The sequence below is a fragment of the Anaerobacillus sp. ABA4_114 genome, from assembly GCF_056159065.1.
Genome location: NZ_JBSWUM010000001.1, coordinates 1,092,094 through 1,322,779 on the forward strand (window position 1 = coordinate 1,092,094; position 230,686 = coordinate 1,322,779).

Sequence of the window (230,686 nt, forward strand, 5' to 3'; positions counted from 1 at the left end):
TGAACGGTCCAAACGGAATCACTGACGATACTACAGCGAGAAAAGCCTTTAGGAAAGACCATTTCTTCACTAGCGTTACATATAGGATCACTGCGATATAAAGCACAAACAATCCTCCATGAATCGCGCCGACAATCGTTACTGCAAGAGGCATATCTAACATATATTTAAGTGGCATCGCGATTCCGAGAAGAAGTAAGAAGGAAATACCTTCAGCAAAACCGACGCCTCGGAACATTTTTAAAGGCTGTTTTAACAACGCGTTCACTCCTTCAGTACTAACTGATTTAATGTGATGAAATTCACAATCATGATACTTCATAGTATAAAACAAGTATATCAGCGAAACAACATCCTTAGACATGAAAATTCATCGATTTGTTGACAGTTATAGGTGATGAATTTATCCTTCCACAAAATAGTAAAAAAGCTTCTGTTTAAATAAATTAGCTTGATTCTTATGTTTCTTATCAAGTAGAATTAGATAGGTGAGCTAATAATTATCTTGAAGGAGATCAATATGAACAGCAAAAAAAAGGCGATTTTCATATACATCCCTAAGTCCAAGGTCGACGAAGTCAAGAAAAACAGTAATAACGATAAACGCTAATATAAAAATGCGCCTAGAACAGTGATTCTAGGCGCATTCTTTGTATGACTTATATAAATGATAAGATTGCAGCGATCAGTGCGATAGCACCAATAATCATTAAGATTGTTCTAACCATATTCTTTCCTCCTAACAACATGTTTTGTAATAGAATCTAGAATAGTGCGTTAACTACAAATAGTACAACGACAACAATTCCTATAATAACGAGTACCTGCTTTAACATGTCTTTTCCTCCTTCAAAGTAGCCATATCGTTTGCTACTTCTTTTATTCCCTACTTAATTTTTATATCAAACCTTTTTCAACAAAAAATTTCTATCCTGGTCTAGTATTTTAGAATTCTCATCTCGTAACCTTTTTATTCAGCAAGGAAGAATCAATCATTATCATTGCGTAAAAAAAATGCTGCCGAGAAAAATCTCGACAGCACTGCGTCTCCTTAAAAAGCGTGGTAAATCTATAGCTTATTGATGCGTATACATTCTTTTACGTTCATTTTGAAAGAATTCCTTTAATTCCGGGTTGAGATACTCCGGCTCCTCATCATGTAGGTTCAATCTGATCAGCTTGCCTTCTAGGTAATCCATTATCCCAATGATCGTTCCGTTTGCAAGCTGTTTCTGAAAGATGGTTTCATACCGTATGCTGCTCATCGGAGCCCTCCTGTTGCGTCGTTTTTTTATACTATAGCATGTATAACGCATGAAAATGGGCTGTTTAACATCTCTTAAATAACTTGTAATCAAAGCGCAACAAAGATTATTGGTATGACATATTCATCGTTTAAGGATTGCTTTCTGAGAGATGATCATTGGTTTTTTGCAGAGTGGGCATTCCTTTTCATCCGGTTGTTTACCGTTGATCTTCATCCATCCTTTGCAGAAATCACTTGAACAGATCCATGCTTTTACATGAAGGTCTGATAGTGGTTTCTTGTTCTTGAATGCTTCAGTTAAAAAACGTGATACAGGAGTCTGTTTTCCTAGATGTTTTTCTGGTGAGCTAATATAGATTTCTTCTTTGGCTCTAGTGATTGCTACATAACAAAGCCTACGTTCCTCTTCTAAGTCCGCAGAAGGATTTTTAAGGTAGAGGTCTTTTTGAGAGGCTTCTTTATCCTTCATCGATGTTAACGCTGATACATGCGGAAGAATCGTTTCTGAAGCACCGATCAAGTAAACGACGGGATACTCAAGCCCCTTAGCTTGGTGAATCGATAACAAAGAGAGAGCGTTTTTGGTATATGGCTTCTTTTTATGTTCATTAAACCGAGTGATAATTCGATCGACATAACCTAGAAATTCAGGCAATGTTTCAAAACGTGAGCTAGAGAATTCGAGTTCGTCCATCATTTCTTTCAGCGTTGTTTTATGAACAGTTATCGTTTCATCATTCGCGTTATCTAAATGCTTCATGTAGTCTTCCCGTAACAACTGAATGGCCTTCTTTGGATGAAGTCGTTTTGCTTCCTTTATCAAGCTGATTCTCTTCTCGATGGCTTTCTGTTGGAAAGGTCTCAGCGTTTTCCATGAAGTAAGATGGCGTAGTGGAAAGTCGATCGGGTCTACGAAATTCTCCATCTCTATATGGCGCATTCCTGCTTCCTGGTTAATAAAGAGAGAAGGTAGGATTGCTGCCGTTGCATCGAGGCTATCGTGCTGATAGGCGAGTCTTAGGTGATCAAGCATGCCTTTAATAATTGTTTGTTCATAGAATACTTGCTTCATTCCTTGGGCGTTAAATGGTATATCTTGCTCGACGAGTTGCTCAAAGATCGCTCTTGCATTCGTATATGTTCTTGTAAGGATGACGATATCTTTCCATTCTCGTTCCTGTTCCCTAATGTTTTCAAGAACGATGGTGGCTTCTTCTTCAGTTGTTGCAGGCCGTATATACGATGGTTTACTTCCCTCTTTATCAGTCGCGTTCATCCATTTCGATCTTCTATACTCGTTATGTTTGATTATATGATTTCCAAGTCCGACGATATCTGGAGTGGATCGATAATTTGTATCGAGTGTGACAACTTTTGCATCAGGATAGGTGCTATCAAACTCAAGAATGATAGAACTGTTTGCGCCATTAAAGGAATAGATGACCTGGTCATCGTCTCCTACGACAAATAGATTATTTTGTGGTGCAGCGATAGACTTAATCAGTTCATACTGAATTGGATTCGTATCTTGAAACTCATCAACGAGCACATATTGAAAACGCTTCTGCATTTTCTGAAGAAGCTGTGGATTGTTCAAGAATTCACGGTATGTAAATACAAGAATATCATCAAAATCCATGTAGCCATTTGAGGCTTTCCATGTTTCATATTCTTGGTATGCTTTCTTTAATTCTTCTGTTTCTTTCCCCTCGGGCACCTCGTGTGGCTCAACCATTTTAACCTTACAGGAAGAAATCGAAGAAAGCATGATTTCAGGTAAAGAACTTTGTGTACTATTTAATTTTTTCAAGATATTCTTCATAATGATTTGTTTATGGCGTTCGCTGTTTAATATTTTCTGGTTGTATCCAATGCTTCTCAATAGTTTTAAAAAGATTGAATGAAAAGTACCAGCTGTTAAACTGTTTGCTTGAGAAGGAGCAACACCGGGAAGCGCGCTGATTCGCTGCCTCATTTCTTCTGAAGCTTTTCTTGTAAATGTAATCAGTAAGATATTGGAAGGATCGATTTCTTTTACCGTCATAAGGTACGCTGTTCGCGCAGTCAGTACTGATGTTTTCCCACTTCCAGCACCGGCGATTGTTAAAAGAGGTCCGGACGTATGTTGTACAGCTTGTATTTGGCGATCGTTTAATCGTATGCCTGAGCTTAATAGTTCTAAAAAGAAATCTCTATCAAGCTCCGTTTTCGCAAATCCTTCACCACCGGTTGATGTTAATGGTGCTGCCAGGCTGGATTCAGATATTGCTTGGTGGGGAGTTTTCGTAAAATTCATGATCATCACCTGAACTTTATTCTATAGATTCATCCGTTCATTTTAACACAGATTTAGGAGTCGATTAGTTAGAAATAGAAAAGATTAGTTTAATAGAGATTCGGGTAATGTTCCTATACGAATAGTCGTGAGGAGGAAAGGCAGTGGAAAGCGATGTTCTTGTAATAGTCGACCATGATCGGAAACAATTTCATGTAGCTAATGACGAGAAAGAAAAATCGTATTACGACCTTCTGGTTGAAGAGGCAAACGAAGCTGGAAGGGATGTTGGCGTCTTTTATTCCCACCTCAATGTAGAGCAGACGATCGATGCAGCACAGCACGAGTACAAAGGATACACTCACAGGCAGGATAGCCCTGTTTAAAAAGATTGAAGGAGGATGAATATGATTAAGAAAACGTACTATGTTACTCCAAAAGGTGAGCTTCACGAAACAGAGATCGAGGGTCATCAATTAAACTCTTTCAAGATTAAAGCGAATCATGAAGAATATATGAAGATTCAACAAGCGATTGAGAAATTAAGATCACAAAAATATGTTCAACAGCATGATTTCTTCTCAACTAACCATTTCGATGAGAAAGAAGTTGATAGTCATCGCGATTGGACAGATAATGCGATTTATGATCTTTATTACCTAGTTCATCAATTAGGTACTCCAGAAACAAAAGCTCAGATCGAACAAATGGGAGTGTTGGATGCATTGAATACCCATACTAGAAAATAGCAAGTTAAAAGCTGTCGCCTATGACAGCTTTTTTTTATGCCATGCTATCTACGATGAATGAGGACAAATGCCGTATATTTTTTCTTTTTCTCCGCTCATGCCCTTCCTAAAATAGGTTTTTGACATAGAGTATACTGTAGTAATTAATTATTTTGGGGGGATACGTATATGGGTAAAGAGCAACACGGTGGTTACGGAAAAGGCTTTGCTTTGATCGTTGTTCTATTCTTGCTATTGATTATCGTTGGAGCAGGTGCGTTTGGAGGAGGCTGCTGCCCACCACCTCAAGTTGGTGGAGCTGGATATAATCCATATTGCTAAGGTATAAGCTGTCGAAGGATCGACAGCTTTTTTTATGTAAGTTGGTCATAAGAATTGAAAAGGTTTCTTAAATTGAAACTTTTCAATCTATTCGATCGTCTTATAAGTAGAAGAACAGCACTAGTAATCGTAGTAAAAAAGTATATTTATCAAGATGAGCGGTTTGACACCGTGATAAATGAGGAATTGTATCTATAAGACACAAACAACATGAATTAAAGGATGGGAGTTAAGATGAGATACATAAGCATGCTATTACTACTTTGTTTGGTGAGTATAACTGCAGGCTGTGGAGCTGATTTAACGAAAGTAGCCCAAAACCACACTGAAATGATGGTTTCAAGCTTTGAGACAAAAGCCCAAGCAAAGTCCACAGAAGTTAAGGAAATAGATGAAAAAAAGGTAACGAATGAACTGATAGAACGTATTATTCAAAAAACGGATGAGAATTACAGAGTTGAAAAGTTCTCCTCAAAAGAAGAAATAAGTAACCATTTACAAGGTGTTGCATCAGAGGAACTAGCGAATGAAATTACAGACTTCTATTATGAAGAAAATGATGGGGGACTGTACTTAAAGCCAACGGAACTTTTCCCTTGGGTTGATTATGAAAATGAGTATGATCTTAAAAAGGTAAACGAATTCGAATATAAGCTTGTGCAAACGAACGAAACTGATCTTTACGGAACATACACGATCGAGATCGAATTCGAATATTCGAATAACGACTGGATCATACAAAACTTTACGATTCAATAAAAATGGGCATAGGCCCATTTTTATTTTTTTTCAACAACTTACCACATGGTTGTTACATGTATTTTTAATATCTCTGCGTTTCAAAACACTCTAATCTAATCTGGTAAATTGGACATCCAATCTGTACTCTTTTACAATAAAGTAAGAAACTAAAAGACGAGGTTATCAAATGAGCGAACTTACGTTTACGGATTACTATCATAATCAGGTGAGACTTTCTTTTAAGGATCACCCTTATTCGCTTTATCCAAAGCATGTTTGGGTCATTTGTCAGTTTGGAGGAAAATGGCTTCTGACCGAACATTCTAGAAGAGGCATTGAGTTTCCGGGTGGAAAAGTTGAAGAAGGGGAAACTGCAAAAGAAGCCGCAGTCCGAGAAGTTTATGAAGAAACGGGTGGCGTAGTGAACACAATACGGTACGTAGGCCAATATCGCGTAGAAGGCAAGGGTGGAACGATCATCAAAAACGTCTACTATGCAGAAATTGATCACCTAGTATCAAAAGAGGACTATATGGAAACGAATGGTCCAGTATTGCTTCAAGATCTCCCCACAGATCTTCCGACGAATGAACGGTATAGTTTTATGATGAAAGACAACGTACTACCATTCTGCTTGGAGAATTTAAACAAATCAATGTAAAAGAGTCCAGTTGAAAAACTGGACTCTTTTATATCATAAAACAAGAGTGTAAAGAATTCAGTGTTGAATAAGAGTGGTCATTGAGGGATAAATGGTATTAAACAATTGGATCTCGTTTTGGACTTATTCTCATCAAGTAGGATACAAGCTGAAACTAGCCTTCGTGAAGGCTAGTTCCTTATTAGTTTTCTTTCAATCCATTCTACAATCACATACATGATCGATGAAAAAATTGCAATCATAACAAGGCTAAGTAGAACGAGCGTGAAATTGAATACCTGAAACCCATAAATAATCATGTAGCCTAGCCCTTTTTTTGATACGAGAAACTCCCCAACAATGACGCCTACCCAGGAAAGTCCTACGTTTACTTTCAATGTAGAGATAATTGCTGGGAAAGAGGCTGGTAAGATTGCTTCCAGAAAAGTTTGTTTTTTGTTGCCTCCAAAGGAACGGATGACTTTGACGAAATTAGGTTCAACGGTATGAAATGCATGATAAACCACTAATGTTGTAATAATGATTGAAATGGAAGCTCCCATAGCGATAATCGAAAGGTATCCTGGACCGAGCGCTACGATAATAATTGGTCCAAGAGCTACTTTAGGCATGGAATTTAGCACGACAAGGTATGGATCAGCTATCTTAGAGGCTTTTTGCGACCACCATAATCCTGCGGCAAACAAAGTCCCTAAAGCTGTTCCTAGTATAAAGCCAGCTACCGTTTCGAGGAGGGTTACGGTAGTGTGAACGACTAATGAACCATCTAATAACTTTATAAGAAACAGTTCACCAATTTTTGAGGGATAGCTAAATAGTAATGGATCTACCCATGATAATCTTCCAGCTAGTTCCCATAAAGAGAAGAAAGCGATTAGTATAAAGAGTTGCCATGTAAATACGATTCGCTTTTCAATCTTTAATTCATTAAGGTAATGAGCATGCTGTTTTTTTAGCTGGGGGCTATTCATGTGATTCGAGCTCCTCCCAGATCGATTGGAAGTGATTACCAAAGTCTGGATTATTTCTTGCTTCAAACGGTGTGAGTTCTCTGAGATGCTCTGGAATTTCAAAGATCTTTGCTAGCTTTCCAGGACGCTTCGATAGAAGAATAACTCTGTCAGACATCGCGATTGCTTCACCGATATCATGAGTAACGAGTAACGCTGTCTTTTTCCTAGTTTTTAAGATAGAAGATACAAGGTTCTCCAGTTTCAATTTCGTTTGGTAATCGAGCGCTGAAAACGGTTCGTCTAACAGTAGCAAATCGGGCTGTGTGGCGAGTGTTCTAACTAAAGCTACTCGCTGCCTCATCCCACCCGACAGCTGGTTTGGATAGGCATTTTTAACATCACCTAAGCCCATTTCTTCAAGAAACCCTAACGTTTTTTCTTTATTCTCTGTCGTAATCTGGTCGGTAAGCTTTAAACCGAGTAAACAATTCTCTTCGATTGTCTTCCACGGAAACAAATAGTCCTGCTGCAACATGTATCCTACTTGTTCAGTCGGTGCAGTAATGGCCTTGTTCTGGAGTGTTATGGTTCCGCTAGTGGGAGATTGCAATCCTGAAATGAGAGAAAGAACAGTCGATTTACCACATCCCGAAGGTCCGAGCAATGATACGAACTCCCCCTCATCAATATGAAAAGTAAGGTCTGAGATTGCGACTTTTGCAGATTCTTTCGTGAAATAAACATGTGTGATGGCATCAAGATGAAGAAATGACATTGGATTTCCTCCTATTGCTGTGCTTTTTCTGCAAAGGTGGTATCCACTAAAGTCTTATGATCGATCCGTTTCGGGAGTTCCCCCGCTTCATCCATAATCGTTTGTAAATTGTTCCACTCTTCTTCATCTAGAATTGGATTTGTAGCATAAGAATGCTGACTTTTATAGCGGTCAACAACCGTGGTGATCAATGACAACTCGGTGTCTTCAAAGTAGGGTTGAATGGATTTTGCGATCTCTTCGGATGAATGAGTGTCTACCCAAGCTTGTGCTTCATAAATAGCAGCTGTAAAACGTGTAGCAACATCATCGTTTTTCTTAAGGAAGCTATCCTTAGCCATGTAGACTGTATAAGGAATCTTGCCGGATTCTTTTCCGAAAGAAGCGACGATGTGGCCGAGTCCCTGAGCTTCAAATATACTGGCAGTCGGTTCAAAAAGCTGCACAAAATCTCCTTTTCCAGAAGCATAGGCATTTGCGATGTTGGCGAAATCAATATTTTGGATCAGCGTCATATCATTGTGATGATCGATGCCTTTTTCCTTCAGAACGAACTCTCCTGCCATCTGAGGCATTCCACCTTTACGCTGACCAAGAAATGTACTTCCTTTTACATCGACCCATTTAAAATGCTCCATCGCCTTCCTTGAAACAAGAAAAGTGCCATCTGTTTGTGTGAGTTGCGCAAAATTAATTACTGGATCAGAAGTCCCTTGAGCATACACATAGATAGAGGTTTCAGATCCTACGAGTGCGATGTCTGCTCCATCAGATAAGAGCGTCGTCATGGTTTTGTCTCCACCCCATGTGGTGGTTAGTTCAACATTGATTCCATGCTTCTCAAATATCCCTTCAGACAATGCAACATATTGAGGAGCATAGAAGATGGAGCGGGTTACCTCGGCAACTCTTACCGTGTTATCACTGTTATTACTACATGCAGACATAAGAAAAAGTGAACATATTGCGATAAATATGATCGTTTTCGTCATCCAGCCTTTTGGCATTTGAATAACCTCCTGTTGCCATTCAAAATAGGCACATTGAAATACTATAGCTTATGTAGAAAGCATCATTGTGTGTTTGCCTACAGGCAACAGGAAATAAAAAAAGCACCCGCTGAGGGTGCTTTTTGAATTATAGGTTAATAGTAGGTCCTGCGTTTTTAATCTCATCTGAAACGTTTGAGAATTTCTCAAAGTTTTTCACGAACTGAGTCGCAAGTTCTTTTGCTTTCTCATCATATTTATCTTTGTCATTCCATGTTTGCCTCGGTTGAAGAACTTCTGCAGGAACCCCTGGGCAATGGGCAGGAACATGTAAACCAAAGATCGGATCTTTTTTCGTTTCGACACTGTCGAGCTCTCCATTAAGAGCAGCATGAACCATCGAACGAGTATAAGATAGTTTCATACGCTCACCTTCGCCGTAGCTTCCGCCTGACCAGCCTGTGTTTACTAGGAAGACTTCAACATCATGTTCCATGATTTTTTCACCCAGCATTTCTGCATATCGGTGAGCAGGAAGTGGTAGGAACGGTGCACCAAAGCAAGTGGAGAACGTTGCTTGTGGAGACGTAACCCCTCTTTCAGTTCCGGCTAGCTTACTTGTGTAACCAGAAAGGAAGTGGAACATCGCTTGCTCTTTTGTCAGCTTACTGATTGGCGGTAGGACCCCGAAAGCGTCTGCAGTCAAAAAGATAATCGTGTTAGGGTGACCCGCTACGCTCGGAACCGCAATATTAGGAATGGCGTCGATTGGATATGCAGCACGCGTATTTTCAGTTAAACTTGTATCATCATAATCAGGCAGTCTCGAATTGTTGTCTAGTGCAACGTTCTCAAGAACAGTGCCGAATCGAATTGCATCCCAAATTTGAGGCTCTTTTTCTCTAGACAAATTAATACATTTGGCGTAGCAGCCACCTTCGATGTTGAAGACCCCGTTCATCGACCAGCCATGTTCATCGTCACCGATCAAGCGACGGTTTGCGTCTGCTGATAGTGTCGTCTTTCCTGTACCTGATAGACCGAAGAAGAGAGCCACATCGCCTTCTTTTCCTACGTTCGCCGAACAGTGCATGGAAAGGATATTTCGCTCAGGTAGTAAGTAGTTCATGACAGTGAAGATCGATTTCTTAATCTCACCTGCATACTCAGTGCCACCGATTAAGACGGTACGTTTTTCAAATGAAATAATAATGAACGTTTCTGAATTCGTGCCGTCTTTGTCTGGGTTAGCTTGAAAACCAGGGGCAGAAATGACAGTGAACTCTGCTTCATGTCCTTTTAATTCAGATTCATTTGGGCGGATGAAAAGCTGATGTGCGAACAAGTTGTGCCATGCATATTCATTGATAACCTGGATGGGTAGTCTTGCTGATTGGTCTGCTCCAGCGAACCCTTTGAAAACATAAAGATCTTTTTTCTCTCCCAGGTAATCCAGAACCTTAGTGTAAAGGCTTTCAAAATGTTCTGAAGAGATAGACTGGTTTGTTTTCCAGTTGATTTTGTCTTTTGTTGATTCTTCACGGACAATGAACTTGTCCTCTGGAGAACGTCCAGTGTATTTGCCTGTTTCAACACGAAGAGCGCCAGTGGATGTTAATGTTCCCTCTTTCATCGATAGTGAACGTTCTACCAGTTCAGAAACTGATAAATTAACATGCGGATTATTCTTATTTAAAATGGCATCCAAAAGTGGTGAAGAGAAGGAAGCTGTTTTCATACGTTAAACCCATCCTTTATAATAAAATTTCATCAAGATCTTTTCTGAACTTGTTTAACTCAAAATTAGTATAACACATTCATTTAATTATTCTATACTAATCTATGGATTTTTCCTTGAAAAGTGAAAAAAAGGTGAATGACCTTTCTAATTAGGGCTTGTGTCATTAGATTGACAGAGAAAGCGAACTACGATATTATATTTCGAGAATGGATACTCTTATCCCGAGTAAGCGGAGGGACAGGCCCTATGAAGCTCAGCAACCAACTCCTCATATAGTGGATTAAGGTGCTAACCTGCAAGACTTATTGTCTTGGAAGATAAGAGGCGAAAGGCAAGAGACTTCAGCTCCTTTCCCTTTATGATGAAGGAAAGGGCTTTTTTATTGTCGTTTTTGGAAAAAAGCGTAATATTACCGTTTATTATTGAATTCGATGTCTCGTTTCGACAACACTATTAGGGAAATGAGTACCGTATCCATTACACTATATTAAATAGGAATGAATCCTTAAGGAGGTACTTAAGTGAGTAATCGTCGTTTGTTTACTTCTGAATCAGTAACTGAGGGGCATCCAGATAAAATATCAGACCAAATTTCTGATGCGATTCTGGATGATATTCTTGCGCACGACCCTAATGCGCGCGTTGCATGTGAAACTACAGTCACGACTGGACTAGTGTTGGTTTCCGGAGAGATCACTACATCTCACTATGTAGATATTCCGAAAGTCGTTCGTGAAACGGTCCAATCGATTGGATACACACGTGCTAAATATGGTTTTGACGCAGAAACATGTGCAGTCCTTTCATCGATCGATGAACAGTCAGCTGATATTGCTGCTGGTGTGAACGTGGCTTTAGAAGCACGTGAAGGCCAAATGTCTGACGATGAGATTGAATCGATTGGCGCTGGTGACCAGGGGTTGATGTTTGGGTATGCTTGTAATGAAACTCCTGAACTTATGCCTCTACCGATTTCTTTAGCTCATAAGTTGGCACGTCGTTTAAGCGAAGTAAGAAAAGAGGAAATCCTACCTTATCTTCGTCCGGATGGCAAAACCCAGGTTACAGTAGAATATGATGAAGAAGGTAAGCCGGTACGTATCGATACGATCGTTGTCTCTACACAGCATCATCCAGAAGTTTCGCTTGAGCAAATTCAACGAAATATTAAAGAGCACGTCGTTAAGCCTGTTGTTTCTCCAGAATTGATCGATGAAGATACAAAGTATTTCATTAATCCTACTGGTCGCTTTGTAATCGGTGGACCTCAAGGTGATGCAGGGTTAACAGGGCGTAAGATCATCGTGGATACTTACGGCGGATATGCACGTCATGGTGGTGGCGCATTCTCAGGTAAGGATGCTACAAAGGTTGACCGTTCAGCGGCTTATGCAGCGCGCTACGTAGCTAAAAATATCGTAGCAGCAAAACTTGCTGATCGTTGTGAAGTACAGTTGGCTTATGCGATTGGAGTAGCTCAACCTGTATCGATTTCGATCGACACGTTTGGCACTGGAACCGTATCTGAAGAGAAGCTAGTACAACTGGTGCGAGATAACTTCGACCTACGTCCAGCAGGGATCATCAAGATGTTAGATCTGCGACGCCCAATTTACAAGCAAACGGCTGCTTACGGCCATTTTGGACGTACAGACATCGAATTACCATGGGAGTACACTGATAAAGCAGAAGCTCTTAAAAAGGGTGCTAACCAATAAAATAGTAAGCCTATGAGGCCTAGCAAGCTGTCGAGATATTCTCGACAGCTTTTTTGTGCGGTTTAAGTAGCGTAATGGTTATATAACGTCATATGACAGAACTACCCAACGCGCAAAAGCCATTTAATGGTAAACTTGAAATAGTTGAGATTTAGTTAGGGGGGCTACCATGTCAGACGTTTTTGGACAGAAAGTTGAATCGCTAGAAGAGTTACGATCGATTGGAGGAGAGCCGGGGAAGTTAGCTGCCAACAAGGTGATCAACTTCTTAGATGATAACTGTGAACGATTTATCTCACATTCACCTTTCTTAACAATCGCTACAGCATCTCATTCGGGAAGCGATGTATCCCCGAGGGGAGACCAACCAGGATTTGTGAAAGTGATCGATAAAAAACACCTTCTAATCCCGGAAAGGCCGGGGAACAAACGGATGGACTCCCTACTGAATATTTTGGAGAACCCCAATGTAGGGTTGTTATTTCTTGTTCCAGGCAGGGAGGAAAGCCTTAGAATCAACGGTAAAGCGAGTATCGTTAAAGAGGAAGGCTTACTTAAAGACTGCGAGGCATTTGGGAATATTCCTTCTTTAGGAATAGGAGTCGAAGTGGTCGAATGTTTTATTCATTGTGGAAAAGCATTAAAGCGTTCTCATCTTTTTAAGCAAGACTATTGGCCGAATACAGAAAAGTTACCAAGTGCCGCAAAGATGCTCGCAGACCATGCGAAGCTTGAAAGCAATTCTGTTAGCAAGACCTTGAGGGAAAGTTACTCACAGCGTCTATATTGACTGTTGAACAGAAATGGCTCCTAACCCCTTATAAATGTTTGGTCTTCCGATAGAGCAATATATTAGGTCATGCTCATTGGCGATCTTTCTTGCTTCTTCCAACGTGAATAAGTTATGTCCATCCACGAGTAAAGGCAATCTTTGACGTTTCACCACTTGACCCCAATCAACATTCTGAATAAGGGGTAATTCGGTTAATAATAGCAAAGCATCACAGTTTGTAACAGTATCGTTCATCAACGAACGGTATTGGCTCGAGTGGTGATGTTCCATAGAAGGATCAAAGAATCTAACTTCGGCCCCTTCTTCTTCAAGCCGTTTTGATACAAGGTCTGAAGGAGAGGGAGCCTCTTTTTTATATGAATCTCCTAAAACCCCAATGATCGAGCCGTGTAGTGTTCCTAGAAAATCTTTAAGTTTTTGTGTGAGAATTTCGGGTTGATATCGTTCGATTTCCTCTATCAAATTAATAAGCTTTGAGCCAGAAAACGACTGGTTTTCCATTTCTCGAAACGTTGAAACGTTCGATATGCTTTCGTTACCTTGATAGAAAGAGCCTGGATGTCTTGAGTGATGTCCCATTCGTGGATCTGCACGGAGTGCCCCGTGTATAACTTCCACATCAGCTCCGTATCTCTCTGCCATACCTGCGATCATATTTAGGCAAGAACTATTTAAAGCAAGGTATGTGTGGCATGCATATTTCATCAATTCAGCGCTAGCATAATCCATAAATTGAAGAGTGTTCGTCAGTGGAGAATAGAATGACTCCATCAATCGACATCCCCTCAAAGAGGAGGTACCTATAATTAACTCAGATGGATGTGTAAAATCTTTCACGATCGTCCCCGGTCGTGAGAAGTCTGGATTGTGAATAACTTCGAAATCTTGTTCAGTCAATCCTTGTTCGATAAGGATATTATGGATTCTGGTCGTAGTTCCAGGTGGCACCGTACTCTTGATAATAAATGTTTTGTGAGATTGAACGCTCACTGCAATTTGTCTGATGAAACGGTAAAGGTTCGTAAGATCTGGAACTTGGTCTTCATTTGTTTGAAGTGATTCGGTGAATAGGAGATAGCTAGCTTCTGCAGCGGCAGCCAGTTTATTTGTGGAGAAGGCTAACATGCCCGTTCTTACGGCCTCATTGTATCGTTCCTGTAAACCACTTTCATTGAAAGGAACAGACCCATTCTTAAGTGCTGAAATAATTGTTTTATCATCATCAGCGCAAATAACGTCATACCCATTTGCTGCAAACGTAGCTGCTGCTGTGACTCCTATACGGGTTGCTCCAAATACTGCTAATTTCATGTCACTCTTCCTCTCAGGGTTTTAGGCGTACTGCGCGACTTTTTTGTTTCCGATTACAGTTTCATAATCTTCAACCAACCTGCCGAATATGGCATCCCAGGATTGAGTAAGGGCATACCTTCTACCTTCATACCCCATCATCAAACGTTCGATCGGGTCTTCTAGTAACCTTTCAATAGAACGTATATAGTCTGCTTCTGAATAAGGAGAACAAAGGACACCGTTACGATTGTGAGAAACCACTTCGATCAACCCGCCTGCATTTGCTGCGATAACTGGTGTTCCTGATGCGAGAGACTCAAGCGCTACATTGCCGAATGTTTCGGTAGCTGAAGGAAAAACGAATAAGTCTGCACTGGCATATAGCTCAGAAAGCTCTTCACCATGCTTATAACCAGTAAGGGTTACATTATCTGGGAGATTCTCTCTGAATTTCGGTAAGGATGGTCCATCTCCTACGACTAGCCATCGTGAGTGGTCTTTGATCCCTTTTGGAAGCTTCCACATTATCTTTCTGAGTGTTTCGAGGTTTTTTTCTGGAGCAAGTCTACTCACAAATAAAAAGATATACTTTTCTTTGATGGCATACCGTTCCCTTACAGCATTAGACTTTTTGGAGGGAGAGAACTGCGTACAATCTACCCCTCGTTTCCATAACTTAAGCTGATCAAACCCTTTTTCTTGAAGGCGATCGAGCGTATCTTTAGACGGAACGAAGATAGATGAGAACGGTTGGTGAAACCAAAGTAGATACTTCCAAATAAACGGAGCGGACCATTCGAGATGATAATGATTGAGGTAAGAGTCAAAGTTCGTGTGGTAAGAAGCCACCATGGGAATAGAAAGTTTTTTCCCATAATGCAGTCCGCTTAATCCGATATTAAATGGAGTAGCAATGTGTAATAAATCTGGATTGAAGCCCTGTAATTGTTTCCGTAACAGCCCTAACTTAGGGAGAGCCATCCTACATTCTGGATAAAGGAAGAACTTTGTACTGGCAAAACGATGGATGTTGCTAGAGAATAAGTCCACATCATTATTCGAATCAGGAGCAAACAATTTGTACTCGATCGAATGCCTCTCCATGTATGAGGTCAATCTCCCGAGAGTTTTTGACACACCGTTTACTTCTGGATAGTAGGTGTCCGTGAAAAGCGCTAACTTCATAATCGTCCCCCCATTCCTCTAATTAAGCTAACCAAATTGCAGAAATAAAAGCGCTGCCCATTCCAAGTATGATTCCAACAAGAACATCCGATGGATAATGATGACCAAGATAAATCCGTGAGAGAGCTACTGTTGCTGCAATCGCCAGTAATGGGATTACAAGAGATGGAATGACTAGGATGTATGGTGTGACGACAGAAAAAATAGCTGTTGTGTGGCCTGAAGGGAAAGAATGGTCCTTCAATGGATATACAAGCATTTTTGTCTCGGGTATCGCTAGATAAGGTCTATTTCTTGGGTAATGTTTTTTTATGAAATGTACGGGAAGGTGACTTAAAGTAAGTGCCACGGCACTTTGAAGTGCTAATGTTTTGTACGGAAAAGGTAAGAATATGAATAATAACAATGTGCTAATAATCGTTGCACGTGCACCACCTATGTGTGTGATGGTTCCCATGAAGGTAGTAAGGTATCGAGAGTGACATTTTAAGTTTAAGAACCGAAAAACAGAACATTCTTGTTCGTGAAGCCAGCCAACTACTTTACTCAAAATAATCCCCCTTCACTTTTTGTTACTTTCATCATAAAGGAGGCGTTTAGTGAGACTATTAAGGACATATTAAAGAATCATTAAGATTTATTTTGCAATAGTAAACAAAAAAAGAGACAGGCTAAACCTGGTCTCTTCTCATCATATTAAAGCGAAGTAAATAACATACCCGATCGCGAGTGCTGTACCGATTAGATAAACTAAGTAGATAGGATTGCTGAAAAACGACGCTTTTACTTTTGCATCACCTTGATTTTCGTAATCACCTTTTTGATTTTGCCCGAGGCGGTAAGTCATGAAAGCTCCGATTGCCAGGGTGATGATGACCAAGACGATCAAAACAATCGTTAATTTGTACAAGGTAGTCACCTCTATCCAATAGGATTGTAGTGGTAATTTTCCACAAGCCTACCGGAATTATACGCGTTACTCTGTTTAAAGAGGCGATTGTGCTTTGTAATATGCCGCCTTCTCCTTGTATTCTCTTCTTATGCGGTCCATATCACGCTTGTCTTCATCTGTCAGGTCTCTAATAACTTTCGCTGGCCGGCCGAATGCAAGGGTGTTAGCTGGTATTTTCTTTCCAGGTGGCACAAGGCTGCCCGCTCCTACGAAAGCACCTTCGCCTATCTCGGCACCATCCAAAACGATCGATCCCATTCCGATAAGGGCATTCTTTTTGATGTGGCTACTATGAAGAATAACTTGATGACCAACTGTTACACCATCTTCTAAAATGAGCTTAAGATTAGGACTTTGATGAAGAACTGAGTTATCCTGAATATTCACTCCTTTTCCTATAATGGTAGGTGAGACATCACCTCGTATCGTTGTATTAAACCAAACACTGCTGCTCTCTCCAATTGTCACATCACCCGTAATGGTAGTATAATCCGCAATATAGGCTGTTTCATGAATGACAGGTTTTTTTCCTTTATACTCATACAACATAAGATCCCAACTTCCTATCGATAATAAGTACTTATAAACGTAGTGTAACAAAAAAGAGTCGGATAAGGGGGCAATACCCATGAAGATAAAACAAACTGAAGGTGCAAGAGCGGTAATCGTTTTAGTTCACGGAGCAGGGGAGCATCACGGCCGTTATGATTGGCTTGTTTCCAAATGGTTAGATGAAAGGTTTCATGTGGTTTTAGGGGATTTGCCTGGGCAAGGTGAAAGTTCAAGGAGAAGAGGTCATATCGATTCATTCGATCAATATATCGAAACGATTGAAAAGTGGGTTAAAGCAGCACATGAATTTCAACTGCCTGTCTTTTTACTTGGGCATAGTATGGGGGGACTTGCTGTTATCCGTACTATTATGGAGAAAGAGCTTTCGTTATCAGGCGTTATCCTGTCATCTCCTTGTGTTGGACTTGTTAATCCACCTAAGAAAAGCCTTGATCTCGTATCCAAAATGTTAAACCCGATCGTTCCTTCGCTTCGGTTAAATTCACAGCTTGAGCCCGGACTTGCAACTAGAAACAAAGATTTCCATGTAAGAGATCTTGAAGATCCGCTTATTGTGAAAAAAGTATCAGTAAGATGGTATCGAGAATTAGTGAAAGCAATGAGGATAGCAAACGAAGGCGCGAAAGCTTTCTCTGATCTCCCTCTTCTATTAGTACAGGCCGGTGATGATCGTATCGTAGATAAAAAGTCAGTGAGGTCATGGTTCGATCGAATCCCTTCAACCGATAAGTCTTATAAAGAATGGGAAAATTTTTACCATGAAGTATTCAATGAACCAGAGCGTGAAATTGTTTTTAGGTCCGCATTGTCATTTGCACAACTGAGACTCGATCTGTTGGAAGATATAGGTGTGGAATTAAACTGACGATTAGGGGTGGAGTTTATTGAATGTACCTACTCAACCATGGACGTTGATGTTAAACATTTACAAACGTGTGTTACCGAGAGTGCACAAAGAGCTGAGTGAGTGGAAGGAATTTGCCGAACGAATTCCGAACAAAGAACTTCGAACGCAGGCGATCGCTAGTATTGATTCCAAAACTTTTCACTGTGAAGGTGGTGCCATCTATGGGTTGCTCGCAGGTAATAATATTGATCAATCGATTAAATTCATAGCCGCCTATCAAACGATAAGTGATTATCTCGATAATTTATGCGATAGGAGCACTTCGCTTAACCCTGAAGATTTCAGTGCTCTTCACGAATCGATGATCCACGCACTTTCTCCCAAAGTAGAGCTGACGTACAATTATTATCGCTATAGAGAAGAGCAAGACGATGGCGGTTATCTTAAAGCGTTAGTGAAAACATGTCAGGATGTGGTGAGAGAACTTCCTAACTTTGAGGAAGTTCAGCCTGCGCTCCTTGAACTATGTCAATACTACTGTGACTTGCAAATACATAAGCACGTGATTCCGGAAGAACGTGTTCCAAGGTTAGAGAAATGGTTCAATTATAATAAAGAAAAGCTACCAGATATGTCTTGGCATGAGTTTTCTGCATGTGCAGGCTCCACACTCGGCATCTTTTGTCTCGTTTCTTATTCACTTGGGGGAACGATGCCAAAAGGTAGTACAGATCGTATTAAGAAAGGTTATTTTCCATGGGTCCAGGGTCTTCATATTATGCTTGACTATTTTATTGATCAGGAAGAGGATCGTGTTGGTGGAGATCTAAACTTTTGTTTTTATTATCAAGACAATGATGAACTCGCAGCACGTGTAGGGCATTTCATTAAAGAAGCAGATAAGAGTGTGAAAAACCTTCCACATTCGAACTTCCACCGTTTGATTAATAAAGGACTCCTTGGAATTTATCTTGCAGATAAAAAAGTCATGAGACAGAAAGATGTACGGTCGCTTGCTAGAAGAATCATCCAACAAGGTGGGAAGTCGAGTTTGTTTTTCTATTTTAATGGGTGGGTATATAGAAGGATCCATAAGGCTTCTCAGTAAAAAAGGTATAAAAAACGTCTCTTCGTGAGAAAAGTAACCTATAGAAACTTGAAAGGGGACTTCCACAATGAAGAAACGGTATTACGTAGCGGTTGGATCTGGAGAAATTTTAGAAGACCAAGGGGCTTCATCCTATAACTTTGAAATAGATGCCGATGAAGAAGATGTTTTTCATTTAAGTGAACTATTTGATTTAGCTGACACAGATAGTCGGTTATCACTCTATCGAGCGCATGTGCCTACAAATTATCATGAAGATAAGAATAACCATGATTACGATGATCATCTTCAACAGATCTACAGAAAGATCCACGAGCTTGGAACAGAGCGTACAAGAGAGCATATCGAATCGATGGGAATTCTATAAAACATAGGGGCAGCTTGAGCTGCCCCTATGTTTTGCTTATTGCGAGTACATATGGTGGGTTGTTCTTTTGGTTTATAAAACCATATCGTAATACTTGGTAATCACGTTGGTCTAATTCAGATGTGAATTTAAGTACAGCGTCACTTTCTTTTTTACCTTCTGGATGACCAGAGTAAACGACAACGATCAACAGTCCACCAGGTTTTAGTAGTTCTAATATAGAAGAAACGGCTTCTAGCGTATCCTTCGGATTGGTGACGATCGATTTATCACCACCTGGAAGGTAACCAAGGTTAAAGATCGCTGCTGCGACTTGTCCTTTATCTGTCTCTTCGATGGTGTCTAATACATGAGCATGGCTGCTGTGAATCAAGTTTACTTGTGAGAGGTGCCCTTCTTTTTCGAGGCGCGCTTTAGTAGCTAGCAATGCTTCCTCTTGAATGTCATACCCATAAACTTTACCTTCTTCACCAACACGTTCTGCAAGATAGAGCGTATCGTGTCCGTTCCCGCATGTTCCATCTATGGCGATGCTTCCTTTTTCAAGGACGGAATCTAACAGTGTTCTCGTGAAGGGGAGTATCCTTTGTAGTGTCATGTTGTTACCTTTCCTCCTGTTGCAAACTTTCCTTGCCAAGTGTCTCTACGAATCATTTCATCTCTTATCGCGTTTAATACACCGAACTTATTGGTACTCCACATTGGACCGATCAACAGCTCTGCAGGACCATCACCAGTTATCCTGTGGATCACCATGTCTTCAGGAATTACTTCTAACTGATCGACTACCAAGTTCACATAAGTATCACGGTCTAAGAAATCGAGCATGCCTTTCTCGTACTGCTTAACCATAGCTGTGTTACGCAAAAGGTGTAACAGGTGAATTTTGATTCCTTGTACGTCTAGTTTTGATACCGCTCTTGCAGTTTCCATCATCATTTCAGGTGTTTCTCCAGGTAAACCATTTATGATGTGTGAAACGACGTTTATATTATGTTTCCTTAGTTTTTCTACCCCTTCAACATAGCAATCAAAATCGTGAGCTCTATTGATCAGATCACCTGTATGGTCATGTACCGTTTGTAATCCTAACTCCACCATTAAAAATGTCCGCTCGTTTAGTTCAGCTAAATAGTCGACTACGTCATCCGGAAGGCAGTCTGGTCGAGTTGCGATCGAAAGACCAACTACGCCCTCCTGTTGTAATATGACTTCATATTTTTCACGAAGTTCGTTAACTGGTGCGTAAGTATTGGTGAAGGCTTGGAAGTAACCGAGGTATTTCGCATCTTTCCACTTCTTAGCACGAGTTCGGTCTTTTATCGTATTAAACTGTGTAACGAGGTCATCTCTTCGATCACCTGCAAAATCACCAGAGCCACTAACGCTGCAAAACGTACAACCTCCGTGTGCGACTTTCCCATCTCTGTTTGGACAATCGAACCCTCCATCTAAAGGTACTTTAAATACCTTATGACCGAATGTCTGACGTAGGAAATGATTAAACGAGTAGTAACGCATGTCAGTTCCAAAGTGGTCGGGAAGATAATCAAATTTCATAATTGGAGCAACTCCTCTTTCGAACGGCGCCCGTCCAGAATAATAATCAAATTTTATCACTTTCAAAAGGCTTCTCCAAACCTTTTTAAATGTTTGGGAATATTTAGGTTGTGGTAAAGAAGACTATACACAGATAAAGAGGTGAGCGTATGAAAGATAATGAAAAGCGTCATAAAAAAGGCGAAACGAATAATCCAGAACAGCTTCCAGATCAAGAGCGAAGTCAGCTCGATGAAGATGTTTCTGAGATGAATGTAGACCCTATTCCACTTGAAGACCTGAAAGAAGAGCAAAAAGAAGAAAAGCAGAAACCAAAATCCAAAGATGACTCAGCTAGTCAAAAGAAATATAGAGAAGGATAACGCACCCACAGTGGTGCGTTTTACCTTGTTTAGAGTTCTCTTTGTCTTCTTACCTTATTGCTTTCGTATCGTGTCAGGCCTCATACGGAAATCTTACTGTTGAAAGATTTATCCTAATGTATAAACCCCTATGTGACCGTCTAAAATGATAATGTTCTTGACAATTTTCTGAAGTATTCATACAATACAAACTATATACTGAGATTAAACTGAAAGATTATGATGAGGAATAGTAATAAAGCTTCTACTTTAAGAGAGTTAACGGTTGGTGAAAGTTAACATAGAAACTTTATGAACTCGCCTTTGAATCGGAATCCTGAAAGATAGTAGGGAGCCCCGTCCGCCTGCGTTAAAGGTTTTAAGTGAGTGCGATTCAGCACTAATCCGGGTGGTACCGCGGGTGATTGTGAATAACAGATTCTCAACCTCTCGTCCCTGTTTATAGACAGGGATGGGAGGTTTTTTATTTTATGGATAGTTGGAAGGAGAGAGCTAGCATGTCTTTTGATCACAAATCGATCGAAAAGAAATGGCAACACTATTGGGAACAGAATAAAACGTTTAAAACGACTGAAGAAGCAGAGGGAGAAAAAGTTTATTTTCTCGATATGTTTCCATATCCATCAGGAGCAGGTCTGCACGTAGGCCATCCAGAAGGGTATACAGCTACAGATATATTGTCACGTATGAAACGAATGCAAGGGTACAACGTATTGCATCCGATCGGTTGGGATGCGTTTGGTCTTCCAGCAGAGCAGTATGCTCTTGATACAGGTAACAATCCACGTGAATTTACTCAGCAAAACATCAACACGTTCCGTCGCCAAATCAAGGAACTTGGATTCTCGTATGATTGGGATAGAGAAGTAAATACGACCGATCCAAACTACTACAAATGGACACAGTGGATTTTCACAAAACTATATGAAAAAGGTCTTGCTTACGTAGATGAAGTTGCTGTGAACTGGTGTCCAGCTCTAGGAACGGTTCTAGCTAATGAAGAAGTCATCGATGGTAAAAGTGAGAGAGGTGGACACCCAGTAGTACGTAAACCAATGAAACAGTGGGTGTTGAAAATCACAGAGTACGCAGACCGCTTGCTAGAAGATCTTGAAGACCTAGACTGGTCTGAAAGTATTAAAGAGATGCAGCGCAATTGGATCGGGAAGTCAGAAGGTGCTGAAGTAACGTTTGAAATCGACGGACATGATGAATCGATCGATGTCTTTACGACTCGTCCTGATACACTGTTCGGAGCTACGTATATGGTTCTAGCGCCAGAACATCCTCTAGTGGACCTTATTTCAACTGATTCTGAAGCTGCAAAAGTAAAAGACTACCGTTCAAGTGTGCAAACGAAGAGTGATCTTGAGCGTACAGAACTTTCGAAAGAAAAAACAGGCGTCTTCACAGGGGCATATGCGATCAATCCGATCAACAATGAGAAGCTTCCGATCTGGGTAGCAGACTATGTTCTAATGAGCTATGGTACGGGAGCTATCATGGCGGTGCCTGCTCATGATGAGCGTGACTACGAGTTCGCAACAGCTTTCGACCTACCGATAAAAGAAGTTGTAGCAGGTGGAGATATTTCGAAAGAAGCTTACACTGAAGAAGGGGAGCATGTTAATTCAGACTTCCTGAACGGACTTGATAAAACAGAAGCGATCACTAAGAGTATTGAGTGGCTTGAAGAAAAGAACAAAGGTAAGAAAAAGACAACATACAGACTTAGAGATTGGTTGTTCAGCCGTCAACGTTATTGGGGAGAACCCATTCCAATCATCCATTGGGAAGACGGTACGATGAGTGCTGTTCCTGAACAAGATCTTCCAGTCACTCTACCTGAAACAACAGAGATCAAGCCTTCAGGAACGGGAGAATCTCCACTTGCTAACATTGATGAATGGTTAAATGTAGTTGATCCAAAGACTGGTATGAAAGGACGCCGTGAGACAAATACCATGCCTCAATGGGCGGGAAGCTGCTGGTATTATCTTCGTTACATCGATCCAGATAATGATCAAATGTTGGCTGATCCAAAGAAACTTGAAGCTTGGCTTCCTGTAGACATGTATATTGGAGGAGCGGAGCATGCGGTTCTGCACTTGCTATACGCTCGCTTCTGGCATAAAGTCCTTTATGATATTGGCGTCGTTCCAACGAAAGAGCCGTTCCAGCGTCTACGAAATCAAGGGATGATCCTTGGTGAAAACAATGAGAAGATGAGTAAATCTAAGGGGAATGTTGTTAACCCGGATGAAATTGTTGAAACGCATGGAGCAGACACACTTCGCCTTTACGAAATGTTTATGGGACCATTCGAAGGTTCCATCGCATGGTCAAGCAATGGATTAGACGGTGCTAGAAGGTTCCTTGATCGTGTGTGGCGTTTATACGGAGAAGGTGACCTTTCAAAAAGCTCGATCTCAAAAGAAGCATCAGAGGATGGCCTAGAGCGTGTTTATCACGAAACGGTTAAGAAAGTTACGGAAGACTTCGAGGGCTTGCGTTTTAATACGGCGATCTCTCAAATGATGGTCTTCGTGAACGAAGCGTATAAGCAAGATTCTTTACCATTCAATCTGATGGAAGGTTTTGTTAAGCTTCTATCTCCAGTAGCTCCTCATCTTACAGAAGAATTGTGGGAGGTGCTTGGTCACACTGATACACTCGCTTATGCAAGCTGGCCAACGTTTGATGAGAACAAGCTGACTGTTGATGAAGTAGAGATCGTCGTGCAAGTAAATGGAAAGTTACGTGCTAAGATTTCGATCCCTGCTGAAGCAACTCGAGAAGAAATGCAAGACATTGCCATGGCTCACGAGAAGATCGAAGGACAGCTTGAAGGAAAAACAATTCGTAAAGTAATCGCTGTTCCTGGAAAGCTTGTGAATATTGTAGCTAACTAAGTTATTAAAGTGAAATGAGTGAAGCTAGAGGTCATAAAGACCTCTGGCTTTTTTTGATTTATAAAGGTATCGAACCAATCACTCTTTTTAGTGAAAAATAATAGTATGGGTTATATTTGTGACATGGTATCACTAGAAACTTCTTGTTCAAAAGCTTGCCAGATTGATTTCTTGAATTAAAGATAAAAATGATGTAGGATTGTTTTGGTGAAGAAACCATTCAATGAAAACAATCGTTCAGGAAGGAGTATGTTAAATGAGTAATGAAGTTAAGACGATTACACCTGAAGAGGTTCAAGAGCTACTAAATGAGGGAAAAAACGTATCGCTAATCGACGTTCGTGAGGATGAAGAGGTAGCAGAAGGAAAGATTCCTGTGGCTAAACATATTCGTCTTGGTACTATTCCTGAACGACTTGATGAGATCAACAAAAACGAAGAGCACATCATGATTTGTCGCTCAGGAAGACGAAGCGAGCATGCATGTGAATATTTACAAGAAGCAGGATATGAAGTGAAGAATATGGTAGGCGGTATGATGAAGTGGGAGGGTGAAGTAAAGTAACCCTCCTAAGAAAAGGAGAGAATCCAGATGACACTATGGGGCATGGCTATCGCTGTTGCGGCAATAACGATTGGGCTATGGAAAGTCGTTCATCCCTATACGTATTTAAAGCCGATCAATGTTGATCCCTTTGATGATGATAAATACTGCTTGATCGATGTAAGAGATTACATTCTTTCGCACCGTACACCGTATGAGAAAGCAAAGAACATCCCGCTTTCTTATCTCGGTAGACAGACAAAGGAAAATGATGTTTGTGATAAAGAAATCGTTGTGCTTGCAGAAGACCGCAAGGCTGCGAGGATGGCTGCAAAAATATTGTTAAAGCAATCGAAGCAGCCTATTTATTACATGACAGTTTCATCATAAACTGGAACGCCTTTAGAAGACTTTTCTGAAGGCGTACCATTCGCCTATTAATCCAACTAAAATTATAGGATTAATTATATTTTTCTTTTTAAAATAGGTCTAGAAGCCTCCCTTTTCTTTGTTATAATAAGGAAAAAGATAACTTAGAGGTGTCGTCATGAGGGCAGAACTTATTCGCGCTATGATGGATTTACAGGCATTGCGCCAATTTCAACCTGGAAACGGAAGTCGAAATCAGCAGGCAGCCACTCCTTTTCTTGAAATGCTAGAACAGGCTATTTCATACACTTCATCTGATCAGATAACTACTTTTGACAGTACGTCTATAACAAAGCAAACTCCGGTGGAGTCATTTACGCCTACTGGTCATTCAACAAAGTCACTAGAAATAGATGGATACATTCAGCAACTCTCCGATGAACATCAAGTGGATTCTAAACTAATTCACTCCATTATTAAGCAGGAGTCAGGGTATAACCCATCAGCAGTTAGCCATGCAGGTGCAGTTGGACTTATGCAGCTTATGCCTGCAACAGCGCGTGGGCTCGGGATAGAAGATCCCTTTGATGCTAAGCAGAATATCGAAGGCGGCGTCAAATACATTAAGCAAATGTTGAGTAAATATGGTGGGAATACTGAACTTGCTCTAGCAGCTTATAATGCCGGACCGGGAAACGTTGATAAGTATGGAGGTATCCCTCCATTTAAAGAAACGCAAAACTATGTATCTAAAGTTATGAAAAACTATTTAGCATAAAGCAAAGCTGTCTCACACGACTGCTCTTTAGCGGACGTGAGGAGGCAGTTTTTTTATTTTTTTAAAAGAATTTTGGGATGCTTTGTGAGATACTACATGGAGAGGTGAAGCACTATGAAAGATTTTAAAGGAATGGGTTTAGATATAAGTTTGGTTGAATCACTTGAATCACAAGGGATTGAATCACCCACTGACATACAGAAAGAAACGATCCCGGTTATGCTTAAGGGGCAGGATGTGATGGCTCAGGCACAGACTGGCACAGGGAAAACTTTCGCTTTCTTATTACCGATATTAGAAAAGGTAGATACAGAAGCAGATCATGTACAGGCTCTAATCGTTACGCCTACACGTGAGCTGGCTCTTCAAATCACCACTGAATTATTGAAACTAGTTAATGGGCGTCCTGAAGTAAACGTTCTTGCCGTATATGGTGGACAGGATGTAGAGAAGCAGATATCAAAGCTTAACAAACACGTTCATATTGTAGTAGGAACGCCTGGGAGATTATTAGATCACATTCGAAGAGAGACGATCGACCTTTCTCAAACAAACTTCCTTATACTTGATGAGGCAGATCAAATGCTGCATATAGGTTTCTTAAAAGAAGTTGAGGATATTATTTACGAAACGCCAGATAGTAGACAAACAGCTCTCTTTTCAGCTACATTATCGAGTGATATTCGTAGCTTAGCAAAACGATTTATGCGTTCTCCTATAACGATAAAAGGGAAAGAGAATGGAAAGACGGTTGAAATTGTACAGCAGTACATGATCGAAACAACAGATCGAAGAAAGTTTGGAGCCTTAACGGAGACGATCGATGAAGCACGTCCTTTCTTAGGCATCATATTCTGTCGTACGAAACGTAGAGTGAGTAAACTTTACGGAGATTTAAAAGCGAAGGGATATTTAGTTGACGAACTACACGGAGATCTGTCACAAGCAAAGCGGGAGAGCGTCATTAAGAAGTTTCGTGAAGCAAAAATTCAGTTTCTTGTCGCGACCGATGTAGCTGCAAGGGGACTTGATATCGAAGGGATTACACATGTGTTCAACTACGATGTACCTCATGATGTCGAAAGCTACATTCACAGAATTGGAAGAACAGGTCGAGCTGGTGAAGGTGGTACAGCATATACATTTATCGCTTCTAAGGATAAGCAAGCAGTTCCAATGATTGAGAAGGGGATTGGTAAGCGTATCGAACGCAAATCTGTAGAGAGCGCTCTACCTTCGGGGGATGACCGTGATCCTGCACGTGGTAGAGAAGATAGAAGTCGATCGCATGGCAGACGGAAAAACAGTCGAAGTGGTGGCAGAAACAGAAGGTAAAAAAAAGGTATCTGCAATCGCAGATACCTTTTTTACCTTTCAGCTGCACTTTTTCCTGCCGTGAACCCAGTAACGAAAGCTGAAGTGATGTTATATCCACCGGTATAACCATGGATATCTAGCACCTCACCACAGAAGTAAAGTCCTTTCGTAAATTTCGAAGCCATTTCTTTTGGGTGAATTTCTTTAAGAGAGACGCCTCCACCAGTAACAAACGCTTTGTCAATCGGTAACGTACCATCGACAGCCACTCGGAATTGTTTTAACGAGCGAACATATTCTCGTACTTTTTCTTTCGATAGATGTGCGTACGTCGTATCTGGGGATAGTCCAGCTCTTTCGAGTAGAAACAGCATGTAGCGCTCCGGAACTTTTCCTTTCCAGATATTTTTAATTGCCTTTTTAGGATCTTCTTTCGCAATCTTCATATGTTCGCGATACAATTCTTCTTCATTTTGGTCAGGTACTGCATCGATTTGAAGGGGAATAAATTGTGCGTTGAACTTCTTTAATGCTTTGACAACATATTGACTACAGCGTAATACTGCTGGTCCAGAAAGTCCGATATGTGTGAAGATCATGTCCCAACGGTGTGTCTTTATCACTTTTCCTTTAGGGTTCAAAACTGACAAAGCTACATCACGGAGCGAAAGACCTTGAAGCTCTTTATTTTTGATAAAGGGCTCGCTCGATGTGAGGGGAACTTCGGTAGGATAAAGCTCTGTAATCGTGTGTCCCCCTTCCTCCGCCCAAGCATACCCGTCTCCTGTTGAACCAGTGTGAGGAACTGATTTTCCTCCAACTGCAACGATGACGTTCGAAGCCGTTATCTTCTCATTCGACTTCAGTAAGACACCTGCAACCGCACCGTCTTCATAAAGGACCTTTTCGACAGGTGTATTTACCTGAATCGTTACGTTAAGTTCTTTTACCTTATTAAGGAGTGCGTTCACGACAGACTTTGCATCATCCGTAACAGGAAACATCCTGCCGTGATCTTCTTCTTTAAGCTTGATTCCCAAGCCTTCAAAAAACGAAATGATATCTTCATTATCAAAGATATTGAAGGCGCTATATAAAAATTTCCCATTTCCAGGAATGAATTTAATCAATTCATCGAGGGGGAGTCTGTTCGTTACATTACATCTGCCGCCACCAGAAATGGCAAGTTTTCTACCGAGTTTATTTCCTTTATCAACGAGTAGGACAGATGCTCCATGCTCAGCAGCAGCTACAGACGCCATGAGTCCAGACGGTCCACCACCAATCACGACAACATCATACTTCATGCTTACACCTCTCTCATTTTGCTACAAACAAACATACCATAATTCATTTAAAATAGAAAAGTCACGAATCATAGATAATGTTTGTTGTTCCTTTATAAATAGCTTAAAATGGAGAAGTGTCTATAATTGACTGCAGAAAAAAGGATATTATTGACGAATTTATATAGAGTAATGGTAAGAAGTAGGAGTTGGAGAAATGTCTGATTCGAATGTGGTTAGAGGGACGATGCTGTTGACAGCAGCTACCCTTTTTTCGAGAATACTTGGAATGATTTATATGTTTCCTTTCACTGCCCTGGTAGGTACTTCAGGGATCGCGTTGTATAATTATGCGTATACCCCGTATACGATTATGCTGAGTCTTTCAACAGTTGGAATTCCACTTGCTGTTTCAAAATTTGTTTCAAAATATCACGCGCTCGGAGATTATCGAACAGGAAGACGATTATTCAAATCCGGATTGCTGCTCATGACGTTCACAGGGTTTATTGCATTTCTAAGTCTTTTCTTCCTTGCAGAACCGATTGCCAGGTTTGTAATCGAGGAGGGAAGTAAAGGGAATACCATTGCTGACGTTACACTTGTTATAAGGGTTGTCAGTCTTGCTTTATTGATCGTACCAATCATGAGTTTAACGCGAGGGTTTTTCCAGGGGTTACAATCGATGGGACCAACAGCCGTGTCTCAGGTTGTGGAACAGATCTTCCGTATCGTATTTATATTAGTAACTAGTGTTATTATTATGCGTTTTCTCGACGGGGACGCTAAGACTGCAGCAACGTTTGCAACGTTCGGTGCGTTTGTGGGGGCTGTAGGAGGTTTAATGGTTGTTTTCTGGTACTATCGTAAGCGTAAACCTAGCTTAGATCGTAACTTAGAGGAAAGCACGGTCGACCATGATGTTTCATTAAGTGATATGTACAAAGAAATCGTGACATACGCGTTCCCGTTTGTCGTCGTAGGACTTGCGATTCCGTTGTACCTGCAAATCGATACGTTTTTTATCAATCCAGCTCTGCAAAGTATCGGCTACGATGAGTCTACTTATGAAGCAGTCTTTGCCATTATTACAGGGCTTGCTCATAAGTTGATCATGATTCCTGTTTCGCTCGCCACTGCGCTTGCGATGACGATCATTCCAGCAATTACAAAATCGTTTACGTCACAAAAAGAAGGCGCACTCCAGAAACAGCTTACCCAGACATTTCAGATGTTGCTATTTCTGACAACGCCCGCTGCGATTGGGCTTGCAGTGCTGTCTGAGCCTGTGTTTCGCGTTCTTTATCCAACAGTAGATCAAGACTTAGGAAGCCATTTGCTGATGTGGTACGCTCCGACAGCAATCTTGTTTGCTCTCTTTTCTGTTACAGCTGCGATTCTACAAGGAATCAACAAGCAGAAGTTTGCAGTATATAGTTTGCTTTCAGGACTTGTATTAAAAGCTTCACTAACATACCCTTTAGTCGTTTTGCTTGAAGGAAAAGGGGCAATTATTGCCACTGACATAGGGCTGATCACGTCTGTAATCGTTACTGTTGCTATCATTAAAAGGTATACAGATTTTCAGTTTGCATTTGTTTTTAGAAGGATTTTACTGATTGGAATTTTCGTTACGTGTATGGCGTTCGCTGCTAAATTAGCAACGATGCCTTTAGAAAGTGCAATGCCTGATCTATATCGATCTCAAAGTGAAGGTGGAAGCATGTTGTTTTCTATCGTTAATTTACTGATCGGTATTGGGGTAGGTGGGGTACTCTATCTATGGCTTTCTTATCGTTCGAATCTCGCTGGACTCGTCCTAGGAGAACGGTTCAGTTTCCTTAAAAGACGCTAAAAATGAAGGCCGATCGGCCTTCATTTTTGTGAGGTGAAAGAGTTGTTTTTCGCTTTATTCGTAGTAGTTCGTCTCGTCAATCTCTTCTTCTCTGATTCCGAGGTACCTCTCGATTCTTCTCACTCTTCTATTTAGACGATTTAATCTTCTTCTTATCTGGTTGAATTGTTCTTCTGTATAATTATAGCCTGGATAACCTTGCCCACCACCAGGTCCTCCGCCTGGTCCACCACCCGGATATTGCGGGTAACCTCCTCCGCCATACCCAGGAAATTGCTGCCCCTGTTGTCGATAATCCAACGTTGATGACCTCCTTATTAAGACTACGAGATAGTCTATGAAGGAACTGGGCATAGTTGCTGGGCGTTTATCATGGTTACACTGAATTTTTTTGGTACCAATTCAATTGCTCACCTATTCCGAGTCCTTTGAGAGGTACTTCATAGTTAAATTCATACTGCTTCAGCTGAGGTTCAATATGTTTTCTATACACGGAGCCACCATGCAAATAAACGGTAATGTTAGAAGGGGACTCTTGCTCTCTAAATTGTGAAATAAGCTTTTGCGCCCATTCCTCTCGTTGATGGTGTGTTAATGTTTTAATAGATAGATCGTATGGATCCATCATATCGTCTGGTAATAAAAGCCCGTCTTTGGCATTATAAAAATACATTCTGTCGTAGTGATGCAATGCGTATTCTAATGTTTTTTGAAATAAAGGGCTTTGATAAAACTCCGTAACCGGAGCTGATTTTGTACTTTTCTTTCGTGCGGTTGCTAAAAGTCCAACTTTTTCAGTCATTCTATCACTCCAAACGTACAAATTAGCATTTACCGGTTACTTACCCTAGATTTACAATAATTATGCTCATATTTTATTTTTTTTTGGAAATTACATGGAAAAAGGAGCGATTGAACATGCGTATCGATAAGTTACTTTCTAATATGGGATATGGAACAAGGAAAGAAGTAAAAAAAATCTTAAAAACAGGTGCGGTTAGAGTGGATGAGTCAGTCATCAAAGATGCTAAACAGCACGTCGATCTTGAGAATGATCACGTTACAGTTAATGGGGAAACCGTTGAATATAGAGAATACATCTATATCATGATGAATAAGCCCGCAGGTTTCATATCGGCAACTGAAGATGAAGAGGAAACGGTAATTGATCTCCTTATTCCAGAAGATCAAATTTTTAATCCTTTCCCAGTTGGGCGCCTAGACAAAGATACAGAAGGATTACTAGTTATTACGAATGACGGTAAGCTAGCTCACCATCTGACATCTCCAAAACACCATGTTCCAAAAACTTACTATGCAAGGATAAATGGACGTGTTACAGAAAAGGACGTTGAGGCATTTGAAAATGGAGTTACGTTAGATGACGGGTATAAGACTAAGCCAGGAGAGCTAACGATCGTTGAAGAAGGACCTATTTCTCAAATCGAACTCACTATTCACGAAGGTAAGTTTCATCAGGTAAAGAGAATGTTCGAAGCGGTTGATAAGAAAGTCATCTATTTGCAAAGAATCAGCATGGGTGATCTTGTACTTGATCAAGATTTAGATGTAGGAGAATATCGTGAATTGACTGAAGAGGAAGTAGAGCTTCTCAGAAAGTAACCCATCGTTTCTTTTTTGCAGACTAAGGGAATACACCTTGTAGTCAGTAAAGAAGGAGAGGATAGGATGTTAAAGATTAGGAATGAACTAATTAACCTGCGTATCAACGATGATCAAACTGTGAATCAAGTCTACTTTGATGAATCGTTGAGTGCAGCGACCTATTTAGAAATCAGTAATGATAAAACGAAACAAAAAAATCTTGAGCCGGATCATCATGCTGAAGACGTCTTAAATTCAATTCAAGCTTCAGGTGGGCAATATACACATGATAATTATCCTGTTACGGATGATGACTTTGAAGTTTCTGAAAAAGAGAGTGTATTTATCCCTTATTCAGGATTGTCGTGGAACGGTAGTCAACCTGTGATAAACAACCGAGAGGACGAAGTTAAACCGACAGAACTCGCAGATCACTATTCGTACAATTTGTTATGTAAAGCAGAAGTTCATACTGAAGACGGTCAAAAGCTTGGTAAGGTAAGAGATGTTTATATTGCTAAGACTGGAGAAGTTGAGGGTCTTGAACTTTCTGAAGGGTTCCTTTCAGATTTCTTAATGAGTGGACAACCTTATATGAAGGTGAATGAGTCGATAAAGCTTGTAGATGGGAACGTGATTGTTCCTAAAGATTTTCACAAAGAATTAGCTAAATAAACAATTGAAAAAGCCGTGGACTAGTCCATGGCTTTTTGTGTATCATACTTTTGAATTTTGCTTGTAAGTAAACTCTTTAACCAACTTTTACTTTCTTACTCGTAGTAGTCCATACTCCACGGTTTGGGCTTTTGACTAATTCATTATAGGCCAGGACATTTAAATCTCTTTGAACTGTTCGTTGGGTAATACCAAACTCTTCAACTAACTCCGTTGTACTGACGGTACCATGCTTGCTAATAAATAAATAGATAGACTTGATACGGGTCATCATTCGATCAGTTGAAGTAATACTCAAAGAACCACTCCCTAACGTGTAATCAATGCCATACTCTTAGAATAGTTTCTCACTATTAAAACAATATGAAGGAAACGTAAAGATATACTTAATTTTCTGATGATTCCCTCATTAATAAGATGAAAGTCTGATTAGTCTGAGTGCTTCGTATTAAACTGGAAGTGATTTCTAGCTGTTGTGGGTAAGTCCCAACTTGGTGTAATGATAAATAAGGATTTTCTAACTTTCACAGTAACATATCGGCATTGTTAGTATAATAGTATAATTCCACCTCTATTGCCAATTCCCTTTAATTTACCTGTTTACACCTCCTCTTTAAAGTTTATTTTACAATATCTCGCTTATTTCGGCAAAAATTTTCATGCCATTGTCTACATCTTCCTTCTTCTTCCTTCCTTTGCTATTCTTATAGGAGCAGGCTATAGAAAGGAGGATCATCATGTTCGTTCGATTATTCATTAAGAATGCACTAAAGCTAAATAACTGGTTTATGTTTTATACGACAGTCGCTCTCGTCGCAATCAGTTCGCTCATTATGAGGCTGATCGAACCGGAAACCTTTCCCACACTATTCGACTCGATGTGGTGGGTGATGACTACTGTAACCACTGTAGGCTATGGTGATTATTTTCCAGTGACAGTTGGCGGTAGGTTATACGCCATATTCCTTTACATTGTCGGAATTGGACTTTTAGGGGTCGTCATAGGGAAATTAGTGGACGGAGTAGCAGAACTGAAAAAGAGGAAGGAGGAAGGGAAATTGAACTATCACGGACAAGATCATATCGTCATAATAGGTTGGTCACAGAAAGCTTCCTATGCAGTATCGGAAATTGTGGATTCGGATAATTGTGAAATCGTCATAATCGATAAACTTCCAAAAACACCTATCGTTGCGGATCATATCCATTACATACAAGGTGATGCTGCAGAAGAAGCAGTCCTCAAGAAAGCTGCGATTACAAAGGCCCGGGCTGTACTCGTTTTCTCAGATGATTCGATTCATGATTCGTTATTAGCAGATGGAAAGTCTCTAATCATCGCAAGCTCTATTGAGAGAATGTCAACTGAGATACATACGACAGTAGAAGTGATGAAGGAAGAACATATTAAGAATTTCGCCCATGTCCAGGTAGATGAGTTCGTACTATCCAATGAAGCGATCTCTCGTATGGCTGTACGAGCTGCATTTACAAAAGGGATTTCAAGCGTATACTCTCAGCTGTTAAGTAGAGGACACGGAGAGAATTTATATGAAATTCCTGTAAGGAAGGAATGGACAACTTATAAAGATGCGTTTGAGGGATTACTTCAACAGGGGGCAACACTCGTTGCGGATCGAAATCGCATGGACATCAATCGCCGTCTTGATGAAGCGATACCAGCCGATGCAAAGCTATTTGTGATTTGTGATAAGCCGGTTTATCAGAGTTTGATCGGGAAGGAGAGAGGTTCATGAGTGAAGTGAATTGGTCAGAAGAGGTGCTTAAGAGAAAAGAAGCGCTTTTATCAGATCTTAATGGCTTATTAGAGATCGAAAGTGTGTTGAACGAAGAGGATAGTACTGAAGAGGCTCCGTTTGGCTATAAGGTGCGAGAAGCATTAGATTATATGCTTCGATTAGGAGAGCGTGATGGCTATCAAACGAAAGATGTTCACCATGTTGCAGGTCATCTGGAATTTGGAGATGGAGAAGAAGCGATCGGTATTCTTTGTCATGTAGATGTTGTACCTGCTGGTAGCGGATGGACAAGCCCCCCGTTTAAACCTGAACTTAGGGAAGGAAAGCTCTATGCAAGAGGAGCGATCGACGACAAAGGACCAACGATTGCGGCCTACTGGGCGATGAACATCGTAAAAGAATTATACCCTTCGTTATCGAAGAGAGTGCGAATGATCGTCGGTACTGACGAGGAAAGTTCGTGGCGTTGTGTAGATACGTACTTCAAGCAAGAAGAAATGCCAGTGATGGGCTTTGCGCCAGACGCAGTCTTTCCAATTATTTATGCAGAAAAAGGGATCGCTGATTTTGAATGGCATTTCCCAGCTGTGAAGACAGAGCAACATGATCTAGTGTTAAAATCATTCAGTGCCGGTGAACGACTGAATATGGTTCCAGATTTCGCTAGTGCTGTATTAATAGGTGAAGAGAAGGTGCTTTCTGAACTAAAAAAGGTTTTTGAAGAGTTTGTATCTCAAAAACATTTGAGTGGGAATACATCATTAGATGAATCGTTGACCATCGAGATAGAAGGAGTTTCAGCGCATGGATCTAAACCTGAGCAAGGGAATAATGCAGCGTTCAGATTAGCAGAATTTCTTTCAGGAGTAGGTCTTGATACGGGTGGAACGACTTATATCGATTTCATTACTAAGTGGCTCACCGATGATTTCAAGGGTGAAAAGCTCGGGGTGAACTGTGAGGATACCATTACGGGCGATTTAACCATGAACGCAGGAACGTTTTCATACACAGCTTTACTCGGAGGTAAAATAGGCATCAATCTTCGATACCCTGTTACATGTGATTTTAGTGAGGTGAAAACTCAGTTTGATAAAGTTACGGGACCTGAGGGAATTACGATGAACATCATTGATCATATGACACCCCATCACGTTCCTGAAGATCATGAGTTGATTCAAAGACTACAAAGAGTATACGAAAAGCAAACGGGAGACGTTGCTGAACTTCTTTCAATAGGAGGCGGAACATATGCCCGGTCATTAGACGCTGGAGTTGCATTTGGCGCGTTATTCCAAGGTAAACCACAGATGGCCCACCAAAAAGATGAATACGTAGAGGTTAGTGATTTGCTGAAAGCAGCAGCGATCTACGCGGAAGCGATTTATGAACTAGCAAAATAACAAACGCCATGGCGGTAAGCCATGGCGTTTCACGTTATAGGGAACTAAAAAGATCGCTAGATAAATACCTTTCTCCTGAATCACACGTCATTGTTACAACGACTTGGTCAGGGGAAAGTCGCTGAGCTACTTTCATAGCTGCGTAAACGGCTGCTCCTGATGAAGGACCGACAAGAAGTCCTTCTTGACTTGCAAGTTTACGGGTTACTTCGTAAGCTTGTTCGTCTTTTATCTGAATAATTTCATCATAGATCGAGGTATTAAGAATATCAGGGATAAAACCAGGACTCGTTCCAACGAGCTTATGTTTTCCAGGTTTGCCTCCTGAAAGAACGGGAGATCCTTCTGGCTCTACTACATGAACAGTCATGTTCGGGTAATGTTCTTTTAGTACTTCTCCAGTGCCGGTTACCGTTCCACCCGTACCTGCTGTGGAAACAAAAGCGGCAGGGGTAACTCCTAGTTCGTTCATCGCTTCAATAATTTCCAAAGCAGTAGACGTTCGATGTGCATCCGGATTTGCAGCATTTTCAAATTGCATTGGAATAAAGCTGTCTTCAATTGTCTCAGCTAGTTCCTTTGCTTTTTTGATTGCACCAGGCATTTTCTCAGAAGCAGGAGTCAAGACTACTTTTGCACCGTAAGCTTTAAGGAGTTTGATCCGCTCTTCTGTCGCGTTGTCAGGCATGACGATGATGGCAGGATATCCGCTAGCAGCAGCGTTCATTGCTAGTCCAATCCCTGTATTACCTGATGTAGGTTCGATAATGGTCGATCCGGACTTGAGTAATCCTTTTTCTTCAGCGGTCGCAATCATGTTATAAGCTGCTCGGTCTTTTACACTTCGACTTGGGTTAAAATATTCTAGTTTTGCGTATATTTTAGCACCATCAGGATTCGGAACCCTGTTTAATTTAAGAAGAGGAGTATTACCGATAAGTTCAGCCATGTTTTCGTAAATCATGTGTCCACATCCTTTCGAAATTTATAAGAGTTTATCTTTATCCAATAAAAGGTTAAAGTTAAGGATAAGTTTTATTGTGATGCTTCTTTTACTGTTCCCTATTATAGCAAATGATAAAGTAGAGGATAAGAAGTCGGCTCAAAAGATAAATGCAAGAAGATTCAGTTTTTTGGTAGAATATAATCAGATCTAAAGGAGTGGGGGATAGATGAGCACCCATTATTTCATTGCGATCACGCTCGAAGATATGAAATCTGAGCTGAAGTCAGTGCAGAAAAACCTAGATACATCTCTATTTAAGCATGTTGTTGAACCGGATGATTTTCACATTACATTGCAGTTTCTTGGTGAAGCGAAGGAAGAGCAATTAAGTGATTTAGGTGAACAACTAAAGGAAATAACTGAGAATGTGAGTTCATTTGAGATCACGCTAAATAAAATCGGGACCTTCGGAAAATTATCTCAACCTCGTGTACTGTATGTAGATGTGGAGAAGACCAAGAGCCTAGAGCATTTACATCAGATGGTTGCCGAGGCTTGTAAGGATTCCGGTTTCAGAGTCGATCGCCGAGAGTATCGTCCTCATATTACGCTCGCTAAAAAATGGCGATATCCAGAAAAGAAAATAGGGAGAAATACCCCAGATATTCATAAAGCATCGCAAGAAATCTCAAGTATTGGATTATTCAGAGTGGCACCGTTTGAAATACCCAGGTACAAGTGTGTAGCGCGTTATGAATTTAAAAAGTAACCTTGTCATCACCATACTCCAACTCGCATTATTGTTTGGGTTCTATCTTATAGGCGTCTCAATCCAAAAGTTATTCGGTTTATTAATTCCAGGAAGTGTAATAGGAATGGTACTTCTTTTGGTTTGCCTCTATACGAACCTATTACCAGAGCAATGGGTTTCAAAAGGGGCTACGTTTTTATTGAACCACCTGCCGCTATTTTTTATCCCTGTTACTGTTGGTGTAATGAATCACTTGGATTTCTTTAATGGTAAAAGTCTTTGGTTAATACCGATCGTTCTTGTTAGCACATGGATTATTATGATCACAACTGGCTTCATTGGTCAGTCACTTGTAAATCGAAAGGAATAGCGTCATGTTTTTATTACAAGCCATGTTTTGGCTAATCTTTACAATTGCAATCTATTTTATTTTTACTCTTCTCTATCGACTTCTGCCATATCCATTCCTAATCCCAATCTTGACTTGCACGGTCTTGTTAGTAATCTTGCTCACATCTTTTGATGTTTCTTATGATACATATTTTAGCGGTGGAAAGGTTATCGATGCATTTCTAGGACCAGCGATCGTTGCTCTTGCCTATCCCTTATATAAACAAAGAAAGCTCCTAAACAAGTACAAAAACGAGCTTCTTTCAACTGTCCTATTATCAAGCATGTTAGGGATTCTTTCAGGTTATTGGCTTACCCTCCTGTTTGGATTTGGAGAAGTGATTCAGTTCTCCTTTGTTCCGAAGAATGTGACGACCCCTGTCGCTATGGAGGTTTCAAGAATGATCGGTGGAGAACCAGCCCTTGCCGTTATTTTCGTAATGATCGCTGGAATAGGAGGAGCTGTAACGGGTCCATGGATTTTGAAACTATTTAAGATTACAAACTTCCTTGGGGTCGGTATTGCGTTAGGGGGAGCTTCTCATGCGATTGGTACAGCAAAAGCGCTCGAATACGGTCAAGAAGAAGCAGCGGTTAGTTCGATTGGTATGAGCCTTTGTGCGCTATGTGTATCGGTCTTAGCTCCTATCTTAATAAATTGGCTATGAATTCAGATAATCAAGCGGTCATTTTCTATAAGAGAAAATATGATGATGTGTAAACACCTTTGTAAAGGATGGGATCAATGAGAAATCACTCTAATTATCAAACTGATAGTCACGCTTTTACTGCTTATTGGGATGATTTCAATGTGATAACAGTAATGGTAGAAGAAGGTATAGACGATCATCAAGGTTTTACGTTAACGGATGGTCACCTTGATATCAATCTAGAAATCAATGGTGATTTCAAGCTTGGCAAGAAGAGGATCGTTTCATTGTTAACAGATTCAGACTACCATCCTGGCACAGAATATTACCTCATCCACTCTAGTGGTGAAGAGGCGTTGGTGATGACAGGTAAAGTTGTCCGAACAAAAGCCTTTGATGAAAAGTACCATTACGATGGTGAACTTGGCAATTCACTAACGAAGAAAGGATCTTTATTCAAAGTCTGGGCACCTACTGCAACCAACGTTATTGTAAATATTTATAATGACTTATTTCAAAAAGTAGATGAACTACCAATGATACGACAGGATAAAGGATTATGGGATTGTGAAGCGAATGGCTATGGAGAAGGAACTTTATACACGTATAGCGTTCGGGTTAACGGGAGTACGAAGGAAGTAGTGGACCCATATGTTAAGGCGGCTACCTCAAATTGTAAATTTGGCATGGTCACAGATCTTTCTAATACCAACCCTCCAAATTGGGATCCTACGGTAAAACCAGCGCATGCGAAATCCTCAGATTCAATCATTTATGAATTACACGTTAGGGATTTTAGCATCCAAACGAAAAGCGGTCTAAAATATAAAGGGAAATACAAGGCTTTCACAGAAGAGTTACCAGAGAAAGACGGCATTCCACAAGGACTGAACTATATAAAATGGTTAGGTGTTACGCACGTTGAATTGCTTCCTATTCAGGATTTCGGTAGCGTAGATGAGATGAAAGCAGAGCCGCAATACAATTGGGGATACGACCCTATTCATTACTTTGTTCCTGAAGGTAGCTATTCTACAGATTCTCATCATCCTTATACGAGAATACGTGAAGTGAAAGAAATGATAGCTGCTATTCACAACAAAGGGCTAAGGGTTATCATGGATGTGGTTTACAATCATGTGTACCATCTAGAGGCTTCTAATCTAGAGAAAATCGTACCAGGATATTATTTCCGATACGATCATGGCGGGAAGCCTTCGAACGGTACAGGTGTTGGAAACGATACAGCTTCTGAAAGAAAGATGATGAGAAAACTCATCATCGATTCTGTCACGTACTGGGCGAAAGAATTTGGAGTGGATGGATTTCGGTTTGACTTAATGGGCATTCATGATAAAGAAACGATGAAAGAGGTTCGCTATGCGATTGACTGTATCGATCCTACCATCTTACTATTTGGAGAAGGATGGCATCTGAACACCATCTTACCTGATTATCGTAAGGCAACGATTTCACATGCTAAGGAACTTCCAAGAATCGGCTTTTTTAACGACCGTTTTAGAGATTCTGTTAAAGGAAAACTATTTGATACTCATTCTTCAGGATTTGCTACTGGAAATTTCTCAGTTAAAGAAGACGTGAAGAAGTGTATAATGGGAAGTGTTGAGGATTATTTTATTACAGCATCCCAGTCGATCAATTATGTTGAATGCCACGATAATCATACGTTATGGGATCGATTGAATCGCAGCCATCCTCATTCTAACGAAGAAGTTAAACAACAGATGCACCGACTCGCAACAGCGATTACGATTCTTTCACAAGGAATTCCTTTTTTGCATGCCGGTCAGGAGTTTTTTAGAACGAAAAATGGGGTTGAAAACAGCTACAAATCACCAGACAGGGTCAATAAGTTTGACTGGAGAAGGATGAGGGCTGTAAAAGAGAATGTTACCTACTTGAAGGGTCTTATTGAGATCAGAAAGTACTTTTCTGCCTTGCGTATGTCAGAGATCCATGAGATGCACAGCATTCAATTTATTGACTCCCCTGAATCGATGATCGCTTATCGAATAGATCAAGAGCACAGTGACGATAAGATTGTCGTGATTCATAATGCCGGTCATCATTCTGAATGGATTTATATTGGTGAGGGAGAGAAATGGATAGTAGCTAATGGTACAGAAGCAGGAATCGATCCATTAGATAAAACACATGACAGTTCTATTTTTGTAGCGCCTTTAAACACTGTTGTATTAATAAAGATGGAATAAAAACATGAAGAATTCATTAACCTGTGTTATAATTTTTTATTCGTAGGCGGTTTTGAACAACGTCCAGAGATTCTGCCGCCAAAGCAGAGGTCAAAACTTCCAGAATCTACAAACTAACAGAAATCGAAGGTGAATTTGTTGGAGAACATTTTAGGCGAAGGCTGGCAGGTGACGCCTGCTGGCGGAGCGACAGGTGAAGCATACTTAGCTCAATATGGAGACGAGAAACTATTCCTTAAGAGGAACTCCTCGCCTTTTCTGGCTGTTTTGTCGGCGGAAGGAATTGTACCGAAGCTTCTCTGGACCAAAAGACTTGAGAATGGGGACGTCATTACAGCCCAGAAATGGCTGCCTGGGAGAGAGCTGAAGGCGTTTGAGATGAAAAAGCCTAGAGTAGCAAAGCTGCTAAGGAAGATCCATCGTTCTTCAGAACTTCTTAGAATGCTTCACCGTCTTGGAAAAAAGCCTCTATCCCCAGATGTAATCTATCATGACCTGATCATGAAATTTGATGGTCATCATAGAAAAGATCCCGAAGTAGAGAGTGCTTTGTCTTATTTAGCTTCAAACAAAGACAATCTTGATCATGTAGAAAAAGTCGTTTGTCATTGTGACGTCAATCATAATAATTGGATGTTCAGTGATGAAGGAAATCTATACTTGATCGATTGGGACGGGGCTGTCGTTGCAGATCCAGCTTTAGATATCGGAATGCTGCTATATTGGTACGTACCAAAAAATGAATGGGCAGACTGGTTAACTCATTACGGGTTGTCAGTCACAGAAGGGCTGAGAAAAAGGATGTACTGGTATGTGCTCGCTCAAACCCTATTATCCATTTATTGGTACGATTATAAAGGTCTCTACGGAGAAGTGGAATATTGGAAGAGAGATCTTCTTAATCTAAATAAAAATCGACTTACTGATAATGATTGATGGTATCTACCCACTGGCTTAAATTTGGCTGGTGGGTTTCTATATGGTTTAATAAATCGGCTTGTTGCGCTCCAGTTGTACTGTACTCCTCTATCTGATCTAAGACTTGTTTGATCTCAGGAGCGATCACATGGTTTTGTTTTAACAACTTTGCAAGCCTTTGAACTTGTTCACATTCAGATGTTGTACCTGTGCAATCAGTACGGTGGTTGGTTAAAATATCAGCTAAGATCGCGAGCTGATGTTCATGCGTGAGTGGCATTGTTCATTCCTCCTTTGACCATTCTATTGAGTAGGATGACATGAACTGAGCCTTATTATGTAAAATCAATAAAAAAACACGGACATTTTTGGTCCGTGTAAGCTTGTAGAGAAACCTATGTCATTAATCGGTGTGCTCCCGATGCCGTAGTCGATGACGATCGCATGCTTTCCGCGGACGAACGTCCAAGCCCGAGGTGAACCCCACACCCCGGTCTCGGCCGCCCGTACGACGAGCCCGCGATCGTCTCTCCTACTTGATGAGATATAATCAAAAACGAATCTTCCGCCCAATGGTTTAACAGACGAGTAACGTTAATTGAAACGGAGATGGTCGTCTACTCTCATCGCAACACCGAGACTTTCTCTACACTCTAACACGGACTTATTTGGTCCGTGTTTTACTTAGTGTCTCCTTTTGCGCCCCATCCAAATAGAGCGAGCACTGACAATACTATAACGATCCATGGAGCCCACATGATGAGAAAATGTTCCATAAGATAACTCCTCCCGTTTGGATTGATTTTAATACAAGATAACATAAATCAAGAGTGATTGCCTTTATGAGACCTTCCTATTCGGAAAGTTTCATGGTAAAATGTCGATTGTGTGAACGATAGGCAAATAAGGAAGTGAAAGTATGCGTCAGCGCAATAAACCATGGGCAGAGGATATGTTCGCGGAACATCCTACCTTAGTACCAAATGCTCCGTCTGAGTTAAATGGCAAATGGAGCAAGGTCTTCGGAAACAATAATCCAATTCATCTGGAAGTAGGAACAGGGAAAGGCCAATTTATTATCGGAATGGCTAAGCAATATCCTGATATAAATTTTATTGGAATCGAGTTATCCCCGAGTGTAATGGTTTCCGCTTTGGAAAAACTTATCGAGGAAAACATCACGAACGTTCGATTGCTGAACGAAAATGCTCAGAACCTAACGGAGCTTTTCAACGAGAATGAGTTGAGCAGAATTTATTTGAATTTTTCTGATCCATGGCCAAAAAATAGACACGAAAAAAGAAGATTAATGTATCGTACATTTTTAGATCTTTATAAAACAGTTTTAAAATCACAATGTGAGATTCATTTTAAAACGGATAATCAGGGTCTTTTCGAATATGCACTCCACAGTTTCTCGGACTATGGAATGGTGCTTCATGAAGTGAGCCTTGACTTGCATCAGAGTGATTTTGAAGGAAATGTCATGACTGAATATGAACAGAAGTTTTCCTCAAAAGGCAGTAGGATTTACCGTTGTGTCGCTCAGTTTCGATAAGAGAACCGAAAACGGTTCTTTTTTTGATAATATTTGAAAGCGTTTACTAAAGAGAAAAATAAACTAAGTAGGTGAAAGGAGATCGTCATGGAGAAATTTCAGCTAGGCTCTTTATCGATTCACTGGTTAAGAGGGGGCGTTACTCACATGGATGGAGGAGCAATGTTTGGTGTTGTTCCAAGACCATTGTGGAGTAAGAAATATCCGGTTAATGAACGCAATCAAATCGAGCTAAGGACAGACCCGCTTCTTGTTCAATGGCAAGGTAAAAATATCCTTATTGAATCAGGGATAGGTTCTGAGAAGCTATCAGAAAAACAAAAAAGGAATTATGGGGTAAATGAAGAGTCTGACGTGAAAAACAGTTTAGCGGAACTCTCGCTCTCCGTAGAAGATATTGATATGGTATTGATGACTCATCTGCATTTCGATCATGCATGTGGACTAACAGAGCCTGCAGGTGAAGGGTATCGATCTGTATTTCCAAATGCAGTCATTTATACTTCTGAAGTTGAATGGAATGAAATGAGACACCCGAATATTCGTTCTAAGAATACATACTGGAAAGAGAACTGGGAAGCGATCGTGAATCAAGTTCGCACCTTTAACGAATCGATAGAAGTTCTACCTGGGTTAAAGATGCACCACACAGGTGGCCATAGTGATGGACATTGTATTATCACAATGACCGAAGATGAACAAAAGATCATCCATATGGCTGATTTGATGCCTACTCATGCTCATGTGAATCCACTTTGGGTCCTGGCTTATGATGACTATCCGATGACGTCGATCTACGCCAAGGAAAAGTGGATAAATGAAGCTGTAAAAGAAGAAGCGTGGTTTATCTTTTATCATGATGCGAGTTATCGTGCGCTGAAGTGGAACGAACGCTATGAAATTATTGAGGAAATAAAAAGAGAAAAGTAAGTAATGTTAAAAAGACTGCAGCATATGCAGTCTTTTTCTTATGTCTAAATGAACGGTTTTAATCGTTTATTGATTGTTTTTGAATTTATTTGAACAAAAATGATTGATTTATGAAAGTGCTTACACTATAATGGGTTTAACATAACTAAGACAGGAAGGTGAACATGTGCTAACAGCAGAACGCCATTTCATCATATTACAAGTACTAAAAGAGCAAGGGAATGCTACGGTCCATGAATTAAGTGAAGCCACAGGAGCTTCTATCTCAACGATACGTCGTGATCTTGTTCAACTTGAAGAGTTAGATAAGTTAAAACGAGTACACGGCGGTGCCACTCAATACAGGACAAAATGGACTGAACCATCGTTAAATGAAAAGTCTTCACAAAACTTGACCGAAAAAACGTCTATCGCAACTTATGCAGCCAGTCTTATTGAAGACGGTGATTGCATCTTTCTCGATGCAGGTACGACAACCCAAAAGGTAGCAGAACAATTAAGAGGTAAAAACCTAATTGCTGTCACTAACGGTTATCAAGTAGTCGAAACACTTCTCGCAAATGGTATCACGACATATTTGATCGGAGGTAAGCTAAAGCCGAATACAGGTGCGATGATCGGTGGCAAAGCTTTAGAGGGCATCTCTACTTATCGTTTTGATAAGAGTTTTATTGGAATTAACGGCATACATGAGTCTTTCGGATATACAACCGCCGATCCTGAGGAAGCCATCATGAAGAAAACAGCGATCGATCTTTCTAAAGAATCTTATATAGTAGCTGACCATTCAAAAATTGGGGAGACTGCTTTTAGTAAGGTTGCTGAACTACATGAATGTACGATTATAACCAGTCATTTTACAGAACCGAACCTAGATAAGATCAGTGAACAAACAACAGTAGAAGTGGTGAAATTATGATATATACAGTTACATTAAATCCGTCAGTCGATTATATAGTCGGGTTGGAGCATTTTGAGGCAGGTCAGGTTAATATTGTGAATCATGATAAGAAATTTGCAGGTGGAAAAGGTGTCAACGTCTCAAGAGTTCTTCATAAGCTTGGTTATGCTTCTAAAGCGCTAGGATTTATTGGAGGTTTTACAGGAGAATTTATTGAGACGGCACTCAAAGAAGAGGGGTTATCTCCACAGTTCATTAAAGTAGATGGAGATACCCGGATCAATATCAAGTTGAAAGCAGAAATGGAAACGGAAATTAATGGACTTTCACCTGAGATAGATGAATCATCGATTGCATCATTGTACGAACAACTGTCTGAACTAGAATCGGGTGACATCGTCGTGTTGGCTGGTAGCGTTCCTTCAAGTGTGCCATCCTCAATTTACTCAAGTATTATTGATTCTCTTCCCGAAGGTGTGGAAGCCATCGTTGATACGAAAGGGACTGCATTGCAAGAAGTAGTTGACTCAAAACCCTTCTTAGTCAAACCAAATCATCATGAACTTGGTGAGTTCTTTGGTGTACAGATCAATTCGGTCGAAGAAGCAACTTCATATGGTAGAAAACTTCGAGACCTTGGAGCACAGAACGTCATCATTTCCCTTGCTGAGAAAGGCGCCGTGTTTTTATCCTCAGAAGGTGATTTTATAGGCAACGCGCCAAAGGGTGAAGTGAAAAACTCTGTAGGAGCAGGTGACTCTGTCGTCGCTGGATTTCTAAGCATGTACTTATCTAAAAAAGATTTAATAGATGCTTTTCACACTGGAATCGCTGCTGGTAGTGCAAGTGCTTTTTCTAACGAGTTCTGTACAAAAGAAGAAATTGAAACATTAAAAACTCAAATAACAGTTCGTTCTATATAAGAAAGGGGAGAATATCGGGATGAAGATAACAGAGCTTTTAACAAAAGAAACGATTATCCTTAATCTTGCGTCAAAAACGAAAGAAGAGGTTATCGATGAGCTCACTGATAAACTAGATCGTGCGGGAAACTTAAATGATGTAAGAAGCTTTAAAGAAGCAATCCATAAACGTGAGCAAGAAAGTACTACTGGAATAGGGGAAGGAATTGCAATTCCACATGCAAAGACTTCAGCTGTAAAAAAACCAGCGATCGTCTTCGGACGGTCTCATGAAGGAATTGACTATGATTCGTTAGATGGTCAACCGGCTCACCTTTTCTTCATGATCGCAGCTACTGAAGGTGCGAACCAGACCCATCTTGAGGCTCTTTCAAGACTTTCCTCATTTCTGATGGATACTAATTTTAGAAGGGTTTTAAATGATGCTAAGTCAACGGATGAGGTATTGAGCGCTTTCGATTCTAAAGAAGAAGAGCAGGAAATAGAAAGCAGCACGGAAGAAACCTCACAAGGAGCAAAGTTGTTAGCGGTTACAGCTTGCCCGACAGGTATCGCTCATACCTATATGGCAGCAGATGCTTTAAAGTCAAAGGCTTCAGAGCTTGGTTTGGCATTAAAAGTTGAAACGAATGGTTCTGGTGGTGTAAAGAATAGATTAACGGATCAAGATATAAAAGAAGCAGATGGTATTATTGTCGCAGCAGATACAAAAGTAGAGATGGAACGCTTCAAAGGTAAGAAAGTGATTGAAGTTCCTGTAGCAGAGGCAATTAGAAAACCAGAGGAATTATTAAAACGTTCAGCTAGTGGTGATGCTGAAGTGTTTCAAAGCTCTCGTTCATATGAAGATGAAATCAATGAGAAGAAAAATGAGAGAAAAGGGAAACAGCCCGTTTTTTATAAGCATCTGATGAACGGCGTATCAAACATGTTACCACTTGTTGTTGGTGGTGGTATCTTAATCGCTTTATCGTTTATTTTCGGAATCAATGCAGCAGATCCTGAACATCCAAGTTACAATCCTTTTGCAGAAGCACTGAGTACGATCGGTGGAGGCAATGCATTTGCACTTATGATTCCTGTTCTTGCCGGATTTATCGCAATGAGTATTGCCGATCGTCCAGGTCTTGCTCCTGGTCTTGTAGGTGGCTTGATGGCCTCGACGAATGGGGCCGGCTTTCTAGGTGGCCTAATCGCAGGTTTCCTTGCTGGTTATGCTGTACTTTTACTTAAAAGACTATTTTCAAGTCTTCCTCAATCTTTGGAAGGAATCAAACCAGTTCTGCTTTATCCACTATTCGGTATCTTCATCACAGGTATGATCATGATGTATGTTGTGATCGAACCGGTCCAAGCTTTAAATACTGGATTAGAAAGCTGGTTAGGCGGACTTGGAACGACGAACAAACTCCTACTTGGTTTAATCCTTGGGGGTATGATGGCTGTAGACATGGGTGGACCGATTAACAAGGCAGCGTTCACCTTCGGAATCGCGATGATTGACGCAGGAAACCTAACTTATCATGCAGCGATCATGGCGGGAGGAATGACACCTCCATTAGGATTGGCACTAGCGACCACGATCTTTAAGAAACGTTTTAATAAAACAGAAAGAGAAGCTGGAAAAGTTGCTTATGTCATGGGAGCTTCGTTTATAACAGAGGGGGCTATTCCATTCGCAGCTGCTGATCCCGGGCGGGTTATTCCTTCTATCATCGCAGGTTCTTCGGTTGCAGGGGCTTTGACAATGCTCTTTAATATAGCGCTACCAGCTCCACATGGCGGAGCATTCGTAATGTGGTCTGTAAACAACATTTCGATTCAGCATATTCTGCTTTATCTCCTTGCAATTGTAATCGGTACAGTCGTAACGGCAATGATGGTAGGTATTCTGAAGAAATCCAAACCGCAGGTGTAAAAGTGAGAGGCTTCATAAGAAGCCTCAGGCTGTCGAGAAAGTCTCAACAGCCTGTTTTTTGTTTTTTCCTCTTTCTCCCTCATTTCGCTCTCTCGTTTTGTTACCCTATAGATAGATTCTTTATAGGCGGTGATTTCTTTGTTTCAATCTAGAAAAGCGCGACAAAACGAATTAGAAATGGTAACGATTGATGAACTAGTCCCTGAAAACCACTTACTTCGCAAAATCGATCACTACATAGACTTTTCCTTTATTCCAGAGAAAGTACGTCCCTACTATTGTGAAGACAACGGACGTCCCTCGCTAGATCCTCTAGTGCTGTTCAAGATGATGTTTATCGGTTACATCTATGGCATTCGGTCTGAACGAGAATTGGAACGTCAAATTCAAACCAATGTCGCTTATCGTTGGTTTCTAGGATTAAATCTTACAGACACTGTGCCTCATCACTCCACGATCAGCTGGAATCGTCGAATGAGATTCCATGAGACGGATATCTTTCAAGAGGTCTTCGATGAAATCGTTCATCAGGCGATGAACCATCGTATGGTTTCAGGGCGTGTGCTTTATACAGATTCAACTCACTTGAAAGCCAACGCCAATAAGAAGAAGTTCTCCAGAAAAGAAGTGAACGTTGAAACGGTAGACTACATTGAAGAGTTGAATGAAGCCGTCGAACAGGATCGGACTGATCATGGAAAAAAGCCTCTAAAAGAAAAGAAGGAGGTGAATAAGACGAAAGAAATCAAAGTCAGTGACACAGATCCAGAGAGTGGCTATTTGTATCGAGAACACAAGCCTGAAGGGTTCTTTTACTTGGATCATCGCACGACAGATATGAAATTTAACATCATCACAGACGTTCATATTACCCCAGGTAATATTCATGATTCCAAGCCTTATTTACAACGATTAGACCGACAGATGAAACGATTTGGATTTAACGTTGAAGCTGTAGGCTTAGATGCCGGTTACTTGACCACGCCAATATGTCATGGATTAGAACAACGAAATGTGTTTGGGGTGATTGCCCACCGTCGTTATAAATCCAGAAAAGGAATAATGCCGAAATGGAAATATACATACGATGAAAACGTAGACCAGTATGTCTGTCCGCAGGGTGAATCATTAACATACGCGACAACCGATCGAGAAGGCTATCGTCACTATAAATCTGACCCAACTATATGTAAGGCCTGTCCACTGTTAGCCCAGTGTACGCAAAATCATAAACATCAGAAAACCATCACCCGACATGTGTGGGAAAGTGCGAAAGAACAAGTTCGGGAGAACCGGCTTTCCAATGAGGGAAAGTGGATATATCGCATGAGAAAAGAGAAAGTCGAGCGTAGCTTCGCAGATTCAAAAGAACTGCATGGGCTGCGTTATTGTCGTTTGCGAGGAAAACAAAAAGTCCGCGAACAAGCGTTACTAACAGCTGCCTGTCAGAACATGAAGAAGATTGCCCTTCACCTAGACCGGATGAGCTAGGTGAAGGAGAGTTTTTTTCATATGAATACCACCAAGATCAAAAGACGAAGACCAAGAAAAGAAAGATAAAAGAAAAAGCTTGTAGAGGAACCGGGGGTTCCTCTACAAGCTGAGGCTTCATAAGAAGCCTCTTTATTTTGCATTTTGCTCATATCAGAGGCGGAATCACCATCATAAAAGGCGCGCTTTAAAGTTCTTTGGCTCATTTCATTGCGTTTTATCCAATTGTTGTAAAAAAGTGAGTTGTGATGAGATGGTGTGAGAAGGCGTGAGATTGCATATATCAGCATCTCGTTCATGCAAATGCATCCCAGGTTTAAATGATAGCGTTTTCACTACCTATCTTGTACAAATGCTTTTTATTTCCTCTATAACGGTTGATGCGTATAAGAAGCAGTGTTAGTATAAATGACCGTAGACGAAATGTCAGATGATTTGTCGGAAATTCAAAGGAGGAAATCATGCTACAGAATAAAACCGTAACGTTTATCGGAGCGGGTTCAATGGCAGAAGCAATGGCAGCAGGAATGATCGAATCGGGTACAATTGAACCTGAACGTATTATTATGACGAATAGAAGTAATGAAGAAAGACGTCAAGAACTAATGGAAAATCACGGAGTTCTTGCAACGCAAAGTATAGAATTCGCTGTGCGTGAAGCGGATGTTGTAATTTTAGCAATGAAACCTAAAGATATTGAAAAAGCTCTTAAGGGAATTGAAGAATATATTACGAATGAACAGCTATTATTATCCGTTCTAGCTGGCGTTCCATCTGCTTTCATCGAAGAAAGCCTAGAAGGTGAGCAGCCAGTGATTCGTGTGATGCCGAACACTTCAAGCATGATTGGAAAATCAATTTCTGCACTTGCAGCAGGAAAGTATGTAGATGAAGAGCAAATTACAATTGCAAGAGCGCTTATCCGTTCTATTGGAGATACAGTAGTAATCGATGAAGAACAAATGGATGTGTTCACTGGTGTTGCAGGTAGCGGACCAGCATATATCTATTACGTGATCGAGAGCTTAGAGAAAGCCGCTGTTGAAGGTGGGCTTGAAGAAGAAACAGCTCGTAAGATGGCTGTGCAAACAGTACTCGGAGCTGGAATGATGGCAGAACAGTCTGAGGATTCTCCTTCAGAACTTAGAAAGAAAGTCACTTCACCGAACGGTACCACACAAGCTGGACTAGAGGCACTTTATGAAAACGGCGGTGGAGATGCATTTGTTGAAGCCGTAAGAAACGCTGCAGTTCGTTCAAAAGAAATCAGCAGTCAGTTCGATGAAGAAAACGAGAAAAAGCCAGTAATGCAATAAGTTATAAAGAACCGGTCTTCCGGTTCTTTTTTTATTGATGCTAATTTAAGGGAGATGTTACAGAATGTTCATTTCTAAAAAATGTTAGTAGAATAATAGACAAAATATGATATGATAATAATTGGATGATTTGTAGTTGGAAGGAGGAAATAATGATGAAAAAAGGGATTTTTGCTCTTATTTTAGCTCTTTTAGTCGCATTTCCGTTTGCAGGTACAGCTGTTCATGCTGAAGCAGATGTCAGCGATGAAGTTAAGAAGGGTGTCGCTAGCTATATTGGAGAAGAGCACTATGACTATGACAAAGGGTCTCTTTCTATTGAGGAATCTGAGAGTTTTGAAGTAAGTAGTTCAGCGGATAAAGAATTTAGTCAAGTAACGATGATGGTTGTAGAATTCCAAACTGTTCGTGATAATATCTTCTTTGAAGATCACAAACAGGTAATCTTCTATGATGCTGATGCAAATGCAGTACTTCCTGATACAAAGGTACTTGACCTTGATCAAGCAAAAGAATTTAAGGACAGTCATGCTGAAGAAACTGGTTCTCATCTTCATATGGGAGTTGTATTGTTCCTTCACTTTCTTATGATCATAGTTCCAGCAATTATTATTTATGTGTTTATTAAAGGCTGGTATACGACTCTTGGCTTTAAGTTAAAGAACAACGTATATAAGACGAACGCAACGTTCTAAACTGCTATGAAATAAAAACAACCCTCTACCTACTTGGTAGAGGGTTGTTTTTATTGTTTTTGAAGTTCTACAATTGTACCTGTATTTGCGTCGACCACGAAATCCATCTGTTCCAATCGTCCTGCTTTTTCACATGTTAAACCACCAGAATAAACGGTGAAAGGCACGTCGAACTTCTTGATTGAATCCGTTTTCATATGAATCCATGATCCTTTCACTGCGTATGAGTGTTTAACTGCTTCTTTAACAGATTTAAGAGCCTTTTCAGGCGGAATCGTCGATTTTTTGCACGTTGCCAAAGAAGTTGCTGCCAAAGCAGCCCCTGCTCCGATAAGTGCACCTAACAGCAAGTCTTTCATCTTCACGGTGTTCACTTCTCCCTTCTATTCACCTCTATTGTTGTTTCCTCTTTTAGTATATCTGAAGTTGATTCATGTACCAACTACTTAAGCTGAAAATTCAAACGACTAGCAACGCATAATGGAATTCGATACAATGAAAGAGGTATATATTGAAGAGAGGGGATACATATATGAATAAAGAAACGCTGTCACTATTCAAAACGTTGACTGAGCTTCAAGGTGCTCCTGGATTTGAGCATGACGTAAGGAAATTTGTTAAGGGTGAACTTAGCAAATACACAGACGAGTTAATACAGGATAACTTAGGAAGTGTTTTTGGGGTAAAACACAGTGAGAACAAAGGTCCTAAAATTATGGTTGCTGGTCACATGGATGAGGTAGGATTTATGGTAACTTCTATTACAGACAACGGCATGCTCCGTTTCCAAACGTTAGGCGGATGGTGGAGTCAGGTCCTACTTGCACAACGCGTTCAAGTCATGACCGCTGACGGACCGATACCAGGAGTAATCGGTTCCATCCCTCCACATCTTTTAGATGAAGCAAAACGTCAAAAACCGATGGCGATCAAAGATATGCTTATCGATATTGGTGCAGATAACAAAGAAGATGCTGAAAAAATTGGAGTGCGTCCTGGTCAGCAAATCGTTCCTACTTGTCCATTTACACCGATGGCTAACAATAAGAAGATTATGGCCAAGGCTTGGGATAACCGCTACGGAGTGGGACTTGCTATCGAGCTTATGAAAGAAATGCAGAATGAGGAACTACCGAACGAACTTTATTCTGGAGCTACTGTACAAGAGGAAGTTGGGCTTCGAGGCGCACAAACTGCAGCAAATTTAATCAATCCAGATTTGTTTTATGCTTTAGATGCAAGCCCAGCAAATGATATGACGGGTGATAAGAGTGAGTTTGGTCAACTTGGTAAAGGAGCCCTCCTTCGCATATACGACCGCTCTATGGTTACACACCAAGGTTTAAGAGACTTCGTTCTCGATACTGCTGAAAGTAATGATATTCCGTATCAGTATTTTATTTCTCAAGGTGGAACGGATGCAGGAAGGGTTCATCTTTCGAATAATGGAGTACCATCAGCAGTGGTTGGCATTTGCTCACGATATATTCATACTTCTTCATCAATCATCCATGTTGATGATTATGCAGCGGCAAAAGAACTTCTGTTTAAGTTGGTAAGAACAACAGATCAAAATGCGGTTGACCAGATAAAGAGTAGAGTCTAGAAGGAAAGGAGCCGATCGGCTCCTTTTTCAATGTGATTCTCATTAAAGGAGGCGTAATCATGAAAAAAGTTGCTGTAGGTTCTCTTAACCCAGTAAAACTCGATTCAGTTAGAACATTAACCACATATGAAGTGAAAGGGTATGATGTCTCATCAGGAGTCTCAGAACAACCATGGGGGGATGAAGAAACTATTTTAGGTGCAAAGCAGCGAGCATTCGCGGCACTTGATGAAGGTCAGAGTGATATCGGCATAGGGTTAGAAGGTGGCGTGCACCAGATCGGTCAATTATTGTACGTTTGTAATTGGGGAGTACTTGTTGATCGTAACGGGAAGGAGATTGTGGCAGGAGGAGCTCGATTTCCTTTACCGGATGAAGTTAAGCAGAGGTTGGAAAATGGAGAAGAACTAGGACCGGTTATGTCGGAGTTTGCGAGTCGAGCCAATGTAAACAAAAAAGAAGGCGCCATCGGAATCGTTACGAAGGGCGCCATCACAAGGACTACGATGTATAAGCATATTGTAAAGATGCTTTTTGGTCAGTATGAATACTATTCGGATTAATTACTTTCGAAAATATATGAAAGTGCTCGAAGCGCTTGTTCAGGAGTTTCTACTACCACCTGTGCTTTATTTGCTAACTCTTTTAGCGGGTGATGGAGAGATTCAGGTCTAATCAAAATAAGAGGTTTCTGAAGTGTGATGGCCGTAGCAGCGTCCATCGCACTATTCCATTGCTTGTATTTTTCACCGAACAAAGCGACCACAACATCTGACTTTCCTAGTAGTACTTGTGTTCTAAGATTGTTGATTTCTGAGGCTGCTTCGTCTTTAAATATGGCGTTCGGTTGTTCACCTTTAACTTCCTCTCCTATGTTATCTGAGCGGTCGTGGTTTTCCATCGGCCCTACAAATAAAAGAGGAAGATCCATTTGCTTCGCTTTTTCTTTAAGTTCGTTACGCCAGTCATCATGTATTTGTCCAGCCAAGTATACGGTAAGTTCCAAGATATAACGCCTCCTATTGATAGTAACGCTGTCATTGTAGCATAATCCCTTCATTGTTCCCAATTATTTGAATTGAGAAACGATTATGCTTCTTCAGCGTTATTCCTTATAAATTGTGTATACTAATGTGTGAAGTTTATTGGAGGGAGAAACAGATGAGAGATTTATTAAAAAGAAAAGGTGTGTCTTTATCACCCCATACATATTTCGTAACGGCACTTAGTTACATGGCACTCGGCTTGTTTTCTTCGCTTATTATTGGTCTAATCTTAAAAACGATTGGGGAACAGCTTTCATGGGCTAGCTTCCTTATTCCGATAGGAGAATTAGCAATGAGCCTGATGGGGCCTGCGATCGGTGTAGCAGTTGCTTATGGTTTAGGAGCTCCCCCCCTCGTACTGTTCGCTTCTTTATTAGCAGGTGCGGCGGGAGCGGAGCTTGGTGGTCCAGCTGGAAGCTACGCTTCAGCAATCATCGCTGCTGAATGTGGAAAGCTCGTATCAAAATCAACCAAGCTTGATATCATTATTACTCCGATGGTCACTATATTCGCTGGTTTTGGAACAGCAACAATAGCGGGTCCTGGGATTAATGCGCTCATGCAAAATTTTGGTTCACTTATCATGTGGGCAACAGAGCAACGACCAATCGTTATGGGAATCATCGTTGCCGTTTTGATGGGCTTAGCATTGACTGCACCCATTTCTAGTGCTGCGATTGCTATCATGCTTGGGTTAGAGGGAATTGCTGCTGGTGCAGCAACGATCGGATGCGCTGCGCAAATGATTGGTTTTGGAGTTAGCAGCTATAGGGAAAATGGGTTCGGGGGCTTTATTGCTCAAGGATTAGGAACATCGATGCTCCAAGTAGCAAACATCGTTAAAAATCCATGGATATTACTACCTCCAACATTAGCAGGTGCAATACTGGCACCTTTCGGAAGCGGTTGGATCGGAATGCTAAATAATCCTCCTGGTGCAGGGATGGGCACGAGTGGTTTTGTAGGTCAGATTATGACCATCAATGTAATGGGCGCTAGCTACAATGTATGGATCGCAATCCTTCTATTGCATATCGTTGGACCAGCATTGATAAGTTTGATAATATCCGAGGTAATGAGGAAAAAAGGTCTTATTAAGTCAGGGGATATGAAGATATCAACTGAGTAATCATAGGAGGATATACAATGAAAACTTTTGATAAGCACGAAGACTACGTCCAAGCGATGAACGAAGGGAAATCTGTCTTTTTATTCTCAGCAGATTGGTGTCCCGATTGCCGCGTAATCGAGCCATTTCTACCAGAACTGGAACAAGAGTATAAGGAACTGACTTTCTACTATGTAGACAGAGATCAACATATTGAACTTTGTCAGGAACTAAATGTTTTTGGAATCCCAAGCTTTGTGGCATTCAACGAAGGAGAAGAGACTGGACGTTTTGTAAGCAAGAATAGAAAAACACGTGAAGAAATCGAAGACTTTTTATCAAGTGTTAAATAAGAAAATCAAATGTCTAACTTAGCTTCAGGCTATTGATCAAGTCTTACGAATGAAGAATAAATAAACATGAGCGTAAATATTCTTAAGCATTGTAGGTCGGAAAGTTGGTTTGACAGTATGCTAGTAGGAGTGGATCCCTCTTGACTACCGTGGTCCAACGTGCGTGCGTCCACAGGAAAGTATGAGGGATCCAAACTCCTCCGTTATAGTGAGTACAACATTTTAAGGTCATTAACAACCTGAGCTATGTCTAACATAGCTTTGTTTTTGTCTATAGAACTTTCATGGTATCATAAAGTGACAACTCTAATTGAATGTACAGGGTGGTGAAAAAATGGAACCGAAAGATTTGCGAAAACTGTTAGAAGAACGGCTGCAAAGTGAAGACCGTGAACTTACATATAATAAGAAAGAAGAGAAGCTTCGAATCGAAACAAAGCGTTCAGGAAAAGGGATGAGTCTCTCTTTAAAAGGACTTGCTGCAAAATATGAAGAACGTAAAGAATCACTTCTTGATGAAATCGTGCATCATGTTGAAGAAACGTTGAAAGCGATGAATGATAACCAGGAACTAAGCGGAAGCGAAAGCAACATCTTCCCTGTTATTCGATCTGGTTCATTTCCTTCAGAAACTGAATCTGGTGTACCGCTCGTTTTCGATGAGCACACTGGAGAAACAAGGATCTACTATGCCCTCGACCTTGGTAAATCGTACCGCTTAATCGACAAGAATTGGCTGGAGAAAGAGGGCATGACCAAAGAAACGCTTCAAGAAGTATCGAGGTTTAATGTTCGAGGTCTGTCGACTGAAATGAAAACAGATACAGTGGCGGGGTGCACCTTCTACTTTTTAAATACCAATGATGGCTATGATGCGAGTCGAGTGCTGAATCAATCTTTATTAGAGGAGATGGCATCTAAAGCAAAAGGGGAATTAGCCGTAGCAATTCCTCATCAAGATGTATTGATCTTTGCTGATATTGTGAACGAACGTGGCTATGATGCACTTGCACAGCTAACGATGCATTTCTTCTCAAATGGACTAGTACCTGTTACTGGACTACCCTTCATTTACGAAGATGGCAAATTAGAACCTGTCTTTATCCTTGCTAAAAATAAACCAAAAGAAGATTAACATTAAAGGAGAACACGAAATATGAACTTGTTTTATAACAAAGAAGGTATTGGTGACACATTGATCGTAACGCTTGGAAGTACAGATCGAGAAGACCGATCTGTAGAACGAAAGGGTAGCGTTGCGCGTGTATTCAGCCAAGAGTCAAATCAAACTGTAGGATACAATATCTTTGATATTTCTAAGAGCTATAACATCGATGCAACGGGTGTTGTAGAAGAAAGTGAAGAGTTGATTTCTGAAGTGAATCGTGTCCTTAAAGAAAACGGTTTTGAGGATGAATTAGTATATGATGCATCACCAAAATTTGTTGTTGGACTGGTTGAAGAGATGACCAAACACCCAAATGCCGACAAACTTAATATTTGTCAAGTTAACGTAGGTGACGCTCGATTGCAGATCGTTTGCGGTGCGCCAAACGTTGATCAAGGCCAAAAAGTAGTTGTGGCAAAGGTTGGTGCGTTGATGCCTTCTGGTATGGTTATTAAAGATGCAAGTCTACGTGGTATTGAATCTTCTGGGATGATTTGCTCAGCAAAAGAGCTTGATCTTCCTGATGCACCAAAAGAAAAAGGTATTTTGGTCCTTTCAGAAGACTATGAAATTGGATCAGAATTTAAGACCTACTAGGATTTTATCTAGTAGGTTTTTTCTTTTTACTGTTTTTGTGTAGGGATATTGGACCGATTTTACTAATTTAGACTAAGAAGCATCTAAAATAACGAAAGATTTTAGAAAGAGCCTTACAATGACAGGGGAATTTCCGATAAAATAGAATAACAAAAGCTAAAAGGCTTAACTAGAAAAGGTGATTTTAATTGGGCAATAACTGGTTTAAAAAAGCACTGAATAAATTATTTGATGTGAATGAAGAGAAAGAAATGGATGATCGTGCTGATGAGGGGGCGAGGCAGTCTAAAGAGTACCCAAAAATAGACCGGAAAAACTCAATTGGGAGAATCGAAAGTGGAACGAGAAAGAATGAAGCGAGAATCGTTCACCAATATCCTAGAGAAGGAAATTTTCGATTTCCTTTAATTCCTGATGAGTCTTATAAAAGCGGTAGAAGAGCGGAAAGTAAAAAAACTACACAACAGCCTAAGCCTGCTGATTCGAGCGACCGATCTCATAAAACCAAAAATGAAAATTCGAATGTTAGGGCCGTTTCAAATTCGAGTTCAAGTTCAAACCAAAATAAAGCGAAGACATCGAGTGAACAAATAAAAGAAGATACTCCAAAGAAGTTTAGCGGTGTTAACTTTAAGCCTACTGATATTCCATCACCGATTTATGGCTTCAGTAAGCGTCCTGTAGTGGAGAAAGTTGAAAGAGCGATTAAAGAAAGTGAATACAGGCATAAATATACACCTCTAAACGAACATAAAGTTATCGATCAACTCATACACAAACCAACTGATTATCGATCTGAGGAATCAGAAATAAGAAGTTATGATCTAAAAAATGAACATATAGAAGAAGTGAAAGAGGATAAACCTTTATCTTCTACAGAGCCTAACAAAGGCTTTGATCATACAGATGAAGCAAACCATATTGAAGAAGTGTTAGTTTCAAATTATGAAGAAGATAACCAGGCGGAGGATACAACTGAGGGGATTGAAAACGATGCTCCCCAATCTGATCGAGATAGCGAGAGAGAGTTTGATGAGTCACCTTTACGTAAAGAGCTCGAGAATGATGATCAGAAAGATTTAGAGCCGTTAAACGACCAGGGAGAATCCAGCGGCTCATACATTGAGAGAGCGATTCAAGCTAGTGAATCACCAGTCGAAATAGAAGATGAAGTGGAAATACATGAAGAAGTAACAGAGGAACAAGAGGATGTACAGGAAGAACTTATAGAAGAAGTACTAGGGAAAGAACAAGAAGATGGACAAGAGGATACGCCAGAGGAAACACAAGAGGAAGTACTAGAAGATGGACATGAAGAAGCTTCTGAGAAAGATATAGGAACCCACTCACTTACAGAGGTAGACGATAAAGAGACATTACAAAACGTAAGTGAAGTTTCTGCTATTACGGATGAATCAAAAGAGTCTCAAGCAGAAACAGTTGAAGAGAGTGGAGTGACGCAAAAACATAAAGAAAACAAAGTGGAGAAAAAGAGAGAAGAGGGCCGGCCGAAGCCACAAGTTCCATATAACGTAATGATGCTTGCAAGCGATAGAAGACATCTTGTGAAAAAGCCGACGTCAAACGGAGAATATAAGCTCCCTCCTATTTCCCTCTTGGATATTCCACCGCGTGACGAAGGTAATGATGAACAGTGGCTCAAAGATCAGCGTGAACTGCTGGAATCTACCTTGAAGAACTTTAATGTGCAGGCAAGCGTGATCGGAGCTACGATGGGACCAACCGTTACTCGCTTTGAAGTACAGCCGAGCCCTGGTGTTAAAGTGAACAAAATCACAAATCTTAGTGACGATATTAAACTGAGCCTTGCAGCAAGAGATATTCGGATGGAAGCACCGATTCCTGGTCGGAATGCAATTGGTATCGAAGTTCCTAACCCAAGAAGTCGCCCTGTCTTTATACGGGAAGTCGTACGGAGCGGTGTTTTTCAATCGAAAGACTCTCTACTGAATGCAGCGTTAGGTTTTGACATTGGCGGAAATGCTAAAGTAACAGATATTCAAAAAATGCCACACGGTTTGATTGCAGGTGCAACAGGGTCTGGAAAAAGTGTGTGTATCAATTCAATTCTCGTAAGCTTGTTACTAAATTCAAATCCTGCAGATGTGAAAATGCTCCTAATCGACCCGAAGATGGTAGAGTTAGCTCCGTATAATGGTCTACCACACCTTGTCACACCTGTTATCAATGATGTGAAGGAAGCGACTACAGCATTGAAATGGGCAGTGGATGAGATGGAAGAGCGATATGAAAAATTTGCTGCTGCTGGTGTAAGAGATATCAAACGCTATAATGACAGAGCGATCGAACATGGCGAACCACAGCATAAGTTACCTTATATTGTTGTAGTCATCGATGAATTGGCTGACCTTATGATGGTTTCTCCACAGGATGTTGAAGATGCGATATGCAGAATTGCTCAGAAGGCTAGAGCATGCGGCATTCATTTGCTTGTAGCTACACAGAGACCTTCTGTTGACGTTATTACTGGCTTAATAAAAGCAAACATCCCTACACGTATTGCCTTTTCTGTTTCATCCCAGATCGACTCTAGAACGATCCTTGATTCGAGTGGAGCAGAAAAACTACTTGGAAAAGGGGATATGCTCTGTTTAGAGAATGGATCGTCGAAACCAGTGCGTTTGCAAGGGAACTTCGTGTCTGATGAAGAAATCGAGCGTGTCACATCCTATGTGAGAAAGCAACGTAAGCCTAATTACTTGATTGCAAAAGAGGACCTTGCCAAAAAGCAACAGTATAACGAACAAGAAGATGATCTGTTTGAGGAAGCTTGTATGTGGGCGATTGATCAAGGTCAAGCATCATCCTCCGCTCTACAAAGACGATTCCGCATAGGCTTCAATAGAGCTGCGAGATTAATCGAAATGATGGAAGAACGAGGATTGGTCTCTGAAGCAATGGGAAGTAAGCCAAGAAGCATTCTTATGAGTAAGGCTGATTTTGAAGAGACGTTCCTCAAAGATATGCACGTATAGTGCATATCTTTTCTACTTGTTTTATCTAGGGTTGTTCTATATGATATAGAGTGTGTAAAAGATATGTTTTTTTATCGTAATAATTAAGAATACTAGTAACTATAGAGCTCACATTCGAATGACGAAACTACTTGAAGGAGCCCCAGAATGAAAGAAATTGAACTGAAAATGCAAGGTGAAATAAAACGCTTAACAAATCGCACGTTTAAATTTGACGAACGAGTGAAAGAGGGCTGGTTTTCAGCAGTCTACTTTTTGAAAACGTGTGAGATCGTAGAAGAGTATAAACCGGATAACATCGTGACGATGCAGTTCTTCCAAAAGAATGATGCTGTCCTTTGTGGGTCGGACGAAGCAATCGCTTTAATTAAAACGTTCGCAAAAGACCCTGATTCACTTGAAATCCATTCATTAAAGGATGGAGATAAAATATCACCGTTTGAAACTGTGTTGAAAATTAAAGGTCCATACCAAAACTTTGGTTTTCTTGAAGGAATAATTGATGGAATACTAGGCAGAAGAACGTCAGTTGCTACGAATGTATATCATGTTGTTAAAGCAGCGAGATCTTCAGGCATTCAGAAACCAGTTATCTTTATGGGTGATCGTGACGATCATTATACACAACAAGCAGGAGATGGTTATGCCTCATACATTGGTGGATCAACAGCGCAAGCAACACACGCTATGAATGAATGGTGGGGAAAAAGAGGAATGGGCACGATGCCACATGCTTTGATTCAATTGTTCAAAGGAGATGTGGTTGAAGCATCAAAAGCGTATCATTCTAAATATCCTGAAGATGATTTGATCGCCTTAGTGGATTATAATAACGATGTGATTACAGATTCTCTCAGAGTAGCTAGAGAGTTCGGCGATACATTGAAAGGTGTTCGAGTTGACACGTCTAGAACGATGGTCGATCAATATTTCTGGAGGAATCCGGATGTGCTTGGAACATTTGATCCTAGAGGCGTAAATGCTGAATTAATATTCGCGTTAAGAGAAGCTCTAAATCAAGAAGGTTTCGACCATGTTAAAATCGTTGTGAGCGGAGGATTCACAGAAGAAAGAATTCGAGAATTCGAGGGTCAGAACGTACCGGTAGATATTTATGGTGTTGGGAGCAGCCTACTGAAAGTAAACATCGGGTTTACCGGAGATAATGTAATTATCGACGAGGAACCAGAAGCGAAAGCAGGTAGGAAATATCGTCCTAACCCTAGGCTAGAACGAGTAGAGTAGGAAGACAGGGAAAATCCTGTCTTTTTTTAGCCAGTGTTATCGATTATTGGAGCATCCCCTTATTTATGCTATAATGCGTTATTGTACAGAATTAGGGAGCATGATTGTAAAGATTTCATATAATAAAGAAGATATTCGGTGTAGAAATGAAAGTGTGGAGGTTCTGAAATGACTATATATCACTTTGTTGGCATTAAGGGCTCCGGAATGAGCGCACTTGCGCAGATCTTGAACGACATGGGTTACAACGTTCAAGGTTCTGATGTTGAGAAACGCTTTTTTACCCAGGAAGCCCTTGAGCAAAAAGGTATTACCATTCTTCCGTTCTCAGAAGAAAATATTGATGAGAACATGATTATAATCGCCGGCAATGCGTTTGATGATGAACACGAGGAGTTAGTTCGCGCTCGAGAGATGAACCTTCCTGTCTATCGTTATCATAAATTCCTTGGTGACTTTATTCAAAAGTTCACCAGTATTGCAGTGACAGGTTCACATGGCAAAACATCAACCACTGGGCTGCTCGCTCACGTAATCGGCGAAGCAGAACCAACATCCTTTTTAATCGGAGATGGTACCGGAAAAGGGGTTAAAGATAGCCAGTATTTTGTATTTGAAGCATGTGAATATCGCCGTCATTTTTTATCATACCAGCCTGATTATGCGATCATGACAAACATCGATTTTGACCATCCGGATTATTTTTCAGATGTCGAAGATGTTTTTTCAGCGTTTCAAGAGATGGCTATGCTTGTTAAAAAAGGAATCATCGCATTTGGTGACGATGTTTACCTTCAGCAAATTCAAACAAAAGTGCCCGTAGTCTTCTACGGTTTTGATGAGCAGAACGATTTTCAAGCTACGAATATTAAAGTAGACGAAAATGGCACAACGTTCGATGTACATGTTCGTGATGATTATTATAGAACGTTCCAGATTCCTACCTATGGGAAGCACAACGTACTAAACGCACTTTCCGTAGTTGCGTTATGCCATTATGAAAACCTTCCGGGTGATGCTGTACAAAAGCAGCTTCAAAATTTCAAGGGTGTAAAGCGTAGGTTCACCGAAAAAACTGTGGACGATCAGGTGTTGATCGATGATTATGCTCATCATCCTACTGAGATTAAAGCAACGATTGAATCTGCTCAACAAAAGTATCCAAACCGTGAAGTGGTCGCTATTTTCCAACCTCATACTTTTACGCGTACGAAAACGTTCTTAGATGACTTTGCGGATAGCTTAAAAGAAGCAGATGTCGTTTATCTTTGTGACATTTTTGGATCAGCTAGAGAAGAATCAGGTCAATTAACGATTGATCATCTGATGGAAAAGATTCCGAACTCGCATCTTATTACTGAGGAGTCGATTCAGAAACTGAATGATCATAATAAAGGCGTTCTCCTATTCATGGGTGCTGGTGATATTCAAAAATATCAAGCTGCTTATGAAACGGAGAAAGCGTCACTATAGCAAGGAAAGGCCAAGAGCCTTTTCTTGTTTTTATTTTTTTAATGAAAAGCCTTTCATAGAAGAAAGTCACAATTTATCCAATTTCTTCTTTGAAAAGAAAGTTTGTAAAAAAGGAATAATGGATATTCTAACGAATAGTAGTAGTAAGGTTGGCTCATTTTGTTACTTTTTGTGAAATGCCAAACTAGTGTTTATAAGAGACCAATCAAGGGAACACAGTTAGAAAAGGAGGTGCCAGGAGATGGAGATTATTCTTTATTTGAGTGTAGCTATTATTGCCATTGCATTTGCAGTACTTGTATATTTCGTTGCACAAACATTGAAATCGTTAAAAGACACACTTAGTAACACAGCAAAAACTCTTGATAGTCTTGAAAAACAAATGAATGGTCTTACTACAGAAACAACAGCATTGTTACATAAGACTAACCTTCTTGCAGAGGATATTCAGGGGAAATCTGAAGCTCTGGATACGGTATTCGTTCAAGTGAGAGAGGTTGGAACGTCACTAGGTAAGATGAACAGTTCATTGAAGAACATATCAGAGAAAGTAACTGATGAAGCAGAGCGCCAATCAGAACAAGTAACCAAAGTTGTTCAATGGGGTAATGCTGCGATGCAGATCTGGCAGAAATGGCAAGTAAAGAAAAAAGCGACAGATCAATATATCGATTCAAAATCTTAGGAGGTTGATCATATGTCAAACGAGAACAATAACAATAATATTAACACAAAAGATTTTATCATCGGATCATTAATCGGTGGAATCGTAGGTGCAGCTGCAGCCCTACTATCTGCTCCAAAATCAGGTAAAGAGCTTCGCAGTGACTTGAACCAGCAAGCTGGTGTAGTAAAAGAAAGAACGTCTCAATTCCGCGATACAGCTGTTGAGCGTGGAACGGACTTTGCGAACCGTGCGAAAGAGAAATCAAACACAATTTACAAGCAGGTATCTGATCAATCAAACAATATCGTTTCAAAGATCAAAGAGCGAAAAGCTAACTCTGAAGATCCTGAAGTGCGTGCACAAGCGGACGAAGATGTTGAAAGCTTTCAGCGTGACTTGAACGATCATTTTGTTGAGGATGAGCCAGCTACAAACGAAAACCCAACTAGACACCAGTATCAGCAAGACTAATGAACGAAGGAGGAGCAATAAGTGCTTCTCCTTTTTGTATGCTCTCTTTTCCTTTATAATGGGGATTAAGAAGGAAAGGATGATGATCATATGGCAATTAACAAACTTTCAACACTAGACGACTTTTCAAAAATAAAGAACGAAAACAACAAGATTCTAGTATTCAAAAATAGCACGACTTGTCCAATCAGTGCTCAGGCTTTTGAGGAGTTTGAGAAGTTCGCTGAAGATTATGATCAGGACGTCTATTACTTAAATGTACAGGAAGCAAGACCCTTATCAAACGATATTGCTGAATCTTATGGAGTGAAACATCAATCGCCACAGGCGTTACTGATCGATGGTGAAAATGTGGTATGGAATGATTCACATTGGAGAATCACATATACTTCTTTAAACGATGCTGTGAAAAAAAATTGAGGGAAAACGGCTCTATGAAGCCGTTTTTTATTCACTCACACGATTTAATGCTTAAAAGCGTCTAAGAATTAAACTAAAAGTAGTGACATTTTATTTTTCTTCGTATATAATATCCCTAATCACTTATATAGATAGGGAGTGGAAACATTATGGCTAACATTCAGATTGACGAGTTGAGAGAAAAACTAGACGAGATTAACTTGCAGTTGCTCGATTTAATTAACGAGCGTGCAGAAATAGCACAGGAAATAGGCAGAATTAAGAAATCTCAGGGGATCAATCGTTTTGATCCAGTACGAGAACGCAAAATGCTTGATCTGCTAGCAGAGAAGAATGATGGGCCGTTTGAAACGTCCACTCTGCAGCATATCTTTAAAGAGATTTTCAAAGCGAGTCTTGAGTTACAAGAAGATGACCATCGAAAAGCTCTATTGGTTTCACGTAAGCGTCAGCCTGACAACACAGTGATCGACATCAAAGGTGAAAAGATTGGAGCTGGTGGTCAAGTATTGATCTCAGGTCCGTGTGCAGTTGAAAGCTACGAACAAGTGGCGGAAGTTGCAAAGGCTGTTAAGAAGCAAGGCTTTAAAATGCTTCGTGGAGGTGCTTTTAAACCTCGTACTTCACCATATGATTTCCAAGGTCTTGGTGAAGAAGGTCTTAAGATCTTAAAACGGGTTGCGGATGAATATGATCTAGCAGTTGTAAGTGAGATCGTAAACCCAGCAGATATCAAAATTGCTGAGAAATATGTGGATGTTATTCAAATCGGGGCACGAAACATGCAGAACTTTGAATTGTTAAAGGCAGCTGGTTCAGTCGATAAGCCTGTACTTCTCAAGCGAGGTCTTTCAGCAACGATTCAGGAGTTTATCAACGCCGCTGAATACATTGTCTCAAAAGGAAATACACAAGTAATGCTTTGTGAGCGTGGTATTCGAACTTACGAGAAAGCAACACGAAACACGCTAGACATCACTGCAGTACCGATCTTAAAGCAAGAAACTCATTTACCTGTATTTGTAGACGTTACACATTCAACAGGTCGAAGAGATCTTCTACTGCCTGCAGCAAAGGCTGGACTTGCTATTGGAGCAGATGGAATCATGGTAGAAGTTCACCCTGACCCAGCAGTAGCGCTTTCAGATGCGGCACAACAGCTTGATATTCCTCAATACGAGAAATTCGTAGATGATTTAAAATTGAGTGGGCTTTTCAACCCAGCGAAAGCTGCACCTACTACGTAGTAAACCAAAAACAGACTGTCGAGATATCCCTTTCGACGGTCTGTTTTTTTGCGTTATAATGGATTTCTATCTAACTTGTGAAAATTTCTTTATATTAAAGCAAAAAAGTTATAAATGTGCTATCTTTAATACAGTTACTTTCTTGTGAAATAAAATACATACGCATATACCGTATAGGGTGATAGAATAATACCGAAACTTATAGGTAGGAGCGACTGCGGGAAATTTGCAGTCAGAAGGATAGTATCGTATCATTAACTAAATCAAAGTCCGAAAGAGCATGAAGGAGGATTATCGTGAATACAACGATTTATGATGTAGCAAAAGAAGCAGGAGTATCCATGGCGACGGTATCGAGGGTTGTAAATGGAAACCCTAATGTTAAACCTGCTACAAGGAAAAAGGTCCACGAAGCAATCGAACGTTTAGGCTATCGACCTAACGCAGTAGCACGTGGTCTTGCTAGTAAGAAAACGACGACTGTTGGTGTAATCATCCCTGATATATCCAGTATTTTCTTTGCTGAGCTTGCTAGAGGTATTGAGGATATTGCAACGATGTATAATTACAATATCATCCTCAGTAATTCAGATCAGAACAAAGAAAAAGAAATCCATCTTCTTAACACGATGCTTGGTAAGCAAGTAGATGGAATCGTCTTTATGGGCGGGGAAATTACTGAAGAACACGTTGAAGAGTTTAAACGCTCACCTGTACCGATCGTTTTAGCTGCTACACTTGAGAAAACAAATGAGGTACCATCTGTTAACATCGATTATCAACAGGCAGCTTATGACTTAGTATCGGAGTTCATTGAGAAAGGTCATAAGAAGATTGGACTAGTAAGTGGCCCTCTTGAAGATCCTATCAATGGTGAAGAAAAGTTCCTAGGTTACCGCAGAGCACTTGAAGATGCTGGGTTAAAAGTGGATGAAGACATGGTTGCTATTGGTGATTACACATACGATTCTGGAATCGAAGCGATGACTGGATTTATTGAAAAAGACAACATGCCGACTGCCATTTTTGGAGGTACTGATGAGATGGCACTCGGAATCATTCATGGTGCTCAGGATAATGGCTACAAGGTTCCTGAAGACCTCGAAGTTGTTGGCTTTGATAACACAAGACTTGCAACGATGGTTCGACCAACGCTATCTACAGTCGTACAACCTATGTACGATATTGGAGCTGTAGCAATGCGACTCTTAACGAAGTTCATGAACAAAGAAACAGTGGAAGAACAAACCGTTGTCCTTCCTCACCGTATTCAGCATAGAAACTCAACTAAGAAGTAAATTTTGCATAAAAAACGAACCTGGAATTCAGGTTCGTTTTTTATTGGCTGATCTGATAGAGCGATCTTTCTAACGTAAGCTTATTCTTTTCTGTAATTTCACTCTTTCTAGGAATAGGTTCATAAAGGTCTTTAGGATCATGCCAAGTTTTCGGTAGTTCGAACGGTGCTAAAGACTGCCACCGTTCAATCCATTTTTCTGGAAGAGAACCTGAAGCATTCTTGTTCTTCATCTCGAGCCAAATTCTAGACCATGCTCTTGGAACGACTCTCCATACATCGTATCCCCCGCCACCGACAGCAATCCATTTGCCTCCGCAATATTCATGCGCAAGCTCATGTGCTAGTCTAGGGATAAATTCAAAGCTCTTCATTGAAACGGAAAGATGGGTGAGAGGATCGTAATAATGCGCATCTGCACCATTCTGAGTAAGAATAACGTCAGGCTTGAAAAACTCGATTACTTTTCGAAAAGAGGTCTCATAGACTTCCTGAAAAGATTCATCTTCAGTAAACGCATCGATCGGAACGTTAAAAGAGAAGCCATAGCCTTTGCCATGACCTTTTTCATTAATATTTCCAGTACCAGGAAACAAGTAACGACCGGTTTCATGAATTGAAAGGGTGCACACATTCGGATCATCATAGAAAGCCCACTGTACGCCATCTCCATGATGAGCGTCAGTATCGACGTAAAGAACTTTCGCGTTATATTTTTTCTTCATATACTCGATTGCGATGGAACTGTCATTATATATGCAAAAACCAGAGGCTTTTCCGCGAAATCCATGGTGTAGTCCGCCACCAATATTTAGAGCATGGTTTGCTTTTCCATCCATCACAGCATCGACTGCAGTTAACGTTCCCCCTACAAGTAGAGCACTTGCTTCGTGCATATTTGAAAAAATCGGTGTATCCTCGGTTCCTAAACCGTAGTTAGAAGCAACAGAAGAGGCAAGCGTTCCTTTTCCAGCATCTTTTACTGCTTGTATATAAGCTGGATCGTGAATCAATGCTATCTCATCGTCAGTCGCAATGCGAGGCGATATAATATCATCCTTTGATAATACGTTAACTTCTGTTAATAGATCATGGGTTAATTGAACCCTGATATGGTTGAAGGGATGGTTGTCACTGAATTTGTAGTTTAAGTAATCTGAGGAGTAGACGAATAATGAATCACACTTCATCTCTTAACACCCGGCAAACTTGGCCAAAGCACCTCATATCCCTCAGCCTTAATATCATCTACAACAGCTGTTGGATTCATCGTTTGAACTCTAAAAACGATGTTTTTAAACCCTTCGTTATGGCTACAAGGATAAACTAGCACACTTATGATGTTCACGTTACGTTTCCTGATAATCTGTGTGATATCTGCGAGCTTTCCAGAGACGTTTTCTACTTGAACCTCGATATGTGAACTTGGTTGATGTGCTCCTGTAAGCAGGATTAACGTGTGAAGCATATCTGTTTCGGTAACGATGCCAACCACTTTTCTATTCTCTATGATTGGGATACAGCTAATTCGATGTTCATAGAAGACAGTTGAGATTTCTTCTACGAAATCAAGCGGATGGGCGGTGATCACATCTTTTTTCATAATAGAAGAAAGAGAAGACTGTAATACTTCTCTGTTAGGGTCCATATCGAGGATTGAGGGACTAGCTTCTTTTACATCCCGATCTGAAACGATTCCTACTAATTCTCCATCATTATTAACAATTGGAAGATGACGTATATTCTTTTCTCTCATCACTTTAATGCCACTAGCAATCGTTTGCGATTCGTTCAGAGAATACACGTTTCTATTCATTATTTCCTCAATGATCAAGTCCTCTCACTCCTTTAAGTCTCAATACATGAAACGGTTTTGAAAGCGTAACGCGTCAAAAGCTTGTATGGACTCTCGGTCTACCCTTGATCCAATCTTAGCCATTAAACAATTGGCAGGGTGAGAGCTTATTTCTGGGTCATCAGTGGCATACCATTCTAATCCACCAGCGTTCATCATTTTTTCCATCACTTTTCGGTAATCCCATACTGACAAGCCAGTTCCTCTAAGGTCCCAATGCCAATAATACTCAGTAGTGATTACGATATAATCATTCATCGCATCATCCATAAAGGATGTTCTTAGCAAGCTTTTCCCAACCTTAGCGTTGCGATATTTAGGAATAACTTCAATGGCTCCAAGCTCAAGTAAGTTTTCCATATTTCCTTCTGACCATCGTTCCATAGGATCTGGGTACAAATATGTCACGTAACCAACAATGGTTTCACGTTCTCTTGCTACGATGATTCTTCCTTCTGGAAGTCCAGCAATTTCTATTAACGCCTTATGTTGCTGCTCGGGTGGGCGAAATGCTACCAGATCTTTATGTAAATGATAGGAGGCCAGGCGGTCGGGAGTAATTGGTCCCTCGATAATTAATTTTCCATGTGGAGTGTTCCATTCGATTGCATTATATGTCTTTTGATGTTCCATCTAGTCACCACCTTAATAACGATCTCAGCTCTTATTATACATGATTACACGTAAATGTAAGGGGTTTCAGAATGATTTTATTAACTTTTGTTATTTGTTAAAATATTACGAATTTATGTTATACTATCAGTGAAATCATTGAAAGATGTAGAAGAAGGAGGAGAATTACTTGGAAATGAAATCGCTTTCCGCAACTCGTGGAAATCACAATCTACAGGATTATGAAGCTACTTATGAGAATTTTGAATGGAAAGAAGCAGAAAAAGCATTTTCCTGGAATGAAACTGGGAAAGTGAATATGGCTTATGAAGCAATCGATAAGCACGCTGAATCCGATAGGAAAAATAAAGTAGCCCTCTATTTCTCTGATTCAAAAAGAGATGAAAAGTATACGTATAGTGAAATGAAAACCTTAAGTAACAAAGCTGGAAACGTGTTGAAGAAGGTTAATGTTGAAAAAGGTGATCGAGTTTTCATCTTTATGCCTCGTTCTCCTGAACTATATTTTATTTTGCTTGGATCTTTGAAGCTTGGTGCGATTGCTGGACCGTTATTTGAAGCGTTTATGGAAGGGGCAGTGCGTGATCGCCTTGAAGATAGCGAAGCAAAAGTACTTGTTACTACACCTGAGTTGCTCGATCGTGTACCTGTAGATGAGCTTCCTCATCTAGAGAGCGTCGTGCTTGTTGGGGATAATGTGAAAGAAGAAGGACCTTATATTGATTTTCACCATCATTTTGAAACGGCTGATAAAAACCTGAAAATCGAATGGGTGGATCGTGAAGATGGAATGATTCTTCATTATACGTCAGGTTCAACCGGGAAACCAAAAGGTGTCCTTCATGTTCATAATGCTATGATTCAACATTACCAAACAGCACAATGGGTGCTGGATCTTAAAGAAGATGATGTATACTGGTGTACTGCAGACCCGGGGTGGGTTACAGGTACATCTTATGGAATTTTCGCACCTTGGCTAGCAGGTACATCCAATGTTATTCGCGGAGGACGTTTTAGCCCAGAAGATTGGTATTCTACCATTGAAAAATATGGTGTGACCGTCTGGTATAGTGCACCTACTGCATTCCGTATGCTTATGGGTGCGGGTGATGAAATCGTAAAAAATTATGACCTCTCTACACTTCGTCACGTACTCAGTGTAGGTGAACCTCTAAACCCTGAGGTTATCAAGTGGGGCAACAAAGTGTTAGATCAACGTATCCATGATAATTGGTGGATGACGGAGACTGGTGCACAGCTCATCAGTAATTATCCTTCTATGGAAATTAAGCCAGGTTCTATGGGTAAACCAATTCCTGGTGTTCATGCAGCGATCGTGGATGATCAAGGTAATGAGCTGCCAGCTAACCGTATGGGCAACCTGGCTATCAAAAAAGGATGGCCTTCCATGATGCGTGCGATCTGGAATCGTCAAGAAAAGTATGAAAGTTACTTTATGAAGGGCGATTGGTACGTGTCAGGGGATTCTGCATATAAAGATGAGGATGGATACTTTTGGTTCCAGGGTCGAGTTGATGATGTGATCATGACTTCAGGTGAACGAGTCGGTCCATTTGAAGTTGAGAGTAAGCTTGTCGAGCATTCGGCAGTTGCTGAGGCAGGTGTGATCGGAAAACCAGATCCAGTACGTGGTGAAATTATCAAAGCATTTATTGCACTTCGAGATGGTTACGATCCGTCTGATGAACTGATGGAAGAAATTCGTAATCACGTAAAGAAAGGTCTTGCTGCACATGCAGCACCTCGTGAAATCGAATTCCGAGATAAGTTACCTAAAACAAGAAGTGGTAAGATTATGCGTCGAGTATTGAAGGCATGGGAGCTCGATCTACCAACTGGTGATCTATCTACCATGGAAGATTAATAAAAAGTAATCCCCGCAGCTACTGCTGCGGGGATTTTGCTATCCATTGCTGGATGACTCTCCATTACTATTCGAGCTGTTGCTTTGATTAGTGTTGGAATTATTGGAACTTGAATTATTGGAATTTGAACCGGAGCTACTATTGTTCCCTTCCCCAGAATCATTTCCTGAGCTTTCACCGTTCGTCTCTTCATTCCCATCGTTTGAGTCATCGCTGTTACCGTCACTTGAATCATCATTGTTATCTTCACCGGAACCATCATCTTCATCTTCTTTAGGAGGATCTGGTTTATCTTCTTCTTCTGGCTTATCAGACCAATCTCCAGATGTAACTTTTGCAGAAGGAGATGATTCATTCCCGGCAACATCTACTGCTGTAACATAGTAAGCATAAGAACCTGAAGGAATATTGAATGAACTTCCATCAGATGCTTTCACACTACCTAGCTTAGTAAATGAATTACTACCATTTCCTGCACGGTAAATGCGATAACCCACAATATCACTTTCTCCTGATTCGCTCCAGTTAAGAGTAGAGCCGTTTATCGATACGTTACCGACTGCGCCTGGCTTCTTGCCATTTTCTTTAGCGACAGTTCCCTCGGAAACGATGTTCAAGTTTTCGAATTTAGATGGAAGAAGTGTACTAAGGTCGATACCTTCAAAGTAATCTTCTTTAATCATAACGCCGCTTGTGACAAATTCTGCTGGTGTTGAAGAAAGTGCTTCATAAGTTTTCCCTTTAATGACCACATATCTTCCTTGTGTCAAACTGTCATCGACTTCTGTTGGTACGTATTTAGCATTAAACAAATCAGTTTGAACAAGTCCAGCTTGCTGACATAGATCAGATGCGAGTTTTCCAGATATTCCACAGAACGACCTTCTAACAATACCAGTAGGCATATCGAATCGTTTTTGTGGATCCATTATTTCAGGTTTCTGATCATATGCTGCGTTGGCAAACAGTGCCCATAAATTCTTATTTCTCACAGCATAGTTAGAATCCATCCTCATTTGCTTATCATAACCGGTCCATACACCTAGCGAAACATTAGGATTGACAGCAACGAACCAAGCATCTCGATAATCCTGCCCAGTACCTGTTTTACCGGCCCAATCAGCTGAGAATTTCAATTTACCAGGTACATCTTGTGCTGTACCCTGTCTAACTACGTCTCTCATCATATCGATCGTAAGATAAGACGTCTGAGGACTAAAGACTTGAACAGGATCTGCTTTATGCTGGTAAACAACATTCCCATCTCGATCTACAATTTTATCGATCATATAGGCATCGACGAATTTACCGCCATTTGCAAATGTTCCGAAGGCATTGGTGTTTTCTTCAACACTTACACCTCGTTGTAATGCACCGATGGACATCGATGGATTGGTTCGATCATCTAATGTCAGAGTGCTAAAGCCCATTTTCACTAGGTACTCGGTAGCTTCTACCGGGTTTAGCTTAGAGTATATACGAGCAGCTGGAACGTTATAAGATCGTTCAAGAGCCTTTCTTGCTGTTACTAGACCATGATAGTTTGAAGAGTAGTTGTTCGGGTTAAACGCATTTTTCCCTTCAATCGGAAGGTCAGGAATAATGTAGCCCGGCTGAACCTTTCCAATTTCCATAGCTGGCGCATAATCTAGTAATGGTTTCATCGTTGATCCGTTTGACCGGTATGCATTTGTCGCATGGTTAAGAGCTTCTTGGCTAAAGTCTCTCCCCCCGACAAATGATAGGATCTTTCCTGATTTATTCTCGATTAGAATTCCGCCGACTTGCATTGGATATTCTTTGTTAACCATCTCACCCGTCTCAGGATCCTGTACGGATACTGTTTTAGGGCTTTGGAAATAGCTGCCGTTATCAAGAACTTTATCTCTCGCAGCATTCATCGATTCGTATACGTTCTTATGGATCGTTGTGTGGATCTTATAACCATTCTTTCTAAGCTCTTTTTCAGCATTATTCATAAACTCGATGAAAATCTTTGAATCTTTTTCTACTTCAGCCCATTTAAGTCCCATTTTCTCAGCACTTTGTTCTACTGTTCTTGCTGTAACGTTTGCATCATACGTAATCCTATTGTATTGATTGACGCTTTCTGCTAGTTTCTTTCCGTCGTAGCCCTCTTCGTTGGCAATTTGCTCGGCGAGAACAGTTTTAGCGCGATCTTCTATTTCAAACGTCAAGTATGGATACTTCTCAAACGGTGAAGGAGAGGACTTTGCTAGATTTCCTTCGATATCGTATTCTTTTGCTTTAGTGTATTCTTCCTCAGTTATCGACCCTTCTGTATACATGCGGTAGAGGACAAAATTCATCCGGTCGATACCAGGTGTAAGATCATCTTTCACGACTCCTGAGTTTGTAAAAGGAGTGTATGTATACGGGTTTTTCGGTAGTCCTGCAATGAAAGCTGCTTGTGGTAGGTTTAATTCACTAGCGCTCACACCAAAGATTCCTTGTGCTGCAGATTGAATACCTGCAATGTTTCTGCCAGAAGCATTTCGACCGAACGGTACGACATTAAGGTATGCTTCAAGAATTTCTTCCTTTTCAAAGAAGTTTTCTAAGCGCAAAGCTAAAAGCATTTCTTTCGCTTTACGTTCAAACGATACTTCTCTCGTTAATATTTGGTTTTTCACAAGCTGTTGAGTCAACGTACTACCACCGGTACGATCTTCAGAGTTCGTGAGCTCTTGAAGAATCGCTCGTCCTATTGCTTTTGGAACAATGCCTTCGTGGTCATAAAAATATTCGTCTTCAGTTGAAATGACTGCCTTTTGTACTAAAGGGGACACGTCTTTTAGATCGACTTCCTTTCGTTCTATATCAGACCGAAAGTTACCGAGAAGAACATCGTCAGCAAAGTATATCTCACTTGTTTCTTCATAGTTATAGACGTCTCTCTTCATCTCATCATAGGAGCGAATCGGTTCATCTTTTACTAGAGATGCAAAGTAACCTGCACCAACACCTCCGGCAAACAAGCCGCCCATAAGCCCAAGTACTAGAAAAATTAAGAATAAATTCCAAACAACTTTATAAGCGATCCTTGAGCCAGTTAAGATGTTGTACTCTTGCAATCTATCGATGAACGCGTTCCACTTCGACCTGATAGAAGAAAAAAGCTCTCGCATTCCTATACCTCCTCAATTAATCCTATATATTATAGCATATCTAGTCGATATTTGTATAAAGCTTCCTTAAGGAACAGGGGCTAGAATTGACATTAAGGTACAAAGTATGATATTAATTTAGTTAGATTTTTAAACGGGTATGCGAAGAGTGGACGAAGTAGCGTTTTCCTCCCTATTTCAGAGAGTTGGTGGCTGGTGTGAACCAATATAAAGGGAAATGTGAATTACTTCCATGAGCATCTGGTGTGAAGGGCGAAATGCCTGTGTAGCATCAAGACGGACCAGGCCGTTATCCTGATGAAGTGGGAGGAAGGTTATTTCCTTCAACAAGGGTGGTACCGCGATCAAACTCGTCCCTTACCAGGGGCGGGTTTTTTATGTTGAAATTTACTTTAAAAGGAGTCAGTCACATGCATATTTTAGATGAACTAGAAGCTAGAGGGTTAATCAATCAGGTAACTGATGAAGCGGGTCTTAAGAAAGAGCTTTCCGAAAACAGCATTGGAATCTATTCTGGTTTTGATCCGACTGCAGATAGTCTGCATATAGGACACCTTCTTCCAGTACTTGCTCTTAGAAGGTTTCAGCTTGCTGGTCATACACCGATCGCACTAGTTGGAGGTGCGACGGGACTTATTGGAGATCCGAGTGGACGTGCGAATGAGAGGACACTAAATTCTGAGGATATCGTTCAAGAATGGACGAACAAGCTACAAGGACAGCTCGCTCGCTTTCTTGATTTTGAGACTAGTGAAAACCCAGCAAAAGCTGTGAACAACTTTGATTGGATCGGCGGGTTAAACATCATTCCATTTCTACGTGATATTGGAAAGAACTTTGGGTTGAACTACATGCTAGCAAAAGATTCTGTTTCATCCCGTCTCGATGCAGGAATTTCTTTCACTGAGTTCACGTACATGATCCTTCAGTCTTATGATTTTCTTGAATTGTATCGTAATGAGAACTGCCGTCTGCAAATCGGCGGTAGCGATCAGTGGGGGAACATTACTGCTGGACTAGAATTGATTCGTAAAGAAGAAGGATCAGAAGAAGGGGAACGTCCTAAAGCGTTTGGCGCAACGTTTCCACTCGTTACAAAGAGTGATGGATCTAAATTTGGTAAATCAGAAGGCGGCGCAATTTGGCTTGATGCAGACAAAACGTCTCCTTATGAATTCTACCAATTCTGGATCAATACAGATGATCGCGATGTAGTAAAATTCCTATATTACTTTACTTTCTTAAGCGTCGAAGAAATTAAAGAACTTGAAGCTTCTAATAACGAAGCTCCTGAAAAGAGAGAGGCTCATCGTAAATTAGCTGAAGAAGTAACGAAACTTGTTCATGGTGATGAGAAGCTTCAGCAAGCGATCAACATTTCAAAAGCTCTGTTCAGCGGTGACATAAAAGAGTTGACTGCAGATGAAATTCGTCAAGGTTTCAAAGATGTACCTTCTTACCATGTTGAAGAGGAAGAAAAAGGCTTGATCGATTTGCTTGTAGAAGCTGGTATCTCGTCTTCAAAGCGACAGGCTAGAGAAGATATTAAGAATGGTGCGATCTATATTAACGGAGACCGTAGTCAAGAAATGGATAAGGTCATTTCTTCTTCAGATCGGATTGAAGGACAATACGTTATTATTAGAAGAGGAAAGAAAAAATATTTCCTTCTTACATTCTAATCTTGCAAGGCCGGTAATCATAATGTGATTACCGGCCTTTTGCTATCGGGATAAAAAATAAAAAAAACCTCGGACAAAAAGTCCGAGGCTTTTAAGAAACAGCTTAACGAGAGTAGTACTCAACGATAAGAGCTTCAGTGATTTCTGCAGGAAGTTCAGAACGCTCAGGAAGGCGAGAGTACGTACCTTCAAGCTTATCTGCATCAAAAGTAAGGTATTCTGGAACAAAGTTGTTCACTTCAATAGCTTCTTTGATGATGTCAAGGTTGTTAGACTTCTCACGAACACCTAGTACTTGACCAGTTGCTACGCGGTAAGAAGGAATATCAACACGTTTGCCATCAACTGTGATGTGGCCGTGGTTAACTAGCTGACGAGCCTGACGGCGAGTACGAGCTAGACCCATACGGTAAACTAGGTTATCAAGACGAGATTCAAGAAGAATCATGAAGTTCTCACCATGAACACCTTTCATTTTACCAGCATCATCGAATAGACGACGGAATTGACGTTCAGTCATGCCGTACATGTGACGAAGCTTTTGCTTCTCTTGAAGCTGAAGTCCATATTCAGAAAGCTTTCTACGCTGGTTAGGTCCATGTTGACCTGGAGCGTAAGGGCGCTTTTCCAATTCTTTACCTGTTCCACTTAGAGAAATACCAAGACGACGAGAAATTTTCCAACTTGGTCCTGTATAACGAGCCATAATTAGCTCCTCCTTTATCACTATTTTTATTGGTATAAAATAAAAACAGTGTCGTGATTCCGATTTGTGCACATTATGTTTTCACACGCCTTCACCTTGCAGCCGGAGGTTACGCGGCGCACCTATTAATAGGAACATAATGAAATCATAAGCCGTCACGATGCTGCCATTTCTATTTTACACAACTGTCATTGTACCTTTTCTATCGACCCGTGTCAACTTGCTTCGTTTCCTCGCTAGTCAGGTATTTCTACAAAAACTGAAAATCCTCTTCACCTTATTTAAGAAAGCGCTTACAATGTAATTGTATGATACATAGATTGGAGATAGAGGGGGAGCTACATTGAGAAAAGAAAGTCGATTTGAAACTAGAACGATTCATGAAGGTTATGATTCTCATACACATCATAACAGTCTTGCATCGCCTATATATCAAACTTCTACGTTTACGTTTGAAACCGCCGAGGCAGGCGAAAAAAGGTTTGCAGGGGAAGAGCCGGGATATATCTATTCTAGATTAGGAAATCCTACTGTGAAGATGTTAGAAGAACGGATCGCTTCACTAGAAGGAGCAGAGGCTGGTTTAGCGTTTGGATCAGGAATGGCTGCTGTTTCAGCAGTCCTATTCCACCTAGTTCGTTCAGGTGATCATATTTTGTGTTCAGAAGGTGTTTATGGGTGCACATTCGGATTATTGCAATTAATGAAAGAAAAGTTTTCAGTAGAGCATGACTTACTACCTCTTGATTCAAGAGAGCAGATCTTGCAAGCAATTCAACCAAACACGAGTGTCATCTACATTGAAACACCGATCAACCCCACTTTGAAATTGATCGATTTAAAGATGATCTCTTCAATTGCCAAGGAAAGAGGAATCACCGTCGTAGTCGATAATACCTTTTCTACGCCGTATCTCCAAAGACCTTTGGAATTTGATTGCGACATCGTCTTGCATAGTGCAACGAAATACATTGGTGGGCATGGTGACGTTGTAGCTGGTCTAGTCGTTGGTGATCATGAGATGATTTCTTCAATAGCGAAATCGACACAAAAGGACATTGGAGGTATCTTATCACCATTCGATGCTTGGCTTTTATTAAGAGGGTTGAAAACACTGCCTCTTCGCATGGACCGCCATTGTGAGAACTCGCAATCAATCGTTCACAAATTGAAGGAACATCCTAAAATTAAGAAAGTCATGTACCCTGGTTTGGAAGAGTCTCCGTCATATTCGATCGCAAAGAAGCAAATGAAAAAGCCTGGCGGGCTCATATGTTTCGAGCTAGAGGGCGGGAAAGCAGAGGCGCAGGCCTTCATGAATAGACTCGAAATGATTAAAATTGCTGTAAGTTTAGGTGATGCAGAAACGCTGATACAACATCCTGCTACGATGACACATGCGGTAGTCCCAGAAGAAGAAAGAGTGAGGATGGGAATCAATGATTCACTTATTCGAATTTCAATCGGTCTAGAAGCTTGGGAAGATATTTGGGCTGATATAGAGCAAGCGTTAGAAATGTAACTCCGATTAACTCAATAAAAACAGCCGCGGAATCTCGCGGCTGTTTTTGGTTCATTTATATATTCTTTTCTAATGTAGTGATAAACTTCTTTAAATATTTTTCATCCGTTTCATCAAATCGTCCAACGCTTGGGCTATCGATATCAAGAACGCCAATAATGTCGTTAGAGGAACGAATTGGAATGACAATCTCTGATTGAGAAGCGGCATCACAGGCAATATGTCCTGGGAACTCATGAACGTTCTCAATTCTCATGGTTTTACCTTCTTTCAAAGAAGTTCCGCATACGCCGCGACCGTTCGGAATACGGACACATGCTGGTAAGCCCTGGAAAGGTCCAAGTACGAGCTGGTCGCTTTCTTTTTCATATAAATAAAAGCCAACCCAGTTAACATCGTTCAGAAACTGATTCAATAATGCAGAAGCATTTGCTAAATTTGCAATTTGGTTTGTTTCATCTTCAATCAGCGCTTGTAGCTGCTTGATGACCATTTCATAATCTTTTTCTCTCTTGCCTGAGTAGGATTCGACTTCAAACAAGTTTATTCACCTCAACTTTGTATCGAAATTATGCTAATCATATCAAAACTTGGAGGTTATTACACATATTTTGTCGCACGATTAATAAAGGATAGTTTGGGTGTTCAACGAAAAAGTAATAGTACGAAAGAAATGGAGGTGGTTCCAAAGTGAAGCAGGAGCGAGATACAGTATCGAAGCGAAACGTCATACAGGCCGCCATTCAACTCTTCAATACGAAAGGATACAATGGAACTTCAGTCCGTGATATTGCCAATAAAGCAGGCGTGAACGTCTCGTTGATCTCTTATTACTTTAATGGGAAGAAGGGACTAGCTGAGTTTTTGATGACGACTTTTCTAGAAGGCTATGTCAAAGAGTTAGAGAACGTTCATAAAATGTTAGATAATAAATCTGCAAAGGTTTGTTTAGTCGAAGCACTACGATCGATTATGATCTATCAACATCAGAATAGACAGTTAGCGAGATTTGTTCATAGAGAAATTACGTTCGATTCAGTCCTTGTCCGAGAAATCATGACCACCTATTTATCAAGAGAAAAATTTTATTTATCGAAAATTTTTGAGGCCGGCTTTTCAAATAAGGAGTTTCGCCCTCAGTCAGTCGATTATGTCGTCATGCAGTTAAGAGGGATGTTGTCGATGCCTTTTCTGCAGCCCCAATATATATTAGAAGTTCATCATATTCAGCCTAATGAAGCCTATTTTATTGAACGATATACGAAGCAGTTATTACAGTGGGTTGAGTTATATGTATGTCGAGAGACCTCGGTAAAACAAAAGCCGTTCGCTATGAACGGCTAAGTGGATAAGAAAAAGATATAGGTTCTAACTGCTCTAAACCTTGACCGATCCCTTTGTAACTATGGGCGTCTGATCCATAGACAAGAGGGATTTTTCTGCTTATCGCTTCATTCACGACCCAAGCAGGGGGATAAGGTTCTTTACAAAGAGGCTTCACTGTTCCTGCCCCATTGTAGTCAAGTGATAGTCCCTGTCTTTTTACTTCATCTAAAATAGAGGTCACATAATTAGGTGAGAGCGTGTCACAAGGAAACTGTTTTTGAAACTTATTCACTAAGCTAATGTGGCCGATTCGCTTTGGCTTATTAACTCCTAAATCTGAAGTTAACGAAGAGTAGACTGTTTCATAGTATTTTTTATGGACATTCTCGACTGAGCCTAACGATCTCACTAGCTCCTCAAATGACTCTGGACTATAGTCGAGGCACGTGTACTCGTTATTATGTTTAATAAAATGAACAGATAAGATTGAATCATCTAATTTTGGACCGAACTCATTTAAAAAGTTCTTCGTTTCTTCTTCATACCCTTCTATGTAGTCAACTTCTAGCCCACAATTGATTTCTATCTTATCGCGGTATACATCTTTGATTTCTTCGACTGCTAAAAGGTATTCTTCTAATGTTTGATGTGACATTCCGCTGTCTTTTGATGGTACTGGGTCTATGAATCTTGGGGGAAGAGGTGCATGCTCGGTAAACGTTAATCCAGTAAAGCCTCGTTTTATTGCTTCTTCAACATAGCTTTCGAGAGGATCAGTCGATCCGTGTGGACAAAATGGAGAATGGACGTGGCCATCGTACTTTTTTCTCATATATAAGCACCTCTTTCAAGAATTCAAAAAAATTATAACATTATCAAGGAATTTGGCTGTCGAATATTGAATTTATTTAGTCAAACAGGTAATTACATGGTATCATAATACCGTTACCAAATTTCAAACACATATAATTAATTCTGTACATATAAATGAGTTTTTACGTTTTCATTTACATAAATTGATGATGTGGAAGAAGGGGTGCTTCCGTTGGAGTATATTGTCATTGCCATTATACTGATGATAGCCGTTTTTATTTACGGTGCTTATGCGAGAAGAAAAATATTTAATGAAATAGATCGCCTTGAAGAGTGGAAGATCGATATTCTGAATAGGCCTGTAACTGATGAAATTTCAAAAGTTAAGGGACTCGTTATGTCTGGTCAAACTGAAGAAAAGTTTGAAAAATGGCGTGAAGAGTGGGACGAAATCGTCGCTGTGAAGCTTCCAAATTTAGAGGAGCAGCTCATGGATACAGAAGAAGCCGCTGAAAGATATCGCTTCAGAAAAGCAAGAGCTAAACTAGAAGAAACACAAAATCGTTTAGAACATGCTGAAAAGAGAATCGAACTGTTACTGAAAGATATCGATGAACTTGTTTCAAGTGAAGAACAAAACCGAACCGAGATCTCTTCAGTACAAGAGGACTTCAGAGAAGCCAAGCAACGTTTATTATCTCAAAATCGCTCGCTAGGGGAAGCGTTTCCTGTGCTCGATAGCGAGGTTGAAGCCCTCCGCGATATGCTCAAAAAATATGAGCAGTTAACAGAAGAAGGAAATTATCTTGAAGCTAGAGATGTGTTAGTCCAAGTACAAGAGCGGTTAGACGTTGTTCAAGAGAAAATTTCAATTACACCTGAAGTGATCGTACTTGTGAATAACCAGATTCCTTCGCAGCTTAAGGAGCTTGAGGATGGCACTTCTGCAATGGAATCAGAAGGCTATGTTCTAGACCATTTAGAAATCGATACGAAAATCGAGGAAATTTCTTCTGAGCTTGAGCAATGGAAGACGGCGATTGAAACGACAGAAGTTCAATCGATCAAAACCGAGATTGATGATGTACGCGTGAAGATTGAAGGGTTGTATGACCAGTTAGAAAATGAAGTGGAAGCTAGACACTTCGTTACTCTAAAAGTAGAAGAGCTAGAACATGAATTGATGAAAACGAACAATCACCTTCAAGAGCTCCAGGAAGAAAGTAATGTTGTTCAATTAAGTTACAGATTAGAAGAACAAGAGCTTAAGGCGATAAAAGAACTTGAGATGAAGCTATCTGATCTTTATGTGAGATTCCAAGCAGTGCAAGATGCTGTCGATAACAACCAACAGGCATATTCTTTGCTTGCTGAGAATGCAATCAAACTAAAAGAAGATTTAGCGGCTGTAGATGAAGAATTGAAGATTCAAAAAGAAAATCTTCACATGCTCCGAAAAGACGAGTTAAGAGCATTAGAAACGATAAAAGAATTAAAGCGAAAGCTGATCGAATCGAAGCGATTGATGAAGCTAAGTAATATACCTGGTATCCCTGAGTCTTATCTAGAAGGATATGAGCGTGCTGAAGATATGATCGTGGAGTTAAATGATCGATTATCTGATGTCCCCCTAGATATTTACCAGATTAATCAGGTGCTTTCTGAAGCTGAAAGAGTCGTAGCTGAAAGCTGTGAATCTACACAGAAGCTTGTTGAAGATTCTGTATTAACAGAGAAACTTATTCAATACGGGAATCGCTACAGAGGTAAGTACAGAAGCGTAGATGATCTCCTATTGAAGGCAGAAGAACATTTCAGAAATTACGAATACGAAGAAGCCCTCTCAACTGCAGAAGCAGCTATTGAGAAGGTAGATCCACAAGTGCTGGAATCGTTGAAAGAAGATGTTCGAGAACCTGTAAATCAATAAAGAAAAGAGAGCCTTCCTCATTAGAGGAAGGCTCTCTTTATGGTATTTTCCAACTAACTACTTGCTTTAGTTGGTTTTTGTGATTGAGATATTATCAATCCTATGATGATCCCTAAAATCGCCGGTAACAGCCAGCCGATCCCTTCGCTGTAGAGCGGTAAGAAATTCATGAATTCTAATTTTGGAAGAATATTGCCTTCTAAGGCTTTAGGTATACTGACTATGATCGTAAATGTAATCGCCCATTTGTATATAGAACGATGCAGTGGAACTACAAAATTAATGAAAGTTAAGAAGATCAATATTATCGCAATCGGATAGATAGCGATTAAGACTGGTACCGTAAATGCAATAAGCTGGGACAGTCCGAGGTTCGCTACAAAAGCACTAAAAGCCGTAACGATAAGAATAACAGTTTTATATGAAAGTTTTGGATAAGCTTTTGAAAAATATTCCCCACAAGCTGTCACAAGACCAATGGATGTTGTTAAACACGCAAAAGTGATTGCAGCTCCGAGAAGGATCGTACCAAATGTTCCATATAGATAGTTCGCAACACTCGATAGGATTGCGCCACCGTTATCAGCAGAGACTACGATATCAAGATTTGTGGCACCAATATATGCGAGAGACAAATAAATGATCGTTAATCCAACCGCTGCAAGCAAGCCGGCTTTTAGAACAGAAAAGGCGACGACTTTTTTATTGGTGACTCCCTTGTCATTGACCGCTTTTATGATGACGATTCCAAAAACAAGTGCGGCTATTGCATCCATAGTGAGGTAACCGTCTAAGAACCCTTTAAAGAATACGCCATTCTGATAACCCTCTCTTGGAGTTGATAGTTCATCTGGTAGATTAACGAATGCTCCAACAATCAAGCTTCCAAGAACTACGATTAATATAGGGGTTAAGATATTCCCAATTCGATCTACAAGTTGAGTAGGGTTAAGAGCAAACCAAAAGGTTAGTCCAAAGAATATCAACGTATAAATGAGAAGCGGCATACCCGTTGTATTCGCCGTTTCACTTAAAAAAGGGACTACCCCTATTTCAAAAGCTACAGTACCTGTTCGTGGAATCCCAAAGAATGGGCCGATCGCTAAATAAAGAATTGCAGTGAAAAGAAACCCGAATGTAGGATTTACTTTTGAAGCGATATCCTTCAAGCTTCCACCAGTCAATCCAATAGCCGTTACACCTAGCAAAGGTAAACCAACACCAGTAATTAGAAACCCGATAATCGCTTCACCAATATTTTCTCCTGCTCCTTGACCAAGCGCAGGAGGGAAAATCATATTACCAGCACCAAGAAAAAGTGCAAAGAGCATCAATCCAATTGTAAACGTTTCCTTTTTTGTTAATTTCGCTTCCATCAGTTGTCCTCCCGATCCATTCAAACGCGTGTCGTAATTTTCGGACTTCATATTAACACAATTTATCGACAAAACATAACAAAGTCGTAAATGTTTTAAAATTCAAATAATAATAAGTCACTGTTAATAAGGTTTGTCGTTAATTGGAAAAATGGACCAATAGGTTTTGGTAGATTATATAGAAAAAACTTTTAGGAATTGTGAGGATTATGTTTGGCTATCTGTAAACCCTATGGTAAGATTATTAGTTGGAAATTAATAACGACTGAGGGTGTCATAAAATGATTTATCTGGATAATAGTGCCACTACCCAGCCCTATGATGAAGTCATCACGGCTTTTAAGAAAACAGCACTCGATTATTTTGCGAATCCTTCTTCTCTGCATCGAAAAGGTGGAGAGGTAGAGCGATTAGTGAGACAGGCGCGGAGAAGTATTGCTTCTTTGTTAGGTGTTGAAGAGGAAGAGGTGATCTTCACATCAGGCGGAACTGAAAGTAACAATCTAGCGATAAAGGGAACCGCATTCGAACATATGAAGCGTGGAAAACACCTAATTACGTCACAAACCGAGCATGCATCGAGTATGGAGTCGTTCAGACAGCTAGAAAAGATGGGATTTGACGTTACTTACCTCCCTGTTGATGGAGAAGGACAGGTTTCAAAAGATGATCTTGTTGAAGCACTTACGAAAGATACAATCCTTGTCTCCCTTTTGCACGTTAATAATGAGGTTGGTTCCATTCAACCGATAAATGAACTAGGTAGTATAATAAAAGAAAAGTCTCGCGCTTTGTTTCATGTTGATGATGTTCAAGGAGTAGGAAAGGTAGCATGTGATGTTCATTCAGTAGCCGATCTCGTCTCCTATTCAGCTCATAAGTTTCATGGTCTAAAAGGGAGCGGACTATTAGTTAAGCGAAAAAATGTGTCACTATTTCCGCTGCTTTCAGGCGGAGGGCAGGAGAATGAATACCGATCAGGTACAGAAAATGTTCCAGGTATCGTTTCTACTGCTAAAGCACTTAGGCTGTATATGCAGAAGTCACAATCTAATGTTAAAAAATTGAATGATTTAAAGATAAAGTATATAGAGAAGTTAGAAGAAATTAAAGAAGTTGTTATGAATACACCAACGAAGAGCGCTCCTCATATCATCAATTTCTCTTTACCAGGCATAAAACCAGAAGTATTGATCCACGCTTTAGAAGAAAAAGACATTTATGTATCAACACGTTCTGCTTGTTCTTCTAGAACAGGTGAACCAAGTCATGTACTGACAGCATTAGGTGTTTCTAATTCTAGAGCTAGCGCAGCGATTAGGGTTAGTTTATCTTACGAAACAACTGAGAAAGAACTTGATGTGTTTCTGTTAGAATTAACAAAAGCAATTCATAAACTAAAAGAAGTAATGAGGTAATAACACAATGTATGATCATATAATAGTCCGATATGGTGAAATTGCACTAAAAGGAAAAAATCGAAAAGGGTTCATAAATTCACTCAAAAAACGAGTGAAGAAAGTGACGTCAGAGTTTGAAAATATCATCGTAACGCAATCCTTTGATCGGATGGTGATCAAACTGAATGGTCAAGATCCTGAGCCCATTTTAGTAAAACTCAAGACAGTTTTTGGTATTCATAAGCTAAGTGTCGCAGTTAAAGCAGAGTTAGATCTTGAAGACATTAAAGAAAAGTCATTAACACTTATGCGTAATCAACAAACTGAAGGAATTAAGACTTTCAAAGTAACGGTTAAGCGTCCTAACAAGCAGTTTCCACACCGCTCTCAAGATATGAATAGAGAGATCGGTGGATATGTACTTCGTAATACCGAGAACTTGACGGTAGATGTACACCATCCCGATCGTGAACTGAGAGTTGAAGTGAAAAATGATGGTGCATTTATTAGCTGTGATCACTCAGAAGGTGCTGGTGGCTTACCAACGAATCAAGATAATAAAGTGATGCTCATGCTATCAGGAGGAATCGATAGTCCTGTAGCGGGATATTTAACGATGAAGAGAGGCGTGAAAATTGAGGCTGTTCATTTCCATAGCCCTCCCTTTACAAGTGAACGCTCAAGACAAAAGGTAGAAGACCTGACAAGAGTGCTGGCACGATATGGTGGGGATATCCGCCTTCATATCGTACCGTTTACAAACACTCAGAAAACCATTCATAACGAGATGCCAGATAACTATAGCATGACGATTATGAGAAGAATGATGATGCGAATTACTGAAAGGATCGCTGAACAGACTGGGGCATTAGCGATTACGACTGGTGAGAGTTTGGGACAAGTAGCAAGTCAAACCATTCAAAGTATGAACACGATCAATGAGGTAACGAACTATCCTGTTCTCCGTCCATTGATCTCGATGGACAAAGTAGATATTATGAATATCTCAAGAGAAATCGATACGTATGATATCTCAATTAGACCTTATGAAGATTGCTGTACGGTATTTTTACCAGAGGCTCCAAAGACAAGACCTAAACGTGAACATGCCAATAAGTTCGAGCAATACTTGCCTATCGATGAGCTAGTTGAAGAAGCGGTATCAGGTGTTGAAACAATCGTTATAAAAGAAAATGAGGATGATTTCGCCGATCTACTCTAGATTTCCAAGTTTTAGAGTTACTGCCATAACTTAATTAGGATAGCACTTCCTTTTCTATCAAACGATAGTGTCAAGGAGGTGAATTACCTTGGCTAGATCAAACAAACTTGTAGTACCTGGTGTACAGCAGGCACTTGACCAAATGAAGTATGAAATCGCTTCTGAATTCGGTGTGAATCTTGGACCGGATTGCTCAGCTCGCGACAACGGATCTGTTGGCGGAGAGATTACGAAGCGTCTTGTACAGCAGTCTGAACAGCAATACAGCGGTAAATAATTTCATAAACGTGGATAGCGGAAGAAGCTGATGCTTCTTCCGTTTTTTGGTGCAGTAACGCGAGTGAGAGAGAAAGCTTTCTGTAAATATTCAAAACCTTTAAACTTTTGTGTATAATAAAACTATTGAACTTAAAGGAGGAATCAACTTGCAAAATTTAATCGCACCCGAAACGTACAATCTCACGAGTGAGATTGAAAAGTTCACTAGTGACGAATCAAAGCTTGCCCTAAAGTGGAGAAATGATGAAGGTGGATATCAGGAAATTACATATACAGGCCTAATTGAACAGGCGAATCGAATAGCTAGTGCATTAACCACAAATGGCCTCTCTATGGGAGACAGAGTATTAATCATGATGCCAAGACAAATCGATACATATGCTGTATATATTGCTTGTTTAAAAGCAGGGCTTGTCGTCATTCCATCGTCTGAGATGCTGCGTAAAAAAGATCTGGTGTACCGTATCAATCATGCTGAAGCCAAAGCTGTTATTTGTGATTCTGCTTTATTTGAAGCTTTCGATGGCGTGGAGGAAGAAGCTCCATCTCTTCAGCTGAAATTTACAGTCGGCAGAGAAGTGAACGGATGGATTTCCCTTCTTGAAGCATCACAAAATGAGAGCGCTTTTTTTGAAGCTGCGGAAACAGCACGAGACGATATGGCGTTTTTGTCTTACACGTCTGGAACGACTGGGAATCCTAAGGGAGTCGTACATAGTCATGGTTGGGCATATGCCCATCTTAGAACATCCTCACAATCTTGGCTCGACATTCAAGAGGGTGATAACGTTTGGGCAACTGCAGGACCAGGGTGGCAAAAGTGGATTTGGAGCCCGTTTGTAGCGACATTGTGTAGTGGGGCTACTGGATTCTTATATAGCGGCAAATTTGAACCAGAGACATATTTAAGCTTTTTAGGTGAGTATGATATCAATGTTCTATGCTGTACGCCAACTGAGTACCGTTTGATGGCTAAAGTAGACGACTTAGAGAAGTACGATCTACCTGCTTTAAGAAGTGCAGTGTCTGCTGGAGAGCCACTTAACAGAGAAGTGATCGACACGTTTAGAAGATGCTTTAACATCGATGTACGTGATGGCTATGGGCAAACAGAGAACACGCTTCTAGTTGGTATCCTTAAAGGTATGGAAGTAAAGGCAGGTTCTATGGGCAAACCGACCCCAGGTAATCAAGTAGAAATCATTAATGAGGAGGGGGAGCCCGTTCAAGTTGGAGAAGTTGGAGATATCGCTGTTCATAAAGACGTACCAGCATTATTCAAGCGCTATTACAAAGACGAAGAGCGTACGCAAATGGCGTTTAGAGGAGACTATTACTTAACTGGAGATAAAGCTTCAAAAGATGAAGATGGCTACTTCTGGTTTGAGGGAAGAGGCGACGACATCATCATAAGTTCTGGGTATACGATCGGACCTTTTGAAGTAGAAGACGCTCTTGTGAAACATCCAGCGGTACGAGAATGCGCTGTAGTCGCAAGTCCAGACGAAATCAGAGGTAACATCGTTAAGGCATATATCGTGTTAAAAGATCCTTCACAAGCAGGTGAGGAGCTTGTTCAAACGCTTCAGAAGCATGTAAAGGATTTAACAGCACCTTACAAGTACCCTCGTAAGATTGAATTTATAGAGGAACTTCCAAAAACGACGTCTGGGAAGATTCGTAGAATTGAATTACGTCAAAAAGAAAAACAAAGTGTATAACGTAATAAAGAGGACCTCCACGGTCCTCTTTATTTTTGGTCTTTCTTATTTTTTCTTTGCTGTCGTTTTAATCAATTGCTCAATTTTGCTTGCTTGATCGCCTGCGTTATCTTCTTCCATCGAAATGATGTATCGATCTTTGTTGGTGTATGTTTCTTCAACTGCTGTGATGAAAGAAGCTGGATTAAGATCTTCTTCAAGGAGTACATTCGCATACCCGGATTTTTTAAAGGATTGTGCATTTAAGATCTGATCACCTCTGCTGGCAGCCCTCGAAAGTGGAATGAGCAACATTGGTTTTTTAAGAGCTAGGAACTCAAAGATAGAATTTGAACCAGCACGAGAAACAATTAAATCAGCCATCTTCAATAGATCAGGAAGTTCTTCGGAAACATACTCATATTGCTTATAACCCTTTTGATTGAGAGAGTTATCTAATTGACCTTTTCCTGTTAAATGAATGATATCGAACGTTTGGAGTAGCTCATCAAGCTTGTTTCTTACCGCTTCATTAATTTTCTTCGCTCCAAGGCTACCTCCCATGATTAACATCACAGGCTTCCTCCCATCAAAACCAGTAAACGATAAGCCAGCATCCCTTTTACCTTGCTTCAGCTCATCTCGAACGACTGCACCTATATATTCTGCTTTACTTTCAGGAAGGTGCTTAACGGTTTCGGGAAAAGTTGTGCATACTTTAGACGCAAATGGAATCGCTATTTTGTTTGCGAGTCCTGGCGTTAGGTCTGATTCGTGTATGATAACCGGAACTTTGTTTAATTTAGCTGCAATAACAACCGGAACTGAAACGAACCCACCTTTTGAGAATATAACAGAGGGCTTTTCTCGCTTAATGATGGCGAACGCTTCCCCCACGCCTTTTACTACTTTAAATGGATCTTTAAAATTCTTCCAGTCAAAGTAACGTCGTAATTTGCCTGTGGCCACATGATGATAGGTCACGCCGGAAACTGGTTCAACCAGCTCGCGCTCAATTCCATTTATTGAGCCAATATAATGAACATCCCAATTTTCTTTAAGAAAACGGGGTATTAATGCCAAGTTTACCGTAACGTGGCCAGCAGAGCCCCCACCAGTAAATAGTATTTTCTTCTTCAACGTATTGCCCTCACTTTCACAAATGTTCATAGCGTACTCCTTATTGTATCATGAGTTAAATTTGTACAAAGAGTCGTGTGTGAAAATCCAGAAGATTCACAGTACAGGAGTGTAATGATACAATATATCTACATTTTGATATTTTACATAGAGAAGGAGAGAATTTCAGTGGGGAAGCTTTGGTATGGTGGAAAAATCTACACCCTCGTCGATGAGGGACGCACAGTGGAAGCCGTTTATACAGAAGGTGGTCAGGTTGTGAAAACAGGTACGTTTTCAGAGCTAACCGATGAATTTGGAAATCATATACAATCCTGGCATGATCTAAAAGGGAATGTCATGATTCCAGGTTTTGTTGATAGTCACCTTCATATGATAGGTCACGGTGAGAAGCTTCTTCGACTCGATTTGTCTCTAGTAGATTCAGCTGAAGAGATGAAACGCTTGTTAGTTGAAAAAGTTAATGAATCTTCTCCTAATGAATGGATCATTGGTGAAGGTTGGAATGAAAATAATTTTCCGGATCGAAAAATATTCCATCGAGATGAACTCGATCGAATTGCTCCTAATAATCCAATGATGCTCACAAGAGTTTGTAGACACGCCATTCTTGCCAATTCAATCGCCATGGATCTAGCAGGCATTACAGATAGCACTACTGATCCTGAAGGCGGTGTCATCATGAGGGATAATGACGGAAGGGCCACTGGCTACCTTCTTGATAAAGCTCAAGAATTAGTGAAAGACGCGATGCCAGAAGTAAGTCTTTCTTTTCTTGAGAAAGCACTGACTTCTTCTGTTGACGACCTCATTTCAAAAGGTGTTACAGGTGGTCATACGGAAGATCTTAATTACTATGGAGGATTTACTCGGACATACAAAACGTTTCTAAATGTAATCAATGGTACCCGAAAGTTTAGAGCTAATTTGCTTGTCCACCACGAAGTGATCGAAGAGATGAGGATGCAGGGTCTAGGTTTTGGGGATGGCACAGAATATGTTGAATTAGGTGCGATGAAGCTATTCGCAGATGGAGCTCTTGGCGGACGTACTGCTTTGTTAAGCGTTCCATATAATGATTCACCAAATACTTCTGGAGTCGCGATCCACAGTGTAGAAGGCTTAGAAAAACTTGTGCAAAAAGCAAGGACTCATCATATGCCAGTTGCAATCCATGTAATCGGTGACCTAGCGTTAGAGTATGCGATCGATGCGATCGGAAAACATCCACCACATCATGGTCTCAGAGATCGTTTGATTCATACTCAAGTCGTTAACCAGGATTTAATCGATAGGCTAAAACAACTGCCGGTGATATTAGATATCCAGCCAAGATTCGTTGCCTCTGATTTCCCTTGGGTGATGGAGCGTTTAGGTGAAGAACGGATGAAATGGTCGTTCGCATGGAAAACGTTACTCGATAACAGAATTCCGATTGCAGGTGGATCAGATGCACCAATCGAACCAGTTGATCCGCTTTTAGGGATACATGCGGCTGTGACTCGGAAGCGGCCGAACGACACTCATGATGGGTATTATCCTGATCAAAAGCTTTCTGTGTATGAAGCAGTATGCTTGTTCACAAAGGGAAGCGCATATGCGATAGGTAAAGAAAAGGAGCGAGGAATCATTAAGGAAGGTATGGATGCTGATTTTACAGTGTTAAACCGTGATATCTTTACTTGTGATCCTGACTTGATGTTAGACACAAAAGCCGTTATGACTGTCATCGATGAAACCATTCAATATCAAGACTTTGATTAATGTGAAAAAGCACCGCAAACATGCGGTGCTTTTTTATTAAAGAAAACTGCGCTGCACTTTGTGCCAAAAAGAGTTGTCTTTCAGCTTGACTGTCTTGATTCGCTTATCTGGGATGCGGATCGTAAGTTTCTTTGCGTGTTGGATACTTAGTGCTTCGTTGTCGATTCCGATGATTGGATAATCGTTTCCATCTTGTACGACTTCAAGCGAGAGCGTTCTCTCGTCGCTCAATAAAAACGGAGAGCCGAGCGTTCTGTAATGATTGTTATTGAGTGAAGCAATTTCGCTAACCTGCATACATGCTAATTTCGGATCCACGACAGCTCCGCTAACAGACTTGCTATAAGCAGTACTACCCGTAGGAGTCGAAACGATCAATCCGTCTCCTCTGAATGTTTCGAAATGGAAGTCTTCTACATGAACATTCATCACTAGTGTTTTGATGATCGACGATCTAATCGTGCATTCATTTAAACAAAAGAAAGAAGATTCATCGTTAACATTAACCTCGATCGTTGGGTAACGTCTTACTTCAATTCCTTCTGATAGGATATTCTCGACCATTTCAGGCAAGTTATCGATGTGAAAATCACAATAAAAACCTAACTCTCCTGTAGAGATCCCAACGTAAAGACAGTCTTCGCGGAAACCAGTTTTTCTTACTGCTTGTAGAAACGATCCATCACCTCCGATACTCGCGATGATACTCGCGTCTTTCGGATCGTCTACAACATGAAAATCATATTTACTTGCAAGTTCTTTTAAAGGTTCAACTTTTTCTCGAAGTTCTTCAGTCTCTTTATAGAAGAAAAATAAATTACGACGATTTGGCATGCAAATTCCTCCTCCAACGATTGTCTTCTTAACTGTACCATTCTCTGAATTTAGAAAAAAGAAAAAATTAGCTATTTTATCAGTGCGTCCTTAGTTTATCTTTACGCCCTAAATTCATTCCTTACATTTCAAAAATGGTGCAGTTCGTTAATCTGTATGGTATTCTCGAAATTATGAAACCAATAACCGAGCAAAGACGTACATAAGGTAGAATGTAGAGGAGGTCTATTATGAATGGAAAACGATGGCTAGCGCTTGGAATTGCAATGGTATTAATTATTGTTTCGATTGGATTCAATGTTGTTTCAAGCCTTGCCTTTGGAAACTGGCAAGAAGAATTGAACTCATCTGATGAATTCGCAGAAACGGTTATCGAAGAGGGGAAGAGCCTCAATAAGATCGTCGTTTTAAATGTAGAAGGTGTTATTCAAGACACAGCACAGGGCTCGAGCTTTTTACCTCAGGCAGGTTATAACCATGACGTGTTTTTGAAACGCTTAGAGCACGCTGGTGAAGATAAGAGCGTAAAAGGGATTATACTCAGGCTCAACACTCCTGGCGGTGGAGTGGTTGAAAGTGAAGAAATTCATGACAAGATTCTCGAATTAAAAGAGAAAACGGATAAACCGATATACGTTTCAATGGGTAGTATGGCTGCTTCTGCAGGTTATTACATTTCCGCTCCTACAGATAAAATCTATGCGAGTCCATCAACCATTACTGGATCGATTGGCGTCATCATGCAGTCGATGAATTATTCTGAGCTTGCTGAAAAAGTTGGCGTGAAATGGGAAACGATTAAGAGCGGTCCTTATAAAGATATCATGTCTCCGAATCGGGAAATGAGTGAAGAAGAGCGTGAAATTCTTCAATCGATGATCGATAACTCCTATGAAGCATTCGTTCGAGTGATTAGCGAAGGAAGAGGAATGGATGAAAGCCAAGTGAAAGAGCTTGCAGATGGGAGAATCTATGATGGCCGTCAAGCAAAAGATGTTAACCTTGTTGATGGGTTAGGTAATCTTGAAGATACGATAAACGATATGAGAGGAGAACTTGGTGACAGCAAGCTTAGAGTCGTTCAGTATAAGCAGAGTTTTGGCTTCGAATCTCTGTTCGAAATGACGGCAGCTAAGCTGATGGGATCAGAAAAAGATCTGCTCGGAATCCAGCAGCTCTTATCAACTCCGCCATCACCGAAACTCATGTATTTATATTCTGAATAAGGAGGTAGGCAGAAATGGATGAGACAATGAACGTGCATACTGCCCCTCCTGCATCTGTAGAGGAATCCAGTGTTAGATATGCGGGTTTCTGGATGCGATTTTGGGCATATATCGTTGACGTTATCGTAATTGCAAGCTTGAACGGAATTCTGATTACACCTTTTGTGAAATGGCTTGAAATTCCTCCGGGCGAGCCGGGATTCTTACCTATACAAGGTGTACTGACAGGAATCGTCTTCTATGCTTACTTCATCTTGATGACAAAATTCCTTTCTCAAACATTAGGCAAGATGTTGTTTGGATTAACTGTTAGGAGAGAAAAAAAGGAAGATCTCACGTGGGGAACTGTCATTTTTAGAGAAGGGATCGGAAGATTTATTAGTAAAACAATTTTATTTGTAGGATATATCATGGTGGGGTTCACTAAGCAGAAAAAAGGGCTCCATGATATCTTTGCAGATACAATCGTCGTTCATGAAGAAAAATAATATTTTTGAATAAACCTGCCTCTATTGGGCAGGTTTATTCTATACATAATTGTTTTATTGAGTGGTGGGAGGTGGAGGGCAAACATGTATATCGCAGTCGGCATCATATTCATACTACTTCTATTAGTAACTTTGCTTATATTGTTCTCAACAGTCAAACTCACATTGATGGTGGAGCATTCTAAAGCAGTTGAGGAAGTGGCAGTTGAAATTTCAGCGTTGTTTGGCCTCATTTCTCACTCTACGAGGATTCCTTTAATTGATCTGCTTGAACAAAAAGAAGAAGAGTTAAAGGAAAAAGTGAGAGAACAGAAACGTTTTTCGCCACTAGAAGGAATAAAAAAGTCAAAGATATGGTTTAGCAGGGGAATGGAAAGTAGGAAAGCAGCTTCATTCATGCTACGAAAGACAAACATAAGAACTGTTCAATGGGAAACTAATATTGGAATAGGGAATGCAGCGACGACAGCAGTAGGAGCTGATTTATTGCTGAATACTAAAATAGCTTTATTTGCTGTTCTCTCCCACTACACAAATTTACTAGCCGTTCCTCAGCTGATCGTTACGCCGATGTATGAAGTAAAAACAATTCAGACTTATATAAGATGCATGATAACTTTCAAACTGGGGCATGCTATGATCGCGGTGATTAAATTATTGAAGTCTCAGAAAAAGCTTCAGGAGGCTTAACGGTATAAGTGAAGGAGGGATTCATATGGGTGGGCATCCGATAGAAGGACTCATGCAGACAGCGATGGAAAACTTGAAAGATATGATCGATGTTAATACGATCATTGGCGATCCGGTAGAAACGCCGGACGGAAGTGTGATTTTAACCGTATCGAAAGTAGGTTTTGGGTTTGCTGCGGGCGGTAGCGAATTCATGCTTAAATCACAATCTCAGTCTTCGCAAAAGGATCAAAGTAAAGGAGAGCCTTTTGGTGGTGGAAGTGGTGGCGGTGTATCGATTACTCCGATTGCTTTCTTAATCGTAAGTGGTAGCGACATCAAAATGATTCATCTCGATAATACGACTCACCTTTATGAAAGGCTTTTAGACCTTGCTCCACAGGCGATCGAGAAAATACAAGGCATGCTTCAAAGCATGGGCAGCCAGGGAAAAGACAACCATAAGAGTAGTCAAAATGGTCAATCGGATCATTCTCAGTCTAGGCAATCTCAAGGCAAGTATCGCTCTCAGCAAAGAGGCCAACAACAAAATGACGAAAAACAGGATTTAGGATTCTAAACCCGGTTAAGATACCGGGTTTTTTTTATGTATGACAACACATCGCTTTTCTTGAAATAATAACGAGTCACCGATATGATGAGGATAGTCGTACATACGACCAACTCATAAAGGAGGTTTTAAAATGGCAAATATTACATTTAAAGGTACGCCTATGACTCTTCTTGGAGAAGAAGTTAAGAAAGGTGACACTGCGCCTGAATTTACTGTGCTTGCGAACGACTTGTCGGAAAAGAAGCTCTCAGATTATTCTGGAGTTCGTCTGATCAGCGTTGTTCCGTCACTTGATACTGGGGTTTGCGATGCTCAAACGCGTAGATTCAATGAAGAAGGTGCTAAGCTTGATAATGTATCAGTCCTAACGATCAGTGCCGACCTCCCATTTGCTCAAAAACGCTGGTGCGGAGCTGCTGGAATTGAAAATGCAATCACACTTTCAGATCATCGTGACTTGTCATTCGGTAAAGGATATGGTGTTGCGATTGAGGAACTTCGCTTACTTACGAGAGCAGTTTTCGTTGTGAACAGTAAAGATGAGGTTGTTTACACAGAGTATCTCAGTGAAGCAACAGATCACCCTGACTATGAAAAAGCATTAGAAGCTGCAAAACAAGCTGACTAACAGGAAAGGACTTCGATGGTGTACATCGAAGTCCTTTTTTAAATCGTCTTCGCCTCATAAACGATGTTATTTGCGAAACGGTTCCTTACTGTTTACAATAGAATCGGCGAACTAATAGGCAGGAGGCCAAAAAAATGAACGAATTAACTGTAGAAAACTTATTCAACATACTCGATGAATCGACATTGGTCATTCAAAATAAATTAGATATGACTTATTTAGAAGCACTTGTTGAAACGGGTTTAAACTTGTTTGAAGAATCTGTGCTTCAAGAAGAATTAGACGATGAGACGATCGAACGTCTTAAGAAGCTATATGAACCACTTACTCTAGAAGGTGCAGAAAAAGAAACGATTCGGAAAGGAATTCAGCTTGCGATATTAAAAGGTATGAAAAAAGGTGTTCAACCTCATCATGCTATGACACCGGATAGTGTTGCGCATCTGATCGGTTTCCTCGTAAACAAATACACAGAAGTATTAAATCTTGAAGAAGTGAAGCTTCTCGACCCAGCAGTAGGTACCGGAAATTTACTGACTGCTGTCTTAAATCAGCTTAAAACACAAAAGGTCTTGTCTTATGGAGCAGATGCTGATGATTTATTACTGCACATTGGATTTATTAATGCAAACCTGCAAAAGCATCAAGTTGAGTTTTTACATCAAGATAGCGTAAAAGACCTTTATGTGCCACAAGTAAATACGATCGTTACAGATTTACCTGTTGGGTATTATCCGCATGAGGAAGTTGCTCTGAACTATACGTTAAAAGCTGATGAAGGGATGTCTTATGTTCATCACCTGTTAATCGAGCAAAGTTTAAATATGACAGAAGAATCCGGAATGCTCTTCTTTATGATTCCTAACTTCTTGTTCAATGATGAAAGAGGTCATCACATTCAAAACCTAATCAATGAACGATCGAACATTCACGGAATCATTCAACTTCCAACGAGCCTCTTTGCTAACGAAGCGCAAGCTAAAAGCATTCTTGTCGTTCAGAAAAAAGGCGATAAGGCTCTAAAACCGAAGCAAGTGATGATGGCAAAGCTCCCTTCTTTCTCCAACAGAGAAGCGATGGTGAATATGATGCAACAAATAAACGGATGGTTTCAACAGCTTACCTAACATCCGTTATGAAACGTTTACAAATCAGAATTGGCGGAATACTTTTATGTAAGCGGTTTTCATCTTGAATAAAGTCATTTTGGGTGTTTAAATAAGTAAGGTGTGAAAAGATAGAAGGGTATACCCCTTCTATTTTCGTGTCGTTAATCACAGTATAAAAGGAGCTGTCACATATGGCGAAAGTAATAGCAATCAACGCCGGTAGTTCTTCTTTAAAATTTCAACTTTTAAATATGCCGGAAGAAACTGTTATCACTAAAGGAATTGTAGAACGTATCGGTCTTGATGACGCCATTTTTACAATTGAAGTAAACGGTGAAAAAGATAAGAGTGTAACTGAGATCCCTGATCATGCAGTTGCTGTGAAAATGTTACTAGAGAAGCTGTTCGAACACTCAATTATTTCATCATATGATGAAATCGAAGGTGTTGGTCACAGAGTCGTACATGGTGGAGAGAAATTTAATGACTCCGCCCTCATTACGGATGAAGTAATGAAAGGAATTGAAGAAGTATCGGAACTAGCACCATTGCATAACCCTGCAAACTTGGTCGGAATCCGTGCTTTCCAAGAAATTCTCCCTGATGTTCCTGCTGTTGCAGTTTTTGATACTGCGTTCCACCAATCTATGCCTGAACAATCTTACCTATATAGTCTTCCTTATGAGTACTATGAAGATTTCGGGATTCGTAAATATGGATTCCACGGGACATCACACAAATATGTGTCTGAACGTGCAGCGGAATTACTAGGTCGTCCACTAGAAGAACTACGTCTTCTTTCGTGTCACCTTGGAAACGGGGCTTCAATCGCTGCGATCGAAGGCGGAAACTCAATCGATACGTCGATGGGCTTCACTCCACTAGCTGGTGTAACAATGGGTACTCGTTCTGGAAACATTGACCCTGCTTTAATTCCATTCATTATGGAGAAAACAGGACAAACTGCTGAAGAAGTGCTTAATACGTTGAATAAGAAAAGTGGTCTCCTAGGTGTATCAGGATTCTCTAGTGACCTTCGTGACATTACTTCTGAAGCGGAAGCAGGTAACGAACGTGCTGAGCTTGCACTAGAAGTGTTCACATCAAGAATCCACAAGTACATCGGTTCGTATGCTGCGCGTATGTCAGGTCTTGATGCGATTATCTTCACAGCTGGTATCGGTGAAAACAGTGATACAGTTCGTGCGAGAGTATTACGTGGGCTAGAGTTTATGGGTGTTTATTGGGATCCCGCTCTCAACAAGGTAAGAGGAAAAGAAGCATTCATCAGCTATCCTCACTCTCCAGTGAAAGTTATTATCATTCCAACAAACGAAGAAGTGGTCATTGCAAGAGACACAGTTCGTCTTTCTCAATAATAGGTAAGAGCATCTGCTTAGCAGGTGCTCTTTTTTTTATGGCGATTGGAAGTTTTACTCTGAAAAAGATACAATATAAACATAGTATTACATGAAGGGAGCGGTTGTGATTGGTATGGACTGAAAGAGAAGAGAGAAGGTTGGAAGAAATTAAGCAATGGGAAAAAGAGCATTTCGCTCAGCATGCTACTGATATTGAACGAACGTTTCAGAAGTGGTATGAATATCAGCTTAAGACAGTTGATTCAACCACAAGAAATAAGATGTATTCGGTCATTGATTCAGTATTGTTCCACATGCATGCTTTCATCCAAAATTCCCAGTCTCAAGTTGATGCAAGCAATCGTTTATTAACCGATGCACGGTTATTTAACCCTGAAATAGAACAAATCCAAGATATGAAGAAGCTTTCCGTCGACCAACTTGCTTACATAGCGGATCAACAGATTGCCCGACAGAAAATGGTTTCCCTTGCTCAAGGGGGACTTTCAGGTACAGGAAGTTTATTATTGTTAGGTCTAGATATACCGGCTGTTCTGGCAATAAACTTACGTACAGTGCAACTGATTGCGATGACGTACGGTTATCCGGTTAGCTATCCAGCCGAAATGATGATCGCTTTAAAAGTGTTTCATATGGCAACGCTGCCAAAGGGCCTTCAGAAACAAGGCTGGGTTGCTCTAGAAGAAGAAATTTCGCAGGGACATGAGCATCCTTACTTTTATGAAGGAAGTGAGGAGGTAGCTGATTTGAACTGGCTACAAGGTCCTATGAAGCAAATGGTAAAGGGTACTGTTTTGATGATGCTGAGGAAAAAAGTTATTCAAGGTATCCCGCTGTTTGGAATTGCGATTGGAGCTAGCTTAAATTATCGATTCACCCGATCGGTAAGTGAGTCTGCTCATAAGTTTTATCAAAAACGATTTTTAATGGAGCTACAAATGGAGCGAGGTGTATGAATTGAGCGTGAAAGAACATAAGGCAAATGCACCCTCGTCTATACGTGTACTTATTGTAACAGTCAGTGATACGAGGACACTTGAAACCGATAAAAGCGGTGTGCTCATGTCCCAAATGCTCGAGGAGAAAAATCACCACATTATTGATCGAGTTGTTATTAAAGATGATAAAGAAGCGATTGAAAACGCAGTGGAGCGTGGTGTAACTAACAAAGAAGTTGATGCGATTTTGCTGAATGGTGGTACAGGCATCTCAAAAAGAGATGTTACATATGATGTGATTGCCAATATGCTTGAGAAAGAGCTCACTGGGTTTGGAGAGCTGTTTCGAATGCTAAGTTATACAGAAGATATCGGATCTCCCGCTATGTTATCACGGGCCATCGGAGGCGTATTAAGTGAAACGGCTATTTTCGCATTACCTGGATCCTCGGGAGCGGTTAAATTGGGTATGTCGAAATTAATCGTACCTGAATTGCCTCATGTAGTAAGAGAAATAAATAAGTGAATAAGGTGATTGATCAAAAGGGCTGCCGTTCAACTATGGCAGCCTTTTACTATACATCGAGAGTTTATTTTGTTGTGATCAAAAAGGTCTTTCTGTACCACAACCATAAATCATTAATAATCGAAGCAAGATCAGCAATTTGCGTGTTCAAACTGCACGAGGTTTCAAAATTTTCTTCATTACTTAGCTGTGATTGTTTTTCCATAATCTTTCCTTCAAGTTCAATGATTCGATCTGGAATCGTACTTCTAATTTGTTCCCATCTGAGTAAGATCTCTTCCTGTTCGTCTAGGGCAAGCTCCTCCCAAAACAGTTCCAGGATTGGGACATCGATTTGTAATCGCTCGTCTCGATAAAATGTAAACATTTTCTTCCCTCCTTACTAGATGATAACGTGTCCTTCCTTTGATATTTAAAAGTGGGCGGGGAACACTAAAGAAGCAAGACTGAATCAAAGGGAGGTTTTTTTGGTGAATAAAAATAAAGATGAATTGATCTATGATCAAAGCGGTGAAATGACTGTGCATCAGCAGTTAAGTGAATCATACCAAAGCGGCGTCATTGATCAAGATGAAGCCGTTAAGCAAGGAAAAAACAATAAGTTTCCTCCAAAACAAGATAGAAAAAGCTATTATTAGGTTGTTAGAAAGTTCATGTGTTACACATGAACTTTCTTGCTTTTTCTATTACAGCCCCATTTCTTAATGCCAACGTATAGGAGAGAGGTTAGTAAAAACGATAAAAATCCTGGAGATAATGAAGTGGGGAGCAGTAAGTAAGTGCACATTCCGAGTGCAATAGCGCTAAACCCTGCTAGGTTGATTACATTCTCTTTATTATTCATCGATGAAAGCAATTCGGTTGTAAAACGAGCTTTTTTTATGATGAGAAAGTCGGTAATGATAATAGCAGACAGAGGAATAACGAATGCACCTAATAATGAGATGAACTGTTCAGCTTCATCGACAAGCGCTGGAAATGCACTCAATGCAATTGCACATATCCCAAGTACAATAGCGCTTTTCACCCTTCCTAAAGTCGGGAAGGTGTTTAAGAGGCTATAACCGCCTGTATACGCATTGCTGATATTAATCGTAAACATCGAGCATAGTGCGGCTACAAAGATAAAGGTTAATAATATTCCTGAGTCAGTATAACGACTTGTAATGAGAAACGGATTCCATGATTCTGAAGCAGAGGCTGTATACGCAGCTAAAACAGCGGTAAATAAAAATCCTATAGAATTGCCTACAAACAATCCAATAAAAGCATGTTTTGCTGTACGAGCATACCTCGTCATGTCAGATGAACTACTCACACCTGATACATACTGTACGAACGCTAGACTTGAATAGAAAAACACAGTGGAATACTCAGGAGCTTCATGACTCGATAATATGGAAGTAAATGGTTTTCCTCCAACATCCGAGGTAATGAAGACAATGATCATCGAAACAGTCCCCGCAAACAACAATGGGAGGATGAAGACGGTTGCTTTCTTAACTGCATTAAACCCTACTAATGCAAGTGTAGCCATAATCGTTGCTAAAAGGAGAGTGACTGGGAGGAAGGGCAGCTTGATCGAAAGGACGCGATCGACCAATTCGACAGCCATGTAGGTTCCCCCTATAGTTTGTACTGCAAACCAGTAAAGTGACGTAATGGTTCGTACAGGTGACGCAAAATATTGCGCGCCTTTATGTCCTAGGAAGGAACGTACTGCATATTGTGAAGGAATTCCTTTCCTCGCACCTGGGAAGGAGAGAAAAGAGACGAATATAAAAGCGAGCATCGCTCCTAATACAGTAGAAAGCACTGCCCAGGTAAAAGACAATCCACCTTCTAGAACAGCAAGAGCTGGAACTAAGAAATTACCGGCATTTACTGAAATCGTCATTTGAATCATCGCATATTCGTACCAAGATGTTGTACGTAAGTTTTGTGGCACAGATTCTAGACCGAATCGTTCAATTTTCGATTGCTGTTTGTTAGTTGAATTCATGGAGACTCCTTTTTGTGTGCTTACTTCTATTTTAGTTTGGTAAAGAGAATGTTGCAATCTAGAAGTAGAGGAATAATTATCAAAGTTTTTTCTCAGCATAAAGAAGAGGTGATCTTATGAAAAAGCTAAGTGTAATCCTAGCAATTCTTATGGTGAGCGTCCCGTTTCGGGCAGAAGCATCTTCCTTACAAAATAGTTTCTTGTTCAAATGTACTGTCATCTCTCAAGGTGTTGAAAATGAATGGGAATTTTCAAGCCCGAACGAATACGAGGTGGAAAAGGGGAGCTTAGTTAGAAAAGGTGCTGATGCGAAGGAAGATGTAACATCACTCTATGAACACCTGAACGTTTCAGAGCTTTCTCAGGTTGATGAACTGGTAACGAGAATAAAAAAGTATGGCTATGACGCAGACCGGTTCGAAATGAAATGGATGGATGCTAATGGGAGACTCTATACGTGGGTTTGGGATAAAGAGGATAGTGAGTAGACTTTAGAGTTTGGATCCGATAAGATGAGAAAAGATTGATCAAAGGAGTTAAGAAATGAGATATAGTTTCGCTGTTGCAGTTGGTGGAGCGGTTGGGGCTCTCCTACGAAGTACGGTCGGCACTATGATGAACGGTGTCCCTTTCTCAACTTTTCTCGTCAATATCATCGGCTCGCTTTTATTAGGTTTCTTTTACCGTTTTATTCAAAATAATACCCTTTCTGAATGGAAGAAAAAGCTGATCGCAACGGGGCTGATCGGTTCTTTTACGACGTTTTCTACGTATTCTTTAGATTTATTCGTTTATTTAAAAGCAGGTCAGTTCATGACTGCTTTTCTTTATGGAATGGGTAGTGTTGTCTTAGGACTTTTGGCCGCTGTAATCGGTGTGTTCCTTGCGAAGCGTGTTAGGGGGGAGTAGCTTGCAATGGTTGTTGATCGCGGTTGGTGGGGCTGCAGGAGCGCTATTAAGGTATATCGTTACTCTATTGTTTAATAAAATGAGCTTCATGCAAGGATTCCCGTTAGCCACATTAATAGTTAATCTGGTAGGAAGCTTTCTATTAGGCGTCGGTTACGGATCAAGTGAATTTGGGCCAGCAGTATCGACTGGTTTTCTTGGTGCGTTAACGACATTTTCTACTTTTATTTACGAAACGATCGATCTATCTTCTAACCATAAGTACCTTGCTATTATTTATGTGGTCATCAGTACATGCGGTGGGTTGTTAATGGCTGCTTTAGGTTATATCCTTGTTGTGTGAAGAACCTTTGAAAAGGGTTTCAAAATTTTTTGGAGGAAAGGTTCCTAATTGGTAATCGGAATGTTATGATGATAGAGGTTTTGAGAAAAACCCTTCCATTTATAGTTTGAAAGTCGAAGGAGGATTATATATGCGTATCGGAGTACCGGTAGAAATAAAAAATAACGAAAATAGAGTGGCTATGACACCCGCTGGCGTCTTAAGTCTTACTAATTTTGGTCATGAAGTGCATATTGAAAAGGGAGCAGGTATTGGATCAGGTTTTACTGATGAACAATATATTGAAGCTGGTGCTCACCTTGTGGATACTGCAAGTGAAGCGTGGAGTATGGAAATGGTTATGAAAGTTAAAGAACCATTACCAGAAGAGTACGGTTATTTCCGTGAAGGACTTATTTTATTTACATATCTACACTTAGCAGCAGAACCAGAGCTAACTCGAGCTCTAGTTGAAAATAAGGTGATCGGAATCGCATATGAGACCGTTCAAGCACCGAATGGCTCGTTACCTCTTCTAACACCTATGAGTGAAGTAGCTGGTAGGATGTCAGCACAAATCGGTGCGCAGTTCCTAGAAAAGCCAAAAGGCGGTCTAGGTATCCTTCTCGGCGGAGTCCCTGGAGTTAAACGAGGAAAAGTTACCGTAATAGGTGGCGGGGTTGTAGGTACGAACGCAGCTAAAATCGCTATGGGTCTAGGTGCTGACGTTACGATTATGGATCTTAGTCCTGAACGTATGCGTCAATTAGATGATATCTTCGGTACTGAAATCAACACGATGATGTCTAACCCTCTTAACATCGCTGAAGCTGTAAAAGAGTCCGATCTCGTTATCGGTGCTGTTTTGATACCAGGTGCAAAAGCACCAAAGCTTGTAACAGAAGATATGATTAAAGACATGAAGCCTGGATCTGTAATCGTGGATGTTGCGATTGATCAGGGTGGGATTTTTGAAACAACAGACAAAATTACAACTCACGATAATCCGACTTATACAAAACACGATGTCGTGCATTATGCAGTAGCGAATATGCCTGGAGCTGTTCCACGTACGTCAACGATCGCTTTGACGAACGTAACAGTACCATATGCGATTCAACTTGCAAATAAAGGATACAAAACTGCTTGTCTAGAGAACGAACCACTTCTAAAAGGAATCAATACAATGGACGGATTCGTAACGTATGAAGCAGTGGCAGACGCTCACGGTTTAGAATACAACAGTGCAAATAAAATGTTAGGAAGTAATTAATACTTTGTTAAGCAGCTGAGATCAGCTGCTTTTTTCTTCTATAATGAAAGGGAAAGCATTGAGCGAAATAGAAGGAGGGGAATGGTCATTAAATTTTGGAGAAAAAAAGAGAAAGGCATTGTTCCTTCTGAACCATATAACGTGATCGACGCTTCACTTGAAGATATCCGTCGAGCTGTTAGTGAATTTGCAGACCAGAAGCGGGAAGGAATATCGCTTAAAGTTCTCGTACTTGAAGATAATAGAATAGATATGACGCTTCTTGCTCCGTTTTTAAAAGGCATTCCGTCAAATCCGTTCTATATGTCTAGGGAAACCTTTGAACTTTTCACAGAACAGGATCGTGAAATACCTCGGTGGATCGATAAAGTGCAAAATGCTGTAGATTCATATGTAAGATTAGAAGATGAACTTCCTATAATAGAAGGAGACCCCTATCATAAAGTAAGCATCTATAAGTTACAAAAGAAATCGTTGATCGATGAAAAACCACCATTTGATTTCTATATCACGATGGAAGAACATATGGTAAGTCGTTTTAAAAAAACGTGAAACTTTTTGCGAGTGAATCCGTAAATAGAGTATAGGATAGGGGGTGTGAATATGAGTTTTCTTTCAAAGTTATTTGGCAAAAAAGACAAAGAACAGCCTAAGATAGAAGACAGGAATGTTTTTAACATTCAAGTGGGGGATATCATCACGTATGATCTTGAAGATTACGAAGTTGTTGGGACACTAACGTATAACAACCAAGGATACAAGTGGTATGCCTATCAACTGCAAGCTGGGTCATCTTCCATTTGGCTGAGTGCTGAGATGGACGATGAGCTGGAGCTTGGAATATACAAAGCAGTAAAAGAGAAACTCTCTAAGCCCATACCTCAAGAAGTGAAGGTCGATGGTACAACATTCCACCTTGATGAAAGTGGTAAAGCGCTTGTGTCGGGTACAGGTAGAGGTAGTAACCTTAATGGACAACAAGTAGAATACTATGACTTCTCTGATAAGAATGAAGATGAATTTCTGTCAGTTGAAGTTTGGGGTACAGAAGTAGAAGTGAGCAAAGGGTATGAGATTGAGGAATACGAAATTAAAATACTTGCAGGAAGCAAATGAGAGGATGAAATAAATGTTTAAAATGTTTAAACGAGTAAAAACACTCATGTCATCAGAATTGAATGCTGCGCTAGATAAGGCAGAAGATCCGGTCAAAATGCTAGAACAGTTTATGAGAGATATGGAAGCGGATATCCGTGAAGCTGAAACAGCTGTAGCAAAGCAGATTGCTAACGAAAAGATGCTCAAGAAAAAATGGGAAGACGCTAATGCGATGGTAGAAAAGCGTCAGGAGCAAGCTGTGAAGGCACTCGAAGCCGATAATGATGAGCTTGCTAAAAGAGCATTAGAAGATAAAAAAGACCATCAAGCAAAAGCTGAAACGATGAAAGAATCGTACGAACGAGCAAAGGCTGATGCAGATTCATTAAGAAGCAAGCTTGATGAGATGAAAGAAGAACACCGCCAAATGAAATTGAAGAAAGATAGTCTGAAAGCACGTGCGGAATCTGCAAAAACAAAAACAAAGATCAACCGTGCAATGTCTTCAGTCGGTAGCGACGATTCCAAACGAGGTTTTGAAAGAATGGAAGAAAAGGTCCTTCAATATGAAGCTGAAGCTGAAACGAGCGAAGATATGCGCTCTGCTGATCGCTCTTTAGATGATGAACTAGATGCCCTCGATAAGAACAATGGAATCGACGATGAGTTAGCAGAACTTAAGAAAAAAATGGGGAAAGAATAACTCTTTCCCCTTCAAGGGGTGGAAGGATGAAAAGGCTGACAGGATTAATTCTGTTGACAGCATTCGTTCTACTCATATCGGCTTGCGGTATCACGAAAGATATTCAGGAAGTCGTAGAGGATCAATACCAACTTGAAGATGTTGTGGAGAGTAGCGTGGACACTGGTGATGTTTCTAGGATTTACACAGCAGGTGGTAAAGATATTCCAGCTGTCTCCTCCTATCTTCAAGAACAAATTAAACCGAATGAAGTCAGCGAATTAAAAGATGGTAAACAAGTTCTTGTGTATGACGATTATATTGTATCGTTGACAGAAGGTGAAAGTGATTCGAACACACTTGTAGAAGTAGCAACGATCGGATTCGTTAGAGACAATTATCAGCCAAGTTTCTTCGATGGCTTATTAGCTTATTACATACTTGATGAGATTCTCGACGTTGACGATTGGGGGAAGAAGCAAAAAAAACGTTGTTCTAATAGCCTTGGGAATTGTTATGGAGGCTATCTATCAACTGGAGGAAATTACAAAGGACCTTCAACAATCCCCTCATTTAGAGGTTCTGGAAGCCGTGGCGGAGGACCAGGAACAGGAAAATAAGTAAAGGAGAGTTATTAAAATGGGGCCATTTTTGTTAACGTTCGTCTATTTTATTGCAGCGATCGTAGTCGTTGCAGCGGGGTTAATCATCTTTGAATTGATTACCACTAAATATAAGGATTGGCAAGAGATCGAAAAAGGAAATACAGCTGTCGCACTATCAATAGGTGGAAAAATAATCGGTATATGTTTAATCTTAGCTTTCTCGATCTATCACAGTTCAGATGTTTTAGACACTGTCATTTGGGGTGGATATGGTGTTGTTTTACAATTAGTCGCTTATTACATCTTTGACTTTCTCACAAGACGTTTTTCAGTGGAACAAAAGCTACATGAAGGTGTGGTAGCAGTAGGGATCGTATCGATGTGTGTGTCGATCGGACTTGGATTTGTAGTGGGGGCATCCATTACATAAGAATATGACAGCTGAAGGTGAAAGACATGAGTAGGGTAACAAATAAGAGCAGTCAGCTGTATTGGGCTTCAGGGATCGTTTCAATTTGCGGCATCATCTTTGAAGTGCTTTTTGGTGCATTAGGCTCTTACATTTTAGGGGATGGTGTAAAGCAGTATACGATTACGATTTCTTTGTTTCTTACAGGCATGGGAATCGGAGCTTCTTTGAGTGAAAAGGTAGTCAAACACCTTATAACAAGGTTTATTGTCATCGAACTTATGATTGGGATCATAGGTGGTATTTCAAGCTTTGCTGTTTTTGGAATTACTTCTATCGCAGGTGAAGAGTCAACCGCAATTTTCCTTTATAGCATTATTCTCATAGTAGGTGGATTAACTGGTCTTGAATTACCTATTTTAATTAGAAAAGCGAATGAAATAGGCGTAGAGATGAACAAAAGTACCGCGCGGGTACTTTTTTCAGATTATGCAGGTGGACTTGTAGGAGGACTGTTGTTTGCCTTTTATCTTAGACCAGAATTTGGACTAGTTAAGTCTGCATTTCTCGTTGCATTGATCAATATATTAGTTGCATTTTGGATGATCATATCATTTAGAAAAGAAATTGTGAGAAAAGGGATATATATCTTTGCTGCATCAGTTGCACTAGTCACAATGATTGCAGGAGTATTGTTCGGTGAGGAAATCGCTTTTTCATTTGAGCAACGTCTCTATAAAGATCCTATCATACACTCTGAAGAAACAGCTTATCAAAGAATCGTTCTAACAAAGGAGCAGGGTGATCTCAGGCTATATTTAAACGGACAGCTGCAGTTTAGTTCAAGTGATGAGCATCGCTACCATGAAACTCTCGTTCACGTACCGATGGCTGCAAGTGAGGAGAAAAGTAACATCCTACTCTTAGGAGGTGGGGATGGACTTGCTGTTCGTGAGCTGCTTAAATATGATGAAGTCGATTCGATCACGGTTGTTGATCTTGATCCGCGCATGGTCGAACTCGCGCGTGCCAATCACATGTTAGAAGAGTTGAATCAACAAGCGTTTGATGACGACCGTGTCAAGGTAGTGAATGCTGATGCGTTTAAATACTTGGAGAATGAAACTGAGCTATTCGATGTGATCATAAGTGACCTTCCTGATCCAAATAATGAATCTTTGAACAAACTATATACTTGGGAATTCTACTCATTGGTAAGAAACCACTTAAAGCCTGAAGGAGCCATGATGGTGCAGGCAACTAGCCCTGTATTTGCAACAGAAGCTTATTGGACGATTTCAAAGACCATTCAGGAGACAGGGTTACATACAACAAACCTTCATGTAGACGTTCCGAGTTTTGGGAATTGGGGATTCGTTTTAGGTACGAGGACAAAGGTTAACAGTGAAGATTTAAGGATCAAGGTCAAAACCGAATATTTAACGACAGAAATTGTTCCATCTTTAACTGCATTTGGTAAAGACGAGGATTCTACAATAATAGAGGACGGAAATGAAGTAACCATCGAGCCAAACACTTTGATTCGGCCGAATCTTATCGAAAAATATGAGAGAGCTTGGCAACAATATTAGTTTAGTAAATTGTTCTAAGGGAAAAAAACAGGTGAATCCATTATTAAGCATGTAAAGGAGCGGTTTTGATGCAAGTAACATTTCATGGGCATTCAGTAGTTGAGATCGTAACTGACAAAGCAAAGATTCTTATCGACCCGTTTATTACTGGTAATGAACAATGCGACCTTGATGCTAACGAGGTAACGTGTGATGTTATCTTACTTACACATGGTCACAACGACCACGTTGGTGACACTGTTGAAATTGCAAAGCGAAATGATGCGCTCGTTGTCGCACCTTTCGAACTTGCGACATACTTAGGCTGGAAAGAATTAAATACACATCCGATGCACATAGGTGGAGCACACGAATTTGATTTTGGAACGGTCAAGCTGACGCAAGCTTTCCATGGTTCAAGCTATATGGATGAGGAAAGTAAACAGATTATTTACACAGGTATGCCTGCTGGAATTCTGTTTACTGCTGAAGGTAAGACAGTTTACCATGCTGGTGATACCGCGTTGTATTCTGATATGAAGCTGCTTTCAGACGTGAAGATCGACCTCGCCTTTATCCCAATCGGTGATAACTTTACGATGGGACCTGATGATGCGGCTATCGCTACAGAATGGATCAATGCAGACTTAACTGTACCAGTTCACTACAATACGTTTCCTGTCATCGAACAAAACCCAGAAGCTTTTGTAGATAAGTTAAAAGGAAATAAGGGCAAAGTAATGAAGTCCGGGGATACAATTAAGTTATAGTTGACGTTACTTTAAAGAACCGATGTGTTTTATCATCGGTTCTTTTTTAACGTGTTAAATGGTCATGCTCTTTCATATCCTTTTATAAGAATGTTTAGGGAGGAATGAAAGTGAAGCAACGACTTTTTTTATCCGTTCTGTGTATTCTTTTTTTAGTATATGATGCAGTGCCGCGTTTTCAGTTTGATCTAACATTAGAAGGGGCATTTTTTGGCTTGTGGTTAGTGTTTGCTTTAATGGCATTGGGAGGAAACTTCGTTGGCTTGTACTTTGGGAGAAAAGAGAAAAACCCAAATATTTCGCGTCCATTGGCAGATTCTAAAGTAGAAACGAGAAAAAAGCAGTACAGCCGTTGAAGTTGCACACATTAGTTATGTATAATGAAGTCAATTCAAACACCACTATAACAGAAGAAGTTTAGATAGTGATACAGATGTGACCATAGAAAGCATGGTGAAAGTAATTGACAACAAAACACGAACAGATACTGGATTATATCGAGACGCTAGAGGTAGGAAGTAAGATTTCCGTTCGGCAGATTGCAAGAGAGCTTAAAGTAAGCGAAGGTACAGCCTACAGAGCGATTAAAGATGCTGAAAATAAGGGAACTGTTAGTACGATTGAGCGTGTAGGTACGATTCGAATTACTAAGAAAGAAAAAGAAAACATCGAAAAACTTACTTATGCAGAAGTCGTTAACATAGTGGATGGACAAGTGCTCGGTGGTAAGAACGGACTTCATAAAACATTGCATAAATTTGTGATCGGGGCAATGAAACTTGAAGCGATGATGCGTTATGTAGACCCAGGAAGCCTTCTTATTGTAGGAAACCGTGATAATGTCCATAAGATCGCTCTTGAAGCAGGTGCAGCTGTTTTGATAACAGGGGGATTTGATGCAGAAGATGAAGTGAAAGCAATGGCGGACGCATATGAACTTCCAATCATTTCGACCTCTTACGATTCCTTTACTGTTGCGACGATGATCAATCGAGCGATTTATGATCAGTTGATTAAAAAAGAAATCGTTCTAGTAAGTGACATTTTAACGCCATTAACCAAGACGAGCTTCCTCGTTACGACAGAGAATGTAGGGCGGTGGCATGAATTAAACGAAGCCACCCTTCATAGTCGATACCCTGTTGTAGATCCAAACATGAAAGTTCAAGGAATCGTTACTTCAAAAGACGTTTTAGGGGAACAATATGAGACTCCTATTACGAAGGTGATGACAAAACACCCATTAACTGTGAATGAGCAAACGTCCGTGGCTTCAGCAGCTCACACGATGATTTGGGAAGGAATCGAGATGCTCCCAGTGCTTGATCAGTACCAGCGCTTAATCGGAATCGTTAGCAGACAAGATGTTCTAAAAGCGCTGCAGCTCATTCAGCAACAGCCGCAGATCGGGGAAACCTTTGATGATTTGATCACAAGTAGGTTTAATGATGTGTCTACAAATACTGAGAGTCGATACATTTGTGAGGTGACTCCACAAATGACGAGTCTTCTTGGAACACTTTCCTATGGCGTATTCACAACCCTTGTAACTGAAGCGGGAAGCAGGGTCTTGAAGAAGTATAAAAAAGGTGATCTTGTTGTAGAAAACATCACGTTATATTTTATTAAACCTGTTCAAATCGATAATACGATTGAAATTATTCCGAAGGTCCTTGAAGTCTCACGTAAGTTTGGAAAGGTAGATGTTGAAATTTATCATGAAGGAACTGTCGTGGGAAAGGCGCTAATGATGGCGCAATTAATCGACCGGTAAATCAAAAGCGCCATGAGAAAACTCATGGCGCTTCAGCGTTATTTGTTCATGCTTTCGTATTCTTGAATAGCGAAAGGCTGGTAATGTTTATATTTCTTATAACCTACGACGACATTAACAAGTCCGAGTAAAATGAATACCGCACCAACGATATATGTAACCGTCGTGATGTAAATAGTGAACGAATTGATAGCAAAGAAAATGAGAAATAACCCAAGTGCAATGCTAGCTTTCGAATTTAACCACTCTTTGGTTGCAACTCCGTGAGATCGGAATGACTTCACGCGGTAAAACAGATAAAATACTATTGAGAATATAATTAGTATAAAAAAGATTGGCATGTATGCTTTCCTCCATATGTTAAAGGCTCGTCTCTATTGTATAGAACTTATGGTTAAAAATCTATGACGATTCCCTAACAAATAGGAAAGGATATGAAAGGAGTAATGAAATGAAGGAACAAATTTTAGATGCGATTGAAAGTTATGAAACGATCATTATACACCGCCATGTAAGACCTGATCCAGATGCCCTTGGCTCACAAGGTGGGTTAGCTTCGTTAATCAAAGCAACGTTTCCAAAGAAGAAAGTACTTGTAGTAGGAGAAGAAGAACCTTCTCTTATGTTTTTAAACAGAATGAATGAGGTTTCAGATGAGGAATATGAAGATGCTCTTGTAATTGTTTGTGATACGGCAAATCAGCCTAGGATTAGTGATGATCGCTACAATAAAGGGAAGTTGTTGATTAAGATCGATCATCACCCAAATGAGGATCCCTACGGCGATATTCTATGGGTAGATACGTCTTCAAGTTCTGTGAGTGAAATGATCGTTGATCTATACATACATGCTAAAGACCGTGGATACATGCTTTCAGATGAAGGTGCGTTTCTTCTATATGCAGGAATCGTTGGAGATACTGGAAGGTTCATGTTCTCAAATACGACTAAGCGAACATTTGAATATGCAGGAGAGCTTCTTAAACATGGGATCGATACTGGTGCTCTTTATAACGAACTTTATAAAACAGAACAGCATATAGCAAGGCTAAATGGACATGTTCTTCAACATTTTGAAATGAATCATGGGGGAGCAGGTTGGATTAAATTAACGAATGATACGATTTCCTCCTATGGTGTCACTGCGAGTGAAGCGTCACAGCTCGTGAATTCGTTCTCAAACGTTGCAGGATTAAAAGCGTGGGTCTTTTTCATTGAAGAAGAAGATCAGATCAGAGTACGCCTTCGTTCTAAAGGACCAGTGGTGAATAGTATTGCAGCAAGGTATAACGGAGGTGGTCACCCAATGGCCGCTGGAGCAACTGTCTATACATGGGAAGAGGCAGATCAGGTGTTAGATGAGCTTGATAAAGTCTGTAAAGACTATTAATTTGTACACAAATAAAGACCGGCATCCTCAAAATGAGATAGTCGGTCTTTACTAATTAGGCTTGTGGAATAGGAATGAACCAAGAACCAAAGTTTGTCACGTCCTCATGTACGTCGATATTGAGCGATTGCAGTTCCTTTTTTATCATTGTTGCTAATTCCTTGGTTTCAGCGTATGCTGAGCGTCCGTTCATTAAATCAGCTACCTTTGATTTCGCTAGCTCTTTGCGATTGATAACCATCGCTGCACCTCCATATAAACTTATTGTACTCTTATCATATACTACAAGATATAGAAATGCGACTTTTCTGACAAAATGTCACAAAATCGTATAATCTTTTTATTGAATCAAGCGAATCGAAAGAACAACTTCAACAGTTGTATACACGATCATTTGCTTGACTTCAAACCCATATTCTATATCGTTTATCAGTAATGATTTATTCTCGAGTGATTTAATAATAAATGACCTCGTGTGCGCTACCGAACCAAGGTCCTTATTTAATAAATCATTCAGTTCGTCTTGGACAGCCTTTTTCAATTCGTGTTTCGTAAGAGAGTTTAGAGATAGATCTTGGTCCTTTTCGAACGTGACGACGATTCCTTTAATGTGAAGGGTTTTTTCAATATCTTCATTATCGTAGTTCTCTTGATCATCTAACAATGTTCTATTTTGCGTTTTAAGATCAGAAATCTTTATCTTTTGCTCCTTTATCGTAGTAATTTGCTTCTCATACATGATTCCAAAAAGCATTAAGAAGAATAACCATCCAAAAATAACTCCTACGGATAGACCTGCAAGGAATTTCTGCCACCCTTTTCTTGTATAGACTTGTGGTACTCTCATCAGTGTGATCGTTCCTGTGTAAACCAGTTAATGACTTCCATTCCTGCTTGCGCTCCTCCTAAAGCACAGAATATCCATAAAAATTGCCGCATGATTTCATCTGGAGATCCACTGAGGAAGCTCCTCTCCATATTGTTGATCGTATCGAACGTCCCACCGATTGCAGCTGCAATCGCCCAAATTTTTAGTCGTTGAGCCACAACATATATCCAGTGCAGAGGTGGTTCTCCTGAAAGAAATGCTCCGATTCCACCAATGATAGACCCACCAACAATCACTCCAAAAGCAACAAAAAAAGCGATGATCAATGTGACGAGTGTTACTCTCTCCATTGGAAACTCCTTCTTTCGTAGTTTAAGAATATTGAGCGCGCTTATAGTGAGTATCGAAAACTAGCACATATCATCTAGTCCACCTTTAGTAAAGACTATGCGAAAAGGAAGGTGGGTTATGCTTGATAATGTTTGTTTGAGAAGGTAAGAGTATCTATAATGGAAGTAACAGTAAAGTGAAAGTGGGATTTCATATGGAGTTTGTACATCTGCGTGTTTATAGCGAATATAGTCTTTTAGATAGTCCGAGCAGAGTAAGAGAGCTTGTGAAAGCAGCAAAAGAACAAGGATATACGTCACTTGCTTTAACGGATAAGGGGACAATGTACGGAACGATTCCATTCTATAAAGCATGCGTTGAAAACGGAATTAAACCGATAATCGGTCTAGAGGTTGAAGTACTTTCTTCGAATATGACTTCAACTGAGCCTAGACGTTACGATAACTTAGTGCTTCTTGCAGAATCGAATGAAGGTTACCATAATTTATTGAAAATCTCTACGATCATAAAGCACTCTAGAAAGAAAAAACCTTCCATTGAAAAAGAAGAACTGTTAAATCTTTCAGAGGGAATCATCGCGTTGACTGGAGCAAGAGGGTCTGTGATCGGAGACTTACTCTTAAAAGGCGAAGAAACGGCTGCATTACAGCACGCGGTTGAGTACAAGAGAGCTTTCTCATCGGGCTTTTATTTAGAGATGCAAGATCATTATATACGCGAAGAAAGGCAGCTGAATCAGCTGATTTACAGGTTTGCTAAAAAAGCACACTTACACCTTACCGCAACGAATGCGGTGCATTACATATCAAAAGGTGATGGAGAAGCGCATGATTGTCTTAAGTGCATTGATAGCGGAGTGCGCTATGAAGAGAAAGACCATGTAAGTCTTCCTAACCATGAGTTTTATTTAACGAGCAAAAAAGAGATGATCGAACGTTTTGAAGGGTATCATGATGCGATCGAATCAACCATCCACATTGCAGACAAGTGCAACGTGAACTTATCCTTCGATCAAACACACCTTCCTGAATACCCGGTTCCTAATAGACAAAGTGCTGATGAGTACCTTGCGACCTTATGTCGTGAAGGAGTGAAAGCTCGCTATGGATCAGCAAATCAAACGATCGATGATCGCTTACATTATGAGCTTACGATCATTAGTAAGATGGGGTTTAGCGATTACTTCTTAATTGTATGGGATTTTATGAAGTACGCTCACGAGAATGGGATGATCACAGGACCAGGAAGGGGATCTGCAGCAGGATCATTAGTCGCTTATTTATTAAACATCACAAATGTTGACCCTATTGAGCATAATCTCCTTTTCGAACGGTTCCTAAATCCTGAGCGAGTCACGATGCCTGATATCGATATTGATTTTCCTGATGTACGTCGTGACGAAGTAATCGACTACGTACACGAGAAATATGGGCACGATCATGTTGCTCAGATCGTAACTTTTGGAACGCTTGCAGCTAAGGCTGCGATACGTGATGTGGGAAAAGTGTTGGAAGTAGATACGAAACTGCTCGATGCGATGTCAAAAGCAATTCCTTCTCAACCTGGCATAACGTTACACGAAGCGAGAGAGGCCTCATCAGAGCTTCGCAAGGTGCTTTCGAATTCAGAAGAATGCGCGAGAGTCTTTGAAATCGCGAGCACGATCGAAGGTCTGCCTAGACATACTTCAACACATGCAGCTGGCGTCGTTATTTCTGCTGCTCCTTTAACGGATTATGTTCCTTTACAAGAAGGTCATCATATTAGCTTAACTCAGTTTCCGATGAATGACCTAGAAGAAATAGGATTATTGAAAATGGACTTTCTTGGGTTACGTAATCTAACGCTGATCGAGGGGATTTTGAAGGATATCGAACGTAATACAGGTGAACGTGTATCGCTCTCATCGATCCCAATGGATGATGACGGGACATTTTCTTTGCTTAAAGCTGGAGATACAACAGGGGTGTTTCAACTTGAATCTGATGGTATGAGGCAAGTGCTTCGAAAGCTGAAACCTACTGAGTTTGAAGATATTGTTGCAGTAAATGCTCTATATCGACCAGGTCCAATGGAGAATATTCCATTATTTATTTCGGGTAAGCATAATGAACGACCCGTCCACTATCCACATTCTGATCTAAAGTCGATTCTTCAACCAACTTACGGTGTGATCGTGTACCAAGAGCAAATTATGCAGATTGCATCTAAGCTAGCTGGATTTTCTTTAGGAGAAGCTGACTTATTAAGAAGAGCCGTTTCAAAAAAGAAGCGAGATGTGCTCGAATCTGAACGAGAGCATTTCATAAAGGGCTGCTTAGCAAAAGGATATACGAAAGCAACGGCTGAAGAAATATACGAGTATATCGTACGGTTTGCAAACTATGGATTTAATCGTAGTCATGCTGTTGCATACAGTATCATTGCTTACCACCTTGCGTATTTAAAAGCTAACTATCCAAGGTATTTCTTTGCGAGTTTATTAACATCCGCAATTGGAAATCAGGATCGGTTATCTAGCTATTTGTCAGAGTGTCATCAGAAAGACTTGCAGATCCTTCCCCCCTCAATCAATAAGAGTAACAGTACGTTTACTGTAGAAGGGGAAGCTATCCGATTTGGTTTATTACCAATTAAAAACGTTGGGAAAAATGCTATCGAGGAAATTGTAATGAAAAGAGGAAACGAGGCTTACAAAAGCTTATTCGATTTCTGTTCGAGAGTGTCACTAAGAATCGTAAACAAACGAGCGATCGAATCCATGGTTTTTGCTGGCGCGATGGATGATTTTCAGGTGGGGCGTTCATCTATTCTAGCAACGCTCGAATCTGCTATGAACTTCGCTTCTGAACAAGGCGACCCGGATCAACCTGGTTTATTCAGTAGTTCCGAGTCAGAACCTCCTTACGAAAGTGTCCCTCCTTTTGAAGAAAAGGAATTACTCGCGTTTGAGAAAGAAGCGATAGGGTTTTATTTATCTGCAAATCCAATCGATCCTTATTTGAAGAACATCCAAGGCTATCAAAGAACGGTCATTTCTGAAGGATTAATGTTTTCTGATCGACAGCCTCTTCGAATAGCAGCAGAAGTGATAAAGTCGAGAAGTATCCGTACAAAAAAAGGACAGATGATGGCATTTATTACGCTTGAAGATGAAACTTCTGAAATGGAAGGTGTCGTTTTTCCAGATACATGGGAAGAAACGTCAACAATTCTTCAAAAGGGAGAGTTTGTTTATATAGATGGGGTTGTGCAAAAAAGAGGAGAAAGTACAAATATTGTTGTTTCTAGAGTAAAGAGGCTAGAAGACATTACTCCTAAAAAAACCTCTGATATATTATTCTTGAAAATCGAAGAGCATCATCAAAAAGACGATACGTTAGATAAAGTAAAGAGTGTATTGAGAGAAAATAAGGGTGATTCTGCTGTAGTGCTCTACTATAGCCAATCAGAGAAAACAGTTAAACTAGGTAAAGAGTGGTTTGTTCAACTATCCACGACTTGTATTGATCGGTTAAAAAATTTATTAGGTGAGAACAATGTAGTTAAAAAGACTCGATAAATTCTTTACAGCAATTGGTGATTTGTTATAATGGTGAAAATAGAGTGGTCTGACCACTTTCTATACAAACGAGGAAATGAAGATATTAGAGCATATAGCTTCTGAAGAAGGAGAGTGGGTTAATTGTCTATCACAAGAGAAGAAGCACTACATATTCACAGAGTTAACCAGGGAAAACTAGAATCTAAATCCAAAGTACCAGTGAGGAATGCAACTGATTTAAGTCTTGCCTATTCACCAGGTGTTGCTGAACCTTGTAAGGAAATCTATGATGATAAGAATAAAGTATATGAGTACACTATGAAAGGAAATATGGTAGCTGTCGTTTCTGACGGTACTGCTGTGCTCGGTCTTGGAAATATCGGGCCTGAAGCATCGTTACCTGTTATGGAAGGAAAGGCAGTGCTGTTCAAAAGTTTCGCAGGAGTTGACGCGTTCCCGATTTGTTTAGATACGACGGACGTGGATCAAATTGTACAGACTGTTAAACTGATGGAACCCACTTTTGGCGGGATCAACCTTGAAGACATCGCTGCTCCAAATTGTTTTGTGATCGAAGAAAGACTTAAAAAGGAAACGAACATTCCGATCTTTCATGATGACCAACATGGTACAGCAATCGTAACTGTCGCAGGACTCGTCAATGCATTGAAACTATCCGGTAAGTCGATGAGTGAGATCAAAGTGGTGATCAACGGTGCGGGTGCAGCTGGAATCGCTATTATCAAGCTATTAAACCGTTTCGGTGTGAAAGATATCATCATGTGTGACTCAAAAGGAGCAATTTATGAAGGACGTCCTTACGGTATGAACGACGTTAAAGCGTCAGTTGCGAAATATACGAACCGAGATCAAGCGGAAGGTTCACTCAAAGAAGTTATTTCGAATACAGACGTATTCATTGGTGTTTCAGTTGAAGGAGCACTAACAAAGGAAATGGTGTCCTCTATGAACGAAGACCCAATAATTTTTGCGATGGCGAATCCGGTTCCAGAAATTATGCCAGACGATGCTAGAGATGCAGGCGCAAGCGTAATTGGGACAGGTCGTTCAGATTTCCCTAACCAAATTAATAATGTGTTAGCTTTCCCTGGTATTTTCCGAGGTGCGCTTGATGTCCGTGCTACACATATTAATGAAGATATGAAAGTAGCTGCCGTTCAGGCGATTGCAGAGCTTGTGAGCAGCGAAGACTTGAATGCTGACTATGTTATTCCTGCACCATTTGACCCAAGAGTGGCCCCTGCTGTAGCAGCGAGTGTTGCAAAGGCCGCTATGGAAACAGGAGTAGCACGTATTAATGTAGATCCTGAGGTCGTTAAAGAGAAGACGCGTTCTCTTGCAATCATTTCTGAAGAAGAAAAGTAAGTGGGGAAGACGTTACTTTCTCGCTTTTTTCTTGAATAGGACGATGGCCAGTGAAGAAAGGGTGTTGATTTTCCGATATGGAACAACAAGGGAAAGTCTACCAGAATATCTTAGATAAAATTAAAGCGATCATTTATAACGATGGTTTGCAAACCGGTGATAAGCTCCCTTCCGAAAGGGAGCTTTCTGAGCGGTTAAATGCAGGAAGATCATCAGTAAGAGAAGCTTTAAGGTCGATGGAGATGCTAGGACTCATCGAAACGAGACGTGGAGAGGGTACGTTTATATCAAATGTAAAAAACCACCGTTTAGTCGAAGTAATCGCTTCTTTCATACTTAAAGATACGAAGTCAAGGCACGATTTATTAGAGACTCGTCACCTTATTGAGATGGACATATTGCGTTTGGCTTGTGAACGTATTTCAGATGAGGAACTAGACCAATTAAAGTCGATGCTTCATAATTGTGACCCTGCTTCAAAAGAGGATATTTACTCAACAGAGTTTGACATAGCATTCTTCCGAATTATTACATCCGCAACAAAGAACCATCTGCTCATGAGATTATGGGCTGAGCTTTCAGACTATCATCAGACGATCTGGCACCACTTAACGTACCGCCCAGTTACTTATTACGAAGAATTGATCGAAGCCTTGACGGCACGTAATCAAGAGAAGGCCATTCGTCTGTTGTCCGAGTATGACAAAGATTATAAGCAGCAAGATATTTATGGTGAAAGGAATGGTCACAATTGTTAAAAGATATCTTTAATAAGAAGAAAAAGTATGCAACTGTTCCTTCTGAGAAAATAAAACAAGATGTGCCAGAAGGGATAATGACGAAATGTCCTGGATGCAAAAGTATTATTTATTCAAAGGAACTAGAGAAGTCAAATAAAGTATGTGTGAAATGTGGTTATCATCACCAGATGAGCTCATATGAACGTATAAAGAATACGCTAGATGAGGGCAGCTTCGAAGAGTTCAATGCAGGGATGATTTCTGAAAACCCTCTAGCGTTCCCTGACTATGTCGAAAGGCTCGAGAAAGATCGCAAAAAAACTTCCCTTAACGAAGCAGTTGTTACAGGTGAAGGTACAATCGATGGTCATCGTACGGCGATTGCCGTTATGGACGCTCGATTCCGGATGGGAAGTATGGGTTCTGTTGTCGGGGAAAAAATAACTAGAGCCATCGAACATGCTGATAAAGAGAAGATCCCGTTTATTATCTTCACTGCTTCAGGTGGAGCAAGAATGCAAGAAGGTGTACTTAGTTTAATGCAGATGGCAAAATCGAGCGTAGCATTGAAGCGCTTTGGTGATAACGGAGGTTTATTCATTTCAGTTATGACCCATCCTACTACTGGAGGAGTTTCTGCAAGCTTTGCTTCGGTTGGAGACTATAACTTTGCTGAGCCAAAAGCACTGATCGGATTCGCGGGTAGAAGGATCATTGAACAAACCATTAGAGAAGATTTACCGGAAGATTTCCAAACATCAGAATTTCTACTCAATCATGGGCAACTCGATTCAGTCATTCATCGTGCTGACATGAAAAAGACCCTTTCAACAGTACTCATGATCCATAGTAAGGAGGTGACCAATAGTGGCAAATAGACTTGATTTTGAACGACCTGTTCAAGAATTAGAAGATAAGATCGAAGAGTTAAGATCATTTATGGATGAAAAGAACATTGACCTTTCAGATGAAATTTCTCGTCTTCAAAAGCGTTTGGCATCTATGGAAGAAGAAATTTATGGAAATATGACAGCTTGGAACAGAGTTCAACTTGCTCGTCACCCTGAACGTCCGACCACACTTGATTATATTGGTCGCATCTTTGATGACTTTATCGAGTTACATGGTGATCGCGTTTTTGGTGATGACGAAGCAGTTGTTGGAGGAATCGCTACCTTTGAAGGTAATCCTGTCACAGTAGTTGGTCATCAGCGCGGGAAAGATACAAAAGAGAACTTGAGAAGAAACTTTGGTATGCCACATCCAGAAGGGTACCGTAAAGCCCTTCGTTTAATGAAGCAAGCAGAAAAGTTCAATAGACCTGTTGTATTTTTACTAGATACAAAAGGTGCATTTCCAGGTAAAGCAGCAGAAGAGAGAGGTCAAAGTGAAGCGATCGCTCGAAATCTAATTGAAATGGCTGGTTTGACTGTTCCGATCGTGTGTATTGTAATCGGTGAAGGTGCAAGTGGGGGAGCGCTAGCGATTGGTGTAGGAAATCATGTGCATATGCTAGAAAACTCCTGGTACTCTGTCATTTCACCTGAAGGTGCTGCTGCACTTCTTTGGAAGGATTCTAGTCTTGCTCAACAGGCTGCAGATACAATGAAAATTACGGCACCAGACCTGAAAGAGCTAAATGTAATAGATGAAATCGTCCCTGAAGCAAAAGGTGGCGCTCATCGAAATGTTGAAGAACAAGCTGAATCCATCCATAAAGTACTAAAGAAATCTTTGGAAGACCTCTCTAAACTTTCCAAAGAGGAGCTTGTCGAGCAACGCTATGAAAAATACAGAAATATTGGACAATATACGTTTGTAACCGATACCATTGGCTTAAAATAAGGAAAGTGCTTTCCCGCTTAGGGGAAAGCACTTTTTCATGGGCGCTCTTTGCTATTGTGTTCAACGGACGTATTTGATATTTTAATAACACAAAGAATTAATGAGGTGAACACGTATGAAGCGTATTGGTGTATTGACCAGCGGAGGAGACTCACCTGGAATGAATGCCGCAATTCGTGCTGTAGTCCGTAAAGCGATCTATCATGATATTGAGGTCTTCGGAATTTACCACGGATATACCGGATTGATGAATGACGAAATAAAAAAGATGGAAATCGGCTCTGTAGCTGATATTATTCATAGAGGCGGCACAATGCTATATTCTTCACGTTGTCCTGAGTTCAAAACGGTTGAAGGGCAATTAAAAGGGGTAGAGAACCTTAAGAAACATGGAATTGAAGGCCTTGTCGTCATTGGAGGAGATGGTTCTTACCGAGGAGCTCAAAAGCTCACTGGCCACGGGTTCCCTACAATTGGTATTCCTGGAACCATCGATAACGATATTCCTGGAACTGATTTTACGATCGGGTTTGATACGGCGCTAAATACTGTTATTCAGGCTATTGATAAGATTCGTGATACAGCAACTTCTCACGAACGTACATACGTGATCGAAGTAATGGGTCGTGACGCTGGAGATATCGCTCTCTGGTCGGGGCTTGCTGACGGTGCAGAATCTATCCTTATTCCTGAAGAGAATTACGAAATGTCCGATATTCTCGCTCGTTTAAAACGAGGTCACGATCGCGGAAAACGTCATAGCATCATTGTAGTTGCAGAGGGCGTTGGAAGTGGAGTTGAAATCGGAAAAGAAATACAGGAAGCAATGAATATGGAAACTCGTGTTACTGTTCTTGGTCACGTACAGCGAGGTGGTTCACCAACTGCAACGGACCGTGTGCTAGCAAGTCGTCTCGGTGCTCGTGCAGTAGAACTCTTGCTTGAAGGTGCTCAAGATAGAACGGTTGGGATTCACAATAACCAAATCATCGATTTAGATATTAATGAAGCACTTAAGATGCCTCATAAAGTGGATCAGAAGATGGTCCAGCTTGCGAGAGAACTTTCAATCTAAATGATACACTTTTGTATTCATCCACAAAACTGTGGGTGAATAATGGTGTTTGCTGGATAAATACCACCCAGAGTTGGATAAAATTATTAAAGAAGAGCTTTTAGGAGGATACCTATGCGTAAAACCAAAATCGTCTGTACAATTGGACCTGCAAGTGAGGACCAACAAACGTTAGAAAAATTGATGCAGGCTGGAATGAATGTTGCACGTCTTAACTTTTCTCATGGAGATTTTGAAGAACACGGCAACCGTATTAAAAATATTCGTGAAGTATCAGAAAGAATTGGCAAGAATGTTGCGATTCTACTCGATACAAAAGGCCCTGAGATTCGTACGCACAACATGGAAAATGGTGCGATTGATCTTGAAGCAGGACAACAGCTTATCGTATCGATGGAAGAAGTTGCGGGTACAACTGAAAAGATTTCAGTAACATATCCTGACCTTGTCAATGATGTTCACGAAGGTTCAAAGATCCTTCTTGACGACGGTCTTATCGAACTTGAAGTGAAAAGCATCGGAAACAATGAGCTTTACACAGAAGTATTGAACAACGGTACCCTTAAGAATAAAAAGGGTGTTAACGTTCCGAACGTAAGTGTGAAGCTTCCTGGTATTACTGATAAGGATGCAGCTGATATTGAATTTGGAATTGAACAAGGCGTCGATTTTATTGCTGCTTCATTTGTTCGTCGTGTATCTGATGTGTTAGATATCCGAAAGCTTCTTGAGAAGCATGATGCAACTGATATCCAAATCGTTCCAAAAATTGAAAACCGTGAAGGTGTCGATAACATCGATTCTATCCTTGAAGTATCTGACGGTTTGATGGTAGCTCGTGGTGATCTTGGCGTAGAGATCCCTGCTGAGGAAGTACCACTCGTTCAAAAACAACTAATCAAAAAGTGTAATGCACTAGGTAAACCTGTTATTACTGCAACTCAGATGCTTGATTCTATGCAGCGTAACCCTCGTCCAACTCGTGCAGAAGCAAGTGATGTTGCCAATGCGATTATTGATGGTACAGACGCGATCATGCTTTCAGGAGAGACTGCAGCAGGATCATACCCAGTAGAAGCAGTTCAAACGATGCATAACATCGCTTCATACACAGAAAAGTCTCTTAACTATCGCGAGCTTCTTTCAATGAGAAGTAAAGAGATCGAGACGAATACGACGAATGCTATCAGTGAATCTGTCGCACATACTGCATATAACTTGAATGTACCTGCGATTTTAACAGCTACAGAGAGTGGACACACCGCACGTATGATTTCTAAGTATCGTCCGAAAGCGCCGATCGTTGCTGTAACAAACACTGCAAGTGTATGCCGTAAGCTCGCGCTTGTATGGGGGGTACATGCACAAGAAGGGCGTAAAGTTAAAACCACTGACGAAATGCTAGAAGTTGCAGTTGAAGCTTCAATTCGTTCAGAAATCGTTAGTCATGGCGATACAGTAGTCATTACAGCTGGTGTACCAGTAGGTGAATCTGGAACTACGAACTTGATGAAAGTTCATGTTATCGGAGATATTCTTGCAAAAGCACAAGGTATCGGTAAAACATCTGTATCAGGTCGAGTGGCGATTGCTAAGAACGCTGATGAAGCGATCAGTAAAGCTGACGAAAACACAATCATCGTAGCGATCGGTTCTGACAAAGAGATGGTTCCTGCTCTAGAAAAGGCTGCTGGTTTGATCACAGAAGAAGGTGGTCTGACGAGTCATGCAGCTGTTGTGGGGCTAAGTCTTGGTCTTCCAGTAGTCGTTGGTCTTGAAGATGCAACGAACCTGTTTGAGGATGGTCAAGAGATTACGCTTGATGCAACTACAGGAATTATTTACAAAGGAAAAGCAAGCATTCTATAAAGCCTAACAAAGACTGTCGATGAAATTCGGCAGTCTTTTCTTATGTTTCTTGAATGAACGTTTAAGAATCGGTATATTACGAATAAATACAGAAATCATTTATAATAAGAGTTAACGGGATCGTACATCTCGAATTTAATTAAAGGGGCCCTAAGACATGTTTCGTATCATGCTACTTTTTATCATCATTGTTCCGGCACTTGAAATAGGTTTGTTGCTCCTATCAGGGCGGACGTTAGGCTTGATTCCCACTATATTATTAATAATAGGAACAGGAGTACTTGGAGCCTGGCTCGCAAGAAAAGAAGGCTCTGAAGCAATACAAAAGGTAAACCGTCAAATGCAAACTGGTCAGATGCCTGGTGATGCGATTCTTGATGGCTTGTGTATATTAGTCGGTGGGGTCGTGTTGTTAACGCCAGGCTTTATTACGGATGCGATCGGTTTCTTACTTTTAGTACCTGCAACTAGAAAGCCTTTCAAGCGCTGGCTGCGAAAGTTTCTAGAGAAACGAATGAATAATGGTCAATTCGTTTTCATCAGAAGATAAAAACAAAAAAGCTGTCGGAACTCATCTCGACAGCGTGAAGCTGAAGGCGTATTCCCTTCAGCTTTTTCTTTTGTTTTCTCCTATTATAAAATGCCATACATCTTTAAATACATTAGCATGATACAACGTCTTAAGTACAACTAGAAATACAGGACCAATGATTAAGCCGATAAAACCAAAAATTTGAAACCCAACAAACAATGCGATTAACGTTGCGAGTGGATCAAGACCAATGTTAGAAGATAATACTTTTGGTTCGACTAGTTGTCGTTGAATGACAACGACTCCATAAAGGATGGCTAGTCCAATCGTTAAACCGTAATTACCAGTAAGGAATGAATAGATCATCCATGGAACGAATACTGCTCCAGTACCGAGGTACGGGAGAAGGTCAACAAGTCCTATGATGATCGAGATAGTTACTGCATACTCTACCCGGAGAATGAGCAAACCTATGAGAACGATAGCAGCCGTCATCGATATCAATGTAAGTTGTGCTTTAATGAATCCAAAGAGCGCTTTTCTGAGATCTTTATAAACGGACCCAATACTTGTTTGGATGTCACCCGGTGTTTTTTTCTTTACCCAACTAATAAATTTATACCAGTCTTTGCTGATGAAGAAAGTAGCTAGCAAAGAAAAGATCAACACTGTAATGATCGTTGGTAAGCTGATGATGATGGAACGAATCCCTTCGACGAGTGCTTGAAGGATATCTGTAACAGCCGTCGTTACAGTGGTACCGATCGATTGTATGTTATCCATGATCGTTGTTTGCTGATCTTTATTCAAGTCTTTGAATAGGTCTTCAAGCTGGTTATACAAAGGCAAAACGTGTGAAACAAATAGTTCTTCAATAAACGTAACGATTTCTCTAAAGTTCTCGGGAAGAACGTCAGCTAAGTAAACGACTCCTTGCACGATTTCGTTCACAAGCAGGGTTAAAAAAGCTGCGAGAACGCCGATTAAAAAAACGATCGATAGTGCAACTGAAGCTGGTCTTGGCATCTTTACTTTACGTTCTAGTAGATCGACAAGTGGGTTGATCAAAAAGGCTAGGAGCAAGGCGATTACGAAGGGATAAGCAAAGTGCCATATATAATATAGTAAAAATAATCCTAACACAACAGCTGCTATAACGATTAAAAATCGGAGAATGCTGTGTATATAATGCCAGTTCAATAAAGCGCCCCCTCCTATAACATTCTACTTTAATAATACACTTGTTCGATTCATGCAATCAAATTCATTTTAGCTGAATTCGTGAAAAATTTTAAAATGTTTGTTATGCTTAAAGAAGCGTTCTGTTTATTCACTAGGAATCTTCCTTTTAAAGTACATCAAACCTGTCGTTTTGTGAGGAAAGAGTATGGGTGTGTTTTTTTGTCGAGGCTATAAACTGAACTACCGTTCAGACTAGGTTTCTTGCCTCTAGAACACGTATTCAAAAGGCTTTTAAGAAAAAAGAGGAAGTCGCCAAATTTTGCATATTCATTCACAAATGTCAGATTTTTGTTTATAATGGAGACGGACGCACCTTCTTTGTACATAAGATTCCTTTTTTTTGGAGTGTTTGTAAAGCGTTATCAAAGCAGAATTTTTAGAAAAAAAGAATGTTAATATGGAAAAGGAGAGGGAAAGTATGACGACTACTCGCGGATTAGAAGGCGTTGTTGCAACGACGTCATCTATCAGTTCAATTGTAAACGATGTCTTAACATACAGAGGTTACAACATTGATGATCTTGCAGAAAATGCTAGTTTTGAAGAAGTAATCTATTTGTTATGGAATGATAAACTACCAAATAAGGAAGAATTGAAACAGTTTTCTTCTAAGCTTGCAGAAGAAGCGGCTATTCCAGAAGAAATCATCAATCAAATTAAATCTTATCCAAGTGATAAGGTGTCTCCTATGGCTGCGCTTCGTACAGCAGTTTCTACTCTTGCACTCTATGATGAAGAAGCAGATGATATGAGTGAAGAAGCGAACTATCGTAAAGCGATTCGTCTTCAGGCGAAATTGCCTACAATCGTGACTAGCTTTTCACGTATTCGTGAAGGGAAAGAACCGATCAGTCCTAAGAAAGATTTGAGCTTTGCGGCTAATTTCCTTTACACGTTGAATGGCGAAATGCCAGAAGACGTAGCAGTGACTGCAATCAATAAAGCACTCGTGCTTCATGCCGATCATGAGTTGAATGCATCTACATTTACTGGCCGTGTATGTGTAGCCACACTTTCTGATATTTATTCAGGTGTGACTTCCGCGATCGGCGCTCTTAAAGGACCACTTCACGGTGGCGCTAACGAAAGAGTCATGAAGATGCTGACTGAAATCGGCAGCGAAGAGAACGTAGAGTCTTATCTTCATAACGCGTTTGAGAAAAAAGAGAAGATCATGGGCTTTGGTCACCGTGTGTACAAAACTGGAGATCCTCGTGCGAAACATCTTAAAGAGATGTCCCGTAAGCTTACTGAGTTGACTGGAGAGACAAAGTGGTATGAGATGTCTGCAAAGATGGAACAGATTGTGACATCCGAAAAAGGATTACCGCCAAACGTAGACTTCTATTCTGCTTCTGTTTATCACAGTCTTGGTATCGACCATGACTTATTCACACCGCTATTCGCTGTAAGCCGAGTATCTGGTTGGATCGCTCATATCCTAGAGCAATATAGCAATAACCGCTTGATCCGTCCTCGTGCAGAGTACGTAGGCGCAACAAATCAAACATACGTTAATGTAGAAAACCGATAAGACCACTAAGGGAAGGAGCATTCCTTCCCTCTTAAAAAAAATGTAGATTTCAATAGGAGGAATATCAAATGGCTAATGGAGAAAAAATTACCGTAAATAATGGGGTACTAAACGTTCCAAATCATGCAATTATTCCATATATTGAAGGCGATGGAACAGGTCCAGATATTTGGGCAGCAGCATCTCGTGTACTTGAAGCTGCGGTTGATAAGGCATACTCTGGTGAAAAGAGTATTACTTGGAAAGAAATTTATGCAGGTGCGAAGGCACATGATAAGACAGGAGAATGGCTTCCTGCTGAAACACTTGAAGCAATTCGTGAATACATAATTGCGATTAAGGGGCCTCTAACGACTCCAGTAGGCGGGGGGATCCGCTCTCTTAACGTTGCTCTTAGACAAGAGCTAGACTTATTTACTTGTCTTCGTCCAGTTCGTTATTTCAAGGGAGTTCCTTCTCCTGTAAAACGACCTGAAGACACTGATATGGTTATCTTCCGTGAGAATACTGAAGATATCTACGCTGGTATCGAGTTCCAAAAAGGTTCTGACGAAGTTAAGAAAGTAATTTCTTTCCTACGTGAAGAAATGGGCGCTAAAAACATCCGTTTCCCAGAAACATCTGGTATCGGTATCAAGCCAGTTTCTGAAGAAGGGACGAAACGTCTTGTTAGAGCTGCGATTCAATATGCGCTTGATGAAGGACGTCGAAACGTAACGCTCGTTCACAAAGGAAACATCATGAAGTTTACTGAAGGAGCTTTCAAGAACTGGGGTTATGAAGTGGCTGAACAAGAATTTGGTGATAAAGTGTTCACGTGGGCTGAATACGACCAAATCGTAGAAGAAAAAGGCAGAGATGCAGCTAACGAAGCTCAATCAAAAGCTGAAGCAGAAGGCAAGTTGATCGTAAAAGACGCAATTGCGGACATCTTTCTTCAGCAAATCTTAACACGTCCTGCAGAATTTGATGTAGTGGCTACGATGAACTTGAACGGAGACTATGTATCTGACGCGCTTGCTGCTCAAGTTGGTGGGATAGGAATTGCTCCTGGAGCGAACATTAACTATGAGAGTGGTCATGCAATCTTTGAAGCAACTCACGGTACTGCACCGAAATATGCTGGTCTTGACAAAGTTAACCCTTCTTCAGTTCTTCTTTCTGGAGTATTGATGCTTGAGCACATCGGTTGGAACGAGGCTGCTAAACTTGTTTTAGATTCTATGGAAAAAACAATCGCAAGCAAGGTAGTAACGTATGACTTCGCTCGTTTAATGGAAGGTGCGACTGAAGTGAAGACTTCTGAATTTGGCGACGAACTAATCAAGAACATGAATTAATTAAACGTTAGAACTTATTTTCCTTTAAAGGGGTGGCGTCCGTATGACGATAAAACGCAAAAAAGTATCCGTTATTGGAGCAGGTTTTACAGGTGCTACGACAGCTTTCTTGCTAGCTCAGAAAGAGCTTTCTGATGTAGTGCTCGTAGATATTCCAAATCAGGAAGGTCCTACGAAAGGAAAAGCGCTTGATATGTTTGAAGCGAGTCCTGTTCAAGGGTTTGATTCCAAAATAACTGGGACGTCCAATTATGAAGATACAGCTGATTCTGACATCGTAGTAATTACAGCTGGGATTGCAAGGAAGCCAGGCATGAGTCGAGACGACCTTGTTAATACGAACGCTAAGATCATGAAGAGTGTGACACATGAAGTTGTAAAACACTCTCCAAATACTCTTATTGTTGTTCTAACAAACCCTGTTGATGCGATGACATACACCGTATTTAAAGAATCAGGTTTACCTAAAAACCGCGTGATCGGTCAATCAGGTATCCTCGACACTGCTCGCTTCCGTTCTTTTATCGCAGAAGAGCTGAACATATCCGTAAAAGACATCACTGGTTTCGTATTAGGCGGCCATGGTGATGATATGGTGCCTTTAGTCCGTTACTCATTTGCTGGTGGAATTCCGTTGAGTAACCTCATCTCGGAAGAGCGACTCGAAGAAATTGTAGAGCGTACTCGTAAAGGTGGAGGAGAAATCGTAAGTCTGCTAGGTAACGGAAGTGCGTATTATGCTCCTGCTGCTTCCCTTGTTGAAATGGTAGAAGCCATACTAAAAGACCAACGTCGTGTTCTTCCGACAATTGCTTATCTTGAAGGCGAGTATGGTTATGATGGTTTATATCTAGGTGTTCCAACAATCATCGGTGGAAGTGGAATTGAGGAAATAATTGAGCTAGAGCTTACGGATGAAGAAAAGCAGCAATTAGATAAATCTGCAGACTCTGTTCGTAAAGTAATGACTGTACTAAATTAAAAAGATGATCCGGTTCAAGCCGGATCTCTTTTACTAAGATAAAGAAAGCGCTTTCTTAAAAAAGGGGGATGGATGATGCTTTTAGGAAAAAAACGAAAAATCGGTAGAATGATTGAAGAAATTTCAGTTGGTGAAAAATTAGAAGTTACGGAAAAGATAGATGATCGTGAACTGTTATTGTATCTTGGAATTTCCAATGACAATAACCCTCTTTTCATACAGCATGATTACGCATCTTTAACACCGTTCAAAAAGCCGATCGTGCCACAGATTATGCTTCTAGCTATCGTTTCAGGTGCTATCTCAAAGTATCTGCCTGGACCTGGTAGTAGTATAAAGAAACAAGAAGTTACATTTGATAATCCAGTCTATCATTATGAAGCTCTTCATTTTGGTTTTGAAGTAATCGATGTAAACAAAGATGATCATGTTATTACTGTTAAAGTTGAAGGGAAGAATGAAGAAGGAAAGATCGTTCTAAACGGAGAATTCGTTGTTTGCCCACCGTACCCTACAAAGTCTTTAACAAAGACAACAGCATTTGAGAATTTCTAAGAGCCACTAAGGCTCTTTTTTTATTTTAACGAGAATCGATAGAATCTCACGAATTTATTTGGTCTTAGAATCCCCTATGTAAGCGCTCCTCGACAAGTATCCCTTTTTCAATTGCATAAAGAATAGTATTATGTAGGTATTCAGGAAAAAATAAATATGCCTGATGATCGGCTCTAACATAGATGAAACGGGGAAAACGCTTAGGGGGTAATCAAATGGCTCAGAAGATACTTGTAGTAGAAGATGAAATGTCGATCATGACATTGCTTCAATTTAATCTTGAACAAGCAGGATATGAAGTAGTAACAGCAGAAGATGGGGCTGAAGCTCTTCAAAAGATTGAGGTAGAAAAGCCAAACTGTATCATACTCGACTTGATGCTTCCAGAGATGGACGGTCTAGAGGTTTGCAAAGAGATGAGAAGCAGACATATTTACACACCGGTTCTCATGCTGACTGCTAAGGATGATGAATTCGATAAAGTGTTGGGTCTTGAGCTAGGTGCAGACGATTATATGACGAAGCCGTTTAGTCCTCGAGAAGTAGTGGCACGTGTAAAGGCGATTCTAAGAAGGATCAAACAAATGGAAGGCATGAAAGGTGCACCAGAAGAAGCGGAAAGAATCCAGGTTGGCGAATTGGATGTTTATCCTAATAATTACGAAGCTTATTTTAAAGGGGAATTGATGGAAGTAACTCCGAAAGAGTTTGAGCTTCTAGTTTATCTAGTGCGACACAAAGGACGAGTACTTACACGAGAACAACTATTGAGTGCAGTCTGGAATTATGACTTTGTAGGAGATACTCGAATTGTTGATGTTCATGTAAGTCATTTAAGAGAGAAAATCGAAGAAAATACCCGCAAACCGGAATATATTAAAACTATACGTGGGCTTGGATATAAGTTAGAAGGACCGTCGTCCTGATGAGACGGTTCCGATCTCGATTTTTAAACGGGCAATTTATTGTTCTATTTTTCTTATTTATCATGATGGTCGTAATCATCGGCAATATTTTTGAAGGAATTTTGTTTGCTGATGCTTCAGGTGAAGAACTTAAGAATATGTGGTTCATTCTTAGCATTTCTTTTGCCGTAGCGTATTTCCTTTTTGTTTATATTAGTATCAGCATTTCGAGTAGATTAACAAAGCCGCTCGAAGGTGCGCTTAAAGTTGCGAATGAACTTGCTTCAGGAAATTTTAAAGCGCGAACGTATGAATATAAATTAGACGAAACTGGACAGTTTAGCCACTCATTGAACATCCTTGCAAGAAACATGGAAAACATGACGAATTCCTATGAAATTCAGCAAAATCGGCTGATGACACTGATTGAAAATATGAATAGTGGTTTGATATTGATCGATGTGAAAGGGAATATCAATCTGGTGAATCGATTTTATAAAGATACGTTCGGTATCAATACCAGTGATTACATAGATGAACTGTATTATGAAGCCATTCCATATACAAAAATCGTTCAACTTGTAGAAGAAACATTATTGGTAGAAGGAACAGTTCGGAAACAATTAGAGCTCCCAGTTGGATTAGAGTACCGTCACTTTGATGTTTCCGGTGCCCCTATCCTTTCACAGGATGATCAGATGAAAGGCGTAGTACTAGTCTTTCATGATATAACCGATTTAAAAAAACTCGAGCAAATGAGAAAAGACTTTGTCGCGAATGTATCTCATGAATTGAAGACACCTGTTACCTCTCTAAAAGGGTTTGCTGAAACACTATTAGATGGTGCTATGGAAAATAAGGAATTTCGTACGAGGTTTCTTACAATCATTCATGACGAAAGTGAACGGCTTCAAACGTTGATACAAGATTTGCTCGATTTATCCAAAATGGAACAGGCTCATTTCGCTTTAAATTGGCAGGATGCGAACCTCAAAGAAATTGTTGACGACTGCGTTTTAATGACAAAGAATAAAGCTGATAAAAAGGCAATTGAAGTTACGACTGCATATGAAGGGGAAACCAAAATTAAAGGAGACGTTCATCGACTGAAGCAAGTTTTCCTAAATCTAATCTCGAATAGCATTACGTACACACCTGAAAATGGAAGAATTATGATCAATGTAAAAGAGCAAACTGATTCGGTTGAATTTACAATCTCTGATACTGGAATAGGGATTAAGAAAGAAGAGCTGCCGAGAATATTTGAACGTTTCTATCGTGTCGATAAAGCTAGGAGCCGAAACTTAGGTGGAACTGGACTTGGTCTAGCGATTGTAAAACATCTTGTTGAAGCTCATAATGGGAAAATTTCTGTCGAGAGTGAACTGGGTGAAGGATCTACTTTTACGATAACTTTACTAAAAAAACGAATTTATTAAGATTTACGGAATTTTTACACTTCGTTTATATGCCCTTAAAATTATATCTGTAAAGTGATACTTGACCCCTTCATCATGACTAGAGCATGATTTAAGACGAGTTTTTACTCGTCTTCTTTTTTTGAAATTTTCATTCAATACAATAAACGACACCTGTTTTTTCATTCTACATGCCACCGTGGTAAAATGGATAAGACAGGTGTTTTTATGATGGATACTTAAATTCAAATGATATAGGAGGTTTATCTTTGAAGAATAAACTTGTATTGATAGATGGAAATAGTATCGCTTATAGAGCGTTTTTCGCACTGCCCTTATTAAACAACGATAAAGGTGTTTATACGAATGCGGTCTATGGCTTTACAACGATGCTTTTGAAAATTATAGAAAACGAAGCACCAACTCATATGCTAGTTGCATTTGATGCTGGAAAAACAACATTTAGACATAAGACGTATACAGAATATAAAGGCGGAAGGCAAAAAACGCCATCAGAATTAAGTGAGCAATTTCCTGTTATTCGAGAGATGCTAGACGCATTTAATATCAAGCGGTTTGAAATTGAGAATTATGAAGCAGATGATATTATTGGCACAGTTGCTGACATGGCGAGTAAAGAAAACTGGGATGTGAAAATTTATTCTGGTGATAAGGACCTCCTTCAGCTCGTATCGAATAATGTTCATGTAGCGTTAACTCGAAAAGGCATAACGGAAATCGATACATACGATCCTCAATTTTTGGATGAAAAATATGGAATAAAGCCTGAACAAATCATCGATATGAAGGCATTAATGGGAGACAACTCTGATAATATTCCTGGCGTTCCTGGTGTTGGAGAAAAAACAGCGCTAAAGCTCTTAAAGCAATTTGAAACACTTGAAGGCGTATATGATTCTATCGATAGCGTTTCCGGAAAGAAGTTAAAAGAAAAGTTAGAGGATAATAAAGATAAGGCGATGATGAGTAAAGAGCTCGTCACCATCTTTAAGGAAACGCCTCTCACGATTGAGATTAACGATATGGTATATGAAGGTTTCAAAACAGAAGAGGTGAGTACCCTCTTTCATGATTTGGGTTTTAAAACGCTTCTCGAACGCATCGGAGGAGAGAGTGAAGTAGAAGAGGAAATGGATGACCTTAAGGTTGAGTTCTTGGATGAAGTAAATGATGATCATCTCTTAAACCCATCTGCTTTAATTGTTGAAGTAATGGAAGAGAATTATCATAATGCTGAGATACAAGGATTTTCTCTTGTAAATAAAAAGGGGAATTTCTATATTCCTAGTGACGTTGCGCTTAAGTCTGAACGATTTCAGTCTTATCTTCAAGATGAAACAAAGAAGAAGTGGGTGTTTGATGCCAAGAGAGCTGTCGTCGCACTTGGTTGGAAAGGAATACACCTAAAAGGGATAACATTTGATTTGGTTATCGCTTCTTACCTTCTAAATCCATCTGAATCGACGCATGATCTTTCAGCCATATCAAAGCGGGAAGGCTTCTCTGTGGTTTCTTCTGATGAAGCGATCTATGGGAAAGGTGCGAAGCGTGCAGTGCCAGATGAACAAGAGCTTGCAGACCATTTGGTGAGAAAAGGATATGCAGTCTATCAGCTTAAAGAAACACTTGAGGAGCAGTTAGATAAAAATAACCAGATCGATCTTTTTCATAATCTTGAAATGCCTCTTACGTTGGTATTAGGAGAGATGGAAACCCAGGGCGTAAGCGTAGATGTTGAACGCTTAGAAAAAATGGGCAAGGAACTCAATAACAAGTTGAAAGAAATTGAAGGACGTATTTTTGGGCTTGCTGGTACTGAATTTAATATTAACTCACCAAAACAACTTGGAGAGGTATTGTTTGAGAAGTTAGAGTTACCGGTGATCAAGAAGACAAAGACAGGATACTCTACCTCTGCGGATATTCTAGAAAAATTAGAAAGTAAGCATGAGATTATCCCAGAAATATTATTATACAGGCAATTAGGAAAGCTAAACTCCACTTATATAGAGGGATTGCTTAAAGTTACATTTAGAGAGACTGGAAAAATCCATACCCGTTTTAATCAGGCTCTTACCCAAACAGGAAGACTCAGTTCTACAGACCCTAACCTACAGAACATCCCGATTCGTTTGGAAGAAGGCAGAAAGATCAGGCAGGCATTTATTCCAACGACGAAAAGTTGGGTGATGTTTGCTGCGGATTATTCCCAAATTGAGCTTAGGGTTCTTGCGCACATCGCAGAAGACGAAAATTTAATCGAAGCTTTCCAAAAGGGAGAAGATATCCATACGAAAACCGCAATGAATGTCTTTGGCGTAACGAAGGAAGATGTTACATCAGAAATGCGAAGGCATGCAAAAGCAGTAAACTTCGGTATCGTCTATGGAATTAGCGATTACGGACTTTCACAGAGCTTAGGAATTACAAGGAAAGAAGCGTCTGAATTTATTGAGAAGTACCTCGAAAGTTTCCCGGGTGTAAAGCGTTATATGGATGAGGTCGTCACACAAGCGAAAGAGGACGGTTTTGTTTCAACGCTTATGAATAGAAGACGGTACTTACCAGAAATTAATTCGCGGAACTTTAACCAGAGAAGTTTTGCAGAAAGAACGGCTATGAATACACCGATACAGGGGTCTGCCGCAGATATTATCAAAAAAGCAATGGTAGAGATGGATAAACGATTGAAGGATGAAAAACTCGATACAAGAATGTTGCTCCAGGTACACGATGAATTAATATTCGAGGCACCTGAAGAAGAGATCGAGACATTAAAACGCATTGTACCTGAGGTGATGGAAACTGCTATTGAATTGGTCGTTCCTTTGAAGGTTGATTATGAGTATGGCTCCACCTGGTATGATGCTAAGTAATTCGCATCAAAGGAGAGAGAATTATGCCGGAGTTACCGGAAGTAGAAACGGTTAAACAAACACTACAGGATCTCATTGTAGGGAAGAAAATAAAAGACGTTGTAATCAAGTGGCCAAAGATTATTAAAGCACCAGATGATATAGAAGAGTTTAAGATGAAGGTTATTGGCCAAACGTTTACAGGGGTTCAGAGAAGAGGGAAGTTTTTAAAGCTCATATTAACGGACGATGTGATCGTTTCCCACCTTCGAATGGAGGGGAAATATAGGGTGTCAAGAAGTGATGAAGAATTTGATCATCATACCCATGTGTTTTTCACATTCGAGGATGGAACGGAGCTTCGTTATCACGATGTGCGTAAATTTGGTACGATGCATCTTTTTCCTTTAAATACAGAAGAAGATGTATTGCCTCTTTCACAGTTAGGACTCGAACCTTTTTCTGAGCAATTTACACCTGAAGTGTTACGAAGTGGATTTAAAAAAACACGACGTCATGTGAAAACGGTATTGCTCGATCAAACAATCGTAGTGGGTCTAGGGAATATTTATGTAGATGAAGCGCTATTTAAAGCTGGCATACATCCTGAGCGAGTGGCATCTTCTCTAACCTTTGAAGAGTTGGTCAAACTACACGGAGAAATTGTTTCTACACTTAAAGATGCTGTTGAAAAAGGTGGAAGCACGATAAGATCTTATGTGAATAGTCAAGGCAAGGTCGGTACGTATCAAGAAAGCCTCTTTGTATACGGAAGAGTAGGATTATCATGTAAGAAATGTGATGGTTTACTAGAGAAGAAAGTTGTTGGTGGGAGAGGGACGACCTATTGTCCTCGCTGTCAAGAGAAAAGGTGAATCGTAGCGTTGGAAGGGCTCTGTTCATATACTATCAAAGATTTTAGTATGGAAGGAGCTCGCCAATGCACTGGGTTTCACTGTTTTTTCTCGCATTTGCTGTAAGTGTCGATGGATTTGGAGCTGGCTTAACATACGGATTGCGTAAGATGAAGATTCCGTTTAAATCAATTATTATTTTGACGATTTGTTCAGCGGTATCAATGCTTGTTGCGATGGGCTTGGGCTCAATCCTTCAATTATGGATATCCGATACACTCGCTCAGAGAATTGGAGGAGGCATTCTAATTGCTCTTGGCGGATGGGTTTTGTATCAAATGTTTCGAGGAGGGTCCGATGCCGAGAAATCCGTAACGGAACGGACGTTACTTCACTTTGAGATAAGGTCTTTAGGTGTTGTCATCAGCATATTACGAAAGCCGACAACCGCTGATTTTGACGATTCTGGAACGATAACAGGGATCGAGGCGGTCATGTTAGGTGCTGCTCTTTCGCTTGATGCGTTTGGTGCAGGTATTGGTGCATCCATGATTGGATATGCCCCTCTTCAAACGGCTTTGTTGATCGCATGTATGAGCTCCCTATTTGTTTTCTTAGGGTTGAAATGTGGAAATCTCGCCTCAGGGATCAAATGGGTAGATAAACTTTCTTATCTTCCGGGCTGCTTGCTGATCATTATAGGATTTATGAAGATGTAAAAGGAGGGAATGTATGAAGATAGGACTTACCGGTGGAATTGCAAGTGGAAAGAGCACAGTTGCAGAAATGCTTAGAACCCTATCCATACCAGTAATTGATGCAGATGTCATAGCTAGAGAAGTTGTTGAGCCCGGTGAGCCAGCATTAGAAGAGATCGTTCGGGTCTTTGGTGAAGAGGTAAGAACGGATGATGGGTACCTTGATCGAAAAAGGTTAGGTTCGGTTATTTTTAGCAATAACGAAAAACGTTCGCTTCTTAATGAGATCATGCATCCTGCTATTCGTAAGCGAATGTTAGCGGAAGCGAAAGCATATGAAGAAAGCGGTCATAAGCATGTTGTGTTGGATATCCCTCTTCTGTTTGAAAGTAAGCTTTCCTATCTTGTCGACCGGACGCTGGTCGTCTATGTAGATTCAAAAACACAGTTGGAGCGACTCATCGAACGTGACAAGAGCTCTAAAGAAGAAGCAGTACAGCGAATCCGGTCACAGATTCCGATCGAAGAAAAAAGGCAGTTAGCTGATAAAGTAATCGATAATACAGGAACGAGAGAGGCAACAGAGAAACAGCTAAGGAACATTCTGAAGGAATGGAAGATCGTTTGAGTCAAAACACGTCGAAATGACGTGTTTTTTGTTTTAAGTGAAATTTTAATTATAGCTAATTAGGTGTCATACACCCATATCTCCCCTTTTTGCATAAATGGTGTAAATAAATCTTTTAAAACGCATATTATATGTTATACTAATCCTGAGAAAAACAAAAAAGAGTATAACACATAAATGGTGGGAGGAACGCTGGATGAAATCAAGAGTAGCGATTAATGGTTTTGGACGAATTGGGCGTATGGTATTTAGAAAGGCGATTACAGAAGAGAGTTTAGATGTAATAGCAATTAACGCCAGTTATCCACCTGCAACATTAAGTCACCTTATTAAATATGACAGTATTCACGGTACGTTCGATGGAGAGGTTACCCCTGTTGAAAATGGGATTAAAATAAACGGTAAAGAAATCAAAGTCATTAGTGATCGTGATCCTAGTAATCTCCCATGGAAAGATTTAAATATAGATATCGTAATCGAGGCAACAGGTAAATTTAATTCTAGAGATGGTGCAGGCCTTCATTTGGATGCCGGTGCAAAGAAAGTTATTATCACAGCGCCAGGTAAAAATGAAGATCTGACAGTTGTTATGGGGATAAATGAAAGCGAATACAAACATGAAAAGCATCACGTTATTTCAAACGCTTCATGTACTACAAACTGTCTTGCTCCAGTAGTCAAAGTACTAGACAAATCATTCGGCATCGTGACAGGAATGATGACTACGGTTCATGCCTATACGAATGATCAGAAAAATATTGACAACCCTCATAAAGACTTAAGAAGAGCGAGAGCGTGTGGTCAATCCATCATTCCGACAACGACAGGTGCTGCAAAAGCAATTTCAAAAGTGTTGCCACATCTAGAAGGAAAACTTAATGGTATGTCACTTCGTGTACCAACACCGAATGTTTCGCTTGTGGATTTAGTGGTTGATCTTAAGAAAGACGTAACTGTCGAAGAAGTGAACGACGCATTAAAAGCTGCTTCAGAAGGACCTCTTCGTGGAATTCTAGGCTACTCCGATGAGCCGCTTGTTTCCATCGATTACAATGGTGATTCTAATTCATCGATCGTTGATGGGTTATCCACGATGGTTGTAGAAAAGAACAAAGTAAAAGTACTTGCATGGTATGACAATGAATGGGGCTACTCATGTCGAGTAGTGGATATGGCAAAGTATGTTGGCGAGAAAATTCCCAGCAAATCCGAAGTAAGCGTTTAAGAAAGAAGCAGGGGCTAGACACCCTGCTTCTTTTTATTTTGTATCGGTAATGCTATTAAAGAGAGGCGAATCGTATTCCTTTAATCCCGAAAAATTTTGTAGTTGCAAATCTATTTTAAAAGCATTATACTATTTTTCGTGAACTTCTTTTATAGCAATTTGGCGTTGAAAACTACTTAAAGGGTTAGGACCTCATCGGACTAACTTTCCCCCGTGGTGGATTTTCAATACCGCATGCTAACCGCATGAGTAAAAATTAAAGGGGGATATTTAAATGGAAACAATTGGACGACACGTTATTGCTGAGTTATGGGGCTGTGACGTCGATAAGCTTAACGATATGAAACTAATCGAAGAAACGTTTGTAGAAGCGGCACTTAAGTCTGGAGCTGAAGTTAGAGAAGTTGCATTTCACAAGTTTGCACCTCAAGGTGTGAGTGGAGTAGTCATTATTTCTGAATCACATTTGACGATTCACAGTTTTCCTGAGCACGGTTATGCAAGTATCGATGTGTATACCTGTGGCGATCTTGATCCAAATGTTGCTGCGAACCATATTGCAGATGCGCTTGGTGCTGATACGAGAGAAAACATTGAATTACCTCGTGGAATGGGCCCAGTTAAACCTAGACTTAGAGAACAGGAATCAGCGTTTACTTCATAAACTATACGAAAAAATCAAGGAGTGCGAATGCACTCCTTTTTCTTATGCATACATTGCTTAGTGAATTGATTTCTTTACCGTTTCTTGCTATTCTAAAAAAAAATAAAGGAGGAACACGGTGGGGATAAAAGATTTTTTTACGAATAGAGCAGAAACAGGGGAAAATCACCCGAATGAAGCATTAAAAACACATTACTTTAAAACAACGAAGGAACAAGGTTATAAAGCAGCTAAGGAAGTACTTCTAAAACACTTTAAAGGAGAAATAGTAACAGATTCTATCGATCGAGGAGAATTTGTGTTCCAAATAAATGGTGGAAAGAAAGCTCTTATCGTTGTAACTGTCGTGTCCGTAAGACCTTACAGAACTGCAATAGATTTCTCTGTATCGACAGAGACGCCATTGCCTGTTGATTTCGGATATAGCAAACGCGTTATCGAGACAGCATATCAAGCTCTACAAAAGCAACTCACATTTTTAGGAACAGGATATTCCGATTCTTAATAGGATTAGTGCACTTCTTTAATTTATGCTAAAATAAGATATAGAAATCTTGTGCGTTTGGTGGAGATGATCTGATGCGTTGTCCCAACTGTAATATAAATGGAACACGAGTACTGGATTCAAGACCTGTTCACGATGGCAGGTCTATTCGGAGACGCCGTGAATGTGAATCCTGTACATACCGTTTTACAACGTTCGAAACGGTAGAAGAAATTCCGCTTATCGTTGTGAAAAAAGAAGGAACAAGAGAGGAATTTAGCAGAGATAAAATTCTTCGAGGATTAATAAAAGCGTGTGAAAAAAGACCTGTTCCTCTAGAAACTCTTGAAAAAGTTGTAAATGAAATTGAACGTGACTTACGTAATCAGGGAGCTTCTGAGATTAGCAGTGATGTTATCGGTGAGCTTGTAATGGATCAACTTGCCAGAGTGGATGAAGTTGCCTATGTAAGGTTTGCTTCAGTTTATCGTCAATTCAAAGATATCAATGTATTCATTAAAGAACTAAAAGAGTTGATAAACAGAGCGGAGTAAAGAAAGAGAGCTTAGATTAAGCTCTTTTTTTGTACGTTAAGACGACCTAATAAAGACTAAATTTAGTAGTGAAGTACAATAATAAGATAGAAGATAAAGGTGAAGCATATGCATTGGAAAGAACTACTACCTGTTGATACCCTTCAAGTGGAGGCTGCTGGCCTTCTTCATGAGTATGATAGAAAGATCCTAACTCTCTTATATCAGCCCTTAATCGGTGCAGAGGCATATAGTTTGTATATGACGTTGTGGAGTATGTATGAACATCAAGATCATGGATCAATGACGCATCACAGCCTAAAGGTTATGCTGAGGTGGGATTTGAAGAAGGTTTTAGAAGAAAGAAAGAAATTAGAAGGAATCGGTCTATTGAATACGTATTTGAAAACGGACCAGGATCCGAGACACTTTGCGTATGAATTACATCCACCTCTAACGCCAGAGCGCTTTTTCAACGATGGTGTTTTAAATATTTACTTATTTAATAGACTAGGCAGAAACCGATACAATGAACTGAAAAAACATTTCTCAAGAAAGTTGATCGATAGAGATGAATACGAAAACGTTACTGCTTCGTTCAATGATGTCTATGATTCCTTACATCCTTCCGAAATGGTTATGGCTGATGAAAATGATGAGCCACAGGTTCCAGCGGTTGGCAGAAGTGAAAACAAAGGGCTTGTGTTCAGTTCTCCCCGTTTTGATTTTGAAGTGATGAAGCAGCATATTTCTGATATGATTGTATCAAATCAAATGCTTAATAAGTCTGTTAAACAGACGATCGAGCGTTTAGCTTTCGTGTATAAAATCGAGCCATATGAAATGGCTCGAATTGTTGAACAAGCTGCTATTCATCATGATATGTTGACTGAAGATTTACTGCGTAAAGAGGTTAGCAGCTGGTTTGCATTAGAAAACAAAGGGAAAGTTCCTGCGCTTCAACTGAGAAAGCAGCCTGAGGAATTACAAGAATTTCATAAGAAAGAGCCATCAACCCAGGAAGAAAAAGCTGCCCAACGATACGAACAGATGACACCATATGACATCTTGCAAAGGGCTGCTGGAGGTGGTAAGCCTTCACAAGCAGATATGCGAATGGTTGAACGAATTATGGACGAGCAGAATTTAACTCCTGGTGTGATGAACGTACTGTTAGACTTTATTCTAGAAACGCAGGATAAGAAGCTATCGAAAAACTACGTAGAGAAGTTTGCAAGTCATTGGGCTAGAGCGAATGTGAAGACAGTGAGAGAAGCGATGGACTTGGCGATTAAAGAATTAGAACAACCATCACCTAAGAAAGCGAATAAAACTTCTAACCGTAACAAGACTTCAGCAAGGAAAGACAAAGTACCGGAATGGATTTCGAATCCAAAAGAACCGGAAATGTCTGAGGACGAACGCGCTGAAAAACAAAAGCAGCTACAAAAGTTTCTAAGCAAATATAAAAAAGACTAATATAAGTAATGAGAGCGGGTGAAAATAGATGGAATCCATTCAAGAATCTTTTAATAAAATGCCTGCAAATAATAAATTTCAACAGAAATATAAGGAAATGAAAAAAGCAATTTTGTCTGATCCACATATTCGTGCATTTTGTGCAGAGAACGAAGAAGTCGATGAAAAAATGATCGACCGAAGTCTCGCCAGACTATACGAATACACAACGCAAACGAAGGGCTGTGAAGGGTGCGACGGACTATCTAATTGTGTCAACATGATGGACGGGTATGAACCTGAGCTATTTATCAATAGAACCGTGATCGATATTCGATACAACCGATGCCCTACTAGGATTCAAGAAGAAGATAATAAGAAACGCAATGAGATGGTAAAAAGCTATTACATTCCTAAAGAAATCCTGAACGCATCTTTTGCTGATATTGATGATGACGGAGGCAGAATCGAAGCGTTTCAAGCTGCTGATCAATACGTTGAAGATTTTGTCCCTGGTGAAACGTCTAAGGGACTGTACGTACATGGCGGCTTTGGAGTCGGGAAGACTTTTCTCCTCGGTGCGATTGCGAATCAGCTTGCAAAAGAAAAAGGGGTTCAATCTCAGTTCATCTATACACCTGACTTCTTTAGACAAATGAAGAGTGCGATTCAAGATCAGTCGATCGATGAAAAACTAAACTTCCTAAAAGAAACCCCTCTTCTTATTTTGGATGATATTGGGGCAGAGAATATCTCTACATGGGTTCGTGATGATATTTTAGGAACACTGCTTCAATACCGGATGACGGAGGGACTCCCTACACTTTATTCTTCAAATCTTGATTATGATTTGCTTGAAGAACACCTTGCTTATTCAAATAAAGCAGGGGTCGAGTTAACGAAAGCAAAACGAATTATGGAACGAATCAAACATTATACGACGCCCATCTTTCTTGAAGGGAAGAACAGGCGGAAATAAGGCACGATCTCTTCTTGCGTTGAAGCCATCCACTAGTTGTGGGTGGCTTTTTTATTGTTTCATTCATCTTTCCTGTAGTTCGGCCATATAGATGCTAATAAGAAGGTGGACAGGAGGGGGAAAAGTTGGTTTCACTTACGTTCAAAAACAAAGCAGACTATGACGTTGTACATGCAGCTCTATGCCTGAGAGGGAAAGAGACACTTGAAAATGAAGCAGAAATGGTTCTTTCCATACCGATTGAGCCATACGATTCAAGAACGTGTTTTGAAATTGCCGATTGCCTCGCCCACTGTGTTAAGACCACCTATGAAAAGGTATGGATGCAAAATATTTTAAGGACTAGCTATTATTTTAAAGATCGTGAGGAAATTGATGAGATCTGCGGTTTAGCAAGAAGCATAGGCGATGGGGATCGCATCGACGTCCCAAGAACTGAGGGATATCGTGAGAGGTTTACTATTCTTCGAGATGCAGCATTTGGTTGTATTGAGCAAGGAGGTACGATTTCGTTTGACTCATTTCTAGTTTTTAGGACGAGACCCTATCAAAAGCTTCTCTCTGCTTTAGTTGCAGAAGCAATTGATGAATACAAACTCGAGCAAGAGTATCAGAACTTCATTGAAGCACTTAGGCAGCTGCTGCAGCTTAGGACTCCGAAACAGAAGGAGGTGAACCTTCTTTTCGATGGGGAGTATCACCTTGTAGATGAGAAGGGGGTCAAGCTTGTTGTTGATTCAATGGACATGTATTTTGAAGAGCTTCCGAATGAATTAACAACTGATGAAATCGACCCGGATATTTTGTTACCGCTTTTATATTTAGCACCCGAAGAAATAAATATATTTACAGATGATATCGAAGAGGGACTGACTCAGACGATTCGTAATGTTTTTCAAGAGCGATTACGCTTTTTCCCATTTCACATGTCTAAAATATTTTTTTCGGGAAATCATTAGAAATAGGCTTGATTTTATGTAGTCAACTACTTATAATACCTACATAAACGTATATTGAGAATCGTTATGATAAGGATATGAGATGCTTTGTCAGCTTCCAGAGAGGGATGAAATGGTGCGATCATCCTAGTGTGAGAAGTATACTTACCACCTTTGAACACCGCTCAGGAAATAGTGCGGCGTTTGTGCTACGTTACAGCAGTCTGAGCCGCCTAGGATGATATCTTAGCGGGAAGCAGGGTGGAACCACGAGATCAACACTCGTCCCTTTTGGGATGGGTGTTTTTTATATGCATAAAAAAAGGAGTGAGGAACATGGCTGAATTAGTAAATATTACATTTCCTGATGGTTCTGTTAAGGAGTTTAATAAAGGTACGACAACAGAAGAAATTGCAAGCTCAATTAGTCCGGGTCTAAAAAAGAAAGCCGTGGCAGGTAAACTAAACGGTGAAACAATTGATTTACGACGCGAAATTGAGGAAGATGGAGCGATTGAAATCGTAACTCCTGAAAGTGAAGATGGGTTAGAAGTTCTTCGCCACAGTACAGCTCATTTAATGGCACAAGCGATCAAACGTCTTTTTAAAGATGTAAAACTTGGTGTAGGTCCTGTTATTGACAGCGGTTTTTATTACGATATCGATTGTCCTGTTTCCATTACACCAGAAGATCTTCCGAAGATTGAAAAGGAAATGAAGAAGATCGTCAACGAAAACCTTGAAGTGAAACGTAAGGTAGTCTCTCGTGACGAAGCTAAAAAGATGTATGAAGAAATCGGAGATGACCTGAAGCTTGAGCTATTAGAGGCTATTCCTGCTGATGAGGACGTTACGATCTATGAGCAAGGTGAGTTCTTTGATCTTTGCCGTGGACCACACGTACCTTCAACTAGTAAGATCAAAGCCTTTAAGTTGCTTTCGATTGCAGGAGCTTATTGGAGAGGCGATAGTGATAACCAGATGCTTCAGCGTATCTATGGTACAGCATTTCCAAAACAATCACAGGTTGAAGAATACCTACAATTGTTAGAAGAAGCGAAAGAGCGTGATCACCGTAAACTAGGAAAAGAATTGAAGCTCTTTACAATTTCTCAAGAAGTAGGACAAGGTCTTCCGATCTGGCTTCCTAGGGGTGCTACAATTCGTCGTACAATTGAAAGATACATCGTAGACCTAGAAGAGCGCTTAGGGTACAACCACGTTTATACACCACACCTTGCCAACGTTGAACTGTATAAAACAAGTGGACACTGGGATCATTATCAAGAAGATATGTACCCAGCGATGAAAATGGATGAAACTGAGGAGCTAGTTCTTCGTCCGATGAACTGCCCTCACCACATGATGATTTACAAAAACGATTTGAAGAGCTACCGTGGCTTACCTTATCGTGTGGCTGAGCTTGGTACAATGCATCGTTATGAAATGTCTGGAGCACTTGCGGGTCTTCAACGTGTACGCTCGATGACATTGAATGATGCACATATCTTCTGTCGTCCGGATCAAATCAAGGAAGAATTTATCCGTGTTGTTAAGCTCGTACAAGAAGTTTACGAAGACTTCCAAATCAATGACTACTATTTCCGTCTTTCTTATCGAGATCCAGAAGATAAGAAGAAATACGTTGATAATGATGAGATGTGGAATAAGGCACAGGCAATGCTGAAAGAAGCGATGGATGACCTTGAAGTCGAGTACGTAGAAGCAGAAGGCGAAGCGGCATTCTACGGTCCGAAGCTAGACGTGCAGGTGAAGACTGCTCTTGGTAAAGATGAAACATTATCGACTGTTCAGCTTGACTTCCACCTTCCTGAGCGCTTTGACCTATCTTATATCGGTGAAGATGGTGGCCAGCACCGCCCAGTTGTTATTCACCGTGGTGTCGTTTCCACTATGGAACGCTTTGTTGCATTCTTAATTGAAGAATACAAAGGAGCATTCCCTACTTGGTTAGCACCTGTACAGGCAGAAATCATTCCAGTTTCTGAAGTTCATCTTGATTATGCGAAGAAAGTTCAAGAGAAGCTTCAACGTGAAGGCATTCGCGTGGAAGTGGATGAGCGAAATGAGAAAATCGGTTACAAGATTCGCGAAGCTCAGATGCAAAAGATTCCTTACATGCTAGTTGTAGGTGATAAGGAAGTCGAAGGGGACGCAGTTAACGTGCGCCGCTATGGTCAGCAAGATTCTGAGACAGTTGCTCTTAGTGACTTTACTGCTAACATTGAAAATGAAATCAAGAATAAAAAGTAATGAGAAGCTGGCTTAATGCCGGCTTTTTCTGTTTGTGGATAAACATAGATCGTGTGGTCCCGATCCCGTAGGAGCTTGAATACCTCTTGCTTTCCTGTGGACGAACGCCCGAGCCTCAAATCGGACAAAATCGGTCCGCTCCGAGTCTCGAACGCCCGTTGGACCACGGGAGAATTCCTGTCAGAAAAGGAATCCTCTATTGCATACAAAAAAGCCCTCCGTTATGATGCATTCGTACCTAACCAAAGTACAATCATCAAAAGGAGGGCTCTTTTTGGATAATAAACGGAATCAACGATTAAATCAAGTGACAAATCAAACTCTCGTCATTGGCATCGACATCGCGAAACACACTCATTATGCGTGCGCAGTTGATGATCGCGGGAGGGAATTAAATCAACCTTTCAAGTTCAAACAAAGCGAGGATGGGTTTCATTCCTTGTATCATGAACTTCATAGCTTACTTCGGCAATATAAGAAAGATAAGATTTTAGTTGGATTTGAACCTACAGGTCATTACTGGCTAAATCTAGCTTCGTTTCTTTTAGATTATGATGTTCCTTTTGTGGTCGTTAATCCAATGCACGTCCACCGAACGAAAGAATTTGATGATAATCTTCAGACAAAGCATGATAAAAAAGACGCAAGAATTATAGCGAAGCTCATTACAGGTGGCCACTTTAGTTTTCCTAGAATACCTGATGGCGTTGAAGCTGAATTAAGGAAAGGATCTACGTTGAGATGGCAACTAAAAGAAGAACAAGCTAGATTAAAGAATCGAATGATTCGTTGGCAGGATCAATACTTCCCCGAATTTTCGACGGTCTTTAAAAGCTTTGGCCAGCTGGCTTGCGCCATCTTAAAACATACGCCTTTACCAGAAGATATCGTTGGAGTAAGTTCGAAAGAACTTGCGAATGTATATAAGGACAAGGCAGGCCTCTATGCGCCGTCTCAAAAGAAAATTGAGAAGCTACAGCGATTAGCTGAGCACTCTATTGGGGTTACGAATGGTATAGAGATGGGACGATTTGAAATAAATAGCTTGATGGATCGTTTTACCTTCCTCAAAGATCAGCTCGAAGAGTTAAATCAGCGCTTATCTGTATTAGCCCAAGAAATGACCGAGTTTGAGTACCTAGTCTCTATTCCAGGAATTAGCGAAAACACGGTTGTTGATTTACTTGCCGAAACCGGATCCTTTACACAATATGAAAATCCACGCCAACTCATTAAGCTAGCGGGATTAACATTACGTGAGAACTCTTCTGGTAAGCATAGGGGGCAAAAGAGAATATCCAAACGAGGGAGGAAAAGGTTGAGGAGTCTCCTCTACAAGGCTGTTCTTCCTTTACTTCAAAATAACCCTGTATTCTTTGATTTGTACTCGTATTATATTTCGAGAAAGGAAAATCCTCTGAAAAAGAAGGAAGCGATGGTTGTGTTATGCAGCAAGCTACTTAAGATCTTTTTCGGTCTTTCAAACCACCATGTATACTTTCGAGAAGATAGAATGAGGAATGACCTCCACTGTCTTAAAAACGTATCGTAGCGACTACTTTTAAGCTCGATCAAACACATAGGCATGACACAGAGAAGCTGGCGCAGATCTTGACTTTCAACCTAGAGTTCATACGGGAGAATAATGCCGGCCTCTGCCTTATGATGAGACCTAACGAAGGAATGTAGACGCATGACGTCAAGAGACATGGGAGGGTTCGTCCTCATAAGCAAGCAGAGATCAAATGTGCACATATATATTTCTGTAAAAAAATTACATGGATCAGCAGGTTAACACGTCATCCACTTCCTTATATTCCTAAATAAGGAATTCCCTGTAGGGACTTAGTTCCTACAGGGAAATTTAAAAAGATTTTTAACCCTATTAAACACTGGTACATCAACATTTCCGGAGGGAGTCACGAGGTATTCCCTCCTACTAAAACGCCATAAATCAAAATTAAACTTTCCGACCTATAATACTAACAATTTTTTGCTATCAATTTGAATGGTTTATTCTTTGATTAAGACTTCAAATAAAGTGGATTGGAGCGGAAGGGTGCTCGACTCCTGCGGGACAGGTGAGATCCCACAGGAGCGTAAGCGACGAGGAAGCTCACCGCCCGCCCCGCGGAAAGCGAGCATCCTGGAGCGCAAATCACCACTATCACATTAGCGGATAGTTCTTAAGATCTTTTCAACAGATGTCTTATGCCAGCTTTTTATGTTAAGATTGAAAAGGCGATTGAGTAATTGCTCAACAATTTAAAAAAAACACTTGTCAGCGTCAGGAAAATCAGATATGATAATCAAGTGCGCTTCAAATGAATTCTTTCATGTCGCCTTGACATAGTTTGAAACAGCATGGTATACTGTCTTAGGTAAATTAAATATCGGAAACAAAGCAAGCAGAAGCGCCCGCTTCTCACCTGATTGACGCCGTTATGGCAGTTTGCAGGTATCATTGTTTATGTACTATGTAGAGAATGTGTGGGTGTCGTATGCGCCGACGCTTTTTTTAATGCTTTGAACCGGATAAATAATTTAAGGACATCTTGTTAGATGATCACATCGAACAATTAACCATGGAGGTGGCTGATTATTAGTAGAGACATGAACGTCAATGAGGGCATTCGTGCCCGGGAAGTACGTCTCGTTGGTGCAGACGGAAACCAAATTGGTGTGAAATCAAAAAATGAGGCATTAGATATGGCTCGAAACGCAAATCTTGACCTGGTTATGGTTGCTCCAAATGCAAAACCTCCAGTATGTCGTATTATGGACTACGGAAAGTTTCGCTATGAGCAGCAAAAGAAGGAAAAAGAAGCGCGTAAGAAACAAAAAGTTATTACCGTTAAAGAAGTTCGCTTGAGCCCGAATATCGAGGAGCATGACTTCAATACGAAACTTCGTAATGCTCGTAAGTTTCTTGATAAAGGCGATAAAGTGAAGGCATCGATCCGTTTCCGCGGTCGTATGATCACGCATTCTGATATCGGTAAAAAGGTGCTTGAGCGCCTTGCAGAAGATTGCAAAGATATTGCAACGGTTGAGTCCAAACCAAAAATGGAAGGACGCAGCATGTTCCTTATCTTAGCACCAGTCAGCGAAAAGTAATTCTTTAAGGAGGAACTCTCTCATGCCAAAAATGAAATCTCACAGTGGAGCATCAAAGCGTTTCAAGAAAACTGGATCAGGTAAACTTAAGCGCAGCCGTGCTTTCACTAGCCATATGTTCGGTCATAAGACTCAAAAGCAGAAGCGTAAACTTCGTAAAGCTTCTCTAGTGTCTGCTGGTGACTTCAAGCGTATCAAAGCGCTAATCTACAACAAAAAGTAATCGTAAAATCATACATTGATACACAATTAGGAGGGGTTTAGTATGCCAAGAGTAAAAGGTGGCTACGTAACACGTCGCAGACGTAAAAGAACGTTAAAACTTGCAAAAGGATATTTCGGATCTAAGTCTTTACTTTTCAAAGTTGCTAATCAGCAAGTTATGAAATCAAACATGTACGCTTATCGTGACCGTCGTCAGAAAAAGCGTGACTTCCGTAAGCTTTGGATCACTCGTATCAACGCTGCTGCTCGCATGAACGGACTTTCTTACAGCCGTCTAATGTTCGGTCTTAAGACTGCTGGAATCGAAGTAAACCGTAAAATGCTTGCTGAGCTTGCTATCAGTGACGAAAAAGCATTCGCACAACTTGCATCTAAAGCAAAAGAAAACTTGAAGTAATTAGATAAGCCATCCTCATGATATGAGGGTGGCTTTTTATATAAGGAGATTGAATTGATGATAGCTATAGTGCTTTACATCGTGTGCATAAATGTGTGTAGTTACCTGTTGATGGGAGTCGATAAACGTAAGGCCAGAAAACGTAAGTCCCGTATATCTGAGAAAACATTATGGACTTCGTACATACTAGGAGGAGCGATCGGCGGTTATCTCGGAATGAAGCAATTCAGACATAAAACAAAGCACGCTTCGTTTCAGTATGGACTGCCACTAGCAGTCATTCTAAACGTTGCGTGCGTTGCAGGAATTTATTACTTAATGAAATGAAGCATTACTAGCACATACTCAAGATTCGTTCTGTTTTAAATACCGTTTATCTTTTAGAAAAAGGCGCCAGAAATAGATAAAACCAGGAGTCAATATGAAGAATGCAACGATGTAGGTGATGATCAATGCACGAAATGTTGCAGGGTTTGTAAAACCTGTTTCGATCGTCACATCTGGATAGACAATGTAAGGCAAGTGTGCTGATCCATACGCATAGCTAGCAAGTAGATATTGAATAACGACGCTTACCATTGCCAAACGTGGGATGCCTTTTCCGTTTTTTCTAGGAATAAACAAGGCGATGTATCCAATAAAAAACGTGATGATCGATCCTACTAACCAAGGGGTGAAATCTAATAAGTTCTCATAAAGCCAGTTCGCTTCAAACCGGATCGTCAGCACGATGAGAGCAGCCATCGCAAGGGAGAGAGGACCTACTAGGATCGCGTCTCTTCTATAAATTTCATATGCTTCTGAATCCCCAGCAACGTTTGAGTAGTCCGCTAACAACAGAGAAGATAGAAACAATGTGCTAGAGATGGCGAAACCCATAAACGCATAAACGTTAAAACTAGAAAAGAGTGCGATCATATCCAGACGACCAACCCCATCTGAAGGTGTGATGAACCCTCCTTGTGTGATAGGTAATACTGCAATTAATAGAGCAGGAATGAGAAAACCTGTAATTCCTGAAACAAGAGTTAGGAATTTCTTGTACTGCTCATTAGCGGAGTGTGAAAAAACAAGAAAGGCACTTCGAATCGCAAGAAAAAGTATGATGAGGCTTCCAGGTATGAGTAAAACAGTGCCGAGTGTAAACGTAGCACCGGGAAAAAAGCTGAAAAGCGCAACGACAATCGCGACGATAAATACGTTTGTTACTTCCCATGAAGGAGATAAGTATCTGTTTGCGATGGAGGTAGCTTTCGTATTTTTCTTGTTTAGATAGACCATTGCCCAAAAGCCTGCCCCGAAGTCAATCGTTGCCATAACCGCGTAAATAAAAACAATCCCCCATATTAGTGTGATGGCATATAGTGCCTCTGACATGTCAATAACACCTCATTTTTAATTAGTGATCTAGCTCTTGTGCTACCGGGTTCTTCTTGAAGTAATAACGTAAGACTAGAACCGTAGAAATCATTAGAATGATATAGATGATTAAAAATAGCACAAATAAGAGTCCGATATTGCCAGAGGTCGTTACAGCATCTTCTGTTTTCATAACACGGTAAATAACCCATGGCTGTCTCCCAGTACAAGCAAAGATCCACCCAAATTCAATTGCCGTCATTGCAAGGGGTCCAGCTGCAATAAAGGCCCACATAAGCCATCGTGGAAAGCTTCGTTTTTTGAGTAGCCTGTACCACGTGAATCCCGCGATCGAGAGTAAGATTAGCAGTGAGCCAATCCCGACCATCGCGTTAAATAACGTGTGAACGAAAAGAGGAGGCCATTCATCTTCAGGAAACTCTTCAAGTCCTAGAACTTCCGTTTCAAAAGAGTCATCTGCTAGATAACTTAAAGCCCATGGTATTTCGATCGCCCACTTTACTTCACGTTCCTCTTTATCTGTAAAACCACCAATTGCTAGCGGTGCATGCGTTTGTGTTTCGAAAAGCCCTTCTGCTGCTGCAAGCTTTTCAGGTTGATATGCATGCAGCTGCTGGGCTGATTCATGTCCATTGAGCGATGTTAATAGCGAGAAGATTCCTCCGATCGCTAACCCCATCATCAATGCTTTATGGTGAAATTTATATTCTCTTGAATTCCCTTTGAGGCGAATCATTTTGTAGGCGGCAATTGAAGCGATAACGAATGCACCGGTCATCAATGCTGAAACAGTAACATGACCAGCCGTTACGATGAACGAAGGGTTGAAAAAAGCTTCCCATGGATCTACATTAACGAATTTGCCATCTATGAAATCGAAACCAGCTGGAGTGCCTTCGAAAGCATGAACATTCGTAATCAGAATGGCAGAGGCACTTGCGCCAATAGCAACTAGCGTTACGCTTACAATTCTCATAAGAGGAGATAGTCGATCAGCAGCGTAAACATAGATTGACATAAACAGAGCTTCTAGAAAGAAAGCATAGATTTCAATTTGGAACGGAAGCGCGATGACACGGCCGACGGCTTCCATGAATCCGGGCCATAGGAGGGAAAGTTGGACCCCTGCAATCGTTCCAGTCGGAATGGCGACTCCAAGAAGAACTGCAAACCCCTTTGTCCAACGTGTTGCCATAATAGCGTAATCTTTGTCTTTGGTCTTTTGGTACATCAGCTCAGCTACAAGAACCATCAGCGGTAGACCTACACCTAAGGTGGCATAGATAATATGTACGCCCATCGTCATTCCAAAAAGTGAACGGGCTATTACAAGCTCATCCATTTAAACAGCCTCCTCATACCGTATTGGTGAAATGCTCACTTATTGTCCACCTATTTCCAAAAAAATATTCTTTCACCTAACCGCAGGTTTTGACATAACTGCTCGTCTCATGTCATAAACGTAAAGGAGAAGGGGGGAACATCATGAATGAGCTTGTCCTGCCTCTCATCGAAGTTGTTTCTAACAGTGGAGTCTATGCCCCGCTCTATTTTATTGTATTGCACTTCTTACGTCAGTTTATCTTTGTGCCCGTCAGCGTCATTTGTATGGCAGGGGGAGTATTGTTTGGCGCGGTGTATGGAACAATCTATTCCGTCATAGGAATTACGGTCGTAAGCATCGTGTTTTATTTTTTGATCAAGCGCTCTCCCTTGTTATTTAATAAGGTCACTACATTAAAGAAAAAATGGATGAAAAAAAGGATGCCTATGTCGGTTGGACAAATCGCAATTTTAAGGTTAATACCATTTGTGCACTTTCATTTCATTTCACTTTGCTTGATCGAAGTTTCAAAAAATTTTAAGGAATATTTACGATCATCTTTTCTTACAAATATCCCGCTCGCTTTGATGTACTCATTTTTTGGAACAGCAATCAAAGGGTTAGAACCCATGTTGATTGTTTTGATCATGATGGGATTGGTTATTTTATTTCACTTATTAAGAAGACGAGAATGGATCATGAAGTGGGATGAATTTTTTCAGCCTGTTCGATAAAAAAGACGACCTTGCCACGTGGCAAGGTCGTCTTTTATTATGAATTTTCTCTATGACGAAGAAACTCTTTAACTGGACTTTTCCATTCGATTTCAGCACATGGATACCGCAAGTCCATTTCTTTTTCCAGGAAATAAAAATCTTCTTTCTCTAGCAAATATAACTCAGAAGCATTCTTAACGCTCACAGAAATGGTAATGATATCGAAGGAGTTATCGGTCGTACCAAGGTACTTCTCTCCTTCAAACAGGGCTCCTTTGTACGTGACGAGAAAATTCTTTCGTACGTTCGACGTGTCATCTAAAAAATAGTATTGTTTATGATCGTAGGCTTTTTCAAGTTTTCTTTTAGGGTCGGCTAAAAAACGGATAACTGAGTACGCGATAAGTACCATTGCAGCAAGAATAACTAATCGAAACAGAACAATAATCATTTGGCAGCACCTCGTTTTCACTATGCTTCACTACTGTTTACGTTTATGATAAAGAAAGGTTTCAAAAAAATAATTAATTTAACGAGAGGACGATGAGATTGAACGTTAAACGTTTGTTTGAACTTCAAAAAGCATTGGACGAACGAATCATAGAAGAACATCAGCTACAGAATGACCTATTGTTTCATAGAAAGCTACTCGCTTTACAAGTAGAAGTGGGAGAGCTTGCTAATGAAACGAGGTGTTTCAAGTATTGGAGTACGAAATCGCCTGCTCCTAGAGATGTGATAGTAGAGGAATATGTAGACGGTATTCACTTTATACTATCGTTAGGTCTTGAACTTGGCATCTCCGACATTACAAATTATGAACAGCTCGATTCTAGCGGTTCTCCTGTTGATGCGTTTCAAAAAGTATATCATGCGATCGATGCTCTTGGGCAAAATCAAACCGAGGAGTATTTTAAAAAGTTGTTTGAAAAATATTTACAGCTTGGGGCTACACTCGATTTAAGTGTTAGTGAAATGGAAGATGCTTACCTGAAGAAAAACGAAATAAACCACCAAAGACAAAATGAAGGCTATTAGAACTAAAGCGTTCTCAATTGTGTAACATTTCTAAAAACGTTATAATGAACAATGAATGGATACATATAAGGAGGAACTACATATGACGAAGCTAGACGAAACGTTGCAGATGCTGAAAGAATTAACTGATGCGAATGGCGTACCCGGTAACGAACGTGAACCTCGTGACGTTATGAGAAAACATATTGAGCCACTTGCTGATGAAATGATGACCGATAACCTCGGCAGCTTGATCGCAATGAAAAAGGGAAGTGCGCAAGGTCCTAAAATTATGGTAGCTGGTCACCTTGATGAGATAGGGTTCATGGTGACTCGTATCGATGATAAAGGTTTCCTATGGTTCCAAACAGTTGGAGGCTGGTGGGAGCAAGTTATGCTTGCACAGCGCGTAAATGTTATGACAAGAAAAGGTAACATCATGGGTGTTATCGGTTCAAAGCCACCTCACATTCTTCCGGCAGAACAGCGTAAGAAATCGATCGACAAAAAAGACATGTTCATCGATATCGGCGCATCAAGCAAAGAAGAAGCGATGGAGTGGGGGGTTAAACCTGGTGATTCTGTCGTCCCTGTTTGTGAATTCACAGTGATGAACAACGAAAAGATGCTGATGGCAAAAGCTTGGGACAACCGTATTGGCTGTGCCATTGCAATCGAAGTGCTTCGTAAACTAAAAGGAGAAGATCATCCAAACACGGTATACGGTGTTGGAACAGTTCAAGAAGAAGTTGGGCTCCGCGGAGCAACAACTGCAGCAAACATGATCAAGCCTGATATCGGTTTTGCTGTTGATGTAGGAATTGCCGGAGATACACCTGGGGTATCAGACAAAGATGCTCAGTCGAAGATGGGTAAAGGTCCTCAAATCATCATGTATGATGCATCTATGGTTGGTCACAAAGGACTTCGTGACTTCGTAACCGATACTGCTGACGAGAACAACATTCCTTACCAATTCGATGCAATTGCAGGTGGCGGAACGGACTCTGGTAAAATTCACCTTACTGCGAACGGTGTACCGGCACTTTCCATCACCATCGCAACACGCTACATCCACACGCACGCAGCAATCCTGCACCGCGACGACTTCGAAAACGCTGTAAACCTCATCGTAGAAGTCATTAAGAAATTAGATGATGAAAAGGTGAAGGAAATTACGTTTAATTAAGAAAAGCGGAGTTTCGCGTTTAGACACGGAATCATTGGAGCGTTTGTAAAATAAAAGCCTCCAGCGCTTGTCGGACCTTACCGCCCCCTTTCGCTTTTCATGTCTAGCTACAGGGACCAGGCTCTCGAGTCGCTTCAGCTAATGGATTGAACACAAAAAGCGTGTTCATTCCATTAGCTTCCAGCGCTTGTCGAGCCTAAACGGTCCCTTCCGCTTTTCGATGTCTAGCTACAGCGGGCCAAATCCTCCGGTCGTTTCACCTTTGTGATTGAGACAAAAATCGTCTCATTCACAAAGGCTCCAACTCCCTGCGGATTTAGACGGCCCCTTCCGCTTTTCATGTCTAGCTACAGTGGGCAGGTCCTCGATCGCTTCACCTTTCAACCTGAACACAAAAATCGTGTTCAAATTGAAAGGTTCCAGCGCTTGTCGGACCTTACCGCCCCCTTTCGCTTTTCATTTCTAGCTACAGGGACCAGGCTCTCGAATCGCTTCAGCTAATGGATTGAACACAAAAAGCGTGTTCATTCCATTAGCTTCCAGCGCTTGTCGAGCCTAAACGGTCCCTTCCGCTTTTCGATACAAACACAAAATCCGGTGGCTTTTGCCACCGGATTTTGCTTATTGTACGCCTTGAGCCATGTAAGAGAGCATTTGCTGACGCTCGTCTTCAGGGGCTTCTTTCCAAAGGACTTCGAAAAGGACACCAAGACCTGGTAACATTTTTTCTTCACCGCTTTGGATCGCATCGAGAATCGTTGCCTCTATCTGATCCTCATTGTTACCAGATACGTTAGCAAGGATGGCTTTTCTTAAGTTAAGGTCCATGCTTTCCACCTCACCTTTCTCTTTCGCTTGTATACCAAGCAATCTTAGTATGAACGAAAGAATGGAATTTCATGAATTGCATTGGAATCTTCTCGATCTTGCGTCTATAATGGAATCATTGAAAAATGAAGGAGAGCACTATGCTTATTGAATCTGTGAAAAATCAAAAAGTGAAAGACTGGAAAAAGCTACAGACGAAAAAAGGACGAGAGAAAGCATCTTCGTTTCTAATCGAGGGACCTCATATTATCGAAGAAGCAGCGAGAGCAAATGCGCTCGTGCAAGAAATCATAATTTCAGAAAGCACTGATTTCGAGATTAATCTGTTTAAAGATCGACCAGCCGTCTATACTGTTACTGATAAAGTGATGAAAGAATTAACTGCAACTGAAACACCACAGGGCATTTTGGCTGTTTGTAAAATGTCTGAATCAAGTTTAGCAGAAACCGGAAAGTTTATTCTCTTAGATGCAATTCAAGATCCAGGTAATTTAGGTACGATCATTCGTACAGCACATAGCGCAGGATATGATGGTGTGTTGCTTGGTCATGGAACAGTGGACCTTTATAACAGTAAGGTACTGCGTTCTACTCAAGGATCTCTTTTTCACATCCCTATAAAAAAAGTAGATCTGCGCCACGCCGTGAAAGACTTAAAGGATGCTGGTGTTTCGGTTTACGCAACGGAAGTTAGCGGTGGAACTCCTTATCATCAGTTACAGGGTCCAGAGCAGTTTGCTGTGATTATGGGGAATGAAGCGAACGGCGTTTCAAAAGAACTCCAAGAACTTGCTCATGACAAGGTGTATATTCCGATCTACGGTGGGGCTGAATCATTGAATGTAGCTGTTGCTGCCGGAATCCTTATGTACGGGTTGATGCCTTCATAATCATGCTTGCAGACTGAGCGTTTTTTTTCTATAATTATAAAGAACTTCATTATATTAAAAACAATGATAGAGAGTAGTAAATTGCCTCTTCCTATTAAGGGAGGAAATGCCTTGACTGAGAGCATTTCTATAGGAACGCTTTTGAATTCACTCTGGAGTTGCCGCTTGATACCCAAAAGCGGACCGGTTATGAACCGTTATCGTTTACCAAGGCTGATGTTACATATCAGTGAATTAGGGTGGTACCGCGAACTCAAATCTTCGCCCCTTTCCGTGGGGCGAGGATTTTTTTGTTTTTTAAACGAGTAAGGTTGTCACAATTGTGTTGTACAAACTGAAGTAGGTATTTTTTACAAAGATTGAAATGGAGGTAAAAATGATGGAAGAACGGTTACAAACACTTAAAGAAGAAGCATTGTCTCAAATTGAATCTGCTTCTTCAATGAAGGAATTGCAAGATATTCGTGTAGCATACCTTGGAAAAAAAGGACCAATCACAGAAATTTTAAGAGGTATGGGAAAACTTTCTGCTGAAGAACGTCCGAAGATGGGACAGCTGGCTAACGAAATTCGCGCAGCGATCTCTGAAAAACTTGATGAGAAAACACAGGTGATGGAAAAAGCAGCTGTTGAGGAAAAGTTAAAGCAAGAGACCATCGATATTACATTACCAGGTCGTCCTGTCAATAAAGGAAACCATCACCCGTTAACGAGAGTGATCGAGGAGATTGAGGATCTCTTCCTCGGTATGGGCTTCTCTATTGCAGAAGGTCCTGAAGTGGAAACAGATTATTATAACTTTGAAGCGTTGAACTTGCCTAAAGATCACCCAGCTCGTGACATGCAAGACTCTTTCTATGTGACAGAAGAAACGTTACTTCGTACGCATACTTCACCGATGCAGGCAAGAACAATGGAAAAGTTAAACGGAGAAGGACCGGTAAAAATTATCGTTCCAGGTAAAGTTTATCGACGAGACACGGATGATGCGACTCACTCTCATCAATTCATGCAAATCGAAGGACTTATGGTCGGGGAAGACGTTCGCATGAGTGACCTTAAAGGGGTACTTCAAGCTTTTGCTAAAAAGATGTTTGGTGAAGAAAGAGAAATTCGTCTGCGTCCGAGCTTCTTCCCGTTCACTGAACCATCTGTAGAAATGGATATTTCATGCTTCAACTGTGGTGGAAGCGGATGTTCAGTTTGTAAGGGGACTGGATGGATTGAAATTTTAGGTGGCGGAATGGTACATCCAAATGTGCTCCGTATGTCTGGATTCGACCCTGAGAAAGTGACTGGCTTTGCTTTTGGTATGGGGCCTGAAAGAATTGCGATGCTCAAATATGGCATCGATGACATTCGTCACTTCTATACAAATGACAGCAGATTTATCAAGCAGTTCAATCATATATAAGCGTAAGGAGGAGAAACAATGCTCGTATCATTAAATTGGCTAAGTCAGTATGTAGACATTGAAGGATATTCAGCTGATGAATTAGCTGAACTGATTACCAAAGGCGGTATTGAAGTTGAAACAGTTGAAAGTTTGAACAAAGGGATCAAAGGCGTAGTGATCGGTCATGTACTTGAGTGCGCTTCACATCCTGATGCTGATAAACTTTCTGTTTGTAAAGTGGATATCGGAGAAGAAGAGCCTGTCCAAATTATTTGTGGTGCACCAAATGTGGCGAAAGATCAGTATGTTGCTGTCGCAAAAGTGGGGGCTGTTCTCCCAGGAAACTTCAAAATCAAAAAGGCGAAACTTCGTGGAGAACCTTCGCACGGAATGATCTGCTCTCTACAGGAACTTGGTGTAGAAAGTAAGCTCGTTCAAAAAGAATATGCTGAAGGAATCTTTGTATTCAGTGACGAGGTAACACCTGGTGAAGATGCTTTAGAATACTTAAATCTTAACGACACGATCCTTGAGCTAGGATTAACGCCAAACCGTGCAGACGCAATGAATATGATCGGTGTAGCGTATGAAGTAGGCGCAGTATTGAACCGTCCGATCTCACTGCCATCACCTGAACTTGTTCGTTCTGAAGAAAGTGCTGAAAATCATGTGTCCGTTCGAATTGAAGATGAAGAAGACGCCCCATACTATGGCGCGACGATCATCAAAGATGTTACCGCCCAACCTTCCCCGCAGTGGCTTATAAACAGACTTGTTTCTGCTGGAATCAGACCGATCAACAATGTGGTAGATATTACAAACTTTGTACTACTCGAGTATGGTCAACCGCTTCATGCTTTTGACTATGATCGTTTTGGGTCAAAAGAAGTTGTGATTCGCCGTGCGAAACAAGAAGAGAAAATTGTAACGCTCGATGATACAGAACGGACGTTATCAAGTGATCATCTCGTTATTACGAACGGTCATACTCCTGTAGCAGTTGCAGGTGTAATGGGCGGAGCAGATTCTGAAGTTCAAGGAGATACTACGACTGTTTTGCTTGAGGCTGCTTATTTTAATAGCAAGCTCGTACGCAAGTCTTCAAAAGATCTAGGGCTACGTAGTGACTCAAGCTCTCGTTTTGAAAAAGGCATCGACCGCAATCGTGTTGTTCCAGCAAGCGAACGAGCAGCACAGCTAATTCAGGACCTTGCAGGCGGTACGGTTTTAAGAGGTGTTGCTGAGCAAGGAGCTCGTCAAGTTGAAGCGAAAGATGTAAGTGTGGAAGTAGCTAGAATCAATCAAGTACTAGGGACAGAAATTTCGGAATCAGACGTTGCGGCTATTTTCGATCGCCTGCAATTTTCTTATAAAAATTTCGGTGGAACGTTTACCGTTCAAGTTCCTCCACGTCGTCCAGATATTACGATTACGGAAGACTTGATCGAGGAAGTTGGTCGTTTATATGGGTATGACAATGTACCAGCTACCCTTCCAATTACAGAAAGCACACCTGGACAGTTAACGGATTATCAAGTAAAAAGACGTCGTGTTCGTCGCATGCTTGAAGGAGCTGGACTTTACCAAGCAGTAACCTATTCCTTAACATCTCCAGCAAAACGTGTTTTCTTCTCAGACGAATCACCTGAAGCAATTCGTTTAGCTATGCCAATGAGTGAGGAGCGTAGTGAGCTAAGAACGAGCTTATTACCTCATCTTCTTGAAGCTGCTCAATATAATACGAATCGCCAGCTTGAGAATATTGCACTATATGAAACGGCATCAGTCTTCTTACCATCAGGATCAGAGCTTCCGAAAGAGGAAGAACATCTTGCAGGGGTAATGACTGGTTTATGGCAAGAGCATCCTTGGCAGAAAGAGAAAAAGCCTGCGGACTTCTTTGTAATGAAAGGAGTAGTGGAAGAACTAGCGGTTGACCTCGGACTTCAAGATCGTCTTTCTTTTGTTCGTGCTCAAGAGCCTAAGCTACATCCTGGAAGAACGGCAGCTGTTCATCTCGACGGTGAGGCAATCGGCTATCTTGGTCAACTTCATCCAGAAGTTGAAAAGGAACTAGATTTGAAAGAAACGTTTGTGTTTGAAGTAAACCTTGAGAAGATGTTAACTGCAAACGTGGAGCATCTTAAATACGCGAAACTTCCTCGTTTTCCATCGGTAACACGTGATGTTGCATTAGTTGTTGATGAGATGCTCGAAGCGTCCGAAGTAAAAAATGTTATTCAAGGCGCTGGTGGAAGCAAGCTAGTCGATATCAATTTATTCGATGTGTATCAAGGTGAGCATTTAGAGGAAGGTAAGAAGTCGCTTGCCTTCTCATTAAGATACTACAACCCAGAACAAACGCTAACTGAAGAAGAAGTGAAGCGTGCACACGATCGCGTACTACAAGCTGTCGAAGAGCAGTTTGGAGCGGCGTTACGTAGCTAAATACTTCATCTCTTTGAAACTCAAGGGCTGTCGAGTAATTCTCGACAGCCCTTTTCATGGTATCAGGTAGAAGATGCTTTAAGGTTTTTAAGAACATTGATTACAAAAAAGACGATCGATAGAAACAAAACAAAGCTCCCGATCATAACGAGTAGGATTAGAGAATCGTTTCCATAGAGCAGGAAACCAAGACCTAGCATGAATAAAGGAAGGGATAGGTTGAACAGCCAAAAATGAAGCTTTGCCATAAGGTTGTTGGAAATATCGAATTGGTGGTAGATCAAGCCGAAGGCAGCCATTGTTGCCCAACCAACTAAATTAACATGCGCATGTAAACCTGCTAGGGTATGGTCATGTGCCATTTCCATAAATATCCCTATCCCAACACCGATCAATAGGTACACAGCTGCTAATTTAATGAACGTAATTCCCATCATATCCTCCTCCAGTCTTTTTGCACTACTTCCAGTATATTGTAAAATGAGATGGGTATTACATCTCTGTGGATACTGTAGATAGAATAAAAAAAGAGCTGAAAATAGATTTCAGCTCTTTTGTCTTATTTAGATCTCTTTGCCTTTTCAACTAGCTTTATAGCTTTCTGACTATTAGCGAAATGTACTTTTGCAACTTTATTTAGAACATCTTCACCGTGCTTTTGAATTAATTTCGCTGCTGCCTGATCCACGACTGGACCAGCTCCTTTTGGAAGTTCCACATTGTTTTCTTTGCCAAGGCGATTCATTTCCATAACGAAGGAGTACCTTGCTATGATCGATGCTGCCGCAACCGCTAGATGAAGTTCTTCGGCTTTTGTGGCAAAATATACCGAATCTTTAACGATCGTAGGCTGTCCTTTTAAGTAATTGAAGTATACTTCTGGTTTAGCAAATTGATCGACGAGAATCGCATCATATGAAGGGACTTTTTTCTGAACGTTTTGAATGGCTTGATTATGTAGTAAAGCCTTCATTTTACCCTGGTTCATCCCTTTTCTCTGCATTGCATTGTATTTTTCATTAGGGAGAATAAGCAGGCTATATGGAATCGTCTTAATCAGATTTTTAGCAATTTCGATAATCTCTGGATCTTTCATTCCTTTTGAGTCTCGTACCCCTAATTCTTTTAATAGAGGCATTTGCTTTTTATCTACAAATGCTGCCACGACCGTCATCGGTCCAAAGAAATCTCCTGTGCCAACTTCATCACTTCCGATCGCAGATAACGATGAGATGGTAGAGGGTGGTGCGTATTGATGGTCACCGACTTTCTTAGCTGATTTCTTCTTAGGTGAAGGAGCGTCTGCAGACTGCCATGGTTTTGCTTCTGTTTCAGCCCCCGCACCTTGAAACAGAACTTTACCTGATCGGTATGCTGTAATAGTACAGGAAGGCAACTTAGCTACAAAAACGCTTCCTGGCGGTTGTTTATCGGTTAACATGCTGTTGTATTTATTTTTCATTTCCGTCATAATGGATGGTAATACAGTTATTACTACCTGTGACATATAAAAACTCCCTTTTCTAGCTATACTGCAACCTATTATAGCAGACTGTACCTACAACAAGAATTATCCAATTTATTTTTCAACAACTTATTTTCGTGATATGATACAAGTTAGGATTCTTTCTCATGATAGGAGGCTTATTTGGTGACAGATAGTCATGATAAAGTTCGCACTACAGTGGATATCTATGGTGAACAATATAAAATAGTTGGCGATAAAAGTCATCAACATATTCAAGAAGTCTCTACTATAGTCGATGAGAAGATGCGTGAAATAAAGGGCATGAATCCCTATCTCGATACAAAACGACTAGCGGTATTGACTGCAGTAAATATAGTTAACGAATATGTGATGATCAAAAAGGAACTTGAAGATTTGAAGAAAAAACTTAGAGAAGAGGAATAACGTAAGATGGTTGATCTAATTCTTTTGATAATACTAGTGAGTGGATTTTTAGTTGGCTTGCGTAGAGGGTTGATCCTACAAGTGGTCCACTTAACTGGTTTTATTGTATCGTTTATCGTTGCGTATGCATACTTCCGTGACCTTGCACCTCATCTTAAGCTCTGGATACCTTATCCATCACTAGGCGGCGAAGCGTCTGCTTCAGCAATGGTGTTCGACGCAATAAATTTGGAAGCTACATATTACAGTGGAATAGCTTTCGCGCTCTTGTTCTTTGCTACCAAAATCGTGATGCAAATTATTGGATCGATGCTGGACTTCCTGGCTGAACTTCCAATATTAAAAACAGTTAATGGCTGGCTAGGAGGTTTGCTTGGATTTGTGGAAGTCTATATCGTTGTATTTCTCTTCCTTTTTCTTGCAGCTCTTTTCCCAAATGAAACTGTACAAACAGCAATTTCAGATTCGGTGATCGCTGAGAGCATCGTGAAGCATACACCAGTGTTAACAGAGCAAATTAAAGATTTATGGAGCACACACGTCGCATAACCCTTCAGCATGAAGGGTTATTTGTTTGTGATAGAATGAAATGAGAAAAAACCTTTGGTTAACGATTCTTATGAAGGGTGAGATCGAACATGAATAAAAAGAGCGTTATAAAATACTTAGAAGAAATAGCTGTCTATATGGAATTAAAGGGTGAAAACCCATTTAAGATTTCTGCCTTTAGAAAAGCTGCTCGTGCACTTGAAACGGATGACCGGAGTATGGACCAAATCAGTGATCCTGCAGAGCTAAATGGAATTGGAAAAGGGACAGCTGCGGTTATTAATGAAATCATAGAAAACGGAGAATCAGAAACCCTAGAATCGTTGAAAAAGGAAGTGCCTTCAGGGTTAGTGCCACTCCTCGAGCTGCCGGGGCTCGGTGGTAAGAAGATTGCAAAGCTCTATCATGAGCTGGGCGTCGTAGATATGAAAACTCTTGAAGATGCATGTAAAGAGGAAAAGATTCAAGAGTTGCCTGGTTTCGGTAAGAAGAGTGAAGAAAAGATCTTAGCCGCAATCGATGAAGCTGGCAAGAGACCCGAGAGGTTATCGATCGCATATATGTTACCTATCGCAGAAAAAATAGAACGTCAGTTAGAAACATTAGAGGGAATCGATCGATTTGCTAGAGCGGGAAGCTTAAGAAGAATTCGAGAAACGATCAAAGACCTTGATTTCATTATCGCCACGACCCAAGCTGCAGACGTTTCAGAACAGCTTGTTTCATTAGAAGGTGTGTCGAAAATAGTGGTCATGGGAGTTACGAAGATAACGCTTGAAATGGATGACGAGTTTTCTGTTTCAGTTGATTTTAGACTCGTAAAACCTGAAGAATTCGCATCCACCCTCCATCACTTTACTGGATCGAAAAACCATAACGTCAAGATGCGTCAAATTGCCAAAAATAAGGGCGAGAAAATAAGTGAATACGGCGTAGAATCGATTGAAACAGGTGAAGTGTTAACGTTTAAGGATGAAACGGAATTTTATAACCATTTTGGATTGTCGTATATACCACCAGAGATTAGAGAAGATAGTGGAGAAATTGAGGCTGCTCAGGAGTCAGAGTTCGAACTCGTTTCATTGAGCGATATTAAGGGCGATCTTCATATGCACTCTACATGGAGTGACGGTGCCTACACAATTGAGGAAATGGCAGAAAGAGCAAGAGAAAAAGGCTATTCGTATATAGCGATAACAGACCATTCTCAGTATCTTAGAGTGGCAAATGGGTTAACACCAGAACGGTTACGTCAACAAAGAGCGGAGATCAACCGATTGAATGAAAAATGGAGCGATTTCAAGATCTTTGCTGGTGTAGAGATGGACATCCTTCCTGATGGTACGCTAGATTATGACGATGAATTATTAGAAGAGATGGATTTTGTTATTGCTTCCATTCATTCATCATTTACTCAGGATGAAGAGACGATTATGGCAAGGCTCGAGACCGCATTAAGGAGTCACCATGTTGATTTGATCGCCCATCCTTCTGGTAGATTATTGGGGAGAAGAAAAGGTTATGCACTTAATCATGAAAGACTGATTGAACTAGCTAAAGAAACAAATACCGCGTTAGAATTGAATGCAAACCCGAATCGCCTCGATTTAGCTGCATCATGGCTTAGGAAAGCGCAGGAAGAAAATGTGAAAATAATGATCAACACAGATGCCCACCACATGGACATGCTCGAGCATATGGAAATAGGAGTCTCGGCAGGCAGAAGAGGTTGGTTAAGAAAAGAGAGTGTACTAAATACGTATACGGTAGAAGAGCTCGAGGCATTCTTCGACCGTCATAAATAAATTACTGCTTTATAGGAGGAACGAATCAGTGAACAGTAGAGTGTTGCGACTGCTTGAATTTGAAAAAGTGAAAGAAAGACTCGGAAAGCACGTGTCCTCTTCTTTAGGAAAGCAAAAAACAGAACAATTAGTCCCATTCTATGACTTAGCAGAAGTGAACAGTCATCTTGATGAAACGGATGAAGGAAGAACCGTTCTTCGTTTGCGTGGCCAAGCTCCTCTAGGTGGAATCAGAGATATACGCTCGAGCTTGAAGAGAGCTGAAATTGGGGGAGTCTTGAACCCTTCAGAGCTTTTAGACATTTCGAGTACGATTTACGGTGGGAAGCGATTTAAAACCTTTTTGGAAAATATGATTGAGGACGGAATAGAGCTCCCTCTCTTAGGAAGCCTCGTCAGCCAAATTATGAACGAGACAGATCTAGAGCATGAAATCAATGCATGTATTGATCAAGATGGTGATTTGCTGGATTCTGCAAGTGATGCGTTAAGAAGGCTGCGCACGCAGTTGAGAAGCTATGAATCAAGAGTAAGAGAGAAATTGGAAAGCTTAATACGTTCTTCGAATACAAGAAAGATGTTGTCTGATGCACTCGTGACGATCAGAAATGAACGGTACGTCATACCTGTTAAGCAGGAGTACAGAAGCTCTTTCGGTGGAATGGTTCATGATCAATCATCTTCAGGTGCGACACTTTTCATCGAACCTCAGTCAGTAGTGTCGATTAATAATCAGCTCAAAGAAGTGAAGGTAAAAGAAAAACAAGAAATTGAGCGTATCCTTACTGAGTTAACTGTAAAAGTGGCTGAATCAGCAGAAACTCTAAGACATAATGTCGACATGTTAGCAGAGATCGATTTTATATTCGCTAGAGCACTATATGCGAACGAGCTGAAAGCAACTAAGCCTACTATGAATGATGAAGGGGCATTTGAAATTCGCAAAGGTCGACACCCGCTTCTTCCACAAGATGATGTTGTACCGATCTCAATAAAGCTTGGAGACGATTACTCATCTCTTGTTATTACAGGACCTAATACAGGCGGGAAAACCGTTACGTTAAAAACAGCTGGTCTGTTAACGCTTATGGCTCAATCAGGTCTTCATATTCCTGCTGAAGAGAATTCTTCTATGTCTGTCTTCCAACATATATTCGCAGATATTGGTGATGAACAGTCGATTGAACAAAGCTTAAGTACGTTTTCTTCTCACATGACAAATATCGTTGGTATTCTTGAAAACCTCGATCACAATAGCCTCGTGTTGTTTGATGAGCTTGGTGCAGGTACGGACCCTCAAGAAGGTGCAGCACTGGCGATTTCAATTTTAGATTATGTTTACAATAGTGGAGCAAAAGTTATCGCTACTACTCACTATAGTGAACTAAAAGCCTATGCCTACAACCGTGAAGGGGTTATGAATGCAAGTGTAGAATTTGACGTTGAAACGCTACGTCCTACATATCGGTTGCTAATTGGTGTTCCTGGAAGAAGTAATGCCTTTGAAATTTCAAGAAGACTTGGACTAATGGAAGTCATTATAGATGATGCTAGATCTCAAATATCAAGTGAAAGTAATAAAGTAGATAAAATGATTTCTTCACTTGAAGACAGTCAGAAGAAAGCAGAATCTGATCGCGAAAGCGCTGAAGTGATTCGTAAAGAAGCAGAAGCTTTGAAAAAAGACCTTGAAGCGCAGCTTGAAAAGTTCGAAAATCAACGAGAACGAATGTTAGAAGAAGCTGAAAGACAAGCAGCCGAAGAGGTTGATAAAGCAAAAGAGAAAGCGAAAAAAATCATAAACGACCTTCGCACATTCCAGAAAGGTTCTGTAAAAGAACATCAGTTGATCGATGCCCAAAAGCAGCTTGACGAAACTAAGCCAGAACTTAAGAAAACAAAACAGCCATCTAATAAGGCGCAGGTGAAATCCTACAAACCAGGTGATGAAGTAAATGTCATTAGTTTTAACCAGAAAGGACATATTGTTGAGCAAGTTGGTAAAAACGAGTATCAAGTACAGCTTGGTATAATGAAAATGAATGTGAAAGCGAATGACCTTGAAAAGGTGAAATCGAAACCCGTAGTAGAGAGAAAGCCGCTCGTTTCAGTGCGTGGCCGTGATAGCAGTGTGAAGACCGAGTTAGACTTAAGAGGAAAACGATACGAAGACGCTCAGGTGGAAGTAGAGCGGTATATTGATGATGCGCTTCTAGCTGGGTATCATCAAGTTTCGATCATACATGGTAAAGGCACTGGCGCTCTAAGGAAAGGCGTTCATGAATGGTTGAAACGTCACTCTCGTGTGAAGACACTGAGAATGGGCGGAATGAATGAAGGCGGTGGCGGCGTAACCGTCGTCGAACTGAAATAAGGAAAGGAAGCTCAGAGATGGATCAACTTTGGGATAGTGTAGCTTTTCAAACGGCAGCCAACTATAGTGTCGTCATCGTGTGTATGATTGTATTTCTCTCGGCTTTTGAATTTGTTACCTCTTATCGTAACTGGGATGAGGTCAAGAATGGCAATTTAGCCGTTGCTCTAGCAACAGGTGGTAAGATCTTTGGAATCGCGAATATCTTTCGATTCTCGATCGAACACAACGATTCGCTAGTTACGATGATGGGGTGGGGGATATTCGGCTTTGTTTTATTATTGATCGGATACTTTACTTTTGAATTTTTAACTCCTAAATTTCGAATCGACGAAGAAATAAAACAAGATAACCGTGCTGTAGGATTCATTTCGATGGTCATTTCAGTTGGACTTTCATTCGTCATTGGAGCAGGGATCAGTTAAGGGGAGAATGTAATGGAGACGTTATGGAAAGTATTAATGGTAGTTGCAGGGATATTTTTTATCGCAGGTATCGTTTACTTACTTTATTTTGTGTAGAGAAGACAGGTGAAAACCTGTCTTTTAGCTTTGTTTGAAAAAAATTGAATATTATTGACCGGATAACTGCTAATAAATACATTCAAATCAAGTTAACTTTCCAATGAGTGCTATCCAATCTTTCTTGGCTCTATATATCGTTATAATTTCTAATTATATAAACCTTCATATAACGCTGATTGGAGCGGAAGGATGCTTCAATCCTGCGGTAACAGGAGTGTAAGCGACGAGGAAGCTCACCGCCCGCCCCGCGGAAAGCGAGCATCCTGGAGCGGAAATCTCGCTATATTATTGAGAGATAACTCTTAATGTTTTCTCAACAGTCTAGATAGACAGGTGCAAACCTGTCTTTTTTCTATTTAAATAAGACAAGTAGTGACGGAAATTGCCAATCTATTCAAAAAAATCAAAAAAAGATAGGATATTTTCGTGTTTTTCATTATAATTATTTTATAGAGAGAATAGGGTTTGAAAGGAGAGTTGAAAGGGAGGTTGAAAAAATAATGGAGAATATTAGCGAAAAACCGTGGTTCTCGCATTATGATGAAGGTGTACCGCCCGCGATGGAGTACGATAATAAGCCTCTTCATCAGTACCTAAAAGATGCTGCTCAGAACTATCCAAATAAGAAGGCAGTTCATTTTTTAGGAAAAGAACTAACGTATCAAGAGCTTTTCGATCGTGCGAATCGATTAGCAAATTCTTTAAAGGCGCATGGGCTTGAGAAGGGCGATCGAGTATCGATCATGCTGCCGAACTGTCCTCAAGCTGTTATTAGTTATTATGCAGTACTTATGGCAGGTGGAATTGTTGTTCAAACGAATCCGCTTTACATGGAACGAGAGCTCGAGCATCAACTAACAGATTCACAAGCAACGATTATTATCTGCCTAGACCTTGTATTACCAAAAGTGTTAAAAGTAAGAGATAAAACATCGTTAGAGCATGTAGTTGTCACAAAGATCAATGAGTACTTGCCTTTTCCTAAGAACTTGCTTTATCCTCTCGTTCAAAAGAAGAATAAGCAAGGTCCTATCGTCGAAATACCATTGAACGAAAGCATCCACACCTTTCACAGCTGGGTGAAAAATGGAAAGTTGAATGAAATCGATCTAGACATCGATCCTAAAGAGGACTTGGCTTTGCTTCAATATACAGGTGGGACAACAGGTCTAGCAAAAGGAGTCATGTTGACTCACTACAACCTCGTAGTGAATACAATGCAAATGATTGTATGGAATCGAGATATTACTTATGGCGAAGAAAGAATAATGGGAGTACTACCTTTCTTCCACGTATATGGTATGACGTGTGTTATGAACTTTTCGATAATGTATGCCTCTAAGATGATTATCTTGCCTAAATTCGAACCGAGAGACACGTTGAAGACGATTGACAAACAGAAACCAACCTTGTTTCCAGGTGCCCCAACAATTTATATTTCACTACTGAACGAGCCTGACTTCGACAGCTATGACCTCTCTTCGATCAAATCATGTATTAGTGGATCAGCACCACTGCCGATCGAAGTACAACAGAAGTTTCAGCAAAAAATCAGTGGAAGGCTCGTGGAAGGCTACGGTTTAACAGAATCTTCGCCTGTTACACACGCGAATCCTATTTCAGATGGTAATGTCATCGGAAGTGTCGGGATGCCTTGGCCGGATACCGATGCTAAGGTTGTGAAGCCTGACGGTGAGGAAGCTGAAGTTAAAGAAATTGGTGAACTTATCGTAAAGGGCCCTCAAGTGATGAAGGGATACTGGAATCGTCCTGATGAAACGGAAGCTGTCCTAAAAGACGGCTGGCTTTATACGGGAGATATGGCTTATCAAGACGAGAAGGGATACTTTTATATTGTCGATCGTAAGAAAGATATGATCATTGCAGGTGGATTCAATATATATCCTCGAGAAGTAGAAGAAGTGTTATATGAACATGAAGCTGTTCAAGAAGCGGTTATAATAGGCGTTCCGGATCCATATCGTGGAGAAACCGTAAAAGCATTCGTTGTCCTGAAGAGTAATAGCAATTGTACTGAGGAAGAGTTAAATCAACATTGTAGGCGCTTTCTTGCAGCGTACAAGGTTCCTCATTTGTATGAATTTCGAGATGAGCTTCCAAAGACTACGGTTGGGAAAATCCTTCGCCGAGTACTCGTTGATGAAGAAAAAGAAAAAAGCCAATCGCTTTAGCGATTGGTTTTCTTCTTTAAGAAACTAGTGAAGATGATTGAAAAATTAATTAGAAAAATTCGCACATTTCAGCTTATTATGATATGATGAACTTGCAAATATCCTTGTATTCAAATTGAGCGCTCGCTCAGAAATCCGATATTGACAGTACCTGTTGTGTACCGCTACAATATAAATATGAATGAATGCTCATTCATTTCTGGTGAATGAGGTGTCGGATTAAGAATAAAGGAGAACTTGCTATGGTGGAAAAAGGGAAAAAGCGTGGCCCAAAGTATGACAAAATCATTGATGCTGCTGTAGTCGTGATCGCACAAAATGGTTACCATCAAGCGCAGGTTTCAAAAATAGCGCGTGAAGCCGGTGTAGCAGACGGTACGATCTACTTATACTTCAAGAATAAAGAAGATCTGCTTATCTCACTGTTTCAAAAAAAGATGGGAAGCTTCATCGATAAGATCGAAGCGCAGATAGCTGAGAAGAGCAATGCAGAAGAAAAGCTGTTAACGCTGATCGATATGCACTTCAGGCATCTTTCTTCCGATTACGAGCTTGCAATCGTCACCCAGTTAGAATTAAGGCAAACGAACAAAGAGCTTCGTGCTCAAATCGGTGAAGTACTTAAGAAGTACTTAACCTTAGTTGATCAGATTTTGATCGATGGCGTAAAGGCAGGCCTATTCATGGAAGAGCTTGATGTCCGACTCGCTAGGCAAATGATATTTGGAACGCTTGATGAAACAGTGACCAATTGGGTTATGAAGGATCACAAGTTTGATTTAGAAGCACTTGCAAAGCCTATACATCATTTACTGATCAATGGCTTAAGCAAATAGATATGTGTCCCGGAAATTCCGGGACTGCTTAGGAAGGAGTGGGAAAGTGGAATTTTTAAAATTATCGAAAGAAAACAAGGTAGCGAACATTTCCTTAGAAAGACCACCAGCGAATGCTGTTGCTACAGACGTACTTAAAGAACTGACGCAAATACTTAATGATTTAGAGAATGATTCCGAAACAAAAGTTATCTTGTTGACTGGTGAAGGCAGGTTTTTCTCTGCTGGAGCAGACATAAAAGAATTTACAACTGTTGATACCGAAGAAGGTTTTGGAGAGCTCGGAGGCATTGGTCAAACGCTTTTCGATAAAATGGAAGCGTTCCCAAAACCGATCATCGCTGCCATTCATGGAGCTGCGCTCGGAGGAGGGCTTGAGCTTGCGATGGCTTGCCACATTCGCCTCGCAACGGAAAGTGCAAAACTTGGATTGCCAGAACTACAATTAGGGCTTGTACCAGGCTTTGCAGGATCACAGCGCTTGCCTGAACTTGTAGGCAAGGCGAAAGCTGCTGAAATGCTTCTAACGAGTGAACCAATCACAGGACAAGAAGCTGCAAACTTAGGCTTGGTAAATCAAGTTTATTCTGAAGACGAACTCCTTCCTAAAGCGAAAAAATTGGCTGAGAAGATCGCTCAAAAGAGTGCTGTAACGATGAGGTATGCATTAGAGTTATTAACTTACTCTAAACCAGCTAAGTTCAATGAAGGAGTAGCGAAAGAAAAAGAGTACTTCGGTAAAGCCTTCGTATCTGAAGATGGGCAAGAAGGTATTCGTGCTTTCATTGAGAAGCGAAAGCCGAACTTTACTGATAAATAAAGATAATTATCTCAGGGAGGGTAAAAAGAAATGAACATATTCGTAATTATGAAGAGAACATTTGATACTGAAGAAAAAATTGTTATTGAGAATGGCAAGATCAGTGAAGAAGGCGTTGAGTTTATTATCAACCCTTACGACGAGTATGCGATTGAAGAAGCAATTCAACTTCGTGACGACCACGGCGGTGAAGTTACAGTCGTTAGTATCGGTAGTGAAGAAGTGGAGAAGGAGCTTCGAACTGCTCTCGCAATGGGTGCAGATAAAGCGGTTCTAATTAATAATGAAGAGCTTGATGAGAGCGACCAATATACAACAACTGCGCTATTAGCCGCTTATTTCGAAGATAAAGAGTACGACATCATCCTTGGTGGAAACGTCTCGAATGATAATAGCACTGGACAGATTGGCCCTCGCTTAGCAGAGAAGATGGGTATTCCTTATGTAACGACGATCACGAAGCTAGATATCGATGGTAGCACAGCTACAATCGAAAGAGATGTCGAGGGGGATGTGGAAATCGTTGAAGCGCAGCTTCCACTGCTTGTAACAGCTCAGCAGGGACTTAATGAACCACGTTATCCATCACTTCCTGGAATCATGAAGGCAAAGAAAAAGCCACTTGAAGAAATAGATTATGATGAACTAGACATCGATGAAGATGAAATTGGAGCAAAAACAGAAACTCTAGAGCGTTATTTACCACCTAAAAAAGAAGCTGGAAAAGTACTTGAAGGTGAAGTGGACGATCAAGTACAAGAACTAGTGAAATTACTTCGTCAGGAAGCGAAAGTTATATAGGAGGGGTTTACTATGGCCAAAAAAGTACTCGTAATTGCAGAAAGTCGTGAGAATGAACTTCGTAATGTATCGTTTGAGGCAATCGCAGCTGGGAAAGAAATCGCAGCGGGTGGAGAAGTAATCGCAGCGATAGCGGGCGAAAATGTAAGCGCATTAACAGATTCGTTGTTCCATTATGGAGCAGATCGTGTCATCAAAGCAGAGAATGAAAAGCTTTCAACTTATACAAGCGATGGGTACGGGCAAGTGTTCTTGCAGATTATCAACTCTATCGAACCTGATGCGATCCTCTTCCCACATACATCGATGGGGAAAGATGTAGCACCAAAACTTGCTAGTAAATTAGATGCTGGCTTAATCTCAGATGCTACTGCAATCGAATTAGATGGTGAGGATATCGTATTCACACGTCCGATCTATTCTGGTAAAGCATTTGAGAAGAAGAAGGTAAAATCGGGTGTTATCCTTGCAACGATTCGTCCGAATAACATTTCTGCTCTTGAGAAAGATGAGTCACGTTCAGGCGAAGTTTTCTCTGAAGAGGTAGAGATTAAAGATCTTCGTACGATCGTGAAAGAAGTCGTTCGCAAGTCTACTTCTGGAGTAGATCTATCAGAGGCAAAAGTGATTGTTGCAGGTGGCCGTGGTGTGAAGAGTGAAGACGGTTTCGAACCACTACAAGAACTTGCTGACGTACTCGGTGCTGCTGTAGGAGCATCTCGAGGAGCGTGTGACGCAGATTATTGCGATTACTCGCTACAGATCGGGCAAACTGGTAAAGTCGTTACTCCAGATCTCTATATCGCGTGCGGTATATCAGGGGCAATCCAACACCTCGCTGGTATGTCTAACTCAAAAGTAATCGTTGCGATCAATAAAGATCCAGAAGCGAATATTTTTAATGTAGCAGATTATGGAATCGTTGGAGACCTGTTTGAAGTTGTTCCACTATTAACACAAGAATTCAAAAAAGTTCTCCAAACGAACTAAACAAAAAGCGAGCCGCGAGCTCGCTTTTTTACACGTTTTTTCTTCAGTAAATAGGGAAGAATGAGTGTGAGTCAAAAAAATGGAAACACCATGAGTATTAATGATATACTCAATCTGAGCCAATTGACGAATGTCAATATGGCAGAGCACATTGAGGCAACCGGCCTTTAACCTGGTATTCTCAAGTGATATTTGTTTAAGGAGGAAGATATAGAATGGCTATCGTACATGCGACAGATCAAAACTTTAACCAAGAAACAAGCGAAGGTCTTGTTCTTGCAGACTTTTGGGCACCATGGTGTGGACCTTGTAAGATGATCGCACCAGTTCTTGAAGAACTAGATGCTGAGATGACTGATGTGAAAGTGGTTAAAATCGACGTAGATGAGAACCAAGAAACAGCAAGCAAGTTTGGTGTAATGAGCATCCCAACACTTCTAGTTTTCAAAAACGGAGAAGTTGTTGACCAAGTCGTTGGTTTCCAACCGAAAGAAGCACTAGCACAAACACTTTCTAAGCATCAATAAACGATAAACATCAAGACCTCAATCCTTGAGATTGGGGTCTTTTTTATTTTTAAATTACAACAGTATTGACACTGATAATCGTTCTCGATATAATCTTGATGGATATCATAAGAACAGACAACGATGAAAAGGGGATTACATAATGAAAAGATCAATGATGCTATTCGCTTCTATTACACTTGCAGGAACTGTGCTTGTAGCATGCGGCAACGACTCAGAAAATGCTTCAAACACAAATGAGCAAACTCAAGAGGAATCAAGCAACTCTAACAATAACACGGAAGAGAATGCTTCAAGCGACATGTCAGTCGAAGAATCTGACTCCGTAAAACAAATCGAGGCTTATAAAGCCATAACGGAAGAACTAAATAAGATGAAAGAAGACAAAGAAGTAGATTGGGAAATGATCGACGCTACTTATTCGGATGAGCTGAAAAGTGCAGTAAATGAAACGAGTAATGAAATCGATCAGTTTATTACAACAGGAATTGAAGCAGGTAAATCTGGCGAACTAGATATGAACGTTGCTCGTCAAATGATCGATAAAGGAACACAATCCTATTTCTATCAAAAGCAAAAATCACTTCATGCAGCTGTTATTGAAGCAAAGGATGCTGGTGAAGATGAAAAAGCGATGCTTCACTTTAACGAAATTAAAAAGCTAGCTGAGAATGTTTTCATTCCGACAGCAGAGAAACGTGATTCTTATTACGAGCTTGAGGGTGATTCAAGCATCGTACAAAATATTAATAACGGCTTAGACGCTCAAGAAGAAGCTTTAAATAATGGAGAAATGGATAACTTTGCAGTGTACAAGCAAGTTACTGACAAATCCACATATAAGAGCTACTACTTAGCAGCTAACTCTTACGCAGAAAAGATTGATCAAGCAGTCCAAGATGGTGAAACAGAAGATCTGAAGATCATGCAGGCAGAAGCTCTTGGATTCTACCAGGCAATTCAAGGTTCTCTATCTGGTGGAGATGAAGAAGCGGCGAATAAGTTAAGCGAACTATTCAATATTAGTGAAACTGATCCAAGTACGATTAAATCAGACGAAGTTTCTACTTTGTTCACGAAAGCATTCATGGGCAAAATCATGAGCTATCATGAAAAGGTTGCTGCTATGGCAGATGAAGGCAAACTTACAGATGGACGAGAAGCTGCAATGGAAGCAAATGTCTTCATGAAAGCAATCGAGAAGCCATTGATGGAAACGCTCGGTGAAGAAGAAACGAAAGGTCTTTATACAAAAGGGCAAGAGTGGTTTGAAGCCATTAGCAACGATAAAGCTGATGAAGCAGCAAAATTAAGCGATGAAATTGTGTCTACGCTAAAAAGTGTAGTAGAATAAAGAAAGACGAAATTGGCCGCTTAAAGCGGCCTTTTCTATTGTACATGAAAGTTAGGAATGCTTAAGAGTTAAGAGGAAGTTTCTTTTTTAGTTGAGTAGTAGGAGTGCAGAATATGAACGTATTGATTACTGGTGGAGCAGGTTTCATTGGAAGCCACTTAGCCAAAACTCTCATCAAAGAAAAACACAGCGTTACGGTCATCGACAATATGACTTCCTATTATGACGTAAAAAGGAAGGCAGATCATATAGACCAAGTGAAAAAGTTGGGAGACTTTACACTACATCAATTCGATTTACTAAATGAAGAGAAAACAATGAAGCATTTTAAGGAGCATTCCTATGATGCAGTCATTCATTTAGCAGCCCTTCCTGGAGTACAATATTCGCTTTTAAACCCACACGAATATATTGATCAAGATATAAAAACGACGGTAAATGTTTTAAAAGCGTCCGGTGAAACAGGCGTATCCCACTTTCTATTTGCGTCATCCTCATCCGTCTATGGCAATGCTGACAGCGGTCCGGTGAAAGAAGAAGATGCTAACGGAAAGGTTTGTTCTCCATATGCCGCTGCGAAGTACGGAGCTGAATCCTTTTGTCATGCTTATCAATCACTCTATGGATACAAGCTTTCTATTCTACGATTCTTTACTGTGTATGGACCTTGGGGCAGACCGGATATGGCCATTCCTCTATTTATTAATAAGTTTTTAAACGATCAACCTATCGAGATCTTTGGAAGAGAACAGTCTCGTGATTTCTCATTTATCGATGATATTGTGAAAGGTATCTCGCTGACCTTGAAAAGACAATCAAGTCAATCCGAGATATTTAACCTTGGAAGCGGAACACCCGTATCATTAGATGAGTTGATCACGATATTACAAGAATATTTCCCAGAAGGTAAACTGTTCGAACGCCCTCATCGAGCGGGTGATGTGAAGCATACGTGGAGCAACATATCGAAAGCGCAAGAGATGCTCGGTTACACTCCTAATATAGGAATAAATGAAGGAATACGGAGAACGGTGGAATGGGCAAAAAACTACTACAGATAATTAAATGGTTAACTAGCTTATCGCTCGTTGTTTTGTTTGTTTTTCTATTCGTTAAAGTGTTTACATTTGAAGATTTAAGGCAAACCATCTTGGCTCTTTTCAGCCATCCTATTCTCCTAGTACTCATGGTTGTAGGATATACAATTGCGTTTTTGTTACGTGCTTGGTGTTGGAGAATTCTTGTGAATCCGAATGTGCCATTCGTCGTCTACCTATCAGGAATATTCTATAGTTTGTTTTTTAACCATCTATTACCTTTTAAAGGTGGAGAAGCTGTAAGAGTGGGGGCCTTGGCACAACATCAGGATGTAAAATGGACGAAATCGTTATCTTCCGTAGTGTCGTTAAGAGCTTTGGATCTTTTGTGGCTTGGTTTATTCGCAATGTTTGGAGCGAGTGCTATTGGAATCCAGCTGAATTCCGTTTTCTTTCTTAGTGCGCTTGTAGCGATAGGAGTAGGAACTGTCTTTCTTTATCTCTTGGAAAAACACAACAAACTACCTGCTTTCGTATCAACACAATGGAATGACTTTACCTCTCTTGTGAAATCTAGATCGGGTTTGATCATTATTTTGTTATCAGGCATCAGCTGGATCTTTGAGGGAATCGTCGTGTATGCTGTTGCGATTGTCGATATGGCATCGTTTAGCTATCTTAACGCAATGTGGGTGACAGCACTGTCTGTCGGTTCTGGTGTTTTACAACTTGCACCTGGAGGACTCGCAACTTATGAAAGTGTGATGAGCCTGTCTTTGTATCGCTCTGGATTCCAGCTAGAAGATGCGTTTATGATTGCGATCATTACTCATGGATTTAAGTATTTATATTCCTTTGCTGCCGGTGCGGCAGCATTTTACATGTATCCTCTTAAAATGAATAAATTGAAATCGTTTGTAAAGTCGAAAGGAGAAACAGAATGAAACAAGCTTCAGGTTTTGAGAAGGTTGCAGCAAGGTGCTGGAATCTTTTGAACGAAGGAAAGCCCTTCACTCCTATTTTTGTTACGGGAACTTTATTGTTATTTTACATATCAGAGTGGTTTTCAGTTTCATTTTGGAGTGGGTTTTTATTCGGATTAGGAGCGGTTCTCCCTCTTCTAGTTCTTTACTATCATTATGATTTTCCGCTTTTCTTGAGAAATTATTTATGGCTTCCCTTGATAGGTTTTTTAATAATCTTTGACCACTTTTCTCTAACAGCATCATTGTTTGCAATAGCACTCTATTTCTTTTTTACGGTGTTTTTCTGGGGAACGCTATATTATCATCTGAGAATTGGAACGAGTTGGACGAACTTCACTCGATTTTGGAAACTCGTATTAAAGAATAGTGATTCAACGAGCGGAAATGCTCAGGAGCAGCTACCTAAAGTATTGCTGATCATAGGCATTTGGACTATGGTGACAGATTCATTTATCGGTTCTTCATTGTCCATCGAGTGGGACAAGTTGCTCATGTTGTATGGTGCCATCTTTCTGTTTAGCTACATTTTACACAAATATTTATTTGACTGGAAACCAACAATCAAACCGACCTATACAGAAGATGTAAAGTCTTCTAACAATAAGAATGAAAAAGTAATCATGATCGTCATCGATGGGATGAGAAAGGAACGGTTCCAAGAGGCACAAACCCCTTTTTTGGATTCGCTGAAAAAGAGTGGTACTGAATATAGCCAGATGGAAACAGTTTATCCAGCAAGGACAGTAGTATGTTTTTCATCCATGATGACTGGAACGTATCCTTTCGAACATGGAATCAATTCAAATATGGTTTGGGGTCGTGGCGTAAAAGTCGAGACGATCTATGATTCGTTGCGAAAGGTGAATAAGAGCGGTAGACTCCTTGGAATTGCCCATCTTGTTGATGCGATGGGAGATGACGTAGATACAGTAACGGCTGTGATGCATAATGATGTAGCCGATTCTAATATTATGGGTAGAGCTAGAGAGGTTATGAAAGAGAAGGATCCAGACTTTTTTACTGTCCAGCTTATTGGAACAGACCAAACCGGACACTCAAGAGGTGTTCTTTACGATGAATATATCCAAAAGATAGAAGAAGCTGATCGCCTTGTTGAAGAATACGTAAATTGGTTGGATGAGAATGGTTATATGGAAAATACCACATTGATCATATGTGCCGATCATGGGCAGGCTGATGGAATAGGAGGGCACGGACATCTTGACGAAGGAGAGCGATTCGTTCCTTTCTTTATGAATGGCCCTTCCATTAATGCAGGGAAAATAGTTGAAGACAAGCACAGTCTAACATCGGTAGCCCCGACTGTTGCACACCTTCTTGGTGCGCCTATCCCATCACATAGTAGAGGTGAAATTCTAACTGAAGCGTTCAACCACAGGAAGGAAGAGAAAGATTAATGAAACAACATGTTATTGTTTTCTTGCCAGCTCATAACGAGGAACAGGCTATAGGTGAAGTCATTCGCAAAATACCAAGAGACTTTCATAAAGACGTTAAGGTGAGTATTCTTGTCATTGATGATGGATCAACAGATCGAACGGTAGAAGTAGCAAAAGAAGCTGGTGCTGATCATATTTTTTCGAAAGACCATAACAAAGGTCTAGGAGCAGCGGTACGGACGGGACTTCAACAATCTGTTGCTCTTGGTGCTGATATTGGCGTCATGTTAGATGCTGATAATGAATACCCTGCCTGGCAGTTGCCGGAGTTATTGGCACCCCTGCTCGAAGGTGAATCAGACTATGTGATGGGGTCGAGATTTAAGGGAACGATAGATGGGATGCAACTTCATAGGAGGCTTGGGAATTACTTTTTCACATTTCTCCAATCCATTTTATTACGAAAATGGATTTATGATGGGCAGTCAGGGATGAGGGCATTCTCAAGACAGGCAATGGAAGAAGCAGAGATTATTCATGACTATAACTATGCACAAGTATTAACACTGAATCTTGTAAGAAAAGGGTTCCGCGTAACCGAAATACCGATCACCTATCAAGTTCGATCGACCGGTCAGTCCTATATAAAGTTTAAAGCGTATATGACTTCAGTACTTCCAGCGATTGTGAAGGAGATGTCAAGACCTGTTAAACGAGTACCTATTGATTATCACGCCCATCAGATCAAACCGATCGACTGGTCTCAATTACACACAGAAAAGCCATAACAAATGCATATCTGATATTGACTTCAATTCTGATAATCATTATCATTATCAATGAGGAGGATTCTCAATGAAAAAACACATCGCGCTCGTAGCACTCATCATCATGATTACATCTATGGTAACCACTCCACTAAAAGCTTTTGCGTATTCATACGGTGACCCCACTGAAGAAAAAGTAGCTGAAGCGTATAGTGAGATGGTAGCAAAGCTTAATGAATCTCCTCCAAACTATGATAAAGCAAGTGAGATATTTGCTACTGTAGAAGAAGAAATTCAATTACATATGGGTGACGACGCAGTTAGCGTGATTAAGTCCGCCCTCGAAAATGAAGATAAAGAAGAAGTTATTACGAACATGCAGAAAATACTCGTCCTCAATATCTCTAGGCGTCTTGAGAACGTGGAGGACAACTTCGAAGAATATGATACGACTCGAAAGCTAGTAGGGAAGGCTGATGCAACTTACAAAAAGCTTTCTCCTGTCGTAAAGCAAAAAAACGAAGAAGTGGATAGCGAGATTAAGAGCGATTTTGAAACCATCTTAAATTCGCTTGGTAATCCTGGTTTGTTCGGAGTAGGAGAAAAAGAATCAGATAAAGATCAATTTATTGAGAGTAAAGATAAAATTCTTACAGCGCTACAAGATCAATTTAACATGGAGTCAGTCGAAATTGGTCATTTTGGTAAAAGCGCTACCGACGATACGAATGACAATGGTAAAACTGAGTGGACCGACCTTGGTCAACTATCGAATTGGTTACCGATCGTATTGATTGTAATCGTCATTGCAGGCGTTGTGATATACACAACTAGAATGCGTCGCCGTTCGTAAAGAACGTAGAAAGGGGAAAGGTAAATGGAAATTCAGGCATTGCTGATCATGTTCAGAGAAGTACTTGAAGCCCTTCTCATCATAGGAATCATCACAACATATATGAAACGAATGGGACAACGTCAATACAACAAATTTGTTTGGCTAGGCGCAGGACTTGCAGTTGTTGCAAGCATAGGTGTCGCCATGTTGTTTCAGGTAGTCTTCACTGGATTTGCTGCAATGGGAAGTGAAATGTACCTGAAGATCGCCATTATGCTGATCTCCTCAGTATTACTGACACAGATGGTGTTTTGGATGGCTGAACATAGCCGGGACATCAAAGGCAAGACTGAAGGAAAAATGACGAAGTATATAACGACAGGAAATATAATTGGTATGGTTATTCATTCGTTCCTCGTTGTTTTACGAGAAGGCATCGAAACGGTCTTCTTCTTCGCTGCGATTACAGGCGGAGATATTGGGAAAGGGTTCGAAGGTTGGGGAGCCATTACGGGAGTGTTAATTGCTGCTGTTGTATCGTATCTTTTCTTCAAAGGTACGATGCGTATCCCGCTCAAATCTTTCTTTAAGGTAACAGGAATCTTCATCGTCCTCATCGCTGGAGGGTTACTTGTTCAAGGTATCTCCATGATGCAGGATATTAGAATGATTGGAAGTGTCATGCCTCACGTCTATGACTTAACATGGTTCTTGCCTGAACATCCGATCGATTATGCTCATTATGTACGTGATAACGGCGTTGCCCCTCTATTATCTGGCGACATCGGTATTTTCTTCAAGGCGCTGTTTGGATATTCTTCCATGCCTTCAATAGAAGAAATCGTAGCGTACATCGGTTACTTTGCTGTTATATATCTTCTTGTTACGACAAAGAAAGCTCCTTCAAAAGCTGAATCAGCTAAAGAAGAAAAATCCGCTATGTTCAAGGCAAACAAAATGAATGAAACTGCTGTAAAATAAACAATTAAGGAATACAAGGCGATGAGTCGCCTTGTATTTTTTGTACGTGAGAATGACCGGGACAGGTTTCTAAAGGATGATCATGTTGAATATGAAAAAGCTATCGCTAAACGCATTATTTAAAACGTTAATCTTATTAGTAAGTATCACTAGCATAATTCTCATTAGTTTGTGGAGGTTTCATTATGCGATCGACCTTCCACGATCTTGGGATCAAGTAGACTTTGCTCTAGCTTTAAGCAGATTCGACTTATATGCCATGCAGCCACATTTCCCGGGTTATCCCTATTTTGTTTTAGGGGGAATGGTCATCCACAAGTGGATTGGCAATCCCTCGTTAGCTTTATCAACATTTAATAGTCTAATTTTATTGTCTAGTTCGATCCCTCTCTATTTCTTAAGCCGCAATATCCTTTCAAAAACGATCAGCGTACTGATCGTTGGTGTACTTCAGTCGATGGTTTTCTTGAACGTAATGTCCATTCAGCCTATGAGTGAAGCAGCCGCGGTTGGGATTCTATGGTGGTACATCTGGGGTTTACATGTTGCCTTCCAACGTAAAGCGTCTTCATTTGTTTTGTTATTACCCTCATTTTTATTAAGCATTCTGCTAGGAATTCGATTATCATATCTACCATTTGGAATCGGGTTAATCCTTCTCCTAATAAGTAGGAGATCTAGCTACACTTCTAACAAAACATATGCTTTGTTTATCAGTGTTCATCTTTTTATTGCGATTTGTTTTCAGCTTATTTGGGTTGTAGGACTAGCTGCTTCAGAAGGAGGAATCACTGCATTCTTAGAACTAGCACTTGGATTTTCCTCCGGACATTTTCAAGAATGGGGAGGTAGTGCTGTATCGACAACTTCTCCACTATGGATAAGAAGCTACGAACTCGTCGTAACCAATATAGGCTGGGTTGGACTTGCAGGACAAAGGCTCTACATTGCAGCAATGATTACTATTATGATAATTGGTTTTATTTTATTATTGAACAAAGTTAGCAGACAAAGCATCACCCCGTTTCAATGGACATATGGAATCATGTTTGCTCTATACTTCTTGTGGGCGTTGTTTGCGCAGAATATTGATAAACCAAGACACATCCTTCCATTACCTGGAATGGTTTTGTTTGCGGTATTATTATTCACTACTAAGTATTCAGAAGGTTTCAGGGCACATCTAGTGAAGCTTGGTTTGGTGATGGTGCTACTCTTTCAATCTTTTGGAACGTTCACAATGATGAGAGAAGCTCAGCACCCCGCCGCTGTCCATCAGTTGAGTAGTTTTCTCTCGGAAATAGAAGAGCCTATCATGGTGTATACCTGGGAGGAAACAAGGGTAATGGATTATCTGGACGTTCAGTATGAACATGACCGTGTATTCACATATGAAACCTTCTTGTCAGAAATACCTTATTACGATGAGAGAAGAATATTTTTAACGGATCGTGTCGTGAAGGGGTTTGAACAGCAAGGGGCACCGATAAGAAAATCGGTCACAAAGGTCGGAGCGTATTATTCCGATAAGATGTACGATCCTGTCTATCACGAAATTGTTTTGTACGAGTATAAGCGATAGGCATTATGATACAATAGGGGAACATAGATGCGCCTTGAATGGGTAGAGAGGTGAGATAGCGTGGAACAATTTTTGAAAAATAAGCTAGCTGTTCTACCCGATCAGCCTGGCTGTTATTTGATGAAAGATCGTCAAGGGACGATTATTTATGTTGGAAAGGCAAAGGTACTTAAGAACCGAGTGCGTTCCTATTTTTCAGGAGCACATGATGGTAAGACGCAGAGGCTAGTTGGAGAGATCCGCGACTTCGAATATATCGTTACTTCAACTGATTTAGAAGCACTTATCCTTGAACTAAATTTAATAAAGAAACATGATCCAAAATATAATGTGATGCTGAAAGATGATAAGAGCTATCCATATATCAAGATTACGGCTGAAGAACAACCTCGACTCATCACAACAAGAAAAATAAAAAAAGACAAAGGTAAGTACTTTGGTCCATATCCGAATGCTTATGCTGCGAGTGCTACAAAGAAATTGCTCGATCGTATCTATCCGCTCAGAAAGTGCCGAAAGATGCCAGATCGAGTCTGTTTGTATTACCACATCGGCCAGTGTCTTGCGCCTTGTGTAAAAGAAGTTACGAAAGAGCAGAACAAAGAAATGATCGACGGGATCACGAAGTTTTTAAATGGTGGTCACCAGGAGGTCAAACAGGATTTAGAACGTAAGATGGTGAGCGCTTCTGAAAACCTGGACTTTGAGCGTGCGAAGGAATACCGTGATCTCATGTACCATATTGAAAAAGTGATGGAAGCTCAAACGATTCAAACAAACGATGGCCTCGATCGTGATATCTTTGGATATAGTTTTGATAAAGGCTGGATGTGTGTTCAGGTCTTCTTTGTCCGTCAGGGGAAACTCATAGAACGAGATGTCTCGCTCTTCCCGTTCTATAATGAGCCTGAGGAGGACTTTTTAACATACCTTGGTCAGTTTTATCTACAGAAGAACCACCCTAAGCCTAAGGAGATCCTTTTACCTAATACAATCGATGCTCAATTAGCAGAAGATCTTCTTCACATCCCAGTACAACAGCCGAAAAGAGGAAAGAAGAAAGAGCTAGTTGAATTGACGATAAAGAATGCTAACATCGCACTCAATGAAAAGTTTTCTCTGATTGAGCGAGATGAGAAAAGAACGATCAATGCGGTTGAGAACCTTGGTGAACAATTAGGAATAGAAGCACCTCTTCGAATAGAGGCATTCGATAATTCGAATATTCAAGGAACAAACCCGGTTTCAGCGATGGTTGTGTTTTTAGATGGTAAACCGAAGAAGAATGAATATCGAAAATACAAGATAAAAACAGTAGAGGGTCCAAACGATGTTGGCTCGATGAAAGAGGTCGTTAGGAGAAGATATACAAGGTTACTTAAAGAAGATGGACCACTCCCAGATTTAATTATTATCGATGGCGGCATCGCTCAGATTCAAGCATCAAAAGACGTTCTAGAAAATGAGCTTGGTCTAGATATTCCGGTTTGTTCGTTAACGAAAGATGAGAAGCACCGAACATCCCACTTATTGATCGGAGACCCTCCAGAGGATGTTTACCTTCCTAGAAATAGTCAGGAGTTCTATTTACTTCAGCGAATTCAAGATGAAGTCCACCGTTTTGCGATATCGTTCCATCGTCAGCTCCGTGGAAAATCCATGCTGAAATCTAGTTTGGATGAAGTCCCAGGTATCGGACAGAAGCGTAAAAAGAAACTCTTAAATTATTTTGGATCGATCAAGAAAATGAAGGAAGCTGGCGTAGATGGTCTACAAGAGGCTGGTTTACCGAAGAATGTTGCTGAAGAATTGATGGCTCGTTTCAAACAAAAAGAAAATTAATTACGAAATTGTATTGCGGCGTAACTCATAGTTCGTTATAATAGTGAAAATTTAATAGTTCCACACTTCGATAAATTGAAGTGATGGTAGAGGCGCAAAAACCATCAGTATACCCAATGAGAGTGATAAGACTTGTTGACGTGGGTGGAAAGGGGAATTTGCCGAAGCGAACAGGTGCTTATACACCTTAAGCTGGACCTGCATTGAAGAAGTGCAGAGCTGTCATTCAATTCCTTCCCGGGGGTTGAATGGAGGACTATCTCACACAGGGACGTTTTCTTGAATTATGAAAACAACAGTGAGGTTTTTCTCATTGTTGTTTTTTTGTATATAGAGAGCCTAAATTACTTATTCAAGAAACTAGTTGTGAGTGAGAAATACAGTTATAGAGTGGAAAGGATGGAGAGAGTGGGACTTCGAGTAATGAAATTTGGTGGAACATCTGTTGGAGATGTCGAAAAAGTAAAGAACGTCGCATCGAGGCTTGCTGAAGCAGTTGATGCAGGGGATGAAGTTGTAGCAGTTGTTTCTGCTATGGGGAAAACCACAGATGAACTAGTGGGTTTATCAAAAAGCATCACAAATAATCCCTCCAAAAGAGAACTAGACATGCTGCTTACAACCGGAGAGCAAGTAACAACCGCTCTTCTTGCAATGGCGCTTCATGAGAAGGGTTACGAAGCCGTCTCACTTACAGGGTGGCAAGCAGGACTTAAAACAGAATCTGTCCATGGAAACGCGAGGATTTTGGATATTGATGCCAAAAGGATGAATCAGCATCTTGCAGAAGGAAAGATCGTCATCGTTGCTGGCTTCCAGGGTCTTTCTGACACAGATGACATCGCGACATTGGGTAGAGGAGGATCTGATACTACTGCTGTTGCGATCGGGGCTGCACTGAAAGCAGAGCGATGTGAAATATACACAGATGTAGATGGGGTCTATACAACTGATCCTAGATACGTAAAAGGCGCGCGTAAACTGTCAACGATTTCTTATGATGAAATGCTCGAATTGGCAAACCTTGGTGCAGGGGTTCTTCATCCTAGAGCGGTGGAGTTCGCGAAGAATTATAATATTCCACTCGAGGTACGCTCAAGTTTTACAAACGAAGTAGGAACCATAATTGAGGAGGTCGCATCCATGGAACAGAATTTGGTAGTGAGAGGGCTTGCGTTCGAAAGCAATGTGACAAAAATAACGATATCTGGTCTTCCGAATGAGATCACAACACTTCCATCGTTGTTTTCATCCCTTGCATCGAATGGAATTAATGTAGATATCATCATTCAGAGTACGAGCGAGAAGAATACGACGAGTATATCGTTCTCGATCGAAACAGCTTCACTTGATTTAACGCTAGATGTTCTGCGTCGCCTTGAAGTCAAACTACCATATGAAAACATTTTCTATGAGTCTGGACTTTCGAAAGTATCCATCGTTGGGTCAGGAATGATCTCAAATCCCGGTGTAGCTGCACAGATGTTTGAAGTTCTTGCTGAACATGATGTTGAGATCAAAATGGTAAGCACATCTGAAATTAAGGTATCTACAATCGTACCTGAGGATAAAATGATCTATGCGATCGAGACATTACACGATCAATTCCAGTTGGATGAAAGAACACCAGTTAAGCAGTTATAAAAAAATAAGGAGGCCACCTTGGCCTCCCTTTTTACAATCATGATTCGATTTTATCTTTCGGATCCCATTTGATTGTGATTTGGATTTCGTTTTTCTTGCTCGTTTCATAAGCTTCCGTTATGCACTGCAGCATGTATTGAAATTGTTCAGCAAGAAAACCAGCTTCTAACTGATAACAATCATTTCGACTAGTTTTTTTTCTTTCTTCTATTAATGGTGACTGAAGTAAGTAAGAGACCTCATTCTTTTTTTCTTGTGCGATGGTTAGAGCACCCCATCCTGCATCTTTAAAAAATTGCTCGATTTCTTCTCTCGTAGATAGAGGGAATTTTCTCGCGATATCTTTACCAGTCCAATAAAGAATGTTCGCTTGTTCAGTCCCTAATAGCTCAGGAAGAAGAACTTCTCTAAAAAGCTCATATCCAAAAGCTGTTGTGGTTACTTCATGACTATAATCGATGGTATTCGTGCGCTTTTTAAACATAAACTCCTCCAATTCGTCTCATATCATTATAACGGTTTGGAAGCGATTCCTCCATACATACAGGAAAAGAGAGGAATAATATCCTAGCAAATTTCATCTAGGAATTTAGAAAACTCAAAATGTACGCGTTTTCTTGACGCTCCTAAATGATGGGAGTACAATGAATATGTCACATATAAATCGACAGAAAGCGATGATTTCTGTGCATGCAAAGGCTTTTATAGTAGAATATGCAGTGGCAGATGGTAGCTTAACAACTTAAAAGGGGGACACACAAAACATGGCCGCAAGTCGAGACTTTGTCAGCCGAAAATTGCATTCGCTTCTAGGAGTAATTCCGCTGGGACTCTATGTTACGCAGCATCTAACAGTAAACCACTTCGCAACGAGAGGTCCAGAGGCATTTAACGAAGCTGCTCATTTCATGGAATCTTTACCATTCAGGTATCTCCTTGAAATCTTTGTTATTTTCTTACCGCTATTATTCCATGCGATTTATGGTGTTTATATCGCATTTCAATCCAAGAATAACGTAAGTAGATATGGCTATCTACGAAATTGGATGTTTTATATGCAGCGGATCTCAGGGATAATTGTTTTAATTTTCGTAACCTGGCATGTATGGCAAACTAGAATTCAGGCTGCGATGGGTGCAGAAGTTAACTATCAGATGATGGTGGACATACTAGCTAATCCTTGGATGATGATCTTCTACATCGTTGGAGTAATTGGTACAGTATTCCACTTTGCGAATGGTCTATGGTCCTTCTTCGTAAGCTGGGGCTTTACAGTAACACCGAAATCTCAGCGTGCAATGACATATGTAACAATGGCTATTTTTCTTGCTCTTTCAGTCGTTGGTATACGCGCGCTTTTCGCATTTGTTTAAGCAACAAACGAACTGTCTTCACCACCATACTGAAAGGGTACATATCCTTCAGTAAGAGCTAGCAATTAAGGGGGAACCGTTCTTATGAGTAATGGTAAAATTATTGTAGTCGGAGGCGGATTAGCCGGTTTAATGGCTACTATTAAAGCCGCTGAAGCTGGAGTTAGTGTCGATCTCATTTCGATCGTTCCGGTTAAGCGTTCTCACTCTGTTTGTGCACAGGGGGGAATTAACGGAGCTGTTAATACAAAAGGAGAGGGAGACTCTCCTTGGGAACATTTCGACGATACTGTCTACGGAGGAGATTTCCTAGCCAATCAACCTCCTGTTAAGGCGATGTGTGATGCAGCGCCTGGAATCATCCACTTGATGGACCGCATGGGTGTTATGTTCAACAGAACGCCTGAAGGACTTCTTGACTTTCGTCGCTTTGGTGGTACACAGCATCACCGTACTGCTTTTGCGGGTGCAACGACAGGTCAACAACTGCTTTATGCGCTTGATGAGCAGGTGCGTCGCCATGAAGTAGCCGGCCTTGTTAATAAATACGAAGGCTGGGAATTCTTATCCGCTATTATCGATGACAGCGGAGTGTGTCGCGGAATGGTTGGTGAAAACCTAACAACTTCCGAAATTAGAAGTTTTAAAGCTGATGCAGTCATCATGGCTACTGGTGGTCCGGGAATCATTTTTGGTAAGAGTACAAACTCTGTCATCAATACTGGTTCTGCTGCTGGAGCTCTTTATCAGCAGGGTGCGATCTACTCGAATGGTGAATTTATTCAAATCCATCCAACAGCAATCCCAGGAGACGATAAACTCCGTCTTATGAGTGAGTCTGCTCGTGGTGAGGGTGGACGAGTATGGACATACAAAGATGGTAAACCATGGTACTTCCTTGAAGAGAAGTATCCTGCATACGGAAACCTGGTACCTCGAGACATTGCAACGAGGGAGATCTTTGACGTATGTGTACGTCAGAAACTAGGAATCAATGGGGAGAACATGGTATATCTAGATCTCTCACATAAAGACTCCAAAGAGCTTGATATCAAACTCGGTGGAATTATCGAGATCTATGAAAAGTTCATGGGGGATGACCCTAGAAAAGTCCCTATGAAAATTTTCCCTGCAGTTCACTATTCAATGGGTGGGCTATGGGTAGACTTCAATCAACAAACGAATATTCCAGGTCTGTTTGCTGCAGGTGAATGTGATTATTCACAGCATGGCGGAAACCGTCTTGGTGCTAACTCGTTGCTTTCTTCTATTTACGGAGGAATGGTAGCTGGACCGAATGCAGTTGAATATATCAATGGTCTTGAAAACACAGTTGAAGATATGCCTTCTTCTCTATTTGAAAGTCATCAACAAGAAGAACAGTCGAAGCAAGATGCGATCTTGAAGATGGATGGAACTGAGAATGCTTACCAGATTCATAAAGAACTTGGTGAATGGATGACTGCAAACGTAACGGTAGTTAGAGATAATGAGAAGCTGTTAGAGACAGATAACAAGATCCAAGAATTGATGGAGCGTTACGAGAACATCAATATTAATGATACATCCAAGTGGAGTAACCAGGGAGCTTCTTTCACTCGTCAGCTTTCAAACATGCTTCAGCTTGCACGTGTCATTACTCAAGGTGCATATAACCGTAATGAGAGCCGTGGAGCGCATTATAAACCAGAATTCCCAGATCGTAATGATGAAGAGTGGCTGAAGACTACGATGGCGAAATACGATGCAGCTAATAACAAACCAGAATTTTATTATGAAGAAGTTGATACATCATTAATTACACCTCGTAAACGCGATTATTCGAAGAAGAAAGCGGGGGCTAAATAATGAGTGAAGAACGTACGATTACTCTCAAAATAAAAAGACAAGATGGACCTGAGTCCGCACCATATGAGGAAACGTTTACGATTCCTTACCGTCAAAACATGAACGTTATCTCAGCGTTAATGGAGATTAGACGAAACCCTGTTAATGCAAAGGGCGAGAACACTACTCCAGTTGTTTGGGAAATGGGCTGTCTTGAAGAAGTTTGTGGAGCATGCTCAATGGTCATCAACGGAAAACCTCGTCAATCATGTACTGCTCTTGTGGATCGTTTAGAACAGCCGATTCGCCTAGAGCCTATGACGACATTCCCAGTCATCAGAGACTTAGCTGTTGATCGTAGTAGAATGTTCGATGCGCTTAAGAAAGTGAAGGCTTGGATTCCAATCGATGGTACTCATGATCTTGGTCCTGGTCCACGTATGCCTGAGAACAAAAGGCAGTGGGCATATGAACTTTCCAAGTGTATGACTTGCGGCGTTTGTCTAGAAGCATGTCCGAACGTGAACAGCCGCTCAGAATTTATTGGACCAGCTGCGGTTTCTCAAGTGCGCTTGTTCAATTCCCATCCTACTGGTGAAATGAACAAAGAAGAGCGTCTTGAAGGATTAATGGATGAAGGCGGATTAGCGAACTGTGGAAACTCACAGAACTGTGTGCAATCTTGTCCTAAAGGCATTCCATTAACAACCTCAATTGCTGCAATGAATAGAGCCACTTCTCTTCAAACTTTCAAAAACTTCTTCGGTAGTGACCGATAAATATGTGTAAAAGGATCCCAAGAATGGGATCCTTTTTATTTCAGTCGTTCTAAAACGAAATATTTCTCAGGAAATGACTAAGAATGAAGAAGTCTGTCGGTAGAATTTCTGTACTTCACATCAAGAAAGTGTTCTAAATTATGTAACACGTCTGTCAAAAAAACATATAGTGTATGGACTATATTAATTTTGATGAAGTTGCTTTGTTGCCCTATCGAGGAGGGTGGAATGTTGAAAGGGAACCACTACCGACCGAAGCCGCTTTTAACTAAACGAGAAAGAGAAGTATTTGAACTGCTTGTTCAAGACAAAACAACGAGGGAAATTGCAGAAGAATTGTTTATAAGTGAGAAAACAGTTCGGAACCATATTTCCAACACGATGCAAAAGCTTGGGGTTAAGGGGCGTTCCCAGGCAGTAGTCGAATTACTCCGTCTGGGAGAATTAGAGATATAGAAATTCCGGCTTGTAATGAGCCGGTCTTTTTATTGACAGATCGTGAAAATAAAGCCCTCGTGGAAGGTTTTCTCATTGACGTTCCTTCAGTTATTTACTATTATTAATACGTTCATAGTTATAAATGAAACCGGTTTAATGAGGGGAACTTGAACATGAGGGGTCCATTTGAAATAAAAAAGGTTTTGAATAATAATGTTGTCATTGCGATAACAGAGCAAAATGAAGAGGTTGTGCTCACTGGTAAAGGAATTGGCTTCAATCAGAAGCATGGCGAAAAACTTGATGATACGAAAGTAGACAAGTTTTTTGTGCTTGCTAACAAAAATGAACAGGAGCAGTACAAGCTCCTTTTATCTGATGTGCCAGAAGCCTTCATTGGTGTTATGAATGATGCGATTTCACTTATTGAAGAGAACCTAGGTGCAGACTTAGATGAGCACATACATGTTGCGTTAACCGATCACCTATCTTTTGCGATTAAAAGACTTCGTCAAGGATTAGATGTGAAGAACCCTTTCTTAGTTGAAACACAAACGATGTATCCGAAAGAATACTCAGTTGCAGAAAAAGTGATTCAGCTATTAAAGAGTAAACTTAACATTGATCTACCTGAAGGTGAGGTAGGATTCGTTGCCCTGCACATCCATAGCGCGATTACAAATAGAAGCCTTTCTACTTTGAATAAATACTCAGCACTTATCAACTTGCTCGTTTCCGTAATAGAAGATTCCCTCTCACTACAAATCAGTAGAACTGGAATCGATTATTTGCGGCTAGTTCGACATCTTAGGCATGCGATCGATCGCAGTGAACAAGATCTTCCTGTTGAAGCACATGAAAGACTAGAAAAAGTGTTGAAGGAAGAATATCCGCTGTGTTACAATATTGCATGGAAGTTGATTAAAATCATGCAACGGGAATTGAACACATCTTTTCCTGACGCAGAAGCTGTATACTTAACGATGCACTTGCAAAGGCTTTCTCCGAAATAAATGAATAAACGGTACACGTGTTACTGATACGATCAGGCATGAGTGGAACCGGTATGACTACAACTGATTGGGGTATAGTATATCCTGATTGGCTTGTTATACCTTCTACTCATGCCTTTTTTGTTTCATATATGATTTATTTGGGGATTAAAAAAAGGAGGATAAAAAATGTTTAAACAAGCGTTTGGTGTTTTACAGCGAGTTGGTAAAGCACTTATGTTACCGGTTGCAATTTTACCTGCTGCTGGTTTGTTACTTGGTTTTGGTAACGCATTCCAAAACCCTACGTTGCTTGAAAAGCTGCCATTCCTTTCAGCAGAGTGGTTCCAGCTCCTTGCTACAGTAATGGAAGAAGCTGGCGGAATTGTTTTTGCGAACCTTGCACTACTGTTTGCTGTAGGGGTAGCGATTGGATTATCAGATGGAGACGGGGTTGCAGGACTAGCTGCGATCGTTGGTTTCTTGGTTATGAATATTACGATGGGAGTTCTAGAGGGAGTTTCTCCGGATCAGGTTGCAGATAGCGCATCCTATGCGAATGTTCTTGGGATACCTACTCTACAAACAGGTGTGTTTGGAGGTATCATCGTCGGTATTCTTGCCTCATTTATGTATAAAAGGTATTATAATATTCAACTTCCGCAATACCTTGGTTTCTTTGCCGGCAAACGATTCGTTCCGATTGCTACGGCTGTATCATCCTTAATTCTAGGAATCATCATGCTGTTTGTTTGGCCACCGATTCAATCAGGGTTAAATGCGTTTTCACATAACATGCTTGATGCTAACCCTGCTCTTGCTGCATTTGTTTTCGGTGTTATCGAGCGTTCACTCATTCCATTCGGATTGCACCATATCTTTTATTCACCATTCTGGTTTGAGTTTGGTCAATATATAAACGATGCTGGTGAAATTATTCGCGGTGACCAAAAGATTTTCTTCGAACAACTTAAGGACGGAGCAGAACTAACTGCAGGTACATTTATGACTGGTAAGTTCCCGTTCATGATGTTTGGTCTACCGGCTGCTGCACTTGCAATTTACCATGAAGCACGTCCAGAAAAGAAAGCGGTTGTAGCTGGGATCATGGGATCAGCAGCACTAACATCATTCCTTACAGGTATTACTGAACCTATCGAGTTTTCATTCTTATTCGTAGCACCAGTACTATTTGGAATTCATGCGATTTTTGCAGGACTTTCTTTTATGACAATGGAGTTGCTAAATGTTAAAATTGGTATGACCTTCTCAGGAGGTGTTATCGATTACCTTCTATTTGGTGTAATACAAGGTAGAACGGCATGGTGGCTTGTAATTCCTGTAGGCCTAGTCTTTGCGGTTATTTATTACTTTGGTTTCAGATTTGCGATTCGTAAGTTTAACCTTATGACGCCTGGTCGCGAAGAAGATGAGGAAGATGAAGTTGCTGATGACGGTCAAGAGGATACAGCACTTGCTTATAACGTGCTAACTGCTCTTGGCGGAGAAAGCAATATTACAAATCTTGATGCATGTATCACTCGTCTTCGTGTATCGGTTGCGGATAAGGGTGAAGTTGATAAAAATCGCCTAAAACGTCTTGGAGCTTCTGGTGTCATGGAAGTAGGAAACAACATCCAAGCTATCTTTGGCACACAGTCTGATGGACTGAAAGGGCAGATTCAAGATATTATTAGTGGAAAGACTCCGAAACCTATTAAGGAAGAACAAAAAGAAGAAAAACCTCAGACAGAAAAAACTGGTGAAGATCATCTAATTGCTCCGATCGAGGGTAAAATCTTGCCGATCACTGAGGTTCCTGACCAGGTATTCTCTGGTAAAATGATGGGTGATGGATTCGCAATCGAACCGACTGATGGATTAATTGTTGCTCCTGTTGATGGTAAGATTATCAATGTATTCCCAACGAAACATGCGATTGGAATCGAATCGACTAACGGTCGTGAAATTTTAATCCACGTAGGAATAGATACTGTTAATCTAAAAGGAGAAGGATTCGAGGTATTCGTTAGCGAAGGTGATGAGATTAAGCAAGGTCAAAAGCTTATGAAAGTAGATCTTGGTTATATTAAAGAACATGCGACATCAACGATTACACCGATTGTCTTCACGAACCTTGAAGAGGGAGAAAAAATCGACCTTGCAAAAGAAGGAACCGTTTCTCGTGAAGATAAAGAGATCATCACAATTTCTAAATAACATACTATTAATTTGAAAGAGGGATTTATTATGGCAGAGAAAAATTTTACAGTAACAAGTGAATCAGGAATCCATGCTCGTCCAGCAACAGCTCTAGTTAACAAAGCTGGTCAATATAGCTCAGATGTAACTCTTGAGTATAACGGGAAATCAGTAAACCTTAAGTCCATCATGGGCGTAATGAGCCTTGGAATCCAGCAAAACTCAGAAATCACAATCAAAGCAGAAGGATCAGATGCTGACGAAGCGATTTCTGGATTGACTGAAGTTATGGACTCTGAAGGTCTGGGCAACTAATGTCTAAACAATTAACTGGTATTGGCGCATCAGCAGGGATTGCGATTGCTAAAGCATTCGTACTTGAAAATCCTGCACTGGAAATTGAAGAGAAATCAATCAATGATGTAGATGCTGAGCTCGATCGCTTTAACGGTGCTGTTAGCATTGCGAAAGAAGAGCTTGAAGCAATTAAAAACCATGCCAATGAACAACTTGGAGAAGATAAGGCAGCAATCTTTGCTGCTCATCTTCTCGTTTTATCTGATCCTGAGTTGTTGAATGCTGTTAAAGACAAAGTAACAAATGAAAAAGTTAACGCTGAAAGTGCTATGAATGAAGTATCGAATATGTTTATTTCGATGTTTGAGAACATGGATAATGAATATATGAAAGAACGTGCTGCGGATATTCGCGACGTTTCTAAGCGTGTACTCGCTCACTTGCTTGGTGTTACATTTACAACTCCAGCAAGTATTACTGAAGAAGTCATCGTGCTTGCTGAAGATTTAACTCCTTCAGATACTGCACAGCTGAACAAGCAGTACGTGAAAGGTTTTGCTACTGATATCGGTGGTAGAACGTCTCACTCAGCGATTATGGCACGTTCGATGGAGATTCCAGCTGTCGTTGGTACAAAAACAGTTACTTCTGAAGAAATCGAAGGCAAGACTGTTATTATCGATGGCATCGATGGCAAAGTAATCATCGGAGCAACAGATGAAGAGATTGCCTCATATACAAAGAAACAAGAAGAATACGAAACTAAGAAACAAGAATGGGCGAAGCTTGTAAATGACGCTACAACTACCAAAGATGGGAAGCATGTTGAGCTTGCGGCGAACATCGGGACTCCTGAAGATGTAAAAGGCGTTCTTGAAAACGGTGGTGAAGGTGTTGGGCTTTACCGTACAGAGTTTCTTTACATGGGTAGAAACGAGCTTCCAACAGAAGAAGAACAGTTTAAAGCTTATAAAGAAGTGCTCGAAAAAATGGACGGTATGCCAGTCGTAATCCGTACTCTTGATATCGGAGGAGACAAAGAGCTTCCATATCTTAATCTACCAAAGGAAATGAATCCTTTCCTAGGTTTCCGTGCAATTCGTCTTTGCCTTGAAGAAACTGAGATCTTCCGTACGCAGCTTCGTGCGCTGCTTCGTGCAAGTGTATACGGAAATCTGAAGGTAATGTTCCCAATGATCGCTTCAGTAGATGAATTCCGTCAAGCGAAAACAATGCTGCTAGACGTGAAAGAGGAGCTTACTGGAGAAGGCGTTGACGTTTCAGATAGCATTGAAATCGGTATGATGGTTGAAATTCCTGCAACTGCTGCGATGGCAGATGTATTTGCTAAGGAAGTAGACTTCTTTAGTGTTGGAACGAATGACCTCATTCAATACACGATGGCTGCTGACCGTATGAACGAAAAGGTTTCTTACCTTTATCAGCCATACAACCCAGCTATTCTACGTTTAGTTAAAATGGTAATCGACGCAGCTCATAAAGAAGGTAAGTGGGCTGGTATGTGCGGTGAGATGGCAGGCGACCAAATCGCTATTCCAATTCTACTCGGACTTGGACTAGATGAATTTAGCATGAGTGCTACCTCTATTCTACCTGCTAGAAGTCAGATGACTAAGTTATCAAAAGAAGAAATTTCTTCTCATATTGATCATATACTTTCTCTTGCAACAAATCAGGAAGTTGTTGACTATGTGCAAGAACATTTCGCTACTGAAGAGCTATAGATCCCTATAGCTCTTCTTTTTTTGAATCGATTGCCTAATTGCATAAATAAACGGTAATGCTCTCCTCTTGCATTTGTGGAGGGTTACAATCAAAATAGATGTATGAAATAGATAGGGGGATCACGATGCCTGAAGAACTAACGAAAACACCAGCATCAATCGTTGATATAGAAAAGTCACTCCGTATGGTAGCAGGAATTATTAAGCAGCATGGACGTGAATTATTAGGCGAATTCTCACTAACTCCACCACAATTCCTTGCGTTGCAGTGGCTTTCAGATAATGGAGATCTAACAATTGGAGAACTATCAAATAAAATGTACCTAGCATGTAGTACAACGACTGATCTCGTCGATCGAATGGAGAAAACTGATCTTGTAAAACGAGTGAAGGACCCACATGATAGAAGAGTCGTGCGAATTCATATATTAGAAAAAGGCCAAGACATCATTAGAAGAGTTATCCAGAAAAGGCAAGCATATTTAGAAGAAAAAACGATGAAATTTTCTGATGATCAAATGAAAGCTCTTGAAGAGAGTCTTGCCTTGCTCTATAGCGAGATGGAGAAAAAATAACGTAGTGCAGATTTGAGAGGCGAAATACATTGAACAAACCGATAGGTATTATTGATTCTGGTGTTGGCGGTTTGACCGTTGCGAAAGAAGTAATGAGGCAGCTGCCAAAAGAGGAAATCGTGTATTTAGGCGATACAGCAAGATGTCCTTATGGACCAAGACCATCAGAAGAAGTAAGGCAGTACACATGGGAAATGACGAACTATTTACTTGAAAAGTATCAAATAAAAATGCTGATTATTGCATGCAACACGGCGACAGCGGTCGTTCTTAAAGAGTTACAGGAGCAGCTTGCGATTCCAGTACGTGGTGTGATAAACCCCGGAGCTCGTAGTGCTATTAAAGTAACTACAAATTCGCACATAGGGGTCATCGGTACAGCGGGTACGATTGCGAGCGGTGCATATGAAGATGCATTAAAGTCGATCAATAATGATATAAAGGTAGAGAGCCTTGCTTGTCCGCCGTTTGTGCCGCTTGTAGAATCAGGGAACCTTGATAGCGATGAAACATATGAAATCGTCAGTACAACATTAAAGCCGCTTAAGGATAAAGGGATCGACTCAATTATTTTAGGGTGCACCCATTACCCATTACTCGAAAAAGTCATCCAATCCGTTATGGGTGATGAGATCTCAATCATTTGTTCTGGTGATGAAACGGCTTATGAAATAAGCGGAATTCTAGAGTACAGCTCATTGTTGTATACAGGGGATGAAAAACCATCTCATACATTTTTAACAACAGATTCAATAGGGAATTTTACTAAGATAGCCAATCATTGGCTCGAATATCCAGTTGAAACCGTAAAACAAATTGACCTCCATTCTTAAAGATGAATGGAGGTTTTTGTTTTGCTTGTTCATAAGTTTTCATTCCCGTGGTCTAAATTGGATTGTAGCTCGTATAAATGATAGTACAAACCATCTGAGGAGGGATAGCTATGCGTTTACGTGGGGCTATAATCACGGGTCTGTTGCTTTTATGTATGATAATAATATCTGGTTGCGGATTTGGGTTTGACAAAACGTTGAAAGAAATTGATCCACCAAAGGTTGACTACGCAGAAGAAGGTGAACAAGTAGATGACAGTAATGCAGAAGCTCCAGATACGTCTGAATCTACAGAGGGAGATTCTGAAGCATCTGCAAATATGTCTACTCGTGAACTATACTTGTTAGATTCCAATGGGATGGTCGTTCCGCAAACGGTTCAACTTCCTGCGGTTGAAGGAGCTGCAAAACAGGCGCTGGAATACTTAGTGATCGATGGACCGATTACAGAAATGCTGCCAAACGGGTTTCAAGCAGTTCTGCCAGCAGGAACGGTTGTGAATGGAATCAATCAGGTCGATGATACGCTCGTAGTGGACTTTTCAGAAGAATTCAAGGACTATTCTGCTGCATATGAAAAGCAAATATTAGAAGCTGTTACGTGGACGCTTACTCAATTTGAAGGCGTCAAAAATGTTAAGATTCAAATAAACGGATTTGACCAAACAGAAATGCCTGTGAATGGAACGCCGATCGGTGAAAACGTAAGCAGAGCAGATGGAATTAATCATGAAATGGGCAACGTAGTCGATGTATCAAATAGTACTGCGGTTACGGTATACTTTATGGCTCAAAATGATGACTATACGTACTATGTACCAGTAACAAAGCGGATGGAAGGCGTTAAGAACGATGTGAATGGTGTGATTACAGGTCTCTTAGAGGGGCCTCCTGTACACTCAGGATTATTTAGTCAGTTCTCAAAAGACTTAAAACTACTTGATTCAGTAAATAAGGATGGCTTGCTTACTCTTGATTTTAATGAAGCGATCTTAACAGGAGCTGAGGAGAAGGTATTGGAGCAGGAGCTTCTAAACAGCCTCGTTCTTTCTCTTACTGAAAATGCTGATGTCAAAGAAGTTGCCATTACAGTCGATGGACATGAAGAGGTCTTAGACGATTCAGGAAACGTTGTCTCTGAACCGGTTACAAGGCCTGTAGAGGTTAACAAAGTAGGTTTTTAAAATAGAATATGATAGGATGAAAGGGCAGGAATACTGCCCTTTTTTATTTTGTAAATGAAAGAAAGGCACAGGTTCCACAGGCACCGATGAACAGGAGGAAGATTATGAGAGTCGATGGACGTGAACATAATGAAATACGAACTATACATATTGAGAAAGATTACGTAAAACACCCTGAAGGTTCTGTATTAATCTCAGTTGGGGATACGAAAGTGATTTGTAATGCTTCAATTGAAGAAAGGGTTCCACCTTTTATGAGGGGGCAAGGAAAAGGCTGGGTAGCTGCAGAGTACGCGATGCTGCCGAGAGCTACGGAACAGCGAAATATTCGAGAGTCTAGTAAAGGTAAAGTGGGAGGACGCACGATGGAAATCCAGCGCCTCATCGGACGTGCCCTTCGTACTGTCATCGACCTTGAAGCACTAGGTGAACGGACGATCTGGATCGATTGTGACGTTATCCAGGCAGACGGTGGAACACGCACCGCATCGATCACTGGAGCATTTGTGGCGATGGCACTTGCTATAGAAAAAGCCCTAGCAAATAAACAGATCAAAAAGATGCCGATAACGGATTTTCTGGCTGCTACATCTGTAGGGATCAATAAAGACGGTGAGGCTATCCTTGACCTCTGTTATAAAGAAGATTCGACAGCCCAGGTAGATATGAACATTGTGATGACAGGGAAAAGTGAGTTTGTGGAAGTTCAGGGTACTGGGGAAGAAGCAACGTTTACCATGAACCAAATGAACGAAATGCTTTCGCTCGCACAGTCAGGAATAGAAGAACTGATCATCAAACAAGCGGACGTAATCGGTGAGTTTTCGGAGAAAATCAAAGGAGGTACGAGTGAAAATGCGTAAGCTTCTTGTAGCCACGAAGAATAGCGGGAAAGTTAAAGAGTTTAAACGTCGCTTTGAAACGGAACAGTTACAAGTAATCTCACTCTTAGACATGGAAGAAGCACCGGATGTGGAAGAAACAGGTACTACTTTTGCCGAAAATGCCGTTTTAAAAGCTGAAACGATCATGCGTATGACGAATCAGATCGTGGTTGCCGATGATTCTGGATTAGTCATCGACGCCTTAGATGGTGAACCTGGTGTTTATTCTGCAAGGTATGCAGGTCCAGAGAAAGATGATGAAGCTAACATTGATAAAGTGTTAACAGAATTAAATGACGTACCAGATGACAAGAGAACAGCTTCGTTTCAATGCGTGTTAGCTGTTGCGATCCCTGGTAAAAACACTGAAATCTTTTCAGGATCGTGTGAAGGTAGAATTGCTCATGAACGATCAGGTTATGAGGGCTTTGGCTACGACCCAATCTTTTTCGTTCCATCTTATCAAAAGACAATGGCTGAACTTTCCCCGGAAGAAAAAGATTCTATTTCACATAGAGGGGAAGCTCTTGATCGATTGGAAGAAGCATTTCAAGAACTACTATAAAATGAGGTGATAAAATATGAAGATACTCGTTGTAAGTGACAACCATAGCTCATCTGAAGAGCTCCAGAATCTCGTTCGGAGGCATCAAGAAGAAGTTGAATGTATGGTACATTGCGGTGATTCCGAGTTTGACTACGATGATTCGCGAATGACCTCTTTTCAGCTACGAGTTAGGGGAAATTGTGATTTTGATACACGATACCCCGAGAATGTTGCTGAGACAGTAGGCGGAAAAACGGTTTTTGCAACACATGGTCACTTGTACGGTGTTAAGATGAACTTGATGAATTTAGCTTATAAAGCAGAAGAGACGGGAGCGGACCTTGTTTGCTTCGGACATTCTCATGAAGCGACTGTTCATTTTGATTCAAATATTTTATTCCTTAACCCAGGAAGCATCAGCTTACCTAGAAAGCCAACGATAAAAACATACGCAATAGTAGAATGGGTACATGATGAAGTGCAGGTTGTTTTTTATGATCATCAAGGAGAACGGGTAGATGAACTTACAAAGACGTATAAGCCAAGTTCCTAGAACAATACTGTGAGAGTTTACTGTCAGATGATTGAGCAATTGGCCAAAATGCTTGCCCATCACTGACAGTAAAATCATCCAGTTTTTCTTAAGAATTGGTATTGACTTTATTATGTTACTTAGGTATATTTATATTTGTCGCTAGCCGGCAAACGATGTCCCAGTAGCTCAGCTGGATAGAGCAACAGCCTTCTAAGCTGTGGGTCGGGAGTTCGAATCTCTCCTGGGACGCCATATACATATTCTCAAAGTCTTTTATCTTTTAGATAGAAGGCTTTTTTTATTTGAAACTGTAGTTTGGAGAGCTCCCTGTTTTTAATACTCGTAGTTAGGGTACGTTAGTAATGACTGGAGGAAGAAAGCAAGGGAGTACTGTAACTTGAGTTTACTTCTTTATACTGATAAACTGTAAGCTAATCGTAGCTGCGCCTTTCCTGCTGAAAACTCTTTTAATAGAGAATATAAGAGAGTGGAGCGAATACGTCTATGGACAAAGAAAAACATGAAAGGAAAATCGTTTATTTTCCAAATGTGGCAGGCAAGCTTGCCGAAAAAGGAATGGCAGCCCTTAAAGAAAAGAAGATCGATCAGGCACATGAACATTTTCGTCAACTATTAGAGATAGATCCTGACCACCCACAGGGCCATTTTGGGTTAGTACTCAGTCTTGTAGAACTAGGAGAGTTGACAGAAGCCTCTGAACGTTGCGAAAAGATGATGCAACAGGGGATTGGAGATTATTACGACATTTTTCAAGTATACATATCGATACTGGTTCAGCTTGGAAAGTATCAAAAAGTAGTTACGATGATCGAAGCGGTTCTTCAAGAAAACCAGCTTCCGTCGAACATTGCGGAGTCGCTCTATCAGCTTTTACATTTTAGTAGAAAAATGACTGGCTACGACATCACTTCTGATGAACAGTATGAAGACGTTCCGGAAGAAGAAGCAGACATGTTGATAAGCTATCTCGAAAGTGAAAAGACGGAAAAACAATGGTTAGCGATTCAAAAACTGAGTAATATCAGCGAAGAGAAGGCTATACCTGCATATTTAGCATACATAAACGCAACAGGGAAAGACCCACTTCTAAAAAGTCTTGTTCTGCAAGTGTTAAGAGAAAAGAAACTAGATCAAGAAGTGACCATACATAAGTTTGGAAGAGAGATTTCTGTCAATCCGTCTGAGTTGACAGACATTTTTATTCAAGAATTTTCGTTAGATGTAAAGAAGAAATTATCTGATCATGTTGAACAGGAAAATCCAGTGCTGTTTGAAATGTGCATGCAGATCTGGTGGCACTATCTCTTTGCTATTTCTCCATTCGAAGCTGATCCAAAGAATAGTTCTGTTTGGGCTGCCGCAGTACATATCGTAGCTTCTGAAATAAATGGAGAAAGCTATACTCGTCAAGAAATCGGAAGTATTTATGGCGTTAAGCCTTCGGAGTTTGAGGTGCCAGCTGATCGAATCAAGCGAATCGAGAATCAACCCTTTTATCGACCATTCGATTAGAAATAGCTGGAAACAGATCCTTTTCACTTGCGAATCGAAGCAAAAATAGGTAAGCTGAACAATGGTAAAGGCAGTGTGAATCATACTGTATGTATTGAAAAGCACCTGCACTATGTTATAATAAAATGGTTGCAAACCCATATTTACTAGTAAAAGAGATCGTTTAAAAAAGCCTTCTGGCGCTTTTATACTCCAAAAAGCGTCATCTTTTTTTAAACGCTCGATTAGTGGAAATATATTTATTGTTGGAGGGAATGTGTAAATGACTGCAAATTGGGAAAAGCTTGAAGGTAATCAAGGCGTCCTTACAGTAGAAGTTGATGCTGGTGAGGTAAATACAGCACTAGACGAGGCGTTCAAAAAAGTTGTAAAACAGGTTAATGTACCTGGATTCCGTAAAGGAAAGGTACCTCGTTCACTATTTGAAAAGCGCTTTGGCGTAGAATCTCTTTATCAAGATGCTCTTGATATCATCCTTCCTAAAGCTTATTCAGAAGCTGTAGAAGAAGCTGGAATCGATCCTGTCGATCGCCCAGAAGTTGACATCGAGCAAATTGAAAAAGGTAAAAACCTTATCTTCAAAGCTACTGTTACAGTTAAGCCTGAAGTAAAGCTTGGCGAGTACAAAGGACTTGAAGTTGAAGAAGAAGACACTACAGTTACAGATGAAGATGTTGAAGCTGAGCTTAAAGGGCTTCAAGAAAAGCATGCTGAGCTAGTAGTCGTTGAAGATGGCGAGATCCAAGAGGGAGATACAGCAATCATCGATTTCGAAGGCTTCCTTGGCGAAGAACCATTTGAAGGCGGAAAAGGTGAAAACTACTCTCTAGAAGTAGGATCTAACACATTTATCCCTGGTTTCGAAGAGCAGCTAGTAGGTGAAAAAGCTGGAGCTGAGAAGGAAGTAAAAGTTACTTTCCCTGAAGAGTACCATGCTGAAAACCTTGCTGGACAAGAAGCTACTTTCAAAGTAAAAGTTCACGACATCAAGCGTAAAGAGCTTCCTGAGCTAGATGATGAGTTCGCTAAAGATGTTAACGAAGAAGTAGCATCTCTTGATGAGCTTAAAAAGACTACAAAAGAAAATCTTGAGAAGCAAAAAGCTGAAGATGCTGATATGAAGAAGAAAGATACGTTGATCGAAAAAGCAACTGAAAACAGCGAAATCGATCTTCCATCTGCAATGGTTGACTCTGAAGTTGATCGTATGCTTCAAGAATTTGAACAACGTCTACAGCAGCAGGGCATGAACCTTGAGATGTACTATCAGTTCTCTGGTCAAGATGAGAAAGCACTTCGTGAGCAAATGCAAGAGGATGGCGAAAAGCGTGTACGCACAAACCTTACGCTTGAAGCGATCGCTGATGCAGAAAACATCGAAGTTTCTGAGGAAGAAGTTAACGAAGAGCTTGCTAAGATGGCAGCTATGTATAACATGGAAGAAGAACAAATTCGTCAAATGCTAGCGATGCAAGGCGGCGACGCTGCACTTAAAGGTGACCTCCGCGTTCGTAAAGCAATCGATGTATTAGTAGACAACAGCAAAAAAGCTTAATAGATCATCATAGATAAACAAGGCGCATTATGCGCCTTGTTTATTACACAAATATGTTGTAATGAAAACATATATTTTAGATAAACATAGTAGTAGGACAATTACTCAATACATATTAAGTCTCCTAAGAGTCGTTTTGCTTCATAACCTTTTGCGTTATATGATACAATTTCAATACATAATCAGGGTTGAAAAACCATTGGTGAATGCCCGTTAGAATTGCTTATTAGTGATCAGCGTTTCTAAAGACGAAATAGCAGAGACCTTTGCAATTTCACTATTCGGATTTCATCGAGATCAACGGTTAGGGGTGATTTCATGTTTAAATTTAACGATGAAAAAGGGCAACTTAAATGTTCCTTCTGTGGTAAAACACAGGATCAAGTTCGAAAACTTGTTGCGGGTCCAGGTGTATATATTTGCGACGAATGTATTGAGCTATGTACTGAAATCGTAGAAGAAGAGCTTGGAACTGAAGAAGAGGTTGATTTTAAAGAGGTTCCAAAACCTCATGAAATCTGCCAAATTCTTGATGATTACGTAATTGGCCAGGAAAAAGCTAAGAAATCACTTTCTGTAGCTGTATACAACCACTATAAGCGTATCAACGCTACTTCAAAGTCTGATGAAGTAGAACTTTCTAAGAGTAACATTGCTCTGATCGGTCCTACTGGTAGTGGTAAAACACTTTTAGCACAGACTCTTGCGAGAATCTTGAATGTTCCATTCGCGATTGCTGATGCAACATCACTAACTGAAGCTGGTTATGTTGGGGAAGATGTTGAGAACATCTTGCTCAAACTAATTCAAGCTGCTGACTATGATGTTGAAAAAGCTGAAAAAGGGATCATCTATATCGATGAAATCGATAAAGTTGCTCGTAAGTCTGAGAACCCATCGATTACACGAGATGTTTCTGGTGAAGGGGTACAGCAAGCACTACTTAAAATTCTTGAAGGAACAACTGCAAGTGTTCCTCCACAAGGTGGACGTAAGCATCCTCATCAAGAATTTATTCAAATCGACACAACGAACATTCTCTTTATTTGCGGAGGAGCGTTTGATGGCATCGAGCAAATCATCAAGCGTCGTCTCGGTAAGAAAGTAATTGGGTTTAGTGGTGAAGCTAAGCAAGATGACTTGAAGCCAGGTGAATACTTAAGCAAGGTACTTCCAGAAGATTTACTTCGCTTTGGATTGATTCCAGAATTCATCGGACGTCTACCTGTTATTGGAAGCTTAGAACCACTTGATGAAGAAGCTCTTGTTGAGATTCTTACTAAGCCGAAGAATGCTCTTGTAAAACAATATCAAAAACTTCTCGAGTTAGATGATGTTGAGCTTGAATTCGAGGATGATGCGCTAGTTGAAATCGCTAAGCAAGCGATTGAAAGAAAAACTGGTGCTCGTGGATTACGTTCAATCATCGAAGGGATTATGCTCGATGTGATGTACGATCTTCCTTCTCGTGAAGAAATTAAAAAGTGCGTTCTTACTGCATCGACTGTAAGTGAGAAAACTTCTCCTCGCCTCGTTTTAGAGGACGGATCAGTAATTGAAGAGGGCAAAGAATCCCCTAAAGAGAGCGCATAAAGAATCAACCAACCACGAATGTGGTTGGTTTTTCTTTTTGGATAATCCTTTCCAAGTTTCCGGTTTATGGAACACTACCTCAGGAGATACTAATGCTATTGATTATTCTCCAGGAGGTACTTGTTATGAATTGGACAGGTGTTGCACTCGCTATACAATTGTTTTTTGGGATTGTAATTGGTTTATATTTCTGGAATCTACTAAGGAATCAAAGAACCCAGAAAGTTTCGATAGATAAGGAAGCTCGAAAAGAAATGGAGCAGTTGAGAAGACTTCGAAACATTTCGTTGAGTGAACCGTTATCAGAGAGAATAAGGCCTTCTGGTTTTTCTGAGATTGTTGGTCAAGAAGAAGGGATACGAACTCTTAAGGCAGCCATCTGTGGGCCTAACCCCCAGCACGTCATTATTTATGGACCGCCTGGTGTAGGAAAAACGGCAGCAGCAAGGCTTGTGCTAGAAGAAGCCAAGCGAAACAGAATGACACCGTTCAAACCCTCTGCGATTTTTGTTGAACTCGATGCAACGACTGCACGGTTCGATGAGAGAGGAATTGCAGATCCGCTGATTGGTTCTGTCCATGATCCTATCTACCAGGGTGCTGGTGCGATGGGACAAGCTGGCATCCCACAACCAAAACAAGGAGCGGTCACGAATGCGCATGGCGGGATTCTGTTTATTGATGAAATAGGAGAACTTCATCCTATTCAGATCAATAAGCTGTTAAAAGTCTTAGAGGACCGAAAAGTTTTCTTAGAAAGTGCGTATTATAGTGAAGAAAACTCGAACATTCCTGCTCATATCCACGACATCTTTCAAAATGGATTGCCTGCTGATTTCAGAATGATTGGGGCTACAACGAGATCTCCTGATGATATTCCTCCAGCTATTCGTTCACGATGCATGGAGGTGTTTTTCAGAGAGTTGACACAAGATGAAATTTCGAAGATAGCTGCTCGCTCTGCAAAGAAGCTGAATCTAACGATTGTAGAAGAAGGCATCGACCGAATAAGCCGGTATGCTAGAAATGGACGGGAAGCCGTGAATCTTATGCAAATCGCGGCTGGTCTAGCGATTACCGAAAACAGAAATAAGATCACTGCGGGTGATATGGAGTGGGTCATTCATGCGAGCAGATTAACTCCTAGGCCAGAAAGAAAAGTACCGAATCGTTCGCAAGTAGGATTGGTCAATGGGTTAGCAGTTTATGGCCCAAACACTGGGGCCCTCCTTGAGATCGAAGTGACGGCCGTTAAGTCGGATCAAGGCAAAGACGGTAGTGTCACTATAACGGGCATTGTTGAAGAAGAGAGCATTGGCAATCAGAGCAAATCCATAAGAAGAAAAAGTCTCGCTAAATCTTCAGTGGAAAACGTGTTAACGGTGTTAAAGTCGATGGGAGTCCCATCAACCCTTTATCACCTTCATATTAATTTCCCTGGTGGTGCACCTGTAGATGGGCCATCAGCTGGTGTCGCGATCGCGACAGGAATTTACTCTGCTATCAAAGGGAGTCCGATCAATAACAGAATTGCCATGACAGGTGAAATTAGTATTCACGGAGCGGTTAAACCTGTCGGAGGTGTGTTCGCAAAAGTCTCAGCTGCACGGGATGCTGGAGCTAAGATCGCGATTATCCCTGAGGAGAACAACGAAGAGATGCTTAAAACAATAGAAGGTATTACCGTAATGCCAGTCACCCATCTTTCACAAGTATTCGATGTAGCGTTTTTGTTAGAAAAAGCAGAAGAGTTTCCATCTTTTTCTATAGGAAAAACTCAGCCCGGCAGCTAAGTCGGGCTTTTCTACATGCTCATAAGTTTTTTATCCGTTTGAGCAGGGAAGATTAGACAAGTATAAGAAAGTTAGGATACAATGAAGTACAACTTATCAACAATGTGGACTCGGAAATAGAGTATAAATAACGTAATAGTTTGTTGTGTGGAGGTGCCTTAGATTGAATAATGAACATAAAACATTGCCATTACTTCCTTTAAGAGGATTGCTTGTTTATCCATCAATGGTTCTTCATTTAGATGTTGGCCGTGATAAGTCAGTACAAGCACTAGAACAGGTTATGATGGATGATCAACAAATATTTCTTTCAACGCAGAAAGAAGTAGAGATAGAAACTCCTGAAGAAGATGATATATACCAGGTCGGAACGCTCGCTACCGTAAAACAAATGCTGAAACTTCCAAATGGGACGATCCGTGTCCTTGTGGAAGGAATACAGCGTGGGAAAATTGTTGATTTCAAAGAAAATGAGAATTATTATGAAGTACAAATTGAGCGGATTGAAGAAGCGATCGATTCAACAATCGAAGATAAAGCATTGATGAGAACGGCGCTCGATTTATTCGAACAATATATTAAAGTATCAAAAAAAGTTACAGCTGAAACGTTTGCTTCTGTAAACGATATCGAAGAGCCGGGTAGGTTAGCGGACATCATCGCATCACATCTCTCTCTTAAAATCAGACAAAAGCAAGAAATTCTTGAAACGTATAGTACCCATGATCGCTTGAATAAGCTGATTGAAATTCTTCAAAATGAGAAAGATGTCATCGACTTAGAAAAGAAAATTGGACAGCGTGTAAAGCGTTCTATGGAGAAAACGCAAAAAGAATATTACTTGCGTGAGCAAATGAAGGCAATACAGAATGAGCTTGGCGAAAAAGAAGGAAAGACTGGTGAGATCGCTACATTAAAAGAAAAGATTGAAGAAGCGAACATGCCAGAAAACGTTCAGGAAATGGCTTACAAAGAATTGGATCGCTATGAAAAGATTCCTCAAAGTTCAGCTGAAAGTTCTGTTATTCGCAATTATATCGATTGGTTAATCCAATTGCCATGGTCAAAGGAAACGACGGATAACCTTGATATTCACCATGCAGAAAAGATTTTGAATGAAGATCATTATGGACTTGAAAAAGTGAAAGAACGAGTACTTGAATACCTTGCAGTTCAACAGCTAACGAACTCACTAAAAGGACCTATCCTATGTCTTGTAGGACCTCCTGGAGTCGGAAAAACTTCCTTAGCTAAGTCTGTTGCAAGGTCGATTGGACGTGAATTTGTTCGCATTTCCCTAGGCGGCGTTAGGGATGAAGCTGAAATTAGAGGTCATCGTAGAACGTACGTTGGCGCGATGCCGGGTCGAATTATCAGAGGGATGAAGAAAGCTGGAACGATCAATCCTGTTTTTCTTCTAGATGAAATCGATAAGATGTCGAATGATTTTAGAGGCGATCCTTCTGCTGCGATGCTTGAAGTATTAGACCCTCAACAAAACAATTCATTTAGTGACCACTATATTGAAGAGCCGTATGACCTTTCTAAAGTCATGTTTGTGACTACAGCTAACAATCTTGCCACAGTCCCTGCTCCGTTACTGGATCGTATGGAAGTGATTCAGATTGCAGGTTATACAGAAATCGAAAAGGTTAACATCGCAAAAAGTTACCTTTTACCTAGACAGTTGAAAGAACATGGTCTAAAGAAAAGTAACCTTCAAATAAGAGATGAAAGCCTCACTAAGCTAGTTCGCCATTATACGAGAGAAGCTGGGGTTCGTAACTTAGAGCGCCAGATTGCTACGGTCTGCCGTAAAGCGGCTAAACTCATCGTATCTGGTGAAAAGAAGCGTGTCGTGGTAACAGAGAAAATGTTAGAAGAGTTATTAGGACATCCTAAGTTCCGCTATGGAGAAGCAGAAGCAGAAGACCAAGTAGGGACTGCAACCGGACTTGCGTATACGACAGCGGGTGGCGATACATTAGCGATCGAAGTGTCCCTGTCACCTGGTAAAGGAAAGTTGATTCTAACAGGTAAGCTTGGAGACGTTATGAAAGAGTCTGCACAGGCAGCATTTAGCTATATTCGTTCTCGCTCTAAGGAGCTTTCCATTGATCCTGCTTTCCATGAAAACAATGATATTCATATTCATGTCCCTGAAGGAGCTACTCCAAAAGACGGTCCTTCAGCAGGTATTACCATCGCAACGGCACTTGTTTCTGCGCTAACTGGTAAAGCCGTTCGAAGAGATGTTGGTATGACAGGGGAAATCACCTTGCGTGGCAGGGTGCTGCCTATCGGTGGCTTGAAAGAAAAGTCATTGAGTGCTCACCGTGCAGGTCTTACGACAATTATCATGCCAAAAGAAAATGAGAAAGATCTAGAAGATATCCCTGAGAGTATAAGAAATGACCTTACATTTCTACCGGTGAGTCATCTAGATGAAGTGTTAAAAACCGCACTTGTGGGGGAAAAGAAATGAAAGTAACGAAATCTGATTTTATTATTAGTGCTGTTAAGCCTGAACAATACCCTGATGATCACTTACCTGAAATCGGTCTTGCAGGTAGATCGAACGTAGGGAAATCTTCATTAATCAATACGTTGATCAATCGTAAGAACCTTGCGAGAACGTCAGGTAAACCTGGTAAAACACAGACGCTTAACTTTTACCTTATTAACGAACTGCTCTATTTTGTCGATGTCCCAGGCTATGGATTTGCTAAGGTCTCAAAAAAAGAAAGAGATGCATGGGGCCGCATGATTGAAACGTATCTAACGGATCGTGAAGACTTAAAAGCAGTCATTCTAATCGTAGACCTAAGGCATGCGCCTTCCAATGATGATGTGATGATGTACGATTGGTTAAAACATTATGAGATTCCTGTCATTGTTGTGGCTACTAAATCTGATAAGATCCCTAAGGGGAAGTGGGCAAAGCATCTTAAGGTTGTGAACCAAACCTTAAAATTAGAGCCGACCGATAAGCTCGTTACGTTTTCTTCTCAAACAGGACAAGGTAAAGATGATGTCTGGAGTGCAATTAAATCATATATTTAATGATGGACCTGGCGTAAATGCCAGGTCTTTAGTATTTAGGGAAGTACGGTGTTGGATTAGAATAGTCGTTGATGGCAAAGGGGTTGTCATGATCTCTTTTAAACCATTGGGACGGAATGTTCTTTTTGGATTAATTCAAATTAAGTAGGAGAGACGATCGCGGGCTCCTGCGGTAGAACGGGCGGCAGAGACCGGGGTGTGAATTTCACCTCGGGCTTGGACGTTCGTCCGCGGAAAGCCTGCGATCGTCATCGACTACGGCATCGGGAGCACCGAATAATGACTTCGGTTTCTCGACAAGCTGGAGACTTGGCGTAAAGCCAGGTCTTTTTTATCGGTCTATTTTTCTAAAAATTGAAAAAACAAGGTTTGTATTGCCATTATGTTGGGAATAGGAACAAATGAGAGCAAACATCAGTATGAGTCCACTCAGTCCATACTTTGGTGATATTTGGGCTCTTAGAAGGGATGTGAGTAAAAAGTGACAATTGAATGAAATATCTAAATATTGGTATGATTGCAATACCGCAGTTTACATAACATTAACTGCTATTCGAATAGTCGTTAAGGGGGACAAGTTTAATGAAAAGAAAGTGGAGTTTTTTAACAGCTGTGTTACTATCTCTCGTTTTAATTCTTGCAGCATGTGGAGGAGGAAACGAAGGAAATAGTAATAATGGCGGTTCAGAAGGGTCTGGAGAAGAAGGTAGTAACTTAGAACTAACCGAAGACGGGAAATTCCGCTATGTTGTTTCTGGTGAATTCCCTCCATTCAGTACAGTGGACGAGAATGGAGACCTTTCAGGCTATGATGTAGCAGTAGGAAAAGCGATTGCTGAGAAAATTGGTCTTGAGCCCGAAGTAGAAAAGTTTAAGTTTAGTGGTATGGTATCAGCGATTAAATCTGGTCGATATGATGCAGCTGTAGCGAGTCATACGATTACTGAAGAGCGAAAGAAAGCAGTTAACTTTAGTGAACCATACTATTATTCTGGTCCAGTACTTTATGTTCAACCTGGTAGCGATATTAAGAGCGTAGAAGATCTAGCTGGTAAAGATGTAGCAGTTTCCAAAGGGTCAACTTACGAAAAGTCAGCTCAGGAATATACAGATAAGATCTCTAACTACGATAGTGACCAAACAGCACTACGTGCGTTGAGTGAAGGAAAGCATGACGCTGTTATCACAGATGATATTACTGGTAAGCAGGCGATCGAAGAAGGATTTAAAGTTGAAAAAGTTGAGCAACTCGGCACAAGTGAACAAGCAGTAGCGATCAAGCAAGAAAATAAGAACTTACTTGAAGCTGTTAACAAAGCGATCATGGAGCTTAAAGAAGATGGAACGCTGAAACAACTTAGTGAGGAATACATCGGAGTAGACATCACCCAGAACCCTGACAATGAGTAAGGAAAGGAATGTGTGCTAGCGCACACATTCTTTTTTACCAGTAAGCGTTTATTGAAATTCGAAGGAGCTGATTGTTCTTGCCTACATTCTCTCATTTTTTTGAAACACTATTAAGTAGTTACCCTGTCTTTTTTGAAGGTCTCTGGCTAACCATTCGGGTAACTGCAGTATCCATTTTAATTGCCGTATTTATCGGTTTACTTTTTGCTTTATTTAAAATATCCAAAGTTAAAGTATTGAATTGGATCGCCAATGTGTACATAGCTGTAATTCGAGGAACCCCTCTAATCGTTCAAATCTTTATTTTCTATTTTGGTTTAACGGAATTTAATATCCCGAAATTTTGGGCTGCATCTATTGGGTTAGCTCTTCATAATGGTGCCTATATCGCAGAGATCTTTCGTGGTTCGATTCAATCCATTGATAAAGGACAAATGGAAGCAGGGCGTTCACTTGGTATGAGTCATACGCTTGCAATGAGACGGATTATTTTACCTCAGGCATTCAGACGCGCACTGCCTCCACTTGGAAACCAGTTCATCATTGGATTAAAAGACTCGTCTCTAGCAGCATTTATAGCCCTTCCTGAGTTGTTCAGTGTAGCAACTACACAGGGAGCAAGAACATTTGATGAAATGACTTATCTATTGATCGTAGCAGTTTACTATCTAGTACTCGTTCTCATCTTTACACTACTGGTTAACCTGCTTGAGAAACGATTGTCCGCGAGTGATTAAGAAGAGAGGTGCAGTATAATGGCAGAAAAAGGTGAAATGATTCGAGTAGAGAAACTGAACAAGTCGTTTGGAGATCTTCATGTATTGAAAGATATCGATATGGAAGTGAAAGAGAGTGACGTGGTCGTATTGATCGGTGCGAGTGGATCCGGTAAGAGTACACTTCTGCGTTGTATGAACTTCCTTGAGATAAAAAATAGCGGGAAAGTCATTATAGAAGGACAAACGATCGAACCAAATAAAGATAATTTAAACAAAGTTCGTCAAAAGGTCGGAATGGTGTTTCAGCATTTCAACTTATTTCCTCACAAGACGGTATTGAATAATGTAATAGAAGCCCCTTTACAGGTGAAAAAAATGAAGAGAGCTCAAGCAGAAAAAGAAGGCAGAGAGCTCCTCGCAAAAGTTGGTCTAGCTGATAAAGCGGATGTGTACCCAAATAAATTATCAGGAGGCCAAAAACAGCGAGTAGCTATAGCGAGATCACTTGCTATGAAGCCTGAAATCATGTTGTTTGATGAGCCAACATCTGCTCTAGACCCAGAATTGGTCGGAGAGGTTCTTTCAACGATGAAGGAACTTGCCAAAGAAGGCATGACGATGGTAGTCGTTACGCACGAAATGGGCTTCGCCCGTGAAGTAGCTGACTGGGTCGTTTACATGCACGATGGAAAAATAGTCGAAAAAGGAAAACCGGCAGATATATTTAACGATCCAAAAGAACAAAGAACGCAAGACTTTTTGAGCTCGATATTATAAGCATAATAAAGAAGTGAGGATCCAAGCACATGCTTGGATCCTCACTTCTTTTTGACTACTAAGTAAACTCCTATAAGGATTAAGGCTAAAGGCCAGAATTGCCCAACAAACGAAAAGGTCGATGCGAGCCAGAGTTGAAAACCTGTGTAAAGCAGCTCGATAATAGATAGGGCTAATAGTAGTAACCCTGGTATCAAACCGGATTTTTTAGTTTTGTAGTAAGTAGCAAGGTAAGCCACACTTAATATTAATGAGTACATCCCCCACGTATTAGGCCACAGTGCGAGTTTATTCACGAAGTAGAAGTGAACGCCGAGACCTAATATGAGCACACCAGGGAATAACAACGCTCCTTCTTTTGATATCAAACCCTGTATGATCATCGCAACACCGATTAGAATCAGGATGATTTGCCAGCTTGTGATTTGTTCAGAGATGGGCAAACTTAGAGTTTGGACAAGAAAATATAGTCCGATTCCAATAAACAGAACGCCTGGAAAAACACTTTGTCGTTTCAAGAAATGAGCCTCCTATTGTCAGAATTGCACGTTCTTTGCTAAACTTTGCGTTTTCTGGTACATTATTAGTGGTATGACTACTTATAATAACGCTTAGATACTTTTTTTACATCATATCACATCTTGTTTCAAAGTCTGTTCACAATTTGAAACTCTGTGATTTTTGTCACATGTTAAAATAATAGTAACTGATAGTATAAGAACATGTTCCGGGTTAACAATATTTGGGGGTGGAACGATGCACATCCTGGTCGTAGGGTTGAACCACAAAACAGCCCCTGTTGAAATACGAGAGAAACTTTCGTTTCAGGAAGAGACATTACCTGAGGCGTTAAATAAGTTGCGTCACTCTAAAAGTATTCTAGAAGCCGTCATTCTTTCTACGTGTAACCGTACCGAGCTTTACGTAGTAGCTGATCAGCTTCACACAGGGAGATATTATTCTAAAGCTTTTCTATCCGAATGGTTCGGTATTGAAAAAGATGAATTTAGACCTTATCTAGAAATTCGAGAAAACGATGCAGCGACAGAGCATCTTTATCGCGTTGCGGCAGGTCTTGATTCACTTGTTGTAGGAGAAACACAGATTCTTGGCCAAGTGAGGAATGCTTTCCTACTTGCACAGGAATCACAAACTACTGGCACGATATTCAATCAGCTTTTCAAGCAAGCCATCACACTAGCAAAACGCGCTCACTCTGAAACAGAAATTGGGGAAAATGCTGTTTCTGTCAGTTACGCAGCAGTTGAACTTGCTAAAAAGATCTTCGGTGGGCTCGATAACAAGCATGTAGTTATTCTGGGCGCCGGGAAGATGGGTGAATTGACAGCCAAGCATTTAAAGAGTAATGGCGTAAGCCAAGTAACCGTCGTAAACCGTACTCTTGAGAAAGCATCTGAGCTTGCTTCACAATTCATGGGACAAGCACGTTCGATGGATGATATTCATACAGCTTTATCTGATGCAGATATTCTGATCAGTTCAACAGGATCTTCGAATTACGTGTTAACTGAAGACAACGTAAAACCTGTATTGAAAAAGAGAAGAGGACGTCCTCTGTTCATGGTAGATATCGCGGTTCCACGAGATCTTGACCCTGCATTGAACAGCATGGATTCAGTATTCTTGTATGACATCGATGACCTTGAAGGGATCGTCGAGTCGAATATTGCTGAAAGAGAGAAAGAAGCTGAAAAGATTGAACTAATGATCGAAGAAGATCTCGTACAGTTTAGAGAGTGGTTGAACACACTTGGAGTTGTGCCGATGATTTCAGCTCTACGCTCAAAGGCGCTTTCAATTCAAGCTGAAACGATGAAGAGTATTGAACGGAAGCTTCCGGATCTTTCCGATCGTGAAAAGAAAGTTCTCAGTAAGCATACGAAGAGTATTGTTAACCAACTTTTACGAGATCCTATCGTTCGAGTGAAAGAGATGGCTGGAGAACCAAACGCAGAAGAGTCTCTCGAGATCTTCACTAAGATCTTTGCGATTGAAGAAGAAATCGAAAGGGAACTTCATAAGCAGCGCGTACAAGAAAACGAAGAAAAAAGAAAGCAAGAAACCTTTGATTACTCAGCCTTATTAAGAGCATCAGAAGTGCGCTCCTAGGAGAGGAGACATGAGTTGTGACGAACGTCAGCTGGCTTTATGATTTAACCATTTCTCTTTACGCACTAAGTGTATTGGGGTATTTTATTGACTTCTTGCAAAACAACCGGAAGGCAAATCATATTGCCTTCTGGTTGCTTTCTATTGTATGGATTTTGCAATCAACTTTTCTGGTAACACAAATCATTGCAATCGGCGGTTTTCCAATTTTGACACCTTTTGAGGGGTTATTTTTTTATACTTGGGTGATTGTTTCATTATCCTTATTGATCAATTGGTTTTTCCGAGTCGACTTTTTTGTGTTCTTTGCAAATGTACTCGGTTTCATCTTGATGACCATTAACCTATTTGCGACGAGGGAACAAGCTTCAAGTATGCTAACAGAACAGCTCATGTCTGAGCTCTCTGTCATACATATCACCATGGCATTTATTTCTTATGGCGCTTTTTCTCTTTCATTTATTTTCTCAGTCATGTACTTAATTCTCTATCAAATGTTGAAAGAGAAGAAGTTGAGTAAAAGACTATGGCGTTTTGGTGATTTATCACAGTTAGAAAAGCTTTCGTATTTATGTACTGTTCTAGGTGTACCGCTATTATTATTGAGTTTGATCTTAGGTATCGTTTGGGCGAATCTGAAAGTAGATCAGTTTAGTTTATTGGATACGAAGGTGATCGTTTCATTCATCGTACTTATTGCATACAGCATGTATTTATATCAAAAGGTCGCCAGAGACATTGAGGGAAAGTCACTTGCACTTTGGAACGTTGGCGCATTTGTAGTCGTCCTGATCAACGTATTCTTATCAGGGGCATTTTCACAATTTCATTTCTGGTATAGCTAATGAGTAACACAACCAAAGTTTGGGGGATAAAACATGAGGAAGATAATTGTTGGATCACGTAGGAGTAAGCTAGCGATCACACAGACAAAATGGGTGATTAGCAAATTAAAAGAAATCAATCCTGAAGTTGATTTTGAAATAAAAGAGATCGTTACTAAAGGAGATAAAATCCTCGATGTTACCTTATCCAAAGTTGGTGGAAAGGGTCTCTTCGTAAAAGAAATCGAGGATGCGATGTTAAAGGGAGAAATCGACATGGCCGTGCACAGCATGAAAGACATGCCGTCCGTCCTGCCAGAAGGATTAACGATCGGGTGTATACCTGAGCGTGAAGATTTCCGAGATGTTCTTATCTCTCAATCGAAGCAATTGTTCCGAGAGCTTCCTGAAGGAGCTATAATCGGTACGAGCAGCCTTAGACGTGGCGCACAATTAAAAGCGATTCGACCTGATGTAGAAATCAAGTGGATCCGAGGAAACATCGACACTCGCTTACGTAAACTTGAAGAAGAAGATTACGATGCGATTGTCTTAGCGGCAGCAGGCCTTCATCGTATGGGGTGGTCAAAAGAGATCGTCACTGAATACCTAGATGCTGATCTATGTGTACCTGCAGTGGGACAAGGCGCACTTTCGATCGAATGCAGAGAAAGTGATGATGAGTTACTAGGTCTTCTTGAAAAACTTAACGATGAGCACACAACGCAAACTGTATTGGCTGAGAGAGCTTACCTTCATACGTTAGAAGGCGGCTGTCAAGTACCTATCGCTGGCCATGCGGTATTAAAAGATGGAACCATTTCATTAACTGGACTTGTAGGCGAGCCTGATGGTTCTGTAGTCATCAAAGAAATGGAAACAGGTTCTGATTTCAAACAAGTAGGAGTCACACTTGCGAATAGGATGAAGGAGCAAGGTGCTAAAGAGATATTAGATCGTGTGAAGGAAGAACTCGATCAATGATTTCACCGCTCTCAGGGAAACGTGTATTAGTCACGAGAGCTCGGGGGCAGGCAGCTACATTTTCGAGGTTAGTTGAGAAGCATGGGGGAGTTTCTATAGAAATTCCCCTGATTGCGTTTAAACCACGCTTACACGCGCTACAAACATTGAATGTTTCAGGCTATGAGTGGGTGGTTTTTACAAGTTCGAATGGAGTTCGCTTCTTTTTTCAAGAAGCTTCCCTACCAACAAAAAGTAAAGTGGCTGCAGTCGGCAGTAAGACAGCAAAAGAACTTAAAAAACATCATGTTGCGATCGACCTACTTCCAGAAGATTATACGGCAGAAGGATTGATCTCAGCGCTTTCAAGAGAGGGGAAACCTGAAGAGACAATCCTGTTACCAAGAGGGAACTTGAGTCGAAAGGTCTTGCCTCAGCAATTAGAGAAGCTCGGATTCAATGTAACCGATCTCACGATTTATGAAACGGTTGTTCCAGAGGAATCTCAAGCCCCTTTAGTAGAGGCTATTAGTAAGAGGGAGGTCGATGTCATAACGTTCACATCATCTTCCACTGTTCATCATTTTGTTGAACTGCTTCAAACAAAAGATTTGCAAGAGAGTTTGAAAGGGATCACGATAGGAGTAATTGGACCTATAACAGATAAAACGCTTCGATCATACGGATTGAAAGCAGATGTTGTTCCAGATGAATATACGATCGAAGGATTGCTACAAAGTTTAGAGCATTACTTTGAAAATAGGGAGGATACTAATGAACGCTGATAATTTTCGACGTCATCGTCGCTTAAGAAGATCTGAATCGATGAGAGCCATGGTTAGAGAAACGTTTTTACATAAAGAAGATTTAATTTATCCTATCTTCGCTGTTGAAGAAAATGATGTGAAGAGAGAAGTGCCCTCGATGCCAGGTGTGTTTCATTATTCTTTAGACCACCTGAATGCGGAGATTAAAGAAGTAGTCGAGTTAGGTATTCAATCTGTCATTGTGTTTGGTGTACCAAACCATAAAGATGCCGTTGGATCAGAAGCTTACTGTGAAACGGGGATCGTACAACGCGCGATCAAGCAAATTAAAGAAGAGTTTCCGGAGCTAACGGTTATTGCAGATACTTGCTTATGTCAGTATACAGACCATGGTCACTGTGGCGTGATCGAAGATGGCTATGTCCTAAACGATCAATCACTAGAACTTTTAACGAAGACTGCTGTTTCTCAAGCTGAAGCTGGCGCAGATATCATCGCACCTTCTAACATGATGGATGGGTTTGTAGGAGCGATTCGTAAAGGACTAGATGAAGCTGGGTACGTTGATGTTCCAGTAATGAGCTATGCGGTGAAGTTTTCTTCTGCGTTTTACGGACCTTTCCGCGACGCTGCACACAGCTCACCACAGTTTGGTGATCGAAAGACATATCAAATGGATCCTGCAAACCGACTGGATGCAATCAGAGAAGCTGAGAGTGACATTGAAGAAGGCGCTGATTTCTTGATGGTAAAACCAGCCCTTTCATATCTTGATATCATCCGAGAATTAAAGGATCGATTCCCTCTTCCAATGGTTGCTTATAACGTAAGTGGGGAATATTCAATGATAAAAGCAGCCAGCCAAAATGGGTGGTTGAACGAAGAAGAAGTTGTCTTAGAAAAGTTAACGAGTATGAAGCGAGCGGGCGCAGACCTTATCATTACTTATTTCGCAAAAGACGCAGCACGCTGGTTAGATAAATAAGAAGAGAGAGGAGTATCTTTTATGGGAAATTATGATCGTTCCAAAGAAGCGTTTCAGGAAGCTACTAAAGTAATGCCAGGCGGGGTGAACAGTCCTGTGAGAGCATTCAAATCAGTTGGACTTGATCCTATTTTTATGGAGAAAGGAAAAGGGTCGAAGATTTATGATATCGATAATAATGAATACATCGATTACGTCTTATCTTATGGCCCCCTCATCCTTGGACATGCCGATGAAAAGGTAGTGAATAGCTTGAAGGAAGTAACGGAGCTTGGTACTAGCTTTGGTGCTCCGAGCACGTATGAAACAAAGTTAGCAGAGCTAGTAGTAGAGCGCGTTCCTTCAATCGAAAGCGTTCGTATGGTGAACTCTGGAACTGAAGCAACGATGAGTGCGCTTCGACTTGCTAGAGGATATACAGGACGTAATAAAATTCTTAAGTTTGAAGGGTGCTACCATGGACATGGCGATTCCCTATTGATCAAAGCTGGTTCTGGTGTTGCGACACTCGGACTTCCAGATAGCCCAGGAGTTCCTGAAGGAATCGCAAAGAACACGATTACTGTTCCATACAATGATCTTGAAAGTGTCCGCTATGCATTTAAAGAATTTGGTGATGATATTGCGGGAGTAATCATTGAGCCAGTTGCAGGTAACATGGGTGTTGTTCCCCCTCATGCTGGATTTTTAGAAGAACTTCGTACGATTACAGAAGAAAACGGTACTGTTCTTATCTTTGATGAAGTTATGACTGGATTCCGTGTTGGATATAATTGTGCACAAGGTTATTACGGAGTTACACCTGATCTCACTTGCCTTGGAAAAGTGATCGGTGGAGGACTTCCTGTAGGAGCTTATGGTGGTCAGAAAGAAATTATGGATCAGGTTGCTCCGAGTGGACCGATTTACCAGGCTGGTACATTGAGCGGTAACCCACTTGCGATGACAGCCGGCTATGAAACACTATCGCAGCTAACACCTGATAGCTACAAAGAGTTTGAACGAAAAGCTGAACGACTAGGAGAAGGACTTTCAAAAGCGGCTGAGAAGTACAACATCCCTCATACTGTAAACCGTGCTGGATCGATGGTTGGATTTTTCTTCACAGATGAAGATGTTGTGAACTTTGAAACTGCTTCATCTTCAAACCTAGATTACTTTACTGAGTATTTTAAAGAGATGCTTGACCAAGGCGTGTCGATTCCTCCATCTCAATTTGAAGGTCTCTTCCTTTCTACAGCACATACAGATAGCGACATCGATCAAACGATTGCAGCTGCAGAAGTAGCTTTCTCTAAACTAAAATAATACCAAACCTGTTAGGGGCATCCCTAACAGGTTTTTTTATGTTCTTGTACAGATAGCGTGGATTTTCGATGTTTTAGACATATTCTTAAATCCAATTCATAAACGTGTAATGTATGGATAATGTTCGAAAGGAGGAGAAAGCATGCAGAATGATTCACATTTGCATTTCTCCGTTGAGGAGCAGGTATGGTTAAAGAAAGGACAGGAAGTTGAAGAGGTTTTATCGATTTCTCTAGACCCTGAAATTTCCATTGAAGAATATGAGGATTACGTAGCAGTTAAAGGGTGTTTGTATTTATCAGGTGAGTATTTGCAAAGGGAGTATGAAGATTACGAGGATCACGAAGATGAGTCGTCCGTCTATCGTTCTGTTCATGAAGTAGAAACTCGAGAGGATGGAACTGCTACGATCGGACATCGTTTTCCGGTAGATATTACAATTCCATCGAGCAGGATCAGTAAGTTAGAAGATATTTTTGTAACGGTCGATACGTTCGACTACACGCTGTGCGAAACGAATTGTTTACAGCTAAATGCAGATATTTCGATTAGCGGTATCCAAGGAGACGCAGGATATCCAAATTATGAAAATGACTCAGAGGTTGAATACGATGATGAGGTAGAACTTGAAGAAGAACGTTCATCAGACGAATCTGTTTGGGAAAATGATGTGAAATATGTGAGTGATGAGGCAGAAGAACCTGTTATGTTTCCACAAAGCAAACGGACGCCTCAAGTTGATATGAGGGCGAAAGCTTCACAGCCAGATGAAGAGCCTGCAGAAGTGCAGTACGAAGCTATGAACAATGAAACAAACTATGATCTATTAACAAGGATGGCAGGTCAAAATGCAGAATCCAGTTACTATAATCATAACGAGGAAAGTGCACAGAGGGGCAACTATGAAGCTGAGTATGATGAGTATGATGAGTATAGTGAATATGCTGAGGCTTCAGAAGAAACCGTAGAAGAAAGAGAGCCAGTTCGTGAAGAAAATGCTTTGTATTTAACGAATATGCTAACTAAAGATGAAGAAAACTTTTCAAAGATGAAGATGTGCATCATTCAACCAGGCGACTCCCTCACAGAGATTGCGGAGCGTTACAGAGTTTTGCCGAGTCACCTAGCACGAGTGAATCGACTTGATGAAGAAGAAGTGACAGAAGGACAGATCCTATACATCCCCGTTAACCGGTAATAGGTGTGAAAAGGGGTAGTACACATGGACATAACGACTGTGGTTAAAAAGCAGTATGAATTTAAGGATTTGCACTGGAATCATAAAGAATCTGCATTTCATACACATGTTGGGTTGAAGAGAGTAACTTATTGGCGGGATCGGAAATTGCTTGAGTATCATCTCAACTTCCGTGACCGTCTTTTTTCTAAATCAGGAATCATGTGCAATCGGATGATACGTACGCGTGATGGTGCTCCATTTGCTCAACTTGGAGGCTCATTTATTACGATACATGATGTTATTGAGTCAACGGAAATAATCAACGATCCAGAGTTCCTTGGCTTTTTGATCGCCTCATTACTTGAAGTTGGAAGCGAAGTTCCTTATTACAATGAGATAGATCTTGGAGAGTTTCCTTATAAGGAGGCTCTTAAGAACTTACAACAGTTGAAGCATAAGAACCAGGAAGTTTATTCTTCTTTAGTTCGCTATATTCCAAAAGTGAAACAAAGAAAGTCATCACTCCTCATGAATCCAACATGTTATGACGGGAATGCGTTGAAAATGGTCATGGGACAATACTACTATGATTTGAGTAACAGCCTTCCAAAGCCTGCTCATCAAGTAATCCGACGTGCGCTCCTTACCGACTCCTATACTGAAGAAGATAGAAAAGCGTGTTGGGCAAGTTTACACAATGCGATCTCAGGTGATTTAGTTGATCGTGTGAAACTTACACTTCTAGCACCATGGGAATGGACTGACTGCGTTAGAGAGATGCAGGATTGTGAGGATGAAGAAGAGGTTTATAACCGATTTAAGAAAGAATGGGACACGATGATAGAACTATATGAAGTTCTAAAGCTCTCTACTAGGAGGACAATCTCCTATGAATAATCTTAATGCAATTTTATTTCAATATGACATGACTCTTGAACACTACGAAAGATATGGAAAAGTATTGAAAGTTACAACGAATCAAGGAACTTTTGCACTTAAAGAAACAAGATTAACAAGAGATCGAATGGATTGGATGCTATATCTAGAGAACTACTTCAGGGAATTAAAGTTTAATGGATATGTACCGTTGATCAACACAAAGTATGGCGATACGTTTGTAGTGGTAGATGATCGTGTGCTGTATTTATCTCATTGGATCGAAGAAGGAAGTGTTAATCCGTCATTAAAAGAGTCTCAGATGATTCAAAGGCTAGCAGAATTACATGGGTATTCCGTAAAGGATCATGCCTTTTCTGAAGAATCCATCAAGCATTTCTATGAAAAGATGGTCGTACTCAGAGAAAGTCGTCAGTTCGAAATGGAAAAGTACGTTAACGATATTGAAAAACGCATCTATCTCTCTCCATTTGAATTGGCTGTTGCGACCCATTTTCATCAACTCATGAAAAATTGTGACCTATCAAAGTCACGACTAGACTATTGGTATGAACAAACGAATGAAACGAAACGATACAGAACTGTGCTCTGTCATGGGAAGTGTTCAGCTTCTCATTTTGTTGTAGGAAGAGAAAAGGGATATTTCCTTAACTTCGAAAAATCCGTAGTAGACTCTCCAGTGAGAGATCTTACGTACATGATTCGTGCTTCGGTACCACCGTTTCAATTCAACCCAGATACGTTGGTCTCAAACATTTCTCACTATGAAAGTCAGTTTGCTCTGCATGAAGAAGAAAAGGATTTGCTCGCAAGTTATTTGTATTTTCCTGAATCGTTGTTTAACAGTGTGACACATTTTCTATCGAATCAGAGAGATTGGTCACACATGAAGCATGTCCGTCATTTCACCAAAAAAATAGAAGTGATGAATGGAATTACGACGACACTACAAAATATGCGTGCTTAAATCCATTCAAAATAAAAACACACTTCTAATGCTACGAGGATAATCAAGATAAGCACATCCACTGAAGTTGGAAAGAGAATCGTTCTTATCGCCTGAAAGAAGATAAAAGGCGGTACGAATTGCGCCAGTATGTCTCTGAATTTGTAAAAAGCCGGTGGAAGCTGATAGCGGTTGAGTCCTCCAAATCGCTTTTTCATGTATAGGTCCCCTTCATAGTACTCTCGATACAATCAGGTTATGTTTGGACAGTAGTTTGGGTGATTAAGTAAAAAAGAAAGTGGTTATGATAGTAAAAAGGGCTAATAGTATCTTGACGGTTTTTTATACAACAGGTAAACTTATGAATACAAATAGTCGACAGGCAACGATAGGGAGTAGTAAAATGTGAACCCTTCAGAGAGAGAAATCATTCGCTGCGAGATTTCTTAGGAACGTAACATTTGAAGTCGCCCTGGAGCTGTTTCTCTGAATCGTAGTAGGAGAGACCGGTGAATCCGTTATTCAATGAAGCGTACAGCTTCTCTCTTTTTTCTGGAGCTGTAAATAAAGGTGGTACCGCGAAACTTCTTTCGTCCTTTTCACTAAGGATGGGAGAAGTTTTTTTGTTTGCTATCGACTTATTGATTGGAAAGGATGGATGGTAATGGCTAATAAAGAGCTAACGATGCCGACAAAGTATGATCCACAGGCAACTGAACAGAAATGGTACCCGTATTGGGTAGATGGAAAGTTTTTTGAAGCAACGGGTGATAAGGACAAAACACCTTACACGATTGTTATTCCACCACCGAACGTTACAGGTAAGCTGCACCTCGGGCATGCATGGGATACAACGCTTCAAGATATCCTCTCTCGTTTTAAACGAATGCAGGGTTATGATGTACTTTGGTTACCGGGGATGGACCACGCTGGTATTGCCACTCAGGCAAAAGTAGAAGGAAAACTACGCGAAGAAGGGACTTCTCGCTATGATTTAGGAAGAGAAAAATTTCTTGAAAAGTCATGGGAATGGAAAGAAGAATATGCAGACTTTATCAGAAGTCAATGGGCGAAGCTTGGCTTATCTCTCGATTACTCTCGTGAGCGTTTCACGCTTGATAACGGCCTTTCAAACGCCGTTCGTGAAGTCTTCGTTAAATTATATGAGAAGGGTCTCATCTACAGAGGCGAATACATTATCAACTGGGATCCTCAGACGAAAACAGCCCTTTCAGATATTGAAGTTATCCATCATGAAGTAACAGGACACTTTTATCACATGCGTTATCCACTCTCAGATGGCTCAGGGCATATCGAAATTGCGACGACGCGTCCAGAAACGATGCTCGGAGATACAGGAATTGCTGTACACCCTGAAGATGAGCGATATAAGCACCTTATTGGTAAGAAAGCGATCCTTCCGATCGTAGGACGAGAAATTGAAATCGTAGCTGATGATTATGTTGATGTGGAGTTTGGATCTGGTGCAGTAAAAATCACTCCGGCACATGATCCTAACGACTTTGAAATCGGAAATCGTCATGACTTAGAGCGTGTTCTTGTGATGAACGAAGACGGTACGATGAACGATAATGCTGGTAAATATAAAGGGATGGATCGCTTCGAATGTCGTAAGCAGCTCGTTAAGGACCTTCAAGAAGCAGGCACACTCTTTGAGATTGAAGAGCATGTTCATTCTGTAGGGCACTCTGAGCGAAGCGGTGCAGTTGTAGAACCTTATCTTTCAACGCAATGGTTCGTTAAAATGGGACCTCTTGCAAAACAAGCGATCGATCTTCAGAAATCTGAGGACAAAGTAAACTTCGTACCTGAACGATTTGAGAAGACGTATCTTCATTGGATCGAAAACATTCGTGACTGGTGTATTTCACGTCAACTGTGGTGGGGACATCGTATCCCGGCTTGGTACCATAAAGAAACAGGCGAAATCTATGTAGGTGATGAAGCACCAAAAGACATCGAGAACTGGAATCAAGATGAAGACGTTCTTGATACATGGTTTAGTTCAGCTCTATGGCCTTTCTCTACAATGGGATGGCCTGATGAAGAAGCAGAAGACTTCAAGCGCTATTACCCAACAAATGTACTCGTAACAGGTTACGATATCATCTACTTCTGGGTAGCTCGCATGATCTTCCAAGGCATCGAATTTACTGAACAGCGTCCGTTTAACGATGTATTGATTCACGGTCTTGTAAGAGATTCTGAAGGACGAAAGATGAGTAAGTCTCTTGGTAACGGAGTAGATCCGATGGATGTTATCGAGAAGTATGGTGCTGACTCTCTTCGCTACTTCCTTGCAACTGGTTCTTCACCAGGGAATGACCTAAGGTTCTACTGGGAAAAAGTTGAGTCGACTTGGAACTTTGCGAATAAGATTTGGAACGCTTCTCGTTTTGCCCTAATGAATATGGATGGCATGGAATACGATGAGCTCGATCTTACTGGCGAAAAATCAACCGCTGATAAATGGATTTTAACTCGACTAAACGACACTGTCGACCAAGTAACAAGATTGATCAACAACTATGAATTCGGTGAAGTTGGAAGATACCTTTACAACTTTATCTGGGATGATCTATGTGACTGGTATATCGAAATGGCGAAGCTGCCATTGTATGGTGAAGATGAAGCCGCGAAGAAGACGACTCGTTCTGTTTTAGCTTACGTGTTAGATCAAACGATGCGTATGCTTCATCCATTTATGCCTTACCTTACTGAAGAAATTTGGCAGCACCTTCCTCATAAAGGAGAATCGATCACTGTCGCTAGCTGGCCAGAGAAACAGGATGCCCTGCACTTCCCGGACGCAGCAGCAGACATGGCATTACTTACTGAGATCATTCGATCTGTTCGTAACATCCGTGCGGAAATGAACGTTGCACCAAGTAAACCGATCGAACTGCAGATTAAGCCAAAAACGGCTGAAGCTGAAGCACAGCTTGAGAAGAATAAGCAGTATATCGAACGTTTCTGTAACCCAGAAGCACTAACGATTTCTGCAGATCTACAAGCACCTGACAAGTCGATGACAGCAGTCGTTTCAGGAGCAGAGTTATTCCTACCGTTAGAAGGTTTGATCAACATCGATGAAGAGATCGAGCGCCTTAAAGGCGAGTTGAAAAAGCTTGATTCAGAAGTAGAGCGAGTTCAGAAGAAACTTGCTAATGAGAAATTCATCAGCAAAGCACCTGAAAAAGTTGTTGATGAAGAGCGTGCGAAAGAGAAGGACTATCTAGAAAGAAGAAGCAATGTCGAAGCACGTATAAACGAATTGAAAAAATAAAGGTATGGCGAATCTCTAAAAAGGAGATTCGCCTTCTTTTGAAGAAAGGTGAGAGAAAGGATGTTCACTACATATGATGAAGCTGTGAGCTGGATTCATAGCTTATTAAATCACGGAATCAAACCTGGGCTCGAACGAATGGAGTGGATGCTTGAACAGTTAGGTCATCCTGAAAGGAGATTGAAGTTTGTTCATGTCGGAGGCACCAATGGTAAAGGCTCAACGGTTACGTACATGAGGCATATCCTGCAGGAATCAGGGTATGAAGTAGGCACGTTTACTTCACCTTACATCGAATCGTTCACAGAACGTATTGCTTTGAACGGAACACCTATTCCAGAACGTGATTTGGTAGAGGTATGTAATCGTGTATATCCGATTGTAGAGGAAACATCGAACACTAAACTCGGTTCTCCTACAGAATTTGAAGTAATTACTCTTATTAGTTTAGTGTACTTTGGTAGCGTTTCATATCCTGATATCGTGTTGATGGAAGTTGGACTAGGTGGTCGTTTAGATTCAACAAACGTCATTCACCCGTTAGTATCAGTGATAACGAACGTCGGATTCGATCACATGCATATCCTTGGAGATGACTTGGAACAAATTACGTTTGAGAAAGCGGGAATCATCAAACCAGGAGTCCCTCTTATTACTACTGCTGAGAATGAGCTTGTTCGATCGATACTAGTCGAAACGGGGAAAAAGAAAAGTTCCAAAAGCTATAAATTAGGCGAAGAGTTTAAGGTAAGTGCGATTTCATCTACAGATGAAGGAGAGCACTTCACATTTCATTCTCCATATCGAACGTTAGAAGATATCCAGATTGAGATGAAAGGATCCCATCAGGTAAAGAATGCATCAGCCGCACTGATGACGATGGAATATTTAAGGGTGTTTTATGGCCTTCATATCGAAGAAGAGATGATCAAACAAGGGTTAAGTAAAGCAGCATGGCCAGGAAGGTTCGAGCTTATGCTTAAAGATCCAGACGTCGTGATCGACGGAGCACATAACCCAGAAGGGGTAGCTAGTTTGGCTGAAACGATTAAAACGCGGTATCAAGGTGGTTCAATATACGTAGTGTTTAGTGCAGTGGGTGACAAAGATATCGAATCGATGTTGGAACCCCTCTATCCTATTGTGAAGGATATTACGTTTACGACGTTCGACTTCCCTCGAGCGGTAAGTGCAAGGCAGCTATATGAAAGGTGTTCGTTTACGAGAAAATCGTATGATGAGAACTGGACCTCAGCGGTACAGTCTATCATGACTAAAGCTGATAAAAACGATCTCGTCTTAATAACAGGATCTCTTTATTTTATTTCAGAAGTGAGAAGTTTTCTAAAAAGTTTGAAATAAATACAAAATACTAGGACTTTTCCTTCATTTTTTGCTATTATAAACTTAAACAATTTCAAAATTGGAAAATTATTCTTCAAAAGGACGGAAGATGGAAGGGGGAAGAAATTGAATGCAAGTATGACTGTCAAAGTGTGGATCACTTGGTTAATCTTTTGGCCCACACTTATCTTTGCAACCTATACCTTCTTTCCCCCTGATTTATCAGGAAACGTGTTAGATATTCTAGCGCTGTTCGCACTCCTTGCAGTTGTCTCCATGATGCCGATCAATGTAAAAGGGATCGACATCTTCTTTATTCAGGGCATATCGCTCACCGTATTTCTAAGATATGGTCTATTCGTAGAAATGATTTTAACTCAACTTTCTATCCTGGTCTTTCTGCTTAATTTGCGAATAACGAAAAAAGAAAGCCATCGTTACCCTGTCAATATGCTCATGTTTATGATGATCTCACTTATTTCGGGTGGTTTGTTCTATGCCCTTGGTGGGACTGTGGGAGAATTTTCCGGTAATGCGATGTTTCAGGTACTACCTGCATTAGCGTATACGTTCTCTTTAATCTTCGTTAATCAAATCTTGCTTCATTTCTTGAAAGTGTTTGTGTATAAAGAAGCAGACACGACCTTTTTCGGAAAAGATATGGTTTGGGAAGCGATCACAACTGCGGTCACGCTCCCAATTGGCTTCTTGCTTTATATGCTTCATACATATCTTGGTGCAATCGCCATTCTATTCGTAGGTGTGCCATTCATCCTTATCTCTTTAATGTTAAGGTTGTATTACTCTAGTCGAAAAGTAAATGACCTCCTTCATAAAACAAGTGAAATTGGTCAGCAAATTACACAGCGACTCAATACGGATGACATATTGAACTTATTTCTTGAAAAAACGACTGACATGTTCGAAGTCGATCACGCCTATGTTATGGATGCTGAAAATGTAAGAAGACTTTCTCTCATCAAGACATACGAACGTGGAGTAGGGGTCATAGAGGGCCCGGGGGATAGATCACCTCAAGAAGGAATAAGCTCAATCGTATGGCGTAGTGGTAGAAGTCGCTTGTATAGCAAGCGATCTCAATGGAAGAGTTTAACGACTGGTGTAATACCTCTTTCAACAAACTCAATTATTTCAGTACCGATGAAGCGAAATAAAAAAGTAGTAGGCATCATTACCCTCACGTCTAATAAAGTACGATCCTATGAAAAGCAGCATATTCTCGTATTGCAAATTCTAGCGAACTATTTAGCTGTTGCCATCGATAATGCAAAGAACTATGAGGAAACGAAGCGAAAAAGTGAAACGTGTCCGTTAACGAATTTGTACAACTATCGGTTCTTTGAAGAGTTGCTAGATGAGAGGTATCTAGCCTATGAAAAAAATCATAGTCCGTTCTCCATCATCCTTTTAGATATCGATCACTTCAAAAAAGTAAACGATACGTTTGGACATCACAGTGGCAATGAAGTTTTGTGTGGCCTTGCGAATCGACTTGTCGAAGAAATAGGGAATAGAGGGACGGTGGCTCGATTTGGAGGAGAAGAATTTATCATTCTTCTCGATCATGCTTCACACGAACAAAGCTTTCAGATTGCTGAAGAATTAAGGTTCGTCATCGCCGATCAACCTTTTGAAATTTTTAATGATTTGGAAAATGGGAATCGCCAGGTCATCTACATTACTGCTAGTATTGGCGTCGCGACAGCTCCAGATCAAGGAGAAGATGGTCAAACACTAATTAGAAACGCAGACCGTGCGATGTACACGGGAGCGAAGCAACAGGGACGAAATCGTGTTGCAAGCTATGTCGTAGGATAGAAAAAGCCCGCAGCTTCATTTGAAGCTGCGGGCTTTTCAATTGCTTATCAATCTTTGGAACGGTCGATAGGTACTGGTTCATTCACAACTTTGATATACGGTTCCTCCGTCTTTAAGTCTGAGTAGGTTTTAATGATATCTGGATTATATGAGATTTGAAGTCTTGAAGGCTGGTTTTGTTGGTAACTTGGGAGTTGGAAGTAACCACTACCATATCGTACAAATTGCGAGTTGTTTGGATTAGATAAGCGTGACCTCCCTTTTATCGCATTCAAAACGATTCTCCTTGCTGATATGCCACCATCGATGTGAACATTTGAACCCACACCATACATTTCGAATTCCCCTTCAGAGTAGAAGAACCCACGTATGTTACTAGGTGTATCTTCATAGAGAGAGTTATTGCTAATATGAATATCTCCCTCAGCAAATACGATGAGTGAACCATCTTTACTATTTTCTTTCAA

225 protein-coding genes, 1 tRNA gene, 1 pseudogene, 2 riboswitches and 5 other annotated features (2 of these 234 running past the window's edge) are annotated in these 230,686 nt (G+C 40.6%); of the genes and pseudogenes, 176 read left to right on the forward strand and 51 right to left on the reverse strand.

Annotated elements, in window-relative coordinates; all coding sequences use genetic code 11:
• From ACXAEY_RS05340 to ACXAEY_RS05350, 3 genes are all read right to left on the reverse strand, one after another.
• Nucleotides 1-259, reverse strand: partial view of a DUF3817 domain-containing protein gene (locus tag ACXAEY_RS05340; RefSeq protein ID WP_270179674.1) — the 5' portion only. The gene continues 38 nt to the left of window position 1, outside the view; only the first 259 of its 297 coding nucleotides appear in the window; the start codon lies at nucleotides 257-259; the stop codon falls past the left edge of the window.
• Nucleotides 260-1,076: 817 nt separating this feature from the next.
• Complete coding sequence (locus ACXAEY_RS05345) at nucleotides 1,077-1,265, reverse strand: hypothetical protein (RefSeq protein ID WP_270179673.1); 189 nt, start codon at nucleotides 1,263-1,265, stop codon at nucleotides 1,077-1,079.
• Nucleotides 1,266-1,388: 123 nt separating this feature from the next.
• Complete coding sequence (locus ACXAEY_RS05350; RefSeq protein ID WP_270179672.1) at nucleotides 1,389-3,563, reverse strand: UvrD-helicase domain-containing protein; 2,175 nt, start codon at nucleotides 3,561-3,563, stop codon at nucleotides 1,389-1,391.
• A gap of 143 nt (nucleotides 3,564-3,706) precedes the next feature.
• On the opposite strand from ACXAEY_RS05350, the gene ACXAEY_RS05355 reads away from it, so the two are divergent.
• From ACXAEY_RS05355 to ytkD, 5 genes and pseudogenes are all read left to right on the forward strand, one after another.
• Nucleotides 3,707-3,928, forward strand: a complete 222-nt coding sequence (locus tag ACXAEY_RS05355; protein WP_270179671.1) for a hypothetical protein — start codon at nucleotides 3,707-3,709, stop codon at nucleotides 3,926-3,928.
• Between the two features lie 21 nt (nucleotides 3,929-3,949).
• Nucleotides 3,950-4,291 carry a hypothetical protein gene (locus tag ACXAEY_RS05360; protein WP_270179670.1) on the forward strand — a complete coding sequence of 114 codons (342 nt, stop codon included), beginning with the start codon at nucleotides 3,950-3,952 and terminating at the stop codon, nucleotides 4,289-4,291.
• Between the two features lie 168 nt (nucleotides 4,292-4,459).
• Nucleotides 4,460-4,567 (forward strand): annotated as a pseudogene (locus ACXAEY_RS05365) (YjcZ family sporulation protein); the annotation flags it as partial.
• 279 nt (nucleotides 4,568-4,846) lie between these two features.
• On the forward strand, nucleotides 4,847-5,371 hold the full coding sequence (locus tag ACXAEY_RS05370) for a hypothetical protein (RefSeq protein ID WP_474810807.1): 525 nt from the start codon (nucleotides 4,847-4,849) through the stop codon (nucleotides 5,369-5,371).
• A 169-nt stretch (nucleotides 5,372-5,540) separates the two neighbouring features.
• Complete coding sequence (gene ytkD, locus ACXAEY_RS05375) at nucleotides 5,541-6,014, forward strand: RNA deprotection pyrophosphohydrolase (protein ID WP_270179667.1); 474 nt, start codon at nucleotides 5,541-5,543, stop codon at nucleotides 6,012-6,014.
• Nucleotides 6,015-6,184: 170 nt separating this feature from the next.
• On the opposite strand, the gene ACXAEY_RS05380 is transcribed toward ytkD, so the two are convergent.
• The 4 genes from ACXAEY_RS05380 to pckA form a co-directional block, all read right to left on the reverse strand.
• The gene (locus tag ACXAEY_RS05380) at nucleotides 6,185-6,985 is read right to left on the reverse strand and encodes an ABC transporter permease (RefSeq protein WP_270179666.1); all 801 of its coding nucleotides are present in this window, start codon (nucleotides 6,983-6,985) and stop codon (nucleotides 6,185-6,187) included.
• Nucleotides 6,978-7,742, reverse strand: a complete 765-nt coding sequence (locus tag ACXAEY_RS05385; protein WP_270179665.1) for an ABC transporter ATP-binding protein — start codon at nucleotides 7,740-7,742, stop codon at nucleotides 6,978-6,980. Before ACXAEY_RS05385 ends, ACXAEY_RS05380 begins: the two co-directional genes overlap by 8 nt.
• A gap of 11 nt (nucleotides 7,743-7,753) precedes the next feature.
• Nucleotides 7,754-8,749, reverse strand: a complete 996-nt coding sequence (locus tag ACXAEY_RS05390; RefSeq protein ID WP_474810809.1) for an ABC transporter substrate-binding protein — start codon at nucleotides 8,747-8,749, stop codon at nucleotides 7,754-7,756.
• Between the two features lie 130 nt (nucleotides 8,750-8,879).
• Nucleotides 8,880-10,469, reverse strand: a complete 1,590-nt coding sequence (gene pckA / locus ACXAEY_RS05395; protein WP_270179664.1) for a phosphoenolpyruvate carboxykinase (ATP) — start codon at nucleotides 10,467-10,469, stop codon at nucleotides 8,880-8,882.
• Between the two features lie 216 nt (nucleotides 10,470-10,685).
• A riboswitch (SAM riboswitch) is annotated at nucleotides 10,686-10,796 on the forward strand.
• 197 nt (nucleotides 10,797-10,993) lie between these two features.
• Here pckA and metK point away from each other — a divergent pair.
• Together metK and ACXAEY_RS05405 are read left to right on the forward strand one after the other, a co-directional pair.
• The gene (gene metK, locus ACXAEY_RS05400) at nucleotides 10,994-12,190 is read left to right on the forward strand and encodes a methionine adenosyltransferase (protein ID WP_474810810.1); all 1,197 of its coding nucleotides are present in this window, start codon (nucleotides 10,994-10,996) and stop codon (nucleotides 12,188-12,190) included.
• A 169-nt stretch (nucleotides 12,191-12,359) separates the two neighbouring features.
• Entirely contained in the window at nucleotides 12,360-12,980 is a 621-nt protein-coding gene (locus ACXAEY_RS05405; RefSeq protein WP_270179662.1) for an MSMEG_1061 family FMN-dependent PPOX-type flavoprotein, read from the forward strand.
• Here ACXAEY_RS05405 and ACXAEY_RS05410 read toward each other — a convergent pair.
• The 5 genes from ACXAEY_RS05410 to ACXAEY_RS05430 form a co-directional block, all read right to left on the reverse strand.
• The gene (locus tag ACXAEY_RS05410) at nucleotides 12,972-14,294 is read right to left on the reverse strand and encodes a nucleotide sugar dehydrogenase (RefSeq protein WP_474810811.1); all 1,323 of its coding nucleotides are present in this window, start codon (nucleotides 14,292-14,294) and stop codon (nucleotides 12,972-12,974) included. The two genes, ACXAEY_RS05405 and ACXAEY_RS05410, sit on opposite strands and share 9 nt — an antisense overlap.
• Nucleotides 14,295-14,315: 21 nt before the next feature.
• Nucleotides 14,316-15,461, reverse strand: a complete 1,146-nt coding sequence (locus ACXAEY_RS05415) for a glycosyltransferase family 4 protein (RefSeq protein WP_474810812.1) — start codon at nucleotides 15,459-15,461, stop codon at nucleotides 14,316-14,318.
• A 22-nt stretch (nucleotides 15,462-15,483) separates the two neighbouring features.
• A complete protein-coding gene (locus tag ACXAEY_RS05420) occupies nucleotides 15,484-16,011 on the reverse strand; it encodes a phosphatase PAP2 family protein (RefSeq protein WP_270179659.1) in 528 nt (175 codons plus the stop codon).
• A 141-nt stretch (nucleotides 16,012-16,152) separates the two neighbouring features.
• Nucleotides 16,153-16,371 (reverse strand): hypothetical protein, encoded by a 219-nt coding sequence (locus tag ACXAEY_RS05425; protein ID WP_270179658.1) that lies wholly within the window; start codon nucleotides 16,369-16,371, stop codon nucleotides 16,153-16,155.
• 75 nt (nucleotides 16,372-16,446) lie between these two features.
• The gene (locus ACXAEY_RS05430; RefSeq protein WP_474810813.1) at nucleotides 16,447-16,962 is read right to left on the reverse strand and encodes a gamma carbonic anhydrase; all 516 of its coding nucleotides are present in this window, start codon (nucleotides 16,960-16,962) and stop codon (nucleotides 16,447-16,449) included.
• Between the two features lie 79 nt (nucleotides 16,963-17,041).
• On the opposite strand from ACXAEY_RS05430, the gene ACXAEY_RS05435 reads away from it, so the two are divergent.
• From ACXAEY_RS05435 to ACXAEY_RS05445, 3 genes are all read left to right on the forward strand, one after another.
• Nucleotides 17,042-17,851, forward strand: coding sequence for an alpha/beta hydrolase (locus ACXAEY_RS05435; protein ID WP_270179656.1), 810 nt, complete (start codon nucleotides 17,042-17,044; stop codon nucleotides 17,849-17,851).
• A 19-nt stretch (nucleotides 17,852-17,870) separates the two neighbouring features.
• Nucleotides 17,871-18,941: a tetraprenyl-beta-curcumene synthase family protein gene (locus tag ACXAEY_RS05440; protein ID WP_474810814.1), complete on the forward strand. Its 1,071-nt coding sequence runs from the start codon at nucleotides 17,871-17,873 to the stop codon at nucleotides 18,939-18,941.
• Nucleotides 18,942-19,008: 67 nt separating this feature from the next.
• Nucleotides 19,009-19,308: a hypothetical protein gene (locus ACXAEY_RS05445; protein WP_270179654.1), complete on the forward strand. Its 300-nt coding sequence runs from the start codon at nucleotides 19,009-19,011 to the stop codon at nucleotides 19,306-19,308.
• Nucleotides 19,309-19,333: 25 nt separating this feature from the next.
• Here the strand turns inward: ACXAEY_RS05445 and mnmM are convergent, their stop codons facing one another.
• Both mnmM and mnmL read right to left on the reverse strand, forming a co-directional pair.
• The gene (gene mnmM / locus ACXAEY_RS05450; RefSeq protein ID WP_474810816.1) at nucleotides 19,334-19,906 is read right to left on the reverse strand and encodes a tRNA 5-(aminomethyl)-2-thiouridylate-methyltransferase MnmM; all 573 of its coding nucleotides are present in this window, start codon (nucleotides 19,904-19,906) and stop codon (nucleotides 19,334-19,336) included.
• The gene (gene mnmL, locus ACXAEY_RS05455; protein ID WP_270179652.1) at nucleotides 19,903-20,868 is read right to left on the reverse strand and encodes a tRNA modification radical SAM protein MnmL/YtqA; all 966 of its coding nucleotides are present in this window, start codon (nucleotides 20,866-20,868) and stop codon (nucleotides 19,903-19,905) included. Before mnmL ends, mnmM begins: the two co-directional genes overlap by 4 nt.
• 149 nt (nucleotides 20,869-21,017) lie before the next feature.
• Between mnmL and ACXAEY_RS05460 the strand changes: the two genes are divergently transcribed.
• The 6 genes from ACXAEY_RS05460 to ACXAEY_RS05485 all read left to right on the forward strand — a co-directional run bounded on the left by ACXAEY_RS05460 (nucleotide 21,018) and on the right by ACXAEY_RS05485 (nucleotide 27,168).
• The gene (locus ACXAEY_RS05460; RefSeq protein WP_270179651.1) at nucleotides 21,018-21,230 is read left to right on the forward strand and encodes a hypothetical protein; all 213 of its coding nucleotides are present in this window, start codon (nucleotides 21,018-21,020) and stop codon (nucleotides 21,228-21,230) included.
• Between the two features lie 210 nt (nucleotides 21,231-21,440).
• Nucleotides 21,441-21,670 (forward strand) — a binding site (T-box leader).
• Between the two features lie 57 nt (nucleotides 21,671-21,727).
• On the forward strand, nucleotides 21,728-24,142 hold the full coding sequence (gene leuS, locus ACXAEY_RS05465) for a leucine--tRNA ligase (protein WP_474814739.1): 2,415 nt from the start codon (nucleotides 21,728-21,730) through the stop codon (nucleotides 24,140-24,142).
• 256 nt (nucleotides 24,143-24,398) lie between these two features.
• Nucleotides 24,399-24,707 carry a rhodanese-like domain-containing protein gene (locus ACXAEY_RS05470; RefSeq protein WP_270179649.1) on the forward strand — a complete coding sequence of 103 codons (309 nt, stop codon included), beginning with the start codon at nucleotides 24,399-24,401 and terminating at the stop codon, nucleotides 24,705-24,707.
• 27 nt (nucleotides 24,708-24,734) lie between these two features.
• Nucleotides 24,735-25,076, forward strand: a complete 342-nt coding sequence (locus ACXAEY_RS05475) for a rhodanese-like domain-containing protein (protein WP_474810819.1) — start codon at nucleotides 24,735-24,737, stop codon at nucleotides 25,074-25,076.
• A gap of 157 nt (nucleotides 25,077-25,233) precedes the next feature.
• Nucleotides 25,234-25,833 (forward strand): lytic transglycosylase domain-containing protein, encoded by a 600-nt coding sequence (locus ACXAEY_RS05480; protein ID WP_474810821.1) that lies wholly within the window; start codon nucleotides 25,234-25,236, stop codon nucleotides 25,831-25,833.
• A 114-nt stretch (nucleotides 25,834-25,947) separates the two neighbouring features.
• Nucleotides 25,948-27,168 (forward strand): DEAD/DEAH box helicase, encoded by a 1,221-nt coding sequence (locus ACXAEY_RS05485; protein WP_474810823.1) that lies wholly within the window; start codon nucleotides 25,948-25,950, stop codon nucleotides 27,166-27,168.
• A 32-nt stretch (nucleotides 27,169-27,200) separates the two neighbouring features.
• Here ACXAEY_RS05485 and ACXAEY_RS05490 read toward each other — a convergent pair whose 3' ends face one another.
• Entirely contained in the window at nucleotides 27,201-28,457 is a 1,257-nt protein-coding gene (locus ACXAEY_RS05490; RefSeq protein ID WP_270179645.1) for a BaiN/RdsA family NAD(P)/FAD-dependent oxidoreductase, read from the reverse strand.
• A 196-nt stretch (nucleotides 28,458-28,653) separates the two neighbouring features.
• On the opposite strand from ACXAEY_RS05490, the gene ACXAEY_RS05495 reads away from it, so the two are divergent.
• A complete protein-coding gene (locus ACXAEY_RS05495; protein ID WP_474810825.1) occupies nucleotides 28,654-30,291 on the forward strand; it encodes a putative polysaccharide biosynthesis protein in 1,638 nt (545 codons plus the stop codon).
• Between the two features lie 54 nt (nucleotides 30,292-30,345).
• Here ACXAEY_RS05495 and ACXAEY_RS05500 read toward each other — a convergent pair whose 3' ends face one another.
• Both ACXAEY_RS05500 and ACXAEY_RS05505 read right to left on the reverse strand, forming a co-directional pair.
• Nucleotides 30,346-30,591, reverse strand: coding sequence for a hypothetical protein (locus ACXAEY_RS05500; RefSeq protein ID WP_270179643.1), 246 nt, complete (start codon nucleotides 30,589-30,591; stop codon nucleotides 30,346-30,348).
• Between the two features lie 76 nt (nucleotides 30,592-30,667).
• Nucleotides 30,668-31,093 (reverse strand): DUF6884 domain-containing protein, encoded by a 426-nt coding sequence (locus tag ACXAEY_RS05505; protein ID WP_270179642.1) that lies wholly within the window; start codon nucleotides 31,091-31,093, stop codon nucleotides 30,668-30,670.
• A 116-nt stretch (nucleotides 31,094-31,209) separates the two neighbouring features.
• Between ACXAEY_RS05505 and ACXAEY_RS05510 the strand changes: the two genes are divergently transcribed.
• Together ACXAEY_RS05510 and ACXAEY_RS05515 are read left to right on the forward strand one after the other, a co-directional pair.
• Nucleotides 31,210-31,914, forward strand: a complete 705-nt coding sequence (locus ACXAEY_RS05510) for a pseudouridine synthase (RefSeq protein WP_270179641.1) — start codon at nucleotides 31,210-31,212, stop codon at nucleotides 31,912-31,914.
• A gap of 66 nt (nucleotides 31,915-31,980) precedes the next feature.
• A complete protein-coding gene (locus ACXAEY_RS05515) occupies nucleotides 31,981-32,571 on the forward strand; it encodes a PRC-barrel domain-containing protein (RefSeq protein ID WP_474810828.1) in 591 nt (196 codons plus the stop codon).
• Nucleotides 32,572-32,647: 76 nt separating this feature from the next.
• Here ACXAEY_RS05515 and ACXAEY_RS05520 read toward each other — a convergent pair whose 3' ends face one another.
• Complete coding sequence (locus ACXAEY_RS05520; RefSeq protein WP_270180608.1) at nucleotides 32,648-32,845, reverse strand: DeoR family transcriptional regulator; 198 nt, start codon at nucleotides 32,843-32,845, stop codon at nucleotides 32,648-32,650.
• 463 nt (nucleotides 32,846-33,308) lie between these two features.
• Here ACXAEY_RS05520 and ACXAEY_RS05525 point away from each other — a divergent pair, with 463 nt between their 5' ends.
• On the forward strand, nucleotides 33,309-34,328 hold the full coding sequence (locus ACXAEY_RS05525) for a potassium channel family protein (RefSeq protein ID WP_474810830.1): 1,020 nt from the start codon (nucleotides 33,309-33,311) through the stop codon (nucleotides 34,326-34,328).
• Nucleotides 34,325-35,734 (forward strand): dipeptidase PepV, encoded by a 1,410-nt coding sequence (pepV, locus tag ACXAEY_RS05530; protein ID WP_474810832.1) that lies wholly within the window; start codon nucleotides 34,325-34,327, stop codon nucleotides 35,732-35,734. Before ACXAEY_RS05525 ends, pepV begins: the two co-directional genes overlap by 4 nt.
• Nucleotides 35,735-35,768: 34 nt before the next feature.
• Here pepV and cysK read toward each other — a convergent pair whose 3' ends face one another.
• Complete coding sequence (gene cysK, locus ACXAEY_RS05535; protein ID WP_270179637.1) at nucleotides 35,769-36,698, reverse strand: cysteine synthase A; 930 nt, start codon at nucleotides 36,696-36,698, stop codon at nucleotides 35,769-35,771.
• 208 nt (nucleotides 36,699-36,906) lie between these two features.
• On the opposite strand from cysK, the gene thpR reads away from it, so the two are divergent.
• From thpR to ACXAEY_RS05560, 5 genes are all read left to right on the forward strand, one after another.
• A complete protein-coding gene (gene thpR / locus ACXAEY_RS05540) occupies nucleotides 36,907-37,449 on the forward strand; it encodes an RNA 2',3'-cyclic phosphodiesterase (RefSeq protein ID WP_270179636.1) in 543 nt (180 codons plus the stop codon).
• Nucleotides 37,433-37,801 (forward strand): CidA/LrgA family protein, encoded by a 369-nt coding sequence (locus ACXAEY_RS05545; protein ID WP_474810833.1) that lies wholly within the window; start codon nucleotides 37,433-37,435, stop codon nucleotides 37,799-37,801. Before thpR ends, ACXAEY_RS05545 begins: the two co-directional genes overlap by 17 nt.
• A 4-nt stretch (nucleotides 37,802-37,805) precedes the next feature.
• The gene (locus tag ACXAEY_RS05550) at nucleotides 37,806-38,489 is read left to right on the forward strand and encodes an LrgB family protein (RefSeq protein WP_270179634.1); all 684 of its coding nucleotides are present in this window, start codon (nucleotides 37,806-37,808) and stop codon (nucleotides 38,487-38,489) included.
• Between the two features lie 77 nt (nucleotides 38,490-38,566).
• Complete coding sequence (gene pulA, locus ACXAEY_RS05555) at nucleotides 38,567-40,705, forward strand: type I pullulanase (RefSeq protein ID WP_270179633.1); 2,139 nt, start codon at nucleotides 38,567-38,569, stop codon at nucleotides 40,703-40,705.
• 138 nt (nucleotides 40,706-40,843) lie between these two features.
• Nucleotides 40,844-41,641 carry a phosphotransferase family protein gene (locus tag ACXAEY_RS05560; protein ID WP_270179632.1) on the forward strand — a complete coding sequence of 266 codons (798 nt, stop codon included), beginning with the start codon at nucleotides 40,844-40,846 and terminating at the stop codon, nucleotides 41,639-41,641.
• Here ACXAEY_RS05560 and ACXAEY_RS05565 read toward each other — a convergent pair.
• Nucleotides 41,625-41,903 carry a YtzH-like family protein gene (locus tag ACXAEY_RS05565; protein WP_270179631.1) on the reverse strand — a complete coding sequence of 93 codons (279 nt, stop codon included), beginning with the start codon at nucleotides 41,901-41,903 and terminating at the stop codon, nucleotides 41,625-41,627. The two genes, ACXAEY_RS05560 and ACXAEY_RS05565, sit on opposite strands and share 17 nt — an antisense overlap.
• A 400-nt stretch (nucleotides 41,904-42,303) precedes the next feature.
• Nucleotides 42,304-42,399 carry a cytochrome bd oxidase small subunit CydS family protein gene (cydS, locus tag ACXAEY_RS05570; protein ID WP_442865089.1) on the reverse strand — a complete coding sequence of 32 codons (96 nt, stop codon included), beginning with the start codon at nucleotides 42,397-42,399 and terminating at the stop codon, nucleotides 42,304-42,306.
• A 143-nt stretch (nucleotides 42,400-42,542) separates the two neighbouring features.
• Between cydS and trmB the strand changes: the two genes are divergently transcribed.
• From trmB to ACXAEY_RS05600, 6 genes are all read left to right on the forward strand, one after another.
• A complete protein-coding gene (gene trmB / locus ACXAEY_RS05575; protein ID WP_474810834.1) occupies nucleotides 42,543-43,181 on the forward strand; it encodes a tRNA (guanosine(46)-N7)-methyltransferase TrmB in 639 nt (212 codons plus the stop codon).
• Between the two features lie 87 nt (nucleotides 43,182-43,268).
• Complete coding sequence (locus ACXAEY_RS05580) at nucleotides 43,269-44,111, forward strand: YtnP family quorum-quenching lactonase (RefSeq protein WP_270179629.1); 843 nt, start codon at nucleotides 43,269-43,271, stop codon at nucleotides 44,109-44,111.
• Between the two features lie 166 nt (nucleotides 44,112-44,277).
• Nucleotides 44,278-45,030, forward strand: a complete 753-nt coding sequence (locus ACXAEY_RS05585) for a DeoR/GlpR family DNA-binding transcription regulator (protein ID WP_270179628.1) — start codon at nucleotides 44,278-44,280, stop codon at nucleotides 45,028-45,030.
• On the forward strand, nucleotides 45,027-45,935 hold the full coding sequence (gene pfkB, locus ACXAEY_RS05590; RefSeq protein WP_270179627.1) for a 1-phosphofructokinase: 909 nt from the start codon (nucleotides 45,027-45,029) through the stop codon (nucleotides 45,933-45,935). Before ACXAEY_RS05585 ends, pfkB begins: the two co-directional genes overlap by 4 nt.
• Before the next feature lie 19 nt (nucleotides 45,936-45,954).
• Nucleotides 45,955-47,853, forward strand: coding sequence for a PTS fructose transporter subunit IIABC (locus ACXAEY_RS05595; RefSeq protein ID WP_474810835.1), 1,899 nt, complete (start codon nucleotides 45,955-45,957; stop codon nucleotides 47,851-47,853).
• Between the two features lie 138 nt (nucleotides 47,854-47,991).
• Nucleotides 47,992-49,344: an IS1182 family transposase gene (locus ACXAEY_RS05600; RefSeq protein ID WP_474810836.1), complete on the forward strand. Its 1,353-nt coding sequence runs from the start codon at nucleotides 47,992-47,994 to the stop codon at nucleotides 49,342-49,344.
• A gap of 17 nt (nucleotides 49,345-49,361) precedes the next feature.
• Here the strand turns inward: ACXAEY_RS05600 and ACXAEY_RS05605 are convergent, their stop codons facing one another.
• Entirely contained in the window at nucleotides 49,362-49,643 is a 282-nt protein-coding gene (locus ACXAEY_RS05605) for a hypothetical protein (RefSeq protein WP_474810837.1), read from the reverse strand.
• A gap of 162 nt (nucleotides 49,644-49,805) precedes the next feature.
• Here ACXAEY_RS05605 and proC point away from each other — a divergent pair, with 162 nt between their 5' ends.
• Together proC and ACXAEY_RS05615 are read left to right on the forward strand one after the other, a co-directional pair.
• Nucleotides 49,806-50,660, forward strand: a complete 855-nt coding sequence (gene proC, locus ACXAEY_RS05610; RefSeq protein ID WP_270179625.1) for a pyrroline-5-carboxylate reductase — start codon at nucleotides 49,806-49,808, stop codon at nucleotides 50,658-50,660.
• A 155-nt stretch (nucleotides 50,661-50,815) separates the two neighbouring features.
• Nucleotides 50,816-51,355: a hypothetical protein gene (locus ACXAEY_RS05615; RefSeq protein WP_474810838.1), complete on the forward strand. Its 540-nt coding sequence runs from the start codon at nucleotides 50,816-50,818 to the stop codon at nucleotides 51,353-51,355.
• Nucleotides 51,356-51,405: 50 nt separating this feature from the next.
• On the opposite strand, the gene ACXAEY_RS05620 is transcribed toward ACXAEY_RS05615, so the two are convergent.
• The gene (locus ACXAEY_RS05620) at nucleotides 51,406-51,714 is read right to left on the reverse strand and encodes a PepSY domain-containing protein (protein ID WP_270180607.1); all 309 of its coding nucleotides are present in this window, start codon (nucleotides 51,712-51,714) and stop codon (nucleotides 51,406-51,408) included.
• A 173-nt stretch (nucleotides 51,715-51,887) separates the two neighbouring features.
• Between ACXAEY_RS05620 and ACXAEY_RS05625 the strand changes: the two genes are divergently transcribed.
• Complete coding sequence (locus tag ACXAEY_RS05625) at nucleotides 51,888-52,961, forward strand: M42 family metallopeptidase (protein WP_474810839.1); 1,074 nt, start codon at nucleotides 51,888-51,890, stop codon at nucleotides 52,959-52,961.
• Nucleotides 52,962-53,020: 59 nt separating this feature from the next.
• Entirely contained in the window at nucleotides 53,021-53,524 is a 504-nt protein-coding gene (locus tag ACXAEY_RS05630) for a DUF84 family protein (protein ID WP_474810840.1), read from the forward strand.
• Here the strand turns inward: ACXAEY_RS05630 and ACXAEY_RS05635 are convergent.
• Entirely contained in the window at nucleotides 53,521-53,967 is a 447-nt protein-coding gene (locus tag ACXAEY_RS05635; RefSeq protein WP_270179621.1) for a YtoQ family protein, read from the reverse strand. The two genes, ACXAEY_RS05630 and ACXAEY_RS05635, sit on opposite strands and share 4 nt — an antisense overlap.
• 155 nt (nucleotides 53,968-54,122) lie before the next feature.
• Here ACXAEY_RS05635 and ACXAEY_RS05640 point away from each other — a divergent pair, with 155 nt between their 5' ends.
• The 12 genes from ACXAEY_RS05640 (at nucleotide 54,123) to ccpA (ending at nucleotide 67,071) form a co-directional block, all read left to right on the forward strand.
• On the forward strand, nucleotides 54,123-55,136 hold the full coding sequence (locus ACXAEY_RS05640; RefSeq protein ID WP_270179620.1) for a PTS sugar transporter subunit IIC: 1,014 nt from the start codon (nucleotides 54,123-54,125) through the stop codon (nucleotides 55,134-55,136).
• Between the two features lie 17 nt (nucleotides 55,137-55,153).
• Complete coding sequence (locus ACXAEY_RS05645) at nucleotides 55,154-55,468, forward strand: thioredoxin family protein (protein WP_270179619.1); 315 nt, start codon at nucleotides 55,154-55,156, stop codon at nucleotides 55,466-55,468.
• Between the two features lie 334 nt (nucleotides 55,469-55,802).
• The gene (locus ACXAEY_RS05650; protein WP_474810841.1) at nucleotides 55,803-56,603 is read left to right on the forward strand and encodes a DUF1444 domain-containing protein; all 801 of its coding nucleotides are present in this window, start codon (nucleotides 55,803-55,805) and stop codon (nucleotides 56,601-56,603) included.
• A gap of 21 nt (nucleotides 56,604-56,624) precedes the next feature.
• Nucleotides 56,625-57,233: a YtpR family tRNA-binding protein gene (ytpR, locus tag ACXAEY_RS05655; RefSeq protein WP_474810842.1), complete on the forward strand. Its 609-nt coding sequence runs from the start codon at nucleotides 56,625-56,627 to the stop codon at nucleotides 57,231-57,233.
• Between the two features lie 188 nt (nucleotides 57,234-57,421).
• Nucleotides 57,422-60,250 (forward strand): DNA translocase FtsK, encoded by a 2,829-nt coding sequence (locus ACXAEY_RS05660; protein ID WP_474810843.1) that lies wholly within the window; start codon nucleotides 57,422-57,424, stop codon nucleotides 60,248-60,250.
• A 147-nt stretch (nucleotides 60,251-60,397) separates the two neighbouring features.
• Nucleotides 60,398-61,495, forward strand: a complete 1,098-nt coding sequence (locus tag ACXAEY_RS05665; protein WP_270179615.1) for a nicotinate phosphoribosyltransferase — start codon at nucleotides 60,398-60,400, stop codon at nucleotides 61,493-61,495.
• A gap of 168 nt (nucleotides 61,496-61,663) precedes the next feature.
• Nucleotides 61,664-62,968 carry a UDP-N-acetylmuramate--L-alanine ligase gene (gene murC, locus ACXAEY_RS05670; RefSeq protein ID WP_270179614.1) on the forward strand — a complete coding sequence of 435 codons (1,305 nt, stop codon included), beginning with the start codon at nucleotides 61,664-61,666 and terminating at the stop codon, nucleotides 62,966-62,968.
• 241 nt (nucleotides 62,969-63,209) lie between these two features.
• A complete protein-coding gene (locus ACXAEY_RS05675) occupies nucleotides 63,210-63,653 on the forward strand; it encodes a DUF948 domain-containing protein (RefSeq protein ID WP_224878775.1) in 444 nt (147 codons plus the stop codon).
• Between the two features lie 12 nt (nucleotides 63,654-63,665).
• Nucleotides 63,666-64,106: a YtxH domain-containing protein gene (locus tag ACXAEY_RS05680; protein WP_270179613.1), complete on the forward strand. Its 441-nt coding sequence runs from the start codon at nucleotides 63,666-63,668 to the stop codon at nucleotides 64,104-64,106.
• 90 nt (nucleotides 64,107-64,196) lie between these two features.
• Entirely contained in the window at nucleotides 64,197-64,526 is a 330-nt protein-coding gene (gene ytxJ, locus ACXAEY_RS05685; protein ID WP_270179612.1) for a bacillithiol system redox-active protein YtxJ, read from the forward strand.
• Between the two features lie 149 nt (nucleotides 64,527-64,675).
• Nucleotides 64,676-65,773 (forward strand): bifunctional 3-deoxy-7-phosphoheptulonate synthase/chorismate mutase, encoded by a 1,098-nt coding sequence (locus ACXAEY_RS05690; protein WP_270179611.1) that lies wholly within the window; start codon nucleotides 64,676-64,678, stop codon nucleotides 65,771-65,773.
• A 296-nt stretch (nucleotides 65,774-66,069) separates the two neighbouring features.
• The gene (gene ccpA / locus ACXAEY_RS05695; protein WP_270179610.1) at nucleotides 66,070-67,071 is read left to right on the forward strand and encodes a catabolite control protein A; all 1,002 of its coding nucleotides are present in this window, start codon (nucleotides 66,070-66,072) and stop codon (nucleotides 67,069-67,071) included.
• Between the two features lie 40 nt (nucleotides 67,072-67,111).
• Here the strand turns inward: ccpA and ACXAEY_RS05700 are convergent, their stop codons facing one another.
• The 3 genes from ACXAEY_RS05700 to ACXAEY_RS05710 are packed head-to-tail and all read right to left on the reverse strand — an operon-like array spanning nucleotide 67,112 to nucleotide 69,558.
• Nucleotides 67,112-68,260 (reverse strand): acetoin utilization protein AcuC, encoded by a 1,149-nt coding sequence (locus ACXAEY_RS05700; RefSeq protein ID WP_474810844.1) that lies wholly within the window; start codon nucleotides 68,258-68,260, stop codon nucleotides 67,112-67,114.
• Nucleotides 68,257-68,904, reverse strand: a complete 648-nt coding sequence (locus tag ACXAEY_RS05705; RefSeq protein WP_270179608.1) for an acetoin utilization AcuB family protein — start codon at nucleotides 68,902-68,904, stop codon at nucleotides 68,257-68,259. Before ACXAEY_RS05705 ends, ACXAEY_RS05700 begins: the two co-directional genes overlap by 4 nt.
• A 21-nt stretch (nucleotides 68,905-68,925) precedes the next feature.
• Nucleotides 68,926-69,558 (reverse strand): GNAT family N-acetyltransferase, encoded by a 633-nt coding sequence (locus tag ACXAEY_RS05710; RefSeq protein WP_270179607.1) that lies wholly within the window; start codon nucleotides 69,556-69,558, stop codon nucleotides 68,926-68,928.
• Between the two features lie 175 nt (nucleotides 69,559-69,733).
• Between ACXAEY_RS05710 and acsA the strand changes: the two genes are divergently transcribed.
• A complete protein-coding gene (acsA, locus tag ACXAEY_RS05715; protein WP_442865123.1) occupies nucleotides 69,734-71,443 on the forward strand; it encodes an acetate--CoA ligase in 1,710 nt (569 codons plus the stop codon).
• Between the two features lie 39 nt (nucleotides 71,444-71,482).
• Here the strand turns inward: acsA and ACXAEY_RS05720 are convergent, their stop codons facing one another.
• On the reverse strand, nucleotides 71,483-74,593 hold the full coding sequence (locus ACXAEY_RS05720; protein WP_474810845.1) for a transglycosylase domain-containing protein: 3,111 nt from the start codon (nucleotides 74,591-74,593) through the stop codon (nucleotides 71,483-71,485).
• Between the two features lie 135 nt (nucleotides 74,594-74,728).
• Nucleotides 74,729-74,954 (forward strand) — a binding site (T-box leader).
• A 49-nt stretch (nucleotides 74,955-75,003) separates the two neighbouring features.
• Here ACXAEY_RS05720 and tyrS point away from each other — a divergent pair.
• Nucleotides 75,004-76,275, forward strand: a complete 1,272-nt coding sequence (tyrS, locus tag ACXAEY_RS05725) for a tyrosine--tRNA ligase (protein WP_474810846.1) — start codon at nucleotides 75,004-75,006, stop codon at nucleotides 76,273-76,275.
• A 103-nt stretch (nucleotides 76,276-76,378) separates the two neighbouring features.
• On the opposite strand, the gene rpsD is transcribed toward tyrS, so the two are convergent.
• Nucleotides 76,379-76,981 (reverse strand): 30S ribosomal protein S4, encoded by a 603-nt coding sequence (gene rpsD, locus ACXAEY_RS05730; RefSeq protein ID WP_224878764.1) that lies wholly within the window; start codon nucleotides 76,979-76,981, stop codon nucleotides 76,379-76,381.
• Nucleotides 76,982-77,324: 343 nt separating this feature from the next.
• Here rpsD and megL point away from each other — a divergent pair, with 343 nt between their 5' ends.
• Nucleotides 77,325-78,503 (forward strand): methionine gamma-lyase, encoded by a 1,179-nt coding sequence (megL, locus tag ACXAEY_RS05735; RefSeq protein WP_270179604.1) that lies wholly within the window; start codon nucleotides 77,325-77,327, stop codon nucleotides 78,501-78,503.
• 55 nt (nucleotides 78,504-78,558) lie between these two features.
• Here megL and ACXAEY_RS05740 read toward each other — a convergent pair whose 3' ends face one another.
• The gene (locus ACXAEY_RS05740; protein ID WP_474810847.1) at nucleotides 78,559-79,044 is read right to left on the reverse strand and encodes a GAF domain-containing protein; all 486 of its coding nucleotides are present in this window, start codon (nucleotides 79,042-79,044) and stop codon (nucleotides 78,559-78,561) included.
• Between the two features lie 149 nt (nucleotides 79,045-79,193).
• Between ACXAEY_RS05740 and refZ the strand changes: the two genes are divergently transcribed.
• The gene (gene refZ / locus ACXAEY_RS05745) at nucleotides 79,194-79,847 is read left to right on the forward strand and encodes a forespore capture DNA-binding protein RefZ (RefSeq protein WP_270179602.1); all 654 of its coding nucleotides are present in this window, start codon (nucleotides 79,194-79,196) and stop codon (nucleotides 79,845-79,847) included.
• Here refZ and hisJ read toward each other — a convergent pair.
• Nucleotides 79,834-80,661: a histidinol-phosphatase HisJ gene (hisJ, locus tag ACXAEY_RS05750; protein ID WP_270179601.1), complete on the reverse strand. Its 828-nt coding sequence runs from the start codon at nucleotides 80,659-80,661 to the stop codon at nucleotides 79,834-79,836. The genes refZ and hisJ overlap by 14 nt on opposite strands.
• 213 nt (nucleotides 80,662-80,874) lie before the next feature.
• Here hisJ and ezrA point away from each other — a divergent pair, with 213 nt between their 5' ends.
• Nucleotides 80,875-82,572, forward strand: a complete 1,698-nt coding sequence (gene ezrA, locus ACXAEY_RS05755; RefSeq protein ID WP_474810848.1) for a septation ring formation regulator EzrA — start codon at nucleotides 80,875-80,877, stop codon at nucleotides 82,570-82,572.
• Between the two features lie 53 nt (nucleotides 82,573-82,625).
• On the opposite strand, the gene brnQ is transcribed toward ezrA, so the two are convergent.
• Entirely contained in the window at nucleotides 82,626-83,948 is a 1,323-nt protein-coding gene (gene brnQ, locus ACXAEY_RS05760) for a branched-chain amino acid transport system II carrier protein (RefSeq protein WP_474810849.1), read from the reverse strand.
• A 281-nt stretch (nucleotides 83,949-84,229) separates the two neighbouring features.
• Between brnQ and ACXAEY_RS05765 the strand changes: the two genes are divergently transcribed.
• The 4 genes from ACXAEY_RS05765 (at nucleotide 84,230) to mbcS (ending at nucleotide 88,570) form a co-directional block, all read left to right on the forward strand.
• The gene (locus ACXAEY_RS05765; protein ID WP_474810850.1) at nucleotides 84,230-85,366 is read left to right on the forward strand and encodes a cysteine desulfurase family protein; all 1,137 of its coding nucleotides are present in this window, start codon (nucleotides 84,230-84,232) and stop codon (nucleotides 85,364-85,366) included.
• 7 nt (nucleotides 85,367-85,373) lie between these two features.
• Nucleotides 85,374-86,570 (forward strand): tRNA uracil 4-sulfurtransferase ThiI, encoded by a 1,197-nt coding sequence (gene thiI / locus ACXAEY_RS05770; protein WP_474810851.1) that lies wholly within the window; start codon nucleotides 85,374-85,376, stop codon nucleotides 86,568-86,570.
• A gap of 88 nt (nucleotides 86,571-86,658) precedes the next feature.
• Nucleotides 86,659-86,847 carry an alpha/beta-type small acid-soluble spore protein gene (locus ACXAEY_RS05775; protein ID WP_442865086.1) on the forward strand — a complete coding sequence of 63 codons (189 nt, stop codon included), beginning with the start codon at nucleotides 86,659-86,661 and terminating at the stop codon, nucleotides 86,845-86,847.
• Nucleotides 86,848-86,989: 142 nt separating this feature from the next.
• Nucleotides 86,990-88,570 (forward strand): acyl-CoA synthetase MbcS, encoded by a 1,581-nt coding sequence (gene mbcS / locus ACXAEY_RS05780; RefSeq protein ID WP_270180604.1) that lies wholly within the window; start codon nucleotides 86,990-86,992, stop codon nucleotides 88,568-88,570.
• A 45-nt stretch (nucleotides 88,571-88,615) separates the two neighbouring features.
• On the opposite strand, the gene ACXAEY_RS05785 is transcribed toward mbcS, so the two are convergent.
• Entirely contained in the window at nucleotides 88,616-89,689 is a 1,074-nt protein-coding gene (locus ACXAEY_RS05785) for an undecaprenyldiphospho-muramoylpentapeptide beta-N-acetylglucosaminyltransferase (protein WP_474814743.1), read from the reverse strand.
• A gap of 168 nt (nucleotides 89,690-89,857) precedes the next feature.
• On the opposite strand from ACXAEY_RS05785, the gene ACXAEY_RS05790 reads away from it, so the two are divergent.
• Nucleotides 89,858-91,453: an amidohydrolase gene (locus ACXAEY_RS05790; protein WP_474810852.1), complete on the forward strand. Its 1,596-nt coding sequence runs from the start codon at nucleotides 89,858-89,860 to the stop codon at nucleotides 91,451-91,453.
• Nucleotides 91,454-91,489: 36 nt separating this feature from the next.
• Here the strand turns inward: ACXAEY_RS05790 and ACXAEY_RS05795 are convergent, their stop codons facing one another.
• Nucleotides 91,490-92,287 carry an NAD kinase gene (locus ACXAEY_RS05795; RefSeq protein ID WP_270179595.1) on the reverse strand — a complete coding sequence of 266 codons (798 nt, stop codon included), beginning with the start codon at nucleotides 92,285-92,287 and terminating at the stop codon, nucleotides 91,490-91,492.
• A 230-nt stretch (nucleotides 92,288-92,517) separates the two neighbouring features.
• Between ACXAEY_RS05795 and sppA the strand changes: the two genes are divergently transcribed.
• The 9 genes from sppA to ACXAEY_RS05840 all read left to right on the forward strand — a co-directional run bounded on the left by sppA (nucleotide 92,518) and on the right by ACXAEY_RS05840 (nucleotide 99,827).
• Nucleotides 92,518-93,513 (forward strand): signal peptide peptidase SppA, encoded by a 996-nt coding sequence (gene sppA / locus ACXAEY_RS05800; protein ID WP_474810853.1) that lies wholly within the window; start codon nucleotides 92,518-92,520, stop codon nucleotides 93,511-93,513.
• 14 nt (nucleotides 93,514-93,527) lie between these two features.
• Complete coding sequence (locus ACXAEY_RS05805) at nucleotides 93,528-94,001, forward strand: RDD family protein (RefSeq protein WP_474810854.1); 474 nt, start codon at nucleotides 93,528-93,530, stop codon at nucleotides 93,999-94,001.
• A gap of 84 nt (nucleotides 94,002-94,085) precedes the next feature.
• A complete protein-coding gene (locus ACXAEY_RS05810) occupies nucleotides 94,086-94,691 on the forward strand; it encodes a hypothetical protein (RefSeq protein WP_474810855.1) in 606 nt (201 codons plus the stop codon).
• A gap of 25 nt (nucleotides 94,692-94,716) precedes the next feature.
• The gene (gene ytfJ, locus ACXAEY_RS05815; protein ID WP_270179591.1) at nucleotides 94,717-95,250 is read left to right on the forward strand and encodes a GerW family sporulation protein; all 534 of its coding nucleotides are present in this window, start codon (nucleotides 94,717-94,719) and stop codon (nucleotides 95,248-95,250) included.
• 124 nt (nucleotides 95,251-95,374) lie between these two features.
• The gene (gene tpx, locus ACXAEY_RS05820) at nucleotides 95,375-95,872 is read left to right on the forward strand and encodes a thiol peroxidase (RefSeq protein WP_270179590.1); all 498 of its coding nucleotides are present in this window, start codon (nucleotides 95,375-95,377) and stop codon (nucleotides 95,870-95,872) included.
• Between the two features lie 134 nt (nucleotides 95,873-96,006).
• Nucleotides 96,007-96,999 carry a class I SAM-dependent methyltransferase gene (locus tag ACXAEY_RS05825; protein WP_270179589.1) on the forward strand — a complete coding sequence of 331 codons (993 nt, stop codon included), beginning with the start codon at nucleotides 96,007-96,009 and terminating at the stop codon, nucleotides 96,997-96,999.
• Nucleotides 97,000-97,172: 173 nt separating this feature from the next.
• Complete coding sequence (locus tag ACXAEY_RS05830) at nucleotides 97,173-98,360, forward strand: acetate kinase (protein ID WP_270179588.1); 1,188 nt, start codon at nucleotides 97,173-97,175, stop codon at nucleotides 98,358-98,360.
• Nucleotides 98,361-98,470: 110 nt separating this feature from the next.
• Nucleotides 98,471-99,319, forward strand: a complete 849-nt coding sequence (locus tag ACXAEY_RS05835) for an EcsC family protein (RefSeq protein WP_270179587.1) — start codon at nucleotides 98,471-98,473, stop codon at nucleotides 99,317-99,319.
• A gap of 1 nt (nucleotide 99,320) precedes the next feature.
• The gene (locus tag ACXAEY_RS05840; RefSeq protein WP_270179586.1) at nucleotides 99,321-99,827 is read left to right on the forward strand and encodes a MogA/MoaB family molybdenum cofactor biosynthesis protein; all 507 of its coding nucleotides are present in this window, start codon (nucleotides 99,321-99,323) and stop codon (nucleotides 99,825-99,827) included.
• A 64-nt stretch (nucleotides 99,828-99,891) separates the two neighbouring features.
• On the opposite strand, the gene ACXAEY_RS05845 is transcribed toward ACXAEY_RS05840, so the two are convergent.
• A complete protein-coding gene (locus tag ACXAEY_RS05845) occupies nucleotides 99,892-100,194 on the reverse strand; it encodes a hypothetical protein (RefSeq protein WP_270179585.1) in 303 nt (100 codons plus the stop codon).
• Between the two features lie 100 nt (nucleotides 100,195-100,294).
• On the opposite strand from ACXAEY_RS05845, the gene ACXAEY_RS05850 reads away from it, so the two are divergent.
• Nucleotides 100,295-100,465 (forward strand): hypothetical protein, encoded by a 171-nt coding sequence (locus ACXAEY_RS05850; protein WP_270179584.1) that lies wholly within the window; start codon nucleotides 100,295-100,297, stop codon nucleotides 100,463-100,465.
• A 20-nt stretch (nucleotides 100,466-100,485) separates the two neighbouring features.
• Here the strand turns inward: ACXAEY_RS05850 and ACXAEY_RS05855 are convergent, their stop codons facing one another.
• On the reverse strand, nucleotides 100,486-101,829 hold the full coding sequence (locus ACXAEY_RS05855) for a purine-cytosine permease family protein (protein WP_474810856.1): 1,344 nt from the start codon (nucleotides 101,827-101,829) through the stop codon (nucleotides 100,486-100,488).
• 116 nt (nucleotides 101,830-101,945) lie between these two features.
• On the opposite strand from ACXAEY_RS05855, the gene ACXAEY_RS05860 reads away from it, so the two are divergent.
• From ACXAEY_RS05860 to ACXAEY_RS05920, 13 genes are all read left to right on the forward strand, one after another.
• The gene (locus ACXAEY_RS05860) at nucleotides 101,946-102,317 is read left to right on the forward strand and encodes a hypothetical protein (protein ID WP_474810857.1); all 372 of its coding nucleotides are present in this window, start codon (nucleotides 101,946-101,948) and stop codon (nucleotides 102,315-102,317) included.
• Between the two features lie 55 nt (nucleotides 102,318-102,372).
• A complete protein-coding gene (gene crcB, locus ACXAEY_RS05865; RefSeq protein WP_270179581.1) occupies nucleotides 102,373-102,738 on the forward strand; it encodes a fluoride efflux transporter CrcB in 366 nt (121 codons plus the stop codon).
• Between the two features lies 1 nt (nucleotide 102,739).
• Complete coding sequence (gene crcB / locus ACXAEY_RS05870; RefSeq protein WP_474810858.1) at nucleotides 102,740-103,081, forward strand: fluoride efflux transporter CrcB; 342 nt, start codon at nucleotides 102,740-102,742, stop codon at nucleotides 103,079-103,081.
• Nucleotides 103,082-103,211: 130 nt separating this feature from the next.
• Nucleotides 103,212-104,333, forward strand: a complete 1,122-nt coding sequence (gene ald, locus ACXAEY_RS05875) for an alanine dehydrogenase (protein ID WP_270179579.1) — start codon at nucleotides 103,212-103,214, stop codon at nucleotides 104,331-104,333.
• A gap of 81 nt (nucleotides 104,334-104,414) precedes the next feature.
• Entirely contained in the window at nucleotides 104,415-104,885 is a 471-nt protein-coding gene (locus tag ACXAEY_RS05880; protein ID WP_474810859.1) for a DUF3939 domain-containing protein, read from the forward strand.
• A gap of 51 nt (nucleotides 104,886-104,936) precedes the next feature.
• The gene (locus ACXAEY_RS05885; RefSeq protein WP_270179577.1) at nucleotides 104,937-105,449 is read left to right on the forward strand and encodes a DUF4178 domain-containing protein; all 513 of its coding nucleotides are present in this window, start codon (nucleotides 104,937-104,939) and stop codon (nucleotides 105,447-105,449) included.
• Nucleotides 105,450-105,462: 13 nt separating this feature from the next.
• Entirely contained in the window at nucleotides 105,463-106,134 is a 672-nt protein-coding gene (locus ACXAEY_RS05890; RefSeq protein ID WP_474810860.1) for a PspA/IM30 family protein, read from the forward strand.
• Nucleotides 106,135-106,160: 26 nt separating this feature from the next.
• Nucleotides 106,161-106,733: a DUF4247 domain-containing protein gene (locus ACXAEY_RS05895; protein WP_270179575.1), complete on the forward strand. Its 573-nt coding sequence runs from the start codon at nucleotides 106,161-106,163 to the stop codon at nucleotides 106,731-106,733.
• A 19-nt stretch (nucleotides 106,734-106,752) separates the two neighbouring features.
• The gene (locus ACXAEY_RS05900; RefSeq protein WP_270179574.1) at nucleotides 106,753-107,148 is read left to right on the forward strand and encodes a DUF350 domain-containing protein; all 396 of its coding nucleotides are present in this window, start codon (nucleotides 106,753-106,755) and stop codon (nucleotides 107,146-107,148) included.
• 26 nt (nucleotides 107,149-107,174) lie between these two features.
• Nucleotides 107,175-108,719, forward strand: a complete 1,545-nt coding sequence (locus ACXAEY_RS05905; protein WP_474810861.1) for a polyamine aminopropyltransferase — start codon at nucleotides 107,175-107,177, stop codon at nucleotides 108,717-108,719.
• Nucleotides 108,720-108,787: 68 nt separating this feature from the next.
• Nucleotides 108,788-109,468: a metal-dependent hydrolase gene (locus ACXAEY_RS05910; RefSeq protein ID WP_474810862.1), complete on the forward strand. Its 681-nt coding sequence runs from the start codon at nucleotides 108,788-108,790 to the stop codon at nucleotides 109,466-109,468.
• 110 nt (nucleotides 109,469-109,578) lie between these two features.
• The gene (locus ACXAEY_RS05915) at nucleotides 109,579-109,824 is read left to right on the forward strand and encodes a hypothetical protein (RefSeq protein ID WP_270179571.1); all 246 of its coding nucleotides are present in this window, start codon (nucleotides 109,579-109,581) and stop codon (nucleotides 109,822-109,824) included.
• Between the two features lie 107 nt (nucleotides 109,825-109,931).
• Nucleotides 109,932-111,242: a DRTGG domain-containing protein gene (locus ACXAEY_RS05920; protein WP_270179570.1), complete on the forward strand. Its 1,311-nt coding sequence runs from the start codon at nucleotides 109,932-109,934 to the stop codon at nucleotides 111,240-111,242.
• A 38-nt stretch (nucleotides 111,243-111,280) separates the two neighbouring features.
• On the opposite strand, the gene ACXAEY_RS05925 is transcribed toward ACXAEY_RS05920, so the two are convergent.
• Entirely contained in the window at nucleotides 111,281-111,583 is a 303-nt protein-coding gene (locus tag ACXAEY_RS05925) for a YtpI family protein (protein ID WP_474810863.1), read from the reverse strand.
• Between the two features lie 110 nt (nucleotides 111,584-111,693).
• Here ACXAEY_RS05925 and ACXAEY_RS05930 point away from each other — a divergent pair, with 110 nt between their 5' ends.
• On the forward strand, nucleotides 111,694-112,632 hold the full coding sequence (locus ACXAEY_RS05930) for a DHH family phosphoesterase (RefSeq protein ID WP_474810864.1): 939 nt from the start codon (nucleotides 111,694-111,696) through the stop codon (nucleotides 112,630-112,632).
• A gap of 55 nt (nucleotides 112,633-112,687) precedes the next feature.
• Here ACXAEY_RS05930 and ACXAEY_RS05935 read toward each other — a convergent pair whose 3' ends face one another.
• The 3 genes from ACXAEY_RS05935 to ACXAEY_RS05945 form a co-directional block, all read right to left on the reverse strand.
• Nucleotides 112,688-112,873, reverse strand: a complete 186-nt coding sequence (locus ACXAEY_RS05935; RefSeq protein WP_270179567.1) for a YtzJ family protein — start codon at nucleotides 112,871-112,873, stop codon at nucleotides 112,688-112,690.
• A gap of 99 nt (nucleotides 112,874-112,972) precedes the next feature.
• Complete coding sequence (ytrI, locus tag ACXAEY_RS05940; protein ID WP_270179566.1) at nucleotides 112,973-113,479, reverse strand: sporulation membrane protein YtrI; 507 nt, start codon at nucleotides 113,477-113,479, stop codon at nucleotides 112,973-112,975.
• On the reverse strand, nucleotides 113,479-113,811 hold the full coding sequence (locus ACXAEY_RS05945; protein ID WP_224878724.1) for a YtrH family sporulation protein: 333 nt from the start codon (nucleotides 113,809-113,811) through the stop codon (nucleotides 113,479-113,481). Before ACXAEY_RS05945 ends, ytrI begins: the two co-directional genes overlap by 1 nt.
• 194 nt (nucleotides 113,812-114,005) lie before the next feature.
• On the opposite strand from ACXAEY_RS05945, the gene ACXAEY_RS05950 reads away from it, so the two are divergent.
• The 8 genes from ACXAEY_RS05950 (at nucleotide 114,006) to ACXAEY_RS05985 (ending at nucleotide 124,821) form a co-directional block, all read left to right on the forward strand.
• Nucleotides 114,006-117,374 (forward strand): DNA polymerase III subunit alpha, encoded by a 3,369-nt coding sequence (locus ACXAEY_RS05950; RefSeq protein ID WP_474810865.1) that lies wholly within the window; start codon nucleotides 114,006-114,008, stop codon nucleotides 117,372-117,374.
• Between the two features lie 129 nt (nucleotides 117,375-117,503).
• Entirely contained in the window at nucleotides 117,504-118,742 is a 1,239-nt protein-coding gene (ystJ, locus tag ACXAEY_RS05955; RefSeq protein WP_474814745.1) for an NADP-dependent malic enzyme, read from the forward strand.
• Nucleotides 118,743-118,819: 77 nt separating this feature from the next.
• Complete coding sequence (locus ACXAEY_RS05960; protein ID WP_474810866.1) at nucleotides 118,820-119,500, forward strand: FadR/GntR family transcriptional regulator; 681 nt, start codon at nucleotides 118,820-118,822, stop codon at nucleotides 119,498-119,500.
• Nucleotides 119,494-120,360: an acetyl-CoA carboxylase, carboxyltransferase subunit beta gene (accD, locus tag ACXAEY_RS05965; RefSeq protein WP_270179562.1), complete on the forward strand. Its 867-nt coding sequence runs from the start codon at nucleotides 119,494-119,496 to the stop codon at nucleotides 120,358-120,360. The genes ACXAEY_RS05960 and accD overlap by 7 nt, the downstream gene beginning before the upstream one ends.
• Complete coding sequence (accA, locus tag ACXAEY_RS05970) at nucleotides 120,350-121,327, forward strand: acetyl-CoA carboxylase carboxyl transferase subunit alpha (RefSeq protein ID WP_270179561.1); 978 nt, start codon at nucleotides 120,350-120,352, stop codon at nucleotides 121,325-121,327. The genes accD and accA overlap by 11 nt, the downstream gene beginning before the upstream one ends.
• A 115-nt stretch (nucleotides 121,328-121,442) precedes the next feature.
• A complete protein-coding gene (gene pfkA / locus ACXAEY_RS05975) occupies nucleotides 121,443-122,402 on the forward strand; it encodes a 6-phosphofructokinase (protein ID WP_270179560.1) in 960 nt (319 codons plus the stop codon).
• Between the two features lie 114 nt (nucleotides 122,403-122,516).
• Nucleotides 122,517-124,271, forward strand: coding sequence for a pyruvate kinase (pyk, locus tag ACXAEY_RS05980; RefSeq protein WP_270179559.1), 1,755 nt, complete (start codon nucleotides 122,517-122,519; stop codon nucleotides 124,269-124,271).
• A gap of 157 nt (nucleotides 124,272-124,428) precedes the next feature.
• Nucleotides 124,429-124,821, forward strand: a complete 393-nt coding sequence (locus ACXAEY_RS05985; protein WP_270179558.1) for an FxsA family protein — start codon at nucleotides 124,429-124,431, stop codon at nucleotides 124,819-124,821.
• A gap of 57 nt (nucleotides 124,822-124,878) precedes the next feature.
• On the opposite strand, the gene ytvI is transcribed toward ACXAEY_RS05985, so the two are convergent.
• On the reverse strand, nucleotides 124,879-126,003 hold the full coding sequence (ytvI, locus tag ACXAEY_RS05990) for a sporulation integral membrane protein YtvI (RefSeq protein ID WP_270179557.1): 1,125 nt from the start codon (nucleotides 126,001-126,003) through the stop codon (nucleotides 124,879-124,881).
• Between the two features lie 460 nt (nucleotides 126,004-126,463).
• Between ytvI and citZ the strand changes: the two genes are divergently transcribed.
• The 23 genes from citZ (at nucleotide 126,464) to ACXAEY_RS06105 (ending at nucleotide 150,456) form a co-directional block, all read left to right on the forward strand.
• The gene (citZ, locus tag ACXAEY_RS05995) at nucleotides 126,464-127,579 is read left to right on the forward strand and encodes a citrate synthase (RefSeq protein ID WP_474810867.1); all 1,116 of its coding nucleotides are present in this window, start codon (nucleotides 126,464-126,466) and stop codon (nucleotides 127,577-127,579) included.
• A 68-nt stretch (nucleotides 127,580-127,647) separates the two neighbouring features.
• Entirely contained in the window at nucleotides 127,648-128,919 is a 1,272-nt protein-coding gene (gene icd, locus ACXAEY_RS06000; protein ID WP_270179555.1) for an NADP-dependent isocitrate dehydrogenase, read from the forward strand.
• 43 nt (nucleotides 128,920-128,962) lie between these two features.
• Nucleotides 128,963-129,901 carry a malate dehydrogenase gene (gene mdh, locus ACXAEY_RS06005; protein WP_270179554.1) on the forward strand — a complete coding sequence of 313 codons (939 nt, stop codon included), beginning with the start codon at nucleotides 128,963-128,965 and terminating at the stop codon, nucleotides 129,899-129,901.
• Between the two features lie 75 nt (nucleotides 129,902-129,976).
• Nucleotides 129,977-130,456, forward strand: a complete 480-nt coding sequence (locus ACXAEY_RS06010) for a MaoC family dehydratase (protein WP_474810868.1) — start codon at nucleotides 129,977-129,979, stop codon at nucleotides 130,454-130,456.
• 215 nt (nucleotides 130,457-130,671) lie between these two features.
• Nucleotides 130,672-131,382: a response regulator transcription factor gene (locus tag ACXAEY_RS06015; RefSeq protein WP_270179552.1), complete on the forward strand. Its 711-nt coding sequence runs from the start codon at nucleotides 130,672-130,674 to the stop codon at nucleotides 131,380-131,382.
• Complete coding sequence (gene pnpS / locus ACXAEY_RS06020) at nucleotides 131,382-132,800, forward strand: two-component system histidine kinase PnpS (RefSeq protein ID WP_270179551.1); 1,419 nt, start codon at nucleotides 131,382-131,384, stop codon at nucleotides 132,798-132,800. The genes ACXAEY_RS06015 and pnpS overlap by 1 nt, the downstream gene beginning before the upstream one ends.
• Nucleotides 132,801-133,048: 248 nt before the next feature.
• Nucleotides 133,049-135,676 (forward strand): DNA polymerase I, encoded by a 2,628-nt coding sequence (gene polA, locus ACXAEY_RS06025; RefSeq protein ID WP_474810869.1) that lies wholly within the window; start codon nucleotides 133,049-133,051, stop codon nucleotides 135,674-135,676.
• A gap of 23 nt (nucleotides 135,677-135,699) precedes the next feature.
• Complete coding sequence (mutM, locus tag ACXAEY_RS06030; protein WP_474810870.1) at nucleotides 135,700-136,530, forward strand: DNA-formamidopyrimidine glycosylase; 831 nt, start codon at nucleotides 135,700-135,702, stop codon at nucleotides 136,528-136,530.
• 65 nt (nucleotides 136,531-136,595) lie between these two features.
• Nucleotides 136,596-137,228 (forward strand): sporulation membrane protein YtaF, encoded by a 633-nt coding sequence (gene ytaF / locus ACXAEY_RS06035; protein ID WP_270179548.1) that lies wholly within the window; start codon nucleotides 136,596-136,598, stop codon nucleotides 137,226-137,228.
• A gap of 13 nt (nucleotides 137,229-137,241) precedes the next feature.
• The gene (coaE, locus tag ACXAEY_RS06040; protein WP_270179547.1) at nucleotides 137,242-137,835 is read left to right on the forward strand and encodes a dephospho-CoA kinase; all 594 of its coding nucleotides are present in this window, start codon (nucleotides 137,242-137,244) and stop codon (nucleotides 137,833-137,835) included.
• A gap of 196 nt (nucleotides 137,836-138,031) precedes the next feature.
• A complete protein-coding gene (locus tag ACXAEY_RS06045) occupies nucleotides 138,032-139,060 on the forward strand; it encodes a glyceraldehyde-3-phosphate dehydrogenase (RefSeq protein ID WP_270179546.1) in 1,029 nt (342 codons plus the stop codon).
• A 274-nt stretch (nucleotides 139,061-139,334) separates the two neighbouring features.
• On the forward strand, nucleotides 139,335-139,724 hold the full coding sequence (gene speD, locus ACXAEY_RS06050) for an adenosylmethionine decarboxylase (protein ID WP_270179545.1): 390 nt from the start codon (nucleotides 139,335-139,337) through the stop codon (nucleotides 139,722-139,724).
• Between the two features lie 118 nt (nucleotides 139,725-139,842).
• The gene (locus ACXAEY_RS06055; protein ID WP_474810871.1) at nucleotides 139,843-140,229 is read left to right on the forward strand and encodes a cytosolic protein; all 387 of its coding nucleotides are present in this window, start codon (nucleotides 139,843-139,845) and stop codon (nucleotides 140,227-140,229) included.
• A gap of 74 nt (nucleotides 140,230-140,303) precedes the next feature.
• On the forward strand, nucleotides 140,304-140,762 hold the full coding sequence (gene nrdR, locus ACXAEY_RS06060; protein WP_270179543.1) for a transcriptional regulator NrdR: 459 nt from the start codon (nucleotides 140,304-140,306) through the stop codon (nucleotides 140,760-140,762).
• A 108-nt stretch (nucleotides 140,763-140,870) separates the two neighbouring features.
• The gene (locus ACXAEY_RS06065) at nucleotides 140,871-142,220 is read left to right on the forward strand and encodes a replication initiation and membrane attachment family protein (protein ID WP_474810872.1); all 1,350 of its coding nucleotides are present in this window, start codon (nucleotides 140,871-140,873) and stop codon (nucleotides 142,218-142,220) included.
• 28 nt (nucleotides 142,221-142,248) lie between these two features.
• Nucleotides 142,249-143,178 (forward strand): primosomal protein DnaI, encoded by a 930-nt coding sequence (dnaI, locus tag ACXAEY_RS06070; RefSeq protein ID WP_270179541.1) that lies wholly within the window; start codon nucleotides 142,249-142,251, stop codon nucleotides 143,176-143,178.
• Between the two features lie 125 nt (nucleotides 143,179-143,303).
• A complete protein-coding gene (ytxC, locus tag ACXAEY_RS06075; RefSeq protein WP_474810873.1) occupies nucleotides 143,304-144,137 on the forward strand; it encodes a sporulation protein YtxC in 834 nt (277 codons plus the stop codon).
• A gap of 315 nt (nucleotides 144,138-144,452) precedes the next feature.
• Nucleotides 144,453-146,390 (forward strand): threonine--tRNA ligase, encoded by a 1,938-nt coding sequence (gene thrS / locus ACXAEY_RS06080; protein ID WP_474810874.1) that lies wholly within the window; start codon nucleotides 144,453-144,455, stop codon nucleotides 146,388-146,390.
• 274 nt (nucleotides 146,391-146,664) lie between these two features.
• Entirely contained in the window at nucleotides 146,665-147,942 is a 1,278-nt protein-coding gene (locus tag ACXAEY_RS06085) for an IS110 family RNA-guided transposase (protein WP_474810875.1), read from the forward strand.
• 848 nt (nucleotides 147,943-148,790) lie between these two features.
• Nucleotides 148,791-148,915 (forward strand) — a sequence feature (ribosomal protein L20 leader region).
• A gap of 88 nt (nucleotides 148,916-149,003) precedes the next feature.
• Nucleotides 149,004-149,507 (forward strand): translation initiation factor IF-3, encoded by a 504-nt coding sequence (gene infC / locus ACXAEY_RS06090; RefSeq protein ID WP_270179538.1) that lies wholly within the window; start codon nucleotides 149,004-149,006, stop codon nucleotides 149,505-149,507.
• 22 nt (nucleotides 149,508-149,529) lie between these two features.
• Nucleotides 149,530-149,730, forward strand: a complete 201-nt coding sequence (rpmI, locus tag ACXAEY_RS06095; protein ID WP_224878695.1) for a 50S ribosomal protein L35 — start codon at nucleotides 149,530-149,532, stop codon at nucleotides 149,728-149,730.
• 42 nt (nucleotides 149,731-149,772) lie between these two features.
• The gene (rplT, locus tag ACXAEY_RS06100; protein ID WP_270179537.1) at nucleotides 149,773-150,129 is read left to right on the forward strand and encodes a 50S ribosomal protein L20; all 357 of its coding nucleotides are present in this window, start codon (nucleotides 149,773-149,775) and stop codon (nucleotides 150,127-150,129) included.
• Nucleotides 150,130-150,186: 57 nt separating this feature from the next.
• Nucleotides 150,187-150,456: a DUF1294 domain-containing protein gene (locus tag ACXAEY_RS06105; protein ID WP_474810876.1), complete on the forward strand. Its 270-nt coding sequence runs from the start codon at nucleotides 150,187-150,189 to the stop codon at nucleotides 150,454-150,456.
• Between the two features lie 18 nt (nucleotides 150,457-150,474).
• Here the strand turns inward: ACXAEY_RS06105 and ACXAEY_RS06110 are convergent, their stop codons facing one another.
• Entirely contained in the window at nucleotides 150,475-151,512 is a 1,038-nt protein-coding gene (locus ACXAEY_RS06110; RefSeq protein ID WP_474814747.1) for a cytochrome d ubiquinol oxidase subunit II, read from the reverse strand.
• Between the two features lie 16 nt (nucleotides 151,513-151,528).
• Nucleotides 151,529-152,851, reverse strand: a complete 1,323-nt coding sequence (locus ACXAEY_RS06115) for a cytochrome ubiquinol oxidase subunit I (protein WP_270179535.1) — start codon at nucleotides 152,849-152,851, stop codon at nucleotides 151,529-151,531.
• 143 nt (nucleotides 152,852-152,994) lie between these two features.
• Between ACXAEY_RS06115 and ACXAEY_RS06120 the strand changes: the two genes are divergently transcribed.
• The gene (locus ACXAEY_RS06120; protein ID WP_474810877.1) at nucleotides 152,995-153,567 is read left to right on the forward strand and encodes a TVP38/TMEM64 family protein; all 573 of its coding nucleotides are present in this window, start codon (nucleotides 152,995-152,997) and stop codon (nucleotides 153,565-153,567) included.
• A 37-nt stretch (nucleotides 153,568-153,604) separates the two neighbouring features.
• Here the strand turns inward: ACXAEY_RS06120 and ACXAEY_RS06125 are convergent, their stop codons facing one another.
• Entirely contained in the window at nucleotides 153,605-154,000 is a 396-nt protein-coding gene (locus ACXAEY_RS06125; protein WP_270179533.1) for a sigma-w pathway protein ysdB, read from the reverse strand.
• 92 nt (nucleotides 154,001-154,092) lie between these two features.
• On the opposite strand from ACXAEY_RS06125, the gene ACXAEY_RS06130 reads away from it, so the two are divergent.
• A complete protein-coding gene (locus ACXAEY_RS06130) occupies nucleotides 154,093-154,587 on the forward strand; it encodes a dUTP diphosphatase (protein ID WP_474810878.1) in 495 nt (164 codons plus the stop codon).
• 82 nt (nucleotides 154,588-154,669) lie between these two features.
• Nucleotides 154,670-155,755, forward strand: coding sequence for a M42 family metallopeptidase (locus tag ACXAEY_RS06135; protein WP_270179531.1), 1,086 nt, complete (start codon nucleotides 154,670-154,672; stop codon nucleotides 155,753-155,755).
• A 621-nt stretch (nucleotides 155,756-156,376) separates the two neighbouring features.
• On the opposite strand, the gene sspI is transcribed toward ACXAEY_RS06135, so the two are convergent.
• Nucleotides 156,377-156,583 carry a small acid-soluble spore protein SspI gene (sspI, locus tag ACXAEY_RS06140; RefSeq protein ID WP_270179530.1) on the reverse strand — a complete coding sequence of 69 codons (207 nt, stop codon included), beginning with the start codon at nucleotides 156,581-156,583 and terminating at the stop codon, nucleotides 156,377-156,379.
• A 140-nt stretch (nucleotides 156,584-156,723) separates the two neighbouring features.
• Between sspI and ACXAEY_RS06145 the strand changes: the two genes are divergently transcribed.
• The 3 genes from ACXAEY_RS06145 (at nucleotide 156,724) to pheT (ending at nucleotide 161,317) form a co-directional block, all read left to right on the forward strand.
• A complete protein-coding gene (locus ACXAEY_RS06145) occupies nucleotides 156,724-157,473 on the forward strand; it encodes a TrmH family RNA methyltransferase (RefSeq protein ID WP_474810879.1) in 750 nt (249 codons plus the stop codon).
• Nucleotides 157,474-157,527: 54 nt separating this feature from the next.
• Nucleotides 157,528-157,745 (forward strand) — a binding site (T-box leader).
• A 107-nt stretch (nucleotides 157,746-157,852) separates the two neighbouring features.
• A complete protein-coding gene (gene pheS, locus ACXAEY_RS06150; RefSeq protein ID WP_270179528.1) occupies nucleotides 157,853-158,887 on the forward strand; it encodes a phenylalanine--tRNA ligase subunit alpha in 1,035 nt (344 codons plus the stop codon).
• Nucleotides 158,888-158,905: 18 nt separating this feature from the next.
• Entirely contained in the window at nucleotides 158,906-161,317 is a 2,412-nt protein-coding gene (gene pheT / locus ACXAEY_RS06155) for a phenylalanine--tRNA ligase subunit beta (RefSeq protein WP_474810880.1), read from the forward strand.
• A 62-nt stretch (nucleotides 161,318-161,379) separates the two neighbouring features.
• On the opposite strand, the gene ACXAEY_RS06160 is transcribed toward pheT, so the two are convergent.
• Complete coding sequence (locus ACXAEY_RS06160) at nucleotides 161,380-161,751, reverse strand: cytochrome-c oxidase (RefSeq protein ID WP_474810881.1); 372 nt, start codon at nucleotides 161,749-161,751, stop codon at nucleotides 161,380-161,382.
• 125 nt (nucleotides 161,752-161,876) lie between these two features.
• Nucleotides 161,877-162,824, reverse strand: coding sequence for a ribonuclease HIII (rnhC, locus tag ACXAEY_RS06165; protein WP_474810882.1), 948 nt, complete (start codon nucleotides 162,822-162,824; stop codon nucleotides 161,877-161,879).
• Between the two features lie 144 nt (nucleotides 162,825-162,968).
• Here rnhC and zapA point away from each other — a divergent pair, with 144 nt between their 5' ends.
• The 21 genes from zapA to ACXAEY_RS06270 all read left to right on the forward strand — a co-directional run bounded on the left by zapA (nucleotide 162,969) and on the right by ACXAEY_RS06270 (nucleotide 187,075).
• Nucleotides 162,969-163,229 carry a cell division protein ZapA gene (gene zapA / locus ACXAEY_RS06170; RefSeq protein WP_270179524.1) on the forward strand — a complete coding sequence of 87 codons (261 nt, stop codon included), beginning with the start codon at nucleotides 162,969-162,971 and terminating at the stop codon, nucleotides 163,227-163,229.
• Nucleotides 163,230-163,235: 6 nt separating this feature from the next.
• The gene (locus tag ACXAEY_RS06175; RefSeq protein ID WP_270179523.1) at nucleotides 163,236-163,778 is read left to right on the forward strand and encodes a CvpA family protein; all 543 of its coding nucleotides are present in this window, start codon (nucleotides 163,236-163,238) and stop codon (nucleotides 163,776-163,778) included.
• A gap of 89 nt (nucleotides 163,779-163,867) precedes the next feature.
• Entirely contained in the window at nucleotides 163,868-165,583 is a 1,716-nt protein-coding gene (polX, locus tag ACXAEY_RS06180) for a DNA polymerase/3'-5' exonuclease PolX (protein WP_474810883.1), read from the forward strand.
• Between the two features lie 28 nt (nucleotides 165,584-165,611).
• Nucleotides 165,612-167,957, forward strand: coding sequence for an endonuclease MutS2 (locus tag ACXAEY_RS06185; RefSeq protein WP_474810884.1), 2,346 nt, complete (start codon nucleotides 165,612-165,614; stop codon nucleotides 167,955-167,957).
• A 17-nt stretch (nucleotides 167,958-167,974) separates the two neighbouring features.
• Nucleotides 167,975-168,382 (forward strand): DUF350 domain-containing protein, encoded by a 408-nt coding sequence (locus tag ACXAEY_RS06190; RefSeq protein WP_270179520.1) that lies wholly within the window; start codon nucleotides 167,975-167,977, stop codon nucleotides 168,380-168,382.
• 599 nt (nucleotides 168,383-168,981) lie between these two features.
• A complete protein-coding gene (locus tag ACXAEY_RS06195) occupies nucleotides 168,982-170,673 on the forward strand; it encodes a long-chain-fatty-acid--CoA ligase (RefSeq protein ID WP_474810885.1) in 1,692 nt (563 codons plus the stop codon).
• A gap of 242 nt (nucleotides 170,674-170,915) precedes the next feature.
• Nucleotides 170,916-171,509, forward strand: coding sequence for a TetR/AcrR family transcriptional regulator (locus ACXAEY_RS06200; RefSeq protein ID WP_270179518.1), 594 nt, complete (start codon nucleotides 170,916-170,918; stop codon nucleotides 171,507-171,509).
• Between the two features lie 46 nt (nucleotides 171,510-171,555).
• The gene (locus ACXAEY_RS06205) at nucleotides 171,556-172,329 is read left to right on the forward strand and encodes an enoyl-CoA hydratase (protein ID WP_474810886.1); all 774 of its coding nucleotides are present in this window, start codon (nucleotides 171,556-171,558) and stop codon (nucleotides 172,327-172,329) included.
• A gap of 30 nt (nucleotides 172,330-172,359) precedes the next feature.
• Nucleotides 172,360-173,130 (forward strand): electron transfer flavoprotein subunit beta/FixA family protein, encoded by a 771-nt coding sequence (locus ACXAEY_RS06210; protein WP_474810887.1) that lies wholly within the window; start codon nucleotides 172,360-172,362, stop codon nucleotides 173,128-173,130.
• 12 nt (nucleotides 173,131-173,142) lie between these two features.
• Nucleotides 173,143-174,120: an electron transfer flavoprotein subunit alpha/FixB family protein gene (locus tag ACXAEY_RS06215; protein WP_270179515.1), complete on the forward strand. Its 978-nt coding sequence runs from the start codon at nucleotides 173,143-173,145 to the stop codon at nucleotides 174,118-174,120.
• A gap of 215 nt (nucleotides 174,121-174,335) precedes the next feature.
• A complete protein-coding gene (gene trxA, locus ACXAEY_RS06220; RefSeq protein WP_270179514.1) occupies nucleotides 174,336-174,647 on the forward strand; it encodes a thioredoxin in 312 nt (103 codons plus the stop codon).
• Between the two features lie 142 nt (nucleotides 174,648-174,789).
• Nucleotides 174,790-176,001 carry a hypothetical protein gene (locus tag ACXAEY_RS06225; protein WP_474810888.1) on the forward strand — a complete coding sequence of 404 codons (1,212 nt, stop codon included), beginning with the start codon at nucleotides 174,790-174,792 and terminating at the stop codon, nucleotides 175,999-176,001.
• Nucleotides 176,002-176,114: 113 nt separating this feature from the next.
• Nucleotides 176,115-177,062: an NAD-dependent epimerase/dehydratase family protein gene (locus ACXAEY_RS06230; protein ID WP_474810889.1), complete on the forward strand. Its 948-nt coding sequence runs from the start codon at nucleotides 176,115-176,117 to the stop codon at nucleotides 177,060-177,062.
• Entirely contained in the window at nucleotides 177,038-177,982 is a 945-nt protein-coding gene (locus tag ACXAEY_RS06235; RefSeq protein WP_474810890.1) for a lysylphosphatidylglycerol synthase transmembrane domain-containing protein, read from the forward strand. Before ACXAEY_RS06230 ends, ACXAEY_RS06235 begins: the two co-directional genes overlap by 25 nt.
• Nucleotides 177,979-179,442: an alkaline phosphatase family protein gene (locus ACXAEY_RS06240; protein WP_474810891.1), complete on the forward strand. Its 1,464-nt coding sequence runs from the start codon at nucleotides 177,979-177,981 to the stop codon at nucleotides 179,440-179,442. The genes ACXAEY_RS06235 and ACXAEY_RS06240 overlap by 4 nt, the downstream gene beginning before the upstream one ends.
• Nucleotides 179,442-180,212: a glycosyltransferase family 2 protein gene (locus ACXAEY_RS06245; protein ID WP_474810892.1), complete on the forward strand. Its 771-nt coding sequence runs from the start codon at nucleotides 179,442-179,444 to the stop codon at nucleotides 180,210-180,212. The genes ACXAEY_RS06240 and ACXAEY_RS06245 overlap by 1 nt, the downstream gene beginning before the upstream one ends.
• Before the next feature lie 67 nt (nucleotides 180,213-180,279).
• Nucleotides 180,280-181,044, forward strand: a complete 765-nt coding sequence (locus tag ACXAEY_RS06250; protein ID WP_270179508.1) for a hypothetical protein — start codon at nucleotides 180,280-180,282, stop codon at nucleotides 181,042-181,044.
• Nucleotides 181,045-181,068: 24 nt separating this feature from the next.
• Nucleotides 181,069-182,007: an FTR1 family iron permease gene (locus ACXAEY_RS06255; protein ID WP_270179507.1), complete on the forward strand. Its 939-nt coding sequence runs from the start codon at nucleotides 181,069-181,071 to the stop codon at nucleotides 182,005-182,007.
• Between the two features lie 85 nt (nucleotides 182,008-182,092).
• Nucleotides 182,093-183,589, forward strand: coding sequence for a hypothetical protein (locus tag ACXAEY_RS06260; protein ID WP_474810893.1), 1,497 nt, complete (start codon nucleotides 182,093-182,095; stop codon nucleotides 183,587-183,589).
• 120 nt (nucleotides 183,590-183,709) lie between these two features.
• A complete protein-coding gene (gene uvrC / locus ACXAEY_RS06265; RefSeq protein ID WP_442865121.1) occupies nucleotides 183,710-185,431 on the forward strand; it encodes an excinuclease ABC subunit UvrC in 1,722 nt (573 codons plus the stop codon).
• 79 nt (nucleotides 185,432-185,510) lie between these two features.
• Nucleotides 185,511-185,698, forward strand: a riboswitch (Lysine riboswitch).
• A gap of 141 nt (nucleotides 185,699-185,839) precedes the next feature.
• The gene (locus ACXAEY_RS06270) at nucleotides 185,840-187,075 is read left to right on the forward strand and encodes an aspartate kinase (protein ID WP_270179504.1); all 1,236 of its coding nucleotides are present in this window, start codon (nucleotides 185,840-185,842) and stop codon (nucleotides 187,073-187,075) included.
• 37 nt (nucleotides 187,076-187,112) lie between these two features.
• On the opposite strand, the gene ACXAEY_RS06275 is transcribed toward ACXAEY_RS06270, so the two are convergent.
• On the reverse strand, nucleotides 187,113-187,559 hold the full coding sequence (locus ACXAEY_RS06275; RefSeq protein WP_270179503.1) for a YslB family protein: 447 nt from the start codon (nucleotides 187,557-187,559) through the stop codon (nucleotides 187,113-187,115).
• A gap of 280 nt (nucleotides 187,560-187,839) precedes the next feature.
• Between ACXAEY_RS06275 and ACXAEY_RS06280 the strand changes: the two genes are divergently transcribed.
• The 24 genes from ACXAEY_RS06280 to ACXAEY_RS06395 all read left to right on the forward strand — a co-directional run bounded on the left by ACXAEY_RS06280 (nucleotide 187,840) and on the right by ACXAEY_RS06395 (nucleotide 213,729).
• Complete coding sequence (locus ACXAEY_RS06280) at nucleotides 187,840-188,448, forward strand: succinate dehydrogenase cytochrome b558 subunit (protein WP_270179502.1); 609 nt, start codon at nucleotides 187,840-187,842, stop codon at nucleotides 188,446-188,448.
• 84 nt (nucleotides 188,449-188,532) lie between these two features.
• Nucleotides 188,533-190,296, forward strand: a complete 1,764-nt coding sequence (gene sdhA, locus ACXAEY_RS06285) for a succinate dehydrogenase flavoprotein subunit (protein WP_270179501.1) — start codon at nucleotides 188,533-188,535, stop codon at nucleotides 190,294-190,296.
• Nucleotides 190,296-191,054 (forward strand): succinate dehydrogenase iron-sulfur subunit, encoded by a 759-nt coding sequence (gene sdhB / locus ACXAEY_RS06290; protein WP_270179500.1) that lies wholly within the window; start codon nucleotides 190,296-190,298, stop codon nucleotides 191,052-191,054. The genes sdhA and sdhB overlap by 1 nt, the downstream gene beginning before the upstream one ends.
• Nucleotides 191,055-191,282: 228 nt before the next feature.
• Complete coding sequence (locus ACXAEY_RS06295; protein ID WP_369810531.1) at nucleotides 191,283-191,510, forward strand: helix-turn-helix domain-containing protein; 228 nt, start codon at nucleotides 191,283-191,285, stop codon at nucleotides 191,508-191,510.
• Between the two features lie 155 nt (nucleotides 191,511-191,665).
• The gene (gene glcT, locus ACXAEY_RS06300; protein ID WP_270179499.1) at nucleotides 191,666-192,505 is read left to right on the forward strand and encodes a glucose PTS transporter transcription antiterminator GlcT; all 840 of its coding nucleotides are present in this window, start codon (nucleotides 191,666-191,668) and stop codon (nucleotides 192,503-192,505) included.
• Between the two features lie 168 nt (nucleotides 192,506-192,673).
• Entirely contained in the window at nucleotides 192,674-194,704 is a 2,031-nt protein-coding gene (gene ptsG, locus ACXAEY_RS06305) for a glucose-specific PTS transporter subunit IIBC (protein WP_270179498.1), read from the forward strand.
• Nucleotides 194,705-194,734: 30 nt separating this feature from the next.
• Nucleotides 194,735-195,001, forward strand: coding sequence for a phosphocarrier protein HPr (locus ACXAEY_RS06310; RefSeq protein WP_270179497.1), 267 nt, complete (start codon nucleotides 194,735-194,737; stop codon nucleotides 194,999-195,001).
• Nucleotides 195,001-196,728, forward strand: a complete 1,728-nt coding sequence (gene ptsP, locus ACXAEY_RS06315; protein ID WP_474810894.1) for a phosphoenolpyruvate--protein phosphotransferase — start codon at nucleotides 195,001-195,003, stop codon at nucleotides 196,726-196,728. The genes ACXAEY_RS06310 and ptsP overlap by 1 nt, the downstream gene beginning before the upstream one ends.
• Before the next feature lie 125 nt (nucleotides 196,729-196,853).
• A complete protein-coding gene (locus ACXAEY_RS06320; protein WP_270179495.1) occupies nucleotides 196,854-197,303 on the forward strand; it encodes a MarR family winged helix-turn-helix transcriptional regulator in 450 nt (149 codons plus the stop codon).
• Nucleotides 197,304-197,332: 29 nt separating this feature from the next.
• The gene (gene racE / locus ACXAEY_RS06325) at nucleotides 197,333-198,136 is read left to right on the forward strand and encodes a glutamate racemase (protein ID WP_270179494.1); all 804 of its coding nucleotides are present in this window, start codon (nucleotides 197,333-197,335) and stop codon (nucleotides 198,134-198,136) included.
• Between the two features lie 110 nt (nucleotides 198,137-198,246).
• Nucleotides 198,247-199,320, forward strand: coding sequence for a GerMN domain-containing protein (locus tag ACXAEY_RS06330; RefSeq protein WP_474810895.1), 1,074 nt, complete (start codon nucleotides 198,247-198,249; stop codon nucleotides 199,318-199,320).
• Nucleotides 199,321-199,424: 104 nt separating this feature from the next.
• Nucleotides 199,425-200,183, forward strand: coding sequence for a ribonuclease PH (gene rph, locus ACXAEY_RS06335; RefSeq protein WP_270179492.1), 759 nt, complete (start codon nucleotides 199,425-199,427; stop codon nucleotides 200,181-200,183).
• A complete protein-coding gene (locus tag ACXAEY_RS06340; protein ID WP_474814749.1) occupies nucleotides 200,176-200,769 on the forward strand; it encodes an XTP/dITP diphosphatase in 594 nt (197 codons plus the stop codon). The genes rph and ACXAEY_RS06340 overlap by 8 nt, the downstream gene beginning before the upstream one ends.
• Nucleotides 200,770-200,785: 16 nt before the next feature.
• Nucleotides 200,786-201,304, forward strand: coding sequence for a metallophosphoesterase (locus ACXAEY_RS06345; protein ID WP_474810896.1), 519 nt, complete (start codon nucleotides 200,786-200,788; stop codon nucleotides 201,302-201,304).
• Nucleotides 201,305-201,461: 157 nt separating this feature from the next.
• Nucleotides 201,462-201,538 (forward strand) — tRNA-Arg (locus ACXAEY_RS06350).
• 252 nt (nucleotides 201,539-201,790) lie between these two features.
• On the forward strand, nucleotides 201,791-202,819 hold the full coding sequence (locus ACXAEY_RS06355; protein ID WP_270179490.1) for a tetratricopeptide repeat protein: 1,029 nt from the start codon (nucleotides 201,791-201,793) through the stop codon (nucleotides 202,817-202,819).
• 262 nt (nucleotides 202,820-203,081) lie between these two features.
• Nucleotides 203,082-204,374 (forward strand): trigger factor, encoded by a 1,293-nt coding sequence (gene tig, locus ACXAEY_RS06360; RefSeq protein ID WP_270179489.1) that lies wholly within the window; start codon nucleotides 203,082-203,084, stop codon nucleotides 204,372-204,374.
• Nucleotides 204,375-204,692: 318 nt separating this feature from the next.
• Entirely contained in the window at nucleotides 204,693-205,967 is a 1,275-nt protein-coding gene (gene clpX, locus ACXAEY_RS06365; RefSeq protein ID WP_270179488.1) for an ATP-dependent protease ATP-binding subunit ClpX, read from the forward strand.
• A 125-nt stretch (nucleotides 205,968-206,092) separates the two neighbouring features.
• On the forward strand, nucleotides 206,093-207,760 hold the full coding sequence (gene lonB / locus ACXAEY_RS06370; RefSeq protein WP_474810897.1) for an ATP-dependent protease LonB: 1,668 nt from the start codon (nucleotides 206,093-206,095) through the stop codon (nucleotides 207,758-207,760).
• Nucleotides 207,761-207,923: 163 nt separating this feature from the next.
• The gene (gene lon / locus ACXAEY_RS06375; protein WP_474810898.1) at nucleotides 207,924-210,245 is read left to right on the forward strand and encodes an endopeptidase La; all 2,322 of its coding nucleotides are present in this window, start codon (nucleotides 207,924-207,926) and stop codon (nucleotides 210,243-210,245) included.
• Nucleotides 210,242-210,823, forward strand: a complete 582-nt coding sequence (yihA, locus tag ACXAEY_RS06380) for a ribosome biogenesis GTP-binding protein YihA/YsxC (RefSeq protein WP_474810899.1) — start codon at nucleotides 210,242-210,244, stop codon at nucleotides 210,821-210,823. Before lon ends, yihA begins: the two co-directional genes overlap by 4 nt.
• Nucleotides 210,824-211,405: 582 nt before the next feature.
• Nucleotides 211,406-212,233, forward strand: coding sequence for a transporter substrate-binding domain-containing protein (locus tag ACXAEY_RS06385; protein WP_474810900.1), 828 nt, complete (start codon nucleotides 211,406-211,408; stop codon nucleotides 212,231-212,233).
• Nucleotides 212,234-212,310: 77 nt separating this feature from the next.
• Complete coding sequence (locus ACXAEY_RS06390) at nucleotides 212,311-212,970, forward strand: amino acid ABC transporter permease (RefSeq protein WP_270179483.1); 660 nt, start codon at nucleotides 212,311-212,313, stop codon at nucleotides 212,968-212,970.
• Between the two features lie 18 nt (nucleotides 212,971-212,988).
• On the forward strand, nucleotides 212,989-213,729 hold the full coding sequence (locus ACXAEY_RS06395; RefSeq protein ID WP_270179482.1) for an amino acid ABC transporter ATP-binding protein: 741 nt from the start codon (nucleotides 212,989-212,991) through the stop codon (nucleotides 213,727-213,729).
• A gap of 41 nt (nucleotides 213,730-213,770) precedes the next feature.
• Here the strand turns inward: ACXAEY_RS06395 and ACXAEY_RS06400 are convergent, their stop codons facing one another.
• Nucleotides 213,771-214,247, reverse strand: a complete 477-nt coding sequence (locus ACXAEY_RS06400; protein WP_270179481.1) for a LiaI-LiaF-like domain-containing protein — start codon at nucleotides 214,245-214,247, stop codon at nucleotides 213,771-213,773.
• Nucleotides 214,248-214,485: 238 nt separating this feature from the next.
• Between ACXAEY_RS06400 and hemA the strand changes: the two genes are divergently transcribed.
• The 9 genes from hemA to ACXAEY_RS06445 all read left to right on the forward strand — a co-directional run bounded on the left by hemA (nucleotide 214,486) and on the right by ACXAEY_RS06445 (nucleotide 223,750).
• Entirely contained in the window at nucleotides 214,486-215,859 is a 1,374-nt protein-coding gene (hemA, locus tag ACXAEY_RS06405; RefSeq protein WP_270179480.1) for a glutamyl-tRNA reductase, read from the forward strand.
• A 17-nt stretch (nucleotides 215,860-215,876) separates the two neighbouring features.
• Entirely contained in the window at nucleotides 215,877-216,704 is an 828-nt protein-coding gene (locus ACXAEY_RS06410) for a cytochrome c biogenesis protein (protein WP_270179479.1), read from the forward strand.
• Nucleotides 216,705-216,737: 33 nt separating this feature from the next.
• Nucleotides 216,738-217,667 carry a hydroxymethylbilane synthase gene (gene hemC, locus ACXAEY_RS06415; protein ID WP_270179478.1) on the forward strand — a complete coding sequence of 310 codons (930 nt, stop codon included), beginning with the start codon at nucleotides 216,738-216,740 and terminating at the stop codon, nucleotides 217,665-217,667.
• On the forward strand, nucleotides 217,664-218,431 hold the full coding sequence (locus ACXAEY_RS06420; RefSeq protein WP_474810901.1) for a uroporphyrinogen-III synthase: 768 nt from the start codon (nucleotides 217,664-217,666) through the stop codon (nucleotides 218,429-218,431). The genes hemC and ACXAEY_RS06420 overlap by 4 nt, the downstream gene beginning before the upstream one ends.
• Entirely contained in the window at nucleotides 218,421-219,398 is a 978-nt protein-coding gene (hemB, locus tag ACXAEY_RS06425) for a porphobilinogen synthase (RefSeq protein ID WP_270179476.1), read from the forward strand. The genes ACXAEY_RS06420 and hemB overlap by 11 nt, the downstream gene beginning before the upstream one ends.
• Nucleotides 219,399-219,419: 21 nt before the next feature.
• On the forward strand, nucleotides 219,420-220,706 hold the full coding sequence (gene hemL / locus ACXAEY_RS06430) for a glutamate-1-semialdehyde 2,1-aminomutase (protein ID WP_474810902.1): 1,287 nt from the start codon (nucleotides 219,420-219,422) through the stop codon (nucleotides 220,704-220,706).
• Nucleotides 220,707-220,848: 142 nt separating this feature from the next.
• A complete protein-coding gene (gene spoVID / locus ACXAEY_RS06435; protein ID WP_474810903.1) occupies nucleotides 220,849-221,904 on the forward strand; it encodes a stage VI sporulation protein D in 1,056 nt (351 codons plus the stop codon).
• 24 nt (nucleotides 221,905-221,928) lie between these two features.
• Nucleotides 221,929-222,783, forward strand: a complete 855-nt coding sequence (locus ACXAEY_RS06440; protein WP_474810904.1) for a hypothetical protein — start codon at nucleotides 221,929-221,931, stop codon at nucleotides 222,781-222,783.
• A complete protein-coding gene (locus ACXAEY_RS06445) occupies nucleotides 222,776-223,750 on the forward strand; it encodes a hypothetical protein (RefSeq protein WP_474810905.1) in 975 nt (324 codons plus the stop codon). The genes ACXAEY_RS06440 and ACXAEY_RS06445 overlap by 8 nt, the downstream gene beginning before the upstream one ends.
• Here ACXAEY_RS06445 and ACXAEY_RS06450 read toward each other — a convergent pair.
• Nucleotides 223,747-223,947, reverse strand: a complete 201-nt coding sequence (locus ACXAEY_RS06450; protein WP_270179471.1) for a hypothetical protein — start codon at nucleotides 223,945-223,947, stop codon at nucleotides 223,747-223,749. The two genes, ACXAEY_RS06445 and ACXAEY_RS06450, sit on opposite strands and share 4 nt — an antisense overlap.
• Nucleotides 223,948-224,105: 158 nt before the next feature.
• Nucleotides 224,106-224,330: a binding site (T-box leader), on the forward strand.
• Between the two features lie 63 nt (nucleotides 224,331-224,393).
• Between ACXAEY_RS06450 and ACXAEY_RS06455 the strand changes: the two genes are divergently transcribed.
• From ACXAEY_RS06455 to ACXAEY_RS06465, 3 genes are all read left to right on the forward strand, one after another.
• On the forward strand, nucleotides 224,394-227,036 hold the full coding sequence (locus tag ACXAEY_RS06455) for a valine--tRNA ligase (RefSeq protein WP_474810906.1): 2,643 nt from the start codon (nucleotides 224,394-224,396) through the stop codon (nucleotides 227,034-227,036).
• Between the two features lie 60 nt (nucleotides 227,037-227,096).
• Nucleotides 227,097-228,398, forward strand: a complete 1,302-nt coding sequence (locus tag ACXAEY_RS06460) for a bifunctional folylpolyglutamate synthase/dihydrofolate synthase (RefSeq protein ID WP_474810907.1) — start codon at nucleotides 227,097-227,099, stop codon at nucleotides 228,396-228,398.
• 108 nt (nucleotides 228,399-228,506) lie between these two features.
• The gene (locus ACXAEY_RS06465) at nucleotides 228,507-230,219 is read left to right on the forward strand and encodes a sensor domain-containing diguanylate cyclase (RefSeq protein WP_474810908.1); all 1,713 of its coding nucleotides are present in this window, start codon (nucleotides 228,507-228,509) and stop codon (nucleotides 230,217-230,219) included.
• Nucleotides 230,220-230,266: 47 nt separating this feature from the next.
• On the opposite strand, the gene ACXAEY_RS06470 is transcribed toward ACXAEY_RS06465, so the two are convergent.
• Nucleotides 230,267-230,686: the end of a DUF7305 domain-containing protein gene (locus tag ACXAEY_RS06470; RefSeq protein ID WP_474810909.1), read on the reverse strand. 1,347 nt of this gene lie beyond the right edge of the window; only the last 420 of its 1,767 coding nucleotides appear in the window; the start codon falls outside the window, past its right edge; the stop codon is at nucleotides 230,267-230,269.

What these genes read in the sequence shown, in the direction of transcription:
- hisJ (WP_270179601.1), bottom strand. Translation starts at nt 80,661, where the DNA reads ATGAGAAAAAAGTACGATGGCCACGTCCATTCTCCATTTTGTCCACAC.
- ACXAEY_RS06280 (WP_270179502.1), top strand. Translation starts at nt 187,840, where the DNA reads ATGGCCGCAAGTCGAGACTTTGTCAGCCGAAAATTGCATTCGCTTCTA.
- proC (WP_270179625.1), top strand. Translation starts at nt 49,806, where the DNA reads ATGCTACAGAATAAAACCGTAACGTTTATCGGAGCGGGTTCAATGGCA.
- ACXAEY_RS06045 (WP_270179546.1), top strand. Translation starts at nt 138,032, where the DNA reads ATGAAATCAAGAGTAGCGATTAATGGTTTTGGACGAATTGGGCGTATG.
- ACXAEY_RS06460 (WP_474810907.1), top strand. Translation starts at nt 227,097, where the DNA reads ATGTTCACTACATATGATGAAGCTGTGAGCTGGATTCATAGCTTATTA.
- ACXAEY_RS05630 (WP_474810840.1), top strand. Translation starts at nt 53,021, where the DNA reads ATGAAAAAAGTTGCTGTAGGTTCTCTTAACCCAGTAAAACTCGATTCA.
- ACXAEY_RS06130 (WP_474810878.1), top strand. Translation starts at nt 154,093, where the DNA reads ATGAGATTGAACGTTAAACGTTTGTTTGAACTTCAAAAAGCATTGGAC.
- ACXAEY_RS06145 (WP_474810879.1), top strand. Translation starts at nt 156,724, where the DNA reads ATGCTTATTGAATCTGTGAAAAATCAAAAAGTGAAAGACTGGAAAAAG.
- ACXAEY_RS06455 (WP_474810906.1), top strand. Translation starts at nt 224,394, where the DNA reads ATGGCTAATAAAGAGCTAACGATGCCGACAAAGTATGATCCACAGGCA.
- ACXAEY_RS05605 (WP_474810837.1), bottom strand. Translation starts at nt 49,643, where the DNA reads ATGAACGAGATGCTGATATATGCAATCTCACGCCTTCTCACACCATCT.
- ACXAEY_RS05640 (WP_270179620.1), top strand. Translation starts at nt 54,123, where the DNA reads ATGAGAGATTTATTAAAAAGAAAAGGTGTGTCTTTATCACCCCATACA.
- ACXAEY_RS06340 (WP_474814749.1), top strand. Translation starts at nt 200,176, where the DNA reads ATGCGTAAGCTTCTTGTAGCCACGAAGAATAGCGGGAAAGTTAAAGAG.
- ACXAEY_RS06240 (WP_474810891.1), top strand. Translation starts at nt 177,979, where the DNA reads ATGAAACAAGCTTCAGGTTTTGAGAAGGTTGCAGCAAGGTGCTGGAAT.
- pfkA (WP_270179560.1), top strand. Translation starts at nt 121,443, where the DNA reads ATGAAGCGTATTGGTGTATTGACCAGCGGAGGAGACTCACCTGGAATG.
- leuS (WP_474814739.1), top strand. Translation starts at nt 21,728, where the DNA reads ATGTCTTTTGATCACAAATCGATCGAAAAGAAATGGCAACACTATTGG.
- ACXAEY_RS06320 (WP_270179495.1), top strand. Translation starts at nt 196,854, where the DNA reads ATGCCTGAAGAACTAACGAAAACACCAGCATCAATCGTTGATATAGAA.
- ACXAEY_RS05405 (WP_270179662.1), top strand. Translation starts at nt 12,360, where the DNA reads ATGTCAGACGTTTTTGGACAGAAAGTTGAATCGCTAGAAGAGTTACGA.
- thrS (WP_474810874.1), top strand. Translation starts at nt 144,453, where the DNA reads ATGGCTGAATTAGTAAATATTACATTTCCTGATGGTTCTGTTAAGGAG.
- ACXAEY_RS05565 (WP_270179631.1), bottom strand. Translation starts at nt 41,903, where the DNA reads ATGCCACTCACGCATGAACATCAGCTCGCGATCTTAGCTGATATTTTA.
- ACXAEY_RS05720 (WP_474810845.1), bottom strand. Translation starts at nt 74,593, where the DNA reads ATGCGAGAGCTTTTTTCTTCTATCAGGTCGAAGTGGAACGCGTTCATC.
- ACXAEY_RS05445 (WP_270179654.1), top strand. Translation starts at nt 19,009, where the DNA reads ATGAAGAAACGGTATTACGTAGCGGTTGGATCTGGAGAAATTTTAGAA.
- ACXAEY_RS05665 (WP_270179615.1), top strand. Translation starts at nt 60,398, where the DNA reads ATGAAAGAAATTGAACTGAAAATGCAAGGTGAAATAAAACGCTTAACA.
- ACXAEY_RS05520 (WP_270180608.1), bottom strand. Translation starts at nt 32,845, where the DNA reads ATGATGACCCGTATCAAGTCTATCTATTTATTTATTAGCAAGCATGGT.
- ACXAEY_RS06010 (WP_474810868.1), top strand. Translation starts at nt 129,977, where the DNA reads ATGCTTTTAGGAAAAAAACGAAAAATCGGTAGAATGATTGAAGAAATT.
- ACXAEY_RS06420 (WP_474810901.1), top strand. Translation starts at nt 217,664, where the DNA reads ATGATTTCACCGCTCTCAGGGAAACGTGTATTAGTCACGAGAGCTCGG.
- ACXAEY_RS05490 (WP_270179645.1), bottom strand. Translation starts at nt 28,457, where the DNA reads ATGAAGTATGATGTTGTCGTGATTGGTGGTGGACCGTCTGGACTCATG.
- ACXAEY_RS06190 (WP_270179520.1), top strand. Translation starts at nt 167,975, where the DNA reads ATGGATCAACTTTGGGATAGTGTAGCTTTTCAAACGGCAGCCAACTAT.
- ACXAEY_RS05435 (WP_270179656.1), top strand. Translation starts at nt 17,042, where the DNA reads ATGAAGATAAAACAAACTGAAGGTGCAAGAGCGGTAATCGTTTTAGTT.
- pheT (WP_474810880.1), top strand. Translation starts at nt 158,906, where the DNA reads ATGCTCGTATCATTAAATTGGCTAAGTCAGTATGTAGACATTGAAGGA.
- tig (WP_270179489.1), top strand. Translation starts at nt 203,082, where the DNA reads ATGACTGCAAATTGGGAAAAGCTTGAAGGTAATCAAGGCGTCCTTACA.
- murC (WP_270179614.1), top strand. Translation starts at nt 61,664, where the DNA reads ATGACTATATATCACTTTGTTGGCATTAAGGGCTCCGGAATGAGCGCA.
- ACXAEY_RS05795 (WP_270179595.1), bottom strand. Translation starts at nt 92,287, where the DNA reads ATGCCAAATCGTCGTAATTTATTTTTCTTCTATAAAGAGACTGAAGAA.
- mnmM (WP_474810816.1), bottom strand. Translation starts at nt 19,906, where the DNA reads ATGACACTACAAAGGATACTCCCCTTCACGAGAACACTGTTAGATTCC.
- rpmI (WP_224878695.1), top strand. Translation starts at nt 149,530, where the DNA reads ATGCCAAAAATGAAATCTCACAGTGGAGCATCAAAGCGTTTCAAGAAA.
- trmB (WP_474810834.1), top strand. Translation starts at nt 42,543, where the DNA reads ATGCGTCAGCGCAATAAACCATGGGCAGAGGATATGTTCGCGGAACAT.
- trxA (WP_270179514.1), top strand. Translation starts at nt 174,336, where the DNA reads ATGGCTATCGTACATGCGACAGATCAAAACTTTAACCAAGAAACAAGC.
- cysK (WP_270179637.1), bottom strand. Translation starts at nt 36,698, where the DNA reads ATGATTTACGAAAACATGGCTGAACTTATCGGTAATACTCCTCTTCTT.
- pepV (WP_474810832.1), top strand. Translation starts at nt 34,325, where the DNA reads ATGAGTGAAGTGAATTGGTCAGAAGAGGTGCTTAAGAGAAAAGAAGCG.
- ACXAEY_RS06200 (WP_270179518.1), top strand. Translation starts at nt 170,916, where the DNA reads ATGGTGGAAAAAGGGAAAAAGCGTGGCCCAAAGTATGACAAAATCATT.
- hemL (WP_474810902.1), top strand. Translation starts at nt 219,420, where the DNA reads ATGGGAAATTATGATCGTTCCAAAGAAGCGTTTCAGGAAGCTACTAAA.
- rplT (WP_270179537.1), top strand. Translation starts at nt 149,773, where the DNA reads ATGCCAAGAGTAAAAGGTGGCTACGTAACACGTCGCAGACGTAAAAGA.
- ACXAEY_RS06115 (WP_270179535.1), bottom strand. Translation starts at nt 152,851, where the DNA reads ATGGATGAGCTTGTAATAGCCCGTTCACTTTTTGGAATGACGATGGGC.
- ACXAEY_RS05945 (WP_224878724.1), bottom strand. Translation starts at nt 113,811, where the DNA reads ATGGAGAGAGTAACACTCGTCACATTGATCATCGCTTTTTTTGTTGCT.
- ACXAEY_RS06275 (WP_270179503.1), bottom strand. Translation starts at nt 187,559, where the DNA reads ATGTTTAAAAAGCGCACGAATACCATCGATTATAGTCATGAAGTAACC.
- ACXAEY_RS06125 (WP_270179533.1), bottom strand. Translation starts at nt 154,000, where the DNA reads ATGATTATTGTTCTGTTTCGATTAGTTATTCTTGCTGCAATGGTACTT.
- ACXAEY_RS06230 (WP_474810889.1), top strand. Translation starts at nt 176,115, where the DNA reads ATGAACGTATTGATTACTGGTGGAGCAGGTTTCATTGGAAGCCACTTA.
- ACXAEY_RS05700 (WP_474810844.1), bottom strand. Translation starts at nt 68,260, where the DNA reads ATGAAGTGTGATTCATTATTCGTCTACTCCTCAGATTACTTAAACTAC.
- ACXAEY_RS06065 (WP_474810872.1), top strand. Translation starts at nt 140,871, where the DNA reads ATGCATTGGAAAGAACTACTACCTGTTGATACCCTTCAAGTGGAGGCT.
- hemC (WP_270179478.1), top strand. Translation starts at nt 216,738, where the DNA reads ATGAGGAAGATAATTGTTGGATCACGTAGGAGTAAGCTAGCGATCACA.
- tpx (WP_270179590.1), top strand. Translation starts at nt 95,375, where the DNA reads ATGGCAAATATTACATTTAAAGGTACGCCTATGACTCTTCTTGGAGAA.
- crcB (WP_270179581.1), top strand. Translation starts at nt 102,373, where the DNA reads ATGAGATATAGTTTCGCTGTTGCAGTTGGTGGAGCGGTTGGGGCTCTC.
- ACXAEY_RS05810 (WP_474810855.1), top strand. Translation starts at nt 94,086, where the DNA reads ATGTATATCGCAGTCGGCATCATATTCATACTACTTCTATTAGTAACT.
- ACXAEY_RS05845 (WP_270179585.1), bottom strand. Translation starts at nt 100,194, where the DNA reads ATGTTTACATTTTATCGAGACGAGCGATTACAAATCGATGTCCCAATC.
- ACXAEY_RS05430 (WP_474810813.1), bottom strand. Translation starts at nt 16,962, where the DNA reads ATGTTGTATGAGTATAAAGGAAAAAAACCTGTCATTCATGAAACAGCC.
- ACXAEY_RS05650 (WP_474810841.1), top strand. Translation starts at nt 55,803, where the DNA reads ATGGAACCGAAAGATTTGCGAAAACTGTTAGAAGAACGGCTGCAAAGT.
- glcT (WP_270179499.1), top strand. Translation starts at nt 191,666, where the DNA reads ATGAGGGGTCCATTTGAAATAAAAAAGGTTTTGAATAATAATGTTGTC.
- pheS (WP_270179528.1), top strand. Translation starts at nt 157,853, where the DNA reads ATGGAAGAACGGTTACAAACACTTAAAGAAGAAGCATTGTCTCAAATT.
- ACXAEY_RS05410 (WP_474810811.1), bottom strand. Translation starts at nt 14,294, where the DNA reads ATGAAATTAGCAGTATTTGGAGCAACCCGTATAGGAGTCACAGCAGCA.
- infC (WP_270179538.1), top strand. Translation starts at nt 149,004, where the DNA reads ATGAACGTCAATGAGGGCATTCGTGCCCGGGAAGTACGTCTCGTTGGT.
- ACXAEY_RS06225 (WP_474810888.1), top strand. Translation starts at nt 174,790, where the DNA reads ATGAAAAGATCAATGATGCTATTCGCTTCTATTACACTTGCAGGAACT.
- cydS (WP_442865089.1), bottom strand. Translation starts at nt 42,399, where the DNA reads ATGGAACATTTTCTCATCATGTGGGCTCCATGGATCGTTATAGTATTG.
- ACXAEY_RS05910 (WP_474810862.1), top strand. Translation starts at nt 108,788, where the DNA reads ATGCAAGTAACATTTCATGGGCATTCAGTAGTTGAGATCGTAACTGAC.
- ACXAEY_RS05485 (WP_474810823.1), top strand. Translation starts at nt 25,948, where the DNA reads ATGAAAGATTTTAAAGGAATGGGTTTAGATATAAGTTTGGTTGAATCA.
- clpX (WP_270179488.1), top strand. Translation starts at nt 204,693, where the DNA reads ATGTTTAAATTTAACGATGAAAAAGGGCAACTTAAATGTTCCTTCTGT.
- ACXAEY_RS06250 (WP_270179508.1), top strand. Translation starts at nt 180,280, where the DNA reads ATGAAAAAACACATCGCGCTCGTAGCACTCATCATCATGATTACATCT.
- ACXAEY_RS06235 (WP_474810890.1), top strand. Translation starts at nt 177,038, where the DNA reads ATGGGCAAAAAACTACTACAGATAATTAAATGGTTAACTAGCTTATCG.
- ACXAEY_RS05925 (WP_474810863.1), bottom strand. Translation starts at nt 111,583, where the DNA reads ATGCCAATCTTTTTTATACTAATTATATTCTCAATAGTATTTTATCTG.
- uvrC (WP_442865121.1), top strand. Translation starts at nt 183,710, where the DNA reads ATGAAAGATCGTCAAGGGACGATTATTTATGTTGGAAAGGCAAAGGTA.
- ACXAEY_RS06175 (WP_270179523.1), top strand. Translation starts at nt 163,236, where the DNA reads ATGGTTGATCTAATTCTTTTGATAATACTAGTGAGTGGATTTTTAGTT.
- ACXAEY_RS05525 (WP_474810830.1), top strand. Translation starts at nt 33,309, where the DNA reads ATGTTCGTTCGATTATTCATTAAGAATGCACTAAAGCTAAATAACTGG.
- lonB (WP_474810897.1), top strand. Translation starts at nt 206,093, where the DNA reads ATGAATTGGACAGGTGTTGCACTCGCTATACAATTGTTTTTTGGGATT.
- ACXAEY_RS05645 (WP_270179619.1), top strand. Translation starts at nt 55,154, where the DNA reads ATGAAAACTTTTGATAAGCACGAAGACTACGTCCAAGCGATGAACGAA.
- ACXAEY_RS05985 (WP_270179558.1), top strand. Translation starts at nt 124,429, where the DNA reads ATGTTTCGTATCATGCTACTTTTTATCATCATTGTTCCGGCACTTGAA.
- ytaF (WP_270179548.1), top strand. Translation starts at nt 136,596, where the DNA reads ATGCACTGGGTTTCACTGTTTTTTCTCGCATTTGCTGTAAGTGTCGAT.
- rph (WP_270179492.1), top strand. Translation starts at nt 199,425, where the DNA reads ATGAGAGTCGATGGACGTGAACATAATGAAATACGAACTATACATATT.
- rpsD (WP_224878764.1), bottom strand. Translation starts at nt 76,981, where the DNA reads ATGGCTCGTTATACAGGACCAAGTTGGAAAATTTCTCGTCGTCTTGGT.
- ACXAEY_RS05480 (WP_474810821.1), top strand. Translation starts at nt 25,234, where the DNA reads ATGAGGGCAGAACTTATTCGCGCTATGATGGATTTACAGGCATTGCGC.
- ACXAEY_RS05830 (WP_270179588.1), top strand. Translation starts at nt 97,173, where the DNA reads ATGGCGAAAGTAATAGCAATCAACGCCGGTAGTTCTTCTTTAAAATTT.
- rnhC (WP_474810882.1), bottom strand. Translation starts at nt 162,824, where the DNA reads ATGTCACAGGTAGTAATAACTGTATTACCATCCATTATGACGGAAATG.
- ACXAEY_RS06440 (WP_474810904.1), top strand. Translation starts at nt 221,929, where the DNA reads ATGGACATAACGACTGTGGTTAAAAAGCAGTATGAATTTAAGGATTTG.
- ACXAEY_RS06445 (WP_474810905.1), top strand. Translation starts at nt 222,776, where the DNA reads ATGAATAATCTTAATGCAATTTTATTTCAATATGACATGACTCTTGAA.
- ACXAEY_RS06160 (WP_474810881.1), bottom strand. Translation starts at nt 161,751, where the DNA reads ATGGGAATTACGTTCATTAAATTAGCAGCTGTGTACCTATTGATCGGT.
- pyk (WP_270179559.1), top strand. Translation starts at nt 122,517, where the DNA reads ATGCGTAAAACCAAAATCGTCTGTACAATTGGACCTGCAAGTGAGGAC.
- ACXAEY_RS06195 (WP_474810885.1), top strand. Translation starts at nt 168,982, where the DNA reads ATGGAGAATATTAGCGAAAAACCGTGGTTCTCGCATTATGATGAAGGT.
- pckA (WP_270179664.1), bottom strand. Translation starts at nt 10,469, where the DNA reads ATGAAAACAGCTTCCTTCTCTTCACCACTTTTGGATGCCATTTTAAAT.
- ACXAEY_RS05495 (WP_474810825.1), top strand. Translation starts at nt 28,654, where the DNA reads ATGTCTGATTCGAATGTGGTTAGAGGGACGATGCTGTTGACAGCAGCT.
- ACXAEY_RS05550 (WP_270179634.1), top strand. Translation starts at nt 37,806, where the DNA reads ATGTTTTTATTACAAGCCATGTTTTGGCTAATCTTTACAATTGCAATC.
- ACXAEY_RS06450 (WP_270179471.1), bottom strand. Translation starts at nt 223,947, where the DNA reads ATGAAAAAGCGATTTGGAGGACTCAACCGCTATCAGCTTCCACCGGCT.
- ACXAEY_RS05690 (WP_270179611.1), top strand. Translation starts at nt 64,676, where the DNA reads ATGGCTAACATTCAGATTGACGAGTTGAGAGAAAAACTAGACGAGATT.
- sspI (WP_270179530.1), bottom strand. Translation starts at nt 156,583, where the DNA reads ATGGACCTTAACTTAAGAAAAGCCATCCTTGCTAACGTATCTGGTAAC.
- ACXAEY_RS05620 (WP_270180607.1), bottom strand. Translation starts at nt 51,714, where the DNA reads ATGAAAGACTTGCTGTTAGGTGCACTTATCGGAGCAGGGGCTGCTTTG.
- ytpR (WP_474810842.1), top strand. Translation starts at nt 56,625, where the DNA reads ATGAACTTGTTTTATAACAAAGAAGGTATTGGTGACACATTGATCGTA.
- polX (WP_474810883.1), top strand. Translation starts at nt 163,868, where the DNA reads ATGAATAAAAAGAGCGTTATAAAATACTTAGAAGAAATAGCTGTCTAT.
- ACXAEY_RS05460 (WP_270179651.1), top strand. Translation starts at nt 21,018, where the DNA reads ATGAAAGATAATGAAAAGCGTCATAAAAAAGGCGAAACGAATAATCCA.
- ytrI (WP_270179566.1), bottom strand. Translation starts at nt 113,479, where the DNA reads ATGAGAGTACCACAAGTCTATACAAGAAAAGGGTGGCAGAAATTCCTT.
- ACXAEY_RS05345 (WP_270179673.1), bottom strand. Translation starts at nt 1,265, where the DNA reads ATGAGCAGCATACGGTATGAAACCATCTTTCAGAAACAGCTTGCAAAC.
- ACXAEY_RS05880 (WP_474810859.1), top strand. Translation starts at nt 104,415, where the DNA reads ATGGTCATTAAATTTTGGAGAAAAAAAGAGAAAGGCATTGTTCCTTCT.
- citZ (WP_474810867.1), top strand. Translation starts at nt 126,464, where the DNA reads ATGACGACTACTCGCGGATTAGAAGGCGTTGTTGCAACGACGTCATCT.
- ACXAEY_RS05580 (WP_270179629.1), top strand. Translation starts at nt 43,269, where the DNA reads ATGGAGAAATTTCAGCTAGGCTCTTTATCGATTCACTGGTTAAGAGGG.
- ACXAEY_RS06245 (WP_474810892.1), top strand. Translation starts at nt 179,442, where the DNA reads ATGAAACAACATGTTATTGTTTTCTTGCCAGCTCATAACGAGGAACAG.
- ACXAEY_RS05930 (WP_474810864.1), top strand. Translation starts at nt 111,694, where the DNA reads ATGAAGGAACAAATTTTAGATGCGATTGAAAGTTATGAAACGATCATT.
- ACXAEY_RS06395 (WP_270179482.1), top strand. Translation starts at nt 212,989, where the DNA reads ATGGCAGAAAAAGGTGAAATGATTCGAGTAGAGAAACTGAACAAGTCG.
- ACXAEY_RS06120 (WP_474810877.1), top strand. Translation starts at nt 152,995, where the DNA reads ATGAATGAGCTTGTCCTGCCTCTCATCGAAGTTGTTTCTAACAGTGGA.
- ACXAEY_RS05470 (WP_270179649.1), top strand. Translation starts at nt 24,399, where the DNA reads ATGAGTAATGAAGTTAAGACGATTACACCTGAAGAGGTTCAAGAGCTA.
- ACXAEY_RS06385 (WP_474810900.1), top strand. Translation starts at nt 211,406, where the DNA reads ATGAAAAGAAAGTGGAGTTTTTTAACAGCTGTGTTACTATCTCTCGTT.
- ACXAEY_RS05935 (WP_270179567.1), bottom strand. Translation starts at nt 112,873, where the DNA reads ATGGTTATCAATCGCAAAGAGCTAGCGAAATCAAAGGTAGCTGATTTA.
- sdhB (WP_270179500.1), top strand. Translation starts at nt 190,296, where the DNA reads ATGAGTGAAGAACGTACGATTACTCTCAAAATAAAAAGACAAGATGGA.
- ACXAEY_RS05825 (WP_270179589.1), top strand. Translation starts at nt 96,007, where the DNA reads ATGAACGAATTAACTGTAGAAAACTTATTCAACATACTCGATGAATCG.
- brnQ (WP_474810849.1), bottom strand. Translation starts at nt 83,948, where the DNA reads ATGGAAGCGAAATTAACAAAAAAGGAAACGTTTACAATTGGATTGATG.
- ACXAEY_RS06105 (WP_474810876.1), top strand. Translation starts at nt 150,187, where the DNA reads ATGATAGCTATAGTGCTTTACATCGTGTGCATAAATGTGTGTAGTTAC.
- ACXAEY_RS05900 (WP_270179574.1), top strand. Translation starts at nt 106,753, where the DNA reads ATGGGGCCATTTTTGTTAACGTTCGTCTATTTTATTGCAGCGATCGTA.
- pulA (WP_270179633.1), top strand. Translation starts at nt 38,567, where the DNA reads ATGAGAAATCACTCTAATTATCAAACTGATAGTCACGCTTTTACTGCT.
- ACXAEY_RS05360 (WP_270179670.1), top strand. Translation starts at nt 3,950, where the DNA reads ATGATTAAGAAAACGTACTATGTTACTCCAAAAGGTGAGCTTCACGAA.
- ACXAEY_RS05890 (WP_474810860.1), top strand. Translation starts at nt 105,463, where the DNA reads ATGTTTAAAATGTTTAAACGAGTAAAAACACTCATGTCATCAGAATTG.
- ACXAEY_RS05860 (WP_474810857.1), top strand. Translation starts at nt 101,946, where the DNA reads ATGAAAAAGCTAAGTGTAATCCTAGCAATTCTTATGGTGAGCGTCCCG.
- ald (WP_270179579.1), top strand. Translation starts at nt 103,212, where the DNA reads ATGCGTATCGGAGTACCGGTAGAAATAAAAAATAACGAAAATAGAGTG.
- ACXAEY_RS05950 (WP_474810865.1), top strand. Translation starts at nt 114,006, where the DNA reads ATGGAGTTTGTACATCTGCGTGTTTATAGCGAATATAGTCTTTTAGAT.
- ACXAEY_RS05350 (WP_270179672.1), bottom strand. Translation starts at nt 3,563, where the DNA reads ATGAATTTTACGAAAACTCCCCACCAAGCAATATCTGAATCCAGCCTG.
- thiI (WP_474810851.1), top strand. Translation starts at nt 85,374, where the DNA reads ATGTATGATCATATAATAGTCCGATATGGTGAAATTGCACTAAAAGGA.
- ytkD (WP_270179667.1), top strand. Translation starts at nt 5,541, where the DNA reads ATGAGCGAACTTACGTTTACGGATTACTATCATAATCAGGTGAGACTT.
- ACXAEY_RS05855 (WP_474810856.1), bottom strand. Translation starts at nt 101,829, where the DNA reads ATGAATTCAACTAACAAACAGCAATCGAAAATTGAACGATTCGGTCTA.
- hemA (WP_270179480.1), top strand. Translation starts at nt 214,486, where the DNA reads ATGCACATCCTGGTCGTAGGGTTGAACCACAAAACAGCCCCTGTTGAA.
- tyrS (WP_474810846.1), top strand. Translation starts at nt 75,004, where the DNA reads ATGCATATTTTAGATGAACTAGAAGCTAGAGGGTTAATCAATCAGGTA.
- ACXAEY_RS05885 (WP_270179577.1), top strand. Translation starts at nt 104,937, where the DNA reads ATGAGTTTTCTTTCAAAGTTATTTGGCAAAAAAGACAAAGAACAGCCT.
- ACXAEY_RS05515 (WP_474810828.1), top strand. Translation starts at nt 31,981, where the DNA reads ATGTTAAAGATTAGGAATGAACTAATTAACCTGCGTATCAACGATGAT.
- hemB (WP_270179476.1), top strand. Translation starts at nt 218,421, where the DNA reads ATGAACGCTGATAATTTTCGACGTCATCGTCGCTTAAGAAGATCTGAA.
- ACXAEY_RS06345 (WP_474810896.1), top strand. Translation starts at nt 200,786, where the DNA reads ATGAAGATACTCGTTGTAAGTGACAACCATAGCTCATCTGAAGAGCTC.
- ACXAEY_RS05895 (WP_270179575.1), top strand. Translation starts at nt 106,161, where the DNA reads ATGAAAAGGCTGACAGGATTAATTCTGTTGACAGCATTCGTTCTACTC.
- ACXAEY_RS05415 (WP_474810812.1), bottom strand. Translation starts at nt 15,461, where the DNA reads ATGAAGTTAGCGCTTTTCACGGACACCTACTATCCAGAAGTAAACGGT.
- ACXAEY_RS05805 (WP_474810854.1), top strand. Translation starts at nt 93,528, where the DNA reads ATGGATGAGACAATGAACGTGCATACTGCCCCTCCTGCATCTGTAGAG.
- ACXAEY_RS06310 (WP_270179497.1), top strand. Translation starts at nt 194,735, where the DNA reads ATGGCAGAGAAAAATTTTACAGTAACAAGTGAATCAGGAATCCATGCT.
- ACXAEY_RS06355 (WP_270179490.1), top strand. Translation starts at nt 201,791, where the DNA reads ATGGACAAAGAAAAACATGAAAGGAAAATCGTTTATTTTCCAAATGTG.
- ACXAEY_RS05390 (WP_474810809.1), bottom strand. Translation starts at nt 8,749, where the DNA reads ATGCCAAAAGGCTGGATGACGAAAACGATCATATTTATCGCAATATGT.
- ytxJ (WP_270179612.1), top strand. Translation starts at nt 64,197, where the DNA reads ATGGCAATTAACAAACTTTCAACACTAGACGACTTTTCAAAAATAAAG.
- dnaI (WP_270179541.1), top strand. Translation starts at nt 142,249, where the DNA reads ATGGAATCCATTCAAGAATCTTTTAATAAAATGCCTGCAAATAATAAA.
- sppA (WP_474810853.1), top strand. Translation starts at nt 92,518, where the DNA reads ATGAATGGAAAACGATGGCTAGCGCTTGGAATTGCAATGGTATTAATT.
- ACXAEY_RS05675 (WP_224878775.1), top strand. Translation starts at nt 63,210, where the DNA reads ATGGAGATTATTCTTTATTTGAGTGTAGCTATTATTGCCATTGCATTT.
- ACXAEY_RS05385 (WP_270179665.1), bottom strand. Translation starts at nt 7,742, where the DNA reads ATGTCATTTCTTCATCTTGATGCCATCACACATGTTTATTTCACGAAA.
- spoVID (WP_474810903.1), top strand. Translation starts at nt 220,849, where the DNA reads ATGCAGAATGATTCACATTTGCATTTCTCCGTTGAGGAGCAGGTATGG.
- ACXAEY_RS05595 (WP_474810835.1), top strand. Translation starts at nt 45,955, where the DNA reads ATGAAGATAACAGAGCTTTTAACAAAAGAAACGATTATCCTTAATCTT.
- ACXAEY_RS05475 (WP_474810819.1), top strand. Translation starts at nt 24,735, where the DNA reads ATGACACTATGGGGCATGGCTATCGCTGTTGCGGCAATAACGATTGGG.
- ACXAEY_RS05615 (WP_474810838.1), top strand. Translation starts at nt 50,816, where the DNA reads ATGAAAAAAGGGATTTTTGCTCTTATTTTAGCTCTTTTAGTCGCATTT.
- mutM (WP_474810870.1), top strand. Translation starts at nt 135,700, where the DNA reads ATGCCGGAGTTACCGGAAGTAGAAACGGTTAAACAAACACTACAGGAT.
- ptsG (WP_270179498.1), top strand. Translation starts at nt 192,674, where the DNA reads ATGTTTAAACAAGCGTTTGGTGTTTTACAGCGAGTTGGTAAAGCACTT.
- ytfJ (WP_270179591.1), top strand. Translation starts at nt 94,717, where the DNA reads ATGGGTGGGCATCCGATAGAAGGACTCATGCAGACAGCGATGGAAAAC.
- pfkB (WP_270179627.1), top strand. Translation starts at nt 45,027, where the DNA reads ATGATATATACAGTTACATTAAATCCGTCAGTCGATTATATAGTCGGG.
- ACXAEY_RS05505 (WP_270179642.1), bottom strand. Translation starts at nt 31,093, where the DNA reads ATGACTGAAAAAGTTGGACTTTTAGCAACCGCACGAAAGAAAAGTACA.
- coaE (WP_270179547.1), top strand. Translation starts at nt 137,242, where the DNA reads ATGAAGATAGGACTTACCGGTGGAATTGCAAGTGGAAAGAGCACAGTT.
- ACXAEY_RS06135 (WP_270179531.1), top strand. Translation starts at nt 154,670, where the DNA reads ATGACGAAGCTAGACGAAACGTTGCAGATGCTGAAAGAATTAACTGAT.
- sdhA (WP_270179501.1), top strand. Translation starts at nt 188,533, where the DNA reads ATGAGTAATGGTAAAATTATTGTAGTCGGAGGCGGATTAGCCGGTTTA.
- yihA (WP_474810899.1), top strand. Translation starts at nt 210,242, where the DNA reads ATGAAAGTAACGAAATCTGATTTTATTATTAGTGCTGTTAAGCCTGAA.
- ACXAEY_RS05370 (WP_474810807.1), top strand. Translation starts at nt 4,847, where the DNA reads ATGAGATACATAAGCATGCTATTACTACTTTGTTTGGTGAGTATAACT.
- speD (WP_270179545.1), top strand. Translation starts at nt 139,335, where the DNA reads ATGGAAACAATTGGACGACACGTTATTGCTGAGTTATGGGGCTGTGAC.
- pnpS (WP_270179551.1), top strand. Translation starts at nt 131,382, where the DNA reads ATGAGACGGTTCCGATCTCGATTTTTAAACGGGCAATTTATTGTTCTA.
- ACXAEY_RS06210 (WP_474810887.1), top strand. Translation starts at nt 172,360, where the DNA reads ATGAACATATTCGTAATTATGAAGAGAACATTTGATACTGAAGAAAAA.
- ACXAEY_RS05380 (WP_270179666.1), bottom strand. Translation starts at nt 6,985, where the DNA reads ATGAATAGCCCCCAGCTAAAAAAACAGCATGCTCATTACCTTAATGAA.
- ACXAEY_RS06255 (WP_270179507.1), top strand. Translation starts at nt 181,069, where the DNA reads ATGGAAATTCAGGCATTGCTGATCATGTTCAGAGAAGTACTTGAAGCC.
- mnmL (WP_270179652.1), bottom strand. Translation starts at nt 20,868, where the DNA reads ATGAAATTTGATTATCTTCCCGACCACTTTGGAACTGACATGCGTTAC.
- acsA (WP_442865123.1), top strand. Translation starts at nt 69,734, where the DNA reads ATGAAATCGCTTTCCGCAACTCGTGGAAATCACAATCTACAGGATTAT.
- icd (WP_270179555.1), top strand. Translation starts at nt 127,648, where the DNA reads ATGGCTAATGGAGAAAAAATTACCGTAAATAATGGGGTACTAAACGTT.
- ACXAEY_RS05680 (WP_270179613.1), top strand. Translation starts at nt 63,666, where the DNA reads ATGTCAAACGAGAACAATAACAATAATATTAACACAAAAGATTTTATC.
- ptsP (WP_474810894.1), top strand. Translation starts at nt 195,001, where the DNA reads ATGTCTAAACAATTAACTGGTATTGGCGCATCAGCAGGGATTGCGATT.
- ACXAEY_RS06330 (WP_474810895.1), top strand. Translation starts at nt 198,247, where the DNA reads ATGCGTTTACGTGGGGCTATAATCACGGGTCTGTTGCTTTTATGTATG.
- ACXAEY_RS05710 (WP_270179607.1), bottom strand. Translation starts at nt 69,558, where the DNA reads ATGGAACATCAAAAGACATATAATGCAATCGAATGGAACACTCCACAT.
- thpR (WP_270179636.1), top strand. Translation starts at nt 36,907, where the DNA reads ATGAGCACCCATTATTTCATTGCGATCACGCTCGAAGATATGAAATCT.
- ACXAEY_RS05545 (WP_474810833.1), top strand. Translation starts at nt 37,433, where the DNA reads ATGAATTTAAAAAGTAACCTTGTCATCACCATACTCCAACTCGCATTA.
- ACXAEY_RS06015 (WP_270179552.1), top strand. Translation starts at nt 130,672, where the DNA reads ATGGCTCAGAAGATACTTGTAGTAGAAGATGAAATGTCGATCATGACA.
- ACXAEY_RS05905 (WP_474810861.1), top strand. Translation starts at nt 107,175, where the DNA reads ATGAGTAGGGTAACAAATAAGAGCAGTCAGCTGTATTGGGCTTCAGGG.
- ACXAEY_RS05765 (WP_474810850.1), top strand. Translation starts at nt 84,230, where the DNA reads ATGATTTATCTGGATAATAGTGCCACTACCCAGCCCTATGATGAAGTC.
- nrdR (WP_270179543.1), top strand. Translation starts at nt 140,304, where the DNA reads ATGCGTTGTCCCAACTGTAATATAAATGGAACACGAGTACTGGATTCA.
- ACXAEY_RS06215 (WP_270179515.1), top strand. Translation starts at nt 173,143, where the DNA reads ATGGCCAAAAAAGTACTCGTAATTGCAGAAAGTCGTGAGAATGAACTT.
- ACXAEY_RS05510 (WP_270179641.1), top strand. Translation starts at nt 31,210, where the DNA reads ATGCGTATCGATAAGTTACTTTCTAATATGGGATATGGAACAAGGAAA.
- ACXAEY_RS06295 (WP_369810531.1), top strand. Translation starts at nt 191,283, where the DNA reads ATGTTGAAAGGGAACCACTACCGACCGAAGCCGCTTTTAACTAAACGA.
- ACXAEY_RS05625 (WP_474810839.1), top strand. Translation starts at nt 51,888, where the DNA reads ATGAATAAAGAAACGCTGTCACTATTCAAAACGTTGACTGAGCTTCAA.
- mdh (WP_270179554.1), top strand. Translation starts at nt 128,963, where the DNA reads ATGACGATAAAACGCAAAAAAGTATCCGTTATTGGAGCAGGTTTTACA.
- ACXAEY_RS05960 (WP_474810866.1), top strand. Translation starts at nt 118,820, where the DNA reads ATGGAACAACAAGGGAAAGTCTACCAGAATATCTTAGATAAAATTAAA.